Origin of the sequence: Nocardia pneumoniae NBRC 100136 (assembly GCF_000308755.1) — a bacterium.
Classification (GTDB): Bacteria; Actinomycetota; Actinomycetes; order Mycobacteriales; family Mycobacteriaceae; genus Nocardia; species Nocardia pneumoniae.
In genome coordinates, this window is sequence record NZ_BAGF01000041.1 from 1 (window position 1) to 202,451 (window position 202,451).

Annotated in this window: 212 protein-coding genes and 2 pseudogenes; 96 read left to right on the forward strand and 118 right to left on the reverse strand. The window is 68.4% G+C overall.

The annotated features are described in order from the left end of the window. On the forward strand, positions 1-334 hold a 334-nt coding region (locus ON34_RS12110), incomplete at its 5' end, for a hypothetical protein (RefSeq protein ID WP_040778597.1). Positions 335-538: 204 nt separating this feature from the next. Here the strand turns inward: ON34_RS12110 and ON34_RS36005 are convergent. From ON34_RS36005 to ON34_RS12125, 4 genes are all read right to left on the reverse strand, one after another. Continuing rightward, complete coding sequence (locus ON34_RS36005; RefSeq protein WP_157172278.1) at positions 539-877, reverse strand: hypothetical protein; 339 nt, start codon at positions 875-877, stop codon at positions 539-541. Further along, the gene (locus tag ON34_RS12115) at positions 868-1,503 is read right to left on the reverse strand and encodes an MspA family porin (RefSeq protein WP_245547999.1); all 636 of its coding nucleotides are present in this window, start codon (positions 1,501-1,503) and stop codon (positions 868-870) included. The genes ON34_RS36005 and ON34_RS12115 overlap by 10 nt, the downstream gene beginning before the upstream one ends. Before the next feature lie 192 nt (positions 1,504-1,695). Then, positions 1,696-3,249, reverse strand: a complete 1,554-nt coding sequence (locus ON34_RS12120) for a serine hydrolase (protein WP_040778948.1) — start codon at positions 3,247-3,249, stop codon at positions 1,696-1,698. 154 nt (positions 3,250-3,403) lie between these two features. Further along, complete coding sequence (locus ON34_RS12125) at positions 3,404-5,125, reverse strand: GMC oxidoreductase (protein WP_040778603.1); 1,722 nt, start codon at positions 5,123-5,125, stop codon at positions 3,404-3,406. A 177-nt stretch (positions 5,126-5,302) separates the two neighbouring features. Here ON34_RS12125 and ON34_RS12130 point away from each other — a divergent pair, with 177 nt between their 5' ends. Next, positions 5,303-6,001 carry a TetR/AcrR family transcriptional regulator gene (locus tag ON34_RS12130; protein WP_040778606.1) on the forward strand — a complete coding sequence of 233 codons (699 nt, stop codon included), beginning with the start codon at positions 5,303-5,305 and terminating at the stop codon, positions 5,999-6,001. An 83-nt stretch (positions 6,002-6,084) separates the two neighbouring features. Beyond that, positions 6,085-7,098, forward strand: a complete 1,014-nt coding sequence (locus ON34_RS12135; RefSeq protein WP_083889347.1) for an NAD(P)H-dependent flavin oxidoreductase — start codon at positions 6,085-6,087, stop codon at positions 7,096-7,098. 9 nt (positions 7,099-7,107) lie between these two features. Here ON34_RS12135 and ON34_RS12140 read toward each other — a convergent pair whose 3' ends face one another. Further along, a complete protein-coding gene (locus ON34_RS12140) occupies positions 7,108-7,302 on the reverse strand; it encodes a hypothetical protein (RefSeq protein ID WP_040778954.1) in 195 nt (64 codons plus the stop codon). Between the two features lie 35 nt (positions 7,303-7,337). Beyond that, positions 7,338-8,657, reverse strand: coding sequence for a family 1 glycosylhydrolase (locus ON34_RS12145; protein ID WP_040778609.1), 1,320 nt, complete (start codon positions 8,655-8,657; stop codon positions 7,338-7,340). 472 nt (positions 8,658-9,129) lie between these two features. On the opposite strand from ON34_RS12145, the gene ON34_RS12150 reads away from it, so the two are divergent. Beyond that, on the forward strand, positions 9,130-9,612 hold the full coding sequence (locus tag ON34_RS12150) for a nitroreductase family deazaflavin-dependent oxidoreductase (protein WP_051022465.1): 483 nt from the start codon (positions 9,130-9,132) through the stop codon (positions 9,610-9,612). Here the strand turns inward: ON34_RS12150 and ON34_RS12155 are convergent. Next, positions 9,601-10,836, reverse strand: coding sequence for an MFS transporter (locus tag ON34_RS12155; RefSeq protein WP_040778611.1), 1,236 nt, complete (start codon positions 10,834-10,836; stop codon positions 9,601-9,603). The genes ON34_RS12150 and ON34_RS12155 overlap by 12 nt on opposite strands. Positions 10,837-11,113: 277 nt before the next feature. Here ON34_RS12155 and ON34_RS12160 point away from each other — a divergent pair, with 277 nt between their 5' ends. The 8 genes from ON34_RS12160 to ON34_RS12195 all read left to right on the forward strand — a co-directional run bounded on the left by ON34_RS12160 (position 11,114) and on the right by ON34_RS12195 (position 18,601). Next, the gene (locus ON34_RS12160) at positions 11,114-12,103 is read left to right on the forward strand and encodes a LysR family transcriptional regulator (RefSeq protein WP_245548000.1); all 990 of its coding nucleotides are present in this window, start codon (positions 11,114-11,116) and stop codon (positions 12,101-12,103) included. After that, positions 12,100-12,762 (forward strand): transcriptional repressor LexA, encoded by a 663-nt coding sequence (gene lexA, locus ON34_RS12165; protein ID WP_040778614.1) that lies wholly within the window; start codon positions 12,100-12,102, stop codon positions 12,760-12,762. Before ON34_RS12160 ends, lexA begins: the two co-directional genes overlap by 4 nt. 68 nt (positions 12,763-12,830) lie before the next feature. Then, complete coding sequence (locus tag ON34_RS12170; protein WP_051022427.1) at positions 12,831-13,739, forward strand: NAD-dependent protein deacetylase; 909 nt, start codon at positions 12,831-12,833, stop codon at positions 13,737-13,739. Positions 13,740-14,081: 342 nt separating this feature from the next. Further along, positions 14,082-14,924: an ABC transporter permease gene (locus tag ON34_RS12175; protein WP_040778616.1), complete on the forward strand. Its 843-nt coding sequence runs from the start codon at positions 14,082-14,084 to the stop codon at positions 14,922-14,924. After that, positions 14,925-15,653, forward strand: a complete 729-nt coding sequence (locus tag ON34_RS12180; RefSeq protein WP_040778619.1) for an ABC transporter ATP-binding protein — start codon at positions 14,925-14,927, stop codon at positions 15,651-15,653. It abuts the gene before it with no gap. Continuing rightward, positions 15,650-17,242: an FAD-dependent oxidoreductase gene (locus ON34_RS12185; RefSeq protein WP_040778624.1), complete on the forward strand. Its 1,593-nt coding sequence runs from the start codon at positions 15,650-15,652 to the stop codon at positions 17,240-17,242. The genes ON34_RS12180 and ON34_RS12185 overlap by 4 nt, the downstream gene beginning before the upstream one ends. Next, on the forward strand, positions 17,242-17,583 hold the full coding sequence (locus ON34_RS12190; RefSeq protein ID WP_040778966.1) for a 4Fe-4S dicluster domain-containing protein: 342 nt from the start codon (positions 17,242-17,244) through the stop codon (positions 17,581-17,583). The genes ON34_RS12185 and ON34_RS12190 overlap by 1 nt, the downstream gene beginning before the upstream one ends. A 16-nt stretch (positions 17,584-17,599) precedes the next feature. Next, positions 17,600-18,601 carry an ABC transporter substrate-binding protein gene (locus tag ON34_RS12195; protein WP_040778628.1) on the forward strand — a complete coding sequence of 334 codons (1,002 nt, stop codon included), beginning with the start codon at positions 17,600-17,602 and terminating at the stop codon, positions 18,599-18,601. Between the two features lie 33 nt (positions 18,602-18,634). On the opposite strand, the gene ON34_RS12200 is transcribed toward ON34_RS12195, so the two are convergent. The 5 genes from ON34_RS12200 to ON34_RS12220 are packed head-to-tail and all read right to left on the reverse strand — an operon-like array spanning position 18,635 to position 23,913. Then, positions 18,635-19,252, reverse strand: coding sequence for a TetR/AcrR family transcriptional regulator (locus tag ON34_RS12200; protein WP_245548001.1), 618 nt, complete (start codon positions 19,250-19,252; stop codon positions 18,635-18,637). A 57-nt stretch (positions 19,253-19,309) separates the two neighbouring features. Further along, positions 19,310-20,827 carry a flavin-containing monooxygenase gene (locus ON34_RS12205; protein WP_083889348.1) on the reverse strand — a complete coding sequence of 506 codons (1,518 nt, stop codon included), beginning with the start codon at positions 20,825-20,827 and terminating at the stop codon, positions 19,310-19,312. Then, positions 20,824-21,681, reverse strand: a complete 858-nt coding sequence (locus tag ON34_RS12210) for an SDR family NAD(P)-dependent oxidoreductase (protein ID WP_040778636.1) — start codon at positions 21,679-21,681, stop codon at positions 20,824-20,826. The genes ON34_RS12205 and ON34_RS12210 overlap by 4 nt, the downstream gene beginning before the upstream one ends. Beyond that, positions 21,665-22,570 carry an alpha/beta fold hydrolase gene (locus ON34_RS12215; protein WP_040778638.1) on the reverse strand — a complete coding sequence of 302 codons (906 nt, stop codon included), beginning with the start codon at positions 22,568-22,570 and terminating at the stop codon, positions 21,665-21,667. Before ON34_RS12215 ends, ON34_RS12210 begins: the two co-directional genes overlap by 17 nt. Then, entirely contained in the window at positions 22,567-23,913 is a 1,347-nt protein-coding gene (locus tag ON34_RS12220; protein ID WP_040778641.1) for a cytochrome P450, read from the reverse strand. The genes ON34_RS12215 and ON34_RS12220 overlap by 4 nt, the downstream gene beginning before the upstream one ends. 313 nt (positions 23,914-24,226) lie before the next feature. Between ON34_RS12220 and ON34_RS12225 the strand changes: the two genes are divergently transcribed. Genes ON34_RS12225 through ON34_RS12235 form a run of 3 tightly spaced genes read left to right on the forward strand, consistent with a single transcriptional unit; the run spans position 24,227 to position 29,158 of the window. Then, positions 24,227-25,519, forward strand: coding sequence for an ABC transporter substrate-binding protein (locus tag ON34_RS12225; RefSeq protein WP_040778975.1), 1,293 nt, complete (start codon positions 24,227-24,229; stop codon positions 25,517-25,519). Continuing rightward, positions 25,516-27,426 carry an ABC transporter permease family protein gene (locus ON34_RS12230; RefSeq protein ID WP_040778643.1) on the forward strand — a complete coding sequence of 637 codons (1,911 nt, stop codon included), beginning with the start codon at positions 25,516-25,518 and terminating at the stop codon, positions 27,424-27,426. Before ON34_RS12225 ends, ON34_RS12230 begins: the two co-directional genes overlap by 4 nt. Positions 27,427-27,475: 49 nt before the next feature. Next, entirely contained in the window at positions 27,476-29,158 is a 1,683-nt protein-coding gene (locus tag ON34_RS12235; protein ID WP_157172279.1) for a tetratricopeptide repeat protein, read from the forward strand. Between the two features lie 308 nt (positions 29,159-29,466). Here ON34_RS12235 and ON34_RS12245 read toward each other — a convergent pair whose 3' ends face one another. Beyond that, a complete protein-coding gene (locus tag ON34_RS12245; RefSeq protein WP_040778977.1) occupies positions 29,467-30,684 on the reverse strand; it encodes an erythromycin esterase family protein in 1,218 nt (405 codons plus the stop codon). A gap of 113 nt (positions 30,685-30,797) precedes the next feature. On the opposite strand from ON34_RS12245, the gene ON34_RS12250 reads away from it, so the two are divergent. Next, positions 30,798-31,502 (forward strand): MerR family transcriptional regulator, encoded by a 705-nt coding sequence (locus ON34_RS12250; RefSeq protein ID WP_040778649.1) that lies wholly within the window; start codon positions 30,798-30,800, stop codon positions 31,500-31,502. 162 nt (positions 31,503-31,664) lie between these two features. Here the strand turns inward: ON34_RS12250 and ON34_RS12255 are convergent, their stop codons facing one another. The 3 genes from ON34_RS12255 to ON34_RS12265 all read right to left on the reverse strand — a co-directional run bounded on the left by ON34_RS12255 (position 31,665) and on the right by ON34_RS12265 (position 34,079). Further along, a complete protein-coding gene (locus ON34_RS12255; RefSeq protein ID WP_040778651.1) occupies positions 31,665-32,117 on the reverse strand; it encodes a hypothetical protein in 453 nt (150 codons plus the stop codon). 251 nt (positions 32,118-32,368) lie between these two features. Further along, positions 32,369-33,310 (reverse strand): non-homologous end-joining DNA ligase, encoded by a 942-nt coding sequence (gene ligD, locus ON34_RS12260; protein ID WP_040778980.1) that lies wholly within the window; start codon positions 33,308-33,310, stop codon positions 32,369-32,371. Positions 33,311-33,443: 133 nt separating this feature from the next. Beyond that, positions 33,444-34,079: a PadR family transcriptional regulator gene (locus tag ON34_RS12265; RefSeq protein WP_083889350.1), complete on the reverse strand. Its 636-nt coding sequence runs from the start codon at positions 34,077-34,079 to the stop codon at positions 33,444-33,446. A 118-nt stretch (positions 34,080-34,197) separates the two neighbouring features. Here ON34_RS12265 and ON34_RS12270 point away from each other — a divergent pair, with 118 nt between their 5' ends. Genes ON34_RS12270 through ON34_RS12280 form a run of 3 tightly spaced genes read left to right on the forward strand, consistent with a single transcriptional unit; the run spans position 34,198 to position 37,247 of the window. After that, a complete protein-coding gene (locus tag ON34_RS12270; protein ID WP_040778653.1) occupies positions 34,198-34,614 on the forward strand; it encodes a nuclear transport factor 2 family protein in 417 nt (138 codons plus the stop codon). Continuing rightward, positions 34,611-36,098: a phytoene desaturase family protein gene (locus ON34_RS12275; RefSeq protein WP_040778655.1), complete on the forward strand. Its 1,488-nt coding sequence runs from the start codon at positions 34,611-34,613 to the stop codon at positions 36,096-36,098. Before ON34_RS12270 ends, ON34_RS12275 begins: the two co-directional genes overlap by 4 nt. A 12-nt stretch (positions 36,099-36,110) precedes the next feature. Then, positions 36,111-37,247, forward strand: a complete 1,137-nt coding sequence (locus tag ON34_RS12280) for a 2Fe-2S iron-sulfur cluster-binding protein (RefSeq protein ID WP_040778657.1) — start codon at positions 36,111-36,113, stop codon at positions 37,245-37,247. A 121-nt stretch (positions 37,248-37,368) separates the two neighbouring features. Here the strand turns inward: ON34_RS12280 and ON34_RS12285 are convergent, their stop codons facing one another. The 3 genes from ON34_RS12285 to ON34_RS12295 form a co-directional block, all read right to left on the reverse strand. Then, complete coding sequence (locus ON34_RS12285; protein ID WP_040778659.1) at positions 37,369-38,514, reverse strand: RNA polymerase sigma factor; 1,146 nt, start codon at positions 38,512-38,514, stop codon at positions 37,369-37,371. 7 nt (positions 38,515-38,521) lie between these two features. Further along, positions 38,522-38,929 (reverse strand): YciI family protein, encoded by a 408-nt coding sequence (locus ON34_RS12290; RefSeq protein WP_040778663.1) that lies wholly within the window; start codon positions 38,927-38,929, stop codon positions 38,522-38,524. Positions 38,930-39,218: 289 nt separating this feature from the next. Continuing rightward, a complete protein-coding gene (locus ON34_RS12295) occupies positions 39,219-40,667 on the reverse strand; it encodes an amidase (RefSeq protein ID WP_040778665.1) in 1,449 nt (482 codons plus the stop codon). Positions 40,668-41,304: 637 nt separating this feature from the next. Between ON34_RS12295 and ON34_RS12300 the strand changes: the two genes are divergently transcribed. Further along, positions 41,305-41,634 carry a hypothetical protein gene (locus ON34_RS12300; RefSeq protein WP_157172280.1) on the forward strand — a complete coding sequence of 110 codons (330 nt, stop codon included), beginning with the start codon at positions 41,305-41,307 and terminating at the stop codon, positions 41,632-41,634. Between the two features lie 449 nt (positions 41,635-42,083). Here ON34_RS12300 and ON34_RS12305 read toward each other — a convergent pair whose 3' ends face one another. Together ON34_RS12305 and ON34_RS12310 are read right to left on the reverse strand one after the other, a co-directional pair. Next, positions 42,084-43,286 (reverse strand): site-specific integrase, encoded by a 1,203-nt coding sequence (locus ON34_RS12305; RefSeq protein ID WP_040778670.1) that lies wholly within the window; start codon positions 43,284-43,286, stop codon positions 42,084-42,086. Between the two features lie 277 nt (positions 43,287-43,563). Then, complete coding sequence (locus ON34_RS12310) at positions 43,564-44,379, reverse strand: NAD(P)H-binding protein (RefSeq protein WP_040778672.1); 816 nt, start codon at positions 44,377-44,379, stop codon at positions 43,564-43,566. 106 nt (positions 44,380-44,485) lie between these two features. Here ON34_RS12310 and ON34_RS12315 point away from each other — a divergent pair, with 106 nt between their 5' ends. Both ON34_RS12315 and ON34_RS12320 read left to right on the forward strand, forming a co-directional pair. Further along, positions 44,486-44,920: a nuclear transport factor 2 family protein gene (locus tag ON34_RS12315; protein ID WP_040778674.1), complete on the forward strand. Its 435-nt coding sequence runs from the start codon at positions 44,486-44,488 to the stop codon at positions 44,918-44,920. Next, positions 44,917-45,351, forward strand: a complete 435-nt coding sequence (locus ON34_RS12320) for a nuclear transport factor 2 family protein (RefSeq protein ID WP_051022428.1) — start codon at positions 44,917-44,919, stop codon at positions 45,349-45,351. Before ON34_RS12315 ends, ON34_RS12320 begins: the two co-directional genes overlap by 4 nt. A gap of 109 nt (positions 45,352-45,460) precedes the next feature. Here ON34_RS12320 and ON34_RS12325 read toward each other — a convergent pair whose 3' ends face one another. Further along, entirely contained in the window at positions 45,461-45,898 is a 438-nt protein-coding gene (locus ON34_RS12325) for an SUKH-4 family immunity protein (RefSeq protein ID WP_218003876.1), read from the reverse strand. A gap of 1,212 nt (positions 45,899-47,110) precedes the next feature. Here ON34_RS12325 and ON34_RS12330 point away from each other — a divergent pair. The 3 genes from ON34_RS12330 to ON34_RS12340 all read left to right on the forward strand — a co-directional run bounded on the left by ON34_RS12330 (position 47,111) and on the right by ON34_RS12340 (position 50,541). Then, the gene (locus ON34_RS12330; RefSeq protein ID WP_040778676.1) at positions 47,111-48,064 is read left to right on the forward strand and encodes a coiled-coil domain-containing protein; all 954 of its coding nucleotides are present in this window, start codon (positions 47,111-47,113) and stop codon (positions 48,062-48,064) included. Positions 48,065-48,478: 414 nt separating this feature from the next. After that, the gene (locus ON34_RS12335) at positions 48,479-49,156 is read left to right on the forward strand and encodes an HdeD family acid-resistance protein (RefSeq protein WP_051022429.1); all 678 of its coding nucleotides are present in this window, start codon (positions 48,479-48,481) and stop codon (positions 49,154-49,156) included. Then, complete coding sequence (locus ON34_RS12340) at positions 49,114-50,541, forward strand: S8 family peptidase (protein ID WP_051022430.1); 1,428 nt, start codon at positions 49,114-49,116, stop codon at positions 50,539-50,541. Before ON34_RS12335 ends, ON34_RS12340 begins: the two co-directional genes overlap by 43 nt. Before the next feature lie 299 nt (positions 50,542-50,840). Here the strand turns inward: ON34_RS12340 and ON34_RS12345 are convergent, their stop codons facing one another. Then, on the reverse strand, positions 50,841-51,482 hold the full coding sequence (locus ON34_RS12345; protein ID WP_040778677.1) for a nitroreductase family protein: 642 nt from the start codon (positions 51,480-51,482) through the stop codon (positions 50,841-50,843). A 68-nt stretch (positions 51,483-51,550) separates the two neighbouring features. Here ON34_RS12345 and ON34_RS12350 point away from each other — a divergent pair, with 68 nt between their 5' ends. Beyond that, entirely contained in the window at positions 51,551-51,949 is a 399-nt protein-coding gene (locus tag ON34_RS12350) for a winged helix-turn-helix transcriptional regulator (RefSeq protein ID WP_085997069.1), read from the forward strand. Positions 51,950-52,055: 106 nt separating this feature from the next. On the opposite strand, the gene ON34_RS12355 is transcribed toward ON34_RS12350, so the two are convergent. Together ON34_RS12355 and ON34_RS12360 are read right to left on the reverse strand one after the other, a co-directional pair. After that, complete coding sequence (locus tag ON34_RS12355) at positions 52,056-52,895, reverse strand: alpha/beta fold hydrolase (protein ID WP_040778678.1); 840 nt, start codon at positions 52,893-52,895, stop codon at positions 52,056-52,058. Further along, complete coding sequence (locus tag ON34_RS12360; RefSeq protein ID WP_306303642.1) at positions 52,892-53,479, reverse strand: TetR/AcrR family transcriptional regulator; 588 nt, start codon at positions 53,477-53,479, stop codon at positions 52,892-52,894. Before ON34_RS12360 ends, ON34_RS12355 begins: the two co-directional genes overlap by 4 nt. A 212-nt stretch (positions 53,480-53,691) precedes the next feature. Here ON34_RS12360 and ON34_RS12365 point away from each other — a divergent pair, with 212 nt between their 5' ends. Beyond that, positions 53,692-54,522, forward strand: a complete 831-nt coding sequence (locus ON34_RS12365) for an alpha/beta fold hydrolase (protein WP_040778680.1) — start codon at positions 53,692-53,694, stop codon at positions 54,520-54,522. Between the two features lie 46 nt (positions 54,523-54,568). Here ON34_RS12365 and ON34_RS12370 read toward each other — a convergent pair whose 3' ends face one another. Continuing rightward, positions 54,569-54,811 (reverse strand): MarR family transcriptional regulator, encoded by a 243-nt coding sequence (locus tag ON34_RS12370; RefSeq protein ID WP_083889352.1) that lies wholly within the window; start codon positions 54,809-54,811, stop codon positions 54,569-54,571. A 198-nt stretch (positions 54,812-55,009) separates the two neighbouring features. On the opposite strand from ON34_RS12370, the gene ON34_RS12375 reads away from it, so the two are divergent. From ON34_RS12375 to ON34_RS12385, 3 genes are read left to right on the forward strand one after another with little or no spacing between them, the layout of a single operon-like run. Beyond that, entirely contained in the window at positions 55,010-55,294 is a 285-nt protein-coding gene (locus tag ON34_RS12375) for a hypothetical protein (protein WP_040778683.1), read from the forward strand. Continuing rightward, positions 55,294-55,842 (forward strand): DUF6879 family protein, encoded by a 549-nt coding sequence (locus ON34_RS12380; RefSeq protein WP_040778684.1) that lies wholly within the window; start codon positions 55,294-55,296, stop codon positions 55,840-55,842. Before ON34_RS12375 ends, ON34_RS12380 begins: the two co-directional genes overlap by 1 nt. A 5-nt stretch (positions 55,843-55,847) precedes the next feature. Beyond that, on the forward strand, positions 55,848-56,675 hold the full coding sequence (locus ON34_RS12385) for a helix-turn-helix domain-containing protein (RefSeq protein WP_245548002.1): 828 nt from the start codon (positions 55,848-55,850) through the stop codon (positions 56,673-56,675). A gap of 61 nt (positions 56,676-56,736) precedes the next feature. On the opposite strand, the gene nuoN is transcribed toward ON34_RS12385, so the two are convergent. From nuoN to ON34_RS12455, 14 genes are all read right to left on the reverse strand, one after another. Next, positions 56,737-58,284: an NADH-quinone oxidoreductase subunit NuoN gene (gene nuoN / locus ON34_RS12390; protein WP_245548013.1), complete on the reverse strand. Its 1,548-nt coding sequence runs from the start codon at positions 58,282-58,284 to the stop codon at positions 56,737-56,739. A 133-nt stretch (positions 58,285-58,417) separates the two neighbouring features. Further along, the gene (locus ON34_RS12395) at positions 58,418-60,043 is read right to left on the reverse strand and encodes an NADH-quinone oxidoreductase subunit M (RefSeq protein WP_085997070.1); all 1,626 of its coding nucleotides are present in this window, start codon (positions 60,041-60,043) and stop codon (positions 58,418-58,420) included. After that, a complete protein-coding gene (nuoL, locus tag ON34_RS12400) occupies positions 60,040-61,926 on the reverse strand; it encodes an NADH-quinone oxidoreductase subunit L (protein ID WP_040778692.1) in 1,887 nt (628 codons plus the stop codon). The genes ON34_RS12395 and nuoL overlap by 4 nt, the downstream gene beginning before the upstream one ends. Before the next feature lies 1 nt (position 61,927). Continuing rightward, positions 61,928-62,227, reverse strand: coding sequence for an NADH-quinone oxidoreductase subunit NuoK (nuoK, locus tag ON34_RS12405; RefSeq protein ID WP_040778694.1), 300 nt, complete (start codon positions 62,225-62,227; stop codon positions 61,928-61,930). After that, a complete protein-coding gene (locus tag ON34_RS12410; protein ID WP_051022432.1) occupies positions 62,224-63,063 on the reverse strand; it encodes an NADH-quinone oxidoreductase subunit J in 840 nt (279 codons plus the stop codon). The genes nuoK and ON34_RS12410 overlap by 4 nt, the downstream gene beginning before the upstream one ends. Beyond that, positions 63,060-64,919, reverse strand: a complete 1,860-nt coding sequence (gene nuoH, locus ON34_RS12415; RefSeq protein ID WP_040778697.1) for an NADH-quinone oxidoreductase subunit NuoH — start codon at positions 64,917-64,919, stop codon at positions 63,060-63,062. Before nuoH ends, ON34_RS12410 begins: the two co-directional genes overlap by 4 nt. Further along, the gene (locus ON34_RS12420) at positions 64,912-67,422 is read right to left on the reverse strand and encodes an NADH-quinone oxidoreductase subunit G (RefSeq protein WP_083889354.1); all 2,511 of its coding nucleotides are present in this window, start codon (positions 67,420-67,422) and stop codon (positions 64,912-64,914) included. The genes nuoH and ON34_RS12420 overlap by 8 nt, the downstream gene beginning before the upstream one ends. A 23-nt stretch (positions 67,423-67,445) precedes the next feature. Further along, positions 67,446-68,768, reverse strand: a complete 1,323-nt coding sequence (gene nuoF / locus ON34_RS12425; protein ID WP_040778699.1) for an NADH-quinone oxidoreductase subunit NuoF — start codon at positions 68,766-68,768, stop codon at positions 67,446-67,448. Continuing rightward, entirely contained in the window at positions 68,765-69,487 is a 723-nt protein-coding gene (gene nuoE / locus ON34_RS12430) for an NADH-quinone oxidoreductase subunit NuoE (RefSeq protein WP_040778701.1), read from the reverse strand. Before nuoE ends, nuoF begins: the two co-directional genes overlap by 4 nt. A gap of 152 nt (positions 69,488-69,639) precedes the next feature. After that, the gene (locus ON34_RS12435; RefSeq protein WP_040778703.1) at positions 69,640-70,950 is read right to left on the reverse strand and encodes an NADH-quinone oxidoreductase subunit D; all 1,311 of its coding nucleotides are present in this window, start codon (positions 70,948-70,950) and stop codon (positions 69,640-69,642) included. Further along, complete coding sequence (locus tag ON34_RS12440; protein ID WP_174372030.1) at positions 70,950-71,726, reverse strand: NADH-quinone oxidoreductase subunit C; 777 nt, start codon at positions 71,724-71,726, stop codon at positions 70,950-70,952. The genes ON34_RS12435 and ON34_RS12440 overlap by 1 nt, the downstream gene beginning before the upstream one ends. Continuing rightward, positions 71,723-72,277 carry a NuoB/complex I 20 kDa subunit family protein gene (locus tag ON34_RS12445; RefSeq protein WP_040779012.1) on the reverse strand — a complete coding sequence of 185 codons (555 nt, stop codon included), beginning with the start codon at positions 72,275-72,277 and terminating at the stop codon, positions 71,723-71,725. Before ON34_RS12445 ends, ON34_RS12440 begins: the two co-directional genes overlap by 4 nt. A 49-nt stretch (positions 72,278-72,326) precedes the next feature. Beyond that, entirely contained in the window at positions 72,327-72,707 is a 381-nt protein-coding gene (locus tag ON34_RS12450) for an NADH-quinone oxidoreductase subunit A (protein ID WP_040778705.1), read from the reverse strand. 488 nt (positions 72,708-73,195) lie between these two features. Further along, positions 73,196-73,606 carry an Rv3143 family two-component system response regulator gene (locus tag ON34_RS12455; RefSeq protein WP_245548003.1) on the reverse strand — a complete coding sequence of 137 codons (411 nt, stop codon included), beginning with the start codon at positions 73,604-73,606 and terminating at the stop codon, positions 73,196-73,198. A 158-nt stretch (positions 73,607-73,764) separates the two neighbouring features. Between ON34_RS12455 and ON34_RS12460 the strand changes: the two genes are divergently transcribed. Genes ON34_RS12460 through ON34_RS33520 form a run of 3 tightly spaced genes read left to right on the forward strand, consistent with a single transcriptional unit; the run spans position 73,765 to position 77,678 of the window. Continuing rightward, positions 73,765-75,306, forward strand: a complete 1,542-nt coding sequence (locus ON34_RS12460; RefSeq protein ID WP_040778708.1) for a hypothetical protein — start codon at positions 73,765-73,767, stop codon at positions 75,304-75,306. A gap of 3 nt (positions 75,307-75,309) precedes the next feature. Next, positions 75,310-75,753, forward strand: a complete 444-nt coding sequence (locus ON34_RS12465; RefSeq protein ID WP_040778711.1) for a hypothetical protein — start codon at positions 75,310-75,312, stop codon at positions 75,751-75,753. Then, positions 75,750-77,678 (forward strand): FHA domain-containing protein, encoded by a 1,929-nt coding sequence (locus tag ON34_RS33520; protein WP_051022433.1) that lies wholly within the window; start codon positions 75,750-75,752, stop codon positions 77,676-77,678. Before ON34_RS12465 ends, ON34_RS33520 begins: the two co-directional genes overlap by 4 nt. Positions 77,679-77,748: 70 nt before the next feature. Here ON34_RS33520 and ON34_RS12480 read toward each other — a convergent pair whose 3' ends face one another. Beyond that, complete coding sequence (locus tag ON34_RS12480) at positions 77,749-78,603, reverse strand: class I SAM-dependent methyltransferase (protein ID WP_040778713.1); 855 nt, start codon at positions 78,601-78,603, stop codon at positions 77,749-77,751. A 50-nt stretch (positions 78,604-78,653) separates the two neighbouring features. Beyond that, positions 78,654-79,523 (reverse strand): LysR family transcriptional regulator, encoded by an 870-nt coding sequence (locus ON34_RS12485; RefSeq protein ID WP_245548004.1) that lies wholly within the window; start codon positions 79,521-79,523, stop codon positions 78,654-78,656. A 150-nt stretch (positions 79,524-79,673) separates the two neighbouring features. Between ON34_RS12485 and ON34_RS12490 the strand changes: the two genes are divergently transcribed. The 6 genes from ON34_RS12490 to ON34_RS12515 all read left to right on the forward strand — a co-directional run bounded on the left by ON34_RS12490 (position 79,674) and on the right by ON34_RS12515 (position 85,253). Next, on the forward strand, positions 79,674-81,116 hold the full coding sequence (locus ON34_RS12490; RefSeq protein ID WP_040778718.1) for a form I ribulose bisphosphate carboxylase large subunit: 1,443 nt from the start codon (positions 79,674-79,676) through the stop codon (positions 81,114-81,116). A gap of 20 nt (positions 81,117-81,136) precedes the next feature. Then, entirely contained in the window at positions 81,137-81,559 is a 423-nt protein-coding gene (locus tag ON34_RS12495) for a ribulose bisphosphate carboxylase small subunit (protein ID WP_040778721.1), read from the forward strand. After that, complete coding sequence (locus tag ON34_RS12500) at positions 81,549-82,565, forward strand: AAA family ATPase (RefSeq protein ID WP_040778723.1); 1,017 nt, start codon at positions 81,549-81,551, stop codon at positions 82,563-82,565. Before ON34_RS12495 ends, ON34_RS12500 begins: the two co-directional genes overlap by 11 nt. Before the next feature lie 15 nt (positions 82,566-82,580). Continuing rightward, positions 82,581-83,675, forward strand: a complete 1,095-nt coding sequence (locus ON34_RS12505; RefSeq protein ID WP_040778726.1) for a class 1 fructose-bisphosphatase — start codon at positions 82,581-82,583, stop codon at positions 83,673-83,675. A gap of 12 nt (positions 83,676-83,687) precedes the next feature. Then, a complete protein-coding gene (locus ON34_RS12510) occupies positions 83,688-84,566 on the forward strand; it encodes a phosphoribulokinase (protein WP_040778728.1) in 879 nt (292 codons plus the stop codon). A gap of 90 nt (positions 84,567-84,656) precedes the next feature. Continuing rightward, positions 84,657-85,253 (forward strand): Uma2 family endonuclease, encoded by a 597-nt coding sequence (locus tag ON34_RS12515; RefSeq protein WP_040778730.1) that lies wholly within the window; start codon positions 84,657-84,659, stop codon positions 85,251-85,253. 13 nt (positions 85,254-85,266) lie between these two features. Here ON34_RS12515 and dinB read toward each other — a convergent pair whose 3' ends face one another. Then, positions 85,267-86,508 (reverse strand): DNA polymerase IV, encoded by a 1,242-nt coding sequence (dinB, locus tag ON34_RS12520; protein WP_040778732.1) that lies wholly within the window; start codon positions 86,506-86,508, stop codon positions 85,267-85,269. Between the two features lie 54 nt (positions 86,509-86,562). Continuing rightward, positions 86,563-87,459: an RNA polymerase sigma-70 factor gene (locus tag ON34_RS12525; protein WP_040778735.1), complete on the reverse strand. Its 897-nt coding sequence runs from the start codon at positions 87,457-87,459 to the stop codon at positions 86,563-86,565. A gap of 166 nt (positions 87,460-87,625) precedes the next feature. On the opposite strand from ON34_RS12525, the gene ON34_RS12530 reads away from it, so the two are divergent. The 5 genes from ON34_RS12530 to ON34_RS12550 all read left to right on the forward strand — a co-directional run bounded on the left by ON34_RS12530 (position 87,626) and on the right by ON34_RS12550 (position 91,166). Further along, positions 87,626-87,862: a hypothetical protein gene (locus ON34_RS12530; RefSeq protein WP_157172281.1), complete on the forward strand. Its 237-nt coding sequence runs from the start codon at positions 87,626-87,628 to the stop codon at positions 87,860-87,862. A gap of 46 nt (positions 87,863-87,908) precedes the next feature. Next, on the forward strand, positions 87,909-88,604 hold the full coding sequence (locus tag ON34_RS12535; RefSeq protein ID WP_040778740.1) for an NAD(P)-dependent oxidoreductase: 696 nt from the start codon (positions 87,909-87,911) through the stop codon (positions 88,602-88,604). A gap of 107 nt (positions 88,605-88,711) precedes the next feature. After that, positions 88,712-89,095 (forward strand): BlaI/MecI/CopY family transcriptional regulator, encoded by a 384-nt coding sequence (locus ON34_RS12540; protein ID WP_040778742.1) that lies wholly within the window; start codon positions 88,712-88,714, stop codon positions 89,093-89,095. Further along, the gene (locus tag ON34_RS12545) at positions 89,092-90,039 is read left to right on the forward strand and encodes a M56 family metallopeptidase (RefSeq protein WP_040778745.1); all 948 of its coding nucleotides are present in this window, start codon (positions 89,092-89,094) and stop codon (positions 90,037-90,039) included. Before ON34_RS12540 ends, ON34_RS12545 begins: the two co-directional genes overlap by 4 nt. Positions 90,040-90,056: 17 nt before the next feature. Beyond that, positions 90,057-91,166 carry a winged helix DNA-binding domain-containing protein gene (locus ON34_RS12550; RefSeq protein ID WP_040778747.1) on the forward strand — a complete coding sequence of 370 codons (1,110 nt, stop codon included), beginning with the start codon at positions 90,057-90,059 and terminating at the stop codon, positions 91,164-91,166. Positions 91,167-91,318: 152 nt separating this feature from the next. On the opposite strand, the gene ON34_RS12555 is transcribed toward ON34_RS12550, so the two are convergent. The 3 genes from ON34_RS12555 to ON34_RS12565 form a co-directional block, all read right to left on the reverse strand. Continuing rightward, complete coding sequence (locus ON34_RS12555) at positions 91,319-91,555, reverse strand: TetR/AcrR family transcriptional regulator C-terminal domain-containing protein (protein ID WP_281032449.1); 237 nt, start codon at positions 91,553-91,555, stop codon at positions 91,319-91,321. A gap of 219 nt (positions 91,556-91,774) precedes the next feature. Beyond that, positions 91,775-93,337 (reverse strand): class I adenylate-forming enzyme family protein, encoded by a 1,563-nt coding sequence (locus ON34_RS12560; protein WP_040778752.1) that lies wholly within the window; start codon positions 93,335-93,337, stop codon positions 91,775-91,777. Between the two features lie 9 nt (positions 93,338-93,346). Then, entirely contained in the window at positions 93,347-94,234 is an 888-nt protein-coding gene (locus ON34_RS12565) for an alpha/beta hydrolase (protein WP_040778754.1), read from the reverse strand. A 76-nt stretch (positions 94,235-94,310) separates the two neighbouring features. Here ON34_RS12565 and ON34_RS12570 point away from each other — a divergent pair, with 76 nt between their 5' ends. After that, positions 94,311-94,949 (forward strand): TetR/AcrR family transcriptional regulator, encoded by a 639-nt coding sequence (locus tag ON34_RS12570; protein WP_040778756.1) that lies wholly within the window; start codon positions 94,311-94,313, stop codon positions 94,947-94,949. A gap of 46 nt (positions 94,950-94,995) precedes the next feature. On the opposite strand, the gene ON34_RS12575 is transcribed toward ON34_RS12570, so the two are convergent. After that, positions 94,996-95,676 (reverse strand): response regulator, encoded by a 681-nt coding sequence (locus tag ON34_RS12575; protein ID WP_040778758.1) that lies wholly within the window; start codon positions 95,674-95,676, stop codon positions 94,996-94,998. Continuing rightward, a complete protein-coding gene (locus ON34_RS12580; protein ID WP_040778760.1) occupies positions 95,673-96,779 on the reverse strand; it encodes a sensor histidine kinase in 1,107 nt (368 codons plus the stop codon). The genes ON34_RS12575 and ON34_RS12580 overlap by 4 nt, the downstream gene beginning before the upstream one ends. A gap of 215 nt (positions 96,780-96,994) precedes the next feature. On the opposite strand from ON34_RS12580, the gene ON34_RS12585 reads away from it, so the two are divergent. Together ON34_RS12585 and ON34_RS38080 are read left to right on the forward strand one after the other, a co-directional pair. Further along, on the forward strand, positions 96,995-97,417 hold the full coding sequence (locus tag ON34_RS12585) for a DUF6223 family protein (RefSeq protein ID WP_040778763.1): 423 nt from the start codon (positions 96,995-96,997) through the stop codon (positions 97,415-97,417). A gap of 46 nt (positions 97,418-97,463) precedes the next feature. After that, positions 97,464-97,586, forward strand: a complete 123-nt coding sequence (locus tag ON34_RS38080) for a hypothetical protein (RefSeq protein WP_281032447.1) — start codon at positions 97,464-97,466, stop codon at positions 97,584-97,586. A 508-nt stretch (positions 97,587-98,094) separates the two neighbouring features. Here the strand turns inward: ON34_RS38080 and ON34_RS12590 are convergent. The 5 genes from ON34_RS12590 to ON34_RS34560 are packed head-to-tail and all read right to left on the reverse strand — an operon-like array spanning position 98,095 to position 100,521. Then, a complete protein-coding gene (locus ON34_RS12590) occupies positions 98,095-98,718 on the reverse strand; it encodes an NAD(P)-dependent oxidoreductase (protein ID WP_040778765.1) in 624 nt (207 codons plus the stop codon). Continuing rightward, positions 98,718-99,155, reverse strand: coding sequence for an SgcJ/EcaC family oxidoreductase (locus ON34_RS12595; RefSeq protein WP_040778768.1), 438 nt, complete (start codon positions 99,153-99,155; stop codon positions 98,718-98,720). Before ON34_RS12595 ends, ON34_RS12590 begins: the two co-directional genes overlap by 1 nt. A gap of 12 nt (positions 99,156-99,167) precedes the next feature. After that, the gene (locus ON34_RS12600) at positions 99,168-99,659 is read right to left on the reverse strand and encodes an SDR family NAD(P)-dependent oxidoreductase (RefSeq protein WP_218003881.1); all 492 of its coding nucleotides are present in this window, start codon (positions 99,657-99,659) and stop codon (positions 99,168-99,170) included. Then, complete coding sequence (locus ON34_RS38085) at positions 99,581-99,886, reverse strand: SDR family NAD(P)-dependent oxidoreductase (RefSeq protein ID WP_218003877.1); 306 nt, start codon at positions 99,884-99,886, stop codon at positions 99,581-99,583. Before ON34_RS38085 ends, ON34_RS12600 begins: the two co-directional genes overlap by 79 nt. Then, positions 99,883-100,521 (reverse strand): SgcJ/EcaC family oxidoreductase, encoded by a 639-nt coding sequence (locus tag ON34_RS34560; protein WP_083889358.1) that lies wholly within the window; start codon positions 100,519-100,521, stop codon positions 99,883-99,885. Before ON34_RS34560 ends, ON34_RS38085 begins: the two co-directional genes overlap by 4 nt. A 96-nt stretch (positions 100,522-100,617) precedes the next feature. Here ON34_RS34560 and ON34_RS12610 point away from each other — a divergent pair, with 96 nt between their 5' ends. Beyond that, positions 100,618-101,085: a MarR family winged helix-turn-helix transcriptional regulator gene (locus ON34_RS12610; protein WP_218003878.1), complete on the forward strand. Its 468-nt coding sequence runs from the start codon at positions 100,618-100,620 to the stop codon at positions 101,083-101,085. A 293-nt stretch (positions 101,086-101,378) separates the two neighbouring features. On the opposite strand, the gene ON34_RS12615 is transcribed toward ON34_RS12610, so the two are convergent. Both ON34_RS12615 and ON34_RS12620 read right to left on the reverse strand, forming a co-directional pair. Further along, positions 101,379-101,813 (reverse strand): nitroreductase family deazaflavin-dependent oxidoreductase, encoded by a 435-nt coding sequence (locus ON34_RS12615; protein ID WP_040778771.1) that lies wholly within the window; start codon positions 101,811-101,813, stop codon positions 101,379-101,381. Positions 101,814-101,818: 5 nt separating this feature from the next. Further along, on the reverse strand, positions 101,819-102,271 hold the full coding sequence (locus ON34_RS12620) for a Cif family virulence factor (protein WP_051022435.1): 453 nt from the start codon (positions 102,269-102,271) through the stop codon (positions 101,819-101,821). A gap of 97 nt (positions 102,272-102,368) precedes the next feature. Between ON34_RS12620 and ON34_RS12625 the strand changes: the two genes are divergently transcribed. Continuing rightward, positions 102,369-103,169 carry a TetR/AcrR family transcriptional regulator gene (locus ON34_RS12625; RefSeq protein WP_051022436.1) on the forward strand — a complete coding sequence of 267 codons (801 nt, stop codon included), beginning with the start codon at positions 102,369-102,371 and terminating at the stop codon, positions 103,167-103,169. An 83-nt stretch (positions 103,170-103,252) separates the two neighbouring features. Here ON34_RS12625 and ON34_RS12630 read toward each other — a convergent pair whose 3' ends face one another. From ON34_RS12630 to ON34_RS12640, 3 genes are all read right to left on the reverse strand, one after another. Next, positions 103,253-103,453 (reverse strand): hypothetical protein, encoded by a 201-nt coding sequence (locus ON34_RS12630; protein WP_040778773.1) that lies wholly within the window; start codon positions 103,451-103,453, stop codon positions 103,253-103,255. An 85-nt stretch (positions 103,454-103,538) separates the two neighbouring features. Then, on the reverse strand, positions 103,539-104,969 hold the full coding sequence (locus tag ON34_RS12635; protein WP_051022471.1) for an MFS transporter: 1,431 nt from the start codon (positions 104,967-104,969) through the stop codon (positions 103,539-103,541). 13 nt (positions 104,970-104,982) lie between these two features. Continuing rightward, on the reverse strand, positions 104,983-105,780 hold the full coding sequence (locus ON34_RS12640; RefSeq protein WP_040778775.1) for an acyl-CoA thioesterase: 798 nt from the start codon (positions 105,778-105,780) through the stop codon (positions 104,983-104,985). Positions 105,781-105,834: 54 nt separating this feature from the next. On the opposite strand from ON34_RS12640, the gene ON34_RS12645 reads away from it, so the two are divergent. From ON34_RS12645 to ON34_RS12655, 3 genes are read left to right on the forward strand one after another with little or no spacing between them, the layout of a single operon-like run. Beyond that, positions 105,835-106,308 (forward strand): winged helix-turn-helix transcriptional regulator, encoded by a 474-nt coding sequence (locus ON34_RS12645; RefSeq protein WP_040779039.1) that lies wholly within the window; start codon positions 105,835-105,837, stop codon positions 106,306-106,308. A gap of 47 nt (positions 106,309-106,355) precedes the next feature. Then, positions 106,356-106,769, forward strand: a complete 414-nt coding sequence (locus ON34_RS12650) for an NUDIX hydrolase (protein ID WP_083889360.1) — start codon at positions 106,356-106,358, stop codon at positions 106,767-106,769. Positions 106,770-106,801: 32 nt separating this feature from the next. After that, complete coding sequence (locus ON34_RS12655) at positions 106,802-107,299, forward strand: hypothetical protein (RefSeq protein WP_040778779.1); 498 nt, start codon at positions 106,802-106,804, stop codon at positions 107,297-107,299. Between the two features lie 130 nt (positions 107,300-107,429). Here ON34_RS12655 and ON34_RS12660 read toward each other — a convergent pair whose 3' ends face one another. From ON34_RS12660 to ON34_RS12675, 4 genes are read right to left on the reverse strand one after another with little or no spacing between them, the layout of a single operon-like run. After that, positions 107,430-108,029 carry a GTP-binding protein gene (locus ON34_RS12660; RefSeq protein ID WP_040778781.1) on the reverse strand — a complete coding sequence of 200 codons (600 nt, stop codon included), beginning with the start codon at positions 108,027-108,029 and terminating at the stop codon, positions 107,430-107,432. Then, positions 108,010-108,384, reverse strand: coding sequence for a DUF742 domain-containing protein (locus ON34_RS12665; protein ID WP_040778783.1), 375 nt, complete (start codon positions 108,382-108,384; stop codon positions 108,010-108,012). The genes ON34_RS12660 and ON34_RS12665 overlap by 20 nt, the downstream gene beginning before the upstream one ends. Further along, entirely contained in the window at positions 108,381-108,806 is a 426-nt protein-coding gene (locus ON34_RS12670; protein ID WP_040778785.1) for a roadblock/LC7 domain-containing protein, read from the reverse strand. The genes ON34_RS12665 and ON34_RS12670 overlap by 4 nt, the downstream gene beginning before the upstream one ends. Before the next feature lie 2 nt (positions 108,807-108,808). Beyond that, entirely contained in the window at positions 108,809-111,148 is a 2,340-nt protein-coding gene (locus ON34_RS12675) for a sensor histidine kinase (protein WP_040779042.1), read from the reverse strand. Between the two features lie 275 nt (positions 111,149-111,423). Between ON34_RS12675 and ON34_RS12680 the strand changes: the two genes are divergently transcribed. Then, positions 111,424-112,977: a succinic semialdehyde dehydrogenase gene (locus tag ON34_RS12680; RefSeq protein WP_040778787.1), complete on the forward strand. Its 1,554-nt coding sequence runs from the start codon at positions 111,424-111,426 to the stop codon at positions 112,975-112,977. 66 nt (positions 112,978-113,043) lie between these two features. On the opposite strand, the gene ON34_RS12685 is transcribed toward ON34_RS12680, so the two are convergent. Then, positions 113,044-113,529 (reverse strand): DUF779 domain-containing protein, encoded by a 486-nt coding sequence (locus ON34_RS12685; RefSeq protein WP_083889362.1) that lies wholly within the window; start codon positions 113,527-113,529, stop codon positions 113,044-113,046. Positions 113,530-113,600: 71 nt separating this feature from the next. Further along, positions 113,601-114,821 (reverse strand): AfsR/SARP family transcriptional regulator, encoded by a 1,221-nt coding sequence (locus tag ON34_RS12690; RefSeq protein WP_040778789.1) that lies wholly within the window; start codon positions 114,819-114,821, stop codon positions 113,601-113,603. A gap of 143 nt (positions 114,822-114,964) precedes the next feature. Here ON34_RS12690 and ON34_RS12695 point away from each other — a divergent pair, with 143 nt between their 5' ends. Continuing rightward, the gene (locus ON34_RS12695; RefSeq protein ID WP_040778791.1) at positions 114,965-115,387 is read left to right on the forward strand and encodes an MmcQ/YjbR family DNA-binding protein; all 423 of its coding nucleotides are present in this window, start codon (positions 114,965-114,967) and stop codon (positions 115,385-115,387) included. Positions 115,388-115,397: 10 nt separating this feature from the next. Here the strand turns inward: ON34_RS12695 and ON34_RS12700 are convergent, their stop codons facing one another. The 4 genes from ON34_RS12700 to ON34_RS12715 all read right to left on the reverse strand — a co-directional run bounded on the left by ON34_RS12700 (position 115,398) and on the right by ON34_RS12715 (position 117,982). Beyond that, positions 115,398-115,721: a hypothetical protein gene (locus ON34_RS12700; protein ID WP_040778795.1), complete on the reverse strand. Its 324-nt coding sequence runs from the start codon at positions 115,719-115,721 to the stop codon at positions 115,398-115,400. A 74-nt stretch (positions 115,722-115,795) separates the two neighbouring features. Next, positions 115,796-116,938: an alkaline phosphatase family protein gene (locus ON34_RS12705; RefSeq protein WP_051022437.1), complete on the reverse strand. Its 1,143-nt coding sequence runs from the start codon at positions 116,936-116,938 to the stop codon at positions 115,796-115,798. Positions 116,939-116,981: 43 nt separating this feature from the next. Then, the gene (locus ON34_RS12710; RefSeq protein ID WP_040778797.1) at positions 116,982-117,293 is read right to left on the reverse strand and encodes a nuclear transport factor 2 family protein; all 312 of its coding nucleotides are present in this window, start codon (positions 117,291-117,293) and stop codon (positions 116,982-116,984) included. Between the two features lie 59 nt (positions 117,294-117,352). Beyond that, the gene (locus ON34_RS12715; protein WP_040778799.1) at positions 117,353-117,982 is read right to left on the reverse strand and encodes a TetR/AcrR family transcriptional regulator; all 630 of its coding nucleotides are present in this window, start codon (positions 117,980-117,982) and stop codon (positions 117,353-117,355) included. A gap of 108 nt (positions 117,983-118,090) precedes the next feature. Here ON34_RS12715 and ON34_RS12720 point away from each other — a divergent pair, with 108 nt between their 5' ends. From ON34_RS12720 to ON34_RS12730, 3 genes are read left to right on the forward strand one after another with little or no spacing between them, the layout of a single operon-like run. Further along, complete coding sequence (locus tag ON34_RS12720) at positions 118,091-119,158, forward strand: SDR family oxidoreductase (protein WP_040778802.1); 1,068 nt, start codon at positions 118,091-118,093, stop codon at positions 119,156-119,158. 10 nt (positions 119,159-119,168) lie between these two features. Further along, positions 119,169-119,369: a hypothetical protein gene (locus tag ON34_RS12725; protein WP_040778805.1), complete on the forward strand. Its 201-nt coding sequence runs from the start codon at positions 119,169-119,171 to the stop codon at positions 119,367-119,369. Positions 119,370-119,428: 59 nt separating this feature from the next. After that, positions 119,429-120,313: an LLM class F420-dependent oxidoreductase gene (locus tag ON34_RS12730; RefSeq protein ID WP_040778807.1), complete on the forward strand. Its 885-nt coding sequence runs from the start codon at positions 119,429-119,431 to the stop codon at positions 120,311-120,313. Between the two features lie 24 nt (positions 120,314-120,337). Here the strand turns inward: ON34_RS12730 and ON34_RS12735 are convergent, their stop codons facing one another. The 3 genes from ON34_RS12735 to ON34_RS12740 are packed head-to-tail and all read right to left on the reverse strand — an operon-like array spanning position 120,338 to position 121,453. Further along, entirely contained in the window at positions 120,338-120,733 is a 396-nt protein-coding gene (locus ON34_RS12735) for a hypothetical protein (RefSeq protein ID WP_040778809.1), read from the reverse strand. Next, positions 120,730-120,858, reverse strand: coding sequence for a hypothetical protein (locus tag ON34_RS38090; protein ID WP_281032448.1), 129 nt, complete (start codon positions 120,856-120,858; stop codon positions 120,730-120,732). The genes ON34_RS12735 and ON34_RS38090 overlap by 4 nt, the downstream gene beginning before the upstream one ends. Before the next feature lie 19 nt (positions 120,859-120,877). Further along, the gene (locus tag ON34_RS12740) at positions 120,878-121,453 is read right to left on the reverse strand and encodes a class I SAM-dependent methyltransferase (RefSeq protein ID WP_083889376.1); all 576 of its coding nucleotides are present in this window, start codon (positions 121,451-121,453) and stop codon (positions 120,878-120,880) included. 178 nt (positions 121,454-121,631) lie between these two features. Here ON34_RS12740 and ON34_RS12745 point away from each other — a divergent pair, with 178 nt between their 5' ends. After that, positions 121,632-123,914, forward strand: coding sequence for an ATP-binding cassette domain-containing protein (locus tag ON34_RS12745; RefSeq protein WP_040779050.1), 2,283 nt, complete (start codon positions 121,632-121,634; stop codon positions 123,912-123,914). A gap of 3 nt (positions 123,915-123,917) precedes the next feature. Here the strand turns inward: ON34_RS12745 and ON34_RS12750 are convergent, their stop codons facing one another. The 4 genes from ON34_RS12750 to ON34_RS12765 all read right to left on the reverse strand — a co-directional run bounded on the left by ON34_RS12750 (position 123,918) and on the right by ON34_RS12765 (position 128,251). Then, positions 123,918-124,775, reverse strand: a complete 858-nt coding sequence (locus tag ON34_RS12750) for a helix-turn-helix transcriptional regulator (RefSeq protein ID WP_040779053.1) — start codon at positions 124,773-124,775, stop codon at positions 123,918-123,920. Between the two features lie 143 nt (positions 124,776-124,918). Next, positions 124,919-126,091 carry a PQQ-binding-like beta-propeller repeat protein gene (locus tag ON34_RS12755; protein ID WP_051022438.1) on the reverse strand — a complete coding sequence of 391 codons (1,173 nt, stop codon included), beginning with the start codon at positions 126,089-126,091 and terminating at the stop codon, positions 124,919-124,921. A gap of 247 nt (positions 126,092-126,338) precedes the next feature. Next, positions 126,339-127,091, reverse strand: a complete 753-nt coding sequence (fabG, locus tag ON34_RS12760) for a 3-oxoacyl-ACP reductase FabG (protein ID WP_040778814.1) — start codon at positions 127,089-127,091, stop codon at positions 126,339-126,341. A gap of 11 nt (positions 127,092-127,102) precedes the next feature. Then, positions 127,103-128,251, reverse strand: coding sequence for an acyl-CoA dehydrogenase family protein (locus ON34_RS12765; RefSeq protein ID WP_040778816.1), 1,149 nt, complete (start codon positions 128,249-128,251; stop codon positions 127,103-127,105). A 55-nt stretch (positions 128,252-128,306) separates the two neighbouring features. On the opposite strand from ON34_RS12765, the gene ON34_RS12770 reads away from it, so the two are divergent. After that, the gene (locus ON34_RS12770) at positions 128,307-128,960 is read left to right on the forward strand and encodes a TetR/AcrR family transcriptional regulator (protein WP_040778818.1); all 654 of its coding nucleotides are present in this window, start codon (positions 128,307-128,309) and stop codon (positions 128,958-128,960) included. A gap of 62 nt (positions 128,961-129,022) precedes the next feature. Here the strand turns inward: ON34_RS12770 and ON34_RS12775 are convergent, their stop codons facing one another. Together ON34_RS12775 and ON34_RS12780 are read right to left on the reverse strand one after the other, a co-directional pair. After that, a complete protein-coding gene (locus ON34_RS12775) occupies positions 129,023-129,643 on the reverse strand; it encodes an HAD family hydrolase (RefSeq protein ID WP_169333866.1) in 621 nt (206 codons plus the stop codon). A 113-nt stretch (positions 129,644-129,756) separates the two neighbouring features. Continuing rightward, positions 129,757-130,704, reverse strand: a complete 948-nt coding sequence (locus tag ON34_RS12780) for an Lrp/AsnC family transcriptional regulator (RefSeq protein WP_040778820.1) — start codon at positions 130,702-130,704, stop codon at positions 129,757-129,759. 86 nt (positions 130,705-130,790) lie between these two features. Between ON34_RS12780 and ON34_RS12785 the strand changes: the two genes are divergently transcribed. Next, on the forward strand, positions 130,791-131,663 hold the full coding sequence (locus ON34_RS12785; RefSeq protein WP_245548005.1) for a VOC family protein: 873 nt from the start codon (positions 130,791-130,793) through the stop codon (positions 131,661-131,663). Here ON34_RS12785 and ON34_RS12790 read toward each other — a convergent pair. Both ON34_RS12790 and ON34_RS12795 read right to left on the reverse strand, forming a co-directional pair. Next, positions 131,657-132,994: an MFS transporter gene (locus tag ON34_RS12790; RefSeq protein ID WP_245548006.1), complete on the reverse strand. Its 1,338-nt coding sequence runs from the start codon at positions 132,992-132,994 to the stop codon at positions 131,657-131,659. The two genes, ON34_RS12785 and ON34_RS12790, sit on opposite strands and share 7 nt — an antisense overlap. 14 nt (positions 132,995-133,008) lie before the next feature. Next, on the reverse strand, positions 133,009-134,379 hold the full coding sequence (locus ON34_RS12795; protein ID WP_040778824.1) for an MBL fold metallo-hydrolase: 1,371 nt from the start codon (positions 134,377-134,379) through the stop codon (positions 133,009-133,011). Between the two features lie 191 nt (positions 134,380-134,570). Here ON34_RS12795 and ON34_RS12800 point away from each other — a divergent pair, with 191 nt between their 5' ends. Next, positions 134,571-135,251, forward strand: coding sequence for an ArsR/SmtB family transcription factor (locus ON34_RS12800; RefSeq protein ID WP_040778826.1), 681 nt, complete (start codon positions 134,571-134,573; stop codon positions 135,249-135,251). 87 nt (positions 135,252-135,338) lie between these two features. On the opposite strand, the pseudogene ON34_RS12805 reads toward ON34_RS12800, so the two are convergent. The 7 genes and pseudogenes from ON34_RS12805 to ON34_RS12835 all read right to left on the reverse strand — a co-directional run bounded on the left by ON34_RS12805 (position 135,339) and on the right by ON34_RS12835 (position 142,423). Then, positions 135,339-135,640 (reverse strand): annotated as a pseudogene (locus ON34_RS12805) (YnfA family protein). A gap of 123 nt (positions 135,641-135,763) precedes the next feature. Continuing rightward, the gene (locus tag ON34_RS12810) at positions 135,764-136,063 is read right to left on the reverse strand and encodes a MerR family DNA-binding protein (RefSeq protein WP_245548007.1); all 300 of its coding nucleotides are present in this window, start codon (positions 136,061-136,063) and stop codon (positions 135,764-135,766) included. A 199-nt stretch (positions 136,064-136,262) separates the two neighbouring features. Further along, positions 136,263-137,315, reverse strand: a complete 1,053-nt coding sequence (locus tag ON34_RS12815; protein WP_040778828.1) for a hypothetical protein — start codon at positions 137,313-137,315, stop codon at positions 136,263-136,265. A 35-nt stretch (positions 137,316-137,350) separates the two neighbouring features. Next, the gene (locus ON34_RS12820) at positions 137,351-138,310 is read right to left on the reverse strand and encodes an RNA polymerase sigma-70 factor (RefSeq protein WP_040778830.1); all 960 of its coding nucleotides are present in this window, start codon (positions 138,308-138,310) and stop codon (positions 137,351-137,353) included. Positions 138,311-138,434: 124 nt separating this feature from the next. Further along, positions 138,435-139,622, reverse strand: coding sequence for an NAD(P)/FAD-dependent oxidoreductase (locus tag ON34_RS12825; RefSeq protein WP_040778832.1), 1,188 nt, complete (start codon positions 139,620-139,622; stop codon positions 138,435-138,437). Positions 139,623-139,757: 135 nt separating this feature from the next. After that, on the reverse strand, positions 139,758-141,149 hold the full coding sequence (locus tag ON34_RS12830) for an amino acid permease (RefSeq protein WP_040778834.1): 1,392 nt from the start codon (positions 141,147-141,149) through the stop codon (positions 139,758-139,760). A 128-nt stretch (positions 141,150-141,277) separates the two neighbouring features. Then, positions 141,278-142,423, reverse strand: coding sequence for an LLM class flavin-dependent oxidoreductase (locus ON34_RS12835; protein WP_040778836.1), 1,146 nt, complete (start codon positions 142,421-142,423; stop codon positions 141,278-141,280). A 229-nt stretch (positions 142,424-142,652) separates the two neighbouring features. On the opposite strand from ON34_RS12835, the gene ON34_RS12840 reads away from it, so the two are divergent. Beyond that, positions 142,653-144,161, forward strand: a complete 1,509-nt coding sequence (locus ON34_RS12840) for a flavin-containing monooxygenase (RefSeq protein ID WP_040778838.1) — start codon at positions 142,653-142,655, stop codon at positions 144,159-144,161. A gap of 208 nt (positions 144,162-144,369) precedes the next feature. On the opposite strand, the gene ON34_RS12845 is transcribed toward ON34_RS12840, so the two are convergent. Beyond that, complete coding sequence (locus ON34_RS12845) at positions 144,370-144,978, reverse strand: TetR/AcrR family transcriptional regulator (RefSeq protein WP_051022442.1); 609 nt, start codon at positions 144,976-144,978, stop codon at positions 144,370-144,372. A gap of 55 nt (positions 144,979-145,033) precedes the next feature. Between ON34_RS12845 and ON34_RS12850 the strand changes: the two genes are divergently transcribed. Next, on the forward strand, positions 145,034-148,219 hold the full coding sequence (locus ON34_RS12850) for an acetyl-CoA carboxylase family protein (RefSeq protein ID WP_040778840.1): 3,186 nt from the start codon (positions 145,034-145,036) through the stop codon (positions 148,217-148,219). Positions 148,220-148,342: 123 nt separating this feature from the next. Further along, positions 148,343-148,975: an HAD family hydrolase gene (locus ON34_RS12855; protein WP_245548008.1), complete on the forward strand. Its 633-nt coding sequence runs from the start codon at positions 148,343-148,345 to the stop codon at positions 148,973-148,975. On the opposite strand, the gene ON34_RS33525 is transcribed toward ON34_RS12855, so the two are convergent. Both ON34_RS33525 and ON34_RS36010 read right to left on the reverse strand, forming a co-directional pair. Beyond that, positions 148,972-149,619: a hypothetical protein gene (locus ON34_RS33525; protein WP_051022444.1), complete on the reverse strand. Its 648-nt coding sequence runs from the start codon at positions 149,617-149,619 to the stop codon at positions 148,972-148,974. The two genes, ON34_RS12855 and ON34_RS33525, sit on opposite strands and share 4 nt — an antisense overlap. Beyond that, positions 149,597-150,106 (reverse strand): helix-turn-helix domain-containing protein, encoded by a 510-nt coding sequence (locus tag ON34_RS36010; RefSeq protein ID WP_157172282.1) that lies wholly within the window; start codon positions 150,104-150,106, stop codon positions 149,597-149,599. Before ON34_RS36010 ends, ON34_RS33525 begins: the two co-directional genes overlap by 23 nt. A gap of 190 nt (positions 150,107-150,296) precedes the next feature. Here ON34_RS36010 and ON34_RS12865 point away from each other — a divergent pair, with 190 nt between their 5' ends. The 5 genes from ON34_RS12865 to ON34_RS12885 all read left to right on the forward strand — a co-directional run bounded on the left by ON34_RS12865 (position 150,297) and on the right by ON34_RS12885 (position 155,107). Next, on the forward strand, positions 150,297-150,941 hold the full coding sequence (locus tag ON34_RS12865) for a pentapeptide repeat-containing protein (protein ID WP_083889378.1): 645 nt from the start codon (positions 150,297-150,299) through the stop codon (positions 150,939-150,941). A 213-nt stretch (positions 150,942-151,154) separates the two neighbouring features. After that, positions 151,155-152,186 carry an AraC family transcriptional regulator gene (locus ON34_RS12870; protein WP_040778844.1) on the forward strand — a complete coding sequence of 344 codons (1,032 nt, stop codon included), beginning with the start codon at positions 151,155-151,157 and terminating at the stop codon, positions 152,184-152,186. Between the two features lie 388 nt (positions 152,187-152,574). Continuing rightward, on the forward strand, positions 152,575-153,597 hold the full coding sequence (locus ON34_RS12875; protein WP_051022446.1) for a PP2C family protein-serine/threonine phosphatase: 1,023 nt from the start codon (positions 152,575-152,577) through the stop codon (positions 153,595-153,597). A gap of 78 nt (positions 153,598-153,675) precedes the next feature. After that, on the forward strand, positions 153,676-154,536 hold the full coding sequence (locus tag ON34_RS12880) for an SDR family oxidoreductase (RefSeq protein WP_040778846.1): 861 nt from the start codon (positions 153,676-153,678) through the stop codon (positions 154,534-154,536). Between the two features lie 34 nt (positions 154,537-154,570). Continuing rightward, positions 154,571-155,107 (forward strand): AAA family ATPase, encoded by a 537-nt coding sequence (locus ON34_RS12885; protein WP_040778848.1) that lies wholly within the window; start codon positions 154,571-154,573, stop codon positions 155,105-155,107. A gap of 15 nt (positions 155,108-155,122) precedes the next feature. Here the strand turns inward: ON34_RS12885 and ON34_RS12890 are convergent, their stop codons facing one another. The 5 genes from ON34_RS12890 to ON34_RS12910 all read right to left on the reverse strand — a co-directional run bounded on the left by ON34_RS12890 (position 155,123) and on the right by ON34_RS12910 (position 159,061). After that, positions 155,123-156,628, reverse strand: a complete 1,506-nt coding sequence (locus ON34_RS12890; protein ID WP_040778850.1) for an FAD-dependent oxidoreductase — start codon at positions 156,626-156,628, stop codon at positions 155,123-155,125. 49 nt (positions 156,629-156,677) lie between these two features. Next, on the reverse strand, positions 156,678-157,613 hold the full coding sequence (locus ON34_RS12895; protein ID WP_085997064.1) for a glycosyltransferase family 9 protein: 936 nt from the start codon (positions 157,611-157,613) through the stop codon (positions 156,678-156,680). Positions 157,614-157,924: 311 nt separating this feature from the next. Then, positions 157,925-158,251, reverse strand: a complete 327-nt coding sequence (locus ON34_RS12900) for a hypothetical protein (protein ID WP_040778852.1) — start codon at positions 158,249-158,251, stop codon at positions 157,925-157,927. Next, positions 158,248-158,709, reverse strand: coding sequence for a hypothetical protein (locus ON34_RS12905; RefSeq protein ID WP_051022448.1), 462 nt, complete (start codon positions 158,707-158,709; stop codon positions 158,248-158,250). The genes ON34_RS12900 and ON34_RS12905 overlap by 4 nt, the downstream gene beginning before the upstream one ends. A gap of 10 nt (positions 158,710-158,719) precedes the next feature. After that, on the reverse strand, positions 158,720-159,061 hold the full coding sequence (locus ON34_RS12910; RefSeq protein ID WP_040779079.1) for a hypothetical protein: 342 nt from the start codon (positions 159,059-159,061) through the stop codon (positions 158,720-158,722). A gap of 195 nt (positions 159,062-159,256) precedes the next feature. Between ON34_RS12910 and ON34_RS12915 the strand changes: the two genes are divergently transcribed. Further along, complete coding sequence (locus ON34_RS12915; protein ID WP_040778856.1) at positions 159,257-159,673, forward strand: CBS domain-containing protein; 417 nt, start codon at positions 159,257-159,259, stop codon at positions 159,671-159,673. Positions 159,674-159,683: 10 nt separating this feature from the next. Here ON34_RS12915 and ON34_RS12920 read toward each other — a convergent pair whose 3' ends face one another. The 3 genes from ON34_RS12920 to ON34_RS12930 are packed head-to-tail and all read right to left on the reverse strand — an operon-like array spanning position 159,684 to position 161,241. After that, on the reverse strand, positions 159,684-160,403 hold the full coding sequence (locus ON34_RS12920) for a metallophosphoesterase family protein (protein WP_040778857.1): 720 nt from the start codon (positions 160,401-160,403) through the stop codon (positions 159,684-159,686). Positions 160,404-160,408: 5 nt separating this feature from the next. Further along, on the reverse strand, positions 160,409-160,678 hold the full coding sequence (locus tag ON34_RS36015; protein WP_040778860.1) for a BON domain-containing protein: 270 nt from the start codon (positions 160,676-160,678) through the stop codon (positions 160,409-160,411). Then, positions 160,678-161,241 carry a nucleotidyltransferase gene (locus tag ON34_RS12930; RefSeq protein WP_040778862.1) on the reverse strand — a complete coding sequence of 188 codons (564 nt, stop codon included), beginning with the start codon at positions 161,239-161,241 and terminating at the stop codon, positions 160,678-160,680. Before ON34_RS12930 ends, ON34_RS36015 begins: the two co-directional genes overlap by 1 nt. Positions 161,242-161,372: 131 nt before the next feature. Here ON34_RS12930 and ON34_RS12935 point away from each other — a divergent pair, with 131 nt between their 5' ends. Continuing rightward, the gene (locus ON34_RS12935; protein WP_040778865.1) at positions 161,373-161,798 is read left to right on the forward strand and encodes a ChaB family protein; all 426 of its coding nucleotides are present in this window, start codon (positions 161,373-161,375) and stop codon (positions 161,796-161,798) included. Beyond that, positions 161,785-162,279, forward strand: a complete 495-nt coding sequence (locus tag ON34_RS12940; protein WP_085997065.1) for a DUF6328 family protein — start codon at positions 161,785-161,787, stop codon at positions 162,277-162,279. Before ON34_RS12935 ends, ON34_RS12940 begins: the two co-directional genes overlap by 14 nt. A gap of 13 nt (positions 162,280-162,292) precedes the next feature. Here the strand turns inward: ON34_RS12940 and ON34_RS12945 are convergent, their stop codons facing one another. Continuing rightward, entirely contained in the window at positions 162,293-163,504 is a 1,212-nt protein-coding gene (locus tag ON34_RS12945; protein ID WP_040779082.1) for a glycosyltransferase, read from the reverse strand. Positions 163,505-163,890: 386 nt separating this feature from the next. On the opposite strand from ON34_RS12945, the gene ON34_RS12950 reads away from it, so the two are divergent. From ON34_RS12950 to thpD, 11 genes are all read left to right on the forward strand, one after another. Then, positions 163,891-164,304: an STAS domain-containing protein gene (locus ON34_RS12950; RefSeq protein ID WP_040778871.1), complete on the forward strand. Its 414-nt coding sequence runs from the start codon at positions 163,891-163,893 to the stop codon at positions 164,302-164,304. A 146-nt stretch (positions 164,305-164,450) separates the two neighbouring features. After that, entirely contained in the window at positions 164,451-165,074 is a 624-nt protein-coding gene (locus ON34_RS12955) for a PAS and ANTAR domain-containing protein (protein ID WP_083889380.1), read from the forward strand. A gap of 161 nt (positions 165,075-165,235) precedes the next feature. Continuing rightward, a complete protein-coding gene (locus ON34_RS12960; RefSeq protein WP_051022451.1) occupies positions 165,236-165,667 on the forward strand; it encodes an anti-sigma factor in 432 nt (143 codons plus the stop codon). Then, positions 165,657-166,442 carry an RNA polymerase sigma factor SigF gene (locus ON34_RS12965; RefSeq protein WP_040778876.1) on the forward strand — a complete coding sequence of 262 codons (786 nt, stop codon included), beginning with the start codon at positions 165,657-165,659 and terminating at the stop codon, positions 166,440-166,442. Before ON34_RS12960 ends, ON34_RS12965 begins: the two co-directional genes overlap by 11 nt. A 521-nt stretch (positions 166,443-166,963) precedes the next feature. Beyond that, positions 166,964-167,311, forward strand: coding sequence for a hypothetical protein (locus ON34_RS12970; protein ID WP_051022453.1), 348 nt, complete (start codon positions 166,964-166,966; stop codon positions 167,309-167,311). Positions 167,312-167,748: 437 nt separating this feature from the next. Continuing rightward, positions 167,749-168,459 (forward strand): response regulator transcription factor, encoded by a 711-nt coding sequence (locus ON34_RS12975; RefSeq protein ID WP_040778878.1) that lies wholly within the window; start codon positions 167,749-167,751, stop codon positions 168,457-168,459. Between the two features lie 55 nt (positions 168,460-168,514). Continuing rightward, complete coding sequence (locus ON34_RS12980) at positions 168,515-169,555, forward strand: ATP-binding protein (protein WP_245548009.1); 1,041 nt, start codon at positions 168,515-168,517, stop codon at positions 169,553-169,555. A gap of 84 nt (positions 169,556-169,639) precedes the next feature. Then, a complete protein-coding gene (ectA, locus tag ON34_RS12985; RefSeq protein WP_083889369.1) occupies positions 169,640-170,242 on the forward strand; it encodes a diaminobutyrate acetyltransferase in 603 nt (200 codons plus the stop codon). Further along, positions 170,239-171,516, forward strand: a complete 1,278-nt coding sequence (ectB, locus tag ON34_RS12990) for a diaminobutyrate--2-oxoglutarate transaminase (protein ID WP_040778884.1) — start codon at positions 170,239-170,241, stop codon at positions 171,514-171,516. The genes ectA and ectB overlap by 4 nt, the downstream gene beginning before the upstream one ends. Then, positions 171,513-171,911, forward strand: a complete 399-nt coding sequence (locus tag ON34_RS12995) for an ectoine synthase (RefSeq protein WP_040778887.1) — start codon at positions 171,513-171,515, stop codon at positions 171,909-171,911. Before ectB ends, ON34_RS12995 begins: the two co-directional genes overlap by 4 nt. Beyond that, positions 171,908-172,825 carry an ectoine hydroxylase gene (thpD, locus tag ON34_RS13000; protein ID WP_245548010.1) on the forward strand — a complete coding sequence of 306 codons (918 nt, stop codon included), beginning with the start codon at positions 171,908-171,910 and terminating at the stop codon, positions 172,823-172,825. Before ON34_RS12995 ends, thpD begins: the two co-directional genes overlap by 4 nt. A gap of 171 nt (positions 172,826-172,996) precedes the next feature. Here thpD and erm read toward each other — a convergent pair whose 3' ends face one another. Both erm and ON34_RS13010 read right to left on the reverse strand, forming a co-directional pair. Next, the gene (gene erm, locus ON34_RS13005; RefSeq protein ID WP_245548011.1) at positions 172,997-173,746 is read right to left on the reverse strand and encodes a 23S ribosomal RNA methyltransferase Erm; all 750 of its coding nucleotides are present in this window, start codon (positions 173,744-173,746) and stop codon (positions 172,997-172,999) included. Positions 173,747-174,093: 347 nt separating this feature from the next. Beyond that, a complete protein-coding gene (locus tag ON34_RS13010; RefSeq protein ID WP_040778895.1) occupies positions 174,094-174,450 on the reverse strand; it encodes a hypothetical protein in 357 nt (118 codons plus the stop codon). A gap of 805 nt (positions 174,451-175,255) precedes the next feature. Here ON34_RS13010 and ON34_RS13015 point away from each other — a divergent pair. Next, on the forward strand, positions 175,256-175,498 hold the full coding sequence (locus ON34_RS13015; RefSeq protein WP_157172283.1) for a hypothetical protein: 243 nt from the start codon (positions 175,256-175,258) through the stop codon (positions 175,496-175,498). Positions 175,499-176,134: 636 nt separating this feature from the next. On the opposite strand, the gene ON34_RS13020 is transcribed toward ON34_RS13015, so the two are convergent. The 3 genes from ON34_RS13020 to ON34_RS13030 form a co-directional block, all read right to left on the reverse strand. Further along, positions 176,135-178,390, reverse strand: coding sequence for a serine/threonine-protein kinase (locus ON34_RS13020; protein ID WP_040778901.1), 2,256 nt, complete (start codon positions 178,388-178,390; stop codon positions 176,135-176,137). Positions 178,391-178,592: 202 nt separating this feature from the next. Further along, positions 178,593-179,309 (reverse strand): hypothetical protein, encoded by a 717-nt coding sequence (locus ON34_RS13025; protein WP_063821667.1) that lies wholly within the window; start codon positions 179,307-179,309, stop codon positions 178,593-178,595. 79 nt (positions 179,310-179,388) lie between these two features. After that, entirely contained in the window at positions 179,389-180,951 is a 1,563-nt protein-coding gene (locus tag ON34_RS13030) for an amino acid permease (protein WP_040778903.1), read from the reverse strand. Between the two features lie 150 nt (positions 180,952-181,101). Here ON34_RS13030 and ON34_RS13035 point away from each other — a divergent pair, with 150 nt between their 5' ends. After that, positions 181,102-182,475: an FAD-dependent oxidoreductase gene (locus ON34_RS13035; protein WP_040778906.1), complete on the forward strand. Its 1,374-nt coding sequence runs from the start codon at positions 181,102-181,104 to the stop codon at positions 182,473-182,475. An 18-nt stretch (positions 182,476-182,493) separates the two neighbouring features. Here the strand turns inward: ON34_RS13035 and ON34_RS13040 are convergent, their stop codons facing one another. After that, positions 182,494-183,123: a UdgX family uracil-DNA binding protein gene (locus tag ON34_RS13040; protein WP_040778911.1), complete on the reverse strand. Its 630-nt coding sequence runs from the start codon at positions 183,121-183,123 to the stop codon at positions 182,494-182,496. 168 nt (positions 183,124-183,291) lie between these two features. On the opposite strand from ON34_RS13040, the gene ON34_RS13045 reads away from it, so the two are divergent. Further along, entirely contained in the window at positions 183,292-184,617 is a 1,326-nt protein-coding gene (locus tag ON34_RS13045) for a glycosyltransferase 87 family protein (protein ID WP_083889371.1), read from the forward strand. A 17-nt stretch (positions 184,618-184,634) separates the two neighbouring features. Here the strand turns inward: ON34_RS13045 and ON34_RS13050 are convergent, their stop codons facing one another. Beyond that, the gene (locus tag ON34_RS13050; RefSeq protein WP_040778914.1) at positions 184,635-185,081 is read right to left on the reverse strand and encodes a nuclear transport factor 2 family protein; all 447 of its coding nucleotides are present in this window, start codon (positions 185,079-185,081) and stop codon (positions 184,635-184,637) included. Between the two features lie 71 nt (positions 185,082-185,152). After that, positions 185,153-185,344 (reverse strand): hypothetical protein, encoded by a 192-nt coding sequence (locus ON34_RS34570; protein ID WP_083889373.1) that lies wholly within the window; start codon positions 185,342-185,344, stop codon positions 185,153-185,155. A gap of 122 nt (positions 185,345-185,466) precedes the next feature. On the opposite strand from ON34_RS34570, the gene ON34_RS13055 reads away from it, so the two are divergent. Further along, positions 185,467-186,231 (forward strand): trans-aconitate 2-methyltransferase, encoded by a 765-nt coding sequence (locus tag ON34_RS13055; RefSeq protein WP_040778916.1) that lies wholly within the window; start codon positions 185,467-185,469, stop codon positions 186,229-186,231. Between the two features lie 145 nt (positions 186,232-186,376). Here the strand turns inward: ON34_RS13055 and ON34_RS13060 are convergent, their stop codons facing one another. After that, positions 186,377-186,646 (reverse strand): ANTAR domain-containing protein, encoded by a 270-nt coding sequence (locus tag ON34_RS13060; RefSeq protein ID WP_051022457.1) that lies wholly within the window; start codon positions 186,644-186,646, stop codon positions 186,377-186,379. A gap of 180 nt (positions 186,647-186,826) precedes the next feature. Here ON34_RS13060 and ON34_RS13065 point away from each other — a divergent pair, with 180 nt between their 5' ends. Continuing rightward, positions 186,827-187,105, forward strand: a complete 279-nt coding sequence (locus ON34_RS13065; protein ID WP_040779098.1) for a hypothetical protein — start codon at positions 186,827-186,829, stop codon at positions 187,103-187,105. A gap of 60 nt (positions 187,106-187,165) precedes the next feature. Here the strand turns inward: ON34_RS13065 and ON34_RS13070 are convergent, their stop codons facing one another. The 3 genes from ON34_RS13070 to ON34_RS13080 all read right to left on the reverse strand — a co-directional run bounded on the left by ON34_RS13070 (position 187,166) and on the right by ON34_RS13080 (position 188,561). Next, positions 187,166-187,366 (reverse strand): hypothetical protein, encoded by a 201-nt coding sequence (locus tag ON34_RS13070; protein ID WP_040778919.1) that lies wholly within the window; start codon positions 187,364-187,366, stop codon positions 187,166-187,168. A 174-nt stretch (positions 187,367-187,540) separates the two neighbouring features. Next, positions 187,541-187,999, reverse strand: a complete 459-nt coding sequence (locus tag ON34_RS13075; RefSeq protein ID WP_085997067.1) for a MerR family transcriptional regulator — start codon at positions 187,997-187,999, stop codon at positions 187,541-187,543. Between the two features lie 10 nt (positions 188,000-188,009). Then, positions 188,010-188,561, reverse strand: coding sequence for a class I SAM-dependent methyltransferase (locus ON34_RS13080; RefSeq protein ID WP_040779102.1), 552 nt, complete (start codon positions 188,559-188,561; stop codon positions 188,010-188,012). Between the two features lie 439 nt (positions 188,562-189,000). Between ON34_RS13080 and ON34_RS36020 the strand changes: the two genes are divergently transcribed. The 3 genes and pseudogenes from ON34_RS36020 to ON34_RS13090 form a co-directional block, all read left to right on the forward strand. After that, positions 189,001-189,153, forward strand: coding sequence for a hypothetical protein (locus ON34_RS36020; protein WP_157172284.1), 153 nt, complete (start codon positions 189,001-189,003; stop codon positions 189,151-189,153). A 411-nt stretch (positions 189,154-189,564) separates the two neighbouring features. Next, entirely contained in the window at positions 189,565-190,323 is a 759-nt protein-coding gene (locus ON34_RS13085) for a hypothetical protein (protein WP_040778922.1), read from the forward strand. Positions 190,324-190,411: 88 nt separating this feature from the next. Beyond that, a pseudogene (locus ON34_RS13090) lies at positions 190,412-191,068 on the forward strand (dienelactone hydrolase family protein); the annotation flags it as partial. Here the strand turns inward: ON34_RS13090 and ON34_RS13095 are convergent. Continuing rightward, positions 191,049-192,152 carry a CapA family protein gene (locus tag ON34_RS13095; RefSeq protein ID WP_040778925.1) on the reverse strand — a complete coding sequence of 368 codons (1,104 nt, stop codon included), beginning with the start codon at positions 192,150-192,152 and terminating at the stop codon, positions 191,049-191,051. The pseudogene ON34_RS13090 and the gene ON34_RS13095 overlap by 20 nt on opposite strands. Before the next feature lie 80 nt (positions 192,153-192,232). Continuing rightward, positions 192,233-192,763, reverse strand: coding sequence for a hypothetical protein (locus ON34_RS13100; protein WP_157172286.1), 531 nt, complete (start codon positions 192,761-192,763; stop codon positions 192,233-192,235). A gap of 636 nt (positions 192,764-193,399) precedes the next feature. On the opposite strand from ON34_RS13100, the gene ON34_RS13105 reads away from it, so the two are divergent. Together ON34_RS13105 and ON34_RS13110 are read left to right on the forward strand one after the other, a co-directional pair. Next, positions 193,400-194,176, forward strand: a complete 777-nt coding sequence (locus ON34_RS13105; RefSeq protein WP_040778931.1) for an MHYT domain-containing protein — start codon at positions 193,400-193,402, stop codon at positions 194,174-194,176. A gap of 145 nt (positions 194,177-194,321) precedes the next feature. Continuing rightward, positions 194,322-195,287: a TIGR03557 family F420-dependent LLM class oxidoreductase gene (locus ON34_RS13110; RefSeq protein WP_040778933.1), complete on the forward strand. Its 966-nt coding sequence runs from the start codon at positions 194,322-194,324 to the stop codon at positions 195,285-195,287. 101 nt (positions 195,288-195,388) lie between these two features. On the opposite strand, the gene ON34_RS13115 is transcribed toward ON34_RS13110, so the two are convergent. After that, positions 195,389-196,324 (reverse strand): sterol desaturase family protein, encoded by a 936-nt coding sequence (locus ON34_RS13115; RefSeq protein ID WP_040778936.1) that lies wholly within the window; start codon positions 196,322-196,324, stop codon positions 195,389-195,391. A 161-nt stretch (positions 196,325-196,485) separates the two neighbouring features. Between ON34_RS13115 and ON34_RS36025 the strand changes: the two genes are divergently transcribed. Then, a complete protein-coding gene (locus ON34_RS36025; protein WP_157172287.1) occupies positions 196,486-196,734 on the forward strand; it encodes a hypothetical protein in 249 nt (82 codons plus the stop codon). A gap of 49 nt (positions 196,735-196,783) precedes the next feature. Here ON34_RS36025 and ON34_RS13120 read toward each other — a convergent pair whose 3' ends face one another. From ON34_RS13120 to ON34_RS35530, 3 genes are all read right to left on the reverse strand, one after another. Further along, positions 196,784-197,839: a medium chain dehydrogenase/reductase family protein gene (locus tag ON34_RS13120; protein ID WP_051022459.1), complete on the reverse strand. Its 1,056-nt coding sequence runs from the start codon at positions 197,837-197,839 to the stop codon at positions 196,784-196,786. An 82-nt stretch (positions 197,840-197,921) separates the two neighbouring features. Continuing rightward, on the reverse strand, positions 197,922-198,518 hold the full coding sequence (locus ON34_RS13125; protein WP_040778939.1) for a TetR/AcrR family transcriptional regulator: 597 nt from the start codon (positions 198,516-198,518) through the stop codon (positions 197,922-197,924). Between the two features lie 54 nt (positions 198,519-198,572). Then, complete coding sequence (locus ON34_RS35530) at positions 198,573-198,809, reverse strand: MarR family winged helix-turn-helix transcriptional regulator (protein WP_218003880.1); 237 nt, start codon at positions 198,807-198,809, stop codon at positions 198,573-198,575. Positions 198,810-198,933: 124 nt separating this feature from the next. Here ON34_RS35530 and ON34_RS13135 point away from each other — a divergent pair, with 124 nt between their 5' ends. Further along, on the forward strand, positions 198,934-199,311 hold the full coding sequence (locus ON34_RS13135; protein WP_245548012.1) for a hypothetical protein: 378 nt from the start codon (positions 198,934-198,936) through the stop codon (positions 199,309-199,311). A 3-nt stretch (positions 199,312-199,314) separates the two neighbouring features. Here ON34_RS13135 and ON34_RS13140 read toward each other — a convergent pair whose 3' ends face one another. Next, a complete protein-coding gene (locus tag ON34_RS13140) occupies positions 199,315-200,952 on the reverse strand; it encodes an FAD-binding oxidoreductase (RefSeq protein WP_051022460.1) in 1,638 nt (545 codons plus the stop codon). Positions 200,953-201,303: 351 nt separating this feature from the next. On the opposite strand from ON34_RS13140, the gene ON34_RS13145 reads away from it, so the two are divergent. Then, the coding region (locus tag ON34_RS13145) for an amino acid adenylation domain-containing protein (RefSeq protein ID WP_040778945.1) at positions 201,304-202,451 on the forward strand (1,148 nt) is incomplete at its 3' end.

Genomic DNA, 202,451 nt, shown 5'->3' on the forward strand with positions numbered 1-202,451 from the left:
GCTGCCGCAGATGTTCACCGAACTGCCCGAACCGTTCGCCTCCTTCGGCGCCGACCGGGTCACCAGGATCCTGGACGCGGCGGTGCACTCCGTGGCCCTGCGCAGCGCCTACCGGCCGTCGGCATACCAGGGCGATGTCGTGTACTTCACTGCCGCCTTGGACGACCCGACCGGTAGTGTCGGAGCCATACTCTGGGGTGAGGTCGTCGACGGCACGGTCCACAACCATGCCGTATCGACGACGCATTGGCAGATGACCACCGCCGCCGGACTCGCCCAGATCGCCGAAATCCTGACCACGATATGGCGAGAGAACCCGACCCGCCGAGGGTGAATTCCGGCCTGGTCGCGAACTCGCCCGGTCAGCCGTCGAATCGGCTGACCGGGCGATCACGCGCACCGCGCAGAAAACTGGCGCGCGGCAAGCTTCTCGGTTCGGCGGCGCACCCCTTTGTGGGGATGGGACAGCGGCGAGCTGCGCGGCCCCACGTTCCTGCCCGGCGGGCTGGGCGGAAGCCCGCCGCCACGGACCACCTGGTTACCGGGCAGGCACGATCGGAGTGGCCCCGCCCTGGCCCGGCGCGGGCGGAACCAGCGCACCGGCAGGCGTATTCGTGCTCGGCGTCGACCGTGCGGGCGGGGGAGCCAGCATCTGCAGTGGCAGCGGTGTCTGCGACATCGCGGGCCCGCCTCGCCCCTTCGGAGCATCGCCGCACGCGGCATCCGCTGCCCCGCTGCCTGCTTCGGCGCATGCTGACGGCGGACTGACCGGAACGATGGGTTCAGCGGAGGCCGTCGCCGCGGCGACGATCAGCGAAACCGTTGTTCCGGCCGGTGCGATCCAGCGCCGCCACCCCACCATCCGGATCACAGCCATATCGGGTCACCGTAGACCGCGACCGAATTGTCGGCTGTGGCGGTGGAGATGGACACGATCGCGAACGAGCGCAGGCTCACCGCGCCCGCGCACGCATCGATCTTGATCTGCACCTGGTCCACGGAGATCGAACCGTGCGGCCCCGCAAGGGTTTTCGTGCCGAACGTGATGGTGCTGATGGTGCCGGGTTTGATGGTCGTCGACATGTTCGGCAGGGCCAGCGCGCTGCCGCCGACCGCGAGACCGGGCGAGGGAGCGACGGTCACCATCGCGTTCGGGCCGATCGCCGCGGATATTCCGACGGTGAGTCCGTTGGACACATCGGCCTGGCAGCCGATCTGGTATCCCAGCTGCAACGTCCCGGAATTCACCGCCTCCCGGCCCACACCGCTGATATCGGCTGCCGCCGACAACGTGACGAACCCTTCGCGGGTGAATGGCGTCGCGGCCAGATTGGGTACGCGTTGAACGTCTTCCGCGGTCTTGCTGATCTGCAGTTCCCAGCCGTCCTCGGTGGTGATGACGCGAGATTTGTCCGCGACTTGATCAGCGGTCGCGGCGGGGGCGGTCATGCCGAACGCCGTGGTAGCGGCGATGCCGAGCATCGCGATGGTCGAGCCCTTCAACGAAATCCTTAGTGCTAGTAACAGTCAGACGCCATAGTACGGACTCGCGCTCGCGCTCCAGCGCCGAGCGTGCGCCCCATCGCTGGATAGTCGCTCATCGAGTGCCCAGTGTTCTCGTTCGCGCGGCTTCCCTCGGAAGATGTACGGACACAATGGGATTACGGCAAGTCGCGGTAGCGCCGCGGCTGATTCCTATTTGCGGATGAAGACGCCGAGCTGTTCGGTGTTGTAGTACTCGAGCGTGAGCTCGGCCCCGTCGAAGGTCGCCTGGGAGATGGTGCCCTGGTTGGCGTTCTCGCCAGGGGGAGTGAAGACGAAGGTGTCGCCGTTCCAATGTTTCAGCGGGAAAGTCATGTTCTTCGGACCCAAGGTGAGGGTCAGGGAATTAGCGGAGACACCGACCATCGCCGGTCCGTAATAGGCGTTGTCATAGGTGCCCGCGTAACTGGGCAGCGGTCGCGCTGGAACGGGATCGGAGGGCGGTTGTTTGCCGACCAGTGCGCCCGACGGCGCGCTGAGCGGTTGGAATGCCGTCCGGTACAGCGTGCGCCAGTCCTGTTGGATCTTCCCGAATTGGACCAGATCGGCGAACTCGGCGTTGAGCGTCTCGGGCACGCCGATCGGCGCCGCGTTGGTCAATGTCACGATGCCCACATCGGCGGAGGGGATCAGGGTGAACGCGGTGCCCGCACCCAGGCCGAACGCACCGGAATGACCGAGTACCACACGCCCCGCCGGGGAGTCGCTGACGTTGAAGCCGAACCCGTAGAACCCGGCGCGCGCGTCCGGCGTTTTCGGCGGCGCCGACACCACCTGCGGAGAGATGGCGGGCAGCAGATCCTCCGGTGGCACGAGCACCGAGCCGCCCGCGGACCCGTTCGCCAGCACCATCGCCATCCATTTGCCCAGGTCGGTGACGGACGAACTGACCCCGCCCGCCGGAGACTGCGCGTCGGGCTGGCGCGGCGGGTTCGCCACCGCGTACTTGCCGTCGACCAGGACGTGCCCCTCGGCGCGGTTGGCTCGGGCGATGAAGTCGGCGTAGCGCGAGCTGGTCGAATCCATACCGAGCGGGTCGTAGATGGTTTGCTCCGACAACGTCTCCCAGTCGGTGCCCGCGGCCGATGCCACGGCGACGGCGGCCGCGGTCAGACCGAAATTGGTGTACTCGTAGGAGTCCCGGAAGGCGCCCAATGGCAGCAGTCGCAGCCGGTCGATCACCTGCTGACGGTCGTAGCCGAGGTCTTCCAGCAGGTCGCCCGCGTGATCGGGGAGCCCGGAGCGGTGTGCGTACAGGTCCCCGATGGTGACGTGCTCGGTGACGTACGGATCGGCGAGCGCGAACGAGGGCAGCAGCCTGTGCACCGGGGTGTCCCACTCGAGGCCACCGGCTGCGATCCGGCGGGCGACGACCGTCGCGCCGATCGGCTTGGAAACCGACGCGAGCTGGAAGACCGTGTCCGCGTCCACCTTCTCTTCGGTAATGACGTTTCGGACACCGAAGCCCTTGCCGTAGACCACTTTTCCGCCGTGCACCACGGCGACCGCCATGCCGGGGACGCCGGAGGAGGTGAGCAGGCCTTCGGCGAGGTCGTCCAGTTCGGCCACCGCGTCGTCGAGCTGGCCGTCCGGGATCGGGACTCCCGCAATCTGATTGGGCATTGCCGAGCCGGACGGCGTGTCGCCAAGGGGAGAGTCGTCGCCGCATCCCGACACGGCGAGAATGACGGCGGTCGCCATCGCCATGGGACCGAGCAGTGCGCGCCGGAGTGTGCTCACGGGTCGCCTCCTGGCTTTCGTAGCGACAAAAGACCAGTTAAAGGCTAGTTGAGGTCAGATTGCTGCGCGGAAGGTTCGGGTATCTCGATCCGTCCGATCGTGCACACCGGTCGCCCCACTCCTACCCGGCCGCCGGTGTCTCCCGGATCTCGACGATCGGAAGCTTCAGCGCCGCGGGCGAACTCGCCGGAACCACCGGGTTGACCGGCGCGACCGGGGCGATCCGCCGATACCCAGCGCCCATCGGAGGCCGCGTGTCCACCTCGCCCTTGTTCGGCCAGTACGCCGCCGCCCGCTCGGCCTGTGCGGTGATGGTCAGCGAGGGGTTCACACCCAGGTTGGCCGAGACCGCCGCACCGTCCACGACGCTGAGCGTCGGGTAGCCGTACACGCGGTGGTAGCCATCGATCACCCCGTGCTCGGCGTCGGCGCCGATCACCGCGCCGCCGAGAAAGTGGGCCGTGAGCGGAATGTTGACGATCTCGCCCCAGCTGCCGCCGGGGATGCCGCCGATCTTCTCGGCGACCCGCCTGGTCACGTCGTTGCCGACGGGGATCCAGGTCGGATTGGGCTCGCCGTGCCCCTGCTTGCTGGTGAGTTTGCGCCCGAACAGTCCGCGCTTGGTGTAGGTGGTGATCGAGTTGTCCAGATGCTGCATGACCAGCGAGATGATGGTGCGCTCGCTCCAGTTCTTGGTGCTCAGGAAGCTGAGCAGGTCCATCGGATGCCGCAGCACCATGCCGAGGAAGCGTAGCCAGCGCGGGATGCGGCCGCCGCCGTCGACCATGAGGGTCTGCAGCAGCCCCATGGAGTTGGAGCCCTTGCCGTAACGGACCGGCTCGATGTGGGTGTCGGGGGTGGGGTGGATCGAGGAGGTGATCGCCACACCCTTGGTGAAGTCGACGCCAGGGGCGACCTTCTTGGTCGCCGCGCCGACGATCGACTCGGAGTTGGTGCGCGTCAGCACGCCGAGCCGGTCCGACAGGTTCGGCAACACCCCCTTGTCGCGCATCGCGAACAGCAGCTTCTGCGTGCCACGCGTTCCGGCGGCGAGTACCACATGCGCCGCGGTGTACGTTCGCGGGTTCTTGCGCACCCACGCGCCGGTGCGGACGGTGGACACGTCCCAGGTCCCGTCGGGATGCGGCCGGATCGCGGTGACCGTGGTCATCGGAATGACCTCGGCCCCGGCTTTTTCGGCGAGATACAGGTAGTTCTTGACGAGGGTGTTCTTCGCGCCGTACTTGCAGCCCACCATGCAGTCGCCGCATTCGACGCAGCCGGTGCGCTCAGGGCCGACGCCGCCGAAGTACGGGTCGGGGACGGTCTTGCCCGGCTCACCGAAGAACACGCCCACCGGCGTCTGGACGAACGTGTCGCCGACCCCCATGTCGTCGGCGACGGACTTGAAGACCTCGTCGGCGGGCGTCATATGCGGGTTGCGCACCACGCCGAGCATCTTCTGCGCCCGCTCGTAGTACGGCGTCAGCTCCTCGCGCCAGTCGGTGATGTCCCGCCACTGGGCATCCCGAAAGAACGGCTCCGGCGGCACGTACAGGGTGTTCGCGTAGTTCAACGATCCGCCGCCGACACCGGCGCCGCCGAGGATGAGGACGTTGCGCAGCGGATGGATGCGCTGGATGCCGTAGCAGCCCAGCGCGGGCGCCCAGAGGAACTTCTTCAGCTCCCAGCTGGTCTTGGGCAGCTCGTCGTCGGCGAAGCGCCGCCCCGCCTCCAGCACGCCGACTTTGTACCCCTTCTCCACCAGCCGAAGCGCGGTGACGCTGCCGCCGAACCCCGAACCGACGATCAGCACGTCGAAATCCGTCGTCCGCTGGTCCATGTGGAACTCCTCATCGTGTCGCCAGTGACAGGGGTAACACTACTCCCGGGTAAGTAACGGTTCGCAAGTCGCGTGGATCACTCCGCCGCCGCGCGGGGAGGGGGCGTCCACACCCAGCGATGCGAGCAATGCTCTCAATAGTTGACATCGCTCTCTCGGACGAGCATGGTCTGTGCTATGCCGACCACACCCCGCGCCCGCGCCAGGGCTCAGACCATGAACGACATCGTCCGGATCGGGCGTGAACACCTGGCGACCGACGGCGCCGCCGCGCTCTCCCTGCGTGCGGTGGCGCGCGACCTCGGGGTGGTCTCCTCGGCCGTCTACCGGTACGTCCGCAGTCGCGACGAACTGCTCACGCTGCTGGTGGTCGATGGTTACAACGCACTCGGCGACGCGGTGGACGCCGCGCTGGCCGACGCCGCGGAGGATCCGATCGACCGCCTGCGCATTCTCGGCCGCACCGTGCGCAGGTGGGCGCTGGCCGAACCGGCACGCTACGGATTGTTGTTCGGCACGCCGGTGCCCGGCTACGAGGCGCCCGCGGCGGAGACCGTCGCGCCGGGCACGCGGGTGATCGCCACCATGCAAACCCTGTTCGCCCGCGCCAACGCGGCGGGCAGGCTCGCGGCGCCGAGCCGAGAGCCGCGCGTGTCCGCTGCGCTGGCAGGCAGCTTCGCGCGGATCCGGGACGAGTTCCAGCTCGATTTGCCCGACTGGCTGGTCGTGCGCGGCGTGACGTTCTGGGTCGGCTTGTTCGGCGCGGTGAGCGCGGACGTCTTCGACATGTACGGTGCCGCGACCTTCGCTGACCGGGACGAATTGTTCGAACACCAACTCGACGCGCTGCTGGACATGCTCGGGTATCGCGTCTGACCCATCATGCGTGCGGGAGATCGCCGGGTGACCTATCCGGGACAACGAGGACCGAGTGCGATCTCGAACCCGACTATGTTGCGATGGAGCGCGTGAAGGATCACGACGAACGACTACCACCCGCGCCGGGACCGCGTGCCCCGCTTGCCTGGGCACACCGGATCGGCGCGCGAATACCGCTGGTCAACGCGCCGATGGGCGGTGTGGCCGGCGGACGGCTCGCCGCGGCGGTGACCGCCGCCGGCGGCCTCGGCATGATCGGGATGGGCAGCGCCGGATCAGTCCGTGCGCTGGAACGGGAACTGCCGCATGTCCACGGCATCGACGGCCCGTTCGGCATCGGCTTGGTCGACTGGGTGGTCGCCGCGGAGCCGGAATTACTGGAGGCCGCCATCGCGGCGCGGCCCGCGTTGATCTCGGTGAGTTTCGGCGCCGACCTCGACTGGGCAACCACGGTCACGGACGCGGGGATCGTCGCGGCGACGCAGGTGTACAGCGTGCAGGACGCGCGGCGTGCGCAGGACGCGGGCGTCGGCGTCCTGGTGGCCCGCGGCGTGGAAGGCGGCGGTCATGGCGCCGTGACCTCGACGTTGCTGCCACTTCTGGACGAAGTGCTGGACGTCGCGTCGGTTCCGGTGCTCGCGGCGGGCGGAATCGGCACGCCGTCGAGCGTGGCCGCCGTGCTGCGAGCGGGCGCGACGGGAGCATGGCTGGGCACCTGCCTCGCGGCATGCGAGGAATCGTTGCTGTCGGAGGCGGGGCGGCGAGCGCTGCTTGCCGCGCGTGGCGAGGACACCGTCCTGACCCGCGCCTACGACGTGGGAATGGAATTGCCCTGGCCTACACGCTTTCCCGCGCGAGTGCTGCGGACCGAGTTCACCGATCGGTGGACCGGTCGCGAGGACGAGCTCGCCGCGGATCGATCCGCCAGAGCGGCGCTGGCCGCCGCGATCGCCGCGGACGATCCGGCTGTGGCGCCGATCGACGCCGGGCAGGGCGTCGGTCTGGTCACCGCCGTGGAACCGGTCGCGCGAGTGCTCGAGCGGCTCTGGTCGGGCGCGACCGCGCACCTCGCGGACGCACCGGCCGAGGGTTAGCCGACGGCTTCAGTCCTCGCTGCTCGCGCGGTCGCCGAGGAAACGGATCAGGCCGGGATCGGCGGAGGTCAGCCGGTCGACTTCGGCGCCGCCGGTGCACGGGAAGAGTGCGACGGTGACCGCACCGGCGCGGCGGCCGACCACCCGCCAGACCCCACCGGCGTCGTGCCAGCGGCGCAGCACCGCGACGGGATCGTCGGACATCCTCTGCTTCCTCTCGGTGGTGCGATCAGGACGTGTCATCGCGGGACGGTGACGGGGTCGATACAGCTGGCGGGCACGTCGACCAGTGAGCAGTCCTTCGGCGCGCGGGTGGGTCGATAGTCGGGCGTGACGCCGCCGGACCGCGTGATGGCCGAATACGCCGCCACCGCGTCGGTGGGCTTGCGGGTCAACGTGGGATCGGTCAGCACGTCGACGGTGTAGAGACCGAAACGCGGTGTGTAGGAACCCCACTCGTAATTGTCGGTGAGGCTCCAATAGTTGTAACCGATCAGGTTCATGCCGTCCGCCTTGGCGCGCTGGAGCCAGTAGACGGTGTCGCGGAGTGAGTCGGCGCGGCCGTATCCATCCGCGCGCGGCATGCCGTTCTCCGTGGGCATGCCGTTCTCGACGATGTAGAGCGGCTTGCCGGGAAATTGGCGCGAATAGTGTTGCAGCGCATAGTAGATGCCTTCCGGCTGCAAGGGGTTCTTCCACAGCTCGGTGAAGTTCATCATGCCGGTGATGTTGTCGGGGGACAGGCCGTAGTAGTAATCGATGCCGATGTAATCGAGTTTGGCGCTGATCTTATCGACCAGCGGCTTGTTCACCGCGTCCTCGCCGCCGGGTATGTAGGCGACGTTGCTGGTCACCATCGCATTCGGCCGTGCGTGGTGGATATAGTCATAGATGTCGTTGTGCGCCTCGGCGATTCGGTCCTGCATGGCGGGCGCCGAGGTCGGCGCGATTCCGCCGTGACGCAGCTCGTTGACCAGATAGAACGTGGGCTCGTTGAACGTCACCCACAGCGGGTCGTACAAGGCGTAGCGGTCCACGACGGCACGCGCGTTGGTCAGCCAGTTCTCGACAATGCCCGGGTTGTCCCACCCGCCGCGGTCGACCGCCCACCCGGGATACACCCAGTGATCGATGGTGAGCATCGGGCGCATGCCCGCGGCCGTGATGGCGGCGACCACGTTGTCGTAGAACGTCAGCCCGTCCGGGTCCCACCTGCCGGGCTCGGGCTGGAGGCGGGCCCACTCGATGCCGACTCGATAGACCTTGACGCCCAAGTCGGCCGCCAGGGCGATATCCGACCGGTAGCGCGTGTAGAAGTCGATCGAATCCCGATACGGGTCAGCGGTTTTACCGGACGCGACGTAGCGGGACCAGTTGCTGTCGGGGGCGTGACCCTCCGATTGGTATCCCGACGCGGCGACGCCCCAGAGAAAATCCGGGCCCATCGGCGCTACCTGAGCCGGTGGCTCCGGCCGCGCGGAGGCATGGGTGGTGCTCCCGATGAGTGCCGCGGTGACTGCCGCGAGCACGGCCACGAGGCGGCGGCGATGTGATCGCATCGAACTCCTGTTCCGAGACGGGTGACGGGTGCTCGTGGACCTCCGGTGCGGGGACCGGGCGGGCGATACCACGGGGAACAGGGTAACTGGTCAATTGTCCGTTTTCGCCGAAGTGGGGGAGAGGAGTCGCACGGAGCGCCTCGACACTCGGGGTGGGCAGAGGCGCGATTTTGGGGCAAACGTGCTGCGAGCAATCGGGCCGGAACGGTACGCGCTGGGCAACAGGCTAGAACGATCATGTCGATACGTAGATATTAGCATCTAACTATATATCTCCATCCACCATGCACACCGACCCAGCAGGCTCACAACAAATAAAATCCGCAAAGAAGAGGAGGGCCAGGCATCGCGGAACGCGCTATCGCCGCGCGCGTCACGCAACGGAGAAGCGGGTTTGATGCTGTCTGTGAGATGCCCCTCGGTTGCGGCTCGTCGATGCACCCCGATACCAGGGCCGTGTGAGGATTTGAGCATGGTCTCGAATCCGTTGCCGCCGCTGGCCCGGTGGCTCGCCCAGCGGCGTTGGGTGATGCGCTGGGCCCCGGCCGTGCTCCGGGTGGAACGGCTGGTTCGCCGCGTCAGCGGCGGCCGGATGGGCGTGCTCGACCTTGCGGGGTTGCCGTCGATCGAAATCACCGTGGCGGGCCGCAAGACGGGGATCGCGCGCACCACCTCGCTGCTGTATGTCCCGCACGGCCGGGACTTCATTGTGCTCGGGTCGAATTGGGGTAGGCCGGAACATCCAGCGTGGTCGGCGAACCTGCGTGCCGCCGACACCGCTTCGGCCCGGTGCAAAGGGGAACGGTTCCTGGTCACGGTCCGTGAGATCACCGGCGTCGAGCGCAAACGGTTCTGGGATCTGGCGGTTGAGTTCTGGCCGGGCTATGCGATGGAGTACGAACTATCGGGCGGCCGCGTATTCCGTATCTTCGAGTTGCGTCGTCTATCCGCCTGAAGGACTGGCAGATCGAGCGGCCGCCGAGTGCTCGTTTCGAGGGAGTAGGAGCGGGGTCGCCAACAGGAGCAGACCGGCGATCGCGATCGCGGCGCGGAGACCGACGCTGTGGGCCAAGACGCCCCAGAGGATGGTCAGCGCCGCGATGGTGGCGTTGTTGGTGATCGACCACGCGGACAGTGTGCGGGTGACTCGGTCGGTCGGCGTCCGATGGAGCCGGTAGGTGGCGAACACCGGATTGAATACGCCCATACAGGTGACCAGACACAACTGGAGGGCCAGCACGAGGACGAGACCGCCTGCGCCCGGGCCGATGAGGGCCAACCCGATCGGCCAGCACACACGGAGGGTCCCGGCGATGTGCATGACTGTGTGCTGCCCGAACCGTGGGACGAGCCGACGGCTGAGTCGTGCCCCGGCGAGGCCGCCGACGCAGGGCGCTCCGAACGCGAGCCCGTACTGCCAGGTGGCGAACCCGAGGCGATCGATCATGAGGAGGGCGAGCAGCGGTGTGGTGGCGGTGATCAGTCCGTTGACGAGGAGCGTGTGGAAGAACATCGGGCGCAGGGCCGGATGGGTCAGGATGCAGCGCCATCCTTCGACCAGATCATCGACGCGTAGTACCTGGGCTCGTGCGGGAGGCTGTTCCGTTCCGCGGATCGCCCGAATCCCTATGGCGGACAGGAGGAAGCTGATCGCGTTGGCGATCACGGCCGTCACCGGACCGAACAGCCCGACCGCGGCTCCGCCGACCGGTGGTCCCAGCGCGGTGGCGGTCCACATCGTCGACTCGAAGCGCCCGTTCGCGACGAGCAGCTCCTCCGGCTGGACCAGCGCTTTCAGATAGGCGCCGCTGGCCGCCTTGAACGCGATGTCGGCCGCGGCCACCACGATCGACACGAGCAACAGCTGGAGGAAGGTCAGCCAGCCCAGTGCGTAGGTGACGGGGACGCTGAGCAAGGCCACGCACCGGGTGAGGTCCATCATGACCATGACCGGCCGCTTGCGGCGGAACTCCACCCAGGGGCCGAGCGGTGCGGCGACCACGGCTCCTACGGCGAGCCCCGCGGCGGCCAGCGCCGCCACCTGGGCCGGTCCGGCGTGCAGGACGAGAATCGCGATCAAGGTGAACGCGTCGAAGGCGAGCCAGGTGCCGAAGGTGCTGACGGCGTATGCGGCCCAGAGCCATCCGAACGGCTTACCCAACGACTTGCTTCTGGCCATGCTCCGAGGCCCCCTGGTTGTCTCGTTCGAACACCGATATCGACCCGCGAGATCAAAGCGGCCAGCGGACGGTCGGTCAAACAACCATCCGCAGGCGGATCACAACCATGCGTTGTTCGTCTAGGTGGGGCCTGCCGAATTGGCGGATGGGCCGTTGCCGCTGCCGGTTTGCCGCATTTCGGTTGTATTTTGAGTGCGCTGAGGTGGTGAACCGGTCAGCATCCTGGCCCGGGTGGGTGTAGGAGCCCACAGCTCATAGTTGTCGATGGAGCGGTTGATGGATCTCGATACGGCGGCGCTGCGCGCGTTCGTCGCGGTGGTGGAGGAAGAGCAGTTCGGGCACGCCGCCGCCGTGCTCGGTGTCAGTCAGCAGGCGGTGTCCAAACGCATCGCGAAGCTCGAATCCCAGCTGGGCGCAGTTCTTTTCGAGCGTGGGCACGGTAGCAGCGTGCCGACCGGCGCGGGCGCCCGATTGCTGCCGCACGCGCGGGCGCTGCTGGCTGGTGTCGACGCGGCGGTGCGCGCGGTGCGGGAGGAGACACGGCCGTTGCGGGTCGCGGTGCTCGGCAAGCGCACAGCCGCGACCGAGCTGATGGAGTTCTACCTTGCTCGTCATCCGCATTCCGACACCGAGGTCGTCATCTCGAACGTGATCACGACGTCGCGGGAGGCGCTGCGCGGCGGGCACGTGGACGCGGCATTGGCCCGCGCTCACGGTGGTCCCGTGCGGCTGCCTGCGGGCATCGTCGCCGCCCCCGCCTATCTGGAGCCTTTGTGTCTGCTCGTCGGCAAGGATCACCCTTTCGCGGCCCGCTCCACGATCGCGTTGCGGGAGATCGCCGGGCATTCGGTGTGGGTGCCGGGCGCGGCCGTGCCGTCGGAATGGGCGGACTTCTATCGAGACTTCAGCGCTTTCAGCGGGATTCCGATCGACACGACAGGCCGGTTGGCGGGTTTGGCGGAGATCGTCGAACGCGTCGCGGGCTCGTCGTCGCTGATGACCTTCACCGGAGACGGCGGACCGACGCCATGGCATCCGAACGTGCGGCGGCTGATGATCATGGATCCCACTCCGGCGTATCCGCTGGCACTGCTGTGGGAGGCGGACAACCGGCATCCGGGATTGCCGCACTTGATCGAACACGTGGCGGACAACTACAACCGGGACATCGCGGCCTCCTGCTGGGTTCCCGAACCGGATCGGGCGCTGTTCGCCGTGCCGGGCGACGCGGATCGTCGGTCCGTCCCTCTACCATTCCCCGGGTGACCGGATACGACCAGCTCGACGCGTTCGAGCATCTCGACACCTCGACGTTGCCGCCGCGACAGCAGCGGATTCTCGCCACGATTCGGGATTGGGTGGTCCGGTACGGGTATCCGCCGAGCACGCGGGAGATCGGCGACGCGGTGGGGCTGCGATCGGCGTCGTCGGTGTCCAAGCATCTGAAAAGCCTGGAGGAGCGCGGTTTTCTGCGCCGAAGCCGGTCGGTGTCGCGTCCGATTGATGTGCGGATGTTCGTGCCGGGCCCGGCGCGGCGGGAAGCGGCGGAGGATTCGGTGGCGGTGCCGGTGGTCGGCGATATCGCGGCGGGCGCGCCGATCCTGGCCGAGGAGCACACCGACGACGTGCTGACGTTGCCGCGCGAGCTCGTCGGGCGCGGCACGGTGTTCGGACTGCGGGTGCGCGGTGATTCGATGATCGACGCGGCCATCTGCGACGGCGATATCGTGGTGGTCCGCAAGCAGCAGGAGGCGCATTCCGGGGAGATCGTCGCGGCGATGATCGACGGGGAGGCGACGGTGAAGGTGTATCGGCGGCGCAATGGGCATGTGTACTTGGAGCCGCGCAACCCGGCCTACGACGTGATCGATGGCGACGAGGCGGTGGTGCTCGGGAAGGTCGTTTCGGTGATGCGGCGCGTCTGACCTCGCCGAACGGGCGGCCCGAGGTGCGCTGGGGCCTTCGGGGTGGCGGCCGCCGTACGCTGAACGGCATGTCGGAGTTCGCGCGGGCAGATTCCGGCGCCGGGATCGAGCGGCTGGTGGAGTTGCTCGACGGGCGCCGGGTGGTCGCGCTGACCGGTGCGGGGATCTCGACCGACAGCGGGATACCCGATTATCGCGGTCCGTCGTCGCCGCCGCGCAACCCGATGACCTACCAGCAGTTCGTCGGTGACGCGGCGTTCCGGCAGCGGTATTGGGCGCGCAACCACGTCGGGTGGCGGCGTATGGACGGTTCGCGTCCCAATCCCGGGCATCGGGCGCTGGCGCGGTTGGAGCGGATGGGTGTGGTCACCGGGCTGATCACGCAGAACGTGGACCTGTTGCACACCAAGGCGGGCCATCGGCGGGTGATCGACCTGCACGGTACCTATGCGCGGGTGCGCTGCCTGAGCTGCGCGGCGTTGGTCTCCAGGATGGCGCTGGCCGACCGGCTGGAGGCGGCCAATCCGGGCTTCGCCGAGGCGGCGTCCAACGGGCTCGAGGTGGCACCCGACGCCGACGCGGTGGTCACCGATACCGAGAGCTTCCGGATGGTGGACTGCGAACGCTGCGGCGGCATGCTCAAGCCCGACATCGTGTACTTCGGGGAGAACGTGCCGAAGGAGCGGGTCGCCGCGGCCTACGAGCTCGTCGACGCGGCGGACGCGCTGCTGGTCGCCGGGTCGTCGCTGACGGTGATGTCCGGGCTGCGCTTCGTCCGTCATGCGGTCAAGCGCGGGCGTCCGGTCGTCATCGTCAATCGCGGCCGCACCCGTGGCGATGAGCTGGCCGCGCTCAGGCTGGACGCGGGATGCTCGGACATCCTGCCCGCTCTCGCCGAGCGTCTCGGCGAAAAGCGCTTCCGGGCAACGGATCAGCGCGACGGGCTGGCCATGGATGAACCGGCCGAGCGCGTCTGATCGCTCTCTGTACCGCGCCAACCCGGATCGCTCGGCGATAGGTCCGGTCCTCCGGGAAAACCCGTCGCAGTTGTCTGGAGCCAGCCGATTGACCTCAGCCATTTGGCTCAGCGGGACTGGTAGGTATTTCGCCTGATTCGGACCGCTTGGCAAATTCCATGCCCGGTCGATGACGCGGCGCGGTCGGCGGGTATCTCGCCTGCTGACGGCGAGGAAGAGCAATGTTTACCTCGTTTCTTGCGGTGGGCGCCAATTCAGGATCGCGGTGATCGCAACCATTCTGTGCATGGATCGCGGGCCTTACTGTTCCGGACAGTACTTCTCGTGTGAGGACCGTGTCCGATGACATTGCAGTTGGATCCGACCACATCGGCGCCACCTTCCCCTTCGATCGCACCGATCACCGACCCTCCGACGCCGTTGACCCGGCGTGCCCTCGGCTTGGTTCGAGCGTCCTCCGGTCTCGTACTGGCGCTGGTCATCTGGCAGTTGGGCGCCCGGTCCTGGCTGGGTACGACCACTCCCGCGCCGACCGAGGTGCTCGAGGCCGGGTGGGAGCTGATTCGTTCCGGTGAACTGTGGCAGCATCTGGCGGCGTCCGCTCGGCGGGTCGCGGTCGGGCTCGCGATCGGCATCGGGCTCGGATTGTTCTTCGGTGTGGCCGCGGGGCTGTTCCGGATCGCCGAGGATCTGGTCAACGGTCCGTTGCAGGCGTTGCGGATGCTGCCGACCTTGGCGTTGGTGCCGGTGTTCATCATCTGGTTCGGGATCGGTGATTCGTTCAAGATCGCGCTGATCATCGTGGCGCCGATCTTCCCGATCTATGTGAACGTGCTGGCCGGGATCCGGGGTGTGGACCGGCGTCTGGTGGAGGCCGGGGAGTCGCTGGGGCTCAACCGGTTCGAGCTCACCACGAAGATCATCCTGCCCGGCGCGTTGCCGCAGATCTTCGTGGGACTGCGGCAGGCGCTGGGCATCGGCTGGCTCACCTTGGTCGTCGCGGAGATGCAGACGACACCGGTCGGCCTGGGGTTCCTGATGAACGACGCCAAAGAGTTCCTGCGGACCGATCAGATCTTCCTGGTCCTGGTGATCTACGCGATCCTCGGGTTGCTCACCGATGTGTTCGTGCGCGTGCTGGAACACCGGTTCCTGGCGTGGCGTACCGGATTCGAGGGGGAGTAGATGACCGCCACCATCGGGACCGGGGTCCGGATCCGCGGCGCGGCGCGCGCCTTCAGCGGCCGGGCGGTACTGCGCGAGGTCGATCTCGATATCGCGCCGGGCGAGTTCGTCGCGCTGCTGGGCGCCAGCGGGTCCGGCAAGAGCACGTTGCTGCGGGGGATCGGCGGCTTGGATCGCGGGTTCACCGGATCGTTCCAGGTGCCGCGATCGAAGGCGATCGTGTTCCAGGAGCATCGGCTCATTCCCTGGATCACCGTGTGGCGCAATGTCGTTCTCGGTGTCGACGGGGCCACCAACGCGCGTGCGCTGACGGCGCTGGAGGAGGTCGGGCTGACCGCGAAGGCGGATGTGTGGCCCGCGACGCTGTCCGGTGGTGAAGCGCAGCGTGTGGCGCTGGCCAGGGCGCTGGTCCGTAATCCGGAACTCCTGCTGCTGGATGAGCCGTTCGGGGCGCTCGACGCGCTGACCCGGCTGAAAGTCCAGGCCCTGGTGGCTCGTCTGTGGTCGCTGCACCGGCAGTCGGTGCTGCTGGTGACCCATGACGTGGAGGAGGCGTTGCTGCTGGCCGATCGTGCGCTCGTGTTGCGCGAGGGCCGCATCGCCGAATCGTTCGATATCGCCGTCGCTCGGCCGCGTTCGGTGGTCGACCCCGAATTCTCCGCACTCCGCCGCCGGCTGCTGCTCGCACTCGGCGTGAATCCCGAAGCACCGACAGGAGCAGACGCATGAGTGATCCGTTGCAGATCAGTACCGATGTCCTGGTGATCGGCGGCGGTCCGGCCGCCTGCTGGGCCGCGATCCACGCTCGCGAGGCCGGTGCCGAGGTGACGTTGGTGGACAAGGGCTACTGCGGCACCAGCGGCGCGACCGCCCCGTCCGGTACCGGTGTGTGGTACGTCTCGCCGGAGGCGACCGCGCGGGCGAACGCGAAAGCCAGCCGGGAGGCGCTGGGCGGGCATTTGGCCGATCACTACTGGATGGACCGGGTACTCGAGCAGACCTACGCGAACATGAATCGTCTCGCGGTGGAGGGACGGTATCCGTTTCCGGTGGACCCGAACACCGGTGCGCAGATTCGCACCGGTGTGCAAGGTCCGGAGTACATGCGCCGGATGCGTGCGTGGGTGAAGCGGGTGGGGGTGCGCATTCTCGACCACTCGCCCGCGCTGGAATTGCTGGTCGATGACGATGGTGTCGTGCGCGGCGCCGCGGGTTACCAGCGCCGCACCGACCGCGACTATCGCGTCGCCGCCGGTGCGGTGGTCCTCGCGAGTGGCGGGTGTGCGTTCCTGTCGCGGGCGCTGGGCACCAATGTCGACACCGGTGACGGTGCGCTGATGGCGGCCGAAGTGGGTGCGCGCTTCTCCGGTATGGAGTTCTCCAACGCGTACGCGATCGTGCCGAAGGGGTCGACGATCACGAAGACCGCCTATTACGGTTACGCGACGTTCTTCCACGAGGACGGGCGGGTGCTCGAGGGCGCGGGGTCGACCAAGGGTCGCTCGGTGATCGCGCGAACTCTGTTGCGGGAGAAGGTGTTCGCGCAGCTCGATCGCGCCGACGCCGCCGTGCAGGCGCAGATGCGGTTGGGGCAGCCGAACTTCTTCCTCCAGTTCGACCGCCGCGGCATCAACCCGTTCACCGACCGGTTCGAGGTGGATCTGCTGGCGGAGGGCACCGTCCGCGGCACGGGCGGTATCGATGTGGTCGACGACGACTGCGCCACCACGGTCCCCGGCCTGTATGCCGCCGGTGACGCCGCGACCCGCGAGCGGATCTGCGGTGGGTTCACCGGCGGCGGCAGCCACAACTCGGCATGGGCGATGTCGTCGGGTAGCTGGGCCGGTCGTGGCGCGGCCGCGTTCGCGCTGGGGTCGGCGCGCGCCTCCGTTTCCGTTCTCCGTGGCGCCGGGCGGACCGGTTTGCGTCCGGAGAGCTCGGAATCGGTCCGGGCGCAGGACATCGTCGAAGCCGCGCAGCAGGAGTTGATTCCGTTCGAGAAGAACTACCTGCGGCATGGGGATCGCATCCGGCCCGCGCTCGCGGAATTGGACAGCGTGTGGGAGCGCGCCGCCCGTGGCCTGGGTGGCGGCACCGGAGACGAGCGTGTGCGGGCGCGGCAGGCTGCCGCGATCACGGCGGTGGGCCGGTTGATGTATCGGTCGACGCTGGCGCGCACCGAGACCCGCGGTATGAGCAAGCGCGCCGACCATCCGGATCTGGATCCGGCGCAGCATCATCACATCCTGTCCGGCGGACTCGACGAGGTGTGGACCGCGACCGCGCCGACGGCCAACACCACCCTGGCGGTGGCGTGATGATCGAGATCTTGCGCGCGGGCGACTGCATCGGCTGCGACAAGTGCGTGGAAGTGTGCCCGACGAACGTCTTCGATCGCACCGACAGCGGCATCCCGGTCATCGCACGGCAATCCGATTGCCAGACCTGTTTCATGTGCGAGGCGTACTGCCCCGTGGACGCGCTGTACGTCGACCCCGAAGCGACGCCGCTGCCCGATCACGACGCGGTCCGCGACGACCACATCGGTCGCTACCGCAAGGAGCTCGGGTGGGGTCGCGGCCGCAAACCCGGCAGCCTCGTCGCGGTGGGTCCGCGTCTGCCGCACGGCGCTCCGCCGCCGCGTTTATCCGAACTCTGAACGACGAAAGCAACTCATGCGCATTCTCCGGCTGATCCTGTCTGCCGCCTTGTCCGTTCTGCTGCTGGTGCTCACCGGCTGCGGGTCGGATGACGCCGCCTCGGCGACCCGCGCCGAGATCAAGACTCTCCGCATCGGCACCATCGGCACCGGCAACGTCCTGACCGGGCCACTCGGCTTCGCCCATCAGCGTGGCGCGCTGCTGCCCGCGCTGAAGCCGCTGGGTGTGGAGGATATCGAGGTCTACAGCTTCCCCAACGGGCCCGACCTGAACCAGGCTCTGGTGGGTGGGCGTCTGGACGTCGCCACCTACGGCGACACGCCCGCCCTCGTGGCGCGCGGCAGCGGGTTGAAGACCCGGTTGCTGGCCATCGCCGCCGTCGACTACAACGCGGGGGTGGTGGCCAAGGATCCGTCGATCCGGACGCTGAAGGACCTGGCGGGCAAGAAGATCGGCGTGCAGTCCGGCTCGTATATCGACCGCTACCTGCAGGGGGCGCTGAAGGCGGAGGGAATCCAGGCGCAGCTGGTCCATCTGCTGGCCACCGACGCGGAAGCGCCGCTCAACAGCGGCGACATCGCGGCGGTGGCGCTGCCCGACGTCGCTCCGTCGGCGTTCTTCCGGGCTTTCTTGGCCAAGGGTTTCCACCAGGTCGACTCGGTCCAGGACAACCACCCCGATCTCGCGGGCACCAGCTCGTCGGTCAGCAGCCAGGACTTCCTGGACACCCATCCGGAATTCGGTCCCGCCTGGCAGACGATCCTGGTCGAGGCCAACCGGTACGCGAAGCAACACTGGGACGACTACGTGAACTATGAGGTCTCGCAGTCGAAGTCGCCCGAGGCGGTCGTGCGCGCGACCGCACGTCCCGCCTACATCCCGGACGAGGTCTTCTCTCCAGCCGGTATCCAGTTGCTGACCGGCACCAAGCAGTTCCTGGTGGAGCAGAAGAAGATCCGGGAGGACTTCAGTTTGACGGACTGGTTCTATCGACCGGGTCGACCGAAGCAGGGGTGAGCGCGGCCGCCCGTTCGGCGTGGCCACGGGCGGCTAGACGTGCGGCCCGACCAGCGCGATCGCGGATTCGACCGCCACGTCGACGATGCCGCCGATGTCGTCGCCGTCCTCCACGGTTGTCGCGATGAGTTCTCGGAATCCGCCGAAGAGGATCGTGGCCAGCTGCCGGGACGGTGGCCGCAGTCCGGCGGCGGCGAATTCCGGTGTGTCGGTGAGCTTCTGGATCAGGGCGATGAAGTCTCTGGCGACCTCGCGCTGCAACCGCCGTGCGTCCTCGCCGAGGGCGGGCACGACCCGGATCCAGCTGAGCGTGATCGAGGGATCGTCCTGCGCGGTGCGGATCCACGCCTCGATGGCTTGGCGCACTTGCGTGCGCCACGGCAGGTGCGGGTCGACCGCTGCGTCGATCTGCTGGATCGTCTCCTTGTTACGCTCGCTCAGCAGCGCGATGAAGCAGTCCTGTTTGCTGGTGAAATGCTCGTAGAAGGTGCGGCGTGAGGTGCGGGCGTGCCGGACCACGTCGGCGACCGTGGAGTCCTGATACCCGCGTTCGCGCACCGCGACGGCCATGCCGTCGAGCAGACGGCGGCGAAACCCCGATTCCGAGCCGGTGGCGGCGGCGGTGCGGGGTACGGGCTCGGCACGTGTCACGAGAATCAGGTTAGTGACTCCTCTCGGCTGTGCGTGTGCCGCGTGCGGCCGCGGGTCTCACGCCGTGACCTGTTCGGAGCCGTGACCCGGTTCAGCGGTCCCGGTGAATTCCTCATCGCCGGGTGGTGGGTTTCGCCGGGTGAACCGGATCCTGCCGTCGTCGACGCGGCCGTACCGCAGGGTGATCACGTCGTGGGCGTAGCTCATGCCCAACCGCCACGGAGCCCGGGATCCGGCTTTGGGGAATCGGTCGATGGCCCGCAGCACATACCCGGCCTGGAAATCCAGCAGGGGCGCCGGGGCGACGTCCGGTTCCGGCCAGGGGGTGGTCTGGTGATAGCCGCCTGCGTCCATGTGCCGCAGCAGTCGGCAGACGAATTCGCTGACCAGATCGGCTTTCAGCGTCCAGGACGCGTTGGTGTAGCCGATGGTGAACGCGAAGTTGGGTACGCCGCTGAGCATCATCCCCTTGTAGGCCATGGTGTCCGGCAGCGCGACCTCCCGGCCGTCGACGGTCAGCCGCATCCCGCCGAGCGCGAGCAGTTGCAGACCGGTTGCGGTGACCACGATGTCGGCGTCGAGTTCGCGCCCGGATGCCAGGCGCAGCCCGGTCGCGGTGAATCTGTCGACGTGGTCGGTGACCACCGAGGCGCGTCCGGCGCGGATGGCCCGGAACAGATCCCCGTCCGGTACCAGGCACAGTCGCTGATCCCACGGCTGGTAGGCCGGTTTGAAATGGGTGTCCACGTCGTAGCCGTCGGGCAGCTGTTTCACGGTCAGGCCGCGGATGAATTTCCGCATCTGCCGTGGCCGCCGCTGGCTGAACTGGTAGATCAGCGTGCTGACCAGCACGTTCTTCCAGCGGACCAGGGTGTAGGCGCGGCGCGGTCCGAGCAGTCGCCGCAGCTGGTTGGCCACCGCGTCTTCGGAGGGGACGGGCAGGATGTAGGTCGGCGACCGTTGCAGCATCGTCACCTGCGCGGCCGTGTCGGCCATGGCCGGTACCAAGGTCACCGCGGTGGCGCCGCTGCCGATGACGACCACCCGCTTGCCCGCGTAGTCCAGGTCGGCGGGCCAGTGCTGGGGATGCACCAGCCGCCCGCGGAAATCGCCGACACCAGGGAACTCGGGTGTGTAGCCCTCGTCGTAGCGGTAGTAGCCGCTGCACACGAGCAGGAAGTGGCAGGTGAAGGCGCGGGTGGCGCCGTCGTGTTCGGCCCGCACCGTCCAGCGCGACTCGGCGGTCGACCAGGATGCCTCGACCACGCGGTGGCCGAACCGGATGAACCGATCGATCCCGGCGTCGGCGGCGGTGTCGCGGATGTACCGCAGGATCGACGGCCCGTCGGCGATGGCCTTGGCCTGGGTCCAGGGACGGAATCGGTAACCGAGTGTGTGCATGTCGGAGTCCGAACGCACTCCGGGGTAACGGAACAGGTCCCAGGTGCCGCCGATGGCGTCGCGTGCCTCGAGGATGGCGTAGGTGCGGTCGGGGAACGCCGCCTGGATCTGGTGCGCGGCTCCGATGCCGGACAGCCCGGCGCCGACGATCAGGACATCGACGTGTTCACTCATGACTGTGCTCCTGCGGTGTGCCTGGTACGCAGCAGGCGTTCCAGTAGTGCGACCACGCTGTAGTAGCGGGTGGGTGCCACCCGCGCCAGGATGTCGAACAGGTAGGCGTCCGGCCCGATCAGGATCCTGGACTTGCCGTGTTCGACTCCGCGGCAGATGATCTCGGCCGCTTTCTCCGGGGTGGTCAGGGTGGTGGCCTCGAATTCGGCCGCCATCTGCTCGTGGGTGCGTCCGCGGCCTTCGGGGTCCTTGTGGACCCTGGCGTTGCGGGCGATGTTGGTTCGGATGCCGCCGGGATGGACGTTCACCGCGGACACCCCGGTGCCGCGCAGTTCCTGGCGCAGGGCGTCGGTGAACCCTCTGACCGCGAATTTCGCCGCGCAGTAGGCGCTTTGGTTGGGCATGCCGAGCAGCCCGAACACGCTCGAGGTGTTGACGATGACGCCGTGATCCTGTTCGACGAGGAGGGGCAGGAAGGCTCGCGTGCCGTTGACGACGCCGTCGAAGTTGATCCGCCGCAACCATTCGTCGTCCTCGGGGACGGCGTCGAGCACCGACGATGCGAGGGCGACACCGGCGTTGTTGAAGACCGCGGCCAGCGGTGCGGGCAGCCAGTCGCGGACCTCGTCGGCGAAGGCGCGCTGGTCGGCGCCGTCCCGCACGTCGAGGACCCGGGTGAGTACCGGGCCGGTCAGCGACGCCGCGGTCTCCTTCAGTCCGGCTTCGTCGATATCGGCGATCGCCACGGGTGAGCCCGTGCCCGACAACAACTGGGCCAGGCTGCGGCCGATCCCGGAGGCCGCGCCGGTGATCATGACCGGGTGGCCGGACAGCGGCCTAGCGGTGCGGGGCATCGATGCTCCTGGGTTCGGCGGTGCGGATGTGGTCGTGGATGAGCTCGACGAGTGCCGGCCACACGGCGGCGGGCAGGTCGTGGCCCATCCCGCGGAGGGTGTGCAGGCGGGCGTCCGGAATGGCGCGAGCGGTCGCGGCCGCGCCGGTCGGGGCGACCATCAGGTCGCGGTCACCGTGCAGGACCAGCGTCGGCGCGGTGACGGCCCGCAGTTCCCCGGTCCTATCGCCGGATTTGAGAATCGCGGCGAGCTGACGGCCCACAGCCGCGGCGGGAGCGGGGTCACGATCCCAAGTGATGGCCGCCGCCGCGCGGACGGCGGACTCGTCGAACGGGTATCCGGCCGAGGAGATGTGCCGGTACATGCGCACGGCCCGGTCGATGTGCTCGGCGCGGTCGCGTGCTGGCCGACTGAACATCAGTCGCCAGGTCGACCACGCTGGCCTTCCCACTCTGTCGGCGCCGGTGGTGGACATGAGGGAGGTCAGCGAGTCGACGCGCGCGGGATGGCGGGCGGCGACGGTCTGGGCGATCATTCCGCCCATCGACATGCCGACCAGATGCGCGGACGGCAGCTCGAGCGCGTCGAGCAGGCCGATGGTGTCCTCGGCGAGGTCGGCGAGCACGTATTGGTCGCGATGCCAGCGGCGGCGGAGGAACTCGACCGGGCGGGGCGGAGGGAAACCGGCGTGTGTGGAGCGCCCCGCGTCGCGGTTGTCGAATCGGATGACGCGGTAGCCGCGCGCCACCAGCAGCTCGCACAATCCGTCGGGCCAGTCGTGGAATTGCTGGCCCAGCCCGGCGATCAGCACGAGGGGTGTGCCGCCGGTGCCCAGTTGCTCGTAGGCCAGGGTGATCCCGCGGCCTACTTCGGCGAACTGCTCGGTCATGCCGTCACCTCGGCGGCGCGATCGCGGGCGGGCACGGTGGCGCGCGGTGAGCGGCGATGCACCACGGCTCGGCCCTTCTTGGCGGGGACCAGCGCGACACCGCGGAAGTGCACTCGCTCGTCGCTGGCGTCGGTCGGTTCCAGCGTGAAATCACGCAGCAGGGTGCGCAGGACGACGTTCATCTCCATCGTGGCGAACGCGGCGCCGATGCAGCGGCGGTGACCGCCGCCGAAGGGAATCCAGCTGAACGTGCCCGGCCGGGCACCGACGAAGCGGTCGGGGTCGAAGCGGTGGGCGTTCGGGAAGAGGTCTTCGTTGTCGTGCATGAGCCGGATGCTGACCACCACGTTCTGGCCCTTCGGCAGGGTCCAGCGCCCCAGCTGCATCGAGTCCGCCCGGACGGTGCGTGCCGTCAGGTCGATCACCGGCCGGACGCGTTGCACCTCCACCAGCGTGGCCTCGCGCAGTTGGGAACCGCCCTCGTCGGCTTCGGCCACCAGGCGACGCAGCACGTCCGGATGCCTGCGCAGTCGTTCGATCGTCCAGGCCAGCGTCGTCGCCGTGGTCTCGTGACCGGCGGTGAGCAGGGTGAGCAGTTCGTCGGCGATCTCGCCGCGACTCATGGCGGAGCCGTCGTCGTACCGGGATTGCAGCATCATCGCCAGCACGTCGTCGCGGTCGGCGATGCGCTCGTCGTCGGCGGCGCGGTCGATGAGCCTGCCGACGATCTCGTCGTAGCGGCGGCGGTAGGCCTCGAACCGGGACCACGGGCCGAATCGGCCCAGCATTCCCTTCGGCACCGGAATCGCGGCCAGCGCCGACCCGATGAGAACCAGTTTGGGCAGCAGCTCGCGCAGCTGCTCGAACTCGGCGCCCTCGGCGCCGAACACCGCGCGCAGGATCACGTTCAGCGTGATCCGCATCATCGAGTCCATCGTGGCGAACTCCCGCCCCGAGGGCCAGGTCGCCATCTCGCGGACCGCTTCCTCTTCGATCAGCGCCTCGTACACGGTGAGCCTGCGACCGTGGAAGGGCGGGGTGAGCAACTTGCGCTGCTTGCGGTGCTCGGCGCCGGTGAGCGCGAACAGTGAACCGGGGCCGAGGAATTCGCCGAGATTGGTGGTGATGTTGTCGGCGACGTCGGTGCCCGCGGTGTACAGCGCCTTGATCTCGGCGGGCTCGGCCAGCACGACCACCCGCCCGAATCGCGGCATGTGGATGGTGAACGCCGAACCGTAGCGATCCTGCATGCGCCGCCACGTCCGGGTGCGTCCGGTCAGTAGCTCCAGGTTCTGCACGATCGGCGGCGTGGATGGACCATCGGGCAGTTTCGCAGCGGGCATACGCCCACCTCCCTCACGTGGTACTCCGGTGTACCAGGCTCACGGTACGCTCACGTACCGAGTGTGGCAAGCGTCACGCGTTGGGGTCTCCGGACCTCCGCGGCCGTGATGACCACCGGCCGACAGGTCGAGCGCTCGCCAGGCGAATCATGCCCACGCTGTGGTGGGACGCACCGCCGGACGGGTCGTGCTGCGCCAACACGCGCTCGTCATCGCTGCTTGCCGCAACAGTGAAGATCGCGAACTCGCCCACCGATGCGCCGTCGTGACGCATAATCGAGTTCGGTTGGCACGCAAGGACAATCGGGGGTCGATGGGGACGCGCAGAGCGGTGCTGCAAGCGGGAATGGTCGTCCCGCTCGCCGCCGCGTGCGCGCCCGATCTGCTGTTGGGCAGCGCGGACGCGGTGCGGGTCGGGGTGTCCTGGAGCGGGGCGGAACTCGCGGCATTCCACGCCGTTGTGGATGAACTGCACCTAGGGTTCGACGTCGAGGTGATTCCGCTGGGGGACAACACCGATACGGCGTTCACCGCCGGTGGCCGGTCCGCGCCGGACGTGGTGATGCTCCCGCAGGCCGGACGGGTGCGTGAGCTCGCCGCAAAACGCGAACTGCGGCCGGTCGCCGAGACGGTGTGGACCGACGAGCTCGGGACGCGGTACGCCGAACACTGGCAACAGTTACTGCGTTACGACGGCAAACCTTTCGGCGTGCCGTTCAAGGCCGCCGACAAGTCACTGGTGTGGTACGACCGGCAGCAGTTCACCGCCTACCATCTCGGTGATCCGGCCGCATGGACCCTCGCGGACTGGGTGAACCGGATGGAGGTGCTGGCGCAGTCGCCGATCCGCCTGCTGGCGCTGGCCGCCGCCGACGGATGGGTGCTGACCGATTTCTTCGAAAACGCTTTGCTGGCCGAATCTGCCAGGATCTACGGCGAATTGGCGTCGAAAACCGGTCGCGAGTGGGACAACCCCGCGGTGCGGGCGGCGTTGGGGCACCTGGGAGTTCTGTGGGGACACCGCCATGCCTTTCCCGGTGGCGTCGGAGTCGCGTTGACCAGGCAGTTCCCCGACGCCATCCGCGATGTGTTCGAGCATCGCCGCGCCGCGGCGGTCGTCGCCCCCGATTTCGCCGAACCCATCGTGCGCAGCGGTGTACGCGCCTCCGGCCGCAAGATTCCGGATGTGGTCGGGGTCGCGCCGTTTCCGTCGATCACGGCAGTGTCGGAGCGGCCGAAGATCGTCGGCGGTGACGTGATGGTGGTGACGCGGGAGGCGAGCGGGCGCGCCGACGAGCTGATCGAGAAACTGGCCGGTGCGCGTGCGCCGCTGCCGTGGATCGAACGCTACGGCGGGTTCCTCGCGCCGAACCTGCGCACCGTGGCCGACTATTCGCCGCTGCTCGCCCCCTCGGCCCAGGAGTTGACTACGCGCAGCGCTTTCGACCTTTCCGATCGCATCGGAGCGGTCGGCGGGCGGGAAGGACTGTGGCGGGTGCTGACGGAGTTCCTGATCGCCGTCGGAGATGGCGCGCCCACCCCGGTGGCCTTGGCGATCGATCGCGCGATCACCGCACTGGACGACTTCGAGCGGCGGCGCCGATGACGCTGCCGGACTTCGCCGTCAACGGACTGCGCCTCGAGCTGGCCACGCGCCGCATGCGCGGCCCGCTGGTCCCCGGCGGCAGACCGCGGCGCTGGATCGGCTGGGCGGCAGGGCTGCCGGTGACAGTGCTGACGGTGGCGCTGCTGGTCGTTCCGACGGGATGGACGGTGTTCCTCGCCACGCGAGCGCATACGTTCGGTGTGCTCGCGTGCGCGATCGTCGCCGTAAGCGCGCTGCTGCCTGTCCTGCTCCGTCGGCGTCTGCCCCGCCGCCGTCTGCCTGTCCTGCCTCGCCGCCGTCTACTTGTTCTGCTGCGTCTCGGCCTGCTGCGCCGCCGTCTGCCTGTTCCGCTCAGTCATCGGCTGCCCGGGTGGAAGCGAATTCTCGTCTGGCTGTCGTCCGCCACGGGGACGGTCGGCGCGGTGTGGCTGCTGGGCAGCACTATGACCACCAACGGGCGCGACGCCTACCTGCGCACCTTGCTGTGGGTGGCATTCGGGATCGCGCTGCTGGGTGTGGCGCTGGCGATCGCTTGGTGGGGGCGGGCGGTGCGGTGGCTGTGGTTGCCGCTGATCGTGCCGTTCGGGATCTCGGCGTTCGTGTCCGGTGTGGCGTTCCGCGTGATCTTCGGCCACGGCGCGCACTGGTTCGGTATCGAGGACGTCGGCGCCTACCGCTGGTGGCTTGCGGCGATGCTGGCGTCGGCGTTCCTGTGGACCTGGCTGGGATTTCTCACCGGGCTGTTCCGGGCGGGAATCCATGCCATCGAAGCCGATCCGGCGCGCGCCAGGTATCTGTACGGCGACGACGGCAGGCCGCTGGCGGTGCGATTGTACGAATTGCTGCGGCCGGTCGTGCTGATCGCCGGGCTCGGGGTCGGGGTCGCGGCAGCGCGAGTGTTCGACGTCGTGCTGATCGGGGTGCCCGGGGCGCTGGAGTATCAGGTGAACAGCGCGACCGTGCACTGGTGGCGGCTGGCCGCCGACGGCGATACCGCGGCCGCGGCGGCCTACGCGCTGCCGCTGGCGGTGCTCGTGGGCTCGGTCGCGTGGCTGCTGCAAATCGATGTGCGCAGGCACCGGACGAACTGGCCGACCGTCCGCGAGATCTCGACCGCCGGACGGCCTCGCATGGGTCCGATACGGGCGGCCGGAACCGCGCTCGTCTCGGTGCTGGCGCTGTTTCCGATCGGCGTGCTCGCCTACACCGGCGTGCACGGGCACGACGGATTCGGATTCTCCGCGATCGACCTGGTATGGGACGACGACGGACTGTGGCGCTCGCTGCAGACCACCGCATGGGTGGCCGGAATCGTCACGGTTGTCGTGGTGACCGCCGCGGCGCCGGTCGCCTATCGGTTGGCCGCGCTGCGTCCGCACGGGCCCGCCGCTCGGCTGGCCGTGGTGGGTCTGGTGGTGCTCGCGGTGATCCCGGCGCAGACCTATCTCGGGCCGCTCGACGGCTTCATCGACGCCAATGAACTGTCCGGGACGCGAATCCCGTTGATCCTGGTGCACGCCGCCGCGGGATTGCCGATCGCGATCCTCGTCCTGCGCGGCGCCCTGCTCGCGCCGCCGGGCAGCGCCGCCGCCGACGCGCTGCACGGGCTGGCCAGTCCGGGCACGATCGCGCGGCGGGTGCTGGCCTCATCGGGACCCGCGCTGGGGGCGGTGTCGGTGCTGGAATTCGTGCAGGTGTGGAACGACTTCTTCATCGGACTCGTCGTCAGCGGAGCGGGCGCCAGCCCGTGGTCACTGCTGCTGTGGGGCGAGGCGCGCCAGTTCAACGAGAACGCCGCGCAACTGGCCGCTGGATCGCTGGTGTCGGCGGTGTTGCCGGTGGCGCTGGTGCTGGCGACGTGGCGGCGCTGGCTGGTGCCGGGACTGACGGGGGGAGTGCTGCGATGAGTCAGGGCCGGTCGCCGGGATCATCCGGCATGGCGAGGGAGGCAGCCCGGTGAGTACCCCGCGCTCCGAAGCGGAAGAACAGACCGGGACGCCGAGATCGTCGCTGTGGCAAGGGTTTCTCGGGACCGCGTCAGTGGTGGCCTACACCGTGCTGTTCGAGTTGGTGCGCACCCTCGTGGTCAACTCCTTCGGCGAGAACGCCCTCGTCCAGTTCCTCAACGGCACGCTGCGCTGGCTGTCGGTGCTGGTCATCGCGTCGGCGGCGACGTACGCGCTGTACCGGTTCGCCGCCGGGTATCGCATGAAGGTGCGCACCGCACGCGAGATGGACCTGATCGCGGGTCTGGTCGAACCTGGTCCCGCGCTGGCCGATCGCGCACCCCGCCGGTATCCGCGCCCACCGTGGCGAGTGTCCGCACTGAACGGCGACCCCGTCGCCACGGTGTTACGAGACCTGCCCGTGCGTGAGTTCGAAAGCGTCGCGCTGCTGGCGGTGCTCAACGCCATTCGCGACACCGAGAGCAGGCTGCCGCTGGCCCGCGAACCGTCGGTGCCCACCGCGGCGACGCAGCTCGAGGACCTGCGCCGCCGCGGAATCCTGGCCGCGCACGGAGCGCAGCGTTTCCGGGTGCGCCAGGTGCCCGAGCGGCCGGATCGAGCGACGGTGACGGCCGGACCGCGGTGGGCCGCCGCGGTCACCGCCTTGCTGCACCACTACGCCGACCGAGCCGAGCGCTGGGCGATCGCGCTGGAATCGCGGCGCTTCGCCGTGGGAGCTCGCCGGTGGTTCGAAACCGAGGAACGATACCTGTGCGCACTGGTGGCCGCGTGCGCGAATTCCGGAGTGCGTTTCCCCGCCGCCGCTCTCGCACACCTGACGCGGCTCGGCGATGCCCTCGACGTGTGGCACGCGCGAATCGGGTTGGCGGAGAACGAGAGTGGCGTGGCCGCCGATCTGTCCGCGCTGCGCGGCCTCGACGAGCTGAACCGTGATCTCGTCATGCTGCGCGCGGATCGGCTTGCCCAGCGGCCGCGACGCTACCGTCCGTGGCGGCTGTCGACGAGCCTGGCCGCTCGCTGGGAACATCGCCAGGCGCTGAAGGGGTTCGCCGCCGTACCGCTGGATCTGGACGGTGTGGCCGATCAGTTGGAAACCGCTTGGTGGCTGCTGCCCCGCGACGACGTCTCCGGCGAGGTCTGCGCCCTGATCAACCTGGCCGTCGCGTACATCGGGCAGGGACGGCTCGACGCCGCCGCGGATCGTCTGGAGCTGGCCGAATCCCTCACTCGCACCGGCCGAGACCCCGACGGACGCGCCCAGGCGCACGAGACCATGGGGGTGCTGTGGTGGGCTCGCGGCGAACCCCGCCGCGCCCTGCGCTGCTGGCAACTGGCCCTGACCGCCTTCCGTGTCCTCGACGACGACCCCGGCATCGGCCGCTGCTTGCAACACCTCGGCTCCGCGATCGTCGTCGCCCCCGACCACGCCACCTTGCTGTTGCCCACCGACCCGCCCCTCACCCGCACCGAAGCCCTCCGCCAAGCCACCGGCTGGCTCGCCGAAGCCCGCCGCCGCCACCCCACCGCCCGCCACGCCGAACACTGTGCGATGCAAGCACGCTCGGCCCTGCGCGCCAGCCACGGACCGCGCGAGGGCCTCCCTCCCAGCGGCCGCACCCCATTGACCCGCATCGACCTATGGCCTGCACCGCTGGAAGACGAAAGTCCGTGATTCGGCACGAACCACTGCGCGCTGCTGACGGTCGCTGTGGAACACTCGAAACCATGCCGGACCTCGCGTTTGGCGGGATCGCCTCCCCACAACCGGTCGAATCCGCGTGCGTTGCATCGGGCGTCCCCGATCTCGGACGCCGCATTCCGCATCGTGCTTGTGATCAGCCACAACAGCGGCTCCGGCGCGTTCGCCTACGCTCGGGACGACCGGATTCCCGCTGGGCGCATCGGTGAATGTCATCAGTGGCCGGTCGGACACGGGTCCGGCGGCGCGGATTTCGGCGGTCCGGCCCTCATCGAGTGCTGCTACCAGTACTGATGCCGTTTTCCGTCGGTGTCGGCGATGAAGATGACCGCGTCGGCGCCGTCCAGATCCGCCGGGTTGAGCGGGATGTGGCCGGGCACGATGGGTTCGCCCGTGCCGATCGACGGGGGAAGCGCGGCACGCAGGGCCGGTGCCGGGAACAGGGCGCGGCGGGTGGTCGCCTCGGCCAACACGCCCTGGAGGGTGTCCGGATCGCTGTTCGGCTTGGCGTCGGTTGCCAGGAACACGTAGCGCTCGCCGAGGGTGAGCGCGACGAGCGCTCCAGCGCTTCCCCAGCTCAGCTCGTCCTCGCGGACCGGGCTGTGGGACTGCGTGCGTTGCAGGTGGGCGTTGTGCGCGAACACCAGGGTCGGCCCGCGTCGCTGCTCCTGCGCGAGGATCGCGAGCAGGTTCTCGGCCATCATCTCGGCGCGCAGGCTGAGCAAGGTCGCGATGCGGTCGGGCGCGGGGCTGGCCATGGCGGCGTGATAGCGCAGCAGGCCCTGGGCGGTGCGCGCGTGCGCGGCGGCGTGGTCGTAGCCGATCGGGTCGGCCGGACGCAGGCCGGGTGCCGCGCGGCGCAGCGCGCTGGCGACGTCGTCGGCGATGATGCGCAGAGCGCGAGCGCGGTCGGAGTCGCCGATGGACGCCGCCGGGTCGAACATGGCCGCCTGGTTCGTCCAGTCCGCGTCCTCGCCGAGCAGCCCGTCGAGGTCGCGGGCCGATTCCGGCCGCAGGGCCGCGGGCAGGTAGTCGGTGGCCGCGGACAGTGCGCGGCGCGGGCTCGCCGCACCGGAGTACTCCACCGGCGCGTCGAAGCCGTGGAAGCGAACCCGGTCCGACAGTGCGCGGCCTGCGTTGTGCGCGCGGAGCCATTCGACCAGTGCGCGGTTGCCCGGCACGGCGCCGAACCCGTGGCTGAACCCGGTCGCGAGCACCGTGTCGATCTCCGCCGTCGCACCGCCTGCGTAGTCGTCGACCACGGACGCGGCGAAGGCGTCGGTTTCCAACACGATCGACCGGTAGCCCCGTTCGACGAGGTGAGAGAGGAACTCATTGCGCAGCAACGGGAACGCCTCGATCCCGTGTGTGGGCTCGCCGAGGGCGAGCAGGACCGGTGGCTCGGTCCGTGCGGCGAGCAGTTCGTCGAGGGCACGACCCAGGCTTGCCGGGTCGTCGAGTTGGCGGCCGATGGCACGCAGTGATGCGGCAGTGGACATGAACACCCCTTTTCGGAAGGCACTGCCTTCGACAGTATCGTTGAAGAGTCTTGTGAAGCTTCAGCGACTTCTGCCTGGAATTCAAAGATCAAAGCCTCAATCGGAGGTGCAAGCTGCGGCCCATCGACCTCGCCCGGGAGCACGGGTTGTCCGCACAGGCGATCCGCAACTACGACAACGCGGGCGTCCTCCCGCCGACCGAGCGCACCCAGACCGGTTACCGGCGCTACACGCCCCTGCACGCGCAGGCGCTGCGCGCCTTCCTCGCGTTGCGAGCAGGCCACGGGCACCAGCACGCAATGGAGATCATGCGCGCGACCAACCGCGGCGACACCGAATCCGCCTATCGGCTCATCGACGCCGCACACGTCGCGCTGCTCGCCGAACGCAGCACCCGTACCGAGGTCGCCACCGCCCTGGGCACCCTGTCGACCGCCACTCCCACCCCGGTCAAGGGGCGACCACTGACCGTGGGAGAACTCGCGCGCCGACTCGGCGTGCACCCGGCAACGCTGCGCACTTGGGAAGCGCAGGGCATCCTGCGCCCGGAACGCGATCGAGCAACGGGTTACCGCCAATACGGACCGGAGGGCGTGCGCGACGCCGAGATCGCACGACAGCTGCGCCGAGGCGGGTACCTGCTGTCCCAGGTCGCGCAGTTCATCGAGTCGCTGCGCGAGGCGGGCGGGGCAGACTCGCTGAGCGCATTCCTCGCCTCCTGGCAAGACCGGCTGACCGCGCGCAGCCGCAACCTTCTCACCGGCGCGGCCCAGCTCGACGCCTACCTCGCCATGCTCGATCAGGCACAGCAGGCGTAGCTGTCACGTCTTATCCGATGATTCCCATGTGAGTGGCGGTCGGATGTAGCCACCGATGGATACCGCTACGGCGTGGCCGGGCCGGTCGGCGCGCCACGCGGCATGCTGGTGCACTCCCACCGGGCTCACGGACTACCCAGCCCGATCGCGTGGCTGGGCGCGCTACGGATCGGAGATTCGCGCGGTCCTGATCCTGCGGGGTGTTTCGCGCTCTTTCCGGAGCTCTCTGGCGGAACGCTCCGGATCGCTGTCGTACTCGCGGCACTTACCCAGCCAGTGATCCAGCCTCGCCGCCACTTCAGCCTCGGACAACACGTATAGACCCGGGCCGCTATGGCTGATCAGATTCGGCGCGTCAGAGTCTCGCGTCATGTCCAGGCCATGCAGATACAGCAGGCCGGCCTCGACCATCACATCGTCAGGCCGAACCCAATCCGGGTCGTCGTTTTCGACCCAGGGCACAACCCAATCGTGGGCGACCTCGCGAGTCATGCCGCCGGCGATAACCTGCAGCCAGACCTCCTCGATTTCCGAACGTCGAGGTAGCTCATTCTCACTGTTTCCCATACCACGATCATCGTCGTCGAAATCCAACGCAAGCACCACCGAGTTCACTCGCCCAGAGGCACCGCCGGATCCGCGGTGAGCCATGTTCGCCACGTCCTCGCGGAATCGGTCCCTGCACTCTCTTCGGCATTACAGGGCATTCCGAGTAAGTCGTCGTGAGTTCTTCTCCGTTCGCGATCGGGTTGCTGGTGGTCGGATGGGCGTTCGTGCGCTGCGAGGTAATGGGTCCAATCGCGGGCGGTGAGCGTGCATGCCGCGATCGGCGCATCGACCGTGCGGCTGGCGGGAAACAAGAAGCCCTATAAAGGCATTTTCGCTTCGTGCGGGGATTTGTCGGGACGCAGTCCGCGCCAGCTGGGATGGCGCAGGCCCTCAGGGCTTGCTTCGCGATATTCGATGTCGGCGACGAGGACGGGGTCCACCCAGTGGGCGGCCCTGGCGACAGCGCGGGGCGGCGGGATATCGAAGGGCGAATCCGGTCGCGACAGTTCGGTGAGGCGGGTTTGCAGGGACCGGCGGTCGTGCATGGTCCATCCGGTGCCCACGTTGCCGATGTGGGCCAGCTGGTGCTGCTCGTTGTAAGCGCCCAGAACCAGCGAACCGAAGGTGGCGGAGAACCGGCCCGCGCCGGGAAGCCAGCCCCCGACCACGGCCTCGGTCGTCTTGCGCAGCGGCGTTTTGATCCACAGCGGAGAGCGGCGGCCGGGGTAGTACGCCGAGTCGAGGCGCTTGGCGACGATTCCCTCCAAACCGTGCTCGCGGGCGACGTCCAGCAGCGTGGCGGGATCGATGTCGGTGTAGTAGGGCGGGGTGCGCGCGAGGGGACGATCGAGGGCGAGGTCATCCAGACGTTCGCGGCGCTCGGTGTAGGGCAGGTTCATGATCGACTCGCCGTCGACGGCCAGCAAATCGAAAGCCAGATACTGCGCCGGGAACTGCCGCAGCAATTCCGCTCCCGGTGCGACCACGTGCATGCGTCGTTGCAGACGAGTGAACGACGGAGCTCCCGTCGTGGGATCGGGAGCGACGATCTCTCCGTCGAGGAATAGTTCGCCATGCTCGCCCAGATCCGCCAGCAGGACGGTGAGCTCGGGAAACGCGCCACTGAGATCGCGATTGTTGCGACTGTGGAACCGGCATTCCCCGTCGCCGCACCGGGTGATGGCGCGGATGCCGTCCCACTTCATCTCCAGTGCCCACCGGCCGCGCTCGGGCGGTGGCCGTCCGGAGACGGCCAGCATCGGCGCCGGCACTGACAGCACACCGTCAGCATATCTTCAGCAAATGTACTGGATCGGACTCGGCCAGGTCTGATCGCGCACATCGCACCGGACGCTCGCGGTGGGCGAGGCGGCGGCGCCGAATCCGCGCAGACTAGACGGAGGTGATCGGATCCAAATCGGCTGAGGCCCGAGACGATCGCGAGTCGGGCTCCGGGTGGTCTTGCTCGACGTGTGCCGCGAGGCGCCGGTCGATGACGGAGAGGGCGAATGCGCCCCAGCGGATGTTCTCCTGTTCGAAGGAGATTCCGCGCAGGAGGGTGAGATACGGGCCGATCCGTTCGGTTTCGGCCAAATAGGCCTGTTCGCTGCGGCCGTCCAGCAGCCGCGACCGCAGGCGTTCGTAGCGGGCCAGTTTCGCCTTCGCCCATTCCATTCGCTCGGCGATCGTGGCGCGGACGGCGGGTGCGTCCTCCACGTCCATGCCCTGCACTTTGACCATCATCTCGTCGCGGATGGCGGTGGGTTTGGCCGGTTCGGCGATGAATTGGTGCAGTGCCGCCCGTCCGGCGGGGGTGAGGGAGTGGAGCCGCTTGTTGGGCCGGCGCTCTTGCTGGACGACCCGGGTCTGGATGAGCCCGTCGGCGGCCATGCGGTCGAGCTCCTTGTACAGCTGCTGCGGCGTGGCCATCCAGAAGTTGGCCACCGAGGCGTCGAAGCCCTTGGCCAGGTCGTATCCGGACGCTTCGCCTTCCAGGAGTGCGGCCAGTACCGCGTTACGTAGCGCCATCGGCCCAGGCTAGCACATGTCTATTCAAATTCTTGTCCTGTCCGCTCTGGACAGTGAAGCATTGGCTTGGATAGTCTCCGAGCTATATAGGCAACTAATTTACTATGAAAGGCGTGGCATGCATCCCTTCCGCGAAGCTGTCGAGGCACGCGACGAGGCCGCCATCGAGGCGCTGCTGGCCGACGATGTGGTGTTCACCAGCCCGGTGGCGTTCAAGCCGTACCCCGGCAAGGCGATCACCGCGGCCATCCTGCGCGCGGTGATCCGGGTCTTCGAGGACTTCCGCTATGTGCGGGAGATCGCCGACGCGGGCGGTCGCGATCACGCTTTCGTCTTCGAGGCCACCGTCGACGGCAAGCAGCTCACCGGGTGCGATTTCCTGCACTTCGACGAGGACGGCAAAATCGATGACTTCATGGTCATGGTGCGCCCGCTCTCGGCCGCGCAGGCGCTGGCCGCCCGGATGGGCGAGCAGTTCGACCGCATCACAGCCGAGGCCACCGCACAGCTCGAGCGCGAGGCCTCCGGAGCATGAGCGACTTCGACGCCATCGTCATCGGCGCGGGCAATGCCGGGCTCACCGCCGCCGCCACCTTGCAGCGTGCCGGCGCGCGGACTCTGCTGCTCGAGCGGCACAACATTCCCGGCGGTTGCGGAACTTCCTTCCGCCGGGGGCGTTTCGAGTTCGAGGTAGCGCTGCACCAGCTGTCCGGCGTCGGTGCGCAAGGACAGCCGATCTCCCTGCGCGAGGGCTTGTTCACCCAGCTCGGCATCGCCGACAAGCTCGAATTCGTCCAGGAGCACGACCTCTACCGCGCGGTGATCCCCGGACAGCTGGACCTGACGCTGCCCGCCGACTGGGACGCGGCCATCGACGCCATCGAGGCACAGTTCCCCGGCAACCGCGATCGTGCGGCGAAGTTCTTCGAACTACTGAAGCAGGTGACGTTCTGGCAGATCGCCGCCATGCGCGGGATGCCGGCCGAGCAGATCGACCCGATGCTGTTCACCTACGGGCTGCGGCCACTGCAGGACGTTCTGGACGAGTACTTCGACGACGACCGGATCAAGGCCGCCCTCGGCATGTACTGGACCTATCTCGGTCAGCCTCCGTCGAAACTGCGGTTCCAGGACCTGGCGCTGACCTTGTTCGCCTACTTCGAGTTCAAGCCCTGGCATGTGCGCGGCGGGTCGCAGGCGATGTCGAGCGCGATCCTCGACGCCTTCCTCGCCGCCGGGGGAGAGGTGCGGTTCAACACCGGTGTCGTGGCCATCCTCACCGAGAACGGCCGCGTCCTGGGAGTCCGGCTCGACGACGGCGCGGAAGTGACCGCGTCCGATGTGGTGTCCAACGCGTCGCTGCCCACGACCTACGGCATGCTCGAGGGAATCGACGTGCCGACCGCGGTGCGCGACGACCTGGCCACCCGGCGCATCGGCGTGTCCGGGTTCGTGCTGCACATGGGCCTGGACGCCACACCGGCCGAACTCGGGTTCACCACCAGCACCACGTTCGTGAACATGGACACCGACGACGACCGGACCTACAACGCGTGGCGTTCCTTCGAACCGGCGCGCGGCATCTGCGTCAGCTCGTACGATGTCGCGCCGATCGGGTTCGCGCCCGCCGGCGCCACCCATGTCAGCCTGATGACGCTGCAATACGCCGACATCTGGCGCACCGTGGCGCCGTCGGAGTACGCGCGCGCCAAATTCGCCTACGCCGAAACGCTGCTCGACCTGTGCGAGACCATCACCCCCGGTATCCGTGACGCCATCGAGGAAGTCGACGTCGCAACGCCGTTGACGATGATGCGCTATCTCGGTCATCCGGGCGGCGCCATCTACGGCTACGACCAGGACGCCACCGAGGGCTGGCTGTTCCGCAACAGCGAACGCGAAACCCATGTGCCCGGCTTGCATTTGGCGGGCTCGTGGGCGGGCATCGGCGGATTCCAACCCACCCTCGAAGCGGGCGCACGCGTCGCCCGCCGCCTGCTGCGCGCCAAGGCCGCCTGAACGGAGCACATCATGAGACACCCCCTCGCCGAACGGTTCGACGGCGCGGCGCAGATCCTCGCCGAGATCGACTCCCGCATGCCCGACACCCGCGACTACCGCGCCGAAACACGCGCCACCATCGACGCCTACCACCCCGAACGCCTGCAACTGGTCGTCGCCGAGATCATCGACGAGACCGCGACCACCAAGACCTTCCGGCTCGCAGGCATCGACCGACTCGAGCTGCCACCGTTCCTGGCCGGTCAATACGTCAACGTCTTCCTCGACGGCACCAGCCGCCCCTACGCCATCTCCTCCAACCCCGCCCGGCTCGACCGATACGACCTCACCGTGCGCCGCGTCCCCGGCGGACGCGTCAGCAACCTGCTCATCGACACCGTCCGCGTCGGGCAGGTCCTCACCACCACCGGCCCGATGGGCACCTTCCACCACAACCCGCTCTTCCACGGCGACGACGTGGTGTTCCTGGCCGGCGGCTCCGGCGTCGCCCCAGCGATGAGCATGATCCGCGAGATCGTCGACCGGAACCTGAACCGGACCTTCCACCTGATCTACGGCTCCCGCCAGGCCTCGGACGTGATCTTCCGCGCCGAGCTGGACGAGCTCGCCGCCGAGCACCCCGGTATCACGGTCGACCACGTCATCGCCGAACCCGATGCCGACTGGACCGGGACCACCGGATTCCTCACCGCCGACACCATCAAAACCCTCGTGCGCGAGTTGGACGGCCGCATGGTCTACGTGTGCGGGCCTCGAGCCCTCTACCCGTACGCCCTCGAGCAACTGACCGCACTCGGACATCCACGCAAACGGATCCGCTTCGAAGCCAACGGCGCACCGAGCGACCCCACCGCCCAACCACACTGGCCCACCGGAGTCGACCCGACCGGCGAGGTCACCGTCACCGTCGGCGACACCTCCTTCCGCACCCCGCGGAATCGGCCGCTGCTGGACGCCTTGGAGGACAACGGTATTCGCCCCGGAGCCGCGTGCCGCTCCGGCGAATGCAGCCTGTGCCGAGTGCGAATCGTCAAGGGCGAAGTACACACCGCCGAGGAGGCAAGACTCCGCCTGTCCGACAACCGGTTCGGCTACACCCACTCCTGCGTGGCCTACCCGATCAGCGACGTGGAGATCGATCTGTGACCACGAGGGTGAGCGCGGATTGATGTGCTGCCAGCGCTGATACGCGCGGGTGACGGTGGTCGGGTGACGACTATGCGTGCGTCGGTGGTGATGTGCTGCGGGAAATTTCGAGCGCGACCTGTCAGCGGCACCGGCGGGAGTTGAGCCGGGCGGCCTGGCGCGTCAGGTGGTCACGCTCGGCGAGGTTGGGTGCCTTTTGGGCGGCCTCGGCGTACAGCCGTGCCGCTGTCACCAGGTCGCCGTCGCGCTCGTGGAGGTACGCCGCCACCGCGGCGTGGCGGGGCAGTGAGTCGTCCAGCGCGGCGAGCGCCGCCAGGCCGGCGCGCGGTCCGTCGGCCTCGCCGACGGCCACCGCGCGGTTGAGCCGGACGACCGGGTTGTCGGTCAGGCGCGTGAGCTCGTCGTACCACTCGACGATCTGCACCCAGTCGGTCTCCTCGGCGGTGGGCGCGTCAGCGTGCAGTGCCGCGATGGCGGCCTGGGCCTGGAACTCGCCCAGCCGGTCGCGGGCGAGGGCCGCCTGCAGGAGTGCGACGCCCTCGGCGATCAACCCGGTGTCCCACCGGCTGCGGTCCTGCTCGGCGAGCGGCACCAGGCTGCCGTCGGGCGCGGTGCGGGCGGCGCGCCGGGCGTGGTGGAGCAGCATGAGGGCGAGCAGCCCCGCCACCTCGGGGTGGTCGATCGCCGCCGCGAGCTGCCGGGTGAGCCGGATGGCCTCGGCGGCGAGGTCGACGTCGCCGGAGTAGCCCTCGTTGAAGACCAAGTAGAGGACGCGCAGCACGGTGGCGACGTCGCCGGGCTGGTCGAACCGCACGGTGGCGACGGTGCGCTTGGCCCGGCTGATGCGCTGCGCCATGGTCGCCTCGGGCACCAGGTAGGCCTGGGCGATCTGGCGGGTGGTCAGACCGCCGACGGCGCGCAGCGTCAGCGCGACCGCTGACGCCGGAGTCAGCGACGGGTGCGCGCACAGGAAGTAGAGCTGGAGCGTGTCGTCCACCGCGGGCGCGGGCCCGGGTACCGACTCCTCGTCGAGGAGTTCCTCCCGCCGTCGGCGGGCGGCGTCGGCCCGGGTCGCGTCCAGGAACTTGCGCCAGGCCACGGTCACCAGCCAGCCCTTCGGATCCCGCGGCGGATCGACAGGCCACACGCGGACCGCCTCGACCAGCGCGTCTTGCACGGCGTCCTCGGCCGCCGCGAAATCGGCTCCGCGGCGGACGAGGATCGCGAGCACACTCGGCGTGAGGCTCCGGAGCAGGGCCTCGTTCATTCCAGGCTCACTCCGTGATGGTGGGCGGCGCGGTCAGGAACGGGCGCACCTCGAGCCACTCGCGGATCGGCTTCCCGCCCGCCCCGGGGGCGGCCGACAGCTCCCCGGCCAGCTCGATGGCGCGCTCGTAGCTGTCGACGTCGATCACCATCCAGCCGGCGATGAGGTCCTTGGTCTCGGCGAACGGACCGTCGGTGACCGGCGGGCGACCCTCGCCGTCGTACCGGACGAACGTGCCCTCGGGGGCGAGCGCCTGACCGTCGACGAACTCGCCGGTCTCTTCGAGCCGGGCCGCGAAGTCACGCATGTACTGCATGTGGGCCGAGACCTCCTCCGGCGTCCACTTGTCCATCGGCACGTCGTTGACCGGAGCCGGGGCGCCGCGGTAGTGCTTGAGCAGCAAGTACTTGGCCATGGTGTTTCTCCTCGGTGCTGGTGCGACCCATGTCGATCGCATTCACCACGGGGACGGAGCCAGTCACAGATTCTCGACATCGCCCTCCGATTTTTTCAGCTCTCGTAGAGCCTAGGTGCGCGTCTCGCGGTGTCGAGCACGTCACGGACGGGCAACGCGCACTACTGGACAAGTGGCTCCCGCTCGGCGACCCGAGCAGCGAGGACTGGTGGCCTCTTGAGCGCGAGTGCGCAGGCCTGGCGGCGGCCGAGCACCGACGCCGACGCACTGGTCTGATTCGGTGCGCGAACTACGGTGCCTGGAAGCCGCCGATCTTCTGCTCGAGCAGTTCGGCCAGCCGCAGCGGGGTGCGGTCCTCGAACATCGGACCGATGAGCTGCACTCCCACCGGCAGGCCCTCGGGTGAGCGGCCCGCCGGTATGGCGGTGGCGGGCAGGCCGGGCATGGTCGCCAGACCGGCCCAGACGAGCTGGTCGAAGTACGGGTACTCGACGCCGTCGATGTCGATGTGCCGGTTCTCCAGACCTCCGTTGTGGTCGTGCGGGAAGGCGGGAGTGGGCGTGATGGGGCACACCACGGCATCGAACTCGGCGAACAGCTGCCGCCAGCCGTGGCGGTGCAGCTCCCGCCGGTTGTTCGCCTCGACCCAGTCGCGGTGGCTGAGCACCATGCCGCGCAGCCGCGCCGCATCGAGACGCCGGTCGTCCGCGCTCAGGGCGGCGGCCTGGGTCTGCAGGTGTTCGTACACGTCGACGGAAATACCTGCGGCGGCGTTCGACAGCATCAGCAGCATGTAGAGCGTCGCCGCTTCGGTCGGATCGGGCAGCAGCGGACTGCGCCGTTCGACGCGGGCGCCCTCGTCGAGGAGCGCGTCGGCGACCCGGTTCACGCCCGCCCGCACCGCCGATCCGGTCGCAATCAGCGGATGGTCCTCGATGATCAGGACACGGAAGTCCGACAGCCGCTCGTGGCGCGCGGACGGCAGTGCGACGTCGTAGGCGACGCCGTGGGTCAGCGGGTCCGGTCCGGCCATCACGTCGAGCAGCAGCGCGAGGTCGCGGGCGGTGCGCGCCATCGGACCGACAACAGCAAGGTCGAGGTCGACCGGCAAAGCCAGCGCGGGCGGCGCGGCCATACCCCGGGTCGCCACCAGCCCGAGTGTCGGCTTGTGCGCGTATACACCGCAGAAATGCGCGGGGGTGCGCAGCGAACCGGCGAGGTCGGAGCCGATGGACAGCGCGCCGAATCCGGCCGCCAGGGCCGCCGCCGAACCGCCGGACGACCCACCCGACGTGCGGCCGTGATCCCACGGATTGTTGGTGGTGCCGTAGATCTCGTTGAAGCTCTGGATATCTCGCAGCATCAACGGCACATTGGTCTTACCGAGCACCACAGCGCCGGCGGCCTTCAGCCGCGACACCTGTACCGCGTCCTCGGCAGGCACATAGTCTCGCTGTGCCGGTATGCCCCAGGTGGTGGGCAGCCCGGCGATGTTGTAGCTCTCTTTGACCGTCACCGGTATGCCGAGCAGCGGCCGGTCCTCGCCGCGGGCGCGCGCCTGGTCGGCACGGTGCGCGGCGGCCCGCGCATGGTCGAAGGTCCGCACACAGATCGCGTTGATCACCTTGTCGTCCCGCTCGATACGGGCGATCGCTTCGTCGGTCAGTTCCGCCGAGGTCACCTCACCGGCACGCAATGCGGCCGCGAGCTCTTCGGCCGACCGAAAATTCCACTCCATGAATTCGACGGTATCGGTCTGCCGCAGCGGACATAAAATGCCGCTTCGCGCAAACGGGAAAGTCGAACGGGGACCTTCAGTTCAAATCAACGCACTCGTTCTGTCATATCCCATGGTTACGGTGGGCAGAGCCGACTCGATTGGCGCAGGCCATGAAATGCCGTTTTGCACAATGGGATAGATGTCACAATGGACCACCGTGTTCCCCTCCGGCCGCAGACTGTGCGGCCGGGCCGCTGGCCATGGCGACGTGCGGCGACATCGGTGCCGGGCCCGAAAACTCAGGAGACGTGCCCGCGAGGCAGGTGGACCCCGTGCACGGCCGAAAAATGCAATTCATTCCCATGAATTAGCGGTATTGCATCCGTGCATTATTTGTCGTTCGAACGGTACCGGGATTCGTGGTGGGGACCTCGTCATAGGTCAGCGGCCGCCGACCGGGTTGGCCCTTGAAGTCGGCGACATGTGCGATCGAGTTTCTGTTGAGTTCTTCGAGGTCGAGGCCCGGTTTCCGAACGAGGCCGCGGGCGTTGCCTGTTGTCGCGGTGACATTCGCGGGGCCATAGCGGTCTCCAGGCGCGGGAAGGCATTACAACTGAGTTCACAACGAGATTCGTGACAGATAGGGATCCAGAACGTGACCTCGACAAGCAGGCTGGCGGTAATCCTTGTGGCCGCCGCCATCTCAGTGGCGGCGTTCGCCGGCGCCGCGCAAGGCGGGCAGGCAACTGCAGTCGACAGGCATGAAGGCGTGGCCGACTGCATCCAGTGGTGGTGGACCGACATCGGCGCGTCGACGACGACCATCCACAGGCACAACCTACGCCCGAGCAGGCAGAATCTGATTGTCTCGTGGCAGAACAATCGGACGAACGGGAATCCGGATGAGGTGATGTACGGAATTCCGGGCGGTGACGAAGGCTCCGACACGTGGGAGGGTATTCCGATCTCCTTCAGAGAATTATGAGACATACCCAACCGCCCGCCGTCCCTCGGTACACCAGCGGTGTGGCTGGCCGTAGGGGTTGTGCTCGGGCCAGTTGTCCGGGCACTCGCGGCCGAGGCGGTGATCACGCCTTCGCTGGAGCATGTCGGCGGGGCAGGTGCCCGAGCGCCGGAAGCCACCTGTGCCCGGCGGATGGGCGGTTGGGTCGATCTCGCCGGTCGCCAGAGGACCGATTATCGGCCTGGCGCGGCGTTGTCCTGTGCGGCAGCTGATTCGGTCTCGGCATGAGGAATCTCGCGTGGCGGACCGGCCGCCTCCGGAAGGCCGGACGCGATGATCTGGGAAGCATCGCCATCAGTGGCGGGACTGTCAGGAACTTTGGGGGTGGAGGTGATGCCGAACAGGTGGTTGGATGTCCGGATCGCGCAGGAGTTGGTGGAGCAGGCCCGCGGCGAGGGGTACTTGCAACGTCACAGGCCGAGTTTGGTGACCGCGTTGTCTTCCAGAGGGTTTGCCGTCCGGATGTAGCCGTGGACGGTGCGCGGGTTGGACCATCGGCCCTGGCGCATGATCTCGCGGTCGCTGGCGCCGCCGAGCGCGGCCTGCGTGGCGAATCCGGCGCGCAGGGAGTGGCCGGAGAAGAGGTCGGGGTCGAGACCGGCGCGGGCGGCATAGCGCTTGACCAGTTCGGCGACCGCGCGACCGGACATGGCGTGGTCGGCGATGGTTCCGTGCCGCGTAATGGCGGGGAAGAGGGGAAGGTCCGGGTCGATGCGGGTGCCGGTGAAGCCGTGGCAGCGGTGGATGTCGGGAGAACCGGTAGCCAGCTCGGACAGCCAGCTGCGGACACCGGAAGTTCCTGCGACGACATGTATTTCGCGCAGACGCAGCCAGTCGGCGAAAGCGCAGACCGGGCAGGTGGCGGGGCGGCGGCCGCGCGGGAGGGCCACGCGCTGCTGCGCCGCGCCGGTGGGGTCGGTCTTCGTGGCGGGCAGGCGGATCAGCAGGATCGGTTCGCCGGTGCCGTGGTCGGTGCTCACCTCGACGTCGCCTATCCGCAGTCCGGCGAGTTCGCTGCGGCGCAGGGCTCCGGCGAAACCGATGAGCAGTGCGAGCGCGTCCCGGCGGCGGGCGGGTTCGGTGGGCCAGCCCGGATCGGGAAGCCCGCCCAGGAGTTGGTCGAGAGTGTGCAGCAGCACCGGACGTTTACGCCGGGGCTGGGTGCGGCGGGTGCGGCGGATACCGCGCAGGGTCAGCCGCACCACATCCGAGCGCGTCGGCGACGGCAGTCCGTTGGCCGCGTGAACCGCCGCGATGGCGGCCGACTTTCGCTCCAACGTCGCCGGACTGAACGCCCATCCGCCCGCATCGCGACGCGCGTCGGCGGCCGCCGCCAGGTAGACGGCGAAGTCGAGCGCATCAGCGGGCAGCGCCTGTCGGCCTTCGGCGGCACACCAAGCCGCCCAGGCAACCCAGTCGGCGCGATAGGCGCGCACCGTGTTCGCCGACTGGGACGCTTCGAGGTACCGGCGCAGCGAACCGGCCTGATCGTCGTCGAAGCGATCCCGCACCAGGCGCAGTGCGGCGGCGTCGACCAATACACTGCGGACCCCGCGGCGCAGCTCCGTGCGCACCGACTCGGGGACCGCGATGACGGTGGATCGATCGTCCATGTCTCGGCTCCCGCGTTCACGTCGGCGACTGGCATACCCGCACCAAGGTATTCGGCGCGCGACTTCACCCTACGGCACGCTCAACCGGGGCCTTCGGCACCGTACAGAACCAAGTTGCCCTTTCTGGCCGACAATGAGTCCCTGAGCCCCCGAATTCCCAAGCGTCACAGTGACAGTTCGAAGGGGCATGGCGACTTCTGGCCGGAATCGGTTTCTACCGTCCTCACCCCGCATCCGGAGGTGGCGGGTCCCATAATTCCGGGCCGCCACCGGATGATCAGCGGAAGGCGTCGGCGTGGGCGACGGCCCACTGTCCGAACGTGCGCGGCGGGCGACCGAGGATCTCCTCCACCGTTGGGCGGACGATGGATTCGTCGATGGCCCCGTTCACGTAGAAGTCGAAGAAGGCATCCACGTACTCCACCGGAGTGGTTTCCAGCATCTCGGCGCGGGCCTCGTCATCGGTGAGGCCCTGGCAGCTGAGGTCGCGGCCGATCGCCTCGGCCAGGATCGCCACCTGCTGGGCGGGCGTGAGCGGCTCCGGGCCGGTGGGCCAGAGGATTTCGCCTTTGTGGCTGTTTCCGCGCAGGACAGTGGCGGCCAACGCGCCGAGGTCGTGCGGATCCAGGCTGGCGGTGCGAACCTCGGGGAACGGCGCACGAACCACATTTCCGCCGCGCAGCTGAGGAAGCCAGCGCAGGGCATTGGAGGCGAACGCGCACGGCCGCAGAATCGTCCACGCCGCACCGCATTCGGTGACCTCCTGCTCGGAGGTCATCATGTAGCGGGTGATGGCGTTGGAGGCGTCACCGGTACCCGCGGAAACGCCCGAGAGCTGCACGATGTGCTCGACACCCGCTTTCGCGGCCGCCTGCGCGACTCCCGGATAACCAGGCAGCAGGAACAGCGCCCGTACCTGCTTGAAACTCAGCGTGTCGGGCGAGGTGAGATCGCCTGCCACCGCTTCGACACCCTCGGGCACAGCGGCACCCTGAGGATCGCGCACCAGCGCCCGCACCGGTTCTCCGGCCGCGGCCAAAGCCTGCACAACTTCCGCGCCGACATTGCCGGTCGCTCCTGTCACGAGAATCATTGCACCAATTCTTGTACTACTCGCCCCGTTCGCGCCAACGGATGCAGGTTCCTGCACCCGGTCGTGCAGCCTTTTCCGTTTCGCTCGCGGTGCGCAGGTGGGCAGCATGAGCCGTATGGATCGACTGGACGTCATCGACACCTGCACCCGCATGGCCTGGCATGCCGATCATCGCGAATGGGACCAGCTCGCCGCCGTATTCGCCGACCAGGTGAGGCTGGATTACACCAGCCTCACCGGCGGTGAACCGGTCACTCTGACTCCGGCGCAGATCGTCGCCGCGTGGCAGGACACGCTCGGCGGGCTGGAGGCCACCCAGCACCTGCTCGGCAATCACCTGGTCACCGTCGACGGCGACCGGGCGGTGTGCACCGCCTCCTTCCAGGCCACCCACCGCAGGTCAGAGGCGCTCGGCGCGTCGCTGTGGACACTGGGTGGCACGTACCGATTCGATCTCGTGCGTATCGGAGTCGATTGGCGGATCAGCGGTGTGGTGATGACGGCGATGTGGGGCGACGGCAATCGCGGCCTCCTGCCATGAGAACCCTCGCCGCCGTCGCGGTCGTCGCGATCGCCGCGGGCATGGTCGCCGCCTGTGCTGACGAGCCGTCGGCCGCCGGTACCACGGAACCCCCGGCGTACTCGTTCGACGCCGGGTCATTGGACCCGGCCGCGCAGCGATACCTGGACGCGGTGGCCGCCCGGGACGACGACGCCGTCGCGGCCGCGTTCACGCCGGACGCCACCGTCACCGACGTCTCCCGCGAGATCCGCGGCCGGGAGGCGATCCGCCGTTGGGCCGCCGACGAGGTCATCGGCGGCGTCTACACCCTGCTCGGCCATTCCCCGCGCGCCGGTGGCACCACCATGCTCCTGCGCTTCCGACGCGGAAGCGGCGACGGCTTCCGCGCCACCTACCGCTTCGACATCACCGACGGCCTGATCACCAGGGCCGATCTGCGATACGCCTGACAGGAGTTCTTGTTCTCGCGTGTGCGACTGTCGAGGATGACTCTGTCCATGTGGTCCATGGATGTCGGCAGCGGTTTCTCATCGCCGCTATTGCGACGCGCTGATCCTGTCAGATGGTGAGGCCGTAGCCCAGTTCCTCAGCGGCGACGGACCAGAACTGGTTCTCGCCGGCGACAGCAGCAGGGTCGATGCCGCGGAGCGTGGCGAGGGTCTGTTCTCCGTGCGCTTCCAATGCCTCGTCGTCCTCGTCGATGTGGCGGGCTTGCTTGCGGGCCTCGGCGTAGGCGCGGGCGCACGCGGCGAAGCGCTCGATGGTGGTGTTGACCAGCTCTGTACCGTCGTCGGTCACGATCAGGACTTCGCCGTCGTCGGCGACGACCAGGGTCTGTAGCCCGTCGTCGTCAGCGAGGACGGTGCAGGCGCGGCCATCGGCCAATTGGGTGTGGGGATACGGTGCAAGGGACCAGGTGCCGGCGAACGGAACCATGCTGCCACGCCTATCGCCGAGGCCAGCCAGTGCCGCGTCGATGTCGGAGTCGAGTGCCATGTCGGGTCGTCCAGTAGGGGTGTCGCGGCGTCGGTCCACGGGTGTGCCGCAGTGATGCTACCGGACTTCACGAACAGCCGAGATCCGCGACTTCGCCGGCGCCTGGCTCCCAGCCCGGTCGCATCGGCTCGGGAACCGTCATCCGCGCCAGAATCAGCATCGGGTGAACAGCTTTTCGCCCCGACCGGCCGCAGCACTCCAGCGCAGATCGTGCGGGTGGCGATATCGACGGCAAACACCAGCTGTCCATGGTCCGCCCGGGCGTGCGGACGTAGCGGGACGCAGGGAATTCCAGGCTGCTCGCGGCGGGTCAGAGCCAGTTGCGTTCCTTGGCCAGCAGGGCGGCCTGGCATCCCGTTGCGACGGATCGGCAGCACCCCGGCCGCTGGTTCGGAGATATCGACTGTTCGGTCTCGGCACACTGCTCGACCGCATCGCCGCACACCTCACGGCTTGGCAGGCAGCGGAATTCGTATCCGCCGAGCAATCAACTCTCAGCCCCGGCCGTACGGCGACGGATTCGGTTTCTGGCCGATGTCCCGACCAGCACCTGCCCGGAAAATTCCGCTGACTCCGAAACGGCCCGACGGGTGCGTTGATCTTCTCCGCGATCCGGGGTGGCTACTGCCATCCGAGGCGACGCTCCGCACCCGTCACCGTGACGAATCCGGCTTCGTGTCTCTGTTAGGTCCATGTGACGCAGCAGCGCTGCTCTCGTCAGCACGCAGACGTCCTCAATACCTCAGCTGAGATTCGGCCCTGTCTCGCCGGAGCGAGCATCGGCCACTTTCTCGTCAGTGCTGACATCCGTTGGCGGGGGAGAAGGTGCACAGTTTTTACCCCTTTTCGTTAGAGTTATGTTTCGTTGTCACCAACGAAACGAAAACGTATTGCCAGCAGTCGGAATGGTCGCCTTGTGTGACTCTGACATCCGATAAGGTTCACTTATCGGAGGTCAGAAGCCGGGATGAATCTGAGCGAGTCGCAGGATTTCGTTTCGTGTCGATCCGTTGGAAATGACGAAACCAACGCTACGATTCCGGCGTGTCGAATCTGTGCAACTACCCGGGTTGCTCTCGTCCTCTCACGCGGGGAGGTGGACCCGGTCGGCCGTCGGAGTACTGCGACCATCCGGACCACACGCGGTGGCGTGCGTGGCGCGAGCGGCAACGGCGGCAACAGGAGTCGGAGGCGCCCGCCGCTGCTGTCACTGTGACGCAGCAGGGGCCGGTGACCGCCGCGCGGTTGCGTGCCGATGAGCTGCTCACGGAGTTCCGATCGCTCGCCGGTCAGTTGAACACCACGTTGAATGCCGCGGTCGCGGAATTGTCCACGCTCGCCGACCCATCCGTTGCCGAGGCACAGGTCCAAGCGGTGCATGCGGACGCGGCGCGGCGGATCGCCGAGGCCGAGGTCGCCGCGGTGGCGGCCGAACAGGCACGCAGAGAGGCGCAGGAAGCGCGGGCGCTCGCCGAGTCGGCGGCCGACGACGCCGCGACTGCCGCCGAACGGGCCGAAGAGCTTATCGCCCAGGCGAACTCGGCGCGCGACGCCGCGTTGCTCGAAGTGGAACGAGTGACCAAGCAGGCAGCCGATGACGTGTTCGTCGCGCGCAGCGATGCCGAAGCCCAGAACCGCGCCGTGCGCCAAGAGACAGCCGAGGAAATCGAACGCGTCAAACACGATGCGGCCGAGCAGGTCCAGCGCGCGGAGAGCCGCGCGGACACCGAGATCGCGCAGGCTCAGCGCGAAGCGTCCGCACAGGTCAGGGCGGCTCACTCCGAACGCGACCTCGCCGTCCAGCGCGCGGCCGACGCCGAACGCGCGATCGAGCGCGCCGAGCAGGCGGCCGCCGAACGAGCCGAAGCCGCCAACGAAGCACGCGCCGAATGGCGCAGAGTACGAGCGGAACTCGATGCCACCCGCGCCGAACTCACCGAAATCCGCCGCATCGCGGCCGCCGACCTCGCCGCGGCCCGCACCGAAGCCGCCGCGGCGATCGACAAGGTCCGCACCGAAGCCGCCCAGCGCCTCGCGGCACTCGACGAAGCGCGCGCCCAAACCCTCGCTCGCGCCGAACGCGCCGAAACCCAACTCGACGAACTCCTCGCCGAGAGACGCCGCAATTCACCCGTTACCGAACCGGGGGACTCCCAAGACGCGTGATCACGCCGATCGCGGACACACCCAACTCCACACGGCGATTCGCTCAGGCGGACCATCGACCGTTCCGCACCGACATCCCGTCAGGAGAGCGGGTCGCGTGTGTCAACCGACCCCTGAATGGCACAAGAGCACTCACCAAACGATCGGTGCCCGCCATGCTCGTCCTACCTGGCGGCTCGATGACAAAATACCTCGCGTGGGGTTCGTCTCCTTCGCCGGGTATTTCGGGCCGAAGTTCGGCGCAGATCAGGCGGAGACCTCAGCAACGTTCGCCGCATCGCGGCGGGCAGTCCTCGGCCATCGGCGATAGCCGAGTTCCGGAGGCGGCGCACTGAGCGCAGACGGCCGGAACGAAAGTTGGTGCTATAGCGAGGCAAACGGTTCGCTAACCAATGTCGGTCATATCATGTAGCTATGCCCGAAACTGTGGTGGAAGGGCGTACGGAACCACTGGCCGGCGGCGCCCGGCAGTCGGTACTGGTGGTCGGCGCCTGCTCGATGATCGTGGGTGTGGCACTAGCGGTGTGGCCGCACAAGTCGCTACCGACAGCGGAATTGCTGTCCGGCGGCTATCTTCTGCTCAACGGTGTGTTCCAGATGATCCTGGCGGTGAGCGCCCGGGTCGCCACGGCCCTGCGCGCGCTGGTGCTGATCAGCGGCGTCATGTCCGCTCTGCTGGCGATGCTGTGTTTCGCGGGCGGCAATTCGGCGCTGCTGCTGGCGTTCTGGATCGGGCTCGCCTGGGCGATTCGCGGAATCTGCCACGCCACCGTGGCGGTATGGGTCGACGACCTGCCCGGGCGGGGTCGGCACGAAGTGTTCGGCCTGGTCACGCTGACGCTCGGCGTGATCGTCGGTGCGCTGCCGTTCGATTCACTGGACGCGATCGGCTGGGTGGCCGGACTGTGCCTCATCGCGATCGGCGCGATGGAAGTTCTCAGCGTCACGGCCATCAGCCCGCGTGCGGTCATGTTGCCCGGGATGCCGACCGCGTCGTGGACGGGTGAGCGCAGTGGCGACGGGCGTGCTCTCCAGGTTGACTGTGCACCATGGCATCCCAGCATCCCAAGCCACGATCGCCCGCCGAACTGATCGTGGTCACCTACGCCGCCGACGCCGCGATCACACCGATCGCCCTCCGCGAGAGCCACAGCGTGCAGTCGCACGTGGGCACGCGGCTTCCGGAGGGTGGTGAACTGGTGCGCATCTTCGGATCGGCCAACCGGTTACGGGGTCGGCTCAGCGGCACGCCGCATGAGCCAACCGGCGCGGACTACCTCACCTACTTCTATGTCCGCGGCGTCGGCGGCGAGCTCCACGAGCTCGCCGCTCTGCTGCGCGACGACGACGCCGTGGCGGCAGCGTATGTGAAACCGCCCGCCGAGCCACCGATCGCGCCGGAAGGCATCGTGACGGTCACGGCGAGGTCCGCAGTCGAGGCACCCTCGGTGACCCCGAATTTCGCGGAGCGCCAAGGATATCTGGACGCCGCGCCGCAGGGGATCGACGCGCGCTGGGCCTGGACGGTTCCCGGGGGACGCGGCGCGGGCGTGCGGGTGGTGGATGTCGAGGGAGCCTGGCGGTTCACCCACGAGGATTTGCACGCCAACCAGGGTGGGGTCATCGGCGGCACGCCGCCACCGGACCGGGGCTGGCGCGACCACGGCACCGCCGTGGCGGGCGCGATCAGTGGTGACGCCAACGCCTACGGCATCACCGGCATCGCGCCGGAAGCGCACATCCGGGCGGTGTCGATCTTCGGGTCCGGATCGGCGTCTGCGATCCGTTCGGCCGCGGACGTGTTGTGCCCCGGCGACGTGATCCTGCTCGAAGTGCACCGTCCCGGCCCGCGATTCGACTACGCGGGCAGACCCGACCAGCGCGGCTACATCCCGGTCGAATGGTGGCCCGACGACCTGGCCGCGATCCGGTACGCAATCGGCAAGGGCGTGATCGTGGTCGAGGCGGCCGGCAATGGCGCCGAGGATCTGGACGCCGCGCTGTATGACACTCCGCCCCCGGAGTTCCCGGCCACATGGCAGAACCCGTTCCGCGGTGGCGCGGCCGATTCCGGGGCGATCATCGTCGGCGCGGGCGCACCGCCACCAGGATTCCACGGCCGCGACCACGGCCCGGCCCGCTCCCGGCTGTCCTTCTCCAACTACGGCGAGCGTGTGGACGCGCAGGGGTGGGGACTTGAGGCCACCACCACCGGCTACGGCGACTTGCAAGGCGGCTCCGACGAAGACCTTTGGTACACCGACGTATTCAGCGGAACCTCGAGCGCGTCCCCGATAGTGACCGGCGCGGTCGCGAGCTATCAGGGTATGAGCGGCGCCGCCGCCGGTCGGAAGACACCCGGGGAGGTGCGAACCCGATTGCGCGAAACCGGCTCGCCGCAGACCGACGCACCGGAACGGCCGGCGACCCAGCGAATCGGCAACCTGCCGGACCTGAAGTCGCTGCTCGGGCCGTAGGTGCGGCAGCTTCGCAACGTGGCCGAGAAGCGCGGCATGGCGAGAGTGGCGGATGAGCCTGGGCGCCGCAGCCGCGGTACGCACCCCATCGCGGCACGATTGCGCACAGCGAAATTATTCATAGGCATTATTGCGATGTCCGGAATCGGATGAGATCGCATCTATAGCAACGAGATTCGTCCTGGCGGGCGCACCGGGTTCGGCAACCGCTGCCCTGGTCTCGGTCGCTCCGATGACCCGCTGCGCAGCGGCGTCGAGGTGGGCGGCGGGCAGGTGACGAGCGCCTGCCCGCCGCCCGCTCAGGCGGCGAATCGCTCCAGGAAGACGGTGCGTTCGACGGCGCGGCGTCCCGGGTGCGGGGGTATGGCGTCGCTGTAGCCGACAGTTACGAGTACGGCAATGGCGAGCTCTGGGCGGTCGTCGATACCGATCGCCTTCTTGACCAGGTCGGGATCCCATCCGTTCATCGGCGCCGAGGCCAATCCGAGTGCGGTCGCGGCGAGCGTGGTGTAGGTGGCCGCGATCATGGCGTTCTTCACGGCGTTCTCCCGCAGCAGATCGCGTCGGCGTAGCTCGTGGTACTCCGCGCGGCTGTGAAAGAGGTCGGCGAACTCGGCGTTCCACGCCCCGTTGCGGCGGGCCTGTTCCGCGATATCGGTGTTGGCGGATTCCCACGCCGTGCTGTCGGCGACGAAAACGAACGTGACCGGCGCCTCGAGTGGCTGCCGCTGACCGAAGGCGGCCGCGGACAGTTCCCTGCGGCCGGATTCGCTGGTCACGACGACGACCGAGCGGTCTTGCATATTCCAGGCGCTGGGTGCCTGCATGGTCAGATCCAGCAGTTCGTCGAGAATCGGCGCAGGGACCGGATCGGGACGGTAGTGGCGGACGGTGCGGCGGATTCGGATGGCTTCGGGAACCGAAATTGCTTGCTTCTCCATATTTCTAACTATCGGTTAGTTACAAACTGTTGGGAAGGCAGCACCTTTTTGTGCGCTACACTCCAATGGTGCGTACGTATGTCGAGTCGTCGGGACTCCCGGCCGATGTCTATTCCGCGAAGTGCCCCACTCGTCAGGTGCTCGACCACATTGCCGGAAAGTGGACCGTGCTCATCGTGGACGCCCTGGCCGAGGGAACGATGCGATACACCGACCTGCACCAGCGCATCGAGGGCATATCGCAGAAAATGCTGACCCAGACGTTGCGTCGGCTGGAGACCGACGGTTTCGTGGTCCGTACCGTGCACCCGACCGTGCCGCCGCGGGTGGAATACACGCTCACCGATCTCGGCCACAGTCTGCGTGTTCCCATCGCGGGGCTGCGGGAGTGGATCGAAACCAACATCAACCGCATCGAAGCGGAACGCCGTGATTCCGCGGTTCGGAACGCCGAGGGTGCGCTGTGACGCCGCGGCCACAAAGTCACACCGCTGCGGAATTCGGCAATCCGCGCGAAGATCCGACCCCGCAAGCGGGATCGGAGCGCGACCATCGAGTCGACCGATGCGACAGTCAGCGTGCCCGAGCGGCCAGCAGCAGATCGAGCAGAAGCTCGGCGAATTCGGCGGGCGCGTCGGTGAAACCGCTGTGCCCGCCCGGGAACTCGGTCAACGGGATGCCCAGCCGCGTCGCGAGCGTCTCGGCCGGGCGGTAGGGGAGTTTGCCCCTGCTCTCGCGGCCCGCACCGAGAACCAGCCGGTCGGAGACCGGCGTCAAGGCCGCCACATCGGGGAGGTGAGACGTGATGACACGCAATTCGTGCGCCATCATGCGCGGCGTGTTGGCGTGTATCCGTTCGATCATCGCGGCCGCGCGGGGCGGGAGTTGGGCCGGATCGGGCATGGCTTTCATTCCGCCGCCGATGCCGTCGAGGAAACGCGCGCCCGCGGCGGCGAGACCTTCGGTCAGGAAAAGTTCGTACACCTCGTCGACGAACGCCTTGTGCACGGCCGCGTCGGGTAGCACCGCGAAACACGGCGGTTCGTGCGCGACCACCAGCCGCAGGCGTTGTGGTTGCCGCGCAAGCAATTCCAGCGCCACCACGGCACCGCCGCTGCCACCGAAGACGTAGGCGTCTTCGCCTGCGGGCGTGAGGTGTTCCAGCAGCCGATGGGCGTCGTCACTCTGCACTTCGACCGCTACGCCGTCCGCGGCGCCGGGGTCGAGCACACTGCGTGAATAGCCGCGAGGATCGGGGGTGACCACGGTGAAGTGCTCGGCGAGGGGTTCGGCGATGGGGTCGAAGACGGCTCCGTCACCGCCGCTGCCGCACAGCAGCAGCAGTACCGGCCCCGCGCCGCGCACCTCGTAATGCAGGATCGCTCCTGGCACTTTCAAGGTGTCGGATCTCATGACTTCTCCTCGTGACTGGACGGCCACTGCTCGAGTGCGACGTGCAGCGCGTCGATGATGCGTTCCCAGGAGTCCGCGGTGGAGCGGGCGTGCCCGAAACCACCGCTGGCCTCCAAGACGCTGTATCCGTGAAAAGTACTGCGCAGCAAGCGAACCGCGTCGGTGCGGTCGGGTTCGGTCAAGCCGTAGCCGCGCAGCATGCCGTAGGTCAGCTCGACGGCGCGCAGCCCGCCGGTGGCGGCCTTCGCCACGTCCGGGTCCATCGGACGCTGGGTGGCCGCGTATCGCCCGGGATGGCGCAGCGCGTAGTCACGCCAGGCGTGGGCGTACGCGGCGAGCGCCTCGCGACCGGCGCGACCGGCGATCGCGGCGGCGATCAGGTCGGTCTTCTCGGTGGCCGCCATGACGGCCACGCGGCTGCGCAGGTCCTGAAGGTTCTTGACGTGGGAATACAGGCTGGCGTCCTGGACGCCGAACTTCCTGGCCACGGCCGACATGGTGACGTTGTCGAGCCCGATCTCGTCGGCGAGATCGGCCGCGGCCAGCGTGATGCGCTCCGCGGTCAGCCCCGCTCGTGCCATCATCGGCCACCTCCTCGAAAACTAGGACAATACGGTTATAACCTAATATCCCTAGGTTTGGCAATCCTGGCAGCGGCGGGCGATGAATTCCGTGCGTACGCATCGTCACTACAGGCGGACACGTAGGCGTACCTCCGCATTCGGCTCCGGCCGTGCGCGCGCTGAGGACGGACTACGTCCGACAGCGCCCATCAACACACCCTCGAGGAGAACTCATGACCCAGACCCCGTCCGCGGTCACAGCACGGACGCTCGACGTTCCCGGCGCACACCTCTACTACGAACTGCGCGGTACCGGACCGCTGGTCGTGCTGGCCGGTGCGCCGATGGACGCCGCCGCGTTCGCGCCGCTGGCCGACCTGCTCGCCACCGACCACACGGTGTTCACCACCGACCCGCGCGGACACCAGAACAGCACGCTGGACGACCCCGGCCAGGACTCCACCCCAGACCTGCGCGCCGACGACCTCGCCCGGCTGATCACCCATGTGAACGCCGGGCCCGCCGTGGTTTTCGGCTCCAGCGGCGGTGCCGTGACCGCTCTGGCGCTGGCGCGGGCACGCCCCGACCTCGTCACGACAGTGATCGCACACGAACCGCCGATCAACGCGCTGATCGCCGACCGCGACGCCCACCGTGCCGCCACCGAGGACATGGTCGCGACCTACGCCGAGGGCGATGTGCTCGGCGCGTGGCGAAAGTTCTTCTCCGCCGCGAACATTCCGATGCCCGAGCCGGTGCTGGCGCAGATGTTCGGACCCGAGCGCGACCCCCGGCAGCTGGCCAGCGAACGTTACTGGTTCGCCCACGAGATCCGCGGCACCACCACCTGGGAACCCGACATCCTCGCCCTGCTCGACACCCGCGCCCGGCTCGTCGTCGGCATCGGCGCCGACTCCGCCGGGCAGTTCTGCGATCGCACCTCGCGCGCGCTCGCCGCGGCCCTCGACCTTGCGCCGACGCTGTTCCCCGGCGGCCACATCGGATTCGTCGACGATCCCGCCGCGTTCGTCGTCCGGCTGCGGGAAATCCTGACCACACCGTGATGCGCGGCGGCTCCGATACACGCCGTGATGGGGGCGACTGATCGGCTCATAGCGTGAATCGACGCCCCTTCGCGGCCCACTCGCCACGGCCCCGTGGCGTGATCGCCCAGCGGCCGCGGTTGTTGGCGTCCATGATCAATCCGCGCGACTGCAGGCGCAACAACGCACCGCGCACCGACCACGCGGTCAGTCGCGCCTGCTGAGCCAGCTGCTCGACGGTGAGTAATCCGCCCGGCGCCAGCACACCCAGCACCGCGAAGTCGGCGGCAGTCCTGGGTCGTCTAATCATGTCGGAGCCCTTTCCTCTGGGAAAGGCAACTCGGGATCGAACTCGCCGCGGTGGTACCCGAGGTGCCCAATCGAAGGTAAGAGCGAACCTGTTCCGCCGCCACGGCTTTGCGCGACTTTGCGACGCGCGTTGACCGGCAAGCGTTCCGGTGGGGACGATTGCACGACATCGCCCCTCCGCTCTCGCAAAGGATCAGCAATGAAGCTGCGACTCCTCGGATCCGGATCCGATCATGGAGCTTGCCCCGCCGTGTACGCGAGCGACACGGGCGTGCTCGTGGTGCAGGGCGACGCCACCGAGCGCACCGGAACGGTCCTCGTACCACACCAATTGCTGGACTGGCTCGAGCCGGGCATGCGGCTGCCGGTGGAGGCGAGCGGAACCTGCGGTTCGGTTCTGGTGGCCGGTGAACCGGTCACCGACCCCGAGCTGCTCGCGCAATTGACCCTCGCAGGCCACGAAACCGCCGTGGTGGTGCGCTGATGCTGCACGTCGGTGGCGACCGCTGTTTCGAGCCGCTGTTCCGGGCGGCTCGATACCGCGCCTTCCACCTGGAGGTGAGGGACTGCTACGTGCTGGAGGACGAGCAGGAAGCATTGCGCCGCTTCGACGCCGGAGTAGCGTACGAACGAGAGGAACAGCCGGAGTCGTGGAAAGCCTGGGACGCTCTGATGGTCGAGTCAGCCGGTCGCGGAGTCACGCTGGAACGCCTCCGGGTCGTGACGGTCCCGCACTCCGACTACACCCGGTGGTTGCTGTCGGCGACCGATGACAACATCGCCACCGGCGAGACCGTGCGCTGGCTGCCGCGCCACCTGGCCGACCCCGCGGACGTGCCGCACGACGACTACTGGTTGTTCGACGCGGACACGGTCGCGTTCAATACCTTCGCCGCGGACGGGAGATTCACGGGCCTGTCGATCACCACCGACCCGGCCCTGGTCGCCTGTTGCCTGCGGGTGCGGGAACGGCTGTGGTCCATCGGAATTGATCATCAACGGTATTACGAGAGCGAGCACGTGGGCGAGTGAACGGTGTGTCGGATGCACGCGCGGCGCTGGGTGCGCGCCTGCGCGAACTGCGTCGCGCCGCCCACCTGACCGGCCTGGAGCTGGCGGCCAGATGTGGCTGGCATTCGAGCAAGGTCTCCCGGATCGAGGGCGGCAAACAGACGCCGTCGGAAGCCGACCTCGCCGCCTGGTGCGAGGCGTGTGACAACACCGCCGTGCTGGACGACCTGGTTGCCAACGCGCGCAATCTGCAGTCGATGTATCTGGAATGGCAACGCACGGTCGCCTCGGGTCATGCGCGCAGGCAGCGGCAATCGATCGATCTGGAGGCGCAGACCACCCAGATCCGCTGGTATGCCCCCGATACATTGCCCGGACTGCTGCAAACCGAGAGCTACGCCCGCGCAATCCTTTCCGCGTGCATCGCGGTCACCGGCGGACGCGACGACCTCGAGGACGCCGTCTCCGCGCGGATGGCGCGCAAGCAGGTGCTCCACCGGGCCAAGCACCGGTTCCACTTCGTGATCAACGAGGCCGCGCTCTGGCGCTTGGTCGGCGGTGCGGCCACCATGGCCGAGCAGCTCGCTTACCTGCTCGCGGTGATGTCCAACCCGAGGGTCCGGTTGGGGATCATCCCGGCCTGCGCCGACTATCGCGCTCCCGCGACGAACTTCGTCATCTACGACCGCTCGCAGGTGCTGACCGAGACGATCTCGGCCGAGTTGACCATCACCCGTCCCTCCGAGATCGCGTTGCACGAGAAGACTTTCGCGATCCTGGCCGAGCAGGCCGAATACGGCGAACGTGCCCGTTTGCTGATCGCGAACGTGCTGGAACGCCGACGCGGCGCCTAGCATTCGAATGCGCGTCGGTGTTGCCGCCGCTGTCGGATGCGGCGGCAACACCGAGGCCCGCTCAGCGGACGAATGTCGCCGCCTGGTGGGCCAGGTCGAGCAGCGGCTGCGGGAAGACGCCGAGCACGACCGTGATCGCCGCGGTGACCGCCACGATGGTGGTGGTCAGCGGCGGGCTGACCACCACGGGTGCGTCGGCGGGCGGGTCGGTGAAGAACATCAGCACGATGACCCTCAAGTAGAAGAACGCCGCGATGGCGCTGCAGATCACACCGATGATCACCAGGGCGGTCGCGCCGCCCGAGGCCGCGGCCTCGAAGACGGCGAACTTGCTGACGAAGCCGCTGGTGAGCGGCAAACCGGCGAACGAAAGCAGAAATACCGCGAAAACCGTTGCCAGCCAGGGGGAGCGGCGGCCGAGACCAGCCCACTGTGGCAGGCCGGTGGCCTCCGCACCGGCCGGTTCGCGGACCAGGCTGACCACGGCGAACGCACCGAGGGTACCGATGCCGTAGGCCGCCAGGTAGAACAGCACCGCGGCCACGCCGCGGTCGTCGGCCGCTACCGGGCCGGTGAGCAGGAAACCGGCGTGGGCCACCGAGGAATACGCGAGCATCCGCTTCACGTCGGTCTGCGTGATCGCCATGACCGCGCCGACCGCCATGGTGGCGATCGCGACGGCGGCGAGGATCGGGCGCCAGTCGTCGCGCAGGCCGGGCACCGCGACCTGCAGCACCCGCACCAGCGCGCCGACCGCGGCGATCTTGGTGGCCGCCGCCATGAAACCGGTGATCGCGGTGGGGGCGCCCTGGTACACGTCCGGCACCCAGGACTGGAACGGCACCGCACCGATCTTGAACAGCAACCCGACCGCCAGCATCGCGATGCCAAGCAGTGCCAGCGTCGTGTCCTGCGGATGCTGGGCGATGGCGTCGGCGATGCCGCCCAGCCGCACCGTGCCCGCCTGCCCGTACAGCAGCGCGACACCGTAGAGGAAGAACGCCGAGGAGAACGCGCCGAGCAGGAAGTACTTCAGCGCCGCCTCCTGGGAGAGCAGCCGCTTGCGCCGCGCCAGCCCGCACAGCAGATACAGCGGCAGTGACAGCACCTCGAGCGCGACGAACATGGTGAGCAGGTCGTTGGACGCCGGGAACAGCAGCAGGCCACCGACGGCCAGCAACGTCAGCGGGAACACCTCCGTGGTCGCGACGCCCGCACGCACCGCGGCGGATTCGGCCGCGCTGCCCGGCACGGCCGAAGCCTGCGGTGTGAACGCGTCCACGCCGCGGCCGAGGGTCGCGGCGGCCAGACTCCAGGTCCCCGGGCCCGACCGCGCCTGCTCGCGCGGCTCGGCGCCGCGCTCGGCGATGAACAGCACAGCGAGGATCGACACCACCAGGATCGTTCCTTGCAGGAACAAGGTGACGCCGTCGATCGCCACGGCTCCGGCGACGGCGGTGGACTCGGTGCCCGCCAGCGCCACCACGGCGACCAGCGCCGCGGCCAACCCGGCCAGGCTCAGCACGAGGTGCGTCGCATAGCGGAAGCGGCGGGCGACGAATGCCTCGGCGAGCACACCGAAGACCGCGGCGCCGAACACGATGAGCATGGGGGACAGAGCGCCGTATTCGATACTCGGCGCGGGAACGTTCGCGGCGAGCGTTGCGGCGTAGTCGAAGTCGTTCACTCGGACCGTCCTCGGGTAGACAAAGGTCCCGGACGGACGTGCGCACACGGTCGGCTCATTTGTGGGCACCTCCGGTGTGTTGGGCCGATCCTGCCTCGGGCGGCGGGGGTGTCGACGGCGCGGGATCGCTGCGGCCGATGGTGGTGAGGGTTTGGCTCACCGCGGGATTGATGAAGTCGGTCAGGACTTTCGGGTAGACGCCGAGGAACAGCAGCGCGATGATCAACGGCACCACCACGGTGAGTTCGCGCGGCGCCAGGTCGTAGAGCCGTTCGTTGCCTTTGCGCACCGGACCGGTCATCATCCGCTGATAGACCCACAGCACGTACAGGGCTGCCAGCACCAGCGCGCTGGCGGCGACCACGGCCGCGAACTGGTAGCGGGTGAAAGTGCCGATCAGGACGAGGAATTCGCTCACGAACGGGGCGAGGCCGGGTAGCGACAGGGTCGCCAGACCCGCAATGAGGAATGTTCCGGCCAGCACGGGGGCGACCTTCTGCACGCCACCGAATTCCGCGATCAGGCGGGTGCCCCGCCGCGATACCAGGAATCCGGCCACCAGGAACAGCGCGGCGGTGGAGATGCCGTGGTTGACCATGTACAGCGTCGCGCCGGTCTGGCCCTGGCTGGTCATGGCGAAGACGCCGAGGATGATGAAGCCGAAATGGGAGATCGACGTGTAGGCGATCAGGCGCATCAGGTCGGTCTGCCCGATGGCCAGCAGGGCGCCGTAGACGATGCCGATCACCGCGAGCGTGATCACCAGCGGCGCATAGGTGTCCGACGCACCGGGGAACAGCGGCAGGCAGTACCGCAGCATGCCGAAGGTGCCCACCTTGTCCACCACGGCCATCATCAGCACCGCGCTGGAGGGCGTCGCCGCGACGGCGGCGTCCGGCAGCCAGGTGTGCAGCGGCCACAGCGGCGCCTTCACCGCGAAGGCGAACATGAACCCGAGGAACAACGCGTTGAGCACCGCGGGACCGGCACCGAGCTGACCCGCGTTGGCCGCCGCCACGACGGTGCGGAAATCGAACGTCCCCGACGAGCCCTCGCCCAGCCCTTCGCGGGCGGTGAGCACGTACAACCCGATGACCGCGGCCAGCATGATCAGCCCGCCGAACAGGTTGTACAGCAGGAACTTCACCGCCGCGCGGGCGCGCTGCTGGCGCAGCCGGACATCCCCTGTGCGGGGCCCGAATCCGCCGATGAGGAAGTACATCGGGATGAGCATCGCCTCGAAGAACACGTAGAACAGCAGGATGTCCAGCGCGACGAAGGAGATCAGCACCATCGCCTCGACGATCAAAGTGAGCGCGACGTAGGTGTGCGCCACCCGCTTACCGCCGCCCACTTCGCGTTCGTCGTGCCAGCCCGCCAGGATCAGCAGCGGAACCAGGGCCGTGGTCAGCAGCACCAGCACCAGCGCTATGCCGTCCAGGCCGAGGGTGTATCCGGCGCCGAACGCCGGAATCCATTGGTGGGATTCGACGAACTGGAATTGCGCCCCGCCGGGGTCGAAGCGCACGGCGAGCACGATGCCGGTGGCCAGCACGAGCAGCGAGACGCTCAGGGCCACGACGCGTGCGAGGGTCCGCCGGGTGGCGGGCAGCACGAGCACGATCGCCGCACCGACGACCGGAGCCAGCCACAGCGTCGTCAACCAGGGGAACTCGCTCACCACAACCTCACCGCCAGCAGGGCGGCAGCCACCAGGGCCGCGCCGGTGAACATGGACAGGGCATACGAACGCACGAACCCGGACTGCACCCGCCGGGTCCGCGCGGACAAGCCGCCGATCAGCGCCGCGGTGCCGTTGACGATGCCGTCGATGCCGCGGTTGTCGAGGAAGACCAGCGCCCGGGTCAGATGCCGTCCGGGACGCATGAACGCCGCTTCGTTGACCGCGTCGCCGTAGAGGTCCTTGCGTGCGGCGACGGTCAGGGCGGACACGGGCGCGGGTGCGGTCTCGGGGATGTCGCGCCGCGCGTACTGGGAGTAGGCCAGGCCGACGCCGACGGCGACCACGCTGAGCGCGAGCACCGTGACCAGTGCCGCGGGAACGGTTTCGGTGCCGTGGTGGGCGCCGACCACGGGTTCGAGCCAGTTCTGCAGCGAGGAGCCGAAGACGAACACCGCGCCCGCCCCGGCCGAGCCCACCGCGAGCAGGATCATCGGACCGGTCATCACCGCGGGCGCTTCGTGCGGGTGGGTGTCCGGTTTCCAGCGGCGCTCACCGAAGAACGTCATCAGCATGACCCGCGTCATGTAGAACGCGGTCAGTCCGGCGCCGAGCAATGCGGCCAGCCCCAGCGCGATGCCACCGAAACCGCCTTGGTTGAACGCCGCCTCGATGATCCGGTCCTTGGAGAAGAATCCGGCGAACGGCGGGACGCCGATGATGGCCAGGTAGCCGAGTCCGAAGGTGACGTAGGTGATCGGCAGCAGGCGGCGCAGGCCGCCGTAGCGGCGCATGTCGGTCTCGTCGTTCATCGCGTGCATCACCGAACCGGCGCCGAGGAACAGTCCGGCTTTGAAGAATCCGTGGGTGAGCAGGTGCATGATGGCGACGGCGTAGCCGGCCGGGCCGAGACCGGCGGCCAGCACCATGTAGCCGATCTGGCTCATCGTGGAGGCGGCCAGCGCCTTCTTGATGTCGTCCTTGGCGCAGCCGACGATCGCGCCGAACAGCAGGGTGACCGCGCCGACCAGCACCACTCCCAGCCGGGCGTTCGGCGCGAGATCGTAGATGGGGTTGGACCGCGCGATCAGGTAGACGCCCGCGGTGACCATGGTGGCGGCGTGGATGAGCGCCGACACGGGGGTGGGGCCTTCCATCGCGTCGCCGAGCCAGGATTGCAGCGGCACCTGCGCGGACTTGCCGCACGCGGCCAGCAGCAGCAACAGCCCGATCGCGGTGAGCGTGCCCTCCCCGGTGTGGGGCGCGGCGCCGAAGACGGCGTCGAAGTCGATCGAGCCGAACGTCGCGAACATGACCATCATGGCGATCGCCAAGCCCATGTCGCCGACCCGGTTGACCACGAACGCCTTCTTGGCCGCCGTTGCCGCCGACGGCTTCTCGTACCAGAAGCCGATCAGCAGGTAGGACGCCAGGCCGACGCCTTCCCAGCCGAGGTAGAGCACGAGGTAGTTGTTCGCCAGGACCAGCAGCAGCATGGCCGCCAGGAACAGGTTGAGGTAGGCGAAGAACCGCCGCCTTCCCGGGTCGTGGCTCATGTAGCCGATCGAGTAGATGTGGATCAGCGAGCCGACGCCGGTGATCAGCAGCGCGAAGCACATCGACAGCTGGTCCACTTGGAGCGCGAAGTCGACGTGGAGTCCGGCGACCGGGACCCAGCTGAACAGATCCTCGCGGATCGGCCGTTCGGCGGTGTCGCGCCCGAGCATGGCGACGAACGCGTTCGCGGCGACCCCGAACGAGGCCAGCGCCATCACGGTACCGAGCAGGTGACCCCATGTGTCGCCGTAGCGTCCGGTCAGCAGCAGGACGATCGCACCCGCCAGGGGGAGGGCGGGCAGCAGCCAGAGCGTTGCGGTGTCCACGTCAGAACTTCAGCAGGTTGGCGTCGTCGACCGAGGTCGAGCGGCGGGCACGGAAGATGGTCATGATGATGGCCAAGCCGACGACCACCTCGGCCGCGGCGACCACCATCGTGAAGAACGCGAACACCTGCCCGTCCAGGTTGTCGTGCATTCTGGCGAAGGTGACGAACGCGAGGTTCACCGCGTTGAGCATCAGCTCGATGCACATGAACACCACGATGGCGTTGCGCCGCAGCAGCACGCCTGCCGCGCCGATCGTGAACAGCAGGGCCGACAGGAACAGGTAGTTCTCGGGATTCACCGGTTGCCTTCCTCGTCGCTGGTGGTGTCGGTCGCGTCCGGTGCGTCCGATACGGGGGCGGTGCCGACCGAGATGACGGCCGCTTCGGTGAGCGCCCTGGTGCGGCGGTGCCGCAGGATGGTGCTGACCGACAGTTCTTCGAACGAGCCGTCGGGCAGCCGAGCGGGGATGTCCACCGCGTTGTGCCTGGCGTAGACGCCGGGGGTGGGTAGCGGCGTCGCGCGGTGTCCGGTCTCGCGGAACCGGCGGCGGGACAGTTCGCGCTGGCTGGTGCGCGGCCCGAACTGCTCGCGGTGGGCCAGCACCATGGCGCCGATGGTGGCGGCGATCAGCAGGGCGCCGGTGAGCTCGAAGGCCCACACGTAGCGCAGGAAGATCAGCTCGGCCAGCTCGGCGATTACGTCGCGGCCCGCGAAAGCGGACGTGGGGAAGGTGATTCCGGATTCCCGCACGCCGCGGGCGATGCCGCTGCTGAGCAGCAGACCGAAGCCGATGCCGACGCCGGCGGCGGCGAGGCGCTGACCGCGAATCGTCTCCTTCAGCGATTCGGCGGAGTCGACGCCGACGAGCATCAGCACGAACAGGAACAGCATCATGACCGCGCCGGTGTAGACCACGATCTGCACGACGCCGAGGAACAGCGCGTCCTGGGCGATGTAGAACGCGGCCAGCGCGATCATCGTCGCGGCCAGGCAGATCGCGGAATGAACTGCCTTCGGGGCGAAGACCATCCCGAGCGCGCCGAGCACCGCCAGCGGGGCGAGGATCCAGAACTGGACGGCCTCGCCGGTGGAGGTGTCGGCCAGCGGCTGCGCGGCAAGGATCAAATCGGTCACCGTGCTACTCCTTCCGCACCCGCGACGGCCGGGTGCCCGAGCGAGTCGGCCGAGCCGGTGCCCGTGGTGGCGCCGGTGTCCCGCGGGCTGCCGGGCACGTTGCCGAGGTAGTAGTCGGCCTCGTCGGTGCCGGGGTACATCGCGTGCGGCGGCGCGGTCATGCCGGGCTGCAGCGGGGCGAGCAACCGGTCCTTTTCGTAGATGAGGTCGGCGCGGTTGTCGTCGGCCATCTCGTAATCGTTGGTCATCGTGAGCGCCCGGGTGGGGCAGGCCTCGATGCACAAGCCGCAGCCGATGCAGCGCAGGTAGTTGATCTGATAGACGCGGCCGTAGCGTTCACCGGGCGAATAGCGTTCGGTTTCGGTGTTGTCCGCGCCTTCGACATAGATCGCGTCGGCGGGGCAGGCCCAGGCGCACAGCTCGCAGCCGATGCATTTCTCCAAGCCGTCGGGATGACGGTTGAGCTGGTGCCTGCCGTGATAGCGCGGCGCGGTCGGCGTCTTCTGCTCGGGATAGAACTCCGTGTTCGGCTTCTTGAACATGGTCGCCGCGGTGACCGCGAATCCGGACAGCGGTTCCAGCAGACCGGCTTTGGGGCGAGTGGCGTCGCGGGCGTGGGCGTCGGCGGGCAGCGGCGGCACCGGGAAGCCGAGGAAGACGCTGGAATCGGCGGCGGGTTCCTCGACCGGTGCCGGGGTGCCCTTCGCCCGGCCCGCCCGCAGAAACTGCAGCACCAGCAGGCCGGTGACCGCCAGGCCACCGATGACCAGGATCGGGGTCTGCACGCGGTAGCCCTCGGCCTGCAACACCCGGGCGGTGGCCACCACCATGACCCAGCCAAGGGAGGCCGGGATCAGCAGTTTCCACCCGAGATTCATGAACTGGTCGTAGCGCAGCCGCGGCAGCGTGCCGCGCAGCCAGATGAACACGAACAGGAACGTCCAGACCTTGGCGGTGAACCACAGCACCGGCCACCAGCCGGAGTTCGCGCCGTCCCACATGTTCAGCGGCCACGGCGCGCGCCAGCCGCCCAGGAACAGCGTGGTGGCCAGCGCGGAAACCGTGGCCATGTTCACGTATTCGGCCAGCATGAACATGGCGAACTTGAGCGAGGAATACTCGGTGTGGAAGCCGCCGACCAGCTCGCCCTCGGCCTCCGGCAGGTCGAACGGCGCCCGGTTGGTCTCGCCGACCATCGAGACGCAGTAGATCAGGAACGACGGCAGCAGCAGGAAGACATACCAGGTGCCTTCCTGCGCGGACACGATCCCCGAGGTCGCCATGGTGCCGCCGAGCAGGAACACGGCGGCGAAGCACAGGGCCATCGCGATCTCGTAGGAGATGACCTGCGCGGTCGAACGCAACCCGCCCAGCAGCGGATACGTCGAGCCGGACGACCACCCGGCGAGCACGATGCCGTAGACGCCGATGGAGGTGATCGCCAGGATGTACAGCACCGCCACCGGCAGGTCGGTGAGCTGCAGCGCGGTGGTGACACCGAAGATCGACACCTGCGGTCCGAGCGGGATGACCGCGAACGCCATGAAGGCGGGCACCACCGAGATGATCGGCGCCAGGATGTAGATCGGCTTGTCGACGATCGCCGGGACGATGTCCTCTTTGAGGGCCATCTTCACGCCGTCGGCGATGCTCTGCAGCGACCCGAACGGCCCGGTCCGGTTGGGGCCGATCCGCATCTGCATGCGCGCCACGATCTTTCGTTCCGCCAGCACCGCGACCAGGGGGATCAGCATCAGGTAGACGAAGATGGCGAGTGCTTTCGTGATCACCAGCCACAGCGGGTCGTGTCCGAAGCCGACGGGCGCGTATGGCTGCGCGATGAACAGGTCACTCATGACGGTGCTCCTTCATCCTCTCGTCGGCGCGCCGCAGCTGGACAATGGCGCCGGGCTGGACGGCGAGTTGCTCGGCGACGGAGCAGCCGGGCGAGCGCTGCGGCAGCCAGACCACGCGATCGGGCAGGTCGCTGATCATCAGCGGCAGCGTGACGGCGCCGCGTCCGGTGGCGACGGTGACCGGGTCGTCCTCGGCCACACCGATCTCCGCCGCCGTGGCCGCCGACAGGCGCACCACCGGGGGCCGGGCGATGCCCGCCAGGTTCGGTTCGCCGTCCTGCATGCGCCCCTCGTCGAGGAGCATTCGCCAGCTGGCGAGAATCGCGGAGCCCGGTTGCGGTTGGGGCAGCTCATGCTGCCCGTGGGTGGGCGCGGCGACCGGCGCGCCGTCCCAGGCGCCGAGCTCGGCGAGTTCGGCGCGGGCGGATTCGATGTCGGGCAAGCCCAGGCGCACCGACATCTCGTCGGCGATGGCGTGCAACACCCGCTGATCCGACAGCGGGGCGCTCTGGCGGCGCACCATGTCGTCGCCGAGCGCGGCGGCGAACGGACGCGGCCTGCCCTCCCAAGTGCGGAAGGTGCCGGACTTCTCCATCGCCGAGGCCACCGGGAAGACCACGTCGGCGCGCTCGGTGATCGCACTGTGCCGCAGTTCCAGGCTGACCACGAACCGGGCCGCGTCGATGGCGGCCAGCGCGGCGGCCGGGTCGGGCAGGTCGGTGACATCGACGCCGCCGATCACCAGCGCGCCGAGGCCGGGTGCGGCCTCCAGGATGGCCGTGGTGTCGCGGCCCGCGCCGACCGGCAGGTCGGCCGCGTTCCAGACCGCCCGAACCTGTTGCCTGGCACGGGGATCCGCGACGGGCCGTCCACCGGGGAGCAGGCCGGGAAGCGCGCCCGCTTCGACCGCGCCGCGCTCGCCTGCCCGGCGCGGCACCCAGGCGAGGGCGGCTCCGGTCTCGTCGGCGAGCCGGGCGACCGCCGACAGCGCGCCCGCGACACCGGCCATCCGTTCACCGACCATGATCACCGCGCCTGGTTCGCGCAGCAGCCGCGCCAACTCGGCCAGCCGGGCCGGATCCGCGCCGGGCGTGGTGATCTCACCGGTGCAGATGGCGTCGAGCAGCTGCGGTTCGGCGCCCGGAACGGTGCGCAGCAGGCGGCCGGACATGCGGTCGAGTCCGCGGGAGGTGTAGGCCGCCAGCGAGTAGACCGGCAGGCCGCGCTTGCGGGCGGCTTTGCGCAGGCGCAGGTAGACGATCGGCGACTCCTCCTCCGGCTCGAACCCGACCAGCAGGACGACCGGTGCGGCTTCCATGCTCTCGTAGGTCACCGAGGTGGGGCGGCCCGCGACGCGGGCGGCGAGGAAGTCGGCCTCCTCGGCCGAGTGGGCGCGGGAGCGGAAGTCGATGTCGTTGGTGCCGAGCGCGATGCGCGCGAATTTGGCGTAGGCGTAGGCGTCTTCTTCGGTGACCCGGCCGCCGACGAGCACGCCCGCGTTGCCGAAGGACGCGGCAAGGCCCGTCGCCGCCGCGGCCAGCGCCTCCGACCAGGAGGCGGGGGCGAGGTTGCCGTCCCAGCCGCGCACCAGCGGGGTGGTGATCCGGTCGGGCTCGGTGGCGTAGGCGAAAGCCCAGCGCCCCTTGTCGCAGTTCCATTCCTCGTTGACCTGCGGGTCGTCACCGGCCAGCCGGCGAAGTACCTTGCCGCGCCGGTGGTCGGTGCGCTGCGCGCAGCCGGAGGCGCAGTGCTCGCACACGTTCGGGCTGGACACCAGGTCGAAGGGGCGCGCGCGGAACCGGTAGGTGGTGCCGGTGAGCGCGCCGACCGGGCAAATCTGCACCGTGTTGCCGGAGAAGTAGGAGTCCAGCGGCTCGGCCTGCGCGGTGCCGACCTGTTGCAGCGCACCGCGATCCATCAGCTCGATGAACGGGTCACCGGCGATCTGCTGGGAGAAGCGCGTGCAGCGGGCGCAGAGCACACAGCGTTCCCGGTCCAGCAGCACGGCCGTGGACAGCGGGATCGGTTTGGGGTAGGTGCGTTTGTGTCCGTCGAACCGGGATTCGGCGCGGCCGGTGGACATCGCCTGGTTCTGCAGCGGGCATTCGCCGCCCTTGTCGCATACCGGGCAGTCGAGCGGATGGTTGATCAGCAGCAACTCCATCACGCCCTCCTGCGCCTTGTCGGCGACCGGGGAGGTGAGCTGGGTGCGGGCCACCATGCCGTCGGTGACGGCCATGGTGCAGGAGGCGACGGGTTTGCGCTGGCCCTCCACCTCGACCAGGCATTGGCGGCAGGCGCCCACCGGGTCGAGCAGCGGATGGTCGCAGAAGCGGGGGATCTGGATGCCGATGAGTTCGGCGGCCCGGATCAGCAGGGTGCCCGGCGGCACGCTGACGGTGGTGTCGTCGATGGTCACGGTCACCAGGTCGGCGGGGGCCGGTCCGCTGGTGGCGCCGCTGACGACGGCGGGACCACCCGTGGCCCTGCTGCCGCTTCGCATCGAATCGCTACGCGGTACTGGATTCATCGCACCCCTTCTCCTGACTCGGCCCATGCGGTGCAGCGCGCCGGGTCGAATGGGCATCCGCCGAGCCGCAGGTGGTCGGCGTACTCCTCGCGGAAGTACTTCAGCGAGGAGATGATCGGGCTGGCCGCGCCGTCGCCGAGAGCGCAGAACGACTTGCCGTTGATGGTGTCGCTGATGTCGAGCAGCTTGTCCAGGTCGGATTCGTCGCCCTCGCCGGACTCGATGCGCCGCAGCAGCTGAACGAGCCAGTAGGTGCCCTCCCGGCAGGGGGTGCACTTGCCGCAGGACTCGTGCGCGTAGAACTCGGTCCAGCGCAGCACCGCCCGCACCACGCAGGTGGTGTCGTCGAAGATCTGCAGCGCCTTGGTGCCGAGCATGGATCCGGCGCTCGCGACGGCCTCGTAGTCGAGCGGAACGTCGAGGTGCTCCTCGGTGAACAGCGGCGTGGACGACCCGCCCGGCGTCCAGAACTTCACCCGGTGCCCGGCGCGCACGCCCCCGGCGTAACCGAGCAGTTCCCGCAGCGTGACGCCGAGCGGCGCCTCGTACTGTCCGGGCCGGGTGACGTGGCCCGACAGCGAGTAGAGGGTGAAGCCGGGGGATTTCTCGCTGCCCATCGAGCGGAACCAGGCGATGCCGTTGCGGATGATGGGCGGCACGCTGGCGATGGATTCCACGTTGTTCACCACCGTCGGACAGGCATACAGGCCCGCGATGGCCGGGAACGGCGGACGCAGGCGGGGCTGTCCGCGGCGGCCTTCCAGCGAATCCAGCAGCGCGGTCTCCTCACCGCAGATGTAGGCGCCCGCACCCGCGTGCACGATCAGCTCGAGGTCGTAGCCGGAGCCGAGAATGTCGTTGCCGAGGAAGCCCGCTTCGTAGGCTTGCGCCACCGCGGCTTGCAGCCGGCGCAGCACCGGAACCACTTCGCCGCGTACGTAGATGAACGCCTGCGCCGCGCGGATGGCGTAGGAGGCGATGACGACGCCTTCGATCAGCGCGTGCGGCGTGGCCAGCATGAGCGGAATGTCCTTGCACGTGCCCGGTTCCGACTCGTCGGCGTTCACTACCAGGTAGTGCGGTTTGGTGACGCCGTCGGGGCCGGGGCCCTGCGGGATGAAGCTCCACTTCATGCCGGTGGGGAAGCCCGCGCCGCCGCGGCCGCGCAGGCCCGCGTCCTTGACGGTCTGGATGACCTGGTCGGGGTCCATCCGCAACGCGGTGCGCAGCGCCTGGTAGCCGTCGTGGCGCAGGTAGGTGTCCATCGTCCAGGACTGCGGATCGTCCCAGTACTCGGTCAACACCGGTGTGAGGGTCATCGGATGCCCTCCGAATCCTCTTGTGCCGCAGGGGCTTGCATGCCCTGCTCGCGGGCGATCCGCAGACCGGCGAGCGTCGCCTCGCCGGCCGGGCCGTCGAGGACGCCTTCGCGGTCGTCCGGGAATCCGGCCAGGATGCGCGCGGTCTGCTTGAACGTGCACAGCGACGCGCCGCGGGTCGGCGTGACCTGTTGTCCGGCCCGCAGGGCGTCCACCAGGGCGCGCGCCGATTCGGGGGTCTGGTTGTCGAAGAACTCCCAGTTGACCATGACCACCGGGGCGAAGTCGCAGGCGGCGTTGCACTCGATGTGTTCGAGCGTGATCGCGCCGTCCGCCGTGGTCTCGCCGTGTCCGATGCCGAGGTGGCGCTCGAGCGCGGCGAGGATGGCGTCGCCGCCCATGACCGCGCACAGCGTGTTGGTGCACACGCCGACGTGGTAGTCGCCGGTCGGAGTGCGCCGGAACATCGAGTAGAACGTGGCGACCGCGGTGACCTCCGCGCCGGTGAGGCCGAGCTGTTCGGCGCAGAACTCGATGCCGGTGCCGGTGACGTAGCCGTCCTCGGACTGCACCAGATGCAGCAGGGGAAGCAGCGCCGACCGCGGGTGCGGGTAGCGCGCGATGATCTCCTTGGCGTCGGTTTCCAGCCGCTCGCGTACGAACGGCTGGTAGGGCTCGGGCCGGGTGCCGAGCTTCAAAAGGATTTCGTGCCCGCTCATCACCCGACCGCCACCACTGGTGGAACCGCTCGGCGACGTTGTGTGCGCACCCGTCACCCGGCCACCACTGCTCGTGGGATCGCTGTGCGATGCTGTGTGCCCACCCGTCACCCGGCCACCACCCCTTATTGGATCGCTGTGCGATGCTGTGTTCATCGGTCTACTCCGCCCATGACCGGGTCGATGCTGGCGACCGAGGCGATGACGTCGGCGACCATGCCGCCCTCGCACATCGCCGCGACCGCTTGCAGATTGGTGAACGAGGGGTCGCGATAGTGCACCCGGTAGGGCCGGGTGCCGCCGTCGCTGACCATGTGCACGCCCAGTTCGCCGCGGGGGGACTCCACCGCCACGTACACCTGGCCCGCCGGGACCCGGATGCCCTCGGTGACCAGTTTGAAGTGGTGGATGAGCCCCTCCATGGACCTGCCCATGATCTTGCCGATGTGCCGGGGCGAGTTGCCCAGTCCGTCCGCGCCGAGCTGGAGGTCGGCGGGCCAGGCGATCTTCTTGTCCTCCACCATCACAGGGCCGGGCCGCAGCCGGTCGAGGCATTGCTCCACGATCTTCAGCGACTCCTTCATCTCCTCCACCCGGATGGCGTAGCGGCCGTAGCAGTCGCAGCCGGTGGTGGTCGGGACGTCGAATTCGTAGTTCTCGTAGCCGCAGTAGGGCTGGGCTTTGCGCAGGTCGTGCGGCAGTCCGGTGGCGCGGAGCACCGGGCCGGTGATGCCGAGGGCCATGCACCCCTGCAGGTCGAGATAACCGATGTTCTGGGTGCGGGCCTTCCAGATCGGGTTCGCGGTGAGCAGATGCTCCATGTCGCGCAGCCGCTTGGGCAGCAGCGCGAGCAGTTCGCGCACCTTGCTCACTCCGTCGTCGGGCAGGTCCTGGACCAGGCCGCCGGGCCGGATGTAGGCGTGGTTCATCCGCAGCCCGGTGATCGTCTCGAAGACGTCCAGGATCAGCTCGCGCTCGCGGAACCCGAACAGCATCGGCGTCAGCGCGCCCAGTTCCATGCCGCCGGTGGCCAGCGCGACCAAGTGCGAGGAGATGCGGTTGAGCTCCATGAGCAGCACCCGGATGATCGTGGCGCGCTCGGGGATCTGCTCGGTGATGTCGAGCAGTTGCTCCACGCCGAGGCAGTACGCCGTCTCGTTGAAGAACGGCGACAGGTAGTCCATGCGGGTGACGAAGGTGACGCCTTGGGTCCAGTTGCGGAATTCGAGGTTCTTCTCGATACCGGTGTGCAAGTAGCCGATCCCGCAGCGGGCTTCGGTGACCGTCTCGCCTTCGATCTCCAGGATCAGCCGCAGCACGCCGTGCGTGGACGGATGCTGCGGGCCCATGTTGACGACGATGCGTTCCTCGCCCGCGCCCGCCAGCGTCTCGGCCACCTGGTCCCAGTCCTGACCGGCGACGGTGACCGTGGCGGGCTCGGAATCGCTTCGCGATGCTTTCATCAGCTGTATGCCCTCCGCTCGTCGGGCGGCGGGATACGCGCGCCCTTGTATTCGACCGGGATCCCGCCGAGCGGGTAGTCCTTGCGCTGGGGGTGGCCTCGCCAGTCGTCCGGCATGGTGATGCGGGTGAGCGAGGGGTGACCGTCGAATCGGATGCCGAAGAAGTCGTAGGTCTCGCGTTCGTGCCAGTCGGTGGTCGGGTACACCTCGTAGAGCGAGGGGATGTGCGGGTCCGCGTCCGGCGCGGACACCTCCACGCGCACGCGGCGGTTGTGTGTGATCGACATGAGGTGGTAGACGGCGTGCAGTTCGCGGCCGGAATCCTCCGGGTAGTGCACGCCGTTGACGCCGAGGCAGAGTTCGAAACGCAGTGCGGGATCGTCGCGCAACGCCCGCGCGACGGCCAGCAGGTGTTCGCGGCGAACGTGCAGGGTGAGCTCGCCGCGGAAGACGATCACCTTCTCCAGCGCCGTGTCCAAGCGGGTGCCCCCCGTCGCGAGCGCGGCGCGCAGCGCGTCGACCACTTCGTCGAAGTAGCCGCCGTACGGGGGTGGCGTGCTGCCGGGCAAGGTGACCGGGCGGACCAGGCCACCGTAGCCGGAGGTGTCGCCGGTGCCCGCGACGCCGAACATGCCGCGCCGCACAGCGATCACGTCGGCGGCGGGCTGCGCGGAATCCTCCTCCGGCAGTGTGCCTTCGGGTCCGGCGGTGGCCGCGGCGTCGATCGGGTCGTGCGCGGGCTGGGTGCCGGTGTCGTCGGGGGTGTCGAAGGTCATCGCAGCAGACCCTCCATCCGGATGGTCGGCGTCGAGGCGAGCGCGGCCTCTTCGGCGGCGCGGATGGCCTCCTCGCGGTTGACGCCGAGCGGCATCTGTTGAATCTTCGCGTGCAGTGCCAGGATCGCGTTGAGCAGCATCTCCGGGCGGGGCGGGCAGCCGGGCAGGTAGATGTCCACCGGCACCACGTGGTCGACGCCCTGCACGATGGCGTAGTTGTTGAACATCCCGCCGGAGGAGGCGCAGACGCCCATCGCCAGCACCCACTTCGGTTCGGTCATCTGGTCGTAGACCTGGCGCAGCACCGGGGCCATCTTCTGACTCACCCGGCCGGCCACGATCATCAGGTCGGCCTGCCGCGGCGAGGCGCGGAAGGCCTCCATGCCGAAGCGGGCGATGTCGAAACGCCCCGCGCCGGTGGCCATCATCTCGATGGCGCAGCAGGCCAGGCCGAAGGTGGCCGGCCACAGCGAGCCCTTGCGCAGATATCCGGCGAAATCCTCGACCGTGCTCAGCAGGAATCCGCTGGGCAGTTTTTCCTCGAGACCCATGTTCTTCTGACTCGCTTCCACTCGTCGGCTACGAATTCGGTTGCGGCGCTTACTCCCAGCTGAGCCCGCCGCGCCGCCATTCGTAGGCGTAGGCCACGGAGACGTTGACGATGAACAACGCCATCGCGGCGAGGCCGAAGAGACCGAGCGCATCGAAGTGGACTGCCCACGGATAGAGGAACACGATCTCGATGTCGAAGATGATGAACAGCATGGCGGTGAGGTAGTACTTCACCGGAAAGCGCTGTCCGGCAGCGTTTCCCGGCCCGCCCGCGACGGCGTGCGGGGTGGGTTCGATACCGCATTCGTAGGCTTCCAGCTTGGCCCGGTTGTAGCGCTTCGGGCCGACCAGGGCCGCCACGATGATGGAGAACAGCGCGAACGCGGCCGCGATCGCGCCGAGGACAAGAATCGGCACCTCGATATTCACGACTGCACTTCCCCTCCTTGCGAGCTGCGGCTGGGTGACAACAGCGTCCGAGGCGGGCTGACGTCGTTGTCCGCCTCGGCCAGACTCGCCCCTCGGCTTCACCGGGATGGGTCATTACCAGGACCGTTCCCATGTGAGATAGGGCACAGCCTACAACCGAACGGTCCGGCCGCCGCCGGATTCGCGAGGCCGTTTGATCGAATTCAGTACAACAATTTATGACTGAAACGGTGGTAATCCGGGGTGTCGTCACGTGACGTTTGCCGGAAGCGCGGCCGACGACGCGAAATGTCGGCCCTTGCGACGTCAAATGTGGTTCCGAGCAGGTTCGGAGTCGCGATCCGCGACAGATGGCAGTGTCCGTCCGGCTCCCGGCCCGGGGTGATGCCGGTCCGGTGGGGTGCAGGAAGGCGCTGATGCGCGACGCGGCAGACTAATGCATGATCGCTATAAGTGAGGTCCCGGGGTCCGTTGGAGGACGGTGGCGATCAGGCCGCGGAACGGCTGCGCAGCAGGCCGACGACGGCCTCGGTGAGACGGATCGGATCGATGGGATGCGCGACCGATGCCTCCGCGCGTGACCAACTGGCCAGCCAGGTGTCGTCCGCGCGGCCGGTGAGCACCAGAATCGGTGGGCACGGGCTGATTTCGTCCTTCAGCTGCTTGGCGATGCCGAGTCCGCCCGCCGGAGCCGCCTCGCCGTCGAGAATGGCCAGATCGATACCCCCGGCATCCATCTGGGCGATCACCACGGGAGCGGTGGCCACCTCGAGATACTCGAACGCCGGTAGCTCCGGGTGCGGCTGCTTGCCCAAGGCCAAGATCACCTGGCGCCGGGTGTCGGCGTCGCTGCTGTACACGAGAACCCGCAGTGGGGTGGAACGAACGGAATCGGCCACGAACGGCATGGTACGTCCGCGGGGGCCGACCGCGTGGCAGGTTCGCGCAGATCGCCGCCGCGCGTCGGACGGCGGCTCACCGCGCGTCACCGACGGTGTCATTTCACCGAAAGCCGATGACAAGCTGTCGATAAGGATCGCCCGGTAGAGTCCGGCGAATGCGGGGAGATATCACGCAGGCCCTCGTCGATACCGACGCGTGGACCGATGCGATGCTGGACAGAGCCGGGATTCCGGTGGTCGATGTACCGTTCGTGACCATCGGGAGTGGGATCGGTTCGTTCGTCACCTATGACACGCTCCGCATCTTCGGTGTGCCGGCGCACGCGATGGCCGTGCTGGGCCCGCAGGAGCACCCGTGGGCGTCCTATGAATACTTGACCAGGGTGTCGCAGATTCCTCGCTCGGAACGCCTGCGCAGCGACTCCGCCTCCACGCCGGACAACATCTGGGGCTTCCCCTCCTACGCGGTGCGGGAGGCCATCGCGGACAAGTCGATCACGCCGCTGTGGAACGTTTTCGTCGAACCGATCTTCGCCAACTACTACACCCCGCGGGCTGGCCAGGCGTTCGCGGCGATGGAGCGGGAGTTCCACCGCATCGGCTACGCGAGCTCGCTGCGCCGCGGGCACGTTCGCATGGTGCGCAAGCGCAACGGCGGCGGCTATTTCACCATTCTCACCCCGCCCGCGGGCTCGGCGCCGACCAAGCGCGTCGCGTTCCGGAGCACGTATGTCCATGTGGCGGTGGGTTATCCGGGTTTGAAGCTGTTGCCGGACCTGCAGGAATACCGCGAGACCCATCGCGATCCCACTCGCGTGGTGAACGCCTACGAGCCGCACGAGCACGTCTATCAGGCGCTGCAGCGGCGGCCCGGCACGGTGCTGATCCGGGGCAGCGGGATCGTGGCCAGCCGTGTGCTGCAACGGCTCATCGACGACCGGGACGCCTACGGGCTCGACACCCGGATCCTGCACCTGTTCCGCACCTATGTCGCTGGCTCGCACGGCAAGAACCTCTTCAATCGGCGCAAGGGCGGCCACGGGTGGGCCTACCAGGGCTTCAACTACCCGAAATCGGTGTGGGGCGGTCAGCTGAAGCAGAAGGTGCGCAATCTGCAAGGCGAGGAACGCGCGAAGGCGTATCAGGAATTCTCCGGCACCAACACCCCGATCAGGAACAATTGGCAGGAACAGCTGCGCCGCGGCCGCACGCAGGGCTGGTATCAGGTGATGGCGGGCACGATGCGGGCGCCGCGTCCCGCCGAGGGGCGTCAAGGCGTGGTCGCGACGATTCTTCCGGACACCACTGCGCCGCTGCCGTTTCCGCCGCCGACGCAGCCGTTCGACACGACCGTCGACTACATCATCGACTGCACCGGGCTCGAGGCCGACATCCGTGAGCACCGGCTGCTGGCCGACCTGCTCGACCACACCGGCGCCGGGCGCAATCCGATGGGACGGCTGGACGTGGACACCACGTTCGAGCTGATCGGCACCCGCAGCGGCACGGGGCGGATCTACGCCTCCGGCAGCGCGACGCTCGGCGGGCCGTTCGTCGGTGTGGACACCTTCCTCGGTTTGCAGATCGCCGCGCAGGAGATCGCCGACGATTTGGCCGCGCTGGGATTCTGCCGCAGGATGGGGCCGCTGCGCTCGACGCGGCAATGGTGGCTGTGGGTGACGAACAAGAAGATCTGAGCGATGCTTCCTACCTTGAACGGGCGAATTCAGACCCGTGTTCTCGCGCTGAGCGTGATCGGATTCTTCGTCGCGCTGATCATCACCCCATTGCTGCCGACCGGATCGCCGAGTATCGGACAGGCGTATCGGGTCACGTTGTCGGTCCTGCTCGCGACCGTTCTGGTCGGCGTGCTCTGGGAATTGCTCTACCACTTTCTGCAGCAATTCCGCTGGGAAAAGGACTGGCCGACATTGTTCGGTTTCATCACCATTCTCAACGAGGGCGCGCTGATCTGGGTCCTCGTGCGTTACACCACGGTGGTGCTGCCCGAGCATCTGCGTCCGTCTCCGGCGGCGTTCCTGCTGCAATTCGTCAGCACGTGGATTCTGTTCTGGCTGATCGTGAACGGGCCGATGCGGGTCGTCTTCCATCGGTGGCGGTTCCAAGGCGGCAGGTTCCTATGAGCGGTCGGATCGAAGTGGTGCCCGGCGCCCATCTGGTGGCGGGCGTGGGCGGCGCGGTCGTGGTGGTAGCGCATCGGGGCGAGGGCACGGTCACGGCGGACACGGTGGCGGCCAAGACGATGGCGGCCCTGCTCGACATCGTGCGCGAGGCCGTCGCGCACGACCGGCACCGCAGCGGGCGCGCGGTGGCACGGCTGGCGACGTCCTGGCTGATGAACCTGTCGAACGGGGAAGAGGACGAGGCCGAATTCGGGGTGATCACCCCCGTGGAGGATGGCGTCGCGGTGTTCCTGCACGGCGGGGTGACCGCGATTCTGGCCGGATCCGATCGCACGGAAGTGCTCCGCGGCAGGGACGCTGGATTCACCGTCGACCGGGTGGTGACGCCTGGGCCCGGCCTGGGGGCGGGATTGTTCGTCGACGAGGCGGGGCACGGTGCGGGCTCCCTGCCGGAGCGCGGGATCTTCGCGCTCGAAGCGGGAACGGCGCCGGGGTCGGGCGCTGTGCTGTGGTCTGGTGCCGTGCAGGGAGCCGATGCAGCGGCGATGGGTGGTGTCACCGGGTCGGCGGGAACTCGCGCCGCCGCACCCGTCCGAGAACCGTCATCGATCGGTGGGTCGCATGCGCAGCCGGAACCGCGCATGGGCGAGGATCGGTCTGCGTCAGATCGCGCGTCCGGACACCGAGCGGCGTCGGGGCACTCGACGGGCGAGACCGAGCCGACAGCGCAACCGCAGCCGAGCGCGCAACCCTCGACCGCCGACGAAGCGGGAACCACGTCGAAACCTCATCCGATCGCGGAACCGGACTCGGCCGTGGTCTCGCACGATAGTTCCGCACCACACCCGGACGCCGAACATGAAGACGTGTCCGCACCGCGTCCGATGCCCGGACACGAACCGTCGTCCACCGAATACCAGGGCCGCGAGCGGAAAGCGGCGTCTACTCCGCGCCCGATGTCCGGACGCCAACGAGTGCCCACAGCGCACCCGGTCCCCGAGCAGAACGCGGCGTCCACACCGCGCCCTAGCCGGGATGACCAATCGGTGTCCGCACCGCTCCCTTTCTCCGAGCACGAAGCGGCGTCAGCACCGCTCAGTGCCGAGCCGATCTCCGAGGCCGGATCGTCCCAGTCCGAGCCGCCAGGTCTCGAGCAGATGCCAGCGCCGCCGCGACAGATGAGCCTGCGGAAGGGCGACTCGGGCGATGCCGCAACGGAAGTCGATCTCCAAGCGCGAGCGTCTCGCGCGGGCATGACGCCACCGGTGGCGCAGCCGGTACCGCCGCAGCCGATCCCGCCGCGGCCGGAGCGCGGCGGCATGCGGCCGGAGCACCGCAACGATCGGGACTACGCGATCGCCAACGACACGAACCTCGCCGAGACCGTGGTGCCGTCCGCGGAGGTCGTCGCCGACGCACTCGGGTCCTCCGGTGCGAACACACTGGGTCATCGGGTGATCGTGCCGGGCTTCCGATGCGCGCGGCATCATCACAACGACCCGCGGGTGTCGTTCTGCGCGGTCTGCGGCATCCGCATGGACCAGCTGACCTGCGTGCTGACCGATGGCGTGCGCCCGCCCCTGGGGGTGCTGCTGCTGGACGACGGCACCTCGTTCGTCCTGGACAACGACTGCGTTCTGGGGCGCGAACCGGAGTACGCGGAGGCGGTCGCGCGCGGCGCGCGCCCGGTGCGGCTGGACGACAGCTCGGGCGGGATGTCCCGGGCGCACGCGGAAGTCCGCCTCATCGACTGGGATGTGACGGTGGTCGACGGCGGCTCCACCAACGGCACCCACATCCGCCAGCCCGGCCGTCCGGACTGGATCCGGGCCATTCCCGGCCATCCGGTCACCCTGTTGCCGGGCGCGCAAATCCAGCTCGGCGGACGTGTTCTCACCTTCGACTCGCCCCATGGCCAGCTGTAGGCGCGCAGCCTGGGGCGCTGGCACGGCTCGGTCGCGTTGTTCGCGCCCGACTGGGTGACGCAGCCCGCGCTCAGGCGTGGCGGAAGCGGACGATCCCCGACCATGGGTTGCGCATGGGTTTGCGCGGGTCGGGCTGCGGCAGATAGGTGAAGGGGCGCAGGTACCAGGGCGCCCGGCGGAACTTGCGCGCGTGCAGCAGCAGGTTCTCCAGCTCGATCGGCTGCCAGCCGAGGTCTTCGAAGAAACGGACGCCGTTCGGCGGCTCGAACTTCATCGGCGCGTTGGCGAAGGTGTCGCCGGTGCGCATCTTGTGCATGCCCATGCTGAAGTCCAGAAGCCACCAAGCGATCTCGGGACGCGCCAGCGTGGTCGCCAGGTCGGTGACGGTGGGCGGGTCGAGATACATCAGCAGCCCTTCGGTGAGCACCAGGGCCTTCGACGCGCGCGCAGTGACCGGGCCGACCGCGCCGAGCGCTTCGTCGAGGAACTTCGCACGGGCCTCGCGGTCGGCGAGATCGACCGCTCGGCGGACGAGCACGCAGTGCGGCGCCGCACCGGCCAGCGCGTTGTCCTTCTCCGCGACGATCTCGGGCAGGTCGGCCTCGATCCAGAGGAGATCGGCGGGCAGATCGAGCCGGTACGGGCGGGTGTCCAGGCCGGCGGCGAGGTTGAGCACGCGGTCGCAACCTTCGGCGATCGCTTTCGCGATCAGGTCGTCGATCAGTTTGGTCCGGGTGACGATCGGCCAGCCGTTGCGCATCACGGAGGGGGCCGCGTCGGCGATGGCGTGGCCGTGTTCGCCCGCCAGCCGGTCGGCCAGTGGATCACGGAACAGAGCATCCGGGCGCGCCGTCTCACGCGCTCGATACGCCGCGACCCAGCGCGCGGTGTCCGACACATTGGTCGGTACATTCCCTCCGGCCATGCGGCCAGTTTGTCATATCCGGGCCACTGGTTTTCTTCCGCGGGCTGGGGTCAGTGGGGATGGAAGGCGTCGGGTCCGACCTCGGCGGGGTCGAGCAGGTGGGTGAGGAACAGGCGGGTGGTGGGGGTCGGTGCGCGGGTGGTGATCGCGTGCCATGGGCGGTCGAGCGGAGTGCCGTCGACCGGGAGCACGCGCAAAACGCCGTTCTCGAGGTCCTGGGAGATCGCGTCGCTGTGAATCAGCGTGACGCCCAGTCCTTCTCGTGCGGCGGCCAAGACCGCGCCGTGTGATCCGAGGGTCAGGGTGGGTGGTTCGATCCGCAGCTGGTCGAGCAGGCCGAGGGTGGCCTCGCGGGTGCCGGAGCCGCGGCCGCGCAGCAGCCAGGTGGCATGCAGCGGATCGAGTTCGGGGAGGCCCACCACGACCAGACCGCTCGGGCGCCGGGCCCGCACCACCAGTCCGGTGCCGCGCGGCGGGCGCCCCGCGATGACGAGATCCGTTTCATGATGCTGCAATTCGAGGAACAGCACATCGCGTGGATGCACCGACAGGCTCAGCTCGATGTCGGGAAACCGGCGGCGGAACGACGCGAGCGGGCGCAGCAAGACGTACTCGCCCGCGGTGGCGACCACGCCGATGCGCAGCCGCCCGGTCTCCGCGCGACGGACGGCGGCCTGCGCCTCCTGCATCAGTCCGAGGATGCCGCGGCAGTACTCGGTGTAGATGCGACCGGCCTCGGTGAGCGCGATGCCGCGCCCGGCTTTCGCGATGAGCTTCGCGCCCAGCTGTTTCTCGATGTGCGCGACCGCCGCGGAAACGGCCGCCTCGGTGATGTGCAGTTGCGCCGCGGCCCGGCGAATGCTGCCCTGGCGGGCGACGGCCAGGAATGTTTCCATCCGCCCGGCGCTCACCATACCCATCGAATGACGGTAACAAACTCAACGAATACGTTGAATGTGGCCAGGAACAATCAAATTGTTTGTCGGTATCGGTCCCGTCATCCTGGAAATCCCAAGGCACGCCCGTTCGCCCGGGTGCGGGTGTCCCGCAGTGGAACAGCAGGAGGAACGATGGCCGAAGAAACCGAACGCGACCGCTGGGATCCGGGTGTCCAATCCTATGCGTCGATGGGCTATTACGCCCCCGACTACCAGCCGTCGGAGACCGACGTGCTCGCCGTGTTCCGGGTGACGCCGCAACGCGGCGTCGACCCGATCGAGGCGGCGGCCGCGGTGGCCGGTGAATCCTCCACGGCCACGTGGACGGTCGTGTGGACCGACCGGCTGACCGCGCATTCGCGGTATCAGGCCAAGTGCTATCGCATCGACGAGGTGCCCGGACGTCCGGGGGAGTACTTCGCTTACATCGCTTACGATCTCGACTTGTTCGAGGAAGGGTCGATCACCAACCTGACCTCGTCGATCATCGGCAATGTGTTCGGTTTCAAGCCGCTGCTGGCGCTGCGGCTGGAGGACATGCGGATCCCGGTGGCGTACGTCAAGACGTTCCAAGGGCCGCCGCACGGCACGGTGATGGAGCGCGAATACCTCAACAAGTACGGCAGACCGCTGCTGGGTGCGACGGTGAAACCGAAACTCGGTCTGTCCGCGCGCAATTACGGCCGGGTGATCTACGAGGCGTGTAAGGGCGGGCTGGATTTCACCAAGGACGACGAGAACATCAACTCGCAGCCGTTCATGCGCTGGCGCGACCGGTACCTGTTCGCGATGGAGGGCGTGAACCGGGCGATGGCCGAGACCGGCGAGATCAAGGGGCACTACCTCAATGTGACCGCGGCGTCGATGGAGGAGATGTACGAGCGCGCCGAGTTCGCCAAGGAACTGGGCAGCGTCGTGATCATGATGGACCTCACGGTCGGTTTCACCGCGATGCAGTCGATGTCGCACTGGGCGCGGCGCAACGGCGTGCTGCTGCATCTGCATCGCGCGGGGCACTCCACCTATACCCGGCAGAAGACGCACGGCGTGAGCTTCCGGGTGCTGGCCAAGTGGTGCAGGCTGATCGGCGTCGACCATCTGCACGCCGGCACCGTGGTCGGCAAGCTGGAAGGCGATCCCGCCACCACCAAAGGGTTCTATGACACGTTGCGGGAGAACCACATTCGCACCCAACCGGCCAACGGGATCTTCTTCGACCAGTACTGGGCGAGCCTGCCCGGCGTGATGCCGGTGGCCTCCGGCGGCATTCACGCCGCCCAGATGCACCAGTTGCTCGACCTGTTCGGCGACGACGTGGTGTTGCAGTTCGGTGGCGGCACGATCGGGCATCCGCTCGGCATCGCCGCGGGCGCGGAGGCGAACCGAGTGGCGTTGGAGGCGGTCGTTCAGGCCCGCAACGAAGGCCGCGACCTGCTGAAGGAAGGGCCGGAGGTGTTGCGGAAGGCGGCCGAGATCTGCCGTCCGCTCGATGTGGCGCTGGCGACCTGGGGCGATGTCACCTTCGACTACACCTCCACCGACGCGCCGGACGCCGTGCCGACGGCCAGCCGCTGAGAACCCTGGGAGGACAAGCCATGTACTTGCGTCACGGAACGTTTTCCTACCTGCCGCCGCTGACCGACGAGCAGATCGCCGCCCAGGTGCGCTACGCGCTGCTCAACGGCTGGCCGGTGTCCATCGAGTACACCGACGATCCGCATCCGCGCAACGCCTATTGGGAGATGTGGGGACTGCCGCTGTTCGACCTGGACGAGCCCGACGGCGTGCTCGCCGAGATCAACGCCTGCCGGGCGACTTTCCCGCGGCACTACGTGCGGGTGCTGGCCTACGACGCCCGCTACACCAGGCAGACAACGGCGCTGAGCTTCCTGGTGCAGCGCCCGCCCGACGAACCCGGTTTCCTGCTGACCCGCACCGAGGGCCCGGACCGCCAGCAGAAGTACGGCCTGCACTCGTATGCGACCACCGTCCGTCCGGGAGACCGGTATGGCGGCTGAGCGCAACGGCTCCGGATTCCGTCTGCACCGGCCGGGGGCCGACGCTCCCGGCGCGGTGCGGACGGCGCCCGCCGAACCGGAGGCGCCGGAGATCCTCGGCGCGGACGCGGTACTGGATCTGTCGGCCGATATCGCGGGCCACGACGTCGAGGAGACGCTACGCAGACTGGATGCCGAACTGATCGGGCTGGCCGCGGTAAAGCGGCGGGTGCGGGAGATCGCGGCGCTGCTGCTGATCGATCGGGCCCGGCAGCGGTTCGGGCTGACGTCCTCCCGGCCGACGATGCACATGAGCTTCACCGGCGGCCCCGGCACCGGCAAGACCACGGTGGCGCTGCGCATGGCCGAGATGTTGCACGCGCTCGGCTATATCCGGAAGCCGAAGGTGCACACCGTGACTCGCGACGACCTGGTCGGCCAGTTCATCGGGCACACCGCGCCGAAGACCAAGGAGGCGCTGGCCAAGGCGGCCGGTGGCGTGCTGTTCATCGATGAGGCCTACTACCTGTTCCGGCCGGAGAACGAACGCGACTACGGGCAGGAGGTGATCGAGATACTGCTACAGGAGATGGAGAACGAGCGCGCCAGCCTGGTGGTGATCTTCGCGGGTTACCCCGACCGGATGGAGCGCTTCTTCTCCGCCAATCCCGGGCTGTCGTCGCGGGTGGCGCATCACCTGGAGTTCGCCGACTACACCCATGCCGAACTCATGGGCATCGCCGAGCTCATGGTGGCCGCGGAGAACTTCCGCTTCGACAACGCGGCGCGCGTGGCGTTCAGCGAGTATCTGGAGCGCCGGATGGCCAGGCCCCGCTTCTCCAACGCCCGCAGCGTGCGCAACGCGCTGGACCGCTGCCGGTTGCGCCAGGCGAAGCGCCTGGTGGAGCTGCGAAGACCGCTCACCAAGACCGACTTGATCACGCTGACCGACCGGGATGTCTACGGCAGCAGCGTGTTCACCGACACCGAGCTACCGGACGGGCCTGCCGCGCGAGCTCCCACGTGATGAGAACGAGGCGCAATGCCAGAAGGACTGAAGACCCTCACCCGCTACACCATCGAGCAGGAGCACCGCCATCCCGGATCCTCCGGTGAGTTCTCCGCCCTGGTGAACGTGATCGCGACCGCGACGAAGATCGTCGCCAATCAGGTCACCAGGGGCGCGATCGTCGGATCGCTCGGCGCGTCCGAACCGGACAATCTGCCGCCGACCGTGCACCGCAAACTGGACGCGATCGCCAACGACATCATGGTCGCCGAAACCCAATGGACCGGCCATCTTTCCGGCCTGCTGTCGGAGCAGATCAGCGAGATTCACCCGGTGCCCGACGTCCATCGGCGCGGAAAGTACCTGTTGGCGTTCGATCCGTTGGACGGATCGTCGAATATCGATGTGAACCTGCCGGTGGGGACGATCTTCAGCGTGCTGCGCGCGCCCGCCCGGGTGCGGGGCAAAGACTCCGCGAGCGCTCCCACGGCGGACGATTTCCTGCAGCCGGGCGTCGAGCAGGTATGCGCGGGGTTCACCCTGTACGGGGCCGCGACCATGCTGGTGCTGACCACCGGCAGCGGGGTGGACGGGTTCACCCTGGATCGCGAGATCGGCGCGTTCGTGCTGACCCACCCGAGGATGCGCATCCCCGAGGACACGTCGGGTTTCGCGATCAACGCGGCCAATGAGCGGTTCTGGGAACGGCCCGTACGCCGCTACGTGCAGGAGTGCCTGGACGGTGTGGACGGTCCTCGGGGCCGGGATTTCAACATGCGCTGGGTGGCGTCGCTGGTGGCCGACACCTTTCACATCCTCACCCGCGGCGGGGTCTATCTGTATCCGCGTGACACGCGGCCGCCCGCGCGTCCGGGGCGGGTCGCGTTGCTCTATGGCGCCAATCCGATCGCGTTCATCGTCGAACAGGCCGGGGGCGCGGCGACCACCGGCAGCGAGCGGGTGCTGGAGGTGGTTCCGGATCACGTGCACCAGCGGGTGCCGCTGATCTTCGGCTCCCGCAATGAAGTCGAGCGCGTCGAGCGTTACCACCGCGAACCCGATGAGGGGCCGAGCTTCGACACCTCGCTGTTCGGGACGCGGTCGCTGTTTCGTCCGGCTCGACGCTGAACAGGAGAATCCATGTCGGTCAAGCATCCCGTCGTCGCGATCACCGGGTCCTCCGGCGCCGGAACGACCAGCGTGACACGGACATTCCAGGAGATATTCCGCCGCGAGGGCATCAACGCGGCCATCGTGGAAGGCGACTCGTTCCACCGCTACGACCGCAACGAGATGAAGCTGGCCATGGCCGAGGCGGAGCAGAACAACAATCTGCGGTTCTCGCATTTCGGCGAGGAGGCCAATCTGCTGAAGGAACTGGAGACGCTGTTTCGCGACTACGGCGAGACCGGGGTCGGGACGGTGCGCCGGTATCTGCACGACGAGGCGGAGGCCAAGCCGTACGGGCAGCCACCGGGGACCTTCACCCCGTGGGAGGAGTTGGCGCCGGGCAGTGACCTGCTGTATTACGAGGGCCTGCACGGCGCCGCGGTCACCTCGACGGTGGATGTGGCCCGGTACACCGATCTGCTGGTCGGCGTGGTGCCGATCATCAACCTGGAGTGGATTCAGAAGGTGATCCGGGACAAGACCGAGCGCGGATACTCCAGCGAGGCGGTGATCGACACCATCCTGCGGCGGATGCCGGACTACGTGACCTATATTTGCCCGCAGTTCTCCCGCACCTACGTCAACTTCCAGCGCGTGCCCACCGTGGACACCTCGAACCCGTTCATCGCGCGCAGCATTCCGACGGCGGACGAGAGCTTCGTGGTGATCCGGTTCGCCGACCCGAAGGTCATCGACTTCCCCTACCTGCTGTCGATGCTGCACGACTCGTTCATGTCGCGGACGAACTGCATCGTGGTGCCCGGCGGCAAGATGGAGCTGGCCATGCAGCTGATCTTCACCCCGCTGATCCTCCGGTTGATGGACAAGCGACCGAAGCGTTCGTACTGAGCGGCGACGGACCGGACGGACGCGGTTCGCCGGGTCGAACCGCGTAGCATGACCGGTGACATACCGGCCGAGTCCCGAGTGAGGCGACCAGTGAGCGTTCTACCGGCGTGGGCCGACGATCCAGGCGCACTGGAGTTGTCCGAGGCGGAGTACGACCTGCTGCCGGATGACCTGCGCAAGCTGATCGAGGTGATCGACGGTAACGTGATCCGCTGCCAGAGCGGGTCCGCCGAACACAGCGATGTCGCTCGCAGGCTGGCGAATCGGCTCGAGGCGGCGAAACCCGCGGATCCATGCACGCGGGTCTCGACCGACGTCGACGTGCATTTCACCAGGCGGCGAGATCACGCGAACGCCTTCTCGTTCCGGCGCCCGGACGTCACGGTCTACCGCTGTATCGAACGCGGAACAAAGCTGACGACCGGTGACGCGCTGCTGGTGGTCGAGGTTGTCTCGCCGGGATCGGTGTACACCGACACCGTCGATAAGCTCGCCGAGTACGCCTACGAAGGCATCCCGGTGTATCTCGTCGTTCATCTGGACGCGAATCTGTACATCAAGGTGATCCAGGAGTACCGGCTGGATTGGGCCAGTCGGAGTTATCGGCTTGTCGATACCCATCAGGACCTGCTGATCCTGGAAAGCCCTTTTCCAGCATCGATGTCGTTCGCGGAACTCGACGGCTGAGCGGTCGGACCCGTCAGTCGGGGAGCAGGGGGACCGAGATGCCCTCGCCGCGGTTGAGCAGGGCGGCGCGGGTGACGGCGCTGGAGCCGAAGCGTTCGCGCAGGTCGTCGAGGGTCGCGTCGAGGGTGTTCGCGGCGCGGGGCTCGAAGGGGAGGGCAAGTTGGACGGTGTCGGCGTCGTCCAGGTTGGTCAGCGCGAGGCCGATCAGCGTCAGGCCGCGCTCCTGGATCATCGGCATGGCCCCGGACAGCAGGCCGCGGGCGGCGTACAGGATCGTGTCGGTGTGGTCGGTGGCCTCGGCGAGGGTGTGTGAGCGGGTGGCGCGCGTGAAATCGTCGAAGCGCATACGCAGCACCACGGTTCGGCACAGCCGGTCGGCGGCGCGCAGCCGCCTGCCCAGCCGATCGGCCAGGCCGTGCAGGTAGGCCTCGATCTCGTCGGGCGGACGGTGGCGGCGGCCGAGAGCGCGCTGGGCGCCGATCGAGCGGCGGCGCCTGCCGGTCTCGACCCGGCGCGGGTCGCGCGCCCAGGACAGCGCGTAGAGATGGCGGGCAGCGGCGGCGCCGAGGATCGCCCGCAGCGGGCTCTCGCCCAGCTCGGCCAGTTGACCGACCCGGGTGATCCCGTGCTCGTGCAGCGTGCGGGCGGTGACATCGCCGACGCCCCAGAGTCTTTCGACCGGCAGCGGATGCAGGAAATCCAGTTCGCCGTCCGGCGGCACCAGCCGCAACCCGTCGGGTTTCGCGACGGCGCTGGCCACCTTCGCGAGGAACTTCGTGCGCGCGATGCCCACCGAAATGGGCAAGCCGACCCGCTCGCGAACCTCCGCGCGCAGCTTCGCCGCGATGGTCACCGGCTCACCCGCGATCCGGCGCAGCCCGCCGACATCGAGGAACGCCTCATCGATCGAGATGCCCTCCACGACGGGAGTCGTGTCGCGAAAGATCTCGAAAACCGCCTTGCTCGCCTCGGCGTAGGCGGACATGCGCGGAGGCACCACGATCGCCTGCGGGCACAACCGGCGCGCCTGACCGCCGTTCATCGGCGTGCGCACGCCGAACGCCTTCGCTTCGTAGCTGGCCGCCAGCACCACGCCGCCGCCGACGATCACCGGCCTTCCGCGCAAGCACGGGTCGTCGCGCTGCTCGACCGAGGCATAGAACGAGTCGAGATCGGCATGCAGGATCGATGCCTCCGCCCGCGCGGCAATCCGGGGCCTACCGGATCGGGAGTAGCGCGTATCGGACACGAACATATGTTCGCATAGGCCTGGTCCGCTGCGTCAAGGTTGGCCGCATGAACTCCGGTTTCAGCGGCTCACGGCGGTTTCCCGCGCGACATGCGACAGCTTCTCGGGATTGCGCACGAAGTAGAGACCGGTGACCAAGCCGTCGTCGATCCGTATCGCCACGACGCCGTCGATCTCCCCGTCGAGCCGGATGACCAGCGCCGGCCAGCCGTTGACCTGTACCGGCTCGGCCGAGGCCTCGCCGCCCATCCAGCGCGAGCCGCCGGCCAGCAGGCCAGCCACCCGGTCGGCCCCCGCGACGGGCCGCACCAGCGCCTGCTTGACTCCACCGCCGTCGCCCAGGAACACCACGTCCGGGGCGAGCATGTCGAGCAGGCGTTGCAGGTCACCCGTTTCGACCGCCTGGTGGAACGCGTCGAGTGCCTCTCGGGTCTCGGCCGCGGAGACGACCCCGCGCGGTCGGCGCGCGGCGACGTGCACTCGCGCGCGGTGGGCGATCTGCCGGACCGCGGCCGGGGTCTTCTCGACGGCTTCGGCGATTTCGTCGTAGTCCAGATCGAACACCTCGCGCAGCACGAACACCGCTCGCTCGGTCGGGGTGAGTGTCTCCAGCACCAGCAGCATGGCCATCGAGACGCTGTCGGCCAGCTCGATGTCCTCGGCCACGTCGGGTGCGGTGAGCAGCGGTTCGGGCAGCCACGGGCCGACGTAGGACTCCTTTCGGCGGTCCAGCATGCGTAGCCGCCTGATCGCCTGGCGGGTGGTGATCCGGACCAGGAAGGCCCGCTGATCTCGCACCGTGTCGCGATCGATGTGCGCCCACTGCAACCAGGTCTCCTGCAGCACGTCTTCGGCGTCGGCGGCCGAGCCGAGCATCTCGTAGGCGATCGTGAACAGCAGGTTGCGGTGTGCGACGAACGCCTCCGTGGCGGGGTCGATGCGGTCGCTGTCCCTCATGATTTCGCTCCTGCCTGTGGGCTTTCCACCGTGTCCTGCATAAGTGGCCGCTCCCAGTCGATTTGTGACCGGAACCGGCTGTGGCGCTCGTCACGTAATCGCGCTGTCACAAGGACACGGTCCCCGGCTACTTGTGTTCGTCCAGTTACCGAGACAGGAGATCGACATGAAGGTCGTAGTAATCGGCAGCGGCTACGCGGGCACGCTCCTAGCGAACCGGACGGCCAAGTCCGAGAGAGCGTATCGGCCCGTGCGCGCCGGACAGGAGCGGCTGACAGTCGAGATCGTCGACGACGACACCGTCCGGCGGGCCTGCCTCGCCGGTCGGAGCGCGGTCGTGCTCTCGGAAATGGGCGTGCACAGCGCGTTCTCCACCGCCCGCGCGGGCGTATCCAGCTTCTGACGAACGACAGGCACGCACTCGGCCGTAACAGGAAAGGACATTCGTCATGCGAATCACAGTCTTCGGAGCCAATGGCCCCACCGGCCGCCTGCTGACCGGCCGGGCGCTCGCCGCCGGACATCAAGTCGCCGCGGTTACCCGCAGGCCGGACTCCTTTCCGCTGCGCCACCCTCGGCTCGAGGTAGTTGGCGCGGACGTGCTCGATGCGGCCGCCGTCGACGCCGCCGTGGCGGAACGGGATGCGGTGTTGTCGACGCTCGGGGTGCCCGCGGGGAAGGAACCGATCAGCACCTATTCGGACGGTGTGGCCAATATCGTCGCCGCGATGCAACGGCATCGGGTGCGTCGGCTCGCCGTGGTCAGCTCGAGCGGCGTCGACCCGCACCCTTACTCCGATGGCGGGTTCCTGTTCAACCGGGTATTCCTGCCATACGTGACGCAGGTGCTGGCTAAGACGCTGTACGACGACATGCGGCGGATGGAAAGGCTGATCCGGGCCAGCGACCTGAAATGGACGATCGTGCGCCCGAGCGCGCTCTACCACCTACCGGAGGTCACCGATTACACCGTCGTCGACGGCCACGCCGACGGCAGGTTCACCGCCCGGGTGGACCTGGCCGCGAGCATGCTGGCCCTGCTGGAAGACGACCGCTACGTCCGCAGGACCGTCAGTGTCGTCACCACCGTCGACAACCCGACTCTGCTCCAGTGGATCCGCCGCGAAGCGCTCGCCAAGAGCTGAGCCGGATTCATCCGGGGCGCATGGACCTACTACTTATCTACGTAGTAATCGGCCCTGGCCGGTACCCTGTCCCCACGACAGGGCACAGCGCGGATGAGGGAGTCGGTATGGTGCGTGGATTCGGGGACTTGGAGGCGGTGATCATGGACCGCATCTGGGATCAGGACGCAGAGGACACAACGGTGCGCGAGATCTTCGACGAACTGTCGGCTCAGCGGGACATCGCCTACACCACGGTCATGTCGACCATGGACAACCTCCATCGCAAGGGCTGGCTGGCGCGTGAGCGCGCGGGCAAAGCCTATCGATATTGGCCGACGCTCACCAGAGAGGAGCACAGCGCCCGGCTCATGCTGGAGGCACTCGGCTCCGGCGGACGCTCGGACCTGGTGCTCAGTCATTTCGTCGATCGGATCAGCGCCGAGGAGTCGGCCGGGTTGCGGGCGGCGCTGCGCAGACTGGCCGCCCGCAAGACACCAGAAGTACCGTGAGCCTGGTCATTGCGCTGATGCTGTACGGCAGCGCGGTGGCGACGCTCGGTCCGCCCGTGCTGCGCAGTCTGACCCATCGCGGCATCGCGCCGCGCTTGGGCGTGCTCGCCTGGCTGGTCGCGATCGTCGGCGCGCTCAGCGCGTGGGGGATCGCGGCGATGCTGGTGACCGTCGAATTCGCCACCTACTGGGGACATCCGAAGGACGCGCTGCGGTCCTGCTTCGCGTTCCTGTGGACGCCGATGCACCTGCACGGCGCGGCGGCCACCCGGGCGGCCACCTTCGCGGCGGCGGCGCTGGTGGCAACCGGCACGGTCGCGCTGGTCGTGCGCGCGGCGCGGGTGGCGGTGCAGATGCGCAGGCGGACCAGCGTCCACGCGCGCGCGGTACGCCTGGTCGGCAGGAGGGTGCCGGGAATCGGTGCCGTCGTGCTGGATTCGCCGGAGCGCCAAGTGTATTGCGTGCCCGGTCCGGACACCATCGTGGTCACCACCGCCGCGCTCGACGCGCTGAGCGCGGATCAGCTCGCCGCGGTGCTCGCCCACGAACGCGCGCACCTGTCCGGCAGGCACGCGGCGTTGACCGCGGTGCTGCGAGCGATCGCCACCACCCTGCCCGGCCTGCGGTTGTTCACCGGCGGCGCGGCCGAGATCGGGCGGTTGCTGGAGATGTGCGCCGACGACAAGGCCGTCGGCGAACACGGCTCGCTTTCGTTGCTGGGCGGGCTGCTGGCGATCGTCGGAATCGCCGAGCCCGCGCCGTCGGGCGCGCTGGCCGCCGCGGGCACTGCCGTGCTGGCGCGGGCCGAGCGACTGGCCGACCCCGTTGGCGTGCTCCGATGGGTCACCACCAGCACCGCGCTGGTCGGCGTGATCGCGATGACGATGACCGGGTCGGCGCTGACGGTCACGGTCGTCGCCGGTTTCGGTGCGCTGCTGAGCTGAGTGGAACAGGAGAACGAGTGCGGGTCGGCTGGGACCAGGTTTTCGCGTGGCGGCTGAACCGTCAATATGTGCAGTCCCGTGCGGACCAGGGCGCGGTCGAGATCGCCCAGCGGTTGTGCGGGGTGCAGGCCCAGGTCACTTCCGCCGCGGAACTGGCTGTCGCGCTGCGCAGTACGAAGCCGCAGCCGGGCGCGCTCGTCGGCGCTCTCCACGAGGGCGCGCTGATGAAGACCTGGGCGATGCGCGGCACCCTGCACGCGCTGACCCCCGCGCTGGCCGCCGCCTGCCTCGCGCTCATCGGTTCGGCACGTACGTGGGAGAAGCCGTCCTGGCAGAAGAACTTCGGCGCCTCACCCGCGGAGGTCGCCGCGCTGACCGAGGCGGTCGCCGAGGTGCTCGACGGTGCGGTGCTCACCCGCGAGGAGTTGGTGGAGGCATTGGTCGCCGATCCCGAATTTCATCGGCTCGGTGCGGAATTGCGTTCGGGCTGGGGCGCGTTGCTCAAACCGCTGGCCTGGCAGGGCGCGCTGTGCCACGGTCCGGCTCGGGGCGCCAAGGTGACGTTCACCAGCCCCGCCCATCTCGTCCGCGACTGGCCGGGTCTACCGGAGCCGGACGCCGCGGCACCGCTGGCGATCCTCGCCTACCTGGGCGCCTACGGCCCGGCGACGCCGGAGACGTTCGACGCCTGGCTCACCCGCAACAGCCTGCGCAAGACCACGGTGCGGCGGTGGTTCGCCGACCTGGGCGACCGGCTCACCGAGGTCGACGTCGATGGCCGCCGCGCCTTCCTGCCGACCGACCAGGTGGACGCGCTCGCCGCCGCCGCGCCGAACACGTCGGTGCACCTGCTCGGCGCTTTCGATCAGTACGTGCTGGGTCCGGGCACCGGCGACACGATGCTGCTGCCAGCCGCGCACCGCTCGAATGTGAGCCGAACCGCGGGGTGGATCGCACCGATCGTCGTCGTGGGCGGACGCATCGTCGGCACTTGGGAACTCACCGACGACGCCGTCGAGATCACCATGTTCGACGGATCTCCGCTACCGAAGCGGGGCCTCGACGCCGCCGTCGCACACGTCGCGGTCGCCGCCGGGCGTGAAACACTCACGGTCCGTGCGGCATAGCGCTTGTGCGGCCCAGCAGCGCGCCGATCGTGGCGCAGGGCGGGTGGGCCCGACGAGTGGCACACGACGGAGCGGCTTACTCGCGTTTTGCCGCAACCGTGTGCCACTCATAGGCCGGGCGAGTGAGGATGTCGTGGCCGGGTGGAAGGCGCTTACGGTGCGGGTGGCTCAGGCCTATCACGCCGGGCGGCATAGTGTTCCAGCCCGTCGAGGATCCGCTGTAGGCCGAAGGCGAAGTGGTCGAAGTCGGGGGAGAACGCGTCGGCCGACAGGGCGGCCATGACGGGGTAGCGGCCGCTGGCCATGGCCTGTTCCAGCATGGGGACCTGCGCCTGCCAGAACTCCGCGTCGGTCATTCCGGAGGTGCGTTCGGCCTCTTGCTCATACAGTTGCGTGCGGGCAACGCCGAGCCCCCTGGGCGATCGAGCTGGCCGAGAAGTACGCGCGGCGCCTCACCGCTGGCGAGCCAGCGGTGTGGTTGCTGCGCTGGTACGACGTCGTGCCACGCAGCCGCGAGGCCCTCGCAGCCGACGAGTCGCTGCCGCCGGAGCTGCGCGAATCGGCCGCCGACGGGTTGGCGTGACGCCCCCGCATGTCCTCCAGTGACTTCACCTCGATGGTGTCGATCGGGGGTTGCTGTCCAGACTGGATTTCTGAATCTTGCCAGCCGGGGTGAGCGGTAGCTCCTCTCGAATCATGATCTCTTTCGGGACCTTGTAGTCGGCTATGCGTGCGGCACAGAAGGCTTTGAGATCCCCTTCGGCGGTCTCGGCGCCCGGAGCGAGAACGACATAGTAGCGGCCGATCTCGCCCAGAACGGGGTCGGGAACACCGACTCCGGCCGCCATGACGACGGCGGGATGTGCTGTCAGGACGTTTTCCACTTCGACCGGGTAGATGTTGAACCCACCTTGGACGAACATCTCTTTGGCCCGCCCCCGCAACGCGATCGAGCCCTGTGTGGACACGCAGGCCATGTCACCGGTGTGCAGCCAGCCTTCGTCGATCACGTCGGCGGTCTCGTGCGGCATGTTGCGGTAACCGCCCATGAGCGACGGGGAACGGACCAGGAGTTCGCCGGTTTGCCCGATCGGAACTTCGATTCCGGCGCTGTCGGCGATTTTCATCTCCACACCTGCGAGCGGCCGCCCTATCGAGTGCGCGAGGGTATCGCGGTCGTCGTCCCAAGAGGTCATGACGACCGCTCCGGAGGTTTCACTCAGCCCGTAAAGGTTCATCACGGTGGCGTTCGGAAATCTGGTGGTGAGCCGCTCGAGCAAGGAGGGTTCGGCGTTGGCGCCCCCGGTGACGACCAGCCGCACCTTCGATGTGTCGACCATGTCGAGTTCCGGGCGATTGAGCAGCAGCGTATGCATCGTGGGTACCCCGAGCCAGAGGGTGAGATCAGCAGTCCCGAAGAGAGCCGCGATCTCGCGAGGATCGAAGGTCTCCAGCAGGATCACGCGGGCGTGTGCGACGAGGGCGGCCAGCACGCAACACGTTATTCCGCTGACGTGGTTGAGCGGGACCGCGGCCGGGAGCACGTCGCGGTTGTGCAGCCGCATGTGCCGCGCCTGGGCTTGCGCCGCGGCGAGCTGACTGCCGTGGGTGAGGGTCGCGCCCTTGGGTTTCCCGGTTGTCCCCGAGGTGTAGATGATCATGACCGGGTCGAGCGGGGTGACCGCCGCCTCGGCTTCGGCGAGTCGTCGGTCGCCGGTTGGCGCCTCCAGCAGCTCATCGAACGTCGCGTCGCCTCCTTCGCCGAAGGTCACCACGGTTTCCAGCTGTGGAAGGCCGGGACGAAGCTTCGCGAGGACCGAGAGGAAGTCGGTGCCCTCATGGGACGGCACGGTGATCACCATGCGCGCACCCGAATCGCTGATGATATGAGCGAGCTCGGTTTCCCGGTAGCGCACACTCAGCCCCACCAGGACCGCACCGATTTTGGCCGCCGCGAAGTACACGGCGATCCAGTCGGGTGTCGTCGTGCTGAGAACGGCAACGCGGTCGCCGGGCCTGATCCTCTTGCGCAGCAGTCCCGCCGCGATCCGATCGGACCGCTCATTCATCTCGCGGAAGGTCCATTCCCGATCCTTGAAGACCCATCCCACGGATGACGAGGCGGCGTCGGCGGCGCTCGCGAGAAGGTCGTGAATCCGTTGCACGGTCATCACCTCTCGTCACACGCCCGGCCGCAGGTGGGTGCGAAGAAAGGTGATCTGATCGGCGACGATCCGTTCGACCTGCGGCGGATGGTAGACGGTGAAGTGGTCGGCGTCGTAGTGCTCGAGGACGGCCGCGGGCGCCGTCGCGGCGACTCGCTCCACGATCGCGGGATCGATGAGGTTCTCGCGGTCGCTCGCGCAGATCAGCAACGGGCACCGCACCCGCGAGGCCGCCGCCGCGGCGTTGTAGAACAGCATGCCCAGCCCCGATGCTGCCGTGATCCGGTTGTCGAACCGGTAGCCCGGCGGCGTCACAGACTGCCAGCCCTCCAGCGCGCCAGGCTGGTTGACGAACGCCAACTCACCCGGCTTGCCGACCAGCGGAACGTACCGCCGTGGCAGACGCAGTGTGGCGCGAACGAGATCGGACAGTATCGGCACGGTGAACCGGTGAAGATGCCGCACTCCTGCTCGGGCGACGACGGCCCGCCCGCTGAGGACGGGACATTGCACGACTGCCGCGACCAGCTCGGGATGGCGGGCCGCGGCGGCGACCACGTGGCTGGCGCCGAAAGACGTTCCCCACAGCGCGACTCGGGTCGAGTCGAGTTCGGGACGGGATCGGACGAAGGCGAGTGCGGAGTCGACGTCGCGGGCGTAACGGCGCTGGCTGACCAGCTGCCGCGGTTGCCCACCCGATTCGCCGAGGTGACGGAAGTCGAAGGCCACCACGGCCAGCCCGGCCTCGGAGAACCACTTCTCGTATTGGCCGAGCATCATCTCGTGCGTCGCGCCACCGCCGTGCACCAGCACGACCACAGGATGCGGTCCCGGCCCGTCCGGCAGGGTCAGCCAGGCCGCACACTCGTCACGACCGGAGGGAAAGCTGGTACGGATGGTCATCACACCTCGATTCAAGTACGTTGTACGTTAACGGTGACAGTTAAACACGTACGACGTACTTAAACAAGGAGGGGTCTTGCCTGCGCCCAGGAAGTTCACCCATGAGCAACTGCGGGCCGCGGCTCTTGCGCTGGTCGACCAGCACGGACTCACCGGGCTCACGATGCGCAGCCTCGCTGCCGAACTGGGCACCGGTGCGATGACGATCTACAACTACGTCGACGGGCGCGAGGGGCTCGAGCATCTCGTCACCGAAGCCGTGATGTCCGAAGCGCGGTGGACCGTCGAGCCGGATGCGGAGTGGGGGCAGGAGGTAACCGCGATCGCGGAAGGACTCTGGCGCACCGTACGTGCCCATCCGCACGCTATCCCGCTGATCCTGACCCGGCGCAGTGTCGACGAAACGACTCTCGCGCCCGCGGAGGCGCTGCTGCGAGCTCTGGCCCGCAGTGGCCGATCCGACGGGGAACTACTCGTCGCCTTCCGCGCGGTGTCCGCGTTCATCACCGGATTCGCGCAAGCCGAACTCACCGGCCCGCTCTCGACCGAGCGCGGCGACGACCTCACGTCCATCACCGACCGAATCGCGGTGCTGCCGTCCGACCGGTTCGCGAAGCTGATCGAGATCTCTCGCGCCGCCGTCGACAGCGATCCGGAAACCGAATTCCGTGCGGGCCTGGACATCGTCCTCGCGGGTTTGGGCTGGCACGCGTAAACCGCTCGGGCGCCAGGCATCTCGCGGATGTCCGGAAACGAACGGGTCAGGACCCGAAACTCGATCCGGATTCACGTGGGACCACCAGGCCGGATTCGTAGGCGAAGACCACGAGTTGGGCGCGGTCGCGGGCGTTCAGCTTGGTCATGGCTCGGTTGATGTGGGTTTTCGCCGTCAGCGGACTGATCACCATGTGGTCGGCGATCTCGTCGTTGGACAGGCCCTGCGCGACCAGGGCCACGGCCTCGCGTTCGCGATTGGTCAGTTCGTCCAGCCCCGTGCCGGTGCGCGGGCCGGGCGGCTGGGTGACGTACCGATTGATCAGCCTGCGGGTGATCGACGGTGCGAGCAGGGCATCGCCGCGGGCGGCGACGCGCACGGAGTGGAGGAAGTCATCCGGGTGGATGTCCTTGACGAGGAATCCGGCGGCCCCGGCGCGCAGCGCGTTGAAGACGTACTCGTCCAAGCCGTAGTTGGTCAGGATGACGACGTGCACTCCGGCCAGGGCCGGATCCGCGGCGATGCGCCGGGTGGCCTCGATGCCGTCGACGACCGGCATCTGGATGTCGATGAGCGCGATGTCGGGCAGGTGCTGCCTGGCCAGCGCCAGCCCTTCGCTTCCGTCGGCGGCCTCGGCCACCACCTCGATGTCGTCCTCGAGCTCGAGGAGCGCGCGGAATCCGCTGCGAATGAGCGGCTGGTCGTCGACCAGCAGGACACGGATCATGACGTGCGGTCCACGGGTAGCTCGGCTTGTACGGAGAAGCCGCCTTGGCGGCGCGGTGCTGCCCGCAGGCGGCCGCCGAGGGCGCTGACCCGTTCCCGCATCCCGAGCAGCCCTACGCCGGGCACCACCGGGGTGTCCGCGGTGGCCTTGCCGTCGTCATCGACCTGTACGACCAGGGCGTCAGGGCGGTAGTCGATCCGGACCGACGCCGTCGCCGCGGCGGCGTGCCTGGTGATGTTGGTCAGCGACTCCTGAACGATCCGGTAGACGGTCCGGTCCACCGCGGCGGGCACGTCCTGGCGTTGTCCTTCGATCGTCAGCGTCGCGTCCAGACCGGTCGAACGGGCCCGCTGCACCAGGTCCGGCAGGTGGGCGAGCCCATGCGGCGGGCTTTTGCCGTCGTCGCGCAGCGCCTCCAGGGTCGCTCGCAGTTCCCGGGCCGCCTCCCGACCGGCCTCCCGGATCGCCAGCAGAGCCTCCGGGACCTCTTCGCCCCGCTTGCGGGCCACGTGGACGGCGGCTTCGGACTGCACCTTGATGACCGAGATCTGGTGCGTGAGCGAATCGTGCAGCTCTCGCGCGATGTGCAGCCGCTCCTCGTCGGCGCGGCGGCGGGCGGTCTCCTCCCGGGTGCGCTCGGCCTCGTCCGCCCGCCGCTCGGCCTGCCGCAGCGCTTCCCCCGCCGCGCCCGCCGCGATCAACCACGCCAGCTCGAGAGCGCCTCGGGCCTGCGCGAACGCCTCGCCCAGATCGTGCAAGGAGGCCAGGACCGCGAACGGGAGAGCGGCCAGCAAGGTCACCGACGCCGCCACCGTGATCATGCGATGCCCCGCCCGCACGGCGGCGTACACCGCGACCAGAAACGCGACGGCGGGCACGTCGAAACCGACCGCCTGATAACCCAGCGCGCACAACCCCGTCACCGCCAGCACGGGGACCGGAGCCCAGCGGCGGGCGGCCAATGCCAGACCGCCGGTTATCAGCAACGCGTAGCCCAGTGGGTCGAGATCCGTGGGGGAGTGCTGCTTGGACAGCCCGACGACCAGCAGGATCGCCGCCACACCAATGGCGATCGCCCAGTCTCCGACCCGTCCTCTGTGCATGCGTGCACCCTAGCCGGATGTTCGCGCGGGCGAATCCCGCGCACAGATGATCGTCCGCCTACCGCAGGCGCGGTATCTTCCTGGCTCCCGCGGCATCCACGGCAGCCGACTACCGCATCGGCAGCAGTGCGAATCGACCACGGCGGGAGGACGACCGGCGGTGGGTCCACCGGACATGATCAAGCCAGTTCCACTCGTAGAAGGAGAAGCGCCTCATGTCCGTCCGTCACCTGATTGCCGTCGCGGCAGCCGCTCTGCTCGCAGAATTCGCGCTTGCCGCGCCGGCGGCCGCGTACGTCTCGGCCCAGTCTGCCGCCGCCGATCCATACTCCCTGACCACCGGGCGACTCGTGGGCGCCGTGGCCGCACTGGTGGCGTTGGGCGGTGCGGTCATCGGTGGTCTGGCCGTGGCGCGCCCGGCCGGTCGTAACGGCAGCCGCACCGGGAATAAGAGGGCCATCGTGGCCCTGGTTGCGGGGCTGACCGGAGTGGTCCTCGGTGGTCTGGTCGTGGCCGCCGCCGACGGTGGTCCCGGCACCGGCGGCGGAATCGTCGGTGGCTTCGCGGCCCTGGTCATCGGGTTGATCGCCACGGTCCTCGGCTGGCTAGCTTTGGCCCGCTCCCGCCGCACCGCGTGACCGCCCGGCGCCCCGGCCGCTACGTGGTCGGCAGTACCTGGCATACGTGTTCGCGTTGCCCGGCCTCATCTTCGGCGTTCTCGGCTGCGTCGGGCTGCGAAAAGGCAAGGTAATGGCGATCACCGGCTCGATATTGTGCCTGCTGGCGTTCTCGGCTGTTCAGATGTGAAGGGCGTATCCCACGCCGTGGGGGAAGCTATTCGACCGGCTGTGAGAGGAATGCGAACGCGGACACCAGAAGGCTACGCAGTGCGCGTACTGGGCGTGATTCCTCAAGGCTGGCGGGGCCAATTATTGGGTTGCGCTTGCATGTTCGAGGCCGACATCGCCGTGCGATCGTGTGATGCCCGTGAATACCGGCGGGAGTTGGGATCCCACACCATGGCTGCGGCCGCACCGCCGAGCAGGACCACGACAATGGCCACGATTACGACCCACAGCAGTACCACAAGCTACTTCTTTCCAGTCGTCCCCGTCCGCACCGTATAGCTTGTTATGCCAAGGCGGACAATTGCTTTCGTGTTCGCCAGCATTCTTTACAGGCTGGGGGACCGCCGCGACTCGGGGCGAAGATTCTGTGGTGTCACAGCACAACGTGCTCCCGAGGTTTGGGATACGTCGGGTAACGGATACGGGTGCCGCAGGCTCGAAGAGCGATGGCTTCGTCCCGGCCGCGGTCAGGACGAGACGGCGACCACCGTGCCGCAGGTGCGCGCATCGTCGATGGCGCCGAGAAGATAATCGGCAAGATCGGCTCGCGAGGTGCGCGGACCGACCTTCCCGTCAGCGCCCACCGAGACACGCAGACGGCCGCTGACGGGTGCGTCGGTCAATCCGGTGGGGCGGACGGCTGTCCAGCGTAGATCGCTGTGCGCGAGCAGGTGTTCCATCCGAGCCATGTCGGAGTAGGCGTGCCGCATGACTCGACGCAGGACGGCGGCGAGGAGCCTGGTGCCCGGCCCGGCATCGGCTGGCACACCCAGTCCCGCCGAGGAGATCACCAGAAGCCGCCCCGCCGGGGGCATGGCGGCGATGATCTCGGCGGCGCTGGTGGAGTAGACGGTCGTGGGTCCGCGCCCGGTGGCACCGAGCGCGGAGATCACGGCGTCGTGCTGGTCGAGCAGTCCGGTCAATGCTCCCGGGGTGCACGGATCGGCCGTGACCACGGTCAATCCGGGTGCGGGAGCCAGCTGTGCGGGCCGCCGGACAATCGCGGTGACGCGATGCCCTCGGGCCAGGGCCCGGTCGACCACGATCCGCCCGGTGCGACCGGTGGCGCCGAGAACAGCGATGGTGGCCATCAGTGCGCCGCGGGTCGGGTGGCGGGCTGGAACTGGAAGGACACGGCCTCCATGAGCGGTTTGTGCTGTGTCTTCTGCACGGCCGCGATGCGCCAGTGTCCGTCGGCGTCGCGGATGACGGTGTAGGTGGCAAGTTTGCCGAGCTTCTTGGGCTGTCCCTTCGAGGATTCACCGCGTGCCACGACGACGGCGGTGTCCGCGCCGTAGCGGCGGATTTCGAGGATCTCGAGGGTCAGACGCGTGTTCTTCAGGAAGCTGTCGAACAGGGCTTGGTGGGCGCGGCCGATCTCCTCGCCGCCGTGGTAGACGGTGCCGACGTAGGTGACGTCGGTGGCGTCGGCGGTGAAGCAGGCGCCGTAGGCGGTGCCGTCGCCGCGATTCCATGCGTCCTGGCTGCGCTCGATCAGGGCGCGGATGGCGGTGGTGTCGGTGTTCATGAGGTTCTCCGTTCAGTGGGCCAGCAGGGCCAGGGCGGCCCGGCGGGGTAGCAGTCGCAATGCGGTGGTGAATGCCCGGTTGACCGGGCTGGTGAGGACGACCGGACCGGCCTTGCCGGACAGCGCTTTTCCGGCGCGGTCCACGACCTGCTCGGGTGTCTGGACCAGCCAGGGCGGCACATCGGCGGCGGTTTGCGAGGCGGTGGCGGTGACGCCGGGGCATAGGGCAAGCACCCGCACGCCGCGTGTTCTCTGCTCGTGCCACAGCGTTTCGGAAAACGCCGTGACGAAGGCTTTGGACGCGCTGTAGACGGCGAGGCCGGGTTTCGGGGTGTGCCCGAGCGTCGAGGACACGTTCACCAGTGCACTTCCGGGTGTGGCGGTGGCGAGGAACGCATGGGCCAACACGACCACCGCCCGGCAGTTCAGATCCAGTACGGTGAGCGAAGATTCGAGCGCAAGTGCGGCGAAATCACCGTGCGCGGCGGTTCCGGCGCTGTTGATAGCAGCGTATAGCCGCCGCGGCGGAGCCGTTCCGCGACCGCTTGTAGCCCTTTTTCGGTGCCGAGATCGGCGGCGAGATAGTCGTGCCTGTCACCGAGCTGAGCGATCAGCGCCTCGAGCACGTCGGCCCCGCGTGCCACGGCGGTCACCGAATATCCCTGCGCCGCGAGCGATACCGCGAAGGCTCGCCCGATTCCCGCGCTGGCGCCGGTCACCAGCGCTCTCACCGCTCGGCCTCCGGCTTCGTCGCCGGATCGAACAGGAACGAGACGCGCTCCATGACCGACTGCCGCTTGGTGTTGTGGAAACTGGCGATCCGCCACTGGCCGTCCGCTTCCCGCACCAGCGTGTAGGTCTGGGTCTTGGCCAACTCCGCCGGGCGCTCGTCCTCGTAGCGGTCACCGCGGCTGGTGACGATCGCGACGTCGTCGCCGTAGAAGCGCACCCCGAGGAAGGAGTCGGCGAGCTTGGTGCCCTTCAGGAATCCCGAGAACAGGGCCCGGTGTGCGTCGGTGAGGTCGCGTCGGCCCGTGTAGTGGGTGCCCAGAAAGGTGGTGTAGGTGGCGTTTTCGGTGAACGTCGCACCGAATGCGTCGGCGTCGTTGCGGTCCCAGGCCGCGGTCATGGTGGCGATGGTTTCGCATACCGCCCGCAGCTCGTCGGCGTTGCCGCCGTCGGGGGTGACGGCGGTGCACTCGGCGACACCCGTATTGCGGACGTCCGAGGTCTGGTTCAGCCAGACGTATCCGCCGGCGGCGGCGACGCCGAGAGCGAGCGTGGTCGCCGCGAGGGCCCGCACGGCGGTGCGGCGGCGGGACTTGCGGGGGGTGGTCGATTCGAAGTCCGTGGTGGTCGCGGTCATGGCGGGAACCCTTCGCGTGCTACTCTCTGCTTAGAAGAACTATCTGCTTGAAAGAAGTCTCTTCGTTGAGGAAGAGATTAGGAGAAGGGACCAGCCTTGTCAACAGAGCACCGCGAGACCGACCCCAGCCTGGTGTTTCGCCGATACCTGAGTTCGGTTGTGCTGCACGCGCAGGCGGGGGCGAAGGCGGTCGGGCTCGGCGCGACGGACCTGTACGCCCTGAATGTCCTGGAGTTGGCCGGGGCCATGACCCCCGGCGAACTCGGTGCGCGCACCGGCCTGACCACCGGTCCCACCACGCGCCTCATCGACCGGCTGGAACAGGCGGGCTATGTGCGTCGCGCCGCCGACCCCGGCGACCGTCGCAAGGTCATCGTCGAACCCATCGACCGGCCCGCCGATCTGGACCGGGCGCTGACCCCCGCCCGCCGCAAGATCGGGAACATCATCGCCGGTTACACCCCAGAACAGCGGGAACTGCTCTTCGACTACTTCGCCCGCGCCGCCGACGCCTACCAGCAGGCCGCCGACGAAATCGTCGAGCAGAACACGACCAGCGACTAGTGTCGTCCGCTGGCCCACACCGCGGCTTCCGGGCCGCCGCCGATGACGCCTCGCACGGCACTGGTGCTCTGCCGTCGCTTCGCTGAGCGCAGGGTTGCCTGCCGCCGTCGCGGACGATCAGCAGCTCGTTGCCGCTGCTTCGGCGGCAGCCACCCGGCCGGAGGGGTTTCCGGATCAGTCATTCGGCTCATCGTCAGCGTCCGGAGGGCAGCAGGCGGTTCGGTCGGTGGTGAAGCCTGCGCGCGGGAACGGAGCTGACAGCGCGGCCCGGTCAATGAACGAGGGGGTGCTCGCTAGCGTGGCGTGAGCACCAGGACCGGGATCTCCCGGGTGGTTTTGCGCTGGTAGTCGGCGTAGGGCGGGTAGGCGGCGAGGGCGCGCTCCCACCACAGCGCCTTCTCCTCGCCGAAGACTTCGCGGGCGGTGTAGTCGTTGGTGACGGTGCCGTCCTGCAACTCGACGTGGGGGTTGGCGCGAATGTTGTAGTACCAGACCGGGTGAGCGGGCGCTCCGGCCAGTGAGGCGACCACGGCGTATTCGCCATTGTGCTCGACTCGCATCAAGGGTGTCTTGCGGAGTTTGCCGGTCTTGTTGCCGATGGTGGTCAGCAGAACCACCGGCATGCCCATGATCGTCGTGCCTTCCGTGCCGCCGGATTGCATGATCCGATCGGCCTGGTCGGCGGCCCATTCCACGGCACCGCGTTGGTATTCCCCGCTCAATGGCATGGTGCTCAGTCCTTCTGGTCGGTCCGCGCGGAGCGGTCGGCGTCGGCACGCTGGAGCGGCGACACTCCGACGGGAGTGTTCTGCGCCGCCGCCAGCCACCACCGGCCATCGCGTTCGACCAGCACATACATCGCCATCTCGGAGAACCCGTCGGTATCGGTTGCCTGCCTGCGAATCTGTGTCACCACCACATCGGGCGCGGGGGCGAGGGCGGCGACCACCTCGAATCGTGACGGAGGGGCGACCTTGGCCGCCATGAGGCGGTGATGGATCGCATTCAGCTCGGCGTATCCAGCCACGCTCGCGCCGAAAGGGCTGCCCCACAAGATGTCTGCCGCGAAGGCGGCGTCGTACCCGTCGGCGTCGCTGGCGCGTTGCAATCCTTCGGCGAATTCGGTCGCCACTTGGTGCGCCCTGGCGGCGCGCTCGGGGTCGCTCACTGTGGGTCGAGCATTCATTCCTGGTCCTATCGTTCGCTGTGGAGCAATTCGAGTACAACGTACTCGATATAGCCGCCTCAATTCAAGTACGATGTACGCGAGAAAGAGGAGGTTCATGTCGAGCCAGGACAACACGACGATCTGGATGCGCCCGGAGGAGTTGGAACGCTCCGGACGGGGGCGTCGGCCCGGCTACAGCCGGGCCCAGATCACGCAGGCCGCGGTGCGGGTCGCCGACGAGGAGGGCATGGACGCCGTGACCATGCGGCGGATCGCCGCGGAACTCGGCACCGGCGCGATGTCGCTGTACCGGTACGTCGCCAGCAGAGACGACTTGATCGACCTCATGATCGACGGCGTCGTGGGTGAGATCGTCCTCCCCGCGCAGCCGAGTGGGGACTGGCGCCAGGACTTGTCACTCGTTGCCGAGCAAATACGCGCGGTGGGTCTGCGCCACCCCTGGCAGATCTCCCTGGCCAATAGGCGCCCGACCCTCGGCCCGAACTCCCTGCGCGTGCAGGAGTTCGCCATGTCCGCACTCGACGGCTACGGGCTGGACATCGACGAGATCGCCAGTCTGGTCGGGATGCTGAGCGATTACGCCCACAGCGCCGTCCATCGGGAAATCGGATGGCTGGAACAGGCCCGGCGTACCGGGATGGACATGGCCGAATGGATGAGCGGTTACGTCGGACCGTATGTCGCCCAGATCGTCGTCTCGGGGCAGTACCCGATGTTCACTCGTTCGATCGAGCAGGCGCGGGTTCCGCATTTGCCGCCGGAGGAGCGCTTCCGATACGGGCTCGCCCATGTGCTCAACGGCATTGCCGCGAATCTCGAGAGCGGGCAGGTCGTCCGGGTGCCCGACGGGTCGATACCCGGTTGCACGCAGGATGGATCAGCCGATCCACCCTGACCGCCGGTCCAGAGATCGACGCGATCCGCGCCGATACGTACTCGGTTCGGCGCCCGGCATTTTCATGCCGGGCGCCGAACGGGTCAGCAGAGGGGTTGCACCGAGCCGACGAACTGGCCGGTGAGCAGGCACCACAGATTGCGCCAAGGGGAGTTCGGTGCGGGAGCGGACTGGCTTGCCGAGCCGGGCCCGGCCGCGTGCGCCGGCGGGATCGCGGCGGTGTGAGCGGTGCCGAGCAGGGCGGCGGTGATCGCGAGAGCGGCAGCAGCGCGTTCGACGTACATGTGTACCTACCTACGGCCGGGCTGGTGCGGTCAGTATCGTCGGCTGATGTCGGCCCGGCCAGCCCCGAACTCCGTTGGCGGTGGATCAGGTGGCGGCTGATTCGGTGGCCGGATCCGGTTGCGCGACAGGTGATCGTGGCATTCGCGCGGCTATTCCGACCAAGCCCGCGATCACGGCGACCGCTGCTGTCACGTACCACCCGCGCTGGAAGGCGTCGAGCGTCGCCTCCGGCCCCGCGGGCGAGCCGAGCACCGCGACGAGGACCGCAACTCCGACGGCGAGGCCGATCTGCCGCGCCATGCTCAGCACCGCCGACCCGGTTGCGAATCGCTGGGGTGGCAATCCGCTGGTCCCCGCCGCGAAGGCGGTCGGCAGTGTCAGCCCGACACCGATGCCGCTGACCAGCATGCCGCCGAGTAGCCCGCCGACGTAGTCGGGCTGCAAGGTGATCGCCTGCGCCCACCAGAGCATGGCCGCGCCGAAAGTGATCCCGCCCGCCGCGATGACCGGCCCGGCGCCGATCCGGCCGATCAGGCGCCCCGCGAGAACCGCCACCACCGGCACCATCAGCGGACCGGGCGCGATGGCCAAGCCGGTCCGCAACGCCGACCAACCCCAGACGTTCTGCGCCCACAACACCACGGACAGCAGCATCGCGCCGAAGGCGACATTGAAGAACACCGCGTTGCCCGTCATCAGCGCGAAGTTGGGCGCGCGCAACAGCGCCGGGTCGACCACCGGACTGTGGTGGCGGGACGAGGAGACGAGGAACGCGACCGTCAGAATCGCCGCCGTGGCGAAAGCGGCCAGCACTCCGGCCGCCGACCAACCCCAGTCCTCGCCTTTGACCAGTCCGAGTACGAGCGCGGCGATCGCACCGACCAGCAGGGTCGCGCCGATCAGATCGGGCAGCCTGCCTCCGTCGCCGGGTGGGTCGGGCAGCATCCGCAGTCCGACGACCACCGCGACGAGCCCGATCGGCACGTTCACCAGAAACACCCAGCGCCAGCCGAATTCGACCAGAACACCGCCCAGCACCGGCCCGAGCGCGGCGCCGAGCCCACCGAACGCGACCCACAGTCGTACCGCGGCCGCTCGCCGCTGCGGTGGGCTCGCCGCCAGCACCAAGCCGAGCGACGCCGGGGTCAGCAGGGCGCCACCGACCGCCTGGAGTACGCGGAACACCACCAGCGAACCGACATCCCACGCGGTCGCGCAGAGCGCCGAGCCGATGACGAACACCGCGAGTCCGAGCAGGAAGGTGGTGCGGATGCTGCTGCGATCACCGAGTCGGCCCGCCGGGACCAGCAGGGCGGCGAACACGATCGCGTAGGCGTTGAGCACCCAGGACAGTCCGGAGAGCTTCGCTCCGGCGAAGTCGGTGGCCATGTCCGGCAGCGCGACGTTGACGATGAACAAGTCCAGGCTGGACAGCAGCACGCCGACCGAGACGATGGCGAGCACGGCTCGGAAGTCGGCGGCGGGCCGATTCGCGGCCGTGGCGGGGGAATGCACGATTGTCTCCGTTTCAGCCGAGGACACGGCGGGTCTGCCGAGCCGAGGCGAGCAGCTGCCCGTCCTGGTTCCAGATCGAGATGTCGTCCACCGACCAACCGCCGCCGGTCGAGGCGTTCTCGGCGCGTACCAGCACCGGCTGCTGTCCGGCGGGCTCGCCGTGCAGGTACATCGACTGCGCGACGGTGGGGACGGCCACGGGCGCGTGCAGGGTGGGGAAGACGGCGGGTGGCAGCGCGTCGGCGAGGACGGCGAGGGTGGCCGCGTTCGTCGGCAGTGGCGGGACCAGGGCGATCCACGCGCACATCATGCGTTCGTCCGCGCCGGTGAGCGGCAGCGGTCCCGTGCAAGGGCGGATGTCGAAATGCGCCCCTACCGGCACGATTTCCGGCGGCAGGGCGAACTTCGCACATGCTTCGGGGCCGGGTGCCTCCGGTGCGGGCTCGCCTGCGTAGTCGTCGACGCCGGTCGCCAGCGTGCGTCCGAGCGTGACGGCGGCCGCGGCGATCGGGCTGCCGTCTTGGTCGGCCCGCACCTCCAGTACGGCGGTGCTGCGTCCGACCGTGTGCTCGGTCGCATGGAAAGTCAGTGCGCCTTCGGTGGGACGGCCGAGGAAACGCAGGTCCACCGCACGCACCGGCAGCGGATCGGTAGCCGCTTCGCATGCCACCTCGACGAGCAGGGCGGCGATCACGCCGCCGTGTGGTCCGGTCCAGCCGCGCCAGCTCTGGTCGACGCGCGCCTGCCAACCGTCGCCGGTCTCGGTCAGCGCGAACTCCTCGGCGAGCGTCCGCGTAGTGAGTTGCATCATGAAACGAACCATAAGGTAGTGAGTTCCATGAAGCAACTGACTATGCTGGCGGATATGCGCAGGACGAGCTTCGAGGACATGAACTGCTCGCTGGCCCAGTGCCTCGAGGTGGTCGGGGAGTGGTGGACGCTGCTGATCGTGCGGGACGCGCTGTTCGGCGTGACGCGCTTCGACGACTTCCGGGCCCGCCTCGGTATCGCGCGCAATGTGCTGACCCAGCGGCTGGAGCACCTGGTCGACCACGGCGTGCTTACCCGACAGCCCTACCAGGACAATCCGGTTCGCTACGACTACCGCCTGACGCCGAAAGGGCGCTCGCTGTGGCTGGTCGTCACGGCGATGCGCCAATGGGGCGACGAATGGGCGGCCCCGGACGGTCCGCCGGTGCAGACACGGCACATCGGTTGCGGACACCTGGTGACCATCGAGCCGGTGTGCTCCGAGTGCGGAGAGCGCGTCGGCGCGCGCGACCTGCGCCCGGTCCTCGGACCGGGCGCCAAGGACCCCTCTCTTCTCCCGACCGGCTGATCAGAGCCCGCGCGGCGCGGCACGCGATGCGGCGTTAGGCTGCGGCAGTGGCGGACGGGCGAGTGCGGCAGTTGATCGACACGGTGGCGTGGGTGCGGATCGAGGGCGGACGGATCCTGTGCGCCAGACCGCGCGGCAAGGACGTCTTCTATATCCCCGGCGGCAAACGCGAGGGCGGCGAGTCCGACATCCAGACGCTGACACGGGAGATCGAGGAGGAGCTCACCGTCGCGCTGCTGCCCGAGACCGTCGCGCACGTGGGCACGTACGAAGCCGTGCACGGCCCCGCGGACGCCGCGGTGGTGCGGATGAGCTGCTACACCGCCGACTATCGCGGAACGCTGGCCGCGAGCAGCGAGATCGAAGAGGTCGCGTGGTTCCGCTACGCCGATCGCGCTCTCGTTCCGCCGGTCGACCAGTTGTTGTTCGACGATCTGGTGAACGCCGGTCTGCTGGGGTGAATCGCGGGCCGAACAGCGCTACCGTCGGCGCTATGTCGTGGCTTCGGGCACTCCTTCGGTATGCGGGATATGCGCTGTGGGCGTTGCCGCTGGCGATACGGCGGATTCCGACCCGGCTGCGGGTGCCGCGGCGGATGCTCGGCGAATCCGTTCTGCCGCATAAGTTCTCGGTCGCACGGTCGGTATCGCACTCGGTGCTCAGCGGTGCGGTCGGCCTGCTGTGCTGGTTTCTCGCGTTCCTGGCGGTGGTGGCCGCGATCAGGGGGATCTGCTATCCGCTGTTCGCGGCAGACAATCTCGGAGGGTCCTGGGGCGGACCGTCATTGGCGGGCGCGTGGGCGGTGCACGCCGTTCTCGGCGTCGGCCTGCTGCCGGTATGGCTGCTGGTCCTGGCCGGGCTCGGCGCGTTCCAAGTGCGACTCACCCGCGGCCTGCTGGGCCGCAACGGTCCGTGGTGGCCCGTTCCGGCCGCCGCCGTTTTGGCCGCGGGCGGAGCGCTGCTGTTCGTCGCCTGGCTGCGACAGGTGTGATCGCTGGAGCGCCGAACTACCAGCCGCGCAACCGCGCTCGCTGCCCCTCGAATCAGCAGCCCTGCGCCCGGCCGCAGGGCGCTGACTCGGTCGCGGAGGACGGGTAGTAGTTGCGCGGGCGAAGTCCCGCTCAGGTGGTGACCTGCGCGCGCTGCGCGCGTTGGATCAGATGCTCGACTAGGGTCAGCAGCACGCTCTTGCAGGAGCTGCGGTCACGGGCGTCGCACAGCATCACCGGGGTGACCGTGTCGAGGTCGAGTGCGTCGCGCACTTCATCGATCGTGTAGCGCGGTGCGCCGTCGAAGCAGTTCACCCCGACCATGAAGGGCAGGCCGCGGCGCTCGAAGAAGTCCACGGCGGCAAAGGAGTTGCCCAGCCTGCGGGTGTCCGCGAGGACGACCGCGCCCAGGGCGCCGCGCGCCAGCTCGTCCCACAGGAACCAGAACCGGTCCTGGCCAGGGGTGCCGAACAGATAGAGCACCAGGTTGCGGTCGATGGTGAGTCTGCCGAAGTCCAGCGCGACCGTGGTCGTGGACTTCTGCTCGACGCCGGAGAGGTCGTCGATGCCGGTGCTCATCTCGGTGATCAGTTCTTCGGTGCGCAAGGGCGCGCATTCGCTGATCGCCGACACCAAAGTGGTCTTGCCCACGCCGAACCCGCCGGCGACGAGGATCTTGACCGACGCGGCCAGCTGCGGCGTGCCGCTCGGGTCAAATTTTACGGATTCCATCCAGTACCGCTCGCAATATCTTGAGGTCATCAGGGCCGGCCTCCGTCGGAACGGGGGCACGGAAGATCAATTGCCCATCGCCGATCAGATCACCGACGAGGATCTTGGTCACCGCAAGCGGCAACCGCAACTGTGCGGACACTTCGGCGACGGTCTGTGAAACCCGGCATAGCCGAAGAATATCCACGTACTCCGGTTCGAAACGTCGCGGGGCGGGTGCGGAGTGGTCAACGACCACCGACGTGAGCATATCCAGCTCGGGGCCGGAGCTGGTGGTTCGTCCGCGCGTGAGCGCGTAGGGACGCACCAGCGGACCTGCCGCTTCGTCGAACCAGGGCTCACGCGGGTCGGTCATGGCAGGTTCGGTTCGACCTGTCCGACGAGGTCCTGCCGCGGTGTGGTGGACAGGTAGCTGCCGACGCGCTGGACGGTCAGGTTCATCTCGTAGGCCACCATGCCGAGATTCGCCGACTCGGCGGCTTGCAATGCCAGGCAAGCGTTGTCGCCCGCGGAGGTGACGAACAGCACCGCGCGGTCGAGTTCGATGACGGCCTGGCGGACGCCGCCGCCGTCGAACCGGTTGCCCGCACTGCGCGCCAGCCCGTAGAGCGCCGAGGACATCGCGCCGAAGTGTTCGGCGTCCTCGCGGCTCATGCCGCTGGAGCGGCCGAGTAGTAGACCATCGGTGGACAGCACCACCGCGTGGCGCACGCCCGCCAGCCGGTCGACGAGATCGTCCAGCAGCCAGTTGAGATCACCTGCGGGAGAAATGGACACCCCTAGCCTTCCTGTTCATCGGAAATGATGGCGCGACGGCCCTGCCGCGTCCCGTTCTCGATGGCGGACATCAGATCGCGGGCCTGTTCGGCGGAGCGTGCGGGCGCGGTCGCGGCATGCTCCTGGACCGCTTGCGCCAATTGCGGTGCGAGATTGGTCTGTCGATTTCGCCGGGGCAGCGCGGGGCGGCCGTCCGGGCCCGGTTCCGGCGGCGCCTCGGTGAACGGCCGAGGTCCGTAGCGGGGCGCCGCCGACCCGTTGGCCGCCGTCGCCACGGAGAACGTGCCGCTCGGGGTAGGGTCCGCCGCCTCCGCGGGCGCTGCGGTGACGCCGCGGCGACTGCCCGGATCGGTGAGTTCCGCCGGTGTCGGCGGCGTGTCGGGGTCGCCGGTGATGAGCGCGGTCGGGATGATCACGATCGCCTTGATCCCGCCGTAGTCGGAATCCGACAGCCGCACCGCGATGCCGTGGCGCGCGGCCAGCTGGGCGACCACGAACAATCCGAGCCGGGAATCGGCCGACAAGGCGGCGACCCCGAAGTCGGGTGGGTTGCGCAGCATGTCGTTCGTCTTGGCCACCTCGGCCTCGGACATGCCCATGCCCTGATCGGCGATCTCGACCACCACGCCCTTGCCGACGACGTTGCCGGTCACTTCCACCCGCGATTGCGGCGGCGAGAACGAGGTGGCGTTGTCCACCAGTTCGGCGAGCAGGTGGATGAGGTCGGCGACCACGGCGCCGAGCACCTGGGTCTCCGGCAGCCGGGCCACCCGGACTCTGGGGTAGTCCAGCGTCTCGCCGACCGCGCTGCGCACTACGTCGACCAGCGGAACAGGGTTGCGCCACTGCCTGCCCGGCTTGCCGCCGCCGAGAATGGTGAGGTTCTCGGCGTTGCGCCGCTCCCGGGTGGCCAGATGGTCGAGGCGGAAGAGCGTGTCGAGCAGGACCGGGTCTTCCTGCCGCTGCTCGGCCTCGTCGAGGATCTCCAGCTGCCGGTGCACCACGATCTGGCTGCGGTGGGCGATGTTCAGGAACACCGCCTTCACGCCTTCGCGGGTGCGGGCTTCGGCCACCGCGGCGGCGACGGCGGTGGAGTGCGCGTGCTGGAAAGCCTTGGCGACCTGGCCGATCTCGTCGTGGCCGTAGTCCAAGTCGGGGGATTCGGCGGTCGCATCGACGGTTTCGCCGTCGCGCAACCTGCGCATCATGTCCGGCAGGCGCTCGTCGGCCAGCGCGAGTGTCTCGCCGCGTAGCCGCTTCAGCCGGCGGATGACGCGGTTGGCGATGACCACCGCGATGAGAAACGCCAGCCCGCTGACCAGGAGCACGCCGCCGCCCGCGACAGCGGACCTGGTCGCCGCGGCGGCCGCTTTGTCCTCGGCGAGGCTCTGCGAGGCCCGATTGTGCGCGGTCCACGCGTCGATGAGGCCGCGGCTGACTTCCGCGGCGGCGCTGTGCCATTCCTGCGTGCTCAACGGCAACGGGGGCGGACCCGTGGGACGCGCGCCGCTGCCGGACGTGCTGGAGCTGGTCGAACCGGTCGGAGTCGGGGCGGGCGCCATAGCGCGCTGAGCGATGGCGTTCTCCATCGCGGTGAGCTGCTGCCAGGCCGTCCCCGCGGTCAGTGCTTGGAGGTGCCGCTGCTCCGCGCCCTCGAGTTCGGCGCTGAGCGCGCTGATCTCGGTGTGGTAGAAGCCGATCTGCCGGAGGTATTCCTCCACCGGGATGAGTGGGGGAGTGGCCGGGTCGCTGAATATCGCGCCGAGCGCGTCGCTGCGGGCCATCGCCTCGGTGGCGTTGAACAAGCGCATCCCGGTGGCGATGCGGATGGCGATTTCGCTGTCGGGCGCGGTCTGCTCGGCGACTTTGGTGCCCACCGAGATCACGTCGAGCAGCCGGTTGAAGAACAGGTAGGCGTCCGCGGGCGGCAGCGCGGCCGCGTCGGCGCCGGAACGCACCGCCGTCAAATTCTGGGTGAGCGTGGTGAAATTGGCGACGTTGTCACCGAGTTTCGAGTCGTCGACGTCGCGGATGCCCTCGGACGCCTCGACGAGGCCGCGCAGGGCCGCGTCCAGCCGCGTCCGCGCGGTGCCGAGGGCGGGCGCGACGGCGCCGTCGCCGGCGAGCTGGGCGAGGGTGAGGTGGCGTTCCAGTTGGACCGCCTCCATCAGTTCCCTGGTCGAGGGGATGGCCTTCTGGTTCTCCGCGGCCCAGTCCTTCGCCTTGGTTCCCTCGGCCACCAGATAGCTCGCAGCGCCCACGCCGACGACAAGCAGAGTCAGGCTCGGGATGAGCGCGATCGCCAGAATCCGGGTGCGGACCCCGAGCCTCGCTCTGAACATCCGCACAAGGTAATCCACGAACCCGGACATCCGGGGGTCCTGTCCCGCTGAGCGGGACTCGATTTGACTCGGGCCGGTCAGTCGTGGGTGATCGACAGAGCGGGCGAAAGTTATTGCCTTGGTGCATAACTGAATCGCGTGGCGTTCGGCGCCGGGCTGCGCGTGGCCGCCGCCGCGGTGCCGACACGGCTGGTGTCGCTGCAGCGGGTTCATGGCGGGCGGCGAACGGCGTAGATTGTATGTATCCCGGAGTTACTCACAAGTAGGAGGCGACGATGCCCGCGCCGGAAGCCGACGTATTCGACCGCCTGAGCGCGCTGGCCGCGATCGAGGCGCCCACCGAACGGCAGCACAAGACGATCGCGGAGACGTTCACCGGCAACCCGCTGGGCAGCGTGCCGGTGGGCACCGCGTCCGACGTCACGGCCGCCTTCGACAAGGCCCGCGCGGCGCAGGAGCGCTGGGCGGCGCTGCCGGTGGCCGAACGTGCCGCGGTGCTGGAGCGCTATCGGGCGCTGGTGGTGCGGCACCGCGAGTTCCTGATGGACGTGGTGCAGGCCGAGACGGGCAAAGCGCGCTGGGCGGCGCAGGAAGAAATCATGGGCCTGATGTTCGCGGCCCGCTACTTCGCCAAGGTCGCACCTCGCTTGCTGGGCGGCCACCGGGTGCGGGGAGCCTTCCCGGTGCTCAACCGCGCGTCGGTTCGTTACCAGCCCAAGGGCGTGGTCGGCGTCATCGCGCCGTGGAACTACCCGCTGCTGCTGTCGATCGGCGATTCCATTCCGGCGCTCATCGCGGGCAACGCCGTCGTGGTCAAACCCGACAGCCAGACTCCGTTCTCCACGCTGGCCGGCGCCGAATTGCTCTACCAGGCGGGTCTGCCGCGTGAGCTGCTCGCGGTCGTGCCCGGCCCTGGCGCCGTGGTCGGCACCGCGATCGTCGACGCGTGCGGCTACCTGATGTTCACCGGATCCTCGCAAACCGGGCGCCACCTGGCCGAGCAGTGCGGCCGCAGGCTGATCGGATTCTCGGCCGAACTCGGCGGCAAGAATCCGATGATCGTCGCCAAGGGCGCCGACCTGGACAAGGCCGCCAAGGCCGCCGTGCGCGCCTGCTTCTCCAACGCCGGACAGCTCTGCATCTCCATCGAGCGGCTCTACGTCGAGCGGGACGTCGCCGAGGCGTTCACCGAGAAATTCGTCGCCGCGGTGAACGCCGCGAAACTCGGTGCCGCCTATGACTATTCGGCCGACATCGGCAGCCTCATCTCCGAAGCGCAGCTGGAGACGGTGTCCAAGCACATCGCGGACGCCACCGCCAAGGGCGCGAAAGTGCTGACCGGCGGCAACGCCCGCCCGGACCTGGGTCCGCTGTTCTTCGAGCCCACCGTGCTGGCGGAGGTGACCGACGAGATGGAGTGCGGCCGCAACGAAACCTTCGGCCCGCTGGTGTCGATCTATCCCGTCGACAGTGTCGAGGAGGCCGTGCGGCTGGCCAATGACACCGAGTACGGCCTCAATGCCTCGGTGTGGGCGGCGAGCAAGTCCGAGGGTGAACGCATCGCGGCGCGGTTGCACGCGGGCACCGTGTGCGTGGACGAAGGTTACGCACCGGCCTGGGGCACCACCGCGGCTCCGATGGGCGGCATGGGCATCTCCGGTGTCGGCCGCCGTCATGGTCCCGATGGCTTGCTGAAGTTCACCGAACCGCAGTCCATCGTGGTGACCCGGTTCCTGAATCTCGATGCGCCGAAGTTGTTCCCGAAGGGCAAGTGGCAGCCGTTCCTGATGGTGATCGCCCGCGTTCTGCGCATCCTGCCCGGACGCTGACGCACGCGCTCCGCCCGGGTGGTCGTGCCCACCCGGGCGGACGCCCCGCCGGTTCGCTGACGCAGCTCAAGCCAACCGGTCGGCTCCGGTGCGCGGCGGCCCCCCGTCCGCCAGCGCCGCTGCTTCCTCGTCGGTGAGCAGCCGTGTCCTGATGACGAAGTGCGTGTCCTCGGGCGAGCCGCCGCCGTGTCCGTCGATCACGTCCAAGGTCAGATGGGTGTGCTTCCAGCGTTCGTACTGCTCTGCGCTGACCCAGAATTCGGTGTGCCAGGGCAGACTGCCCAACAGCACGTCCGCGCCGCCGATCCGGGCCTGGCGGATGGGCAGGCACGTCGGCGAGTTCCCGTCGCGATATCCGCCGGACTGGTGGAACAGCACCGCGCCGTGCTGTTCGATCGTGCGGCGCAGCACGATCCTGGCGCGGTCGGTGATATCCACCCGGCGGACTCGCCGCGCCAGCGCCGCGCCGTCGGCCGGGCGCCGATGGCGTGGGCGTAGGGGGTCGGATAGTCGACGATGCCGAAGGCCCGTCCCCGCTCTGGTGTAGGTCATGATTCCTCGCAGATCTCTCGGATCGGGCCCACTATGGTCGGCCGAGGTTGGCGCGAGGTTGGTGCGAACGGCTAGTCGTGCAAGGCGGTGTGCAGCCGGGCGGCTACCACCGCACGGCGGACGTCGTCGCGCGGCAACAATCGCAACGCGTGCTCGTGCACCTCGATGTCGGCCGGGGCACGCTCGCCGAAGGACACCGCGTGCTCGGCGCGGTCACTGGCGAGCACGGCGGCCCGCACGCCCACGTCGAGATAGTGACGCCACTGCAGCACGCCGGGAGTCTCCGATCCGGGCAACAGCGGACCGCGATACAGCCGGACCGCCGAGGTGGTGTCGCCCGACCGGATGGCAGCGAGCAGGTCGACGGCGTCGCAGGCCACCTGGCCGGTCAGAACGTAACGCCGATTGCTGATTTCGCCGCCGGTGGCACGGCGCAGATGCGAGACGTCGGCCTTCAGGGTGCTGCTGGAGACCGAGCGATCGCCATAGATGGCGTCGTGCAACTGCTCGGGGGTGAAGCCGTCCGGCTGGAGCGCCAGCAGCGCGAGGATCTCCAGCTGCCGGGGCGGCAGCCGCAGCGGTTTGCCGTCCCGTGTCAGGCGGGCGGTGCCGAGGCATTCCAACCGCACTCCCGGTGCGGGTGCGGGCGCGGCGGTGCGCAGTAGAGTCTCCGCCGCCGTGGCCAGCGCTCGGACCGAGGTGAGCACCGCCGGATGGGATCGGTCCCAGTAGCTGGACAAATCGAGCACGCCCGCCACTCTGCCGTCGGGCCCGTGGATCGGGGCGCAGTAGCACACCCAGCCGTGCAGCGCGGCGACCAGATGCTCGGCGGAGAACACCGACGCCGAGCGCTCGCTGTGCAGCGAGAGCGCCACGCCGTTGGTGCCCATGTGGCTTTCGTTCCAGCAGCCGCCGGGCGCGAAGTTCACCTGCTCGGCCTGCCTGCGCAGCGCGCGGTCACCGCAGGACCACAGGACGGTGCCGGCGGGGTCGGTGACCACGGCCAGGTAACCGGAGTCCTCGGTGAGGTCACGCAACTCGCCCGCCAGCGTCGTCACGGGTGCGCGCAGCGGGGACGCGGCCCACCGATCGGCGACGTCGTCCACTCCGGGCGCGACGGTGCGACCGGGGTCGACGGTGCGCAGTGACCGCCGCCAGGATTGCGCCACGTCATTGCGCAGCACGGTGTTCCGGGGTGCGGGCGGGGGTGTGGTGTGTGGAGCTGTCGCCCAGCGCTCCCATTCTCGTTCCAGTTCGGTCCGCTGCTCGGTAAGGGTGCGGAACTGCGCCACGTGGAAGACCCATCGTCGTCGTGTGAGTTCATCTTCGCTCTCTCATTGTGGCGGACGCCGGTTGGGAGCGTGTCACACTGACACAGACCGGTCGGTCGCTATGGGTTTTGGGCAGCAGGGTCGGCGACTTAGGCTTGCTGTCCATGGCGACCGTTTCGCGGCGGGCGCGTCTCGCCGACGTGCACGAGGTGGCCTCCGGCATGCCGCACGTGACACGCATCGATGGACCGCGGGGCAACCCGATCTACCAGGTCGGGGGGAAGTCGTTCGTGTTCTTCCGGAATCCGCGTCCGGACGCGGTGGATCCGGTGACCGGCGAGCGATACGCCGACGTCATCGTGTTCTGGGTGCCGTCGGAGTCGGACAAGCAGGCGCTGGTGCAGGACCCGGACTCGCCGTTCTTCACCACCCGACACTTCGACGGGCATCCCTCGGTGCTGCTGCGCGCCAGCCGGATCGGCGAATTGAGCCGCCAGGAGCTCACCGAGGTGATCCAGGACGCCTGGTTGGCCCGGGCCTCGCGCAGGCGGGCGGCGGACTGGCTGGCCGCCCATCCGCCGCGCTGACCGGCACCGGTCACTTGCGGATGAAAATGCCTGCTACATCGGCGTTCTTGATCGGTGTGTCGGCGTTGGCCTGAGCGCCGCACAGCAGCTCCACCGACACCATCGTCGCGTCCACCACGGTGCCCGCCGGTTCGCGGTCGTCTTTGCTCTGCTGCTTGACGAACTTGGTGATCGTCGTGCGCTTGGTGTCCTGATCCTGCTTGATGTACTCGCTGCACGGGGTGTCGCCGCCGCGGTTGAGCGCGCGCTCGATATCGCTGCAGCCCGCGAGCACCATGGCGACCACCGCGATCCCCAGGCCGGTCCGGCCGGTCCGTGACAGCGTGGCGTTCATGAGCTCCTCCTGAAGGTTCGGGCACGGCGACATCCGCCGCGATCGCAGTACACCCTAAGGCCCGGCCGCGCCGATCAGGCGCGGAAGACGCACAGCGGAACGTTCATCTCCGCCGGGGTGAGCGAACCATGGTGGCCGACCAACCGCGACTGCAACGGCTCGATACCGCTGCGGATGACCCCGCGCCGCCCGCGGGCGACCACGACCAGATCGCCGATGCGCTCGGCGATCGCGGGGGTGACCCTCGGGCCGAACCAGCCGCGGGCCACCGCCTCGTCCCTGGTGAGCACCTCGAAATCGGCGCCGAGCGTGTCCTGCCAGGTCGCCGCGACGTCGGCGGCCGCGCCGGCCACGGTGTAGACGTGCCGGGCGCGGGCCTCACCGCCCAGCTCGCGGACGCCGTCGCGCAACGCGTCCGTGGTGTCGAAATCGACGCGTCCGTCCAGTTCCACCATGCCGTGATCGGCGGTGACCAGCAGCGCCGCGCCGGGCGGCAGCTGTTCGGCCACGGCGGCGGCGAGCCGGTCGACGTTGGCGAGCTCCAATTCCCAGGCCCGGGACGAGACACCGCGGACGTGGCCGGTGAGGTCGAGGTAGCCGTGGTAGGTGTAGACCAGCGACCGTGATCGGGCACGCAAGGCATCGGCCACACCGGCGATGAGATCGCCGACCGACACCTGGGGCCGGAATTCGCACCCGCGGAAGACCGCTCTGGTCAGCCCGGACCCGGCCTGATCGCGCGGCGAGACCTGGGTGACGGCGATTCCGTCGGCCGCGGCGCGTTCGAAAACCGTTGGCAGCGGCTGGAACTCCTCCGGCACGAGCTCGGCGCGCAGATCGGCCTTGGTCGGGTCGCCGTGCAGGCGCCAGGCCAGCGGATTCAACAGGTGATCGTAGCCGGGGATGTTGAGCAGGTAACCGACGATCCCGTGCTCGCCGGGCGGCGAGCCGACGCCGAGTGAGCCCAGACTGGTGGCCGTCGTCGTCGGGAATCCGGCCGTCAGCGACATCGGCGCGAGGCCGGACAGGAATGGCGCCGCGGCGGGAGCGGCGGCCAGCGCTTCGTAGCCGAGCCCGTCGATCAGCAGGACGCAGACCCGGTCGACGTGGAGGTCGAGCCCGAGGCGGTCGTCGGCGCCCGGGACGCCGAGTCCGGCCAGAACCGAGGGGAACAGATCGGCCAGGGAACCCGTGCCGTAACGGGGCGCGACGAACACGAACGTCAGGATGTCAACGTCGGCGGCCGGATGGCAAGGGCATTCAGGCCTGCCCGGTCTCGAAGCGGCTCACCTTGCCGTCCCGCACGACGAACCGCCAGTTGGTGCGCATCGAGCCCCACCGTGAATTGGTGTAGTCGGCAACCAGTTCGGTGCCGTCGTCGCCGATGGACTCGATCCGCATGCGGCCGTTGCTGTCGAAGATCTCCGCTTCGGTCCACTGGGCGAGGTTTCGTTCCACGCCGTCGTCGGACATGGTCGCGTCGTCGGTGAGCACCGCGTAGAACCGGTCCTGATCGTTTGCGTTGAGCGCGTCGACGAACTCCTGCACCGTCGGATCGAGCTGGGCGTTCATCCGGGTCGTCCTCTCGGATCGATGGGGAAGAATCAGACCGCAAACCTCTGGCGTCTACTTTAGGTCAGCGGCGGGGTGCTGGGCTCGATCAGCATGGTGAACGTCCGCATGACATCGTCCACCAGATCCGACGCGGTGGTGCCGAACTGTGTCGCGCGTTTTTCCAGCTGCCCGTCCAGCCACAGCGAGGCCATGCCGTGCCCGAGTCCCCAGAACATGACCGCCAGCGTGTCGGCTTTGTCGGCGGGTAGCGCCCCCGCGCGCACACATTCGGCGATCGCGTCGGCGAGAACGCCGAACGCGGCGTCGCCGGCCGCCATGGTGTCGGGATGCTTGTCCGGCTGGGACAGCTCGGGCCGGAACATCAACCCGAAATAGGCCGGTTGCTCGCGGGAGAACCGGACGTAGGCGCGGGCCATCGCGCCGAGAGCGCCCATGGGCGTCGTCGCGGCGTCGCGGGCGGCGGTCAAGTATGCGCCGAGCGACTGGAAGCCCTGGGTGGACAGCGTCGCGAGCAAGGCGGCCCGGTCGGGAAAGTGGTGGTAGGGCGCCGCGGTGCTCACTCCGGCCTCGCGGGCCACCCGGCGCAGGCTGACCGCGGCGAGTCCCTCGGTTTCGATCAAACGCAGGCAGGCCGCCAGCAGCGCGTCGCGCAGGGCGCCGTGGTGATAACTGGTCCGCGTCACCATCCGAGCGTATTCGACGTGTGCTGGACAGCCTAACTATGCGGTGCTTAGATTATCTGAGCGGCGCTCAGATCAGTGCCGCGGTAGCCACTTCACGAAACGGGTGAACACATGAGCACACGGGTATTGGTGACCGGGGCAACAGGATTCGTCGCCGGTCAGGTCATCGCCGAGTTGCTGGAACACGGCTACGCCGTGCGCGCGACCGTCCGCGATCTCGGCGCAACTGCCAAACGAGCGCACTTGGTCGAGCTCGCCGAGCGAACCGGAGGCGAACTGGAGTTCGCGCGGGCCGACCTGGACCGCGACGACGGCTGGGCGGCCGCCGTCAACGGCTGCACCGACGTCATGCACGTCGCCTCGCCGTTCCCGGCGACCCCGCCGGACGACGAGCGCGAGCTCATCGACACCGCGGTCGAGGGCACCCTGCGCGTGCTGCGCGCCTGCGCCGCCGCCGGTGGGGTGCGCCGGGTGGTGCTGACCTCCTCGATCGCCGCGATCGTCTACGGCCACGCGGCCGACGCGCTGCGCACCGAGGCCGATTGGACGGTGCTCGAGCGCAGCCCGGCCTATCCGAAGAGCAAGACGCTGGCGGAGCGGGCGGCGTGGGACTTCGTCGGAAAGCTGCCCGCCGCCGAAGCGTTCGACCTGGTCGTCGTCAATCCCGGCATGGTGCTCGGCCCGGTGCTGTCCGCGATGACGAGCACCTCGCACGAGCCCGTGCGCAGGCTGCTGGCCCGGGACATGCCCGGCACGCCCCGGGTCGGCTGGGCCACGGTGGACGTGCGCGACCTCGCGGTGGCGCACCGCCTGGCGCTGGAGACGCCCGCGGCCGCGGGCAACCGCTACATTTGCGCGGGCGAGCACCTCTGGATGGACGAGATGGCACGCATCCTCGCCGAAGAGTTCGGCCCGCGTGGGTTCCGGGTTCCGACCAGGCGGCTGCCGAACTGGGTGGTGCGCGCGGTCGCGCTCTTCGACAAGGGCGTTCGGCTGACCCTGCCCACGCTGGGACGCACCGAACTGCTCAGCGCCGAGAAGGCCCGTCGCGAACTCGGCTGGAGCATGCGCCCGGTCCGGGAAACGGTGTTGGACACTGCCGAAAGCCTGCTCCAGCACGGGATCGTCGCGGGACCGGACCAGCGGACGACCGGGCCGCTCGCGGCCGCGAGCGCGTGAGGAGCGCGTCGTGCTGATCGCGACACTGATCATCACCACGGTCGCCATGGTGCGGCGCTGGTTCGGACGCCGGGCCGCGGGCGCGAACTCCGCCGAACGGCGGCCTGCCCGGTCGGTCCAGCGGGCGTTGCGCCGTCCGGTTCCGGTGGCCGCGACCATCGTGGCGCTGCTCGGGATAGTCGTGGCCACGGGCGCGATCACTCAGTGCTGAACAACGCGTAGTCGGGGGGCGGAGTGAACGCGCGTCGCCCGGTTCGCTAGACAAGACGCGTGACTGCGCAGCGCCCCTTCCGGTTCGGTGTCAACATGGTGGTCCCCGAAACCCGGTCGAAGTGGATCGAAAAGTGCCGTAGGGCAGAGGAACTGGGTTTCGACGTGGTCGGCGTCGCCGACCATCTCGGCTTGCCCGCGCCGTTCCCCGCGATGATCCTGGCCGCCGAGGCGACCGAGCGGGTGCGGCTGAACACGTTCGTGCTCAACACCGCCTTCTACAATCCCGTGCTGCTGGCCCGGGACGTGGCCGGGGCCGATCAGTTCACCGATGGGCGAGTCGAACTCGGCCTCGGCGCGGGTTACGTGCAGGCCGAGTTCGAAACCGCGGGCATCCCGTTCGAGAGCGGCCGCAAACGCGTCGAGCACCTGGAGAACACGGTGACCACGCTGCGCAGCCTGTTCGCCGACCCGGAGTACCAGCCGCAGCCCGCGCAGCCGTCGGGCCCGCCCGTGCTCATCGGCGGCTGGGGTGATCGACTGCTGGGTGTAGCCGCGCGACACGCCGACATCATCGCCTTCACGGGTGCGGCGGCCGCGCGCAACGGCGGGCCGTTGCAGATGGCCGGACTCGCCGAAACCGAGGAGCGCGTGGCCTACGTGCGCGAGCTGCTCGGGTCGCGGCTGGACCGGGTCGAGTTCAACATCCTTGTGCAGCGAGTGGTTCCGCCCGCCGAACGCGCGAGCGTGCTGGAGATCTTCGGCCCGGCGCTGCCGCCGGACGTCGCCGACTCGCCCGAGGATCACCCCATCCTGCTCATGGGCACTCCCGAGGAGATGGCCGACCGCCTGCGCGATCGCCGCGACCGCTACGGCATCAGCTACATCACCGTCCTCGAGGACAGCATGGAGAACTTCGCTCCGGTCATCCAGCTCCTGCGCTGACCTGGCGCGGCGGGCGGGTGCGGGTCAGGGCAGCGCGTCGATGATGACGCGAGGGTCGATCTGGCGCAGCCGCTTCGGGCGGCCGGTCAGGCACGGCCAGTCCCGGGAGACCGCCTCGCGGGTGGCATGGCCCGCCGCGATGAGCGCGCCTGCCCAGCGGTCGACGTCGAGCCGATGATCGGTCGTGTGACCGAACGCGGGGACCACGGTATGTGGCAGGCCGACCAGCACGGCCAGGATGTCGAGCCGGTCGGCCGGAATATGGGTGCGCGCCGCGGCGAGGACGGTGCTCGGCACGACGATGGTGTTGCCCGCGTCGACCGTCGCCCAGACCACCGCCTGGGCGTAGTTGGCGCGGTTGACGAAGGCGACGATCGCGGCGGCGTCCAAGACGATGCCGCCCAGCGCCGGGGTCGTCACGCCGCGCCGGTGCGCGGTTCGTGTGTGTCCTCGTCGGATAGCGGCGGTAGGTCGTGCTGGTCGACCGGCTCGAAAAAGCTTCGCGCGCTGAAGATCAGCTCTGTCCTATGCTCCCGCAACGGCATGCCACGACTCTAAATGTGATCACTCCGGCTTGCGCCAGAGCAGGGTGTAACGCCACATCAGCCGCCGCCGAAGCCGGGCGCCGGGCAGCAATTCCGCCGCCGCCGAGCGGATGTCGGCGTAGTCCTCCTCGGGATCGCGCACCCGCGCGGCTGGCCCGTCCACCCGGTGCAGGACGTCCATCGCCCAGATGACCGGCAGCAGCGGCAAGTAGTGGTAGTCCTTGCGGGGACTCATGTTCCACAGACCGACGACGGCGAGGGTGCCGCCCGGCGCGACCAGGCGCCGCAGCGCGGACATGCCCTCGCGCAGTGGGACGTGGTGCAGCGTCGCCACGGTGGTCACGATGTCGAAAGTTCCTGGATAATCCAGGAAATCGGCCTTTTCGAGCCGCACGCCGGTCGTGGCGGGCGCTTGCGCGAGGATGCCCCCGTCTACGTCGATTCCGGTGACGGTGAGCCCGCGGCGGGCCAGCTTGCCCGCCAACAGGCCGTCGCCGCAGCCGATGTCGAGTGCCGTGTGTGCCGCGTGGGGGACCTGTTTCAGCAGCCACGGGTGGTAGTGGGTGTTGTGGTTCCAGTAGGGGTCGCCGCGCACGTTTCCCACTCTAGAGCTGCGCGTCTGGGGCCATCTCGGTCGAAGCGCGGGCCGCTTGTTGCACTGGGGACCTCACGCAATTCCAGCGGTCCCGGACCCGCATTCACACAGCAGATTATGTGATTTACATCACATTCTACGTGGCATTTTGTCGGTACTCGATGGCATGGTGGTCGGCATGCCTTTCGCCGAATCCGCCGTAACTCCCGACGTCATCCGGGTCCTCGGGGCCAGTGAGCACAATCTCCGGGACGTCTCGCTGGAGATTCCCAAGAACAAGATCACGGTCTGCACCGGCGTCTCCGGTTCCGGCAAGTCGTCGATCGTCTTCGACACCATCGCCGTCGAATCGCAGCGCCAGCTCTACGCCACCTTTCCTGCGTTCATCCTGAACTTCCTGCCCCGCTACGAGCGCCCGCACGCGGAAGCGATCGAGAACCTCACCGCGCCGGTGATCATCGACCAGCAGCCCGTCGGCGGCGGGCCGCGCTCCACGGTCGGCACGATGACCGACATCTTCTCGATGGTGCGCGCCATGTTCGCCCGGTTCGGTTCGCCCTCCAGCGGTTTGGTCTACGACTACTCGTTCAACGTGCCGCAGGGCATGTGCCCGGACTGCGACGGTCTCGGCGTCACCGTGCGCGCCGATCCCGATCGGCTGCTCGACCGGACCAAGTCGCTCAACGAGGGCGCGATCCTGCTGCCGGGCTACGGTGTGGGCAGCGGCGATTGGCAGCTGTACGGCAAGTCCGGCCGCTTCGACCCGGACAAGAAGCTGTCGGACTACACCGACGAGGAGTTCCACGATCTGCTCTACGGCACCGGCGGCAAGGTTGAGCTGACCTTCAGCAAGGGCACCTGGAAGGCGAACTACGAAGGCATCGCCACCAAATTCACCCGCACCCGGCTGCAGCGGGACACCTCGACACTCAGCGAGAAGACCCGCGAGCAGATGCGGCAATTCCTCACCGAGGGCGTCTGCGCCAGCTGCGCGGGCGCCCGGCTCAACAAGGCGGCGCTGGCCACGAAGATCAACGGCCGCAATATCGCGGACTGGGCACGCTTGCAAGTCACCGACCTGATGGCGGTGCTCGACGAGATCACCGACCCGGCGGCGGCGGGTCTGGCCGGGGCCATCCGGACCGCTCTGGGCCGCGTGGCCGATATCGGCTTGGGCTATCTCAGCCTGGATCGCCCCACCTCGACCCTCTCGGGTGGCGAAGGCCAGCGGCTGAAGATGATCAAGCACCTGTCCAGCACGCTGATCGGATTGACCTACATCTTCGACGAACCCAGCGTCGGGCTGCACCCGCGGGATGTCGGACGGTTGAACGATCTGCTGAAGGCGTTGCGGGACAAGGGGAACACCGTGATCGTGGTGGAACACGATCCGGATGTCATCCAGATCGCCGATCACGTCGTCGACGTCGGCCCGCGCGCGGGCGTGCACGGTGGGCAGGTGGTGTTCCAGGGCAGTTTCGCCGACCTCCGCGCGGCCGACACCCCAACCGGAGCCGGTCTGCGCCGCCCCTTCCGCGTCAAGGAGACCTTCCGCACCGCCACGGGAGAGCTGCTCATCCAAGGCGCGGCGGTGCACAACCTGAAGAACGTGACCGTCGGGATACCCACCGGCATCCTGACATCCATCACCGGCGTCGCCGGCTCCGGCAAGAGCAGCCTGATCCGGGACGTGTTCGTGGTCGAACACCCGGAGGCGATCTTCGTCGACCAGTCGCCGATCGCGGCGTCGTCGCGGTCCACGCCCGCGACCTATCTCGGCCTGATGGATCCGATCCGCAAGCTTTTCGCCAAGGCGACCGGAGAATCTCCTGCCCTGTTCAGCTTCAACTCCGCGGGGGCCTGCAAGCAGTGCGAGGGCCGCGGCGTGATCATCACCGAGATCGCTTACATGGATCCGGTGACCACCCACTGCGACGCCTGCGACGGGCGGCGCTTCTCCGACGACGTGCTCGCCCTCACCCTGCGCGGCAAGTCGATCGCCGACGTGCTGGAGATGACGGCCGAGGAGGCGCTCGGGTTCTTCGCGGAGAAGGCGCTGCACACCAAGTTGCGCACGATGAACGAGGTCGGCCTGGACTACCTCAGCCTGGGCCAGGCGATGAGCACGCTGTCCGGCGGCGAGCGGCAGCGGATCAAGCTGGCGACCCAGCTGCAGAACACCGGAAGCGTCTACGTGCTCGACGAACCCACCACCGGCCTGCACATGTCGGACGTGGACACGCTGCTGGCGCTGATGGACGGTCTGGTCGAGCGAGGCAATACGGTCGTGGTGATCGAACACAACCTCGACGTGGTCGCCCACTCCGACTGGGTGATCGATCTGGGACCCGACGGGGGCAAGGACGGCGGCGAGATCGTCTTCACCGGCACTCCCGCCGATCTGCTCGCCCACCCGACCTCGCTCACCGGCGAATACCTGCGCCGATACAAGGCGGCATAGGGGTTAGTCGGCGGACTCCGCGACCGGGAACCGTTCTGTCCCGGTGACCCGCAGCAGTTCCAGCGCCGAAGCCTCGCGGGTGCCCGGCGCCGCGGAGTAGACCACAACCGCCTGGTCGGTGTCCGGGACCAGCAGGGTGTCGCAGTCCAGGCGCAGCATTCCGAATTCGGGATGATCGATCGTCTTCGTCGCACTGCGCCACTGCCCGGACAGCCGGGCGGTCCACAGCTGCTCGAAACGTGGACTGCGCGAACGGAGTTCGGAGATCAGGCGCAGCAAGCCGGGATCGTCGGGGTAGCGGGCGCGGGCCCCGCGCAGGGCCGCCACGGAGAACGCCGCCGCGTTGTCGGCTTCGGCGGGGGTTATCGCGACGCGTCCGCGTTCCGTGCCGAGGAAGCGCTGCCAGATGATGTTGCGCTGTGCGGGCGGCCAGGTGGAGAAGTCGCCGAGCAGTGCGGCCGCCATCGAATTCCACGCCAGCAAGTCGGCTTTCGCCGACAGCACCAGCGCGGGCAGGTCCGCCATCCGGTCCAGCAGGCGCAACACGCTCGGCCGCACCACCATGTCGATGCGACCCTCCTGCGGTGGCGCCGCACCAGCGAACTGGAACAGCAAGGTGCGGTCCTCGTCGTTGAGCCGCAGCGCTCGGGCCAGTGCGGCCAGCACCGAGCTGGACGGATGGGGACCGCGTCCCTGCTCCAATCGCACCACGTAATCCACGCTGACACCCGCGAGCTGGGCGACCTCCTCGCGGCGCAGCCCCGGCACCTGTCTGCGCGGTCCAGCGGGCAGGCCGACATCCTCCGGCCGCACCCGGCCGCGCGCGTGCCGGAGCAGCGCGGCCAGCTCGGTTCGATCCACGCCCCGATCATGCCGCAGCCGCATCCGGTTGGGGTGGGATCGGTGCTCCCAGGAGTTGATGGCCCTGGTACGCCAGTGCCCGGAGCGCGACGCCAGCGCCATGGCAGACATGACGACGGCCCTGGTGACCGGGGCGAACAAGGTCAGATCAGCTGTCGGATGTCGCCGCGGACTCTGTAGAAAAAGCCGCGCTCGGGCGCGTCCACGTCGTCGACCACATACCGGGCGCCGGAATGCCAAAGGTCCTTGGGGAACTGGACATCCATGGACGCGTACTCATCGGGGGAAACGGTGATCACGCATTGGTGGCCGTCCTGGTCCACGCATTCGACGACAATGCCGGTCCCGGCATCGGAGGTGACCTCGACGGTGTTGCTGGGCACCACGGCGGAGATCTCCGGAGTCCGCACCGACACCGTCTCGGGCAGCACACCGTGCTCGGAGTCGCGGATGGCGGCTTCGCTGACATCGAGACAGGCGAGGGTTCCAGTGGTGGTGACCAGGTAGAGCTTGTCGTCGTGGTACTGCATGGACGAGGCCGAACCGCAGCCGGTAGCCCATTTCCACGCGCCGCATCGCGAGATGTCCCAGCAGTACACCGAGGAGCAGTCGTCCCCGGCGAAGACGCGGCCGTCGGGGGAGGTGGCGCAGGACTGTACCGGCGCATCGGACAGGTAGCTGATCCCCGCCCATTCGTTCTTGCCGACCACCTCGACACAGTTGTCATCGGTGCCCGCGTAGATCGCGTTCGAGTCCTGGCAGGCGGACAGGACCGCGCCATCGGTGTCCTCGTGACACACTTGGTATCCGGCTTCGAGGTCATATCCGGTGACGCCAGCGGAATGCCCGTGGTAGACGGCGTGCGAGTCGATCTGGATCACCCCGCCCTCGTCGCCGGGAGCGCTCCACAGCAAGTCCCCGTCCCAATCGATCGCGGTGATGCCGCCTTTCCGGTCGGTGACACAGAGGCGGCCTTCATGAATGTCGAGCGAGCAGATGTCGATTTCGGTCGGTATTTCGTAGGCAACTCTCGGCACCGTGCCGGACAGATCGTAGACTCGGTTGTCGTCGCACCCGGCGTAGATCCAGAAACCGTCGGCTACAAGGCATTTGACCGCATCAGGCAGTCGGAAGCGGCCGGTGACCACACCCTCCGGTGTCAAGGTGAACACGTCACCGCTCTCGGTGCCCACCCAGCAGCCGCGTTCGTCGACGACGACACCGGAGGCGGCGGCCCCGGAATGGAAACTCCACAGCACCGGCGCGGACATCACCTCCTCGGACCGACCGAGATCGGTGTTGTTCCCGATTGCCATAGTTCGCCTCCCTGCCTTGTCGGATCAGAACGCGACAAATTAGCAAGGGGCACCGACATTCGACGAATAAGCCTGCCAGTCATGGGAATTCGGCATATCGGCGTCGCCCGGCTGCCCAGCGGGGCAATCCCGAAACCCCGCGATCAACACGCCGCCGACCTGCGCCACATCTGGGAGCCCGTTGCGCCACAACTACACAGCCGGGGTCGGGTCAACCGCGACCACGCCGCAATAGTTGCGAGTCCAGCTAGCGCGCGCCGCCGTTGACGTACAGCGTCTGGCCGCTGACGTAGCTCGCCTCGTCGCTGGCGAGGAAGGCGATGACCGCCGCGACCTCCTCCGGCTGTCCGACTCGGCCCAGCGGCGTGCGTTCCGCGACCGCTTTCTGGTGGTCCTCGGCGGACATGCCGATCCGGCTCGCGGTGGCCGCGGTCATCGCCGTGGCGATGTAGCCGGGCGCCACCGCGTTGACGGTGATGTTGTAGCGGCCGAGCTCGATGGCGAGCGTCGCGGTCAAGCCCTGGATGCCCGCCTTGGCGGCCGCGTAGTTGGCTTGGCCGCGATTGCCGAGCGCCGACCGGCTCGACAACGACACGATCCGGCCGTACTTCTGGGGCACCATGAACGCCTGCGCGACCTGGGCGCAGTGGTACGCGCCGGTCAGGTTGACCGCGAGCACGGCGTTCCAGTCGTCCTCGGACAGGCGGAAGAACAGTTCGTCGCGGGTGATGCCCGCGTTGTTCACCAAAATCTGCGGGGTGCCGAGATCGTTTGCGGCGCTGTCGAATGCGGCCTGGACGGACGCGCGATCGGTGACGTCGCAGACGTAACCGCGCGCAACCCCGCCTGCCGCGGTGATCCGCGCGGCGGTCTCGTCGGGGGCGTTGCGGTCCAGCACGGCGACGGCGGCCCCCTCGGCTGCCAGGCGCAGGGCGGTGGCCGCGCCGATGCCTTGGGCCGCGCCGGTGACCACGGCGACCCGGTCGGTGAAGCGGTGCATGCGATGTCCTCTCAGAATGCGGCCACGCCGGTCAGCGCGCGCCCGATGAGCAGTTTCTGGATCTGACTGGTGCCCTCGTACAGGGTCATCACCTTGGCGTCGCGCAGGTACTTGCCGACGGGGAACTCGTCGATGTAGCCGTATCCGCCGAACACCTGCACCGCCCGGTCGGCCGCGCGGACCGCGGCCTCGGAGGCGAACAGTTTCGCCTTCGAGGACTCCACGGCGAACTCCTGACCGCGGTCGATCAGGTCGGCGACCCGCCAGACCAGCAGCCGGGCCGCGTCCACGTCCAGCGCTATGTCGGCGAGCAGTTCCTGCACGAGTTGGTGTCCCGCGATGGGTTTGCCGAACTGCTCGCGTTCGGTGGCGTAGCCGACCGCTGCGTCCAGGCATGCCTTGGCCAGGCCGACGCACCCCGCCGCGACCGACATGCGGCCCTTGGCCAGCGCCGCCATCGCCACGGTGAAACCCTTGCCCTCGTCGTGCAGGCGGGCGCTGTCGGGGACGCGCACGCCGTCGAGCACCAGTTCCGCGGTGGCTTGACCGCGCAATCCGAGTTTGCCGTGGATCTCCCGCGCGGTGAAGCCGGGCGAGTCGGTCGGGACCAGGAAAGCGGTGATGCCCCGATGCCCCGCACCGCCGGTGCGCGCGAAGATCAGCGCGACGTCGGCCCAGGTGCCGTTGGTGATGAACATCTTGGTGCCCGACAGCACCCAGTCCTCGCCGTCGCGTATCGCGCGGGTGCGCAGCTGGGCGGCGTCGGACCCGCTGCCCGGTTCGGTCAGCCCGAAACACCCGAGCGCCTCGCCGGCGGTGAGCCGCGTCAACCAGGTCTGCTTCTGCTCCTCGGTGCCATAGTGGTGAATCGACTTGGCCACCAAGCCGAGCGATACCGAGACGATGCCGCGCACGGCCGAGTCGCCGCGCCCGAGTTCCTCCAGCACCAGGCAGTAGGTCAGGTGGTCGCCCGCGCTGCCGCTGTACTGCTCGGGGATGGTGAGTCCGAGGAAGCCGAGTTCGCCCAACCGGCCGACGATCGCCCGGTCGACGGACTCCTCGCGATCCCATCGTGCGGCGTGCGGCGCGATCTCACGATCGACGAAATCGGCGGCCAGCCGCCGCGCCGCGGTCTGCTCGTCGGAGAGTTCGAGGTTCACGGGCGGTAGGCTAACGGCAACTAAACTAACAGTGCAAGTTTTTTGAGGAGGTCGCGTGGGAAGACCACGCCAACCGCTGCTCAGCCGGGAGCGCATCGTGTCGGCCGCACTCGCGGTGGTGGACGCGGATGGCTTGGAGGCGGTATCGATCCGGCGGCTGGCCGCCGAACTCGGGGTGCGCGGGCCTTCGCTCTACAACCACGTCGCCACCAAGGACGAACTACTCGACGCGATGGTCGACACGGTGCTCGGCGAGGTCGACCTCTCGATGTTCACCGGCGGGCCGGACTGGCGAGGCGCGCTGGAGGTCTGGGCGCGCTCCTATCGCGCGGCGCTGGCACGGCATCCCCGGTTGGTGCCCGCCTTGAACCAGGGGATGGGACGCCGCCCGAACGCGTTACGCCAGGCCGACGCGGTGTTCGGCGGCTTGGTCGCGGCGGGCTGGCCCCGGCGAGCGGCTACCGAGGTCGGTGCGCTGATGCGCTTCTTCGTCACCGGCTCGACGCTGGGATCGTTCGCGGCCGGGTTCCCCGATGACGCGGCCGTCTACCGCGGGACGTATCCGCACCTGGACGAGGCGCACCTGCTGGCGGGTCGGCAGCGCGAGATCGACGACGCCGCGTTCGACATCGGGCTGCGCGCGTTGCTGGACGGATTGACGCTGCGGTTCGAGGTCCTGCGGGCCGACGGAGTAGATCAGCGCCGCTAGAGGTTCTCGTGCGCCACCGCAATGCCCGCGTGATGCGTCGGGCGCGGGGCAGCAGGCAATTTTCAACCGGCGGCGACCGCGCCGAACTCTGCCGCGAGCCAGCCGGGAAACTCGGTGAGGTCGGCGAGCACCACGTCCGCGCCCGCCGCGCGCAGTTCGTCGGCGGTGCAAGGTCCGGTGCTGACCCCGACCGCGAGGACGCCCGCGGCCTGCGCTCCGCGCATGTCGCCGACGTGGTCTCCCACGAACAGATCCGCCCCCTGCTCGCGCAGCGTCGCCGCTTTGCCCGCCGACCAGAGATCGCCCGCGAGATGGTCGACGCGCCAACCGAGTTCGTCGATATGCAGTCGTGCGAGCGGGGCGTGCTTGCCGGTGACCACGACCACTCGTCCCTGCCTGGCCTCGATGGCGGCCAGCGCGGCCTGCGCGCCGGGCATGGGTGGAATGGTCGACACCAGCGTGGGATACAGCGCGCGGTACCGAGTGATCAGATCGGGGACCAAACCCTCGGGAGCGCCCGCTTCGACCAGCAGCGTGGCCAGCGGCGGTCCGAGCCGATCGGCGAACGCCGTACCGCTCAGCGGCAGATCGAACTCGGCGGCGAGAGTATCGATGGCACGCGCGACACCGGGCCGCGAGTCGATCAGCGTCATGTCGAGGTCGAAGCCCACGGTCCAGGTCACGACTCGACCCTACTGCGTTCGTTTTCGCCGCGGCGCGGCGTGTTATCTGATTCACGTCGAACGCGCGGTGGGCCTGAATGCGGCTGTGCGACTGGAAGTTTCGCCTTTGCTGGTCAGATGAACCGCGGCGGTGCGGTGCGCTTGGCGTAGCCGCTGATCGGACCGATCTCCATCCGTTCGATCCCGCTCAGCGCGCCGATCCGCTCGGTGGTGTAGCGGAACAGGGCGTCGGTGTCGCGGCAGACGATGCACGCCAGCAGGTTGTGCGGTCCGGTCAGCGCGCCGACGAAGCCCGCTTCGGGATCGGCGGCCAGGGCGTTCGCGACGGTGAGGAGACGACCAGGGCTTACCGACAACCAGAGCAAGCTTTGCACGGTGAACCCGAACAGGACGGGATCGACTTCGACGTCGAACCCGAGCATCCCGGCGCGGCGCAATTCCTCGACGCGCCGCCGCACCGCGGATTCCGACCAGCCGACCGCCCGCGCGAGCTGTGGATACGCCGCTCTGCCGTCGGTGGCCAGCACGGGAAGCAGGCGCTCGTCGAGTTCGGTCAGCGCCATCGGAGCGGGCGTCCGGTCTGGCACGCGCACTGCCGCGCTCTGTTCGGCAGATAGCGCCGACATCCGGCCCTGCCAGCGGCGTTGCATGACATGCCGCAGCACCCGATGCGCCTCAGCGGCGAGGACGGCCGGGTGACGTGCCAGTTCGGGCAGCGGCGCTTCGCCCGGGACTCGGAACAGGCACACGAGTTCGGCTCCGCCGGAGATCACCGTCACCCAGGAGGTGTCGGCGCGGCGGGCGAGTGCGCGGGCCAGCGCGGCCGTGGCATCCGGCCGCACCCGCAGGCGGACCAGCCATTCGGCGTGGCCCACGCGTTTGGTGTCCGCGACTCCGGTCACCCGCAGTGCGCCGGTCGACAGCAGTCGCCGGTATCGCCGGGCCAGGGTGCGCTCGGAAACGTCCAGCACCGGCGCGAGCCTGCTGAACGGCGCCCGGCCGTCGAGTTGCAACGCGTGCAACAGCCTTCGGTCGACGTCGTCCAAGATGACCGAATCCATCCCGTCAGGGTAGGGCAGTGGTCGGAATCCGGCGCGTCGGCCGCGGCGATGCGGCGTCGAGTGCCCACTAGGCGAGCATTCTCGGCGTGCAGAAAGCAATCGACGGCATTCACCACACCGGCATCCTCACCCGCGATCTCGACGGTCTGGAACGGCGCTACCTCGACCTGGGATTCACGCTGAGCCCGCGCTCACGTCACCTGCTGAGCGCCCGTCCGGGCGAGGTCCCCGTGCCGGGTTGCACGGCCAACCGGTGCGTCCTGTTCGGCGGCTCCTACCTCGAACTGCTCGGCATCGTGGACGAGTCCGCGCCGGACCCGTGGCACACCAAGGCGATGGCCGACCAGTACGAAGGCTTCCGTCTGCTCAACCTCGAGACCAGCGACGCCGAAGTGGCGCGCGAGGAACTCGTCGCGGCGGGTGTGCGAGCGTCCGGTGTGCTGGATCTGGAGCGCGATGTCGAAACCGACGACGGCGTCCGCACCGTGCGTGCGCGGGCCGTCCACGCGGACCCGGCTTCGACGCCGGAGGCGATGCTCGGCATCGCCCAGCATCTCACCCGCGAGTACGTGCACCAGCCCCGCTACCTCTCGCACCCGAACGGGGCCCGCGCCATCGCCGCGGTGCTGATCGTCGCGGCCGACGACAACGCTGACGTGATCATCGACCGCTACGCCCGCATCCTCGGCGCACCTGTCGTGCGCAAGGGACCGCGGACGGTGCTCGAGATGAGCTCCGGACAGTTGGAGATCGTGCGCGCATCGCAAGCCGACACCGTGCTTCCGGGCGAACCGGCGCCCGCACCGTCCTATCTGGCCGCCATGACCATCGCGGTCGAGGATCTCGTCGTTGCACGCGGCATCATCGAGAATTCGGTGCCGCTCCAGGAAACAGATGAGGGATTCTTCGTCTCCGCTCGCGACGCCTACGGCGCCGGTCTGTTCTTCGTGAACTACTGACTCGGGACGCCCGGCTCGGCCGTACCGGCTACTGAGCCTTGCGCGTCCGGCACATCCCCTCGCGACCGGTGCCCGGGCACGGCATCACTACGGCTGGGTGGTCGGTGGGTTTCGTACATGCGGGTGCCGACGGCTATGGCGGCGGCGGCGCTGACTGCGGCGGCTGCCCATACGGCGGCGTGCAGGCCCATCAGGTCGGCGACGATGCCGCCGAGGACGGCGCCGACGGCGTAGCCGAGGTCGCGCCAGACGCGGTAGACGCCGATGGCGCGGCCTCGCCACACGGGGTGGGCGACATCGCCGATCACGGCGAGCAGGGTGGGGTAGACCATGGCGGTGCCAGCGCCGAGCAGGATGGTGCCGATGGCCCACCCGGTGAATCGGTTGGAGGCGGCGACCAGCGCGAGAGCGGCGGCTTGGGTGGCCATGCCGGTGGTGATGAGGTGTTTGCGGCCGAGGCGATCCGACAGTGCCCCGGTGACCAGTTGTCCGGCGCCCCACACGCCGGGGTAGAGGGCGAACAGCAGCCCGATCTGCCCGACGCTGAGGTCGGCGGTGGCGAACAGCAGCGGGAACAGCCCCCACGACAGGCCGAAGTTGAGGTTGTTGACCAGCCCGGCGAGGCTGGCCGAGGACAGGGCGGGTTCTTTCAGGCTGGTCTGGACGGCGATTTGCCGGTCGGTCAGTTCGGCGTGCAGGCCGTCGGCGCGTGGGGCGTGCTGGCCTGCTTCCAGGTGGGCGTGGCCTCGGGTTTCGTGGATGAAGGCCCCGGACAGAAGCATGGCCAGGGCGGTGTAGGCCAGGCCGAGCAGGAACGGTGCGGGGCGCAGGCCATAGTGTTCGGCGAGGTAACCCGCGAGCAGCGAGCTGACCGCGACGGCCCCGTATCCGGCGGCTTCGTTGAGGCCCATGGCCAAGCCGCGGCGGGCGGGACCGACCAGGTCGATCTTCATCACGACGGTGGTCGACCAGGTCAGCCCCTGGTTGACGCCCAGCAGCACGTTGGCTGCCACGACCCACCACCAGTTCGGGGCGGCGATGAGCATCACCGGCACGGGCACGGCCATCAGCCAGCCCACCAGCAGCACCGGCTTGCGCCCGTAGCGGTCGGAGAAGGTGCCGGCGAAGTAGTTCGCGACCGCTTTGGTGATCCCGAACGCCGCGACGTAGGTGAAGATGAAGGTGTAGCCGGTGAGCCCGAACTCCGATTCGGCCAGCAGCGGCAGCACGGTCTGCTGCTGGCCGACCATGCCGCCGACGAGCGCGTTGACCGCGACCAGCAGCGTGAACTGGGCGGCGTTTACCCGCAGCCCCAACACGGGTGTGCGCACGCTGCCGCGCAGGCTCACGAACGGACTCGCAGTTGCTGCGCGATGGCGCGGGCGTAGTCGCCGGGACCGCCGTCCAGCACTTGAATGTCGGTGCGCCCGCTCCGTTCGAGGATGCTGGCGGCGGTCATGGCGCGCTCACCGTGGCCGCACATGACCACCACCGGCCCGGCCGGGACATCGACCAGTTTTCCGGCGAGCGCGCCGAGTTCGATGTTGCGCGCGCCGGGGGCGTGCCCGGCGGCGAACTCGCCGTGCTGGCGGATATCGAGGATCGTCGGCGGCTCCTGGGTGCTGAGCTGGTCGGCGTCGATCAGCGCCACCGCATCGGTGTCCACCGGTCCGGTCCAGGCACTCATGCCGCCGTGCAATTCGCCGGCGAGGGCGTCGAATCCGACCTTGGCGGCTTGCCAGGCGATGTCCTCGGGGTTTTGGTCGCTGTCGCGGACGATGACGACCGGCCGGTTCGGGTCGGTCAGCCAGCCCAGCCAGGTGGCGAATACGGGGCGCAGGGTGATGGCCAGTGCGCCGGGGATGTGCCCGGCGGCGAAGTCGGCTGGGGCGCGCACGTCGACGATTTGAGCTCCCTCGGCGATCAGGCCGGCGACCTCGGTGGCGGTCAGCGGGTCCAGGGCCGGGGCGGAGCTGAGCACGGCCGGGCCTTTGTGGTTGATTTCGCCCAGCCGCAGGAAGTAGTCGGGGAAGCTGCCCATCGAGGCGAGCAGGGCCTCGACGAAGGCGTACTCGCCGTCGACCTGCAGCAGCGGGTTGGTCGCCCGTTCGGTGCCGATGGTGCTCACTCGCTCGCCTCCGAGCGAGGACGAGCAGAACGAGCCCGCGCCGTGAGTCGGCCAGACGGGGGTGGCGTCGGGCAGGGTCATGAGCCGTTGCAGCGAGTGATATTGGGCGCGGGCGAGCGGGATCGTCTGGTCGGGGCTGACCAGATCGGTGCGCCCGGCGGTGCCGACCATCAACGACCCGCCGGTGAACACTCCCAGCAGCTTCTCATCCTCGTGCAGCAGATACGACAGATGTTCCGGGGAATGCCCGGGCGTTGCCCACGCTTGCAGAGTGAACGAGCCGATCGCAATGGTGTCGCCGTCTCCCATCGCGGTGGCGGCGAAGCCGCGCGGGCCGACTTCGGGGGCGATTACCGTCGCGCCTTCGGTCTCTGCCAGTTCCCGCACCCCGGAGATGAAATCGGCGTGCAGGTGGGTCTCCACCGCATAGGCGATCTGCAGGCCGCGGCGCTGCGCTTCGGCGCGCACCTGCCGCAGGTCGCGTTCGGGGTCGAGCACCAGCGCCCGGCCATCGCCGAGATCCAGCAGATACGTCGAGTTGCCCAGCCCCTCGTCGATGACGGGAACGAGCGTGAAATCGGTTGGCATCGCTACTCCTGTGTCGCCGATCCCTGCCAGGGCCATTATTCCAATCAACCATGGAATAATGTGAGAGATTATTCCATGGTTCCATGGAAGACAAGCCTTGCGGTAGTTGATCTCGGTCATGGTTGGCAATGCGTAGCTTTGCGCTCTGTCATGATCGAGCTACCGTATTCCAAGGATGATTGGAGTATGTGATGGGTGGTGACAAGACCGCCGCGAAGGCGGCGCTGTACGAGGCATTCGCGGCTAGCGGAAAGGCGTTGGCCAGCGGTAAACGTCTGGAGCTGCTGGACTTGCTGGCCCAGGGCGAGCGGACCGTGGAAGCGCTGGCCACCGCGGCGGGGCTGAACCTGACGACCGCGTCGGCGCATCTGCAGACGCTCAAGCAGGCCGGATTCGTCGCCACCCGGCGCGACGGGGTGCGCATCCACTACCGGCTGGCAGGGGAGGACGTCGCCCGGTTGCTGGCGCTGCTGCGCAAGGTCGCCGAAGCGCACCAGGCCGTCGTGCCGCCCGCTCGCGACAACTACCTCGGCCCCGACGGCGGCCAGGAGCTGACCCGCGCGGAGCTGCTCGCACGCGCCGCGACCGGAGAGGTGCTCGTGCTGGATGTGCGGCCGATGCCGGAATACGAGGCCGGACACATCCCCGGCGCGTTGAGCATCCCGGTCGAGCAGCTGGCCGAGCGGATCGGCGAACTGCCCGGCGACACCGAGATCGTGGTGTATTGCCGCGGCGAATACTGTGTGCTGGCCTACGACGCGGTGCGACTGTTGCGCGACCACGGCCGCCGCGCGATCCGCCTGCACGACGGCATGCTCGAATGGCGGCTGGCCGAGCTGCCCGTCGAGGCCGCGTCCGCGCCTCTGGCATGACGATCGCCCGCCAGCGCCCGGCCAACACACTCGATATCAGCATTGACGGCACGCTCGGCCACGAAATCCTGGTAAAGGCAGCCGAGGTCAGGCATGGCGTGGTGCGTACATGATGACGGCGACGCCGAGCAGGCAGACCAGCGCGCCGGTGACATCCCAGCGGTCGGGCCGGAACCCGTCCACAGTCATGCCCAGGCCAGCGAGCCTGCGACGAAGACGCCGCCGTAGGCGGCGAGGATGCGCCCGAAGTGGGCGTCGGGTTGGAGGGTGGCGACGAATCCGTAGAGGCCGAGGGCGACGACACCGGCGCCGACCCAGGCCAAGCCGCGGTGTTCACGGACGCCTTGCCACACCAGCCAGGCGCCGCCGATTTCCGCGACGGCGGCCAGTGGCGATGCCCAGCGGTTCCAGCCACGACAGGCTCACCGGGGCGAGCCCACCTCCGAGGCCACCGGCGGCGACCAGGAGCGGAACCGAACAGCACCCGACACAGAGAAGCGTGCCCAACCCGATCACCGCCCACCAGCGCCGTGCCACGGTGTCCTCAGCGGCCACAATCGCCTCCTACACCGGCGGTGTTGAATGGTACTGGGCAGCAAGGGCTTTCGCTGCAAGCCAATCAGGTCGTCACATCCTGCCGCGAGCGCAGCGCGCAGGGTGTCGCGCACCGAGGTCAGCTCGGCGAGCTCGGCGTCGATCTCGGCCAGCTTGGCCGCCGCCCGGGCCTGCAACCCGCCATCGGTGCGACGGCGGCCGACCTGCGTGGCAGTGAGCAACTCCGCGACCTCGTCAGGCCACACGGTCAGCGTCATCGACAACCTTTCCAGCGGCGACAAGTCCCGCGTTCCCGAAGGCGTCACCCTTCGCGTCCGAACGCGACGGCGAATGGAAGCACGGCGCACTCGATTCCAGCCGGGCGGCAACCGAACTCGGATGGACCGCTAGGACCACGGTGGCCGAGGGTATCCGCCGCACCTACGAGCAGTTGACGGCATGATCCGGCTCCCTGGATCAGCTACTGAGAGGTGCTGACGTGTCGGCCGGTGACGTGCGGATCGTCCGAAGTCCGGCCGCGGCGGCTGACCGTCGTGCGCGCAGGCCGCCGACCAGGCACAGCACTGCACCCAGCGCGACCCAGGCGACCAGGACGGTGACGGCGTGGGTGGCGCCGCGGCCGTCGAAGAAGGCGGTGCAGCGCAGCAACCGGCCACCGGCCCCGGGTGGCAGTAGCTGGCCGAGCGTGCCGGACCAGCCGGGCAGCATCTCGGGGGCGGTCGCCGTGCCCGAGAGCGGATTGCCGATGAGCATCATGGCGATGGCGCCGATGCCGATTCCGGCGTATCCGAGCAGGGATTCCAGCCCGAGGACGGTCAAGGAGGTGGCCGCGATGGTCAGCGCGACGGCGCCGGTATTGGCCGCGTAGGACCCGCTCAGTGAGCCGAGCCAGAACTGCAGGATCGCTGTCACGGCAAGGCCGCCGGTTGCCGCGAAGGCGAGTGCCCCGGTGACCCGGCGGACGGTGCCGCGAACGAGGCGGGTCAACAGCACTGCGGCCAGCAGACCGCCCATGACCAGAGGCAGGGCGCCCGCGCTCAATCCGGCGCCGCGCGGGTCGTCGGCGGGCAGGGCGGCGAGGTCGCGGACGGTGGCCTGCGCACCGGGCTTCCCTGCCTGGCCGAGGCCGGTCGCCATGGTCTGCAGGGTCTGGGCGACCGCGGTGCTGGCGGCGGAGGCGACGATGACTTGCGGGGTGCCGGAGCCGAGGTCGATCGCCCCGTACACTTGCCGGTCGCGGATGAGTTGTTCCGCGGCCGCGGTGTCGGCGACTTCGGTGATCTCGAAGCCGCCCGGCAGACGTTGATCGAGTGCGGTCCGGATCTGGGCGACCGCGGTGGCCGGCCCGGCGACGGCGATCGGCACATCGTGCACCGACGACCGGACCGACGGCCAGGCGAAGGCGGTGAGCAGCACGCTGGTGATCGCCGTGAGCAGGACGACTGCTCCGGCCACCGTCGGCCATCGGGACGGAAGCGAATCGGTGGCGAGCGGTGCCCGCGTGGTCATGTCTACTCCTCGAACAGTGGGGCCGTAACCGGTGTTCATCGCAGGGTGAGTGGGGTCTCGGATTCGATGCGGGTGAGTTTCTGCGGGTTGCGGACGTAGTAGATGCCGGTGATGTGGGTGTCCTCGATGTGCATCGCCATGACGCCGTCGAGCTCCCCGTCGACGTGCAGAGCCAGTGCGAGACTGCCGTTGATCGTGGTCGGCTCGACGGTGAGCGCGACGTCGTGCTTGGTGAGGCCGCCGACGATGAAGCGAGCCACCTTGCCTGCGCCGATGACCGGCCGCGGTGTGGCCTGCTTGATACCGCCTCCGTCGCTGATCGCCACGACATCGGGCGCGAGCACGCCGAGCAGTCCCCGCAGATCCCGCGTCTCGAGCGCGCGCTGGAAGGCCGCGACAGCCGCCTCGGCCTGGCGCGCGGTGACCGAGCGGCGCGGACGGCGGGCTTCGACGTGGCGGCGGGCGCGGTGGGCGATCTGATGCACGGCGGCGGGGGTCTTGTCGACCGCGGTCGCGATCTCGTCGTAGCCGATCCCGAATGCTTCGCGCAGCACGAACACCGCCCGTTCGATCGGGGTCAGCGTCTCGAGCACGAGCATCAGGGCCATCGACACGCTTTCGGCGAGTTCCACGTCGGCGGCCACATCCGGCGTGGTGAGCAGTGGCTCCGGCAGCCAGGAGCCGACGTATGACTCTCGGCGGCGTTTCATCGACCGCAGCCGGTTGAGCGCCTGGCGGGTGGTGATACGAACCAGATAGGCGCGGGGGTCATTGACATCGACCGCGTCCACCGTGATCCAGCGCAACCAGGTTTCCTGCAGGATGTCGTCGGCGTCGGCCACCGATCCGAGCATCTCGTAGGCGACGGTGAACAGGAGCTTGCGGTGTGCGAGGAACGTTTCGGTCGCCTCGAGGGTGGCGTGGTCGCCGCTGTCCCGGTCCGCTGCCTGGCTGTCGGCCCGCCGCTGCCCACCGGCTTCGGGTGTTGTGTCCATGGAGTCCTCTCCGGTCGGTCGTCGTATCCGGCGTCGGGTCGCTGATGACGCGGGTGCGGCGGCATCCCGAGCGCGGGTGCCGCCGCTCACCGCAGCCGGGCGCGACGACGGCGGTGTCGGCGCCTCAGGCGACCGGTGCCGCCGCGTGGTCGCGCTGCGCCGCCAACAGCGCCGGTCGGTGCTTGCCGTCCTTGGGCCAGTGATGCGAGCCGGGCTTGCGCGCTTCGGTCACCAGGTGGTCGACGCTGGCCGCGCAGGCGAATTCCTTGAGCTTCTTGCCCACGAGACCGCTGAAATAGAGCGGCATCGCGGTGTCGTCCTTGTGGCCGAGCTGGAAGATCCCGGTGTGGCGGCCGAAGCTCAGGCACATGGCGGGGAACGACAGGTCGATCGGCGTCGGCTGCTCACCCGCGATCTGGTGCAGCAGCGTGTCCGCGGCGTGCGCGCCCAGGCATCCCGCCGCGTAGGCGCTCATCCGGAACGGCAGGTCCGACGGCGCCGACGAGTCGCCCGCCGCGACGATGCGCTCGTCGTCGACACTGGTCAGTGTTTCGTCCGTGAGCAGGCGCCCGGCGGCATCGGTGCGCAACCCGCTGCGGGCGGCCAGATCGGGCACACCGAAGCCCGCGGTCCAGATGGTGACCTGACTGGCCAGCGTGCGGCCGTCACCGAGTTCCACGGCCTCCCGTGTCACCGCGGTGACCGACGCATCGGGGCCTTCGAGGACGCTGACCCCGAGCTTGGCGAGGTACTTGCGGGCGGTGCGTCGAGCCCGGGGGTGCAGGTACGGACCGAGGACACCTCCACAGACCAAGGTGACGGTGCGACCCTGCTCAGACAGCTCCGCGGCGGTCTCTATACCGGTCGGGCCGCCCCCGACGACCGTTACCTGGGCCGTCACGGGCGTGTCGTAGAGCACCGACCGCAGCCGCTGCGCCGCCTCCAGGGTCGCGACCGGGTAGGCGAACTCGGCCGCGCCCGGCACTGAGCCGGAGCTATCGCTGCCTACCGCGTAGACCAGGTAGTCGTAGCCGATCTTGCCGCCCTCGGCCAGCGTCACACTGCGCCCGGCCGCGTCGATCCGTGTCGCGTTGTCGACGACCAGCCGGATGCCCTCGGCCAGGACGTCGGTGTAGTCGACGACCGCATCGTGGGTCCCGCCCACCAGCTGGTGCAGACGCAGCCGCGGGACGAAGACCGGGCGCGGATTGATCACGGTGACTGTCACGTCGTCGCGCTGCGTCAAACGATTGGCCGCCATCACTCCGGCATATCCGCCGCCGATCACGACCACATCGGTGTTCTTGCTCATGGTGTCTCCTTCGCTCCGAGGGGCTCGAGCACAAGACACCGCATCGACGAACATCCTGACAGCATGTGACGCAGATCACTGAATGCGCCGCGGCTCATTCCGCGATAAACACAGCGAGCGCCTGGTCGGCGAAAGCTAGGCCCCTGCGAGCGTGGAGCGCTTGCGCCCGTACCCGAGGTAGACCGCGATGCCGACCAGCACCCACACGCCGAACCGCACCCAGGTCAGTCTTTCCAGGGTGGTCGCGAGCAGGACGCAACCGATCAGCGCGAGGATCGGCACCAGCGGGACGAGCGGGGTGCGGAACGGGCGTTCGCGCTCCGGTTCCACGCGGCGCAGCACCAGCACCCCGACGCACACCACCGCGAACGCCGACAGTGCGCCGATGTTCACCAGTTCGACCACGATGTCGATCGGCAGCAGACCGGCGATGGCGGCACCGACCGCGCCGAGCAGCAGCGTCAGCCGCACGGGGGTGGCGCGCTTTCCGGTTGCCGCGAGCCCGTAGGGGAGCAGCCGGTCACGGCACATCGCGAACATCAGCCGCACCTGCGCGTACACGATCAACAGCAGGCCCTTGGTGAGCGCGATGATCGAGGCGATCACGATGACGTCGCCGATCCATCCGATGCGCACGGCCTCGAACGCGGTCGCGATCGGGGCGCTGTTGTTCAGCGTGGCGAACGGCGCCATGCCGGTGAGCACCGCGCTGACCAGCGCGTAGAGCAGGGTGGCGATGAGCACCGTGCCGATGATCGCGAACGGCACGTCACGGCGCGGGTTGCGCGCCTCCTCGGCCGAGGCGGCGACGACGTCGAAGCCGAGGAAGGCGAAGAACGCGATCGCCGCGCCGCCGATCACGCCGCCGATTCCGAACGGCGCGAACGGCGTCCAGTTGCTTACGTCCACGTGTGGGGCGCCGACGGCGACCACCAGCACGAGCACGCCGATGGTCACGCCCACCAGCGCCTTGGTGATGCGCGCGGTGAACGTGACCTCGCCGACCAGCACCGCGACCACGACGGCGATGATCAGCAGGGCGGGCAGGTTCACCACGCCACCGTCGGCGGGCCCTGCGGTGAGGGCGTGCGGAATGGAAACGCCGAACAGCGAATCCAGTGCCGATACGGTGGTCGCGGACCAGCCGATCGCGACCGCGGCGCCCGCGATGACGAACTCGAGCAGCAAATTCCAGCCGACCAGGAACGCCGGTCCTTCGCCGAGCGTGGCATAGGTGTAGGTGTAGGCGCTGCCGGAGATCGGCACCATGGCCGCCAGCTCGCTGTAGCACAGCGCCACCAGCACGCAGACCGTCCCCGCCAGCGCGAACGACAGCATGATGGCGGGCCCGGCCTTCTCCGCGGCGGCGACGCCGGTGATGACGAAGATTCCCGCGCCCACGATGGTGCCGACGCCCATGGCGGTGAGATCCAGTCGTCCGAGCCTGCGCGCGAGCGTGGGCGCGCCTGCCGCGGTAGTCGTGTCGGGCAGGCGGCGGCGCCATCGCCGGGCTGGTGCGCTGGTCATGACTCCCTTACGAGAACGATCGGTCGCGGCTGGTCAGCCGAACGGTAGACCATTCTCGCCGTGGGGAGCGGCGCACTGATAACTGGGGTGTTGCGGGCGATGCGGACACGCACCGAGCGCACACTCGGTCAACTGCTGGACGCGGCGGCGAACGGAGTGGCGGCGGCGACGCGGGGCCCCTGGTTCGGGTGCCGCCACAGTCCCTTGCGCTCCAGGATCGGCAGCACGCCCTCCCCGAACCAGTACGCCTCTTCCAGATGCGGATAGCCGGACAGGATGAAGTGCTCGATACCGAGCCGCGCGTATTCGGCCAGCCGCTCGGCGACCTCGCCGTGCGAGCCGACCAGCGCGGTACCGGCTCCGCCGCGGACCAGCCCGACACCCGCCCATAGGTTGGGGGCGATCTCCAGCCGCTCGGTGCTGCCGCCGTGCAACTCCGACATCCGCCGCTGGCCCTCGGATTCGCTGCGCGCCAAGCTGGCCTGCACCCGCTGGATATCCGCCGGATCGATACCGGTCAGCAGGCGATCGGCCTCGGCCCACGCCTGCTCGGAGGTGTCCCTGCTGATCACGTGAATGCGCAGGCCGTAGTCGAGGACGCGTCCATGGTCCGCGGCCAGGCGGCGGATCCAGTCCAGCTTCCCGCTCACCGCGGGCAGTGGTTCGCCCCAGGTCAGGTAGGTGTCGGCGTAGCGGGCGGCGACCGGTCCAGCCGGTTGCGACGATCCGCCGAAGAAGACCGGCGGCACCGGATCGGGACGGTTGCTCAACAGTGCCTCGTGGACCCGGATGTGTTCGCCCTCGAAGGTCACCGGCTCGGTGGAGTTCCACAGTTGCCGCACGACGTGCAGGAATTCCCCGGTGCGCGCGTAGCGCTGGGTCTTGTCCAGGAAGTCGCCGTAGGCGCGCTGCTCGTGCGGCTCGCCTCCGGTCACCACGTTCAGCAGCAGCCTGCCCTGGGAGTGCCGCTGGAAGGTGGTCGCCATCTGCGCGGCGAGGGTGGGGCTGACCAATCCGGGGCGGAAGGCCACCAGGAACTTCAGTGTCTCGGTGGTCTCCACCATCATCGCGGTGGTGAGCCACGCGTCCTCGCACCACGCGCCGGTCGGGGTGAGCACGGCCTCGAAGCCGTTGTCCTCGGCCGCCGCGCCGATCTGGTTCAGATAGCGCAGCGTAGCCGGACGGTCGCCGGACATGAAGGTGCCGTGCCCGCCCGCGACCAGTCCGCGAGAGTCCCCGTAGGTGGGGAGGAACCAGTGGAACGACAGACTCATGCTGAGCCAACTCCCTTCCGGAGGCCGGGCGACCTTGTCGGCGCGCCGCAGTCATCCATGCTGGGCGCTCGCCGACCGCGGGTCACGGTTTGCGACCAGGGCGGTTTTTATTCGGTGTTCGTCCGTGTCAGTATTCGCGACTAGACGTAACCCCGAATAACACGTAACCTTGGCTCAGCACGCGCGTGCTCAACGGTGCGCGGGCTGATCGGACGAAACGAGTACCTCAATGACGCGGCATGTCGACGTATTGATCATCGGCGCTGGGCTGTCCGGAATCGGCATGGCCTGTCATCTCACCATGGAGAAGACCGGGCGCAGTTACGCCATCCTGGAGCGCAGGACCGCCATCGGCGGCACCTGGGACCTGTTCCGGTATCCCGGCATTCGCTCCGATTCGGACATGTACACCTTCGGCTACGGCTTCCGCCCCTGGCACGGCACGAAGGTGCTCGCCGACGGGCCGAATATCCGTCAGTACATCGAGGAGACCGCCGCCGAGTACGGCGTCACCGAGCACATCCGGTTCGGCCGCAAGGTGACCACGGCCCGTTGGTCCAGTACCACATCCACTTGGACGGTCGAGGCGCTCGACGAGCGGACCGGCGAGACCGAGAGCTACACCAGCAACTTCCTCGTCGGCTGCACCGGCTACTACGACTACGACAACGGCTACCGCCCGAGCTTCCCGGGCGAGGAGAACTTCGGCGGGCGGATCGTGCATCCGCAGCACTGGCCGGAGGATCTGGACTACACGGGCAAGCGGGTGGTGGTGATCGGCTCGGGCGCCACCGCAATCACGCTGATCCCCGCGATGAGCGAGGCGGCGGCGCACGTCACCATGCTGCAACGCTCGCCGACCTACATCGCCGCGCTGCCCGCCGACGATCCCGTCGCGGTCGGTATGAAACTGGCCAAGGTGCCCGCGAAGATCGTCTACCGGATGGGACGCGCCCGCAATATCGCGTTGCAGCGCGCCAGCTTCCAGCTCTCCCGCACCAATCCGGAGGCGGCCAAGAAGCTGCTGCTCGGCGCCGTGCGCATGCAGGTGGGCGCGGACGTCGACATGCGCCATTTCACCCCGGCCTACAACCCCTGGGACCAGCGCCTGTGCGTGGTGCCCAACGGTGACCTGTTCAAGGTGCTGCGCAGCGGCAAGGCGTCCATCGTCACCGACCGCATCGAAACGTTCACCGAGACCGGCATCCGCTTGGCGTCCGGCGCGGAACTGCCCGCGGACCTGGTGATCAGCGCCACCGGCCTGAGCGTGCAGATGCTCGGCGGCATGAGCCTGGAGATCGACGGCGAGCCGGTGGTCACCCGCGACCGGGTGGTCTACAAGGGCGCGCTGCTCGACGGTGTGCCGAACGCGATGATGGTGCTCGGCTACACCAACGCGTCCTGGACACTCAAAGCCGACCTCGCGGCCCAGTACTTCTGCCGCGTGCTCAATCACATGAAAGCCAACGGCTTCACCCGGGTCGAGGCGATCGCCCGCGACAGCGACCGCGGAACGGATTCGGTCATGGGCGGGGCGCTGACCTCCGGCTACATCAAACGCGGCGACGCGGTGATGCCGCGGCAGGGCACCAACGGCCCGTGGCAGGTGATCAACAACTACTTCCGCGACCGCAAGCTGCTGCGCAAGGGGGCGCTCGAGGACGGGGTGCTGACCTTCACCAAAGCCGAGAAGTCGCCGACCACCGCGCCTCCGCTGGAGGGTTCGCGGAGCGCCTGAGCGCGGTTCGGCGTCTCAGCGGTGCGGCGGGCCCGACGAGGTGCCCGCCGCACCGCTCGCATAGACCGGTTCGCGGGCAGTGCGCACCCATGATCCCGCGGCCTGCTCGGGCAGTGCGTTCCGCACCGTATGCGGGGAATTCGCGTCTGGCAGCGCACTCTTTGGCTTGCGCGCCGCTGCGGATCCGGGACGCCGCGCGAGTCGTGGGCTACAAACCCAGCAGGGTTTCCGCGACAGTTCCGATGGCGTCGCGGTATTCGGTGCGGCTGTGTTCGTCGGCGGTGCGCCGGGCAAGGATGCCGGAGAGGAGTGCGTAGCCGACGGTCTCGGCGATCACGCGGAGGTCCGCGACCGGGGCGATGCGGCCTGCCTCCAGCTGGCGTTGCAGGTAACGGGTGAAGCGGCGGATCGGGCGTTCGGTGATCTCCTCGGCCAGCGCCGCGACCTTGGGGTCCACCGCGCCGCGCTCGTCGATCAGGCGTAGCAGCGGTCCCGCTGTGGCGACCGCGGCAGCGAAGGAGGCGATGGTGGCGCGCAACACCGCCCGGGGGTCGTCGTCCTCGATGCCCGGCTCTTGGGCGGCGAGGAAATCGTCACGGACGCGCGCGGCCAGCGCGAGGAAGATCTCCTCCTTGGAGGCGAAATAGACATACATCGTCGCGCGGGAGACGCCTGCCTCCGCGGTGATCGCGGCGACGGTGGTGTTGTCGTAGCCGCGTTCTGCGAATACCCGCGCCGCGGCGTCGAGCAGGTCGCGATGCCGGGAGGTATGCGAACGCTCCCGGGCGGCGCGCACCGACCAGGTGGACTGGGTCACGGGGACTATCGTCGCCGATATTGACGTTGACGTCAACGTCAATCAGACTGGCCGCATGCACGTGGTCGTGGTGAACAGGGGAGAAGTGGCGGTCCGGATCTTGCGCACCGCCCGGGAGCGTGGCTGGCGAACCATGGCGGTGCACACCGCCGAGGAACAGGACGCGCTGCACGTCCGCCTGGCCGACGACGCCGTGGCGTTGCCGGGTTCCGGAGCCGCCGCCTATCTGGACGTTGCCGCGGTCGTCGCGGCGGCGAGGAAGGCTGGACCGGGCGCGCTCGTCCACCCGGGCTACGGATTTCTCAGCGAGAGCGCGGAATTCGCGAGCGCATGCGCCGCGGCCGACCTTGTGTTCGTGGGCCCGGCACCAGAGGCGCTGCGCGTTTTCGGCGACAAGACCGCCGCCCGAGCCGCGGCCGAGAGCGCGGGTGTCCCGGTCATCCCCGCGACCCGTCGCGGCGCGGACATCGCGGAGATCGAGGCGCTGCTCACCGCACACCCCGCAGGCGTGATGGTGAAGGCCGCCGCGGGTGGCGGCGGGCGCGGGATGCGCGTGGTGCGGGACGCGGCGTCGCTCCCACAAGCCTTCGACCAGTGCCGGGCCGAGGCGCTGACCGGATTCGGCGACGACGCGGTCTACGCCGAGGCACTGGTCGCCGACGCGCGCCACATCGAGGTGCAGATCGTCGCGGACGGCCGCGGAGCAGTCGCGGTGGGGGACCGCGATTGCAGCGTGCAGCGTCGGCAGCAGAAGATGCTCGAGGTGGCGCCCGCTCCCGAGCTCGCCGCGCCGCTGCGAGACCGATTGCATCGGTGGGCCGTTCGGATCGCCGAAGCCGTCGGGTGTCGCGGCGTGCTCACCGTCGAGTTCCTCGTGCGTGGCGACGACGCGTGGTTCCTCGAGGTCAATCCCCGACTGCAGGTCGAACACACCGTGACCGAAGTGGTCACCGGCATCGATCTGGTCGCGGTGCAGTGCGATCTCGCGCGCGGCCGGACGCTGACCGATCTGCGGCTACCGGAGTCCGGCGCGGCCCGCGGCTACGCGGTGCAGGCGCGAGTGAACGCCGAGACCGTCACGGCCGGTCGTGACGTGCTGCCCGGCACCGGCACGCTGACCCATTTCGCCGCCCCGACCGGCAGTGGCGTACGCGTCGACACGGCCGCGTTCGCCGGGATGCGCCAGGGTGCGCTCTTCGACTCGCTGCTGGCGAAGGTCATCGCGTCCGGTCCGTCCTACCCCGCCGCGTTGCGCCGCTGTGCCGACGCGTTGGCCGAGACCGTCGTGACCGGCGTCGACACCAACGTCGCCCTGCTGCGCGCGGTGCTGACGGAACTGTCCGAGGGCCGCGTGGTGCCGACCGCGTGGTTCGAGCGGCACGTCGACGAGCTGGTCCGGCGCGCTGACGATTTCGCGACCGCGGTGCCGTCGTCCACGCCCGTCGCGAATGTCGCGGCGCGGCAGGTGACTCTTGCCGACGACGAGCAGGCGGTGCTGTCGCCGATGGGCGGCACGGTGGTGACTCTTGCCGAGCCCGGCTCCGTCGTGCCCGCCGGTGGCGAAGTCGCGGTGCTGGAGGCCATGAAGATGCAGCACGTCGTGCGCGCGGAAGAAGCTTTGTGCGTGCGCCGTCACGTCGTGGCGCCGGGAGAGGTCGTCGACCCGCACGCGCCATTGCTGACCTTCGTCGCCGCCGAGCACGACGGCGAGGATGCCGACCTCGCCGTGGTCGACCTGGATTCCGTGCGCGCCGATCTCGCCGAGGTCCGCGCCCGCCACCGCGTCGGCCTGGACGAAGCCCGGCCCGAGGCGGTCGCGAAACGCCATCGGCTCGGGCGGCGGACCGCGCGCGAGAACATCGCCGACCTGGTCGACGCGGACAGCTTCGTCGAGTACGGCGCGCTCGCGGTCGCCGCGCAACGGCTGCGGCGCAGCCAGGAGGACCTGATCGCGAACACCCCCGCCGACGGGCTGGTCGCGGGCGTCGCCACCGTCAACGCCGAACTGTTCGGTCCCGACCGGTCGCGCGCGGTCGTGCTGTCCTACGACTACACGGTGCTGGCGGGCACGCAGGGAATGCGCAACCACGCCAAGACCGACCGCATGCTGGAACTGGCTCACGAGCAGCGCCTTCCGGTGGTCTTCTTCACCGAGGGCGGTGGCGGAAGACCCGGCGACACCGACTACCCCGGTATCTCCGGGCTGGATGTCACCACGTTCCGTGCGATGGGTGCGCTGTCGGGCCGGGTTCCGTTGATCGGCATCGTGTCCGGACGGTGCTTCGCGGGCAATGCCGCCTTGCTCGGCATGTGCGACGTCGTGATCGCCACCCCGGACGCGAATATCGGGATGGGTGGTCCCGCCATGATCGAGGGCGGCGGTCTGGGCGTGTACGCCCCGGAGGACATCGGGCCCATCGAGGTGCAGCGCCGCAACGGCGTCGTGCACGTGGTCGCGGCCGACGAGGCCGAAGCGGTCGCCATCGCCCGCCGCTACCTCGCCTACTTCCAAGGAGCGATCGAGGACTGGGCCGCGCCGGACCCGCGCCTGGCGCGGCATGTGGTCCCCGAGAACCGCTTGCGCGCGTTCGACATTCGCGCAGCGATCGAGGCCATCGCGGATGTCGGGTCGGTGCTGGAGTTGCGCCGTGACTGGGCGGTGGGGATCGTCACCGCGTTGATCCGGGTCGAAGGGCGGCCGTTCGGCCTGGTCGCAAACAACTGCCACCACCACGGCGGCGCCATCGACGCACCCGCCGCCGAAAAGCTCAGCATGTTCCTGCGCCTGTGCGACGCTCACGACCTGCCCATCGTCTCGCTCTGCGACACACCGGGTTTCATGGTCGGACCGGACGCGGAGAAGGAGGGCACGGTCACGAAGTTCAGTCGCCTGTTCATCGACTCCGCCGCGCTCTCGGTGCCGCTGGGGACCGTCATCGTACGCAAGGGCTATGGTCTCGGCGCCCAAGCCATGGCCGCGGGCTCGTTCCGTGCGCCGCGGTTCGTCATCGCCTGGCCGACCGGGGAGATCGGCGGCATGGGTCTGGAGGGCGCGGTGCGTCTGGGGTTCGCCAAGGAGCTGGCCGCCATCGACGATCCGGAGAAACGTCAGGAGGCGTTCGACAACCTGGTCCAGCTCGCCTACGCCAACGGAAAGGCCCTCACCGCCGCCACCGTGCTCGAAGTCGACGACGTCATCGACCCCGCCGACACCCGCCGCTGGATCCGCACCCTGCGCTGATCGCGAGAAAGGACGACAGAGCCCTGCTGCGAGGTTCGCGCAGCGCTCGAGCCGAGTCCGTAGACTTGCGTTCGCTCGTGGCGCTGTCGATCGTAGGTGGGAGAGATCTGCTTGATCAGGTCCGTGGTTTTCGACGTTGGTGAAACGCTGCTGGACGACACACGGGAATTCGGAGCGTGGGCGGACTGGATCGGCGTACCGCGGCACACCTTCTCGGCGGTACTCGGCGCGGTCACGGCTGCGGGCCGCAACAACGCTGAAACCTTTCAGTACTTCCGACCAGGATTCGACCTGGAGCGTGAGCGGCAGCTGCGAGAAGACGCTGGGTGCGGCGAGAATATTCAGGAACAAGATCTGTATCCGGACGTGCGCCCCGCGCTGTCTGCCCTGCGAGAACGCGGAGTGTGGATTGGCATTGCAGGGAATCAAACAGTGCGCGCAGCGTCATTGCTGCGAGCGCTGCACCTCCCATGCGATGACATTGCCACATCAGCGGAATGGGGTGTCGTAAAGCCCGATCGCGCTTTCTTTGATCACGTAGCAGAATTCGCGCCTGGCGTACGCAATGAAATCGTGTACGTCGGCGATCATCGGGACAACGACATAGTCGCGGCTCGCGCAGCCGGTTTGAAATGTGCCCTTATCCGCCGAGGGCCCTGGGGCTACCTGTGGGCCGACGAGGTGAGTCGGCATGGAATCGCGGATTGGGTGGTCGATTCCCTGAACGATCTGGTCGAGGTCTTGGAAGCAGGCTAGAGAAGGGTCAGCATCTCCTTGACCAGTGGATGACTACCTGTGTGCTGGGGTGCAATCGACTGAGCTTCATGGAGGGCGGCGCGCACGTTGTCGTGCTGCCTTGCCAGCATGTGCGCACGGGCCACGTCGATATAGAAGTGAGATCGGCGTTCTGCCGGTACCTGACCGGGCGGCGCCCAGTCACTCGCCGCCGCGAGTGCAGCACCGGCGTCGCCCATCTCCACCCCCAGTGATACTTGATGTATACGCACGGACGCTGGCCCGAACGCGGTGCCGAAGTAGAGGCTTTCGGGCACGCCAACCGCGATCTTCGCTGCCTCATCAAAATGTGCTCGAGCTGCATCGGGCCGATATTCCTTCGCGGCAACCACAGCAGCGCGCATATGCAGTGATTCGTACGTAGCTGCTGCCGAAATAGATCGGAAAGGGTCGATGGCGTCTGCTGTCCGCTCCAACAACTTGCGACCGGTAGCGAGTTCGCCACTGGCAAAGAAGCTCTCGGTCCGCACATATGTTGTCGTGGCGCCGAGCAATTCGTCGCCCGTCCTGGCCGCCGTGGCTTGCATCATCGTGATGATTCGCGCGGACAAGTCGTGGTATCCGTACTTGTCGGCGATGGCATCAGCTGCGCGATAGGCTTGCACCAGAAGGCGATCGACTTCTGTACCCCCGATGGAAAAGCCGAGGGCGATGGAGTTCCGCGAGCAGCCCGGGAAGTTCGCAGACGAGACGTAGGTAGTTGGAGTTCAGACGGTCATGCACAGCGGCGGCGACGGCGTCGCGCAGAAGATCGACCGGCCGTATCGGGCCGTCATCTGGCACGTCGTGAGCGTCGAGTGCTCGACGCAGATCCGAGACCCGAGCTTCAACTGCTGCAGCTGAGCGGTCGACACCGACAGCAACAGACGGACCTACGCCAAGCGCCGCACGGAAACGGGCCGCCTGCTCATCGTCGAGACGCCGAAGCAGCGTGTCCATCCCAGCAGCGTATTCGCCAGCCAAGCTGATGGTCGCGCCGCGGCGCTCCCACTTCCGGACGACAGCCTCCGAAAACCCGGTCATTTCGGCCAACTCACGCTGAGTACGGCGCAGTGCTCGGACCTCGACACCCGTCCACGAGTTCACGATCATCTGGTATCCCCCATTCGCGATTGATTGGCGCTCGTGCGGGCAGCGTACGGGTTCCGAAGCGGCCACGACCCGGCAATCGGCTCACTCGGCCGCGTACCTGAGCGCGGTCGCCGTCTGATCGGCGGCGAACTTGTCATTGCGCACCGGAATACTCGGTGCCGACCGATCTTCGTGACGAATGGAGGAGCGCATGGCGCGCGAGCTCGACGACCTGCCTTACGCGCGGTACCTCACCGCTCCGGAAGGCGATCTCGAGGCGGAAGGCGATTACGACTGCGTCCGGGTGGACGGCGGCGAACTGGACGACCTCGATGTACGGCACGCTCGATTCAGCGAGTCGGTGTTCACCTCGGTCGCCATCACCAGGGGAAGCCTGCGCTTCACCCGGTTCAGCGACGTGTGGCTGCGCCATGTCCGGTGGGTGGGCACCGAGCTGGCCGACACGGTCTGGCTGGACGGCGAGGTGGTGTCGGGCGCGATGTCCGGTGTCGACATGGCGGGTGCGAACTTGCGGCGGGTGCGATTCGAGGGCTGCAAATTCGACTCGGTCAGCTTCCGCGGCGCCCAGTTGCGCGAAGTGTCGTTCGTCGACTGTGTCCTGCGCGACTGCGACTTCGCCGAGGCCGCGCTGACCGACCTCACGGTCCCGGGCTCGACCCTGGCCCGGCTGTCGCTGCGCAATGCCGGGTTGGCGAAGGTGGACCTGCGTGGTGCGACCGCGCTCGACATCAGCGACGGGCTCGACAGCCTGCGCGGTGCGACGATCACCCATGCGCAGTTAATGGACCTCGCGCCCGTCTTCGCGAGTTTCCTGGGGCTCACCGTGCGGGACTGATGCGTCCCCGGCGTGGGATCCCGCCGCAACCGAGCGTGATCGGCCGTGGCCGGAACGTGCGGCAGACGAACCACGAATGACGAAAAGCACTGTGCACCAGGGCCTGCCCGCCCCATGTCCGGAACCCATTTCGGCGATCCCGCGGTGCGCGGCACATCCGATTGATACATTGCGCCGGTACCGCGCAGTACCGCTTCATCGAGGACGCGAGCCATGGTCGATCGGGATTCCCTCCGCAGCACCGCGGGCGTGCGCACTCTCGTGCGGATCGCCGGAGAGCGCGGAATGGCGCCCGCCGAGTGCCTGGCCGGAACGGCGGTGTCGCCCGCGGCGCTGCTCGATCCCTCCGCCGAGATCAGCACGCACGACGAATTGCGCGTGGTCCGCACGGTGCTCGGCCGGTTCGGCGATGAACCCGGACTGGGTCTCGTGGCGGCGGCTCGTCAGCACTTCCGCTTGCGGGGACCGTGGGGCCTCGCCCTGCTCGGCAGCCGGACGCTGCGCGAGCTGATCGAGGTGGCGCAGCGCAGCGCCGGCCGCACCGTGCCGCTGGGCCGGCTGACTTTCGAGGAATCCGGCGGCGAAGCGCGACTGCTGTTCCAGGATGCCGAGATTCCGCCGGGCATGCGGGCGTTCTTCGCCGAAATGACGCTGGCGGGGCTGCCCGCATTCGATCGCGAGCTGTACTCCGTCGGCGTCCCCGTCCGGCGGGTGAGTTTCCGGCACGCCGCGCCGCGCAACATCAAGCGCTATCGCGAGGTCTTCGGCGTGATACCGGTTTTCGGCGCGACGGTGAGCGGGGTGGTGTTCGACCGCGGCCTGCTGGATCAGCCGCTGCCACCGGCGAACGACGCCGCACGCGACAGCTGCGGGCAACTGTGCCGCGATCTGCTCGACCGGCGCCGCACCCGCACCGGCGTCGCCGCCTCGGTGCGCGATCTGCTGGTGCGCAACCCGGGTGAGATCCCCGATCAGGCCACGGTCGCGCTCGGCCTGTACATGAGTTCGCGCACGCTGTCGCGGCGCCTGCACGAAGAGGGAACGTCGTTTCGCGCCCTGCTCGACGAAGTGCGGCAGACGATGTCGGAAGTGTTGCTCACGCACACCGACATGACCACCGAACAGGTGGCCGCCCGCCTCGGCTACGCCGAAGCGGCCTCCTTCATCCGGGCCTTTCGCCGCTGGCAGGGCTGTCCGCCGCAGACCTTCCGCGCCCGCGGTCTCGAGCCCTGCCGGGCGTCCTGAGTCGATCTGAGCGACGCGTGCGTCCCGGCGGCGCGCATGACGCCGCGCCGAGCGCCGCCGCCGCGGGCAGACCATCGGCTACCGCGATCCAGGCCGTGCGCCCGGTCCATCCAGCACTGGGATCTGGCGCCGCGAACGCTCCCGTACTATCGCGATCGGAGTTGGCCGGGCGGGGAGACGAAGGAGGATGGTGTGGACGTTCGCACCGACAACGAGCCACTGTGGTTACGGTTGGGCCAACGACTCGCGGACAACGTGGAGGGCCGGATCACGGCGTCGCCCGGGCCGAGCGCCAGCGAGGCGAAGGCATGAGCGAGCGCAGCGAGCGAACGATGAACACAGCCGAGCGGTCGCTCGTGCCGAAGTCGAGCGCCAGCGAGGCGAAGGCATGAGCGACGGCGGCAGCGACCTACGCTGCGCGGGATGTGCGGCTGTCGGCCTGGACAGCCGCCGCTGCTCCTCCTGCGACCGCGAACTCGGCTACCGCTACGTCGCGCTGCCCGGCCACGATCCGACCCCGTGCGCGCAGTGCGGTGGAACGCGATTCGACGCCGACGGACGATGCGCGCACTGCGGGCGGCCCCGGCCGGTGCCGGATCGCTCAGCCGCCGATCTCGGCGCGGTGGCGTTGCTCACCGATCGCGGAATCGTCCATGGGCGCAACGAGGATGCCGTCGCCGCGGGAGTGCTCGACAGTGCGATCACCGGGTCGTCCCCGGCCGTCGTGATCGCGGTCAGCGATGGGGTCTCGACCTCGGCGCGACCGCAGGTGGCCTCCGGTGCGGCGGTACGCGCCGGCGTCGGCGCCACCGCCGCCGCGCTCGCCGCCGGGCAGCCCGCGAGCGACGCCATCATGCTCGGTCTCGCCGCTGCCGCGCAGGCCGTCCGCGACGTCGACGTCCCCGATGGTCCGGCTCCCTCGTGCACCTACGTGTCCGCCATCGTGGTACATGACGAGGCCGATACCGAGATCACCGTCGCCAACGTCGGTGACAGCAGGGCATATTGGCTTCCGGAAGCGGCTGCGCAGGCCCGGCGGTTGACCGTCGACGACTCCTGGGCGCAAGCCTTGGTCGACGCCGGTGCGCTGGACGAGCAGGCGGCGATGGCCGACCCGCGGGCCCACACGCTGATTCGCTGGCTGGGTGCGGACAGTCCGCCGGAACCCTGGGCCGACAATTGTGTGCGGACGGTGCGTGCCACGGGTCCCGGCATGCTGCTGCTGTGCTCGGATGGGTTGTGGAACTATCTGCCCGCCGCGTCCGCCCTCGCCGACAAGGTGGCTGGGGCCGCTCCCGCGGTAGCGGCCAACGGGCTGGCCGAGTTCGCACTGGGGTGCGGTGGCGGCGACAACATCACCGTCGCGCTGGTTCCGGTGCCCTGGCGGGGCCGCCGGGATGACGACCGGTGACCGGCGCCGGAAGGTCGCGAAACACCGTTCCGCAGTTCCATAGACAGTGATGTTCATGGTTGCGTATGGTCGTCGACTATGACGAAGTTCGGCGGTAAGACCTGTTTGATCACCGGCGCGGCCAGCGGCCTCGGGCGGAGTACGGCACTGGCGGCCGCGGCCAAAGGCGCCGCGCTGGTCCTCACCGACATCGCCGCCGACGGACTCGCGCAGACCGCCGCCGACGCGCGTGCGGCGGGCGCGACCGTGCACGTGGCCACGCCCGCCGACGTGAGTGATTACGACCAGGTCGTCGCGCTGGCCGCGGAGGCGCACGCCGCGGTCGGCAGTGTCGACATCGTCATGAACGTGGCCGGGATCGCCACCTGGGGCACCGTGGACCGGCTGACGCACGCGCAGTGGCGGCGCACCATCGACATCGACCTGATGGGTCCGATCCACGTGATCGAAGCGTTCGTCCCGCCGATGATCGCCGCAGGGCGCGGCGGGCATCTGGTGAACGTGTCGTCGGCCGCGGGATTGTTCGGGCTGCCATGGCACGCGCCCTACAGCGCGGGCAAGTTCGGCTTGCGCGGGGTGTCCGAAGTGTTGCGTTTCGACCTGGCCCGGCACGGCATCGGCGTAAGCCTGGTGTGCCCGGGCGCCATGGCCACACCGATGGTCGACAGCGTCGACATCGCGGGCGTCGACCGGACGGCCGAGGCGGTGCAGCGCGGGGTGTCGCTGTTCATGCGGCACGCGGTGACGCCGGAGGCGGCGGCCCGGTCGATCGTGCGCGGCGTCGAGCGGAATCGGTACCTCGTCTTCACCTCGCCCGACATCCGCGTCGGCTTTTGGGCCCAGCGGTACTTCCCGCCCGCCTACACCCTCGCGATGCGCGGGCTGAACTGGGCGATGACCCGCTACGTCGAGCAGAGGACCAGCGCGCCCGCCCGCTGAAAACCGTTCGACGGCGACGCCGTGGTGCGCGATCATGATCACCATGGCGTCCGCCGTCTATCTGATCACCGGCATCCAGGCCGCGGGCAAGTCCACCGTCGCGCAGGCGCTCGCGCAACGGCTCCCGCGGTCGGCGCATGTGCGCGGCGACACCTTCCGGCGATTCGTCGTGAACGGGCGGGCGGAGATGAGCCCCGATCCCTCGCCGGAGGCACTCGCCCAGCTCCGATTGCGCTACAGCCTGGCGGCGGGCACGGCCGACGCGTACGCCGACGCGGGGTTCACGGTTGTCGTGCAAGACGTGGTGCTCGGCGAATTCCTGGCCTGGATGGCGGATCTGATCATCACGCGTCCGCTGTATGTCGTCGTGCTGGCGCCACGCCCCGAGGTGGTCGCCGCCCGCGAGGCCGAGCGTGGCAAGGACGCCTACGACGAGTTCACCGTCACGGGTCTGGACACCGTGTTGCGGGAAAGCACACCGCGGATCGGCCTCTGGTTGGACACATCGGACCTGACGGTCGAGCAGACCGTCGACAAGATCCTCGCCGATGCTCGCCCGTTGGGCGACTGACACGGTCGGGGCCGGTCAGGAGGTGCCGCGCGGCACGTGCAGGGGAGTCAACGACCTGGTCGCCGGACCCTCGAGCAAGGTGCCGTCGGGCGCGAACCGCGAGCCGTGCAGCGGGCAGTCCCAGGTGCGTTCGGCGTCGTTCCAGCTCACGATGCCGTAGAGATGCGGGCATATCGCGGAGACCCGCGTCGTGGTGCCGTCCACCGTGCACACCGCGGTCGGGTGCAGGCCCTCGCGCAGCACCGCGCCGCACCCTTCGGCCGGGGCGGCGCCGTCGTGCCGGGTGACGGCGCGCAGCCAACCAGCGGAAAGATACTGGGCCACCGCGGCATTCAGCTTCGTCGCGGTAGGGAGCGCCCTGAGTTCACTCGGGCGCCAGCTGGCCAGCGCGCCCGCCCAGTCCGGCGGATCGCCGACGCGCTGTCCGGCCAGCGCGATCGCCGCGGCGACGCCGTTGGTCAGTCCCCACTTGGCGTATCCGGTGGCGAGCTGGATGTCGTTCTGGCCAGGGAGCACGGGCCCCACGTAGGGCAGCTCGTCGACCGGCGCGTAATCCTGAGCCGACCACTGGTGTACCGGTGTCGCGGTGGGGAACCAGGTCCGCGCCCAGCTCACCAGGTCGTCGGCCTTCCGCTTGGTCGACCCGCCGCGGCCGACGACGTGGCCGTTGCCGCCGACGAGCAGCAGCTCGCCGTCCGGCCCCGGCGCGCGACGCAGGGACCGCGTCGGGCTGCCCGCGCTGATGTACATGTCCTGCGGAACGGGCTCGTCCACGGCGAACGCGGCCAGGTAGGACCGCTGCGGGGTGAGGCGGGCGAAGAATCCGCCGCGATCCAGAATCGGTGTCCCGGTAGCCAACACCACCGTGCGGGCGGCGAGGTCGCCGTGTTCGGTCGACACCACCAGATCGCCCCGCTCGCCGTGGTGCACGCCACGCACCAGGGTGGACTCATAGATCGGTGCGCCGTGCGACTCGACATCCGCCGCCAGCGCCGCGAGCAGCGCCATCGGATCGAGCTGTGCCTGATCGGCGAGGCGGACGGCGCCGTGCGCCGGGAACGGAACATCGACTTCGTCGAGCAGTTCGGTGGCCAGGCCCGCTTTCTGCGTCGCGGCGTATTCGGCTCGCACCGCGGACATTTCCTCCTCGTTCTGCGCGTAGGTCAGCGCGGCCACCCGCTCGGCCGGAACGCTATGCGCGGCGCAGAACTGCAACAACCATTCCTGTCCCGCGCGATTGGCCTCGACGTAGGCGCGCAGCGTGTGATCGGAGTGGTGCGCGGCGATCTGCTGAGCGCGGGTTCCCTGCAACAGGCTGATCTTCCCGGTGGTGGAACCGGTCGTTCCAGCGCCGACGCGTCTGCCTTCGACCACGGCCACCTCGATGCCGTTCTCGGCCAGCAGCAGCGCCGTCACCAGGCCGGTGAGCCCGCCGCCGATGACGACCGTGTCGAAGCGCGAGCCCGGCGTCAACCGCAAGCGTGCCGGGATCTGTGCGCCGTGCAACCAGAGGGAGGTCATAACCCCGAAATAGCCGGTCTCGATGGGCCGAAACGCCCGGGCGCGCCCGTCACACCGGCGCCCGGCTGGTGAGCTGCCGATCCGCGGCGGCGACCACTTCGGCGACGCTGATCAGCGCCAGTCCCGGCGCGGGTGCGTCGGCCAGCGGATCGTCGACGCGGCCGGCCCACAGGACGGTATGCGCCTCCCGTTCCTGCGGTGGTCCCCAGGTTCCAGGCGATTCGGGGCCGAAGATCAGCACCGACGGGGTGCCGAACGCGGTGGCCAGGTGCCCGACACCCGTGTCGCCGCTCACCACGAGCGCCGCGCCGGCCACCGTCGCGGCGAGCTGGCGCAGCGTGAGTTCGCCCGCCAGCACACTGGTTTCGGGCAATCCGGCCTGGTGAGCGACACTGCACGCGAGCGGGCGATCCGCGGCGCTGCCGACGATCCGCACCGGGTGGCCCCAGTCGCGGAGGTCGGCCGCCACGGCCGCGAACCGCTCCGCGGGCCAGCGCCGCGCGGGCGCACCACCCGGGTGCACGACGATCGATTCCCGCTCGCCGATGGTCTCCGGCGGCGGCGCGATATCCAGGCGAGTGGGATCGGCCGGAATGCCCGCGTACTCCAGCAGTCGGCACCACCGCGCGGGCTCGGGCAGGTCCGGCTGCCACGCCGGGCCGGGCACTCGGGGAAAGTCCTTGTGGCGGTGGGCGATCATGTGCGCTGGGCCGGTCGCGAGCAGCGCACCGATGCTGTCGGCGCCTGTACCGTGCAGATCGACCGCGAAGTCAGGCGGGGGCGCGTTCCAGCGCAGCGCGGCCGACAGCGGAGTCGCGTGCAGTTCGTCGACGCAGTCGGCCAGTTCGACGACGGGGCGCAGCCAGCCCGGCGTCGCGAGAACCAGCTGGTGTCGCGGCCGGGTGTCGTGCAATGCGCGCAGGGCGGGAACCGCCGTCAGCAGCTCGCGCAGCCCATGTGCGCAGAGCGCGAGCGTGACAGTCACGGATGCCTCCACAGGAATCGAAAGGGGAGACCCACCGCCGGGACGACGTCGTTGGCGAACCGGGGCGGGTGTGCCACCAGCTTCGAGCCGCTCGCCGGAAGTCCTGCTCGGACCTCGGGAAAACGCGTCTCGAAGGCGCCGGCCGATGTGCCCGTCGACGCCGTTGTCGGGGGCATGCGCATCGGATTCCGGCAGTACTCCCACCGGGTTGGCGCCTGGGTAACCCACGGCGGGAGCGGTATTCGGGATATGCCCGGTTCGCACGGTTCGAAACCTGCCGTTTCCACTCCGGGGACGGGCGGCTCGACGCGCTATTTCGGCACGAGAATGCCGGTGAGATCCGCCTTACGGATCGGGGTATCGGGATTGGCCTGTGCCGCGCACATCAATTCGATGGCGGTGATCGCCGCATCGACGGTCCTGGCGTCCGGCGTCCCGTCACCCTCGCGCTCTTGCTCGAGGAACTTCTCCGTGGTGATGCGCTGCTTCTCGGCATCCTGGGCGACGAATTCGTTGCACGGAGTGTCGCCGCCCTTGTTCACCACCTTCTTCGGCTCGTCCCCGCAGCCTGCCGCGCACACTGCCAGCGCGGCCAGAACGGCTATGCCCAGACGACCGGGCCGGATCGCGGCGCTCATCGCCCGAACCCCGCCAAAGCCGAGGCCAGATCCGGCTCGCCCAGCGCCTCCAGCGCCTGCTGCCGCACGTCGGGGCAGTTCTGCGTGGTGGCGGTGTCGACGACGTCGCGGTCGGTGACGACCAAATCGTTGAGGCCTCCGTTGCGGACCGCCCAGTTGTGCACGGTGCCGTTGAAGCTCACCTTGGCGATCACCGACCCCTGATCACGCCAGTTGTCCAGGTCGGCACGCATCATGTCGCACAATTGCTTCGCCGCCTCCGGCGTGACCTGGTCGGGATTCGGCACCTGCGTCTCCGGCGGGCCCGGCATGGTGATCGAGACGGTCCCGGCGCTGGGCGTCGCCGGAACGGGCGCGCTGTCGCCGTTGTCCGAACACCCCGCGAGCGCCGAACCGACCGCGCAAGCACAGGTGAGCAAGGCCAGGCGCATCCACGCCCGGTTGCGATGGTCTGTCATTGTCTACTCCTCAGTGACCGGCCGCGTCCCTCAGCCGCCTGCCTTCGCGCACTTTGATTCGGCGATGCTCGGCGACGATCACGAAAACACCGGCGATGATGCAGACGGCGCTGACGACACCGGCGACCACCGCCCAGCCCGCGAACCCGTATCCGGCGGCCGTGAGCGTGAGCGCGAGGGACACCACGCCGATGCCGACGAGGATGATGCCCGGCCAGTTGCGGGTGTCCTCGATGGATTCCCCGGCGTGCGTGCGGACTGTGCGTGCGTGATCCGGAAAAGTCTCATGCGAGCGTCCGTGCTGCTCACCGGCGCCGGATCCCGCATTCGATTCGTTCGGTGCTGGCAGCATCGGATTGTCCTTTCTGTTCAGCGGCAACGATTTCGGTGCGCGACGGCCTTCGCGCCGGAAGTGCTCCAGTCGGCGATCCTGGCCGCCATACGGGTCGGATGCCCGCGTTAAGGGATCCGAAACGCGGGTACGACCTGAGCGAGTCGCCCGGTTCTCGGGGGCTCGCACAACTCGAGACGTCCCAGGAGGACACCGATGACAACAGCACGGGACATCATGACCCCCGACGTGGAATGCATCCGTTCCAGCGACACGATCGTCACGGCCGCGCAGCGGATGGCGGAATTGAATGTCGGCGCCCTGCCCATCTGCGGTGAGGACAACCGGCTGAAGGGCATGCTCACCGACCGCGACATCGTCGTCAAAGTGATCGCCCAGCGCAAGGACCCCCTCGGGGTGGACGCGGGCGAACTCGGCGGCGAACTGGTCACCGTCGACGCGAACGACGACGTACGCAAGGTCATGTCGGTGATGTCCCAGCATCAGGTACGGCGCGTGCCGGTGCTGGAGAATGGCCAACTGGTCGGCATCATCGCTCAGGCGGACGTCGCCACCACCGTGGAGAACACCGAGGCGGGCAGCACGGTAGAGGCCATCTCGACCGACTTCTGATCCAGCACGCTCAGACCGCGGCCGGGTGTAGGTCGTAGACCGCGTACGCCGCGCGAATCACCGGCTGGGCGACATTGCGCACCCGGATGCCGCCCGGAGTCGTGCCGCGCTCGGCGCCCGCGTGCGCGTGACCGTGCAACGCCAGATCCGCGCCGTGCGCGTCGATCGCCTCGCCGAGCAGGTAGGACCCGAGGAACGGGTAGATCTCCCTCGGCTCGCCGTGCAGTGTGTCGCTGATGGGGGAGTAGTGCGTGAGCGCGACCCTGACATCGGTGTCCAGCGCGGCCAGGGCACTGCCCAGCGTGGCGGCCACATCCACGGTGTGCCCGGCGAATTCGCGCATCAGACGTTCACCGAAGACGCTGGCGCACTTGCCCGCGAAGCCGCCGCCGAAGCCCTTCGTGCCCGCCACCCCGAGCGTTGTCCCGTCGACGGCCAGTGTCATCGATGTCCCTTCCAGGACCGTGATGCCGTGGTCGCCCAGCACGGAAGCGATATCATGCTCGGCATCGCAGTGGTAGTCGTGGTTGCCCAGCACGGCGGCGACCGGCACGCCCAGGTCCGCGAACTCCGCGGCGACGACCTTCGCTTCCTCGACGGTGCCGTGCCGGGTCAGATCGCCGGCGAGCAGGAAGACGTCGGCCCGCTCGGGCAGCTCACGCAGAGCCGGACGCCACTGCCCGCGCGAATCCACGCCCATGTGTACGTCGCCGACCGCGGCTATCCGCATGCCGCTCAACTCCTTTCGGACCGGTCCGGTTCGAGCGTCTCGGTTTCCACGGGCGCCGCGGGGCGGGTGACATGAACATCGTTGTGGATGCGCGCGTGCGGAAGTTGCTCGCGGACCACGGTTTCCATCTGCTGTTTGCGTTCTTCGCTGCTCACCTCGCCGCCGAGCACCACGACATCGCCACGGATGGTCACCTGCACGCCGAGTTCGGCGGTGCGGGGATCCTCGGCCAACGCGCGGCGCAGATGGGCGACGACGTATTGCGGCTGCTCCATTACTCCACCTTTCCGGTGCGGGTGATGCCGAGGTCATCCAGCAGGCCGAGGAAGGCACGCGCGTACGGCGACGCCTTGGTCTCCTTGCGCACCACCTCCCAGTCCACCTGTTCCCGCAGATCGCGCGCGATGTGCAGGATCGGGCTGAGATCCAGCCGATGGGCGTCGAAGACCAGCATCTTGTCCACCATCAGGTCGGTGCCGCTGATCACCGGAGCCTTGGTCGGCCCGATGCGCATCATGGTGGCGCGATCGAGCAGTTCGTCGGTCACCTCGCGGTCGTTCGGACGATAGATCAGGTCGATGAGGATGTCGTCGGCGTAGACCTTGCGCAACCAGTCCTCCGGCGGCTCGCAGGCGCGAAGTCCCGCGCGTGTCAGCGCGTGGACCGCCCGCCCCACGTCCTGCGGTTTGACGAAGAGATCGACATCGTGTTGCGAGGCCGGACCGCCGCGAGCGTAGACCGCACAGCCGCCCGCCACCGCGAATCGGATATCGGTGCGCGCGAGCGCGTTCACCGCGCGGGTGAGCGCGTGCAACAACTGATCGGTGGTCACGACCATGCAGCGGTGGTACCCGGCAGAGGCCGGGTTAATCGGGGTTTCTCCGGGTATGCGACCGGATACGGAGGGCCCGCGCAGACAGGTCGCGAGCGGCTTCCGGACTACCGGACGGGACACGGAAGGGAGCGATCATGCCGAAGACGACGGCACGCGGAGAAGCGAAGCAATCCGAGCTGCCGGGCACCCTGCGCCGGTCGGACGAGAAGGCTCAGCGAACCTTCGCCGAGGCGCACGACGCCGCGCTCGAACAGTACGACGGCAATGAGCAGCGCGCCCATCGCGTCGCCTACGCCGCGTTGAAACACAGCTACGAGAAGGTCGGCGACCACTGGGAGCCGAAACCACGTCGCGGTCCCTCCGACGAACGCGCCGAGAGCGGCGGCCCGAGGGCGCAAGGGGAGACCGCCGAAGGGGTCAACGCCAACGCGCCCAAGGAGCACCTGGTGGCCGTCGCCCGACGGCTGTCGATCCCCGGCCGTTCCCGGATGACCAAGGACGAACTGGTCGAGGCGATCCAGAAACGCAATCGCCAGGAGACCCGGCGTGCCAGAGAATGACGACGCGTGGGCGCGCCGAGAGCGTGGTGAGACCGAACTCGAACAACTGGACCGCAATTGGGCCAGTCTGATCCAGGAATTGCGTGTCGTGCAGACCGGCGTGCAGTTCCTGTTCAGTGCGCTGTTGATCCTGCCGTTCGAGGCGTCGTTCGGTGCGTTGTCGCACGCCATGCGCATGCTGTACGTCGCGACCCTGGGCGCCGCCGTGGGGGCGACGGTCTTCTTGGTCGCGCCGGTGTCCTGGCATCGCATTCTGTTTCGGCGGCACCGACTGGGCAACGTCGTCGCCGCGGCGCATCGGTGCGCGATGGCGGGGCTCGCGCTGCTGGGCCTCGCTTTGATCGGGGCGGTGATCCTCGTGGTCGACCATATGACCGGAAGGGCCGAAGCCGTGGTCGCGGGAGTCATCCTCGCCGCCCTGTTCCTGGTCGCGTGGCTCATCGCGCCGTGGCGCTGGCGCGGCACACCGACCGATCTCTGAGCACAGTCATCGCTCACCTGGCCCAGGACACGACCTCCCCGGCTCGCGCGGGGGCACCGCGGTGGTAGGCGCTGAGCGTCTCGACCGCCACCCGATCCCAGGAATGGCGGCCCGCCGCACGCTGATAGCCCGCCGCGCCCCAGGTTTCCCGCAGCGTCGAGTCCTCGAGCAGCGGGCGAACCGCACGTGCGATGGCGTCCGGTTCAGGGGGAGCGACCAACCGCCCGGTCACGCCGTCGACCACCGTGTCCAGCAGGCCGCCGACGGGCGTCGCGATCACCGGCCTGCCACATGCCATCGCCTCCACCGCCACCGTGCCGAACGGCTCGTACCAGGGCGTGCACACCACGACGTCCGCGGAGCGGTACAGCCGCGGCAGCATCGGGCGCGCCACCGGCCCGATCAGCCGAACGCGGTCGGACACACCGCAATCCGCTGCGACGCGGCGCAGCCTCCGGCCTTCGGTGTTGTCCTCCTCGCCGCTCGCCGGGCCGCCCGCGATGACCAGTTCGGTGTCCGGCAGTTCCCGCAGCGCCTTGATCACCGCGTCGAATCCGTTGCGCCGCAGCAGTTCTCCCGCCGCGACCAACCGATGCCTGGCGTTCCGCTCGGCGCGGCCTCCCTCGGGGGCGAATGCGGTGAGGTCGACGCCGCACGGCACGATCGAGGTCCGGAAGCGCGGCACCCCCATCCTGGTCAGTTCCACCGCCTCGTCGGAGCAGGTGGCCACCACGTGCGCCGCCCTGGTCGCGATGAGCCGCTCGAAACGGATCCGTGAGCGCGGGCTCGGGTCCGCGAGACCTTCACAGCGCCGTTGCACCGTGCCCAGTCCGTGGAACGTCAGCACCACCGGGATGCCGTGCGCCCGCGCCGCCAGCTCGGCGGCCAGCCCGGACAGCCAGTGGTGCGCGTGCACAATGTCCGGCTGCTCGGCGGCCCAGTGCCGCCGCAGAAACGTGCCGAATTCGCCGAGGTAGGGCAGTGTCCGGTCGCCGGGCAGCGGAGTGGGCGGTCCGGCCGGGACGGACACGACGCGGTAGCCGTCGTCGGCGACGTGCTCGGCGGGGGACGCCCCGTTCGTACTGCGGGTGTAGACCGTCACGTCGTGCCCGCGGCGGGTGTAGGCCGCCGACAGTCCGGCCACGTACGGGCCGCGCCCGCTCGGATCGGCGGGACTTCCCTCGGCGAGCGGGCTGGCGTCTTCGGAAACCATGGCGATCTTCACCGGTTGCTCCGTTCTCGTCGCGGGCGTCGCCGGGCGCGCGAATGCGCGCGGCTGCCCAACGACCGGCATCGCGTGACGTTCGGGGATATGTGCCGGATATGCCCTGAGACGGGCCGCTGAAACCCTCTCGGACGCGCGACCACGGCCGGATGAATGGATCACCCCGTCCGCGGGCATACCGGCGGTGCGAGGTTCTCCCGCCGAACGCTGTCGGGAACGGGCGGGTCGTGCCACACTGTAGGGAGGTTGAGATAACAGCCGACCCCGGTTCGACGCACGGCGCAGCCGGTCGATGGGACGGCATGGCAACCGATTCACCTTCGAGGAGCCGCCCCTCGTCCCCAGCCGACGCGACGAGCTGGAATCCCCTGGATGGGAGGTTCGACTTGTCTGCCATTTCTCTGCTACGGGAGCATGCCGAAGGCGTGCATCTCGACGGTTCGGGACCAGGACGTAGGCGCGACAACCGGTTGTGGGCACAGCGGGTGGATCGCCGCCGCGAATGTGTAGTGGTCCGCGTCGAAGGCGAGTTGGACGCCGCCGTATCGGCCGAGTTCTTCGCCACGGTCGACCGAGCGCTCCAGTCACCGTGCGATGCCGTTGTGATCGATCTGCGGGCGGCGAGGTTCATGAGTTTGCGCGCGGCAGTGCGTCTCGGCGCGCTCCGGCGGGCCGTATCCAGCGGTCCCGATCTGCGGATCGTCGCGGGCGGATCGGGAGTCGAGCGGGCTCTCGAGGTCACCGGCGTGCGATCGCTCTTCCCGCAGTATCCCTCCATGCGGACGGCACTGGACGCATGAGCTGACCTCGGCCGCGGAACCCGCCTGCCGTCGGAACGCGTCCCGATCCGTTCGCACCGCCCGCGCGGGCAGCCGATACTTCTGCTGTGAGTGAGAGTGGTTCGGTCCAGCGCGAGGAAACCGTCGCGCTGGACCGCGTGATCGAGATGGGGACGCCGCAGAGCGTCGGCAGTTTTCGGTTCTGGTTCGCCGATCAGCGCTGGGAATGGTCGAATGAGGTGGCTCTGATCCACGGCTACCGCCCGGGAACGGTGACTCCGACGACGGATTTGCTGTTGACGCACAAGCACCCGGAGGACCGCGCCGCGGTGGCCAGTGCCCTGGCGAGGTCGATCGATCACGCGGAGCCGTTCTCCAGCAGGCATCGAATCATCGATACCACCGGCGAAGTCCACCATGTGATCCTCGTCGCCGATCGCATGGTGGACGAGGCCGGCGAGGTGGTCGGCACGTCCGGGTATTACATCGACGTCACCGAGACGCTCGAGGAACACCGGCAGGAAACGCTGGACGACGCACTGCCCGAGCTGTACGCCGCCCGTGCGGTGATCGAACAGGCGAAAGGCGCGCTCATGCTGGTCTACGGCATCAGCGCCGAGCAGGCGTTCCGGGTGCTGAGCTGGCGCTCGCAGGAGACCAACGTGAAGCTGCGCACCTTGGCCGCGCGACTGGTCGCCGATCTGCCCGGGCTGACCGGCCCCACGGTCGGCCTGCGTACCGAGTTCGACCACTTGCTGCTCACCGCCCACGAGCGGATCGACAGCGACTGACCAGGGTTTCGATCCGTCGGCGCGGGGTACGTCCTCGACCGAGGAGCGCGGCGGTTGATCGCTTCACGTCCGCGGCGAGTGCGGTGTTTCGGCGGCTCGGGAAGACCCCGCGGTATCCAGGCCGCCGCGCGGCGGCTGCGAGGACAAGGTGGTGATGGGCAATGGGGGAGTGGATTTCCCAATCCTCTACCGAGACGACGACCGTGGGCGTACGCGTGCCCGCGCAGTCGGAGCAGTTGACCATGCTGCGCGCCCTCGCGGAAACCGTCGCCCTCATCGCGGACTTCGCCTTGGACGAGGTGACCGACATCCGGCTCGCGCTGGACGAGGTGGCGACCTCGCTGATCCTGGACGCGGTGCCCGGCTCGATGCTCGACTGTGAGTTCACCTACGACGCCGACAAGATGTTCGTGCACGTCTCCTCGGTCGCGGTCTCGGAATCGGTGATCGGCCAGGCCGGTTTCGGCTGGCACATCGTGCGGACCCTGACCGATTCGATCGCGGCGGCCCAGGGCTCCTACGACGGCATGCTGGGCGGGTATCCGACGGTGATCGACTTCAGCTGGGTGCGGGGTGCCGCGGATGACGGGTGAGTCGAGATCGCGCGGCGACAGCTACGACAACATCGAACCGCTGTTCGAGAAGATCGCAGCCCTGGCCCCGGAGGATCCCCGCCGCGAGGCGATGCGCCAGGAACTCATCGAACGCTGCCTTCCGCTGGCCGAGCACATCGCGCGGAAGTTCTCCGGGCGCGGCGAGAACTTCGACGACCTGCTCCAGGTCGCGCGGCTGGGCTTGGTGCAGGCCGCGGACCGGTTCGACGTGGCGCGCGGATCGTCGTTCCTGTCATTCGCGGTGCCGACCATCATGGGCGAGGTCCGGCGGCACTTCCGGGACAACACCTGGGCCGTGCGCGTGCCGCGCCGGACCAAGGAGATCCAGTTGAGCATCGGCGCGACCGTCGAGACGCTCTCGCAGCGGCTCGGAAGGATGCCGAAGGCCAGGGAGATCGCCGCGGAACTGGACGTCGATCTGGTCGAGGTGACCCAGGCGCTGATCGCGGGCAACGCCTACCAGTCCTCGTCCATCGACGCCGTCGCCGGCGACGACATCGAGAACGCCCCGTTGCCCCTGCTGGACAGCCTCGGCACCGAGGAGCCCTCCTATCACCTGGTCGAAGACTTCATGGCGGTGAAACCGCTGATCGGCGAGCTGCCCGAGCGCGAGCGCCAGGTGCTGATCATGCGATTCTTCGAGTCGCTGACGCAGAACCAGATCGCCGAGCGCCTCGGTGTCTCCCAGATGCATGTCTCGCGCATCCTGTCCAGGACGTTGAACTCCCTGCGTGAGCAGGCGCTGCGCGACTGAGCGTTCGGCGCCTACACCGGATTCGGCGGCATGGGGTCCGGCGATGGTCCGGGTGGGTGCGGGTCCGGCGGCGGTCCGCCCGGGCCCGGCATCGGAGGCGGCGGCGGTCCCGGGGACGGTGGCCGGGGGATCGGTCCTGGCACCGGCGGCAGCGGACCGGGTCCCGGTGGAACGGGATTCGGATCCGGTATGGGATCCGGTTCCGGAATCGGCGGCACCGGATCCGGTTCCGGAATGGGCGGCACGGGGTCGGGCTCGGGCGTCGGCGGAACGGGATCCGGGACCGGCCGCGCCGTGCTGACACTGCGCATCGAACTCCTCCTCGTTTCCTGATCGGCGCCGCGCTGCGGCGGATGCGCCGTGCGCAGAGGCCGATCACCGGGCGGTTACCCAGCGATTGCGGGCCGAACCGGGCCGGTGCGGGGATTACGGACGGTTCGGCCGACCAGTTTGCGGAGTATGTCCCCCGGGTAGTCACTCAGGAGCCGGACAACAGATGCCGATGGCTCTAGGAGCTCGTCATGACCGACCAGCGCCGACCAGGCACCCGGAATCCGCAGTTGAGGCCGGGTGGTTCTGCGTCGCCGCCCCAGGCCAAGGGGATTTCCGTCACGAGGAATCACGACGTCATCCGTCGCTGGGCGCAGCAGCGAGGCGCCCGGCCCGCGACCGTGCCGGGCACCGAGCAGGACGGACGACTCGGAAAGCTGCGGTTCGACTTCCCCGGGTACGGGGGCGCCGTGCTGCGCCGGGTGGGATGGGACGAATGGTTCGCCACCTTCGACGCGAGGAAGCTGCGCTTCTGGTATCAGGAGCGCACCGCCGACGGATCGCCGAGTAACTTCAACCGCCTCGAGGCCCCGCGGTAGCCGCTGGGCCGCTGTGACCGGGGTGAGTCCCGTCACCGCTGGCGGTAGGTTCCGGAGGCGGTGACGCGGAGCACAGTGCGAACGCGGGCTCGGGGGTGTGCCCAGCGGTTCCCGGCCGCGCCGACATTGCGCAGAGTGCAAACGAAAACAGCTGTGGCCGAGTGGATTTCGTGTACCGAACGGTGTGCTGCGCGGTTCGTGTACCAGCGGGATGCCCGCGTCCGCCGATGACCCGATCACTGCCGCATCGGTGGGCCATATAGCGTGGGTGGACCCCCGGATGAGCTCCCGCGCCGGTCTGCCGGACGTTTACCGGCCGGGACGCCCGGGTACTTGAAAGCGAGCAAGGTTGCTCGAAAGCGGAAGGTCGCGTCGGTATGGGGATGCGGTAATCCGCATGTGACGCGCGCTTCCGCATGTCTGCAAGGGATAAGGTCTTGAGCGCAAACCTGATGATCGTGGAAGACGACGACCGGGTACGTGGTGCGTTACGCCTCGCGATGGAGGATGAGGGCTACGACGTCGACGAGGCGGAGGAAGCCGAGGACGCGCTCACCCATCTGCGCAGCAACGGCGTGCCCGATGTGATGATCGTCGATCTGATGCTCGGCGGTATGGACGGATTCGAATGTATCCGGGAGATCCGCCGCGACCACGACGTGCCGATCATCGTGGTCAGCGCTCGCGACGACACCCACGACGTGGTGGCCGCGCTGGAGGCGGGCGCCGACGATTTCGTCACCAAGCCGTTCGAGATCAAGGAGATCACCGCGCGCATGCGCGCGGTGCGCCGGCGCGCCCGGCTGACCGCTGAACGAGAGACGCCCCAGGAGATGGTGCTGGAGGCCGACGACACGGCTCCGCTGGTGCTCGCGCAGGACAGCGGCGTGGTGCGCCGCGGCGACGAGGAGATCCGGCTCACGCTCACCGAGTTCCGGCTGCTGTGCGAGCTCGCGGAGTCACCCGGCCGGGTGCTCAGCCGCACCGTATTGCTCGAACGTGTCTGGGACCGTGGATTTTTCGGTGACGAGCGGATCGTGGACGTGCATATGCGCAGGCTGCGCACCAAGATCGAACGGGATCCGTCCGACCCGCGCGTCGTCGTGACGGTGCGCGGGCTCGGCTACCGCCTCGATGTGCGGCGCTGAGCGCCGCATCGATGCGAAACGCTGGAGTCCGGGCGCCTGGAGCCTGCGCGGCCGCGTGACGGCCGCGTTCGCGGCCATCGCGGCGTTGATGTCGCTGGTGCTGGTCGTGTCGGTGTTCGTCATCAGCCGCGGCTACTTGGAGTCGCAGCGGCAGCGCGCGGGCGCCGAGTCGTCCGGTGACCTGAACGCCGACCTGGATCTGCTGCGCAACGTCCTGATCGGCTGTGCCGTCGCGGTCACCCTGATCGGCGCGGCGGTCGGCTGGTGGGCGAGCAGGCGGGTGCTGACCCCCCTGCATCAGCTCGCCGGGACGGCCGCGCGGATCGCCTCCGGTGACCTCGACTTGCGACTGCCCGCCACCGCGGACCAGGACCTGGCCATCACGGTCGAATCGTTCAACTCCATGGTGGACTCGCTGCAGCGGCGCATCGAACGCGAGCATCGCCTCTTCGGCGACGTCAGCCACGAGTTGCGCACCCCGCTGACCACGCTGATGGCCAGCGTCGACGTGCTCAATCGGCATCGCGGCGACCTGCCGGAACGTTCCCAGCGCGCGGTCGGCCTGGTCACCGCCGAGGTCGACCACCTGCGCAGGCTGCTGGACGATCTGCTCGCGTTGGCCAGGGTGGAGGCGGGCATGCACCACGGCGACGCCGAGCCGCTGTCGGTGCGCGACCTGCTCACCCACACACTGGCCAATCGCCGCTATCCCGCGGAGCTGCTCACCGTCGAGCAGGACGTCACCGTGCGAGGCCGCAAGCTGGAGCTGGAACGCGCGGTGGCCAACCTGCTGCACAACGCCGACCGGCACGGCGGCGGTGTGGTCGCGCTCACCGTGCATCGCGACGGCACCGACGCGGTGATCACCGTGGACGACGCCGGGCCCGGCGTGCCACACGCGGACCGGACGCGCATCTTCGAACGATTCGCGACCGCGCGCAGCGGTCGCCGCTCGCCGGACGGGACCGGGATCGGCCTCGCGCTGGTCGCCGAAACCGTCGCCACGCATCGCGGCCGGGTCGACTGCACCGAGCGGCCGGGCGGCGGCGCGCGATTCGTCGTGCGCCTGCCCCGGTTGGGCGACATCCATCCGTAACACGACCGTAAAGAAGTCGACCACTTCAGCTCAAAGTCGCTTCGCAAGCCTGGATAAGTACTGCTGACCCGACGAGGGAGTTGTATGTCACTGCCAACCCTGTCCCCAGCGGAGATCGAGCGATCGCGCGTCGAACACGCCGCGGCCGCTCTGGGCGCCACTCCATCCCGGAACAACATCGGGCCCGCCGTGGTGCTGCGCACACCCCGCCTGGGCGACGGCGCACCGATGTGGCGGATCGCCAAGGATTCCGCCGTGCTGGATGCCAATTCGAGCTACGCCTACTTGCTGTGGTGTCGGGACTTCGCCGGAACCTCGCTGGTCGCCGAGCTGGACGGCCACATAGTGGGATACGTGATCGGATTCGTCCGCCCGCAGGCGACCGACACCGTTTTCGTCTGGCAGATCGCGGTGGATCACGCACAGCGCGGCCGCGGCATCGGCGCTCAGCTGCTGCATACCTTGCTCAACAGCGTCGCGGCCCAGGGGATCTCGGTCCTCGAAACGACGATCTCGCCGGACAACTCGGCGTCCATCGCCATGTTCACGTCGGTGGCGCGAGCGAGGGGAGCGGACATCACCACGAGCCCCTTGTTCGATGCCGGCGACTTCCCGGACAGCCACGCATCCGAAGAGCTGTATCGGATCGCACCGACCGCCCGCACCACCGAGGAGGATCACCGATGATCAACGCCGACACCACCGTTTTCGAGAGTCTGGAATCCAACGTGCGCGGTTACTGCCGCGCCTGGCCCACCGTGTTCACCACCGCGAAGGGCAGCTGGCTTCGCGACGAGGAAGGCAAGGACTACCTGGACTTCTTCGCCGGCGCCGGTGCGCTGAACTACGGGCACAACAACGACGTGCTCAAGCGCTCGCTGCTGGACTACATCGCCGGTGACGGCATCACCCACGGCCTGGACATGTCCACCGCGGCCAAACGGGAGCTGCTGGAGACCCTGCGCGACACCGTCTTCGCGCCGCGCGGCCTGGATTACAAGGTCCAGTTCCCCGGCCCGACCGGCGCCAACGCCGTCGAGGCCGCGCTGAAGCTGGCGCGCAAGATCACCGGCCGCGAGACGATCGTCAGCTTCACCAACGCCTTTCACGGCATGACCCTCGGTGCTCTGTCGGTCACGGGCAACGCCGCCAAGCGCGCGGGGGCGGGAGTGCCGCTGGTGCACGCCGCGCACATGCCCTACGACGGCTACTTCGACGGCACCACCGCCGATTTCCAGTGGATGGAGAAGGTTCTCGACGACACCTCGTCGGGTTTCGACCGGCCCGCCGCGGTGATCGTGGAGACCGTGCAGGGCGAAGGCGGCGTCAACGTGGCGCGCGCCGAATGGCTGCGGCATCTCGCCCAGCTGTGCGCGGCCAGGGAGATCCTGCTCATCGTCGACGACGTGCAGATGGGCTGCGGGCGCACCGGACCGTTCTTCTCCTTCGAGGTCGCCGGTATCACCCCGGACATCGTGACGTTGTCGAAGTCGATCGGCGGCTACGGCTTGCCGATGGCGCTGGTGCTGTTCAAGCCGGAGTTGGACGAGTGGTCGCCGGGCGAGCACAACGGCACCTTCCGCGGCAACAACCCGGCGTTCGTCACCGCGACCACCGCGCTGCGCCACTTCTGGTCCGACGACGCGCTCCAGTCCGCGACCCAGGCCAAGGGCGAGCGGATCGCACGCGCCCTGGGTGAGCTGGCGGGATACTTCCCCGGCGTCTCCACGCGCGGCCGCGGACTGGTGCACGGCGTAGTGTTCGAGGATCCCTCGCAGGCGGGCAAGGTCTGCCAGATCGCGTTCGAGCGTGGGCTGCTGGTGGAGACGTCCGGTTCCACCGACGAGGTGGTGAAGCTGCTTCCGCCGTTGACGATCACCGACCAGGAACTGGATCAGGGCCTGCACGTGCTCACCGGGGCCGTCGAGTCGGTGTGCGGCGGAATGGGGGCGGTCGCATGATCGTGCGCAGCACCGCGGAGATCACCGGCACCGAGCGGGACGTCCACGGCGAGGGCTGGCGCAGCAAGCGCATCATCCTCGGCGGCGACGGCGTCGGTTTCTCCTTCCACGAGACCACCATCGACGCCGGTACGGTGCACGAGTTCCACTACCTGCACCACGTGGAGGCGGTGTGGCTCATCGAGGGCGAGGGCACGTTGACCGATCTGCACAACGACGTCAGGTACGAACTCGCGCCCGGCTCGATGTACCTGCTCGACGGACACGAACGCCACCGCCTCGAGGTCCGCACCCGGATGCGGATGATGTGCGTGTTCAACCCGCCGGTCACGGGGCAGGAGGTTCACGACAGCAACGGCGTCTACCCGCTGGTCGCCGCGACGATCGGAGGATGAGCACACCAATGGTTCTGCAGCACACCGATACCCGGCCCGAGACCGCCCGCTACGACCGCTACCCGACCCGGCTCGGCACACCCGCTCCGCACTTGGAGCGCGCCGACCCGACGGTCTGGGGGAAGATCGACAGCCCGGAACTCGCGTCGTTCGACGCCGACGGGTTCGCCATCTTCGACCAGTTGCTCACCGCTGAAGAGGTGGCCGAGTTCAGCGGCGAGATCACCCGGCTCGCCGGGGATCCCGCGCTGCGTGACGACGACCGGCTCATCGTGGAGAAGTCGTCGAACCGCGTGCGCTCGATCTTCGAGGTGCACAAGCTCAGCGCGGCCGTCGCCGAGCTCGTGCGCCGGCCGCAGGTGCTCCGGCTGGCCGAGCAGGTGCTCGGATCGGAGGTGTACGTGCACCAGAGCCGGGTCAACTACATGCCCGGCTTCCGGGGCACCGGCTTCTACTGGCATTCGGATTTCGAGACCTGGCACGCCGAGGACGGGATGCCCGCCCCGCGCGCGGTGAGCCTGTCGATCGCGCTGACCGACAACTATCCGATCAACGGCAGCCTGATGGTCATGCCGGGCTCGCACCGCACTTTCGTGCCGTGCCTGGGCAGCACCCCGGCCGAGCACTATCGAGAGTCGTTGCAGGAGCAGGAGATCGGGGTACCGACCACCGAGGACATCACCGCGCTGGCGAACCGGTACGGGATCAGCCAGTTCACCGGCCGGGCCGGCTCGGCGCTGTTGTTCGACTCCAACCTGATGCACGGATCGTCGAACAACATCACGCCGTTTCCTCGCTCGAACATCTTCGTGGTGTTCAACAGCGTGGAGAACACTCTCGTCGAGCCGTTCGCCGCTCCCGCGCCGCGGCCGGGCTACATCGGCAGCCGCGACTTCACGCCGCTGTCGGCCTGATCGATCCGCCACCTGGGCGGATCCGGGCTCGACCGCGGATATGGTCCGCCGCTGGACGATATCGGCATCAATGTGGCTGCCGGGGTCGACCAGCAGGGGTAGGCCGGCCGCGTCATCTCCGGCGAATGCTCGTCGCCGAGATGCCGCGGCCGGCCCGCGGCTACTTTCCGCTCAGCTGCGCAGTGCCCGGTAGAGGACCAGCCAGCGATCGGCCGAAACCAGCCCGACCGGCTGGTCCAGCGGAATTCCGGCTACCGCGCAGCAGGCACGTACGGTGGCGGCCGGGAACTCCCGGCGCAGTGACGCGGCCAGGCAACCACCGATTCCCGAGAAACCGAGCTCGACCACCCTCCGGTAGTCGCCGATCAGCTCGGGCGGCAGCAGCGGATCGGGCCGGTTGCGCAGCCGGAGGATGGCGGTGTCGACGCGCGGCACCGGGTGGAAGCTGTGCCTGCCGATACGCGCGCCGAGTTCGATCGCCGTCGTGGGCCAATGGCTGACGGCGAGCTTGGTCCAGCGGCCGTAGTCGCCGGAATGCTTGCGGGCGAACTCGATCTGGGTGAGCAGGGTGGCGGAGGTGAGCCGCCGCGCGGCCAGGCACCAGCGGACGATGTCGGTCGTGCTGGCGAACGGCACGTTGGCCACGACGGCGAACGGCTCCCGTGGTGCACGCACCGTGCGGAAGTCCTTGCGGTACACATGGATTCGCGGGCCGCCCGGGTACTTGCGGCGCAGCAGATCCGCGTAGTGGCGGTCCTTCTCGTAGGCGTGGACGCGGCTTCCCGCACCGAGCAAGTATCGGGTCAGCATGCCGTCACCGGGTCCGATCTCCACCACGAGGTCGTCGGCGCCGACACCGGAGGCGCGCACGATCAGGCGGGCGGCACCGGCATCGATGAGAAAGTTCTGTGACAGCCGCATTCGGGTGCTCGGTGTGCTGAGCCTGTTGCCTCGAGCAGGCGAAAGGGGGCGATGGCGGGACATGGGTGTCCTCCGAAGGAGTGGTCGAATCAGGAAGGTTGATTCGCCCGGACCCATGCCAGGGCACGATGGATCCGACGGCGCCTATCGGCCGTCGGCGTGGATTCCGATCGAGTGGATCAGGAAGTCGAAGCGGTACGGTGCGCTGGCAGAGCCCAGGCCGCCCTACGCAGACGGATGTAATACCCGCCCACCGCGTATGCGGCGTTCACACCGCCACTACTACCCATGCCCCGCAACCTACGCATGCTCGCAGGCAAGTGCCAGTTCTTTTCCGTTCGTGGTAGTCAGCCGGACGTCGCCTGACCGAGCACGCCGGAGGCTTGCCGCTCGGCGGCGTAGGCCCGCCAGGAATCGGCCTCGGCGTGTTTGCCCTGCTGGTCCAGCAGATCGGCGAGTCCGGCCATGGCGCGAGGTTCGCCGCGGTCGGCGGCGGTGCGCCACCAGGATTCGGCCCCGGCCGGATCACCGTGCCGGTACCGGACCATCCCGAGTTCGTACGCGGCGCCCGCGTGCCCGGACTCGGCGGCCTGTGCCCACAGGCCACAGGCCTGTTCTTCCTCCCCCATGGTGGACATGGCGACGCCGAGATCATAGAGCGCGCCGCGATAGCCGGGGTCGCTCGACTGGCTGGTCACGGTCACGGGCCGCGGCGGATCGACTGCCGCGGAACGTTCGCCGAGCTGCGGTGGCGACGGCGGATCGCTCGCGGTATCCGGAACCGGTGGGTTGGCGGCGGGGCTTGTCGTTCCTGCTGGTGGTCGCGTGTTCTGAGGCGACGGGCCGGAAGCGGGGTGGGTCGTATTCGTCGCGCTCGGCATGGTCGCTGGCAGCGGGCCCAGCAAACGCTGAGGCACGCCCGCGGGATGCGGGTTCAACGCGTGTGGGCTCGGTGCCGAATCCCAGGGATACGTCGCGGGGTGTGTCGCGACCGGCGGGCCGAAAGGAGGGTCCGAAGCATCCGCGGGGCTGGAAACCGTGCGCGGGGTGTCCGTTACTGGAGGTGCGGCCAGCGGGTTGGGAGCGTCGACCGGTGGTAGCCGCGGGACTTCCGGTGCGGAGGGCGTGGGCGCGGGTTCCGGGGCGGAACCAGTGCCCGGGTCATCTGCTGCGGGCTGAGTGTTCGGTGTGCTGGAGGCTGACGAGGAATCTGCCGCGGAGTGTGTGTTCGTCAGCAGTGGACCGGCAGCGTGGAGCGGGTGGGGGCCTAGGTGTGGCGGATCCACTGGGGATAACGTGTCGCCGCCTATCGAGCCGGGGCCAGAAGGCGGAGCTTCCTCGGCGGGCCGAGCGGCCCGTGACGACTGCAGATTTGTAAAGAGCCTGCCCGCGCGTCGGGCCGAGGCCGACTGTCCGTTGGCGGGTGGGTGGCCATTCCCGGCCTGAGCGGAGTCGGCCGCGGCCGGACCGGCGGTAGCGGTGGATGCACCTACCGGTGGAGCAGCGTCGATGCGGGGAACCGGCATCGTCGGCGCGTCAGGAGGACCTTCGGTGGACGCGGACGGAGCTGTTGGGGCGCTCACGGCCATCGGTGTCGTCGCGGGCGCGTTCGTGACGGGCGCCTCCGGCGCGACGACCGTGGGAGCGGTCGACACCTCCACAACCAGGTTGGCGAAGTTCGGTGGCCCCTCGCCGATGCTGCACCACAAGACGACTCGCCCCTCGGGCCGGTGCTCGACGACGATGCCGTAATTGCCGGTCCAGGACTTCTGGGTGCCGAATTCGTCCACCCATACCGGGGTGAGAGTCACCAGTGCGCTCGGGGCCGTCGGCGTCACGCGGAAGCCGACGCCCTCGGCGAGTGCGTCGCTCCACGCGTCGACTCCGGCCAGCGACCGTCCGTGCAAGTCCACATAGCCGTCGACGACGGATAGACCGATCCCCAGCCCGCGCAGCCCGGCGGGCGGCGCCGCGGAAAGCATTGTCACCGTGACGGTCGTGGGCGAAGGGCCGATCTGCTCGGTGTACATCGGGTACACCGAGCTGCCGTGCCAGCGGATCGGATCCGCGCTCTGATAGCGCGCGGCCAGCGGGAGCTCTTCGGATGAATTCCGGGCAGCCCATGACGAATACGCATCATTCATGCTCGCGCCCGCCTTTCCGCCCGATCCCGACCGCCGCCCCCGCGCCGGGCGGCCAGCGTCTACCGTACTAGCCGCGATCCGGCGCCGCGCCGCTATCCCCTGGCGCTCGGCAACCCCCTGCGGGACAACGCCTGCGACGAGTCACTCGACGGTCCAGCCGAGGTCGGCACGGGCTCCCGGCGTCGCGCGGTATGCGATCTGTCGTGCACCCCGGGTCCGCACCGGCGTCGAGGCGCGACTCCGGCTATCGACGTGACGCGGCTAGGCGTTCCAACGCGGCAAGGTCCTTTTCCAGCATCCGGAACAGCCAGTACACGCCGACGAACGCCAGCGCACTACCGACACACAGCGCCCGCAGCGGCACGATCACGGCGGGAATGTCCTCCGGCGGAATGAAGGTCACGCCTGCGACGCCGAGCAGCGGCACCGCGGCGGCGACCGCCAGGAAGTAGGTGCTGGTCGCATCGAGTCGCAGCAGGCGATGCGCGTCCTCGGCGCCGATACCACCATGCGGCAGGAACATCGGATACAGCGACCGCACCGCGTAGAAGGTCACCAGGAAGTAGGGGTAGGCCATCGCGATGGCGCCGCACACGATCTGGTTGACGAAGAAATGAACGTAGGACGCAGCGGTGATCTGGTTGCCGGACACCTGCACCGACACCGGGACCACGATGCCCGAGATCACCCACAGCGTGAAGCAGGTGAGCACACTGCGGCTGCCGAGTCGCAGCGTGTTTGCTCTGGCCTCGGCGAGTGCCTTCTGGTCATATGACCCACCCTTTCGCAGCCCGTGCGCGATCGACCAGAGTCCGGCGAGCAGCAGATTGGTGACGACGAAGCCGATCAGGAAGCATACGACAGCGCTCGCGAACGCGATCTGATCGAAGCGAAGCCGTGCCTGCGGGTCGAGTTTGTCGATGATCAGCGTGCGATGGTGGTTGAAGCTGTAGAGGATCGCCAGCACGTTCGGCACGGCGATGGCCAGCACCATGATCGGGTGCATCAGCAGACGGGAGCGCAGGCGCCAACTGCTGGGCGGCGGATCGACGAGGTCGCGGGCGCGGGCATCGAGGCACACCGCCAACTGCTGGGCCATGTCGGCGCCGGACGGCCAACGGTTGGCCGGTTCCGGGTCGAGCGCCCGAACCAGGGCGCGTCGCAAGGCCTCCGGGCAATCCGGCGGCAGATCCGCGTAGGGCAGTGCCTCCGGGCTGTGGGATCGGCGCTCCAGCATCCCGTCCAGCGCGGTACGGTCACCGCCGGTCACCGCGTCATCGTCGAAGGGTTTGCGGCCGGTGAGCAACTCCCAGAGCACGACGGCCAAGGCGAACAGATCGCTGCGGGTGTCGAGATCTCCGGCCGAGGTCGGCAGGTCCGGGTGCACCGCGGCGAGTTGCTCGGGTGACATGTATGCCAGCGAGCCCCCGAAGTAGGCGACCGGGCTGTCGCCGGAGACGTTGCCGCTGAAGCTGATATTGAAATCGGCGAGCTTGGGCACGCCTTCGGCGGTGAGCAGGACGTTGGCCGGTTTCACGTCGCGGTGCAGCACGCCCGCCCGGCCCGCGTAGTCCAGCGCGTCGGCCAGACGGCGCCCGAGCCACGCCACGGTCTCCGGCCACGACAAACCGGCCAACTCCGCCCGCACCGGCGATTCAGTGGGGCGGATCTCGCCTTTCGCGGCGAGCACCTCGTCGATGACCTCCAGTAGCAGCGCACCGCCCCGCTGCGCCTGCGGCGTCGCGCGGACCCGCTCGAGCACGGTTAACAGCGTGCCGCCAGGCACATACTGCATGTACAGCAGTCGCAGTTTGCGGCTCGCCAGCACACGCTGGTCGAAGACCCGCACGATGTAGTCGTGGTCGAGCTGGGCCAGTGTCTGCGGTTCCGCGCCCTTGTCGTGGGAGATCTTCACCGCGACCAGTCGCTGCATCGACCGCTGCCGAGCCAGGAAGACCCGGGCGAAGGCGCCGCGGCCGAGATCGGTCATCAGGTCGAAGTCATCGATCTTCTGGCCGGGCTCGAGGTCGTCGAGGTTCGCCGGTTCGGTCGCGCCGGTGAGCAGTGTGCTGTGGTAATCGTGGGTCGCGAGCATCTCCGAGAGCTGGTCGGCTTGCTCGGGGTAGGCGGCGGTGTACTCGGCGACGTCGACCGATCCGCCCGCGTGCCTGCGGACGTGGAATTCCTCGTAGATCAGGTCCGGCGGCAGCGGCCAGGTGCGTAGTTCCGGCAGGTCCTCGACGTAGTCGGCCAGCCGTTTCGGCGCGGCTCCTCGGCCCCATCGGTTGGCCAGGTCGACCTTGATCAGCTCGATCAGCGAGACCCGGCGGATCGCGGGGGAGTCGGGCAAGTAGGCGGCCAGATCCGGCGGTGCCGCGGCCGTGCGCCACGCGTCGGCGAAGCGCTCCACCACCTCGGCGACGCCGGTGCCCCGCGAGCCCACCGGCGAGCGGTCGGATGCGACCGTCGCCCCTGGAACCGCCGGGGCAGGCTGCGCCATGCGGGCATCGTATCGCCGCCGTCGTCGGGGAACCGTCCGTTCGGCGGGGATCCGGTCCCGCCCGGCCCCCGGGCATCGGGGTCGCCGCCTCGAACTTCTCGTTGTCGGTCTCTTCGCACGACTCGACCACGTCCTCGGCCTGGACTCGGTCTGCGTACTTCGCGGCCATACGCCCGGCCGGTAGGACCGGTCGCGCGGAGCGTCACGCCGGGAGTCGCGACACCCAGGCGGGCTGCCCGTCGACGAGGCCGAGCTCGAATTGCTCGGGAGCGTCGAGCACGGCGCTGAGCTGCCGATGGGCTTGCTCGGCCGAGATTTCCGCGGGGAAGCGAATGTATTCCAGGGTGGCGCCCGGTATCCGGGCGTGGAATCGGTACCGGAATTCGACCTGGCCCGCGTAGGTCAGCGCGATGCGCCCCTGCCAGTCGATGTCATGCTTGCCGTCCGCGCGCCGGGTGAACGACACCTCCTGACCTGCGACCGAGTCGTGCCCGAGCAGGTAGATGTTGAACGCCAGGCATTCGACGTCGTCCGCGTCGGCCAAGGGGAGTGGATCGACGGTGAGACGTTGCGGCTGTTGTGATTTCAACAGGAAGGGACGGCCGGGAACTGCGGCGCGCAGCCCGGTGCCTTCGTCCTCGCCCCAGTACGTGGACGACAACGTGCACCGGTGATAGTTCTGCCACACGATCGGCGACAGCCAGTCCTCGATGTCACTGTCGTTGTCGCGGTGGTCCTCGGGCCAGTGCTCGGCGTCGTAGTCGGCGGACCGCAGATGCAGATCGAACCAAAGGCCACCCGCCTGGTCCATGCGGCCCGTCCACGCGAATTCCTCGATCGCGTGCCCGTCGGGCCAGGGATTTCCAGGGAACACAATTCTCCCGGCGGGCGAAACAGGTGCCAGGTCGGTCCTTTCCATGCCGACAAACCCTAGCGACCCGGGCCGACAAACTCGACATGCCAAAGCGGGGAACCCGCCCTCGGCGTAGCGGATCGCTTCAGACGACGGCGGGCGCCTCTGTCTCCGGCTCGCCGGCGGGCGGCTCGTCAACCGTCCGCTTCGGACCGGTGAACCAGGTCCGCGCCGACGCAAGCCACCAGACCCCGATCGCACCCACCACCCCGACCAGGGCCAGCGGCGCGTAGTTGACGGTGTTCCAGGTGAATTCGGGGTGCCAAGGGTAACCGCGAGCGTCGGTGGGGAGGATGAACAAGCAGCTGATCACCGCGATCCAGATCAGTGCGACCACACCGACCGGGCGATACCACGCCCCGAGTTGCCATGGACCGGTGCGGAATCGCGCGCCGTGGCGCTGCCGCAGCAGGATCGGGATGCCGTAGGCGATGTACAGGCCGATGGTCGCTACCGAGGTGGCGGCCGCGTATGCGGTCGGCGCGTTCGGCGCGGGCACCAGCATCGACGGAATCAGCAGCAGGAAGGCGAAGAACGAGATGAACAGCACCGCGTGCACCGGCACTTTCCGCGCCGAAAGCCTCGACCAGAGCTTCGCACCCGGCACCGCGCCGTCGCGCGCGAACGCGAACAGCATGCGCGAGGCCGAGGTCACCGAGGCGTATCCGCAGAACAATTGCGCCACCGCCGCGATCACCAGCAGCAGGCCCGACCAGAACCCGTTCAGCGAGTGCTCCAGGATGTAGATCACCGGATAGCCGCTGTTCTGCTCCGGATCGAGTGCCTCGTCGAGATTGGGGATCGCGAACGTCACCGCCAGGATGAGGAGATATCCGGCGATCGCCGACGCGATGATCGTGTTGATGATGCCCTTCGCCGCCATGCGGGACGCATCGTGCGTCTCCTCCGACATGTGCGCGGACGCGTCGTAGCCGGTGAACGTGTATTGCGCGTGCAGCAGGCCGAGCAGGAAACTGAACGCGACCCCGCCGAACCCGATCGCGCTGTTGTCGACCGTTTCGGTGAAGACGAATCCGACGCTCTGGTGGTGTTTCGCGCCGAAACCGAGCACGACGACGAAGACCACCACACCGCCGACGTGCCACCACGCCGACACATTGTTGATCACCGCCGACAGGTGCGGGCCGATCGCGTTCAGTACGGCGTGCAGAACCAGGATCGCGGCGAACACTCCGAAAATGGCCGTGCGGTCGGTGCCGATGTCGATGCCGATGACGTTCAGCACGACGGTGGTGAAGATCGCCGCGCCGTAGTCGATCGCCGCGGTGACCGCGATCTGACCGATCAGGTTGAACCAGCCGGTGAACCACCCCCACACCGGACCGCCCAGCTCCGCGGCCCACCAGTACAACCCGCCCGAGGTCGGGTAGGCGGAAGCCAGCTCCGCCATGGCGAGCCCGACGAACAGCACCATGATCGAGACCAGGGGCCATCCCCACGCCATGGTGATCGGCCCGCCGTTGGCCAATCCGATCCCATAACTGGCCAATCCACCGGTGAGGATGGACACGATGGTGAAGCTGATGGCGAAATTCGAAAACCCCGACCAGGTTCTGGCCAGTTCCTGCTTATAGCCGAGTTCGGCGAGCCGACGTTCGTCGTCGGAGGAGGATCGGGTCTCGGTCATGTGTGCTCCCGGGTGAAAACGCTGCCCTCATACCGCGTTTGCCAGAAGATCAGTGTGAATTAGTCGCGGGTCGGCCGCACGGCAACCAGGAAATTCGCGAAACACCGGCCGCGGCGCCCGCCGCGTACGCACCGAAGTAGCGTGAAGACCATGGGCGAGCGACTGGTCGTCATCGGTGGTGACGCGACAGGGATGTCGGCGGCCTCGCAGGCACGCCGGATGAAGGACGCGAGCGCACTGGAGATCGTGGTGTTCGAGCGCGGCGGTTTCGCGTCGTTCTCAGCCTGCGGCATTCCCTACTGGGTCGGCGGCCACGTCCTCGACCGCGACGCCCTGATCGCGCGCACGCCCGAGGAACATCGCTCCCGGGACATCGACCTGCGGATGCGGACCGAGGTGACCGAGATCGACATCGACGCGGGCCGGGTGCGTTTCCGCGACGGCGATACCGGGGTCGAGGCATCGATGACCTACGACCACCTGGTGATCGCCACCGGCGCCCGGCCGGTCCGGCCACCGCTGCCGGGCATCGACGCGGGCGGCGTGCACGGCGTGCAAACGCTCGACGACGGCCAGGCACTGTTGGAGACCTTGGAGCGGACGCGCGGAAACCGCGCCGTGGTGGTCGGCGCGGGCTATATCGGCGTCGAAATGGCGGAGGCCCTGATCCGGCGCGGCTACGACGTCACGATGGTCAACCGCGGCGCCGAGCCGATGTCCACCCTCGATCCGGACATGGGCGCCAAGGTCCGCGACGCGATGTGCGGCATGGGCATCAAGGTCGTCGGCAATGCGGAGGTCTCCGAGATCCGGACCGCAGACGACGGCCGGATCACCGCGGTGGTGACCGACACCGCGGAGTACCCGGCGGACGTCGTGGTGCTCGGCATCGGTGTACGCCCCGAGACGGAACTGGCCCGTGCCGCGGGGCTGCCGCTGGGCGTGCACGGTGGATTGCTCACCGATCTCGCCATGCGGGTGCGCGGGCACGAGAACATCTGGGCGGGCGGCGATTGCGTCGAGGTGCTGGATCTGGTCTCCGGCCGGGAACGCCATATTCCGCTCGGCACGCACGCCAACAAGCACGGCCAGATCATCGGAGCGGGCATCGGCGGGGGATACGCCACCTTCCCCGGAGTCGTCGGCACCTCGGTGAGCAAGGTATGCGACCTGGAGGTGGCGCGAACGGGTCTGCGGGAGAAGGACGCCAGGGCGGCAGGCCTGCAGTACGTGACGGTCACCATCGAATCCACCAGCCGCTCCGGCTATTACCCGGGCGCGGAACCGATGACGGTGAAAATGCTCGCCGAGCGCCGAACGGGGCGGCTGCTCGGCGTGCAGATCGTCGGACGCGAAGGCGCTGGCAAACGCGTCGACATCGCGGCGGTGGCGCTGACCGCCAGGATGACCGTCGAGCAGATGACGGTGTTGGATCTCGGCTACGCGCCGCCGTTCTCGCCGGTGTGGGATCCGGTCCTGGTGGCGGCCCGCAAAGCGGTGAGCGCCGTCCGCGAACGGGGGTGATGCCACCCTCTGCGGCCGTCAGCGCGCCGCCGTCGACTTTCCGAGCTGGGTGCGGACGACGCGCAGATCGGCGACGAACGCCGCGTAGGCCTCCGCGCGGTCGGGTGCACGCAGCACCGCCGAGGGGTGCACTGTGGCGACGACTCGATAGTCCTCGGCCTCGATCACCTCGCCGCGTTGTGCGCTGACCTTGAACGAGGGGCCCAGCACCGCCTGCGCGGCGATCGCGCCGAGGCACACCACCAAACGGGGCCGCAGCAGGTCGAGTTCGGCATCCAGCCACGCCGAGCAGGCGACCACCTCGGTGCGTCCTGGTGTCTTGTGGATCCGTCGTTTGCCGCGCTCGACGAATTTGAAGTGCTTGACCGCGTTGGTCACGTAGACCGCGTCACGGTCGATATCGGCTTCCGCCAGCGCGCGGTCGAGCAACCGTCCGGCCGGACCCACGAACGGCTGACCGAGCACGTCCTCCTGATCGCCGGGCTGCTCGCCGATCACGACGACGTCCGCGTCCGCGGGACCCGCGCCGAACACCGTCTGGGTGGCGTGCCGGTACAGATCGCACCCTCGGCAATGGCAGGCGGCCTCACGCAGCCGCGCCAGATCCGCGCCCTCCGGGACGAACTCCGCGGCGCCGGGCGCCTTCATCGCCCCTCGCCTCCCGCGTCGACCGGGATCGGGACCGTCATCTGCCGACCTCCTCTGCTGCCTCGGGCTGGTGGTGGCATACCCGTTTCCGGGGCCTTCACGCGACGAGCGCTACCGGACCGTGCCACGTGCTGAACCCGCGGAGATAGGTCGGTATAGTCGCCGCGGATGAGTAGTGTCAGCGCCACCGCCGAAACGCCGATGTCCCATAACCGTCGACTCGGGCGTGTGCTGCGCATGGCGCCGGTCCTCGCGGTCGCGTTCTCCGCCTTCTGTCTGCTGAAGCCGGTCTGGCCATTCGACAAGATCACCGGCGGGTTCATCGACCTGCAGGTCTATCGGCTCGGCGTCGACGCCATGCGGCACGGCGCCGACATGTACGGCCAGCTTCCGCAGACGACCATCGGCGCGGGTCTTCCGTTCATCTATCCGCCGTTCGCCGCTCTGGCGCTGGGCCCGTTCGCGATGCTGCCGTGGGACGTGGCCGCGCTGAGCTTCTTCGTCTCCTCGGTGGCCGCTCTGGCCATCACGCTGTACGTGGTGGCCCGGCGGGTGTGGCCGGAGGAGTCGCAGCGCGGGCTGGCGGTCTGGGCGACGGCCTGTGCGACACCGCTGGGACTGCTGCTCGAGCCGATTCATTCGACGCTGGACTTCGGTCAGGTCAACCTGCTGCTGATGGCGCTGGTCGCCGCGGATTGCCTGACGCACAAGCCGCGCTGGCGCCGCGGCATGCTGATCGGGATCGCCGCCGCGATCAAGCTGACGCCCGCGGCGTTCGTGCTGTATTTCCTGGTGCGCCGGGACTACCGGGCCGCGGCGACCGCCGCCGTCACCGGTGCGGCCGCGACGGCACTGGGCTTCGCGGTCCTGCCGAAGGAATCGGTCAAGTACTGGTTCGGTGGCCTCGGCAACGTGTCCGGGCTGAGCGGGTCCGCATTCCATACCAATCAGTCGATTCAGGCGGTGTTCGCCCGGTTCGAGGTGCCCGAGCCCGCGTTCACGATGATCTGGGTGGTGCTGGGCGCCGCGCTGCTCGTGCTGGTCGTCGCCGCGATGCGCCGAGCCGCCGACCTCCCGGCGCTCGCCCTGGCCATCAACGCCGTCTTCACCCTGCTCGTCTCGCCGATCTCCTGGTCGCACCACTGGGTATGGATCGCGCCCGCGTTGTTCGCCCTGGTCGGATACGCGACTCGCCTTCCCGGCAGGCGGGCGATCGCCTGGTGGGTGACGTTCGTGGTCACCACGGCGGTCTTCGTGATCGGTCCGCACAACTGGCTGCCGGACGGCGAGCACCGCGAAACCATGTGGACGCCATGGCAGCACTTCATCGGCAACACCTACGTGTGGTTCAGCGTGGTGCTGGTCGCGCTGTTCTTGGTCGGCAGCAGGCGAGGTGCCTGGATGCTGCGGGCGGAGCAGCCGGACACCCAGGCGGCGGCGTCTTCCGAGGCGGCGACAACGGCTCTCACTCCCGAGGCGGCTGGACGCCCGTAGGACAGTCCGCCTCCGGATCAGCCCATGCCAGGGGCGGAGGGCGCGACGAAGAGGAAGCTCTTCTCCTCGACCCGCTTTTTGATGCGCCACTGGCCGTCGACGCGGACGAACGTGTCGAGGTACCACAGACCGCACAGCATCATGGTCGGCGGCCCGTCGCCGCCGGACATCAGCATCGGGTTGTGACACATTGTGCGCCCGGTTGCGGTGTCACCGTCGACGGTGATGGACGAATTGCTGATCAGGTGTTGGAAGGCGGGGAAATTCGGCAGGACCGAGGCGAGGAACTTCTTGGTGGCGGCCAGATCGCCCACCGAGCCGCCCATGGCCGAGTAGTCGATGTGCGCCTCCGGGGTGAAGACCTCGTCCAGCAGGTCCCACTGATGGGTATCGACCGCGTGCGAATATCGCACCATCAGGTCTTCGATCTCGAGTCGATCGGAAATCTCCTGTAACGACAGCACGCCTGCCTCCTGGTCACGTCGATGTGGCTAGATGCCATCAGGATTCGACGTGCGGGGCAAGTGCCGCCTGATCATGCCTTGCGCGGCAGGATGTTCAGAACCAGTGTGACCCCGGACACGATGCTCGCGCTGGCCACCAGGGTGGAGAAGGCGGACTGCGTGAGCGCCGCGATACCGAGCGAAAAGGCAAGGCACGTGGCCAAAGCTAGCGCGCCGGTTCCCCGTTCCACACCGGCTATCCGGGTTGGTCGGTGATCCGTCATAGCTATGTGATACCCACGGATGGCCGTTACGAAACCGTGATGCCGAGTCTATTTTCTCCGGTTTGCGTACCGCGCGTACAGTACGTACGTACGGTTTGGTAGGCGAGGTTCGGGAGCGGGCTATGTGGGATCCCCAGCAGTACCTGGCGTTCGGCGACTACCGGTCGCGTCCCTTCTTCGACCTGCTGGCCAGGATCGGCGCGACCGAGCCGCGGGCCGTGGTCGACCTCGGTTGCGGTCCAGGGCATCTCACCGGCGCACTCGTGCGGCGCTGGCCCGGCGCGAGTGTCCAGGCGCTCGACTCGTCGCCCGACATGGTCGCGGCCGCGCGCGATCGCGGCATCGAAGCGACGCTCGGCGCCGTGGAGGACTGGCAACCGGGCGGAGATACCGATGTCGTCATATGCAATGCCGTCCTGCACTGGGTGCCCGAACATCCAGCCTTGCTGGCGCAGTGGATGCGGCAACTCCCCGCGGGGGCGTGGTTGGCCATCCAGGTTCCCGGAAACTTCGACGCGCCCTCTCATCGAGCCATCCGGCAAGTGGCTGCCCGCGGCGAATGGCGCGACCGTCTCGCGCGGGCGGGCATCCTCGAGCCGGAGGCGGTGCTCGATCCGGTCGGCTACGCCGACGTGCTCGCCGCCTCCGGCGGCGCCGTCGACGCGTGGGAAACGACCTACCTGCAGCGTTTGACTGGTGACGACCCGGTGCTCGGCTGGCTCGCGGGCACCGCGCTGCGCCCGGTCCGCGACGTCCTCGACAACGCGCAGTGGCGGGAGTTCACCGCCCAGCTCGTCCCACTGCTCCGAGCCGCCTACCCCGGCCGGGTAGACGGCACCACTTGGTTGCCGTTCCGGCGAGTGTTCGCGGTTGCCCAGAAGCAGTAGCGCTCCCGCGCCGGTGCGGACGGCTACGGACACCCATATGTCCGGAAAACGCCGAGGCACCCGCGTGGGCAGGCGGGCGCTGCCGTCGACGATCGCGCCGAGCCTCGTGTGCGCGGCTTGCCGGACGCGCGACCGATTCGGTGGCTCATGCCGTCCACAGGAGTTGGTCCAAGCGGCTGCGCAGCTCGCTGGTCACCGTGGGCGGGCAGACGGACGGCAGTTCGGCGGCGACCCGGGCGGCGAGAATCCGCAGCTTGGTGTTGGTTTCCTGGGAACGTACCCGCAGCAGCGTGAACGCTTGCTCGGCGTCGAGGCCGTAGACCAGCATCACCGCGCCCTTGGCCTGCTCGATCACCGCTCGCGCGGCCGTCGGATCGAGGTCAGCGGTCGCCGCGCTGTCACCGTCGTCGCTCACACTCGGGCACTACCCGTCCGCGGCCGTCTGACACCCGATTTCGAGCTAACTCTCGACCGGCAAGGGGACGCCCTCGTCCGATCGGAGGGTTGACGGATTCTCCGCGGATCGCGATACTTCGATCGTCATAGCGATTGCGTATAACTTGTCCAGCCGCAACGCGACGGAGACAGATCAATGATGATCCATACGGCAGTCGAAGCGTTCCTGATGGCTCAGGTGGAGGATCCCGTCCCGGAAGCTCCACCCAATTCGGACAAGATCCTCCAGTTGCTCCGGTACTTCACGTGGTTCGTGATTCTCTCCGGCGTCACCGGAATCATGTACGCGGGAGGGAAGTTCGCCTGGGAGAAATGGCAGGGCGGTCCGCTGGCGTCGGCGAAAATGGTCGCCGGCGGCATGCTCGGCGGTGTCATCGCCACCAGCGCGGGGACGATCATGAACGCGCTGATCGGTTGAGTCGCTCGCTCTGGTGGTGGCGCCGATGTGGCTCCACCACCAGCCGGTCGGCGTTCGTGGTTACTCGGTGACTTCCAGTTCCACCAATTGGCCTGGTATGAAAGACTTTTCGCGCCGGTTGGTCTCCACGCCGAAAACCGCTACGACCAGATCGCCGCCGGGCTGGACCACTCCCGCTTGCGTGAGGGTGCCATACCCGACGACCGATTCGCCGATATGGTCGGCCAGCTCTGCCGCGGGGATTCGAATTGTCTTGCTCACGAGGGCACCTCTATCGAGTCGAAGTGTCACGGTTGGCTGTGTCACTGTGCGCAGAACTCGATCCTAATCGGCGAAAACGTACGCAGAACCCCCCGCTCGCCCCCGATTCGACTCGCGGCGACCGGATTGCCGCAAACTCCACCGTCAGAGCGGAAATCCATGCGCCATTACGATTTACATTCGGTGCATTGATCCGTTCGTGACGGCCGACGGGCGTGCGCAGTCCGCTCCGGTCGCCAGCGCGAGCGCGTCGGCGACCTTGGCTCGGAAGTGCGGGCAGCCGCGGAAATCCTCCGCGTCGCAATCCAGAGCATGCGAGATGGTCTCGAGTGCCGCTGTGGCCTGGGCGATGTGCACCGCGAGCTGGTCGCGGTGCGCGCGCAGCAGAGCGCGACGAGCGTCGCGGTTCGAGGCTTCGGCGAACAGCGTGGCAAGCTCGTCCAGCGACAACCCGACCTGCTTGCCGAGCAGGATCATCGTCACCGTCTCCGCGTCGTCGTCGCGATATCGGCGGCGGCCCGCGCCGTCTCGTCGCGGAGCGAGCAATCCGGCGTCTTCCCAATGCCGCAGCACATGGGTGGCCAGTCCGAAACGTGCCGCGAGTTCACCGATCGACATATCGCCGCCCGTCATACCCCGCACTCTAGGCGGCGTGCGCGGTGAATCGCGCGTACAGCCCGATCGGATGTCGCCGTGGACGCGCCGTTTCCCGACGCACGGTAGCCGCAGGGAAGCAGCGGCGTAGCGCGCGCAGGGCGGGCGCCGCGGGTACGAATCGGAAGTCGTAGATCGCCACGGTGCCGCCGGGCCGCAGCACTCGCGCCAGCTCCTCGACCGCCCGGTCCACATCGGGCCATTCGTGCAGACTCAGGCTCGACACGACCAGGTCGAAGCTGTCGTCGGGGTAGGGCAGTGCGCCGACGTCTCCCACCGAGATCTCCGCTCGATCGGCGAGTGTCCGCTCGGCGATCTCGATCATGTGCGGCGACAGATCCACGCCATGCAGCCGCAGATCCGGTCGGCCAGAATGCAGTCGCGCCAGCAACTTTCCCGGCCCGGTCCCTACGTCGAGCACCCAGGCCCCCGGGTCCGTCGCGGCGTCGACATACGCAGTGATCAGCTGGTACAGGCCACCGAGCAGCCGAGTGGCCCGCCGGTCGTAGCCCTGGCTCTGCTTCTCTCCGAACGTTGTCATGATTCCCCTTTTCTCGCAGGTGCCCACAGCTTGCGAGTTAAGGTCGACCTGAAGTCAAGGGGAGCCGAGCAGGGCGACGCCAGCTTGCAGTTCGTGATACGGATCGTCCGGCGAGTGGACGAAGCGGGGCCGCCGAGGTGACATAGCGTGAAGAGGCGAATGCACCGCGAACGGGCGGTGCGGCGAGACGAAGATGGGGCCGCGGTCTACGGACCGGGCCTGCGGCTGGGCCGCGGCGAAACGGGCATTCTTCGCGATTTCGATTCGGCAGCAGTCGCCGTCTCGGGTGATCGATCGACGGCGACAGCTGCTGGGCTCGGCCTCCTTACTCACCTGGCCAGGACTTCGAATCAGTAGATGCAGGACCACATTCAGCTGCTGTGGTCTGCTCGGACGGCGACCTCAGATGCACCACACGGCGCTACCCAGAGGCACGCAGATGACAACCGATCCCCAAGCCGGCGTAGCCATGTCGGATGGCGTTGCCGCAGAAGCGGCGGGACCCGCGATAACGCCCAATGAGAGGACCATTGCGGTCGCGGCGCAGATTTTCGTGATTCTGGTGGACATTGTGATCCTTCAACTCGGATGAACTCTTACCTATGACTCACGAATTTCATAGTTCACCGTATAGACGGCGAACGCCAGGCAAGGAAAAGTCAAGTTCCGTCAGGTCGCGTAACGGGAAGATCACCCCGGGGGAGTTTTACGGGGCGGCCGACCTCGAACGCGGCCATAAAAAAGACCCTGAGTCTCCTATTGCAGGAGAAAAACGTCCGTAACGCACAGATGGAGTCACACGCGAGGATCGTTACGCAATCATATCCAGCTGATTCGGCATACTCGCCGCCCGGTGACCGGCCGTGGATCCGCAAATGGAGCGCTCGCCTCGCCCTGAGACGTCCTGCGAGGTCGGCGCTCCGTGTGGCCTGTCCGGCGCAGGGCTTCCCACTGGAGGGAGTTGCCAACGAACTCGACGTCGCCCCGACCATAAACTGAGGTTATGGTGCAGCCGACTCCGTGGCGGGCGAACGAGACCCAGGACGGGAGCGGCGTGCCTGCACCAGGGGCGAGTGGCACCGGGCGGCAGGAACCGAAGGCCTATCAGGTCGCGCTGCGCGGGTACTGGGGCTATGTCGCGGCGGCGATTGGCAACCTGCTGACATTCATACTGCTGTTCCAGTCATGGATGACCGTCAGGGGGCCCGACGGCAGTGTCAGCGTCAATGCTTTCGGCCGCATGCAGATCACCACGTCGTTCATGAACATCTGGTCATCACAGGGGCCACGCCCTGCACAGATCACGGGAATCTGGGCCATTTTGGCCAGCGCGGCCATTGTCGTCACCGTTCTGGCGGTGGTGATCAATCTGCGGCTTCGTATCGAGGCGCTCACCCGACTGGTGACGTTGTCCACACTGACCACCGCGTTGTTCGTGCTGATCACCGTGCTCCATATCAACAGCAAAGCCGCTCAGTTGAAGGCGATGGTCGCACGGACCTCGGATCTGGGCGGTCAGATCGGATCGCTCATGAGCTGGGCGTTTGGCAATGGCAAACTCGCGGTGCCAGGAGTGGGACAGGCCACGTACGCCTCCGCGTCGCTCACCCAGTGGGCGCTGCTCGCCGGCTTCGTAGCGCTGGGCTCAGCCGTCGCCGCGGTCTCGCAGTGGATCAGCAGCAGTTCGACAGGTCTGTTTCGCCTGCCCCGTATCACCGTAATCACATCGGAACTGCCTTCGAAGGCCGACCCCGCCGAGTGACCCGAGGGCAACCAGCCTTCGTCCCTCTTGCGTCCGACCGGCTCGATCGGGTACGCCAGAGAGCAGGAGGTGTTCGATGTGGTCAGCACCTTATTCCTCGACGCGGACAGAAGAGGTCATCGTGCCGCCGGAATCCATCCGGCTGGCCGGGATACTGGCCGTCCCGGAGAACTGCACCGGTCTGATCGCCTTCGCGCACGGCAGCGGTAGCGGCAGGCGCAGTCCGAGGAATCGGTTCGTCGCCGAGGTCCTGAACCGAGCGGGATTCGCGACCATGCTGGTCGACCTGTTGACCCCCGGCGAGGAGGGGGACCGCTCGCGTGTTTTCGACATCGAGTTGCTCGCCCATCGCCTCGTCGAGGTGACCCGCTGGTTGCGGACCCGCCCGGAACTGACCGGACTGCCCACCGGCTACTTCGGAGCGAGCACCGGCGCGGGTGCGGCGCTGTGGGCGGCCACCGAACCGGGCACCGAGATCGCCGCCATCGTCTCCCGCGGCGGTCGGCCCGACCTGGCCGGTCCGCGGCTGGCGCTGGTCCGTGCGCCCACCCTGCTCATCGTCGGCGGCAACGACCACTGGGTGCTGGAGGCCAATCGGGAGGCCCGGCTGCGGATGCCGTGCCCGAGCGAGGTCGACGTGGTGCCCGGCGCGACACATCTCTTCGAGGAACCCGGCGCCCTGGAACAGGTCGCGGATCTCGCCCGCGACTGGTTCCACCGCCATCTCACCGTTGTGCGGCGTTGAACACCACGGGGAAGTCATCGGGCCGCGACGCGACGCGGGTTCCGAAGCCGCGGCTGATGTCCTCGATCATCTGGCACAGCCAGCGTGATTCGCCACGGGCAGCCCACTCCAGACGCATCTGCCGTTCGTGCAGTGGAATCATGCGCACGTCCGCCGCGTCGGCATTGATGGACACGAGATACAGCAAACGCAGTTCGGTGCGATACCGCTCGTAGCCGCGAATGCCCTCGTAATCGTCGATGACGTCGCCGCACCCGTACAGAATCGGTTTACCGCGGTATATCTCGATCGGCCGGGGATGGTGTGCGGAATGTCCGTGTACGACATCGACTCCCGCGTCGATCAGCCGATGCGCGAATTGCTTTTCGCTCGAGGTCACTCCGTAACCCCAATTCGGTCCCCAATGGACGGAGACGATAGCGATGTCGTGGCCATGCTTGTGCGCCAATACTTTCGCGGCTACGTCATCGGCGGCACGGGCGCTCGGTGATTCGCCGACCCGCCACAGCCCAGGCCGGTCGTCGCGCGCCGTCCAGGATTCCGGAACCCCGCTCGATCCGCAGGCGACCGAGACGATCACTATCCGATGTTCGTTGTCCAGTTCGACTATCGCGGGGGCTTGCGCCTCGTTCAGGTCCGCGCCCGCCCCGGCACGGCGGATGCCCGCGGCATCGAGGGCTTCGAGTGTGTCGACCAGTCCCGGAATACCGAAGTCCAGAATGTGATTGTTGGCCAGAGCGCAAACGACCGGCGCGATCGCGGTCAACACCGGCACATTATCCGGGTTCATCCGGTAGTGCACGCCTTTGCCCGGCGCGAACGCCCCGTCCGCGGTGATCGAGGTCTCCAGGTTGATCAACCGGACATCGGGGTCGGTCTGCGCGAGGAGCGACAGGACATCACCCCACGGTCGACGGAAATCGACGGGATACGCGAATGCGCCATTCGCGCGTTCGGCCAGCTCCACATATGTTCGCGCATCGTCGACGCACCGTTCGCGCAGCGCCGGTTCGCCAGGATGCGGCAGAATCTGGTCCACGCCCCGGCCGAGCATGACGTCGCCGCCCAGCAGCACCGTCGCCATACCACCATTGTCGATCTTCTTCCGGCCATGCGCTCGCCGCTCGCCGATCCAAATTTGCGGAAGGCGGGCTCAGGGTCGGGTCAACGGTTGGACATCGAGAGCAGCTGCTGCGGGTCGTCGGCGTAGACCGTGGCGATGACGTTCGCGCGCGCGGCGAGATCGCGGGCGAGGTCGCGGATGTCGGCGGGCACGGTGGGGTCGTTGTCGATGCCGATCAGCAGATCACGGGTGTGAATCGCCGTCGACTGCGCGCAGTGCCGCAAGCGCGCCTTGGCCACGGTGTCGAGCGCGGCGGGGCTGAGGTAGCGCTGAATGTGCTCGCCCCGGTCGGTGATCCGGTTGACGACCGGTTCGGTGGCCGCATCGGTGAGCCATCGCTCCGCGTCGGCCGTGATTTCGAAGACGAGATCGTGGTCGCGGATATCGGTGGGATTCAGAGAGGTGGTCAGCAGAGCCAAGCTCGCTCGCCCGATCGCGAGGAATCCGCTCATGGCGTGGGCGAGCAGGACATCCGGGTCAGCTGTCGGCAACTGGTTTAGACGTTGCCCTACGACGGTGACCCAGCAAGCGAGATGTTCGGCTCCGGTGTCGATCGACGTCGCTGTCGGCATAGCGCGACCATACGCTGTTACCGCCGCGAGACATACAACGAAACGCTGAAAGTTCGCCAGATGTCGTAGCAGTGGGTTGCGGATGGTCCGATCGCGCCGGAACGGTACGCGGAGACCAGCATTCGCCAGCCGGGGCGATCATCCCGGCGAGCAGGGGATTTCGCTAAGCATCGTCGGCTTTTGGGCCGAGCTGGAGCGGCCTGCTTTCCGTCTCTTCCGTGCGTCCGGAAGGTGTCAATCCGACATGACGGTGTTCCGGCTATCTAGCCCAAGTGTTGCTGAGCGTGTTGCCATACGATTTCGCGCCGGTGATTAATCGGCATCATGTACCGCTGCGCCACCCGTGCGCCGGTTCGAATCGGCGGAGGGCTTGCGTCCATGAGCTTCCCGGCGATCGGGGTTCGAGCCGACCGGAGCCGATCGATAGCTGGAAGAGGCGGACTGTTGCGAGATCGGTGGCAGCCGAGTGGGGAGGTGCTTAACCCTGGCTTCCAGCGCATTTCCCGCTACCGGGAACTCATCCTATGAATATTTAGAGGATAGTTGTACTCTAAATTATCTACCTGCAGATTCACCATGTGAGGTTCGAGCGTCGGCGTGCCGACGGCGTCGAATCTATCCAGCGAGGGAGGTCGTGTGCTGGAAATCGACCACTTCAGCCACGGGTGGCTCACACCCGCGGTCGCGTACGTCATGTCGTTCACCGGTTCGTTGCTCGGGTTGCGGTGCATGGCCAGGGCCCGCAGCGGATCCGCGCGCGACGGCTGGCTCGTCGCCGCGGCGGTCGCCATCGGCGGCACCGGCATCTGGGTCATGCATTTCATCGCGATGCTCGGTTTCGCCATCGAGGGGGCATCGATCCGGTACAACGTGCCGATCACCCTGCTCAGCGCGTTGATCGCCATGGCGGTGGTGTGGGTCGGATTGTGCATCGCCCAGCGGCGTGCGCTGGGGCCGCCCGCGCTGTTCATCGGCGGAGCCATCACCGGCGTGGGCGTGGGCGCCATGCACTACTCGGGCATGTACGCGATGAAATCCGATGCGGCGATCGGCTACAACGTGTGGATCGTCGCCCTGTCGCTCGTGATCGCCGTGGTCGCCGCGACAGCCGCGCTGTGGTTCACGCTGCATGTGCGCGGAACGCTCGCCACCATCGGCGCGGCGCTGGTGATGGGGCTGGCGGTGTCCGGGATGCACTACACGGGCATGTTCGCCATGCACGTGCGCGAGGCCCAGCACCTGCACCCACCCACGGGAGCGGGCGCCACGCAGCTGCTGACTCCGCTGATCGTGAGCATCAGCCTGGTCACCGTGATGCTGCTACTGCATCTGGGAATCACCGATGTGAACGAGGAACCTGCCTACACCTCGCGTGGATCGCACTCCGCCACCTACTGGCCCACCCGCGACTGAACGAACGGCGGCCGCGGTATGGCGCGGCCGCCGACTCTGCCGCGCGGATTCGCATTCGCGGTTTTTCGTTTCGGATGCCGGGTACGCCCCGCCAAGAGCCGGTCCTGGCAGACGACCGGCGTCTCCCAGCCGACAGGAGGTGGCGATGCGTATCGGATACAAACTGGCGGCCGAGGCATACGGTCCGAACGAGCTTGTCCGCCAAGCGATTCGGGCGGAAGAGGTCGGATTCGACTTCGTCGAGATCAGCGATCACTTCCATCCGTGGCTGGACAATCAGGGGCATTCACCGTTCGCCTGGACCGTGCTCGGCACCATCGCGGCGAAGACCGAGCGGATCGGTTTGGCCACCGGTGTGACCTGCCCGATTCTGCGGTACCACCCCGCGATCATCGCCCAGGCGGCGGCCACCCTCGCGATCCTGTCCGGCAACCGGTTCACTCTGGGGGTGGGCTCGGGCGAACGCCTCAACGAACATGTCGTCGGTGGTGAGTTTCCTCCGGTGCGCATCCGCCAGCGGATGCTACGCGAGGCGCTCGAGATCATCCGGCTGCTCTGGCGCGGCGGATATCACTCCTACGATGGCGAATTCCTGACCGTCTCGGAGGCTCGGGTCTTCGATCTGCCCGAGGAGCCGCCGCCGATCGCCGTCGCCGGGGGTGGGCCCGAGGCGGCCCGGATCGCCGCCGAGCTCGGCGACGGCCTGTTCGCCACCGAACCGAGGTCGGACCTCGTCGAGCGTTACCGCGCCGCGGGCGGTGTGGGCCCGCGGTACGCGGAGGTCGGCATGGCCTGGGCTCCGGACGAGGAGACTGCCGCCAAGGCGGTACTGGACACGACACGGTGGGCCGTCACCGGATGGAAGGTGATGAGCGAACTGCCCAACCCGGTCAACTTCGCCGCCGCGACCACTACCGTCCGTTTGGAGGACATCTTCGACAACTTCGCCTGCGGCCCGGAGCCCGCTCCCTATCTGGACGCCGCCAAGCAGTACGCCGACGCGGGCTTCGATCATCTGGTCATGCAGAACGCGGGCCCTGATCCCGACGGCTTCCTGGACTTCTACCGCCGCGAACTCGACCAACCCCTCCGCGCACTGAGCCCGGCCTGAGTGGCGCACCCCGCCGTCACCGCTGGCCGATATCCAGGTCCGTCACTCGGCTGCGCCCTCGCCTCGAACCCATCGCGGCGGTGGCGTGGATAGCCCAGCGGTCAGCCTCGCGACATGTTGTGGCAACTGGAAGGGTCGGCCGATCGTGCGCGTTCTGCCGGGGTGGTAGTGAACTGGCAGCCGCCGTGCGCGGTGAACGGCTCGGCGAGTTGGGCGAGGTAGGTGACGGGGTAGTCGGGTTTGGCGGCCATGCCGAGGTCGTCGCTGCTGAAGCGGCGCGTTGGGTCGTAGCTGTGGGTGCGCAAGAGGTGGTCCCAGAGCAGGGTGAACAGGCCGAAGTTGACGTCGCCGATGCCCGCCCATTTGAGGTGGTGGAAGCGGTGGCCTTCGTTGAGGGCGAGCAGGTGTTTCAGTGGGCCGATGCGGTAGTCGGCGTTGGAGTGTTGTAGCAGCAGTTGCACGGCCACGGTGAGGGATAGGGCGGCTGCCACGCTGACGGGAATGCCGAGCAGCAGCAGCGGCGTGACGCCTGCGGTCATTTCGATGGTCTGGTGCAGGGGGTGTTTCATCAGGCCGTTGAGGCCGTAGAAGCGTTTGACGCTGTGATGCACGGCGTGGAAGCGCCACAGGACGCCGATCTTGTGGCTGGCGTAGTGGGTGAGGGTGATGCCGAGATCGGCGAACAGGATCGCGATCAGCACCTGGACGGCGAAAGGCAGTGTGGCGGGCCAGAATCCGTCGCCGGGGATCAGTGTGGCGAGTGCGGGGATGATGGCGACGCTGGTGAGGATGAGTGTTTCGTTGACGAGGACGTGGGCGGTGTCGCGGGCGGAATCGTCGTGGGAGTTGTTCCAGGTCGATTCGTAGGGCAGCAGGCGTTCGGCGGCGAATGACAGTGCGATCGCGGCGCCGAGCAGGACGAGCAGCCAGAGTTTGTTCGCGCCGGAAGCGGCCAGGGCGATGCCGAGGCCGTTGACGCCCAGCAGCAGCAGGGGTGCGTAGCCGTAGCGGACGGCCGGTTGGATGAACGTGGTCATGGCTTCCAGCCTCGCCGGGCGATGCGGGCGGGTGCTTGAACAAATCGGCTGACCTGACCGGCGGTTCAGCCGGTTGCCCCGCGCCACCCGGCTCGGAGGATCCCGGCCGCGCCTGTCACGCGCCGCCCGGCTCGATGCGCGGCTGTACGAGCGGCAGGTAGATGGTGTCGATGATCTCGGTGATGGTGCTGTCGGGGACGGTGGTGCCGGTGCCCGCCCTGCCGTACATGGCTGGTCAGGCGGTCGCCGTGGCGGATGTGGACGCGGCCCGAGCGATGGTGGCTGGCAACGCGTTCACCACCCGTGACCTCGCCGGTGGGTTCTTCGTCGGGGCCGCGGAGGCATGCGGTGCGGCAATTGCCTTTGTCCAGGCAAGACCAGCGCCTTCGACCGGCGGAGTTCGGCTGTGACGGCTCCGCCGGTCGCCGCGGCGTCGGGGCGGGACGGAGTGGCCGCAGGTCACGGCAGCTCTTCGGGCACGATGACGACCTTGCCGGTCACGGTGCGCGATTCCGCGAGAGCGAGTGCGCGGCCCGCGTCGGTCAGGGAGAAGCGTGCGGCGATCTGGGCGCGTAGTTCGCCGCGTGCGGCCAGGTCCAGGACGGCTCCGAGGTCTTCGGCGAGGCGGCTGCGGAACCGTGCCTGACGGCGCTTCCCGGCCCAGATGTTGTAGAAATGGGCGGATCGTTTGTTGGGCAACAGGTCCCACCACGCCAACCGTGCGAACAGCTTCAGCACCGGAAGCCGGGAATTCCCGTCTTCGTCCTTCGTCGATGCGCTTCCGTAGGCGACGAGGGTTCCGCCGGGCGCGAGCAAGGCGAACGAGTCCACGACGCTGCGGCCTCCCACGTGGTCGAATACCGCGTCCACGCCACCAGGGGCCAGTGCCCGCACCTGCCGCGGCACATCGCCGCGGTAGTCGACCGGGATCGCGCCGAGGGCCTGCACCGCCGCGGCATTACCGGCCGAGGCGGTCCCGATGACCCGGACGCCCGCGGCGCGGCCCAACTGCACGAGTGTCGATCCCACACCGCCGTTCGCGCCGTGCACCAGGATCGTCTGTCCCGCATGGACTTTCGCGAGCCGGTGCAGCATCTGCCACGCGGTGATGCCATTGACCACGAATGTCTCCGCTTCCGCGGCCGTCAGGCCGGTGGGCACCGGAACCAGGTCGGCGGCCTCGAGCACGCGGTGGCTGCTCCAGCCGCCGACCTTCGTCAGCGTCGCGACCCGCTGTCCGAGCAGCGCCGCGTCGCCGTCGGCGCCGACGGCGACCACCTCGCCGACCAGGTCGTAGCCGGGCGTGAACGGGAACGGCGGCTGGTCGTAGTACTTGCCGCGCCGCATCTGCTGCTCGGCGAACGAGACACCGGTGGCCTCGACGCGCACCAGTGCTTGGCCGGGTCGCGGCGGCGGCAGCTCACGCTGGATGATCATCAGTTCGTGCGGCTCTACCCGCCCGGGCAGGACGACTTCGACGGCGGTGGCCGGTGTCGTGGCCGTGGTGTCGGACATGGGATCCTCCTAGTGTGTGACTGATCAATCACTCTGTGGTTGAAGAAAATGCCCCCGCAGGGGCGGAAGTATTGGACTGGGCTCAAGCCATGGTGCGACTCTCGGCCGCGTCGCGAGCATGCGGGTGCCGGATACCGGCGGTGAGAATCGCCGCCCAGCTGCCCTCGTTGTCGTCGAGCCCGAGCGTGGTGATCAGGTGGCACAGCTGCCCATAGGCCATGAATCGCTGCACCTGATCATCCGTGGCGTCCGAACGGCTCTTGGCGTAGTCGGTCACCCGGCGCAGACCACGACGCACCGCGTCGGCGATTTCCGGGATGTCGGCGGCCGACTGGGCGTGCACCTGCAACATGAGCAGGCTCTTGTCCGCGATCAGTTCGGCATACGCGCCACCCATCTCCTGCAGGACCTTCTCCGGATCACCGCCCGGCACGCGGGCGGTGCCGGTCGCCAACGATCGCTCGATCAACTCGTAGCAGCGGTCCAGTGCGGCCACGAACAGCTCGACCTTGCTGGGGAAGAGCTTGAATACGTACGCGGGCGAAATGCCCGCCGCCGCGGCCACGGTATTGATCGGTGTCCCGTGATAGCCGGATTTGGCGAACTCCGCGATCGCGGCATCGACGACGGCCTCGCGGCGGGCATCCGATGTGGAGAGCGTGGCTCCTCGCTTGGGCATGTGAGTGACTGTACACTCACTCATGCTGCGCAGGCAACTGGGCTCGGCGGAACCTCACTGTCGGTTGGCGAGCAACAACTTTCCCAGCAGTGCCGTGAGCTGCTCCCGTTCACTCGGCTCGAGGGCGCTGAAGGTGCGGTTCAGAAACTCGGGCACCCCCTGCTCGGCGTCGGCGAGGGCCTGGCGGCCCGCCTCGGTGATCGTCACGGCGTACGCGCGCCGGTCGGCGGGATCGCGCTCGCGACGCACGTAGCCGGAGGAGCTCGCGACCCAAGCCCCGACCGGACGCAACCGTCAACGGTGGCACTTCGTCGTCGTCACCGATGCCGCGCAGCGCGCCGCCGTCGCCGACATCTTCCGCGGCGCCGTTCACGCGGGCGGCGGCCAGCCGCTCACGCCCGACGATCTACGCCGGATGTCCGCCAATCCCGCATCGATGCGGCGGATCAGTGACGGATTTCAGTATCTCTACGACAACATCCACCGCGTTCCGGCATTCGTGATCCCGGCCGTGGAAGGGCGCACCGACCGCGCCGGGGTTCTCGAGCAGTCCATGACGTGGGCCTGCCCGCCGTCTGGAGTTTCATGCTCGCCGCCCCGCGAGCGCGGACTCGGCACGGTCTGGACCACCGCCCACGCGCCACTGGAACGGGAATTGTCCGCGGTACTCGGCGTTCCCTACGACAAGGTGATGCTGGCCGCTCTGATCCCGCTCGCCTTCACGCTGGGAACCGATTTCCGGCCCGCGAAACGCATCGACCGCGACGAGGTACTGCACTGGAACCACTGGTGACGATCACCTCGCCGTCGGGTCGATCAGGACGCCCGGATTGAGAATGCCCGCCGGGTCGAGCGTCGATTTGGCCGCGCGCAGCGCGGCGGCGAAGGGCTCGGGTCGCTGGCGGTCGTACCAAGGGCGGTGGTCCCGGCCGACGGCGTGGTGGTGCGTGATGGTCGCGCCGGAGGTCTCCAATGCCTCCGACACCGCGTTCTTGATCTCGTCCCATTGCTCGACGGTCCGGCCCCAGCGGCCAGCGGCGTAGACGCCGAAGTAGGGCGCGGGCCCGTCCGGGTAGACGTGCGTGAACCGGCAGGTGACCACGCCGGTCACGCCGACGAAGTCGAACGCGGCCGTCGCCGCGGCGAGCACCGTCTCCCGCAGGGCGTCGAAACGGTCCCAGGTGCACGCGGTCTCGAACGTTTCGACGATCATCGACTGAGCGGCGAGTGCGTCGCGTTGATACGGCATCCGCAGAAACGACGAGCGCCAGGCGTCTCCCGCACCGGGGCGTGCTGTGTCTTGCGCCGAATCGCTGGTGCGAACTCCGTCGGGAACCGTTCCGCCGTGGTCGCGGCAGATCCGCACCGCGCGTCGTATCGGTTCGTCCACCGGATGGTCGGCGGATTCGAATCCGAGAACAAGTACACCCCCTGCGGTGCTGGTTCCCGCGTTGATGAACGCCTCGACCGGATCGAGCAGTCGGCAGTTCGCCGGATACAGCCCGGCCTGGGCGATCGTCCGGGTCGCGGCGACGGCCTTGCCGTAATCGTCGAACACCACCGAGGCCCCCGCGCGCCAGCGCGGACGATCCTGCAATCGCATCCACGCCTCGGTGATCACCCCGAGGATGCCCTCGGACCCGAGGAACATCCGGTCCGGCGAGGGACCCGCGCCCGATGCGGGCACCCGGCGTGATTCGCTGATGCCGATCGGCGTCACCACCCGCATCGATTCGACCATGTCATCGATGTGGGTGTAGACGGTCGCGTAGTGACCGCCCGCCCGGGTGGCCAGCCAGCCGCCGAGCGTGGAGAACTGGAACGACTGCGGAAAGTGCCGCAGCGTCAAGGCATCCGGGCGCAGCGCGGCTTCCAGCGCGGGGCCGAGTATGCCCGCTTGGATCCGCGCCGCGCGGCTGGTGCGATCGAGCTCGACGGTCCGCCCCAGGAGGCCGAGATCCAGTGCGATGGCGCCGGTGTAGTCGCCGGTGCACCGCGGTTCGACACCCCCGACCACCGACGTTCCACCGCCGAACGGCACCGCGGCGACGCCCGCGCTCGTGCACCAGTCCAGGATGTCGACCACGTCCTGCTCGGTCCGCGGCCGCACCACTTGATCGGGTACGTGATCGACGCGGCCGAGCAGATTACGTACTACGTCGCGAAAAGCCTGCCCGTGCCCGTGCGCGACGCGATCACGGAGATCCTCCGACGCCAGATCGGCCAGCGAACCCGGCAGCTGGATGCGAGGAGCTGGCACGTCCAACGACTGCGGATCGGGCGCCTCGTGCACCGCCAAGTCGGCCTCGGGCAGCAGGGCCGATACGCGTTCGGTCAGGGCCGCTCGTTCGGCGCCGGTGACCGCGTCCTCGACGTTTCCCCAGCCCCACCACGACCTCGTCACGGCTACTCCTTCGGCGCGCTGCGCTGACATCGACCCGAACAATAGCCACATCAATGTGAAGTGATATCAGTCACATCAGATTCTCGGGTGAAAAGCCTCTTATCCAGATGTTCTTCGCATCACACGATGTCATCGCACAACGCCGGTCTGGGTACTCCTATGAACTTTCCCAAACCTCGGCGCGCCGATTCGATCGGCGTTCGCTAAGGTCCGTTCTGCACGCTCGGGTCATGGTTCACGCATTTGAGGCACTGCTTCTGGCTCCATAGCCAGAGCGGACAATGATCGACCAGAGAGTGAACTCGCCACCGCATGACCCCGTCACGTCGTTCCGCACGTCGCGTCCATCATTCAAGAGCACGTAATCTCCTGTTTCCCCAATTGCTGACCGCCGCGGTGGACACGGCGTTCGATTCGGCCGCGCTGCGATACAACCCGACCGGTGAGCCCGCTGATCAGCGTGAGCTGACTTATCGGGAGTTGGATGAGGCGTCGTCGCGGTTGGCGCGGTATCTGATCGGGCAGGGGGCGGGTCCGGGCGATTTCGTCGCGGTGGCGATCACCCGTTCGGTGGAGTCGGTGCTGGCGATGTGGGCGGTGGCGAAGACCGGCGCCGCCTATGTGCCGGTGGACCCTGGGTATCCGGCGGATCGCATCGCGCACATGCTGTCGGACTCCGGGGCGATGCTGGGTGTGACCACCTCGGCGCATCGGTCGGGGCTGCCGAGCGCGGGCGTGGAGTGGATCGAGCTGGACGCGCCGGTGCACCGGGAGCGGATCGCCGCGGAACCGGCGCATTCGGTGTGCTACCTGGACCGACTACGCCCACTGACCGAGCAGCATTTGGCGTATGTGATCTACACCTCCGGATCGACCGGTAAGCCGAAAGGTGTCGCGGTCACGCATGCCGGTCTGGCGGCGTTGGTGGAGCACGAGGTCGCCGTCCGCGCGGTGACCCGGGAATCGCGGGTCTCGCATCTGTGTACGCCGAGTTTCGATTTTTCGGTGATCGAGATGTTGTTGGCGTTTTCGGCGGGTGCGACGTTGGTGGTGGCGCCGCCGGGGGTGTTCGCGGGGGTGGAGTTGGCTGATTTGTTGCGGCGGGAGCGGGTGACGCATCTGTGTATCACCCCGGGTGCGTTGGAGTCGTTGGATCCGGCGGGGCTGGATGATCTGCGGGCGATTTTGTGTGGTGGCGAGCGGGTGGGCCCCGAACTGGTCGCGCGGTGGGCGAGCGGGGATCGGTCGTTCTACATCGTGTACGGGCCGACCGAGACCACCATCTTCGCCACCGGCACCGAGGCACTACGCCCGGACGGCCCGACACACATCGGTACGCCCGTCCCATCTCTAGGCGTGCACGTGCTCGACGCGCGGCTACGGATGGTGCCGTCCGGCGTGATCGGTGAACTGTATCTATCCGGACCCGCTCTCGCGCAGGGATACCTCGGACGGCCCGAGCTGACTGCGGAGCGGTTCGTCGCCAACCCGTTCGGTGCGATACCCGGTAACCGCATGTATCGCACTGG

Excerpts from the sequence above, each read along its gene's own strand:
- ON34_RS36005 (WP_157172278.1), bottom strand. The coding sequence starts at position 877 with ATGGCTGTGATCCGGATGGTGGGGTGGCGGCGCTGGATCGCACCGGCC.
- ON34_RS12120 (WP_040778948.1), bottom strand. The coding sequence starts at position 3,249 with ATGGCGATGGCGACCGCCGTCATTCTCGCCGTGTCGGGATGCGGCGAC.
- ON34_RS12125 (WP_040778603.1), bottom strand. The coding sequence starts at position 5,125 with ATGGACCAGCGGACGACGGATTTCGACGTGCTGATCGTCGGTTCGGGG.
- ON34_RS12130 (WP_040778606.1), top strand. The coding sequence starts at position 5,303 with ATGCCGACCACACCCCGCGCCCGCGCCAGGGCTCAGACCATGAACGAC.
- ON34_RS12135 (WP_083889347.1), top strand. The coding sequence starts at position 6,085 with ATGGAGCGCGTGAAGGATCACGACGAACGACTACCACCCGCGCCGGGA.
- ON34_RS12140 (WP_040778954.1), bottom strand. The coding sequence starts at position 7,302 with ATGTCCGACGATCCCGTCGCGGTGCTGCGCCGCTGGCACGACGCCGGT.
- ON34_RS12145 (WP_040778609.1), bottom strand. The coding sequence starts at position 8,657 with ATGCGATCACATCGCCGCCGCCTCGTGGCCGTGCTCGCGGCAGTCACC.
- ON34_RS12150 (WP_051022465.1), top strand. The coding sequence starts at position 9,130 with ATGGTCTCGAATCCGTTGCCGCCGCTGGCCCGGTGGCTCGCCCAGCGG.
- ON34_RS12155 (WP_040778611.1), bottom strand. The coding sequence starts at position 10,836 with ATGGCCAGAAGCAAGTCGTTGGGTAAGCCGTTCGGATGGCTCTGGGCC.
- ON34_RS12160 (WP_245548000.1), top strand. The coding sequence starts at position 11,114 with ATGGATCTCGATACGGCGGCGCTGCGCGCGTTCGTCGCGGTGGTGGAG.
- ON34_RS12170 (WP_051022427.1), top strand. The coding sequence starts at position 12,831 with ATGTCGGAGTTCGCGCGGGCAGATTCCGGCGCCGGGATCGAGCGGCTG.
- ON34_RS12175 (WP_040778616.1), top strand. The coding sequence starts at position 14,082 with ATGACATTGCAGTTGGATCCGACCACATCGGCGCCACCTTCCCCTTCG.
- ON34_RS12180 (WP_040778619.1), top strand. The coding sequence starts at position 14,925 with ATGACCGCCACCATCGGGACCGGGGTCCGGATCCGCGGCGCGGCGCGC.
- ON34_RS12185 (WP_040778624.1), top strand. The coding sequence starts at position 15,650 with ATGAGTGATCCGTTGCAGATCAGTACCGATGTCCTGGTGATCGGCGGC.
- ON34_RS12190 (WP_040778966.1), top strand. The coding sequence starts at position 17,242 with ATGATCGAGATCTTGCGCGCGGGCGACTGCATCGGCTGCGACAAGTGC.
- ON34_RS12195 (WP_040778628.1), top strand. The coding sequence starts at position 17,600 with ATGCGCATTCTCCGGCTGATCCTGTCTGCCGCCTTGTCCGTTCTGCTG.
- ON34_RS12205 (WP_083889348.1), bottom strand. The coding sequence starts at position 20,827 with ATGAGTGAACACGTCGATGTCCTGATCGTCGGCGCCGGGCTGTCCGGC.
- ON34_RS12210 (WP_040778636.1), bottom strand. The coding sequence starts at position 21,681 with ATGCCCCGCACCGCTAGGCCGCTGTCCGGCCACCCGGTCATGATCACC.
- ON34_RS12215 (WP_040778638.1), bottom strand. The coding sequence starts at position 22,570 with ATGACCGAGCAGTTCGCCGAAGTAGGCCGCGGGATCACCCTGGCCTAC.
- ON34_RS12220 (WP_040778641.1), bottom strand. The coding sequence starts at position 23,913 with ATGCCCGCTGCGAAACTGCCCGATGGTCCATCCACGCCGCCGATCGTG.
- ON34_RS12225 (WP_040778975.1), top strand. The coding sequence starts at position 24,227 with ATGGGGACGCGCAGAGCGGTGCTGCAAGCGGGAATGGTCGTCCCGCTC.
- ON34_RS12230 (WP_040778643.1), top strand. The coding sequence starts at position 25,516 with ATGACGCTGCCGGACTTCGCCGTCAACGGACTGCGCCTCGAGCTGGCC.
- ON34_RS12245 (WP_040778977.1), bottom strand. The coding sequence starts at position 30,684 with ATGTCCACTGCCGCATCACTGCGTGCCATCGGCCGCCAACTCGACGAC.
- ligD (WP_040778980.1), bottom strand. The coding sequence starts at position 33,310 with ATGCTGGCCGTCTCCGGACGGCCACCGCCCGAGCGCGGCCGGTGGGCA.
- ON34_RS12265 (WP_083889350.1), bottom strand. The coding sequence starts at position 34,079 with ATGGCGCTACGTAACGCGGTACTGGCCGCACTCCTGGAAGGCGAAGCG.
- ON34_RS12270 (WP_040778653.1), top strand. The coding sequence starts at position 34,198 with ATGCATCCCTTCCGCGAAGCTGTCGAGGCACGCGACGAGGCCGCCATC.
- ON34_RS12275 (WP_040778655.1), top strand. The coding sequence starts at position 34,611 with ATGAGCGACTTCGACGCCATCGTCATCGGCGCGGGCAATGCCGGGCTC.
- ON34_RS12280 (WP_040778657.1), top strand. The coding sequence starts at position 36,111 with ATGAGACACCCCCTCGCCGAACGGTTCGACGGCGCGGCGCAGATCCTC.
- ON34_RS12285 (WP_040778659.1), bottom strand. The coding sequence starts at position 38,514 with ATGAACGAGGCCCTGCTCCGGAGCCTCACGCCGAGTGTGCTCGCGATC.
- ON34_RS12290 (WP_040778663.1), bottom strand. The coding sequence starts at position 38,929 with ATGGCCAAGTACTTGCTGCTCAAGCACTACCGCGGCGCCCCGGCTCCG.
- ON34_RS12295 (WP_040778665.1), bottom strand. The coding sequence starts at position 40,667 with ATGGAGTGGAATTTTCGGTCGGCCGAAGAGCTCGCGGCCGCATTGCGT.
- ON34_RS12305 (WP_040778670.1), bottom strand. The coding sequence starts at position 43,286 with ATGGACGATCGATCCACCGTCATCGCGGTCCCCGAGTCGGTGCGCACG.
- ON34_RS12310 (WP_040778672.1), bottom strand. The coding sequence starts at position 44,379 with ATGATTCTCGTGACAGGAGCGACCGGCAATGTCGGCGCGGAAGTTGTG.
- ON34_RS12315 (WP_040778674.1), top strand. The coding sequence starts at position 44,486 with ATGAGCCGTATGGATCGACTGGACGTCATCGACACCTGCACCCGCATG.
- ON34_RS12320 (WP_051022428.1), top strand. The coding sequence starts at position 44,917 with ATGAGAACCCTCGCCGCCGTCGCGGTCGTCGCGATCGCCGCGGGCATG.
- ON34_RS12325 (WP_218003876.1), bottom strand. The coding sequence starts at position 45,898 with ATGGCACTCGACTCCGACATCGACGCGGCACTGGCTGGCCTCGGCGAT.
- ON34_RS12335 (WP_051022429.1), top strand. The coding sequence starts at position 48,479 with ATGCCCGAAACTGTGGTGGAAGGGCGTACGGAACCACTGGCCGGCGGC.
- ON34_RS12340 (WP_051022430.1), top strand. The coding sequence starts at position 49,114 with ATGGCATCCCAGCATCCCAAGCCACGATCGCCCGCCGAACTGATCGTG.
- ON34_RS12345 (WP_040778677.1), bottom strand. The coding sequence starts at position 51,482 with ATGGAGAAGCAAGCAATTTCGGTTCCCGAAGCCATCCGAATCCGCCGC.
- ON34_RS12355 (WP_040778678.1), bottom strand. The coding sequence starts at position 52,895 with ATGAGATCCGACACCTTGAAAGTGCCAGGAGCGATCCTGCATTACGAG.
- ON34_RS12360 (WP_306303642.1), bottom strand. The coding sequence starts at position 53,479 with ATGATGGCACGAGCGGGGCTGACCGCGGAGCGCATCACGCTGGCCGCG.
- ON34_RS12365 (WP_040778680.1), top strand. The coding sequence starts at position 53,692 with ATGACCCAGACCCCGTCCGCGGTCACAGCACGGACGCTCGACGTTCCC.
- ON34_RS12370 (WP_083889352.1), bottom strand. The coding sequence starts at position 54,811 with ATGATTAGACGACCCAGGACTGCCGCCGACTTCGCGGTGCTGGGTGTG.
- ON34_RS12375 (WP_040778683.1), top strand. The coding sequence starts at position 55,010 with ATGAAGCTGCGACTCCTCGGATCCGGATCCGATCATGGAGCTTGCCCC.
- ON34_RS12380 (WP_040778684.1), top strand. The coding sequence starts at position 55,294 with ATGCTGCACGTCGGTGGCGACCGCTGTTTCGAGCCGCTGTTCCGGGCG.
- nuoN (WP_245548013.1), bottom strand. The coding sequence starts at position 58,284 with ATGCTCATCGTGTTCGGCGCCGCGGTCTTCGGTGTGCTCGCCGAGGCA.
- nuoH (WP_040778697.1), bottom strand. The coding sequence starts at position 64,919 with ATGAGTGACCTGTTCATCGCGCAGCCATACGCGCCCGTCGGCTTCGGA.
- ON34_RS12420 (WP_083889354.1), bottom strand. The coding sequence starts at position 67,422 with ATGCGAAGCGGCAGCAGGGCCACGGGTGGTCCCGCCGTCGTCAGCGGC.
- nuoF (WP_040778699.1), bottom strand. The coding sequence starts at position 68,768 with ATGACCCTCACACCGGTGTTGACCGAGTACTGGGACGATCCGCAGTCC.
- nuoE (WP_040778701.1), bottom strand. The coding sequence starts at position 69,487 with ATGAGCGGGCACGAAATCCTTTTGAAGCTCGGCACCCGGCCCGAGCCC.
- ON34_RS12435 (WP_040778703.1), bottom strand. The coding sequence starts at position 70,950 with ATGAAAGCATCGCGAAGCGATTCCGAGCCCGCCACGGTCACCGTCGCC.
- ON34_RS12440 (WP_174372030.1), bottom strand. The coding sequence starts at position 71,726 with ATGACCTTCGACACCCCCGACGACACCGGCACCCAGCCCGCGCACGAC.
- ON34_RS12445 (WP_040779012.1), bottom strand. The coding sequence starts at position 72,277 with ATGGGTCTCGAGGAAAAACTGCCCAGCGGATTCCTGCTGAGCACGGTC.
- ON34_RS12460 (WP_040778708.1), top strand. The coding sequence starts at position 73,765 with ATGCGGGGAGATATCACGCAGGCCCTCGTCGATACCGACGCGTGGACC.
- ON34_RS12465 (WP_040778711.1), top strand. The coding sequence starts at position 75,310 with ATGCTTCCTACCTTGAACGGGCGAATTCAGACCCGTGTTCTCGCGCTG.
- ON34_RS33520 (WP_051022433.1), top strand. The coding sequence starts at position 75,750 with ATGAGCGGTCGGATCGAAGTGGTGCCCGGCGCCCATCTGGTGGCGGGC.
- ON34_RS12480 (WP_040778713.1), bottom strand. The coding sequence starts at position 78,603 with ATGGCCGGAGGGAATGTACCGACCAATGTGTCGGACACCGCGCGCTGG.
- ON34_RS12485 (WP_245548004.1), bottom strand. The coding sequence starts at position 79,523 with ATGGGTATGGTGAGCGCCGGGCGGATGGAAACATTCCTGGCCGTCGCC.
- ON34_RS12490 (WP_040778718.1), top strand. The coding sequence starts at position 79,674 with ATGGCCGAAGAAACCGAACGCGACCGCTGGGATCCGGGTGTCCAATCC.
- ON34_RS12495 (WP_040778721.1), top strand. The coding sequence starts at position 81,137 with ATGTACTTGCGTCACGGAACGTTTTCCTACCTGCCGCCGCTGACCGAC.
- ON34_RS12500 (WP_040778723.1), top strand. The coding sequence starts at position 81,549 with ATGGCGGCTGAGCGCAACGGCTCCGGATTCCGTCTGCACCGGCCGGGG.
- ON34_RS12505 (WP_040778726.1), top strand. The coding sequence starts at position 82,581 with ATGCCAGAAGGACTGAAGACCCTCACCCGCTACACCATCGAGCAGGAG.
- ON34_RS12510 (WP_040778728.1), top strand. The coding sequence starts at position 83,688 with ATGTCGGTCAAGCATCCCGTCGTCGCGATCACCGGGTCCTCCGGCGCC.
- dinB (WP_040778732.1), bottom strand. The coding sequence starts at position 86,508 with ATGTTCGTGTCCGATACGCGCTACTCCCGATCCGGTAGGCCCCGGATT.
- ON34_RS12525 (WP_040778735.1), bottom strand. The coding sequence starts at position 87,459 with ATGAGGGACAGCGACCGCATCGACCCCGCCACGGAGGCGTTCGTCGCA.
- ON34_RS12530 (WP_157172281.1), top strand. The coding sequence starts at position 87,626 with ATGAAGGTCGTAGTAATCGGCAGCGGCTACGCGGGCACGCTCCTAGCG.
- ON34_RS12535 (WP_040778740.1), top strand. The coding sequence starts at position 87,909 with ATGCGAATCACAGTCTTCGGAGCCAATGGCCCCACCGGCCGCCTGCTG.
- ON34_RS12540 (WP_040778742.1), top strand. The coding sequence starts at position 88,712 with ATGGTGCGTGGATTCGGGGACTTGGAGGCGGTGATCATGGACCGCATC.
- ON34_RS12560 (WP_040778752.1), bottom strand. The coding sequence starts at position 93,337 with ATGACCGTGCAACGGATTCACGACCTTCTCGCGAGCGCCGCCGACGCC.
- ON34_RS12565 (WP_040778754.1), bottom strand. The coding sequence starts at position 94,234 with ATGACCATCCGTACCAGCTTTCCCTCCGGTCGTGACGAGTGTGCGGCC.
- ON34_RS12575 (WP_040778758.1), bottom strand. The coding sequence starts at position 95,676 with ATGATCCGTGTCCTGCTGGTCGACGACCAGCCGCTCATTCGCAGCGGA.
- ON34_RS12580 (WP_040778760.1), bottom strand. The coding sequence starts at position 96,779 with ATGCACAGAGGACGGGTCGGAGACTGGGCGATCGCCATTGGTGTGGCG.
- ON34_RS12585 (WP_040778763.1), top strand. The coding sequence starts at position 96,995 with ATGTCCGTCCGTCACCTGATTGCCGTCGCGGCAGCCGCTCTGCTCGCA.
- ON34_RS12590 (WP_040778765.1), bottom strand. The coding sequence starts at position 98,718 with ATGGCCACCATCGCTGTTCTCGGCGCCACCGGTCGCACCGGGCGGATC.
- ON34_RS12595 (WP_040778768.1), bottom strand. The coding sequence starts at position 99,155 with ATGAACACCGACACCACCGCCATCCGCGCCCTGATCGAGCGCAGCCAG.
- ON34_RS34560 (WP_083889358.1), bottom strand. The coding sequence starts at position 100,521 with ATGACCGCGACCACCACGGACTTCGAATCGACCACCCCCCGCAAGTCC.
- ON34_RS12615 (WP_040778771.1), bottom strand. The coding sequence starts at position 101,813 with ATGCCATTGAGCGGGGAATACCAACGCGGTGCCGTGGAATGGGCCGCC.
- ON34_RS12620 (WP_051022435.1), bottom strand. The coding sequence starts at position 102,271 with ATGAATGCTCGACCCACAGTGAGCGACCCCGAGCGCGCCGCCAGGGCG.
- ON34_RS12625 (WP_051022436.1), top strand. The coding sequence starts at position 102,369 with ATGTCGAGCCAGGACAACACGACGATCTGGATGCGCCCGGAGGAGTTG.
- ON34_RS12630 (WP_040778773.1), bottom strand. The coding sequence starts at position 103,453 with ATGTACGTCGAACGCGCTGCTGCCGCTCTCGCGATCACCGCCGCCCTG.
- ON34_RS12640 (WP_040778775.1), bottom strand. The coding sequence starts at position 105,780 with ATGATGCAACTCACTACGCGGACGCTCGCCGAGGAGTTCGCGCTGACC.
- ON34_RS12645 (WP_040779039.1), top strand. The coding sequence starts at position 105,835 with ATGCGCAGGACGAGCTTCGAGGACATGAACTGCTCGCTGGCCCAGTGC.
- ON34_RS12655 (WP_040778779.1), top strand. The coding sequence starts at position 106,802 with ATGTCGTGGCTTCGGGCACTCCTTCGGTATGCGGGATATGCGCTGTGG.
- ON34_RS12660 (WP_040778781.1), bottom strand. The coding sequence starts at position 108,029 with ATGGAATCCGTAAAATTTGACCCGAGCGGCACGCCGCAGCTGGCCGCG.
- ON34_RS12665 (WP_040778783.1), bottom strand. The coding sequence starts at position 108,384 with ATGACCGACCCGCGTGAGCCCTGGTTCGACGAAGCGGCAGGTCCGCTG.
- ON34_RS12675 (WP_040779042.1), bottom strand. The coding sequence starts at position 111,148 with ATGTTCAGAGCGAGGCTCGGGGTCCGCACCCGGATTCTGGCGATCGCG.
- ON34_RS12680 (WP_040778787.1), top strand. The coding sequence starts at position 111,424 with ATGCCCGCGCCGGAAGCCGACGTATTCGACCGCCTGAGCGCGCTGGCC.
- ON34_RS12685 (WP_083889362.1), bottom strand. The coding sequence starts at position 113,529 with ATGACCTACACCAGAGCGGGGACGGGCCTTCGGCATCGTCGACTATCC.
- ON34_RS12695 (WP_040778791.1), top strand. The coding sequence starts at position 114,965 with ATGGCGACCGTTTCGCGGCGGGCGCGTCTCGCCGACGTGCACGAGGTG.
- ON34_RS12700 (WP_040778795.1), bottom strand. The coding sequence starts at position 115,721 with ATGAACGCCACGCTGTCACGGACCGGCCGGACCGGCCTGGGGATCGCG.
- ON34_RS12710 (WP_040778797.1), bottom strand. The coding sequence starts at position 117,293 with ATGAACGCCCAGCTCGATCCGACGGTGCAGGAGTTCGTCGACGCGCTC.
- ON34_RS12715 (WP_040778799.1), bottom strand. The coding sequence starts at position 117,982 with ATGGTGACGCGGACCAGTTATCACCACGGCGCCCTGCGCGACGCGCTG.
- ON34_RS12720 (WP_040778802.1), top strand. The coding sequence starts at position 118,091 with ATGAGCACACGGGTATTGGTGACCGGGGCAACAGGATTCGTCGCCGGT.
- ON34_RS38090 (WP_281032448.1), bottom strand. The coding sequence starts at position 120,858 with ATGCCGTTGCGGGAGCATAGGACAGAGCTGATCTTCAGCGCGCGAAGC.
- ON34_RS12745 (WP_040779050.1), top strand. The coding sequence starts at position 121,632 with ATGCCTTTCGCCGAATCCGCCGTAACTCCCGACGTCATCCGGGTCCTC.
- ON34_RS12755 (WP_051022438.1), bottom strand. The coding sequence starts at position 126,091 with ATGGCAATCGGGAACAACACCGATCTCGGTCGGTCCGAGGAGGTGATG.
- fabG (WP_040778814.1), bottom strand. The coding sequence starts at position 127,091 with ATGCACCGCTTCACCGACCGGGTCGCCGTGGTCACCGGCGCGGCCCAA.
- ON34_RS12780 (WP_040778820.1), bottom strand. The coding sequence starts at position 130,704 with ATGGATTCGGTCATCTTGGACGACGTCGACCGAAGGCTGTTGCACGCG.
- ON34_RS12795 (WP_040778824.1), bottom strand. The coding sequence starts at position 134,379 with ATGCCAACCGATTTCACGCTCGTTCCCGTCATCGACGAGGGGCTGGGC.
- ON34_RS12800 (WP_040778826.1), top strand. The coding sequence starts at position 134,571 with ATGGGTGGTGACAAGACCGCCGCGAAGGCGGCGCTGTACGAGGCATTC.
- ON34_RS12810 (WP_245548007.1), bottom strand. The coding sequence starts at position 136,063 with ATGACGCTGACCGTGTGGCCTGACGAGGTCGCGGAGTTGCTCACTGCC.
- ON34_RS12815 (WP_040778828.1), bottom strand. The coding sequence starts at position 137,315 with ATGACCACGCGGGCACCGCTCGCCACCGATTCGCTTCCGTCCCGATGG.
- ON34_RS12820 (WP_040778830.1), bottom strand. The coding sequence starts at position 138,310 with ATGGACACAACACCCGAAGCCGGTGGGCAGCGGCGGGCCGACAGCCAG.
- ON34_RS12825 (WP_040778832.1), bottom strand. The coding sequence starts at position 139,622 with ATGAGCAAGAACACCGATGTGGTCGTGATCGGCGGCGGATATGCCGGA.
- ON34_RS12830 (WP_040778834.1), bottom strand. The coding sequence starts at position 141,149 with ATGACCAGCGCACCAGCCCGGCGATGGCGCCGCCGCCTGCCCGACACG.
- ON34_RS12835 (WP_040778836.1), bottom strand. The coding sequence starts at position 142,423 with ATGAGTCTGTCGTTCCACTGGTTCCTCCCCACCTACGGGGACTCTCGC.
- ON34_RS12840 (WP_040778838.1), top strand. The coding sequence starts at position 142,653 with ATGACGCGGCATGTCGACGTATTGATCATCGGCGCTGGGCTGTCCGGA.
- ON34_RS12850 (WP_040778840.1), top strand. The coding sequence starts at position 145,034 with ATGCACGTGGTCGTGGTGAACAGGGGAGAAGTGGCGGTCCGGATCTTG.
- ON34_RS36010 (WP_157172282.1), bottom strand. The coding sequence starts at position 150,106 with ATGATCGTGAACTCGTGGACGGGTGTCGAGGTCCGAGCACTGCGCCGT.
- ON34_RS12865 (WP_083889378.1), top strand. The coding sequence starts at position 150,297 with ATGGCGCGCGAGCTCGACGACCTGCCTTACGCGCGGTACCTCACCGCT.
- ON34_RS12870 (WP_040778844.1), top strand. The coding sequence starts at position 151,155 with ATGGTCGATCGGGATTCCCTCCGCAGCACCGCGGGCGTGCGCACTCTC.
- ON34_RS12875 (WP_051022446.1), top strand. The coding sequence starts at position 152,575 with ATGAGCGACGGCGGCAGCGACCTACGCTGCGCGGGATGTGCGGCTGTC.
- ON34_RS12880 (WP_040778846.1), top strand. The coding sequence starts at position 153,676 with ATGACGAAGTTCGGCGGTAAGACCTGTTTGATCACCGGCGCGGCCAGC.
- ON34_RS12885 (WP_040778848.1), top strand. The coding sequence starts at position 154,571 with ATGATCACCATGGCGTCCGCCGTCTATCTGATCACCGGCATCCAGGCC.
- ON34_RS12890 (WP_040778850.1), bottom strand. The coding sequence starts at position 156,628 with ATGACCTCCCTCTGGTTGCACGGCGCACAGATCCCGGCACGCTTGCGG.
- ON34_RS12900 (WP_040778852.1), bottom strand. The coding sequence starts at position 158,251 with ATGAGCGCCGCGATCCGGCCCGGTCGTCTGGGCATAGCCGTTCTGGCC.
- ON34_RS12905 (WP_051022448.1), bottom strand. The coding sequence starts at position 158,709 with ATGACAGACCATCGCAACCGGGCGTGGATGCGCCTGGCCTTGCTCACC.
- ON34_RS12910 (WP_040779079.1), bottom strand. The coding sequence starts at position 159,061 with ATGCTGCCAGCACCGAACGAATCGAATGCGGGATCCGGCGCCGGTGAG.
- ON34_RS12915 (WP_040778856.1), top strand. The coding sequence starts at position 159,257 with ATGACAACAGCACGGGACATCATGACCCCCGACGTGGAATGCATCCGT.
- ON34_RS12920 (WP_040778857.1), bottom strand. The coding sequence starts at position 160,403 with ATGCGGATAGCCGCGGTCGGCGACGTACACATGGGCGTGGATTCGCGC.
- ON34_RS36015 (WP_040778860.1), bottom strand. The coding sequence starts at position 160,678 with ATGGAGCAGCCGCAATACGTCGTCGCCCATCTGCGCCGCGCGTTGGCC.
- ON34_RS12930 (WP_040778862.1), bottom strand. The coding sequence starts at position 161,241 with ATGGTCGTGACCACCGATCAGTTGTTGCACGCGCTCACCCGCGCGGTG.
- ON34_RS12935 (WP_040778865.1), top strand. The coding sequence starts at position 161,373 with ATGCCGAAGACGACGGCACGCGGAGAAGCGAAGCAATCCGAGCTGCCG.
- ON34_RS12955 (WP_083889380.1), top strand. The coding sequence starts at position 164,451 with ATGGGGACGCCGCAGAGCGTCGGCAGTTTTCGGTTCTGGTTCGCCGAT.
- ON34_RS12960 (WP_051022451.1), top strand. The coding sequence starts at position 165,236 with ATGGGGGAGTGGATTTCCCAATCCTCTACCGAGACGACGACCGTGGGC.
- ON34_RS12965 (WP_040778876.1), top strand. The coding sequence starts at position 165,657 with ATGACGGGTGAGTCGAGATCGCGCGGCGACAGCTACGACAACATCGAA.
- ON34_RS12970 (WP_051022453.1), top strand. The coding sequence starts at position 166,964 with ATGACCGACCAGCGCCGACCAGGCACCCGGAATCCGCAGTTGAGGCCG.
- ectA (WP_083889369.1), top strand. The coding sequence starts at position 169,640 with ATGTCACTGCCAACCCTGTCCCCAGCGGAGATCGAGCGATCGCGCGTC.
- ectB (WP_040778884.1), top strand. The coding sequence starts at position 170,239 with ATGATCAACGCCGACACCACCGTTTTCGAGAGTCTGGAATCCAACGTG.
- ON34_RS12995 (WP_040778887.1), top strand. The coding sequence starts at position 171,513 with ATGATCGTGCGCAGCACCGCGGAGATCACCGGCACCGAGCGGGACGTC.
- thpD (WP_245548010.1), top strand. The coding sequence starts at position 171,908 with ATGAGCACACCAATGGTTCTGCAGCACACCGATACCCGGCCCGAGACC.
- erm (WP_245548011.1), bottom strand. The coding sequence starts at position 173,746 with ATGCGGCTGTCACAGAACTTTCTCATCGATGCCGGTGCCGCCCGCCTG.
- ON34_RS13015 (WP_157172283.1), top strand. The coding sequence starts at position 175,256 with ATGCGGGGAACCGGCATCGTCGGCGCGTCAGGAGGACCTTCGGTGGAC.
- ON34_RS13020 (WP_040778901.1), bottom strand. The coding sequence starts at position 178,390 with ATGGCGCAGCCTGCCCCGGCGGTTCCAGGGGCGACGGTCGCATCCGAC.
- ON34_RS13025 (WP_063821667.1), bottom strand. The coding sequence starts at position 179,309 with ATGGAAAGGACCGACCTGGCACCTGTTTCGCCCGCCGGGAGAATTGTG.
- ON34_RS13030 (WP_040778903.1), bottom strand. The coding sequence starts at position 180,951 with ATGACCGAGACCCGATCCTCCTCCGACGACGAACGTCGGCTCGCCGAA.
- ON34_RS13035 (WP_040778906.1), top strand. The coding sequence starts at position 181,102 with ATGGGCGAGCGACTGGTCGTCATCGGTGGTGACGCGACAGGGATGTCG.
- ON34_RS13040 (WP_040778911.1), bottom strand. The coding sequence starts at position 183,123 with ATGAAGGCGCCCGGCGCCGCGGAGTTCGTCCCGGAGGGCGCGGATCTG.
- ON34_RS13045 (WP_083889371.1), top strand. The coding sequence starts at position 183,292 with ATGAGTAGTGTCAGCGCCACCGCCGAAACGCCGATGTCCCATAACCGT.
- ON34_RS34570 (WP_083889373.1), bottom strand. The coding sequence starts at position 185,344 with ATGACGGATCACCGACCAACCCGGATAGCCGGTGTGGAACGGGGAACC.
- ON34_RS13055 (WP_040778916.1), top strand. The coding sequence starts at position 185,467 with ATGTGGGATCCCCAGCAGTACCTGGCGTTCGGCGACTACCGGTCGCGT.
- ON34_RS13065 (WP_040779098.1), top strand. The coding sequence starts at position 186,827 with ATGATCCATACGGCAGTCGAAGCGTTCCTGATGGCTCAGGTGGAGGAT.
- ON34_RS13075 (WP_085997067.1), bottom strand. The coding sequence starts at position 187,999 with ATGACGGGCGGCGATATGTCGATCGGTGAACTCGCGGCACGTTTCGGA.
- ON34_RS13080 (WP_040779102.1), bottom strand. The coding sequence starts at position 188,561 with ATGACAACGTTCGGAGAGAAGCAGAGCCAGGGCTACGACCGGCGGGCC.
- ON34_RS36020 (WP_157172284.1), top strand. The coding sequence starts at position 189,001 with ATGACAACCGATCCCCAAGCCGGCGTAGCCATGTCGGATGGCGTTGCC.
- ON34_RS13085 (WP_040778922.1), top strand. The coding sequence starts at position 189,565 with ATGGTGCAGCCGACTCCGTGGCGGGCGAACGAGACCCAGGACGGGAGC.
- ON34_RS13095 (WP_040778925.1), bottom strand. The coding sequence starts at position 192,152 with ATGGCGACGGTGCTGCTGGGCGGCGACGTCATGCTCGGCCGGGGCGTG.
- ON34_RS13100 (WP_157172286.1), bottom strand. The coding sequence starts at position 192,763 with ATGCCGACAGCGACGTCGATCGACACCGGAGCCGAACATCTCGCTTGC.
- ON34_RS13110 (WP_040778933.1), top strand. The coding sequence starts at position 194,322 with ATGCGTATCGGATACAAACTGGCGGCCGAGGCATACGGTCCGAACGAG.
- ON34_RS13115 (WP_040778936.1), bottom strand. The coding sequence starts at position 196,324 with ATGACCACGTTCATCCAACCGGCCGTCCGCTACGGCTACGCACCCCTG.
- ON34_RS36025 (WP_157172287.1), top strand. The coding sequence starts at position 196,486 with ATGGTGTCGATGATCTCGGTGATGGTGCTGTCGGGGACGGTGGTGCCG.
- ON34_RS13120 (WP_051022459.1), bottom strand. The coding sequence starts at position 197,839 with ATGTCCGACACCACGGCCACGACACCGGCCACCGCCGTCGAAGTCGTC.
- ON34_RS13125 (WP_040778939.1), bottom strand. The coding sequence starts at position 198,518 with ATGCCCAAGCGAGGAGCCACGCTCTCCACATCGGATGCCCGCCGCGAG.
- ON34_RS13135 (WP_245548012.1), top strand. The coding sequence starts at position 198,934 with ATGTCCGCCAATCCCGCATCGATGCGGCGGATCAGTGACGGATTTCAG.
- ON34_RS13140 (WP_051022460.1), bottom strand. The coding sequence starts at position 200,952 with ATGTCAGCGCAGCGCGCCGAAGGAGTAGCCGTGACGAGGTCGTGGTGG.